The 228,700-nt window shown below is 62.0% G+C and carries 211 protein-coding genes, 4 tRNA genes and 1 pseudogene (2 of these 216 only partly in view); 139 read left to right on the top strand and 77 right to left on the bottom strand.

The window, feature by feature from the left end; translation table 11 throughout:
* Positions 1-86 carry the 5' portion of a LysR family transcriptional regulator gene (locus ABFY71_RS02430; protein ID WP_347944504.1) on the bottom strand. It extends 853 nt beyond the left edge of the window, so 86 of the gene's 939 nt are visible here — the first part of the coding sequence; the start codon lies at positions 84-86; its stop codon lies off the left edge, out of view.
* Between the two features lie 170 nt (positions 87-256).
* Here ABFY71_RS02430 and ABFY71_RS02425 point away from each other — a divergent pair, with 170 nt between their 5' ends.
* Both ABFY71_RS02425 and ABFY71_RS02420 read left to right on the top strand, forming a co-directional pair.
* Entirely contained in the window at positions 257-1,477 is a 1,221-nt protein-coding gene (locus ABFY71_RS02425; RefSeq protein WP_347944503.1) for a CaiB/BaiF CoA transferase family protein, read from the top strand.
* 75 nt (positions 1,478-1,552) lie between these two features.
* The gene (locus ABFY71_RS02420) at positions 1,553-3,154 is read left to right on the top strand and encodes a GMC family oxidoreductase (protein ID WP_347944502.1); all 1,602 of its coding nucleotides are present in this window, start codon (positions 1,553-1,555) and stop codon (positions 3,152-3,154) included.
* Here ABFY71_RS02420 and ABFY71_RS02415 read toward each other — a convergent pair.
* The 4 genes from ABFY71_RS02415 to ABFY71_RS02400 form a co-directional block, all read right to left on the bottom strand.
* Positions 3,151-3,999 (bottom strand): transposase zinc-binding domain-containing protein, encoded by an 849-nt coding sequence (locus tag ABFY71_RS02415; RefSeq protein ID WP_347944501.1) that lies wholly within the window; start codon positions 3,997-3,999, stop codon positions 3,151-3,153. The two genes, ABFY71_RS02420 and ABFY71_RS02415, sit on opposite strands and share 4 nt — an antisense overlap.
* A gap of 88 nt (positions 4,000-4,087) precedes the next feature.
* The gene (locus tag ABFY71_RS02410) at positions 4,088-4,921 is read right to left on the bottom strand and encodes an SH3 domain-containing protein (RefSeq protein ID WP_347944500.1); all 834 of its coding nucleotides are present in this window, start codon (positions 4,919-4,921) and stop codon (positions 4,088-4,090) included.
* Positions 4,922-4,923: 2 nt separating this feature from the next.
* On the bottom strand, positions 4,924-6,948 hold the full coding sequence (locus tag ABFY71_RS02405) for a vWA domain-containing protein (RefSeq protein WP_347944499.1): 2,025 nt from the start codon (positions 6,946-6,948) through the stop codon (positions 4,924-4,926).
* Between the two features lie 26 nt (positions 6,949-6,974).
* Entirely contained in the window at positions 6,975-7,958 is a 984-nt protein-coding gene (locus ABFY71_RS02400; RefSeq protein WP_347944498.1) for a hypothetical protein, read from the bottom strand.
* A 266-nt stretch (positions 7,959-8,224) separates the two neighbouring features.
* Here ABFY71_RS02400 and ABFY71_RS02395 point away from each other — a divergent pair, with 266 nt between their 5' ends.
* From ABFY71_RS02395 to ABFY71_RS02385, 3 genes are read left to right on the top strand one after another with little or no spacing between them, the layout of a single operon-like run.
* Entirely contained in the window at positions 8,225-8,653 is a 429-nt protein-coding gene (locus tag ABFY71_RS02395) for a putative pterin-binding protein (protein ID WP_347944497.1), read from the top strand.
* Entirely contained in the window at positions 8,650-10,461 is a 1,812-nt protein-coding gene (locus ABFY71_RS02390; protein ID WP_347944496.1) for a sensor histidine kinase, read from the top strand. Before ABFY71_RS02395 ends, ABFY71_RS02390 begins: the two co-directional genes overlap by 4 nt.
* The gene (locus tag ABFY71_RS02385; protein WP_347944495.1) at positions 10,458-11,108 is read left to right on the top strand and encodes a response regulator transcription factor; all 651 of its coding nucleotides are present in this window, start codon (positions 10,458-10,460) and stop codon (positions 11,106-11,108) included. Before ABFY71_RS02390 ends, ABFY71_RS02385 begins: the two co-directional genes overlap by 4 nt.
* Before the next feature lie 103 nt (positions 11,109-11,211).
* Here the strand turns inward: ABFY71_RS02385 and ABFY71_RS02380 are convergent, their stop codons facing one another.
* A complete protein-coding gene (locus ABFY71_RS02380) occupies positions 11,212-12,279 on the bottom strand; it encodes an FUSC family protein (RefSeq protein WP_347944493.1) in 1,068 nt (355 codons plus the stop codon).
* A 403-nt stretch (positions 12,280-12,682) separates the two neighbouring features.
* On the opposite strand from ABFY71_RS02380, the gene ABFY71_RS02375 reads away from it, so the two are divergent.
* The 6 genes and pseudogenes from ABFY71_RS02375 to ABFY71_RS02350 all read left to right on the top strand — a co-directional run.
* Positions 12,683-14,269: an NAD(P)/FAD-dependent oxidoreductase gene (locus tag ABFY71_RS02375; RefSeq protein WP_347944492.1), complete on the top strand. Its 1,587-nt coding sequence runs from the start codon at positions 12,683-12,685 to the stop codon at positions 14,267-14,269.
* Between the two features lie 27 nt (positions 14,270-14,296).
* Entirely contained in the window at positions 14,297-14,692 is a 396-nt protein-coding gene (locus ABFY71_RS02370) for a c-type cytochrome (RefSeq protein ID WP_347944491.1), read from the top strand.
* A 55-nt stretch (positions 14,693-14,747) separates the two neighbouring features.
* On the top strand, positions 14,748-15,233 hold the full coding sequence (locus ABFY71_RS02365; RefSeq protein ID WP_347944490.1) for a RidA family protein: 486 nt from the start codon (positions 14,748-14,750) through the stop codon (positions 15,231-15,233).
* A 170-nt stretch (positions 15,234-15,403) separates the two neighbouring features.
* Positions 15,404-15,634, top strand: coding sequence for a c-type cytochrome (locus tag ABFY71_RS02360; RefSeq protein WP_347944489.1), 231 nt, complete (start codon positions 15,404-15,406; stop codon positions 15,632-15,634).
* A 157-nt stretch (positions 15,635-15,791) separates the two neighbouring features.
* Positions 15,792-16,112, top strand: coding sequence for a helix-turn-helix domain-containing protein (locus tag ABFY71_RS02355; protein ID WP_347944488.1), 321 nt, complete (start codon positions 15,792-15,794; stop codon positions 16,110-16,112).
* A gap of 251 nt (positions 16,113-16,363) precedes the next feature.
* Positions 16,364-16,557 (top strand): annotated as a pseudogene (locus ABFY71_RS02350) (IS66 family transposase zinc-finger binding domain-containing protein); the annotation flags it as partial.
* Between the two features lie 23 nt (positions 16,558-16,580).
* Here the strand turns inward: ABFY71_RS02350 and ABFY71_RS02345 are convergent.
* The 6 genes from ABFY71_RS02345 to ABFY71_RS02320 all read right to left on the bottom strand — a co-directional run bounded on the left by ABFY71_RS02345 (position 16,581) and on the right by ABFY71_RS02320 (position 22,323).
* On the bottom strand, positions 16,581-17,360 hold the full coding sequence (locus ABFY71_RS02345; RefSeq protein WP_347944487.1) for a DUF1684 domain-containing protein: 780 nt from the start codon (positions 17,358-17,360) through the stop codon (positions 16,581-16,583).
* Between the two features lie 2 nt (positions 17,361-17,362).
* Positions 17,363-18,118 carry an ABC transporter ATP-binding protein gene (locus tag ABFY71_RS02340; RefSeq protein ID WP_347944486.1) on the bottom strand — a complete coding sequence of 252 codons (756 nt, stop codon included), beginning with the start codon at positions 18,116-18,118 and terminating at the stop codon, positions 17,363-17,365.
* Positions 18,115-18,921: an ATP-binding cassette domain-containing protein gene (locus ABFY71_RS02335; protein ID WP_347944485.1), complete on the bottom strand. Its 807-nt coding sequence runs from the start codon at positions 18,919-18,921 to the stop codon at positions 18,115-18,117. Before ABFY71_RS02335 ends, ABFY71_RS02340 begins: the two co-directional genes overlap by 4 nt.
* Positions 18,918-19,724, bottom strand: coding sequence for an ABC transporter permease (locus ABFY71_RS02330; RefSeq protein WP_431021496.1), 807 nt, complete (start codon positions 19,722-19,724; stop codon positions 18,918-18,920). The genes ABFY71_RS02335 and ABFY71_RS02330 overlap by 4 nt, the downstream gene beginning before the upstream one ends.
* Before the next feature lie 44 nt (positions 19,725-19,768).
* A complete protein-coding gene (locus ABFY71_RS02325; RefSeq protein ID WP_347944528.1) occupies positions 19,769-20,731 on the bottom strand; it encodes an ABC transporter permease in 963 nt (320 codons plus the stop codon).
* Between the two features lie 107 nt (positions 20,732-20,838).
* Positions 20,839-22,323, bottom strand: a complete 1,485-nt coding sequence (locus ABFY71_RS02320; RefSeq protein WP_347944484.1) for an ABC transporter substrate-binding protein — start codon at positions 22,321-22,323, stop codon at positions 20,839-20,841.
* Positions 22,324-23,249: 926 nt separating this feature from the next.
* On the opposite strand from ABFY71_RS02320, the gene ABFY71_RS02315 reads away from it, so the two are divergent.
* The 3 genes from ABFY71_RS02315 (at position 23,250) to ABFY71_RS02305 (ending at position 26,389) form a co-directional block, all read left to right on the top strand.
* Complete coding sequence (locus ABFY71_RS02315; RefSeq protein WP_347944483.1) at positions 23,250-24,203, top strand: helix-turn-helix transcriptional regulator; 954 nt, start codon at positions 23,250-23,252, stop codon at positions 24,201-24,203.
* A gap of 129 nt (positions 24,204-24,332) precedes the next feature.
* A complete protein-coding gene (locus ABFY71_RS02310; RefSeq protein ID WP_347944482.1) occupies positions 24,333-25,070 on the top strand; it encodes a hypothetical protein in 738 nt (245 codons plus the stop codon).
* Complete coding sequence (locus tag ABFY71_RS02305; RefSeq protein WP_347944481.1) at positions 25,070-26,389, top strand: autotransporter domain-containing protein; 1,320 nt, start codon at positions 25,070-25,072, stop codon at positions 26,387-26,389. Before ABFY71_RS02310 ends, ABFY71_RS02305 begins: the two co-directional genes overlap by 1 nt.
* Positions 26,390-26,598: 209 nt before the next feature.
* Here the strand turns inward: ABFY71_RS02305 and ABFY71_RS02300 are convergent.
* Positions 26,599-26,674 (bottom strand) — tRNA-Thr (locus tag ABFY71_RS02300).
* A 323-nt stretch (positions 26,675-26,997) separates the two neighbouring features.
* Between ABFY71_RS02300 and cysD the strand changes: the two genes are divergently transcribed.
* Positions 26,998-27,906, top strand: a complete 909-nt coding sequence (cysD, locus tag ABFY71_RS02295; RefSeq protein WP_347944480.1) for a sulfate adenylyltransferase subunit CysD — start codon at positions 26,998-27,000, stop codon at positions 27,904-27,906.
* Complete coding sequence (gene cysN, locus ABFY71_RS02290) at positions 27,906-29,798, top strand: sulfate adenylyltransferase subunit CysN (protein WP_347944479.1); 1,893 nt, start codon at positions 27,906-27,908, stop codon at positions 29,796-29,798. The genes cysD and cysN overlap by 1 nt, the downstream gene beginning before the upstream one ends.
* Here cysN and ABFY71_RS02285 read toward each other — a convergent pair.
* Positions 29,795-31,012, bottom strand: coding sequence for an ROK family transcriptional regulator (locus tag ABFY71_RS02285; RefSeq protein WP_347944478.1), 1,218 nt, complete (start codon positions 31,010-31,012; stop codon positions 29,795-29,797). The two genes, cysN and ABFY71_RS02285, sit on opposite strands and share 4 nt — an antisense overlap.
* 227 nt (positions 31,013-31,239) lie before the next feature.
* Here ABFY71_RS02285 and xylF point away from each other — a divergent pair, with 227 nt between their 5' ends.
* The 6 genes from xylF (at position 31,240) to ABFY71_RS02255 (ending at position 37,328) form a co-directional block, all read left to right on the top strand.
* Entirely contained in the window at positions 31,240-32,283 is a 1,044-nt protein-coding gene (gene xylF, locus ABFY71_RS02280; RefSeq protein ID WP_347944477.1) for a D-xylose ABC transporter substrate-binding protein, read from the top strand.
* A 139-nt stretch (positions 32,284-32,422) separates the two neighbouring features.
* Positions 32,423-33,724: a sugar ABC transporter permease gene (locus tag ABFY71_RS02275; protein WP_347944527.1), complete on the top strand. Its 1,302-nt coding sequence runs from the start codon at positions 32,423-32,425 to the stop codon at positions 33,722-33,724.
* An 11-nt stretch (positions 33,725-33,735) separates the two neighbouring features.
* Positions 33,736-34,518, top strand: a complete 783-nt coding sequence (locus tag ABFY71_RS02270) for an ATP-binding cassette domain-containing protein (protein ID WP_305578694.1) — start codon at positions 33,736-33,738, stop codon at positions 34,516-34,518.
* A 133-nt stretch (positions 34,519-34,651) separates the two neighbouring features.
* Entirely contained in the window at positions 34,652-35,779 is a 1,128-nt protein-coding gene (locus ABFY71_RS02265; RefSeq protein ID WP_347944476.1) for an S-(hydroxymethyl)glutathione dehydrogenase/class III alcohol dehydrogenase, read from the top strand.
* A 117-nt stretch (positions 35,780-35,896) separates the two neighbouring features.
* Complete coding sequence (locus ABFY71_RS02260) at positions 35,897-36,361, top strand: YaiI/YqxD family protein (RefSeq protein WP_305578698.1); 465 nt, start codon at positions 35,897-35,899, stop codon at positions 36,359-36,361.
* A gap of 247 nt (positions 36,362-36,608) precedes the next feature.
* Positions 36,609-37,328: a polysaccharide deacetylase family protein gene (locus ABFY71_RS02255; protein ID WP_347944475.1), complete on the top strand. Its 720-nt coding sequence runs from the start codon at positions 36,609-36,611 to the stop codon at positions 37,326-37,328.
* An 18-nt stretch (positions 37,329-37,346) separates the two neighbouring features.
* Here the strand turns inward: ABFY71_RS02255 and ABFY71_RS02250 are convergent, their stop codons facing one another.
* From ABFY71_RS02250 to ABFY71_RS02225, 6 genes are all read right to left on the bottom strand, one after another.
* The gene (locus tag ABFY71_RS02250; protein ID WP_305578702.1) at positions 37,347-38,045 is read right to left on the bottom strand and encodes a FadR/GntR family transcriptional regulator; all 699 of its coding nucleotides are present in this window, start codon (positions 38,043-38,045) and stop codon (positions 37,347-37,349) included.
* A gap of 1 nt (position 38,046) precedes the next feature.
* The gene (locus ABFY71_RS02245; RefSeq protein WP_347944474.1) at positions 38,047-39,081 is read right to left on the bottom strand and encodes a four-carbon acid sugar kinase family protein; all 1,035 of its coding nucleotides are present in this window, start codon (positions 39,079-39,081) and stop codon (positions 38,047-38,049) included.
* The gene (locus ABFY71_RS02240) at positions 39,078-40,691 is read right to left on the bottom strand and encodes an ABC transporter ATP-binding protein (RefSeq protein WP_347944473.1); all 1,614 of its coding nucleotides are present in this window, start codon (positions 40,689-40,691) and stop codon (positions 39,078-39,080) included. Before ABFY71_RS02240 ends, ABFY71_RS02245 begins: the two co-directional genes overlap by 4 nt.
* Positions 40,684-41,610 carry an ABC transporter permease gene (locus ABFY71_RS02235; protein ID WP_305578709.1) on the bottom strand — a complete coding sequence of 309 codons (927 nt, stop codon included), beginning with the start codon at positions 41,608-41,610 and terminating at the stop codon, positions 40,684-40,686. Before ABFY71_RS02235 ends, ABFY71_RS02240 begins: the two co-directional genes overlap by 8 nt.
* Before the next feature lie 12 nt (positions 41,611-41,622).
* Positions 41,623-42,537, bottom strand: coding sequence for an ABC transporter permease (locus ABFY71_RS02230; RefSeq protein ID WP_347944472.1), 915 nt, complete (start codon positions 42,535-42,537; stop codon positions 41,623-41,625).
* Positions 42,538-42,613: 76 nt separating this feature from the next.
* Positions 42,614-44,071, bottom strand: a complete 1,458-nt coding sequence (locus ABFY71_RS02225) for an ABC transporter substrate-binding protein (protein ID WP_347944526.1) — start codon at positions 44,069-44,071, stop codon at positions 42,614-42,616.
* Positions 44,072-44,426: 355 nt separating this feature from the next.
* On the opposite strand from ABFY71_RS02225, the gene ABFY71_RS02220 reads away from it, so the two are divergent.
* From ABFY71_RS02220 to ABFY71_RS02205, 4 genes are read left to right on the top strand one after another with little or no spacing between them, the layout of a single operon-like run.
* Positions 44,427-45,599 (top strand): sialidase family protein, encoded by a 1,173-nt coding sequence (locus tag ABFY71_RS02220; RefSeq protein ID WP_347944471.1) that lies wholly within the window; start codon positions 44,427-44,429, stop codon positions 45,597-45,599.
* Positions 45,596-46,546 carry a 4-hydroxythreonine-4-phosphate dehydrogenase PdxA gene (gene pdxA, locus ABFY71_RS02215; RefSeq protein WP_347944470.1) on the top strand — a complete coding sequence of 317 codons (951 nt, stop codon included), beginning with the start codon at positions 45,596-45,598 and terminating at the stop codon, positions 46,544-46,546. Before ABFY71_RS02220 ends, pdxA begins: the two co-directional genes overlap by 4 nt.
* Positions 46,543-47,472, top strand: coding sequence for a dihydrodipicolinate synthase family protein (locus ABFY71_RS02210; protein ID WP_347944468.1), 930 nt, complete (start codon positions 46,543-46,545; stop codon positions 47,470-47,472). The genes pdxA and ABFY71_RS02210 overlap by 4 nt, the downstream gene beginning before the upstream one ends.
* Positions 47,465-48,604: an iron-containing alcohol dehydrogenase gene (locus ABFY71_RS02205; RefSeq protein WP_347944467.1), complete on the top strand. Its 1,140-nt coding sequence runs from the start codon at positions 47,465-47,467 to the stop codon at positions 48,602-48,604. Before ABFY71_RS02210 ends, ABFY71_RS02205 begins: the two co-directional genes overlap by 8 nt.
* A 126-nt stretch (positions 48,605-48,730) precedes the next feature.
* Here the strand turns inward: ABFY71_RS02205 and ABFY71_RS02200 are convergent, their stop codons facing one another.
* The 3 genes from ABFY71_RS02200 to ABFY71_RS02190 all read right to left on the bottom strand — a co-directional run bounded on the left by ABFY71_RS02200 (position 48,731) and on the right by ABFY71_RS02190 (position 51,196).
* Complete coding sequence (locus ABFY71_RS02200) at positions 48,731-49,429, bottom strand: CBS domain-containing protein (protein ID WP_347944466.1); 699 nt, start codon at positions 49,427-49,429, stop codon at positions 48,731-48,733.
* Between the two features lie 153 nt (positions 49,430-49,582).
* On the bottom strand, positions 49,583-50,269 hold the full coding sequence (locus tag ABFY71_RS02195) for a retropepsin-like aspartic protease family protein (RefSeq protein ID WP_305578723.1): 687 nt from the start codon (positions 50,267-50,269) through the stop codon (positions 49,583-49,585).
* Positions 50,270-50,347: 78 nt separating this feature from the next.
* Positions 50,348-51,196: an adenosylcobinamide-GDP ribazoletransferase gene (locus tag ABFY71_RS02190; protein ID WP_347944465.1), complete on the bottom strand. Its 849-nt coding sequence runs from the start codon at positions 51,194-51,196 to the stop codon at positions 50,348-50,350.
* A 59-nt stretch (positions 51,197-51,255) separates the two neighbouring features.
* Here ABFY71_RS02190 and cobT point away from each other — a divergent pair, with 59 nt between their 5' ends.
* Positions 51,256-52,278, top strand: a complete 1,023-nt coding sequence (cobT, locus tag ABFY71_RS02185) for a nicotinate-nucleotide--dimethylbenzimidazole phosphoribosyltransferase (RefSeq protein ID WP_347944464.1) — start codon at positions 51,256-51,258, stop codon at positions 52,276-52,278.
* Positions 52,279-52,414: 136 nt separating this feature from the next.
* Here cobT and ABFY71_RS02180 read toward each other — a convergent pair whose 3' ends face one another.
* The gene (locus ABFY71_RS02180) at positions 52,415-53,941 is read right to left on the bottom strand and encodes an MFS domain-containing histidine kinase (RefSeq protein WP_305578727.1); all 1,527 of its coding nucleotides are present in this window, start codon (positions 53,939-53,941) and stop codon (positions 52,415-52,417) included.
* 150 nt (positions 53,942-54,091) lie between these two features.
* Between ABFY71_RS02180 and ABFY71_RS02175 the strand changes: the two genes are divergently transcribed.
* From ABFY71_RS02175 to ABFY71_RS02165, 3 genes are all read left to right on the top strand, one after another.
* Positions 54,092-54,586: a thermonuclease family protein gene (locus tag ABFY71_RS02175; protein ID WP_347944463.1), complete on the top strand. Its 495-nt coding sequence runs from the start codon at positions 54,092-54,094 to the stop codon at positions 54,584-54,586.
* Positions 54,587-54,728: 142 nt separating this feature from the next.
* Positions 54,729-55,208, top strand: coding sequence for an Lrp/AsnC family transcriptional regulator (locus tag ABFY71_RS02170; RefSeq protein WP_347944525.1), 480 nt, complete (start codon positions 54,729-54,731; stop codon positions 55,206-55,208).
* A complete protein-coding gene (locus ABFY71_RS02165; RefSeq protein WP_347944462.1) occupies positions 55,205-55,615 on the top strand; it encodes a VOC family protein in 411 nt (136 codons plus the stop codon). The genes ABFY71_RS02170 and ABFY71_RS02165 overlap by 4 nt, the downstream gene beginning before the upstream one ends.
* On the opposite strand, the gene ABFY71_RS02160 is transcribed toward ABFY71_RS02165, so the two are convergent.
* From ABFY71_RS02160 to ABFY71_RS02145, 4 genes are all read right to left on the bottom strand, one after another.
* Complete coding sequence (locus ABFY71_RS02160; RefSeq protein ID WP_305578733.1) at positions 55,612-56,043, bottom strand: hypothetical protein; 432 nt, start codon at positions 56,041-56,043, stop codon at positions 55,612-55,614. The two genes, ABFY71_RS02165 and ABFY71_RS02160, sit on opposite strands and share 4 nt — an antisense overlap.
* Positions 56,036-56,710: a dienelactone hydrolase family protein gene (locus tag ABFY71_RS02155; protein WP_347944459.1), complete on the bottom strand. Its 675-nt coding sequence runs from the start codon at positions 56,708-56,710 to the stop codon at positions 56,036-56,038. Before ABFY71_RS02155 ends, ABFY71_RS02160 begins: the two co-directional genes overlap by 8 nt.
* A 42-nt stretch (positions 56,711-56,752) precedes the next feature.
* Positions 56,753-57,766, bottom strand: a complete 1,014-nt coding sequence (gene moaA, locus ABFY71_RS02150) for a GTP 3',8-cyclase MoaA (protein WP_347944458.1) — start codon at positions 57,764-57,766, stop codon at positions 56,753-56,755.
* A gap of 116 nt (positions 57,767-57,882) precedes the next feature.
* Complete coding sequence (locus ABFY71_RS02145) at positions 57,883-58,476, bottom strand: L,D-transpeptidase (RefSeq protein ID WP_431021494.1); 594 nt, start codon at positions 58,474-58,476, stop codon at positions 57,883-57,885.
* A 254-nt stretch (positions 58,477-58,730) separates the two neighbouring features.
* Here ABFY71_RS02145 and rpiA point away from each other — a divergent pair, with 254 nt between their 5' ends.
* The 5 genes from rpiA to ABFY71_RS02120 all read left to right on the top strand — a co-directional run bounded on the left by rpiA (position 58,731) and on the right by ABFY71_RS02120 (position 65,301).
* Positions 58,731-59,429: a ribose-5-phosphate isomerase RpiA gene (rpiA, locus tag ABFY71_RS02140; protein WP_431021493.1), complete on the top strand. Its 699-nt coding sequence runs from the start codon at positions 58,731-58,733 to the stop codon at positions 59,427-59,429.
* A gap of 44 nt (positions 59,430-59,473) precedes the next feature.
* Positions 59,474-59,974 carry a DUF2059 domain-containing protein gene (locus tag ABFY71_RS02135; RefSeq protein ID WP_347944457.1) on the top strand — a complete coding sequence of 167 codons (501 nt, stop codon included), beginning with the start codon at positions 59,474-59,476 and terminating at the stop codon, positions 59,972-59,974.
* 121 nt (positions 59,975-60,095) lie between these two features.
* Entirely contained in the window at positions 60,096-61,475 is a 1,380-nt protein-coding gene (gene gor, locus ABFY71_RS02130; protein ID WP_347944455.1) for a glutathione-disulfide reductase, read from the top strand.
* A gap of 443 nt (positions 61,476-61,918) precedes the next feature.
* Positions 61,919-63,295: a class II 3-deoxy-7-phosphoheptulonate synthase gene (locus ABFY71_RS02125; protein ID WP_347944454.1), complete on the top strand. Its 1,377-nt coding sequence runs from the start codon at positions 61,919-61,921 to the stop codon at positions 63,293-63,295.
* A 101-nt stretch (positions 63,296-63,396) separates the two neighbouring features.
* Positions 63,397-65,301 carry a PAS domain-containing sensor histidine kinase gene (locus ABFY71_RS02120; protein ID WP_347944453.1) on the top strand — a complete coding sequence of 635 codons (1,905 nt, stop codon included), beginning with the start codon at positions 63,397-63,399 and terminating at the stop codon, positions 65,299-65,301.
* Here the strand turns inward: ABFY71_RS02120 and ABFY71_RS02115 are convergent.
* A complete protein-coding gene (locus ABFY71_RS02115) occupies positions 65,298-65,723 on the bottom strand; it encodes a response regulator (protein WP_347944452.1) in 426 nt (141 codons plus the stop codon). The two genes, ABFY71_RS02120 and ABFY71_RS02115, sit on opposite strands and share 4 nt — an antisense overlap.
* Positions 65,724-65,926: 203 nt before the next feature.
* On the opposite strand from ABFY71_RS02115, the gene ABFY71_RS02110 reads away from it, so the two are divergent.
* The 3 genes from ABFY71_RS02110 (at position 65,927) to gltX (ABFY71_RS02100) (ending at position 69,997) form a co-directional block, all read left to right on the top strand.
* Positions 65,927-66,886 (top strand): hypothetical protein, encoded by a 960-nt coding sequence (locus tag ABFY71_RS02110; protein WP_347944451.1) that lies wholly within the window; start codon positions 65,927-65,929, stop codon positions 66,884-66,886.
* A gap of 121 nt (positions 66,887-67,007) precedes the next feature.
* On the top strand, positions 67,008-68,672 hold the full coding sequence (locus ABFY71_RS02105) for an NAD+ synthase (protein ID WP_347944450.1): 1,665 nt from the start codon (positions 67,008-67,010) through the stop codon (positions 68,670-68,672).
* Positions 68,672-69,997, top strand: a complete 1,326-nt coding sequence (gene gltX / locus ABFY71_RS02100; protein WP_347944449.1) for a glutamate--tRNA ligase — start codon at positions 68,672-68,674, stop codon at positions 69,995-69,997. The genes ABFY71_RS02105 and gltX (ABFY71_RS02100) overlap by 1 nt, the downstream gene beginning before the upstream one ends.
* Here gltX (ABFY71_RS02100) and ABFY71_RS02095 read toward each other — a convergent pair.
* A complete protein-coding gene (locus ABFY71_RS02095; RefSeq protein WP_347944448.1) occupies positions 69,942-71,036 on the bottom strand; it encodes a DUF2865 domain-containing protein in 1,095 nt (364 codons plus the stop codon). The genes gltX (ABFY71_RS02100) and ABFY71_RS02095 overlap by 56 nt on opposite strands.
* A gap of 194 nt (positions 71,037-71,230) precedes the next feature.
* Here ABFY71_RS02095 and ABFY71_RS02090 point away from each other — a divergent pair, with 194 nt between their 5' ends.
* The 9 genes from ABFY71_RS02090 to ABFY71_RS02050 all read left to right on the top strand — a co-directional run bounded on the left by ABFY71_RS02090 (position 71,231) and on the right by ABFY71_RS02050 (position 81,123).
* Complete coding sequence (locus ABFY71_RS02090) at positions 71,231-72,229, top strand: fumarylacetoacetate hydrolase family protein (protein WP_347944447.1); 999 nt, start codon at positions 71,231-71,233, stop codon at positions 72,227-72,229.
* 106 nt (positions 72,230-72,335) lie between these two features.
* Positions 72,336-72,788, top strand: a complete 453-nt coding sequence (locus tag ABFY71_RS02085) for a c-type cytochrome (RefSeq protein WP_305582783.1) — start codon at positions 72,336-72,338, stop codon at positions 72,786-72,788.
* Between the two features lie 236 nt (positions 72,789-73,024).
* Positions 73,025-74,485 carry a cysteine--tRNA ligase gene (cysS, locus tag ABFY71_RS02080; RefSeq protein WP_347944446.1) on the top strand — a complete coding sequence of 487 codons (1,461 nt, stop codon included), beginning with the start codon at positions 73,025-73,027 and terminating at the stop codon, positions 74,483-74,485.
* Complete coding sequence (locus ABFY71_RS02075; protein ID WP_347944445.1) at positions 74,482-74,961, top strand: GFA family protein; 480 nt, start codon at positions 74,482-74,484, stop codon at positions 74,959-74,961. The genes cysS and ABFY71_RS02075 overlap by 4 nt, the downstream gene beginning before the upstream one ends.
* Positions 74,958-75,455: a GFA family protein gene (locus ABFY71_RS02070; RefSeq protein WP_347944444.1), complete on the top strand. Its 498-nt coding sequence runs from the start codon at positions 74,958-74,960 to the stop codon at positions 75,453-75,455. Before ABFY71_RS02075 ends, ABFY71_RS02070 begins: the two co-directional genes overlap by 4 nt.
* A gap of 5 nt (positions 75,456-75,460) precedes the next feature.
* Complete coding sequence (gene cimA, locus ABFY71_RS02065) at positions 75,461-77,053, top strand: citramalate synthase (protein WP_347944443.1); 1,593 nt, start codon at positions 75,461-75,463, stop codon at positions 77,051-77,053.
* A 3-nt stretch (positions 77,054-77,056) separates the two neighbouring features.
* Positions 77,057-78,817, top strand: coding sequence for a LysM peptidoglycan-binding domain-containing protein (locus tag ABFY71_RS02060; RefSeq protein WP_347944442.1), 1,761 nt, complete (start codon positions 77,057-77,059; stop codon positions 78,815-78,817).
* A gap of 90 nt (positions 78,818-78,907) precedes the next feature.
* The gene (locus ABFY71_RS02055; protein WP_305582770.1) at positions 78,908-79,228 is read left to right on the top strand and encodes an ArsR/SmtB family transcription factor; all 321 of its coding nucleotides are present in this window, start codon (positions 78,908-78,910) and stop codon (positions 79,226-79,228) included.
* Positions 79,228-81,123 (top strand): ABCB family ABC transporter ATP-binding protein/permease, encoded by a 1,896-nt coding sequence (locus ABFY71_RS02050; protein ID WP_347944441.1) that lies wholly within the window; start codon positions 79,228-79,230, stop codon positions 81,121-81,123. Before ABFY71_RS02055 ends, ABFY71_RS02050 begins: the two co-directional genes overlap by 1 nt.
* Positions 81,124-81,288: 165 nt before the next feature.
* On the opposite strand, the gene ABFY71_RS02045 is transcribed toward ABFY71_RS02050, so the two are convergent.
* From ABFY71_RS02045 to ABFY71_RS02005, 9 genes are all read right to left on the bottom strand, one after another.
* The gene (locus ABFY71_RS02045; RefSeq protein WP_347944440.1) at positions 81,289-84,636 is read right to left on the bottom strand and encodes an efflux RND transporter permease subunit; all 3,348 of its coding nucleotides are present in this window, start codon (positions 84,634-84,636) and stop codon (positions 81,289-81,291) included.
* A 3-nt stretch (positions 84,637-84,639) separates the two neighbouring features.
* Positions 84,640-85,890: an efflux RND transporter periplasmic adaptor subunit gene (locus tag ABFY71_RS02040; protein ID WP_347944439.1), complete on the bottom strand. Its 1,251-nt coding sequence runs from the start codon at positions 85,888-85,890 to the stop codon at positions 84,640-84,642.
* 15 nt (positions 85,891-85,905) lie between these two features.
* Complete coding sequence (locus ABFY71_RS02035) at positions 85,906-86,454, bottom strand: PadR family transcriptional regulator (protein ID WP_347944438.1); 549 nt, start codon at positions 86,452-86,454, stop codon at positions 85,906-85,908.
* Between the two features lie 128 nt (positions 86,455-86,582).
* Positions 86,583-87,413, bottom strand: coding sequence for a 3'(2'),5'-bisphosphate nucleotidase CysQ (cysQ, locus tag ABFY71_RS02030; protein WP_347944437.1), 831 nt, complete (start codon positions 87,411-87,413; stop codon positions 86,583-86,585).
* Position 87,414: 1 nt separating this feature from the next.
* Positions 87,415-88,287 carry a carboxylating nicotinate-nucleotide diphosphorylase gene (nadC, locus tag ABFY71_RS02025; RefSeq protein WP_347944436.1) on the bottom strand — a complete coding sequence of 291 codons (873 nt, stop codon included), beginning with the start codon at positions 88,285-88,287 and terminating at the stop codon, positions 87,415-87,417.
* Between the two features lie 67 nt (positions 88,288-88,354).
* Positions 88,355-89,626, bottom strand: a complete 1,272-nt coding sequence (locus ABFY71_RS02020) for an AGE family epimerase/isomerase (protein WP_347944435.1) — start codon at positions 89,624-89,626, stop codon at positions 88,355-88,357.
* Positions 89,627-89,829: 203 nt separating this feature from the next.
* On the bottom strand, positions 89,830-90,777 hold the full coding sequence (locus ABFY71_RS02015; protein ID WP_347944434.1) for a class 1 fructose-bisphosphatase: 948 nt from the start codon (positions 90,775-90,777) through the stop codon (positions 89,830-89,832).
* 153 nt (positions 90,778-90,930) lie between these two features.
* Positions 90,931-92,997 carry an ATP-dependent helicase gene (locus ABFY71_RS02010; RefSeq protein WP_347944433.1) on the bottom strand — a complete coding sequence of 689 codons (2,067 nt, stop codon included), beginning with the start codon at positions 92,995-92,997 and terminating at the stop codon, positions 90,931-90,933.
* A 110-nt stretch (positions 92,998-93,107) separates the two neighbouring features.
* Entirely contained in the window at positions 93,108-97,787 is a 4,680-nt protein-coding gene (locus ABFY71_RS02005; protein ID WP_347944432.1) for an NAD-glutamate dehydrogenase, read from the bottom strand.
* A 299-nt stretch (positions 97,788-98,086) separates the two neighbouring features.
* Here ABFY71_RS02005 and ABFY71_RS02000 point away from each other — a divergent pair, with 299 nt between their 5' ends.
* A complete protein-coding gene (locus ABFY71_RS02000; protein WP_347944431.1) occupies positions 98,087-98,245 on the top strand; it encodes a hypothetical protein in 159 nt (52 codons plus the stop codon).
* A gap of 55 nt (positions 98,246-98,300) precedes the next feature.
* Here the strand turns inward: ABFY71_RS02000 and ABFY71_RS01995 are convergent, their stop codons facing one another.
* A complete protein-coding gene (locus ABFY71_RS01995) occupies positions 98,301-98,585 on the bottom strand; it encodes a DUF6894 family protein (RefSeq protein ID WP_347944430.1) in 285 nt (94 codons plus the stop codon).
* Between the two features lie 94 nt (positions 98,586-98,679).
* A complete protein-coding gene (locus ABFY71_RS01990) occupies positions 98,680-99,231 on the bottom strand; it encodes a flavin reductase family protein (RefSeq protein ID WP_347944429.1) in 552 nt (183 codons plus the stop codon).
* Positions 99,232-99,450: 219 nt separating this feature from the next.
* Between ABFY71_RS01990 and ABFY71_RS01985 the strand changes: the two genes are divergently transcribed.
* The 3 genes from ABFY71_RS01985 (at position 99,451) to ABFY71_RS01975 (ending at position 101,888) form a co-directional block, all read left to right on the top strand.
* Complete coding sequence (locus ABFY71_RS01985) at positions 99,451-100,119, top strand: helix-turn-helix transcriptional regulator (protein ID WP_347944428.1); 669 nt, start codon at positions 99,451-99,453, stop codon at positions 100,117-100,119.
* The gene (locus tag ABFY71_RS01980; RefSeq protein WP_347944427.1) at positions 100,116-100,607 is read left to right on the top strand and encodes a group III truncated hemoglobin; all 492 of its coding nucleotides are present in this window, start codon (positions 100,116-100,118) and stop codon (positions 100,605-100,607) included. Before ABFY71_RS01985 ends, ABFY71_RS01980 begins: the two co-directional genes overlap by 4 nt.
* 243 nt (positions 100,608-100,850) lie before the next feature.
* Positions 100,851-101,888, top strand: a complete 1,038-nt coding sequence (locus tag ABFY71_RS01975; protein ID WP_347944426.1) for a sulfate/molybdate ABC transporter ATP-binding protein — start codon at positions 100,851-100,853, stop codon at positions 101,886-101,888.
* 20 nt (positions 101,889-101,908) lie between these two features.
* Here the strand turns inward: ABFY71_RS01975 and ABFY71_RS01970 are convergent, their stop codons facing one another.
* The gene (locus ABFY71_RS01970) at positions 101,909-102,376 is read right to left on the bottom strand and encodes an Lrp/AsnC family transcriptional regulator (RefSeq protein WP_347944425.1); all 468 of its coding nucleotides are present in this window, start codon (positions 102,374-102,376) and stop codon (positions 101,909-101,911) included.
* 178 nt (positions 102,377-102,554) lie between these two features.
* Between ABFY71_RS01970 and putA the strand changes: the two genes are divergently transcribed.
* From putA to ABFY71_RS01945, 5 genes are all read left to right on the top strand, one after another.
* Complete coding sequence (gene putA / locus ABFY71_RS01965) at positions 102,555-105,995, top strand: bifunctional proline dehydrogenase/L-glutamate gamma-semialdehyde dehydrogenase PutA (RefSeq protein ID WP_347944424.1); 3,441 nt, start codon at positions 102,555-102,557, stop codon at positions 105,993-105,995.
* Positions 105,996-106,481: 486 nt separating this feature from the next.
* A tRNA-Gln gene (locus ABFY71_RS01960) sits at positions 106,482-106,555 on the top strand.
* Positions 106,556-106,942: 387 nt separating this feature from the next.
* Positions 106,943-108,130, top strand: coding sequence for an MFS transporter (locus tag ABFY71_RS01955; protein ID WP_347944423.1), 1,188 nt, complete (start codon positions 106,943-106,945; stop codon positions 108,128-108,130).
* 161 nt (positions 108,131-108,291) lie between these two features.
* Positions 108,292-108,684: an MAPEG family protein gene (locus ABFY71_RS01950; protein ID WP_347944422.1), complete on the top strand. Its 393-nt coding sequence runs from the start codon at positions 108,292-108,294 to the stop codon at positions 108,682-108,684.
* Between the two features lie 76 nt (positions 108,685-108,760).
* Positions 108,761-108,836: transfer RNA gene (locus ABFY71_RS01945), tRNA-Trp, on the top strand.
* A 57-nt stretch (positions 108,837-108,893) separates the two neighbouring features.
* On the opposite strand, the gene ABFY71_RS01940 is transcribed toward ABFY71_RS01945, so the two are convergent.
* Complete coding sequence (locus ABFY71_RS01940; RefSeq protein WP_347944420.1) at positions 108,894-109,175, bottom strand: hypothetical protein; 282 nt, start codon at positions 109,173-109,175, stop codon at positions 108,894-108,896.
* 240 nt (positions 109,176-109,415) lie between these two features.
* Here ABFY71_RS01940 and secE point away from each other — a divergent pair, with 240 nt between their 5' ends.
* The 39 genes from secE to rplQ all read left to right on the top strand — a co-directional run bounded on the left by secE (position 109,416) and on the right by rplQ (position 140,262).
* The gene (gene secE, locus ABFY71_RS01935) at positions 109,416-109,610 is read left to right on the top strand and encodes a preprotein translocase subunit SecE (protein WP_305576106.1); all 195 of its coding nucleotides are present in this window, start codon (positions 109,416-109,418) and stop codon (positions 109,608-109,610) included.
* A 41-nt stretch (positions 109,611-109,651) separates the two neighbouring features.
* Entirely contained in the window at positions 109,652-110,182 is a 531-nt protein-coding gene (gene nusG, locus ABFY71_RS01930; protein ID WP_305576104.1) for a transcription termination/antitermination protein NusG, read from the top strand.
* A gap of 172 nt (positions 110,183-110,354) precedes the next feature.
* Positions 110,355-110,783 (top strand): 50S ribosomal protein L11, encoded by a 429-nt coding sequence (gene rplK / locus ABFY71_RS01925; protein ID WP_305576102.1) that lies wholly within the window; start codon positions 110,355-110,357, stop codon positions 110,781-110,783.
* 3 nt (positions 110,784-110,786) lie between these two features.
* Complete coding sequence (rplA, locus tag ABFY71_RS01920; RefSeq protein WP_305576100.1) at positions 110,787-111,473, top strand: 50S ribosomal protein L1; 687 nt, start codon at positions 110,787-110,789, stop codon at positions 111,471-111,473.
* A 310-nt stretch (positions 111,474-111,783) separates the two neighbouring features.
* Positions 111,784-112,305: a 50S ribosomal protein L10 gene (gene rplJ, locus ABFY71_RS01915; RefSeq protein ID WP_305576098.1), complete on the top strand. Its 522-nt coding sequence runs from the start codon at positions 111,784-111,786 to the stop codon at positions 112,303-112,305.
* A 67-nt stretch (positions 112,306-112,372) separates the two neighbouring features.
* Positions 112,373-112,744 (top strand): 50S ribosomal protein L7/L12, encoded by a 372-nt coding sequence (rplL, locus tag ABFY71_RS01910; protein ID WP_347944419.1) that lies wholly within the window; start codon positions 112,373-112,375, stop codon positions 112,742-112,744.
* A 350-nt stretch (positions 112,745-113,094) separates the two neighbouring features.
* The gene (rpoB, locus tag ABFY71_RS01905) at positions 113,095-117,237 is read left to right on the top strand and encodes a DNA-directed RNA polymerase subunit beta (RefSeq protein ID WP_347944418.1); all 4,143 of its coding nucleotides are present in this window, start codon (positions 113,095-113,097) and stop codon (positions 117,235-117,237) included.
* A gap of 79 nt (positions 117,238-117,316) precedes the next feature.
* Entirely contained in the window at positions 117,317-121,501 is a 4,185-nt protein-coding gene (gene rpoC, locus ABFY71_RS01900) for a DNA-directed RNA polymerase subunit beta' (protein ID WP_347944417.1), read from the top strand.
* Positions 121,502-121,930: 429 nt separating this feature from the next.
* Entirely contained in the window at positions 121,931-122,302 is a 372-nt protein-coding gene (rpsL, locus tag ABFY71_RS01895; protein ID WP_046136734.1) for a 30S ribosomal protein S12, read from the top strand.
* 14 nt (positions 122,303-122,316) lie between these two features.
* Entirely contained in the window at positions 122,317-122,787 is a 471-nt protein-coding gene (gene rpsG, locus ABFY71_RS01890) for a 30S ribosomal protein S7 (RefSeq protein WP_305579703.1), read from the top strand.
* Positions 122,788-122,799: 12 nt separating this feature from the next.
* A complete protein-coding gene (gene fusA, locus ABFY71_RS01885; RefSeq protein WP_347944416.1) occupies positions 122,800-124,890 on the top strand; it encodes an elongation factor G in 2,091 nt (696 codons plus the stop codon).
* A gap of 54 nt (positions 124,891-124,944) precedes the next feature.
* A complete protein-coding gene (gene tuf / locus ABFY71_RS01880; RefSeq protein WP_347944415.1) occupies positions 124,945-126,135 on the top strand; it encodes an elongation factor Tu in 1,191 nt (396 codons plus the stop codon).
* Positions 126,136-126,203: 68 nt separating this feature from the next.
* Positions 126,204-126,512, top strand: coding sequence for a 30S ribosomal protein S10 (gene rpsJ, locus ABFY71_RS01875; protein ID WP_046136738.1), 309 nt, complete (start codon positions 126,204-126,206; stop codon positions 126,510-126,512).
* 84 nt (positions 126,513-126,596) lie between these two features.
* Positions 126,597-127,298, top strand: a complete 702-nt coding sequence (gene rplC / locus ABFY71_RS01870; RefSeq protein WP_347944414.1) for a 50S ribosomal protein L3 — start codon at positions 126,597-126,599, stop codon at positions 127,296-127,298.
* On the top strand, positions 127,299-127,919 hold the full coding sequence (gene rplD, locus ABFY71_RS01865; RefSeq protein WP_305579699.1) for a 50S ribosomal protein L4: 621 nt from the start codon (positions 127,299-127,301) through the stop codon (positions 127,917-127,919).
* A complete protein-coding gene (locus ABFY71_RS01860) occupies positions 127,916-128,209 on the top strand; it encodes a 50S ribosomal protein L23 (RefSeq protein WP_305579698.1) in 294 nt (97 codons plus the stop codon). Before rplD ends, ABFY71_RS01860 begins: the two co-directional genes overlap by 4 nt.
* A 16-nt stretch (positions 128,210-128,225) precedes the next feature.
* Positions 128,226-129,065, top strand: coding sequence for a 50S ribosomal protein L2 (rplB, locus tag ABFY71_RS01855; protein ID WP_347944413.1), 840 nt, complete (start codon positions 128,226-128,228; stop codon positions 129,063-129,065).
* 3 nt (positions 129,066-129,068) lie between these two features.
* Positions 129,069-129,347, top strand: a complete 279-nt coding sequence (rpsS, locus tag ABFY71_RS01850; RefSeq protein WP_193335634.1) for a 30S ribosomal protein S19 — start codon at positions 129,069-129,071, stop codon at positions 129,345-129,347.
* A gap of 1 nt (position 129,348) precedes the next feature.
* Positions 129,349-129,729 carry a 50S ribosomal protein L22 gene (rplV, locus tag ABFY71_RS01845; protein WP_193335635.1) on the top strand — a complete coding sequence of 127 codons (381 nt, stop codon included), beginning with the start codon at positions 129,349-129,351 and terminating at the stop codon, positions 129,727-129,729.
* The gene (gene rpsC, locus ABFY71_RS01840; protein WP_305579696.1) at positions 129,729-130,463 is read left to right on the top strand and encodes a 30S ribosomal protein S3; all 735 of its coding nucleotides are present in this window, start codon (positions 129,729-129,731) and stop codon (positions 130,461-130,463) included. The genes rplV and rpsC overlap by 1 nt, the downstream gene beginning before the upstream one ends.
* Positions 130,464-130,478: 15 nt before the next feature.
* Positions 130,479-130,892, top strand: a complete 414-nt coding sequence (gene rplP, locus ABFY71_RS01835; protein ID WP_305579695.1) for a 50S ribosomal protein L16 — start codon at positions 130,479-130,481, stop codon at positions 130,890-130,892.
* Between the two features lie 12 nt (positions 130,893-130,904).
* The gene (gene rpmC, locus ABFY71_RS01830; RefSeq protein WP_305579694.1) at positions 130,905-131,099 is read left to right on the top strand and encodes a 50S ribosomal protein L29; all 195 of its coding nucleotides are present in this window, start codon (positions 130,905-130,907) and stop codon (positions 131,097-131,099) included.
* A 12-nt stretch (positions 131,100-131,111) separates the two neighbouring features.
* On the top strand, positions 131,112-131,363 hold the full coding sequence (gene rpsQ / locus ABFY71_RS01825; RefSeq protein WP_305579693.1) for a 30S ribosomal protein S17: 252 nt from the start codon (positions 131,112-131,114) through the stop codon (positions 131,361-131,363).
* A 63-nt stretch (positions 131,364-131,426) separates the two neighbouring features.
* Positions 131,427-131,795: a 50S ribosomal protein L14 gene (gene rplN / locus ABFY71_RS01820; RefSeq protein ID WP_035102635.1), complete on the top strand. Its 369-nt coding sequence runs from the start codon at positions 131,427-131,429 to the stop codon at positions 131,793-131,795.
* Positions 131,795-132,106, top strand: coding sequence for a 50S ribosomal protein L24 (rplX, locus tag ABFY71_RS01815; RefSeq protein WP_305579692.1), 312 nt, complete (start codon positions 131,795-131,797; stop codon positions 132,104-132,106). The genes rplN and rplX overlap by 1 nt, the downstream gene beginning before the upstream one ends.
* Positions 132,099-132,656, top strand: a complete 558-nt coding sequence (rplE, locus tag ABFY71_RS01810) for a 50S ribosomal protein L5 (RefSeq protein ID WP_305579691.1) — start codon at positions 132,099-132,101, stop codon at positions 132,654-132,656. The genes rplX and rplE overlap by 8 nt, the downstream gene beginning before the upstream one ends.
* 30 nt (positions 132,657-132,686) lie before the next feature.
* Positions 132,687-132,992, top strand: a complete 306-nt coding sequence (gene rpsN / locus ABFY71_RS01805) for a 30S ribosomal protein S14 (RefSeq protein WP_305579690.1) — start codon at positions 132,687-132,689, stop codon at positions 132,990-132,992.
* Positions 132,993-133,004: 12 nt separating this feature from the next.
* On the top strand, positions 133,005-133,403 hold the full coding sequence (gene rpsH / locus ABFY71_RS01800; RefSeq protein ID WP_193335642.1) for a 30S ribosomal protein S8: 399 nt from the start codon (positions 133,005-133,007) through the stop codon (positions 133,401-133,403).
* A 39-nt stretch (positions 133,404-133,442) separates the two neighbouring features.
* Positions 133,443-133,976 carry a 50S ribosomal protein L6 gene (gene rplF, locus ABFY71_RS01795; protein ID WP_305579689.1) on the top strand — a complete coding sequence of 178 codons (534 nt, stop codon included), beginning with the start codon at positions 133,443-133,445 and terminating at the stop codon, positions 133,974-133,976.
* Between the two features lie 12 nt (positions 133,977-133,988).
* A complete protein-coding gene (gene rplR / locus ABFY71_RS01790) occupies positions 133,989-134,351 on the top strand; it encodes a 50S ribosomal protein L18 (protein ID WP_305579688.1) in 363 nt (120 codons plus the stop codon).
* Between the two features lie 22 nt (positions 134,352-134,373).
* Positions 134,374-134,904, top strand: coding sequence for a 30S ribosomal protein S5 (rpsE, locus tag ABFY71_RS01785; RefSeq protein WP_193335645.1), 531 nt, complete (start codon positions 134,374-134,376; stop codon positions 134,902-134,904).
* A 12-nt stretch (positions 134,905-134,916) separates the two neighbouring features.
* Positions 134,917-135,105 (top strand): 50S ribosomal protein L30, encoded by a 189-nt coding sequence (rpmD, locus tag ABFY71_RS01780; protein WP_193335646.1) that lies wholly within the window; start codon positions 134,917-134,919, stop codon positions 135,103-135,105.
* A 17-nt stretch (positions 135,106-135,122) separates the two neighbouring features.
* Positions 135,123-135,623 carry a 50S ribosomal protein L15 gene (gene rplO / locus ABFY71_RS01775; RefSeq protein ID WP_305579687.1) on the top strand — a complete coding sequence of 167 codons (501 nt, stop codon included), beginning with the start codon at positions 135,123-135,125 and terminating at the stop codon, positions 135,621-135,623.
* Between the two features lie 132 nt (positions 135,624-135,755).
* Entirely contained in the window at positions 135,756-137,093 is a 1,338-nt protein-coding gene (gene secY, locus ABFY71_RS01770) for a preprotein translocase subunit SecY (RefSeq protein WP_347944412.1), read from the top strand.
* A complete protein-coding gene (locus ABFY71_RS01765; protein ID WP_347944411.1) occupies positions 137,090-137,659 on the top strand; it encodes an adenylate kinase in 570 nt (189 codons plus the stop codon). The genes secY and ABFY71_RS01765 overlap by 4 nt, the downstream gene beginning before the upstream one ends.
* 176 nt (positions 137,660-137,835) lie before the next feature.
* On the top strand, positions 137,836-138,204 hold the full coding sequence (gene rpsM, locus ABFY71_RS01760) for a 30S ribosomal protein S13 (RefSeq protein ID WP_305579684.1): 369 nt from the start codon (positions 137,836-137,838) through the stop codon (positions 138,202-138,204).
* 84 nt (positions 138,205-138,288) lie between these two features.
* Positions 138,289-138,681 (top strand): 30S ribosomal protein S11, encoded by a 393-nt coding sequence (gene rpsK / locus ABFY71_RS01755; protein WP_212657704.1) that lies wholly within the window; start codon positions 138,289-138,291, stop codon positions 138,679-138,681.
* Positions 138,682-138,796: 115 nt separating this feature from the next.
* Complete coding sequence (locus ABFY71_RS01750; RefSeq protein ID WP_305579704.1) at positions 138,797-139,804, top strand: DNA-directed RNA polymerase subunit alpha; 1,008 nt, start codon at positions 138,797-138,799, stop codon at positions 139,802-139,804.
* Between the two features lie 32 nt (positions 139,805-139,836).
* Positions 139,837-140,262, top strand: coding sequence for a 50S ribosomal protein L17 (gene rplQ, locus ABFY71_RS01745; RefSeq protein ID WP_305579683.1), 426 nt, complete (start codon positions 139,837-139,839; stop codon positions 140,260-140,262).
* Positions 140,263-140,321: 59 nt separating this feature from the next.
* On the opposite strand, the gene ABFY71_RS01740 is transcribed toward rplQ, so the two are convergent.
* Together ABFY71_RS01740 and ABFY71_RS01735 are read right to left on the bottom strand one after the other, a co-directional pair.
* Entirely contained in the window at positions 140,322-140,861 is a 540-nt protein-coding gene (locus tag ABFY71_RS01740; protein WP_347944410.1) for a P-loop NTPase family protein, read from the bottom strand.
* Positions 140,862-140,938: 77 nt separating this feature from the next.
* Positions 140,939-142,120: a type III PLP-dependent enzyme domain-containing protein gene (locus tag ABFY71_RS01735; RefSeq protein WP_347944409.1), complete on the bottom strand. Its 1,182-nt coding sequence runs from the start codon at positions 142,118-142,120 to the stop codon at positions 140,939-140,941.
* Between the two features lie 325 nt (positions 142,121-142,445).
* Here ABFY71_RS01735 and ABFY71_RS01730 point away from each other — a divergent pair, with 325 nt between their 5' ends.
* Entirely contained in the window at positions 142,446-143,801 is a 1,356-nt protein-coding gene (locus ABFY71_RS01730; RefSeq protein WP_431021495.1) for a Do family serine endopeptidase, read from the top strand.
* Positions 143,802-143,847: 46 nt separating this feature from the next.
* Here the strand turns inward: ABFY71_RS01730 and ABFY71_RS01725 are convergent, their stop codons facing one another.
* Complete coding sequence (locus tag ABFY71_RS01725) at positions 143,848-144,231, bottom strand: VOC family protein (protein ID WP_347944407.1); 384 nt, start codon at positions 144,229-144,231, stop codon at positions 143,848-143,850.
* 120 nt (positions 144,232-144,351) lie between these two features.
* On the opposite strand from ABFY71_RS01725, the gene ABFY71_RS01720 reads away from it, so the two are divergent.
* Positions 144,352-145,677, top strand: a complete 1,326-nt coding sequence (locus ABFY71_RS01720; RefSeq protein ID WP_347944406.1) for a replication-associated recombination protein A — start codon at positions 144,352-144,354, stop codon at positions 145,675-145,677.
* Between the two features lie 6 nt (positions 145,678-145,683).
* On the opposite strand, the gene ABFY71_RS01715 is transcribed toward ABFY71_RS01720, so the two are convergent.
* Positions 145,684-146,811, bottom strand: a complete 1,128-nt coding sequence (locus ABFY71_RS01715; RefSeq protein WP_347944405.1) for a patatin-like phospholipase family protein — start codon at positions 146,809-146,811, stop codon at positions 145,684-145,686.
* Positions 146,812-146,841: 30 nt separating this feature from the next.
* Between ABFY71_RS01715 and crcB the strand changes: the two genes are divergently transcribed.
* From crcB to ABFY71_RS01695, 4 genes are read left to right on the top strand one after another with little or no spacing between them, the layout of a single operon-like run.
* Positions 146,842-147,306, top strand: a complete 465-nt coding sequence (crcB, locus tag ABFY71_RS01710) for a fluoride efflux transporter CrcB (protein ID WP_347944404.1) — start codon at positions 146,842-146,844, stop codon at positions 147,304-147,306.
* Positions 147,303-148,289 (top strand): RluA family pseudouridine synthase, encoded by a 987-nt coding sequence (locus ABFY71_RS01705; RefSeq protein ID WP_305579804.1) that lies wholly within the window; start codon positions 147,303-147,305, stop codon positions 148,287-148,289. Before crcB ends, ABFY71_RS01705 begins: the two co-directional genes overlap by 4 nt.
* Positions 148,286-148,948, top strand: coding sequence for an HAD-IA family hydrolase (locus tag ABFY71_RS01700; protein WP_305579803.1), 663 nt, complete (start codon positions 148,286-148,288; stop codon positions 148,946-148,948). The genes ABFY71_RS01705 and ABFY71_RS01700 overlap by 4 nt, the downstream gene beginning before the upstream one ends.
* A 3-nt stretch (positions 148,949-148,951) precedes the next feature.
* On the top strand, positions 148,952-149,731 hold the full coding sequence (locus ABFY71_RS01695; RefSeq protein ID WP_347944403.1) for an ATP12 family chaperone protein: 780 nt from the start codon (positions 148,952-148,954) through the stop codon (positions 149,729-149,731).
* Here the strand turns inward: ABFY71_RS01695 and folK are convergent.
* The 5 genes from folK to rimO all read right to left on the bottom strand — a co-directional run bounded on the left by folK (position 149,728) and on the right by rimO (position 154,839).
* Positions 149,728-150,171, bottom strand: coding sequence for a 2-amino-4-hydroxy-6-hydroxymethyldihydropteridine diphosphokinase (gene folK / locus ABFY71_RS01690; RefSeq protein WP_347944402.1), 444 nt, complete (start codon positions 150,169-150,171; stop codon positions 149,728-149,730). The genes ABFY71_RS01695 and folK overlap by 4 nt on opposite strands.
* Positions 150,171-150,557 (bottom strand): dihydroneopterin aldolase, encoded by a 387-nt coding sequence (folB, locus tag ABFY71_RS01685; RefSeq protein ID WP_347944401.1) that lies wholly within the window; start codon positions 150,555-150,557, stop codon positions 150,171-150,173. Before folB ends, folK begins: the two co-directional genes overlap by 1 nt.
* A gap of 4 nt (positions 150,558-150,561) precedes the next feature.
* Positions 150,562-151,431, bottom strand: a complete 870-nt coding sequence (gene folP / locus ABFY71_RS01680; RefSeq protein WP_347944400.1) for a dihydropteroate synthase — start codon at positions 151,429-151,431, stop codon at positions 150,562-150,564.
* Positions 151,432-151,438: 7 nt separating this feature from the next.
* The gene (locus ABFY71_RS01675) at positions 151,439-153,208 is read right to left on the bottom strand and encodes an SLC13 family permease (protein ID WP_347944399.1); all 1,770 of its coding nucleotides are present in this window, start codon (positions 153,206-153,208) and stop codon (positions 151,439-151,441) included.
* A 299-nt stretch (positions 153,209-153,507) separates the two neighbouring features.
* Positions 153,508-154,839 (bottom strand): 30S ribosomal protein S12 methylthiotransferase RimO, encoded by a 1,332-nt coding sequence (rimO, locus tag ABFY71_RS01670; protein ID WP_347944398.1) that lies wholly within the window; start codon positions 154,837-154,839, stop codon positions 153,508-153,510.
* Positions 154,840-155,074: 235 nt separating this feature from the next.
* On the opposite strand from rimO, the gene ABFY71_RS01665 reads away from it, so the two are divergent.
* Positions 155,075-155,452, top strand: a complete 378-nt coding sequence (locus ABFY71_RS01665; RefSeq protein WP_305579796.1) for a DoxX family protein — start codon at positions 155,075-155,077, stop codon at positions 155,450-155,452.
* Positions 155,453-155,511: 59 nt separating this feature from the next.
* Here the strand turns inward: ABFY71_RS01665 and ABFY71_RS01660 are convergent, their stop codons facing one another.
* Both ABFY71_RS01660 and lipB read right to left on the bottom strand, forming a co-directional pair.
* Positions 155,512-156,129, bottom strand: coding sequence for a DUF4282 domain-containing protein (locus ABFY71_RS01660; RefSeq protein WP_347944397.1), 618 nt, complete (start codon positions 156,127-156,129; stop codon positions 155,512-155,514).
* A gap of 40 nt (positions 156,130-156,169) precedes the next feature.
* Complete coding sequence (gene lipB / locus ABFY71_RS01655; RefSeq protein WP_431021492.1) at positions 156,170-156,937, bottom strand: lipoyl(octanoyl) transferase LipB; 768 nt, start codon at positions 156,935-156,937, stop codon at positions 156,170-156,172.
* A gap of 76 nt (positions 156,938-157,013) precedes the next feature.
* On the opposite strand from lipB, the gene ABFY71_RS01650 reads away from it, so the two are divergent.
* The 6 genes from ABFY71_RS01650 to ABFY71_RS01625 all read left to right on the top strand — a co-directional run bounded on the left by ABFY71_RS01650 (position 157,014) and on the right by ABFY71_RS01625 (position 161,985).
* On the top strand, positions 157,014-157,247 hold the full coding sequence (locus ABFY71_RS01650; RefSeq protein WP_305579793.1) for a FliM/FliN family flagellar motor switch protein: 234 nt from the start codon (positions 157,014-157,016) through the stop codon (positions 157,245-157,247).
* A 106-nt stretch (positions 157,248-157,353) separates the two neighbouring features.
* Positions 157,354-157,439: transfer RNA gene (locus ABFY71_RS01645), tRNA-Leu, on the top strand.
* A gap of 279 nt (positions 157,440-157,718) precedes the next feature.
* Complete coding sequence (mgtE, locus tag ABFY71_RS01640; RefSeq protein WP_305579792.1) at positions 157,719-159,134, top strand: magnesium transporter; 1,416 nt, start codon at positions 157,719-157,721, stop codon at positions 159,132-159,134.
* 473 nt (positions 159,135-159,607) lie between these two features.
* Positions 159,608-160,033, top strand: coding sequence for a DUF1489 family protein (locus ABFY71_RS01635; RefSeq protein ID WP_305579791.1), 426 nt, complete (start codon positions 159,608-159,610; stop codon positions 160,031-160,033).
* Between the two features lie 87 nt (positions 160,034-160,120).
* The gene (locus ABFY71_RS01630) at positions 160,121-160,981 is read left to right on the top strand and encodes a division plane positioning ATPase MipZ (RefSeq protein ID WP_347944395.1); all 861 of its coding nucleotides are present in this window, start codon (positions 160,121-160,123) and stop codon (positions 160,979-160,981) included.
* A 95-nt stretch (positions 160,982-161,076) separates the two neighbouring features.
* The gene (locus ABFY71_RS01625; protein WP_347944394.1) at positions 161,077-161,985 is read left to right on the top strand and encodes a division plane positioning ATPase MipZ; all 909 of its coding nucleotides are present in this window, start codon (positions 161,077-161,079) and stop codon (positions 161,983-161,985) included.
* A gap of 35 nt (positions 161,986-162,020) precedes the next feature.
* Here the strand turns inward: ABFY71_RS01625 and ABFY71_RS01620 are convergent, their stop codons facing one another.
* Both ABFY71_RS01620 and ABFY71_RS01615 read right to left on the bottom strand, forming a co-directional pair.
* Entirely contained in the window at positions 162,021-162,290 is a 270-nt protein-coding gene (locus ABFY71_RS01620; protein ID WP_305579788.1) for a hypothetical protein, read from the bottom strand.
* An 80-nt stretch (positions 162,291-162,370) separates the two neighbouring features.
* Positions 162,371-163,963 (bottom strand): serine hydrolase, encoded by a 1,593-nt coding sequence (locus ABFY71_RS01615; protein ID WP_347944393.1) that lies wholly within the window; start codon positions 163,961-163,963, stop codon positions 162,371-162,373.
* Positions 163,964-164,444: 481 nt separating this feature from the next.
* Between ABFY71_RS01615 and clpS the strand changes: the two genes are divergently transcribed.
* The 3 genes from clpS to ABFY71_RS01600 all read left to right on the top strand — a co-directional run bounded on the left by clpS (position 164,445) and on the right by ABFY71_RS01600 (position 168,585).
* Entirely contained in the window at positions 164,445-164,777 is a 333-nt protein-coding gene (clpS, locus tag ABFY71_RS01610; RefSeq protein WP_347944522.1) for an ATP-dependent Clp protease adapter ClpS, read from the top strand.
* A gap of 9 nt (positions 164,778-164,786) precedes the next feature.
* Positions 164,787-167,126: an ATP-dependent Clp protease ATP-binding subunit ClpA gene (gene clpA, locus ABFY71_RS01605; protein WP_347944392.1), complete on the top strand. Its 2,340-nt coding sequence runs from the start codon at positions 164,787-164,789 to the stop codon at positions 167,124-167,126.
* A gap of 1,237 nt (positions 167,127-168,363) precedes the next feature.
* Positions 168,364-168,585 carry a DUF2798 domain-containing protein gene (locus ABFY71_RS01600; RefSeq protein ID WP_347944391.1) on the top strand — a complete coding sequence of 74 codons (222 nt, stop codon included), beginning with the start codon at positions 168,364-168,366 and terminating at the stop codon, positions 168,583-168,585.
* A gap of 73 nt (positions 168,586-168,658) precedes the next feature.
* Here the strand turns inward: ABFY71_RS01600 and ABFY71_RS01595 are convergent, their stop codons facing one another.
* On the bottom strand, positions 168,659-169,312 hold the full coding sequence (locus ABFY71_RS01595) for a YoaK family protein (protein WP_347944390.1): 654 nt from the start codon (positions 169,310-169,312) through the stop codon (positions 168,659-168,661).
* A 407-nt stretch (positions 169,313-169,719) separates the two neighbouring features.
* Here ABFY71_RS01595 and dnaE point away from each other — a divergent pair, with 407 nt between their 5' ends.
* Entirely contained in the window at positions 169,720-173,175 is a 3,456-nt protein-coding gene (gene dnaE / locus ABFY71_RS01590; RefSeq protein WP_347944389.1) for a DNA polymerase III subunit alpha, read from the top strand.
* 227 nt (positions 173,176-173,402) lie between these two features.
* Positions 173,403-173,912 (top strand): DUF6653 family protein, encoded by a 510-nt coding sequence (locus ABFY71_RS01585; RefSeq protein ID WP_347944388.1) that lies wholly within the window; start codon positions 173,403-173,405, stop codon positions 173,910-173,912.
* Positions 173,913-174,015: 103 nt separating this feature from the next.
* Here the strand turns inward: ABFY71_RS01585 and ABFY71_RS01580 are convergent, their stop codons facing one another.
* Positions 174,016-174,768, bottom strand: a complete 753-nt coding sequence (locus ABFY71_RS01580) for an SDR family NAD(P)-dependent oxidoreductase (protein ID WP_347944387.1) — start codon at positions 174,766-174,768, stop codon at positions 174,016-174,018.
* 138 nt (positions 174,769-174,906) lie between these two features.
* Between ABFY71_RS01580 and ABFY71_RS01575 the strand changes: the two genes are divergently transcribed.
* The 15 genes from ABFY71_RS01575 to ABFY71_RS01505 all read left to right on the top strand — a co-directional run bounded on the left by ABFY71_RS01575 (position 174,907) and on the right by ABFY71_RS01505 (position 190,725).
* On the top strand, positions 174,907-175,797 hold the full coding sequence (locus tag ABFY71_RS01575; RefSeq protein WP_347944386.1) for an AraC family transcriptional regulator: 891 nt from the start codon (positions 174,907-174,909) through the stop codon (positions 175,795-175,797).
* A gap of 275 nt (positions 175,798-176,072) precedes the next feature.
* On the top strand, positions 176,073-177,422 hold the full coding sequence (locus ABFY71_RS01570) for an MFS transporter (protein ID WP_347944385.1): 1,350 nt from the start codon (positions 176,073-176,075) through the stop codon (positions 177,420-177,422).
* Positions 177,423-177,927: 505 nt separating this feature from the next.
* Entirely contained in the window at positions 177,928-178,752 is an 825-nt protein-coding gene (gene rpsB, locus ABFY71_RS01565) for a 30S ribosomal protein S2 (protein WP_305577713.1), read from the top strand.
* A gap of 73 nt (positions 178,753-178,825) precedes the next feature.
* On the top strand, positions 178,826-179,755 hold the full coding sequence (gene tsf / locus ABFY71_RS01560; RefSeq protein ID WP_347944384.1) for a translation elongation factor Ts: 930 nt from the start codon (positions 178,826-178,828) through the stop codon (positions 179,753-179,755).
* Positions 179,756-179,957: 202 nt separating this feature from the next.
* The gene (gene pyrH / locus ABFY71_RS01555; protein WP_347944383.1) at positions 179,958-180,671 is read left to right on the top strand and encodes a UMP kinase; all 714 of its coding nucleotides are present in this window, start codon (positions 179,958-179,960) and stop codon (positions 180,669-180,671) included.
* 27 nt (positions 180,672-180,698) lie between these two features.
* Entirely contained in the window at positions 180,699-181,253 is a 555-nt protein-coding gene (frr, locus tag ABFY71_RS01550; protein ID WP_347944382.1) for a ribosome recycling factor, read from the top strand.
* A gap of 27 nt (positions 181,254-181,280) precedes the next feature.
* Positions 181,281-182,042, top strand: a complete 762-nt coding sequence (gene uppS, locus ABFY71_RS01545) for an undecaprenyl pyrophosphate synthase (RefSeq protein ID WP_347944381.1) — start codon at positions 181,281-181,283, stop codon at positions 182,040-182,042.
* A complete protein-coding gene (locus ABFY71_RS01540; protein ID WP_347944379.1) occupies positions 182,039-182,899 on the top strand; it encodes a phosphatidate cytidylyltransferase in 861 nt (286 codons plus the stop codon). The genes uppS and ABFY71_RS01540 overlap by 4 nt, the downstream gene beginning before the upstream one ends.
* A 34-nt stretch (positions 182,900-182,933) precedes the next feature.
* Positions 182,934-184,070 (top strand): RIP metalloprotease RseP, encoded by a 1,137-nt coding sequence (gene rseP, locus ABFY71_RS01535; protein ID WP_347944378.1) that lies wholly within the window; start codon positions 182,934-182,936, stop codon positions 184,068-184,070.
* A 184-nt stretch (positions 184,071-184,254) separates the two neighbouring features.
* Positions 184,255-186,390 carry an outer membrane protein assembly factor BamA gene (gene bamA / locus ABFY71_RS01530; RefSeq protein WP_347944377.1) on the top strand — a complete coding sequence of 712 codons (2,136 nt, stop codon included), beginning with the start codon at positions 184,255-184,257 and terminating at the stop codon, positions 186,388-186,390.
* Between the two features lie 71 nt (positions 186,391-186,461).
* On the top strand, positions 186,462-187,490 hold the full coding sequence (gene lpxD, locus ABFY71_RS01525) for a UDP-3-O-(3-hydroxymyristoyl)glucosamine N-acyltransferase (protein WP_305577727.1): 1,029 nt from the start codon (positions 186,462-186,464) through the stop codon (positions 187,488-187,490).
* A complete protein-coding gene (fabZ, locus tag ABFY71_RS01520) occupies positions 187,487-187,951 on the top strand; it encodes a 3-hydroxyacyl-ACP dehydratase FabZ (protein WP_347944376.1) in 465 nt (154 codons plus the stop codon). The genes lpxD and fabZ overlap by 4 nt, the downstream gene beginning before the upstream one ends.
* A complete protein-coding gene (gene lpxA / locus ABFY71_RS01515) occupies positions 187,948-188,757 on the top strand; it encodes an acyl-ACP--UDP-N-acetylglucosamine O-acyltransferase (protein ID WP_305577731.1) in 810 nt (269 codons plus the stop codon). The genes fabZ and lpxA overlap by 4 nt, the downstream gene beginning before the upstream one ends.
* Positions 188,757-189,602, top strand: coding sequence for a UDP-2,3-diacylglucosamine diphosphatase LpxI domain-containing protein (gene lpxI / locus ABFY71_RS01510; protein ID WP_347944375.1), 846 nt, complete (start codon positions 188,757-188,759; stop codon positions 189,600-189,602). The genes lpxA and lpxI overlap by 1 nt, the downstream gene beginning before the upstream one ends.
* Positions 189,595-190,725: a lipid-A-disaccharide synthase gene (locus ABFY71_RS01505; protein ID WP_347944374.1), complete on the top strand. Its 1,131-nt coding sequence runs from the start codon at positions 189,595-189,597 to the stop codon at positions 190,723-190,725. Before lpxI ends, ABFY71_RS01505 begins: the two co-directional genes overlap by 8 nt.
* On the opposite strand, the gene gltA is transcribed toward ABFY71_RS01505, so the two are convergent.
* Together gltA and gltX (ABFY71_RS01495) are read right to left on the bottom strand one after the other, a co-directional pair.
* Complete coding sequence (gltA, locus tag ABFY71_RS01500) at positions 190,722-192,011, bottom strand: citrate synthase (protein ID WP_347944373.1); 1,290 nt, start codon at positions 192,009-192,011, stop codon at positions 190,722-190,724. The genes ABFY71_RS01505 and gltA overlap by 4 nt on opposite strands.
* A gap of 156 nt (positions 192,012-192,167) precedes the next feature.
* Entirely contained in the window at positions 192,168-193,586 is a 1,419-nt protein-coding gene (gene gltX / locus ABFY71_RS01495; RefSeq protein WP_431021491.1) for a glutamate--tRNA ligase, read from the bottom strand.
* A gap of 116 nt (positions 193,587-193,702) precedes the next feature.
* Here gltX (ABFY71_RS01495) and ABFY71_RS01490 point away from each other — a divergent pair, with 116 nt between their 5' ends.
* A complete protein-coding gene (locus tag ABFY71_RS01490; protein ID WP_347944371.1) occupies positions 193,703-195,811 on the top strand; it encodes a ComEC/Rec2 family competence protein in 2,109 nt (702 codons plus the stop codon).
* On the opposite strand, the gene ABFY71_RS01485 is transcribed toward ABFY71_RS01490, so the two are convergent.
* From ABFY71_RS01485 to ABFY71_RS01470, 4 genes are read right to left on the bottom strand one after another with little or no spacing between them, the layout of a single operon-like run.
* The gene (locus ABFY71_RS01485) at positions 195,780-197,738 is read right to left on the bottom strand and encodes a beta-galactosidase (protein ID WP_347944370.1); all 1,959 of its coding nucleotides are present in this window, start codon (positions 197,736-197,738) and stop codon (positions 195,780-195,782) included. The genes ABFY71_RS01490 and ABFY71_RS01485 overlap by 32 nt on opposite strands.
* Before the next feature lie 10 nt (positions 197,739-197,748).
* A complete protein-coding gene (locus ABFY71_RS01480; RefSeq protein WP_347944369.1) occupies positions 197,749-198,627 on the bottom strand; it encodes an SMP-30/gluconolactonase/LRE family protein in 879 nt (292 codons plus the stop codon).
* A complete protein-coding gene (locus ABFY71_RS01475; RefSeq protein ID WP_347944368.1) occupies positions 198,624-199,235 on the bottom strand; it encodes a 2-dehydro-3-deoxy-6-phosphogalactonate aldolase in 612 nt (203 codons plus the stop codon). Before ABFY71_RS01475 ends, ABFY71_RS01480 begins: the two co-directional genes overlap by 4 nt.
* Before the next feature lie 13 nt (positions 199,236-199,248).
* A complete protein-coding gene (locus ABFY71_RS01470) occupies positions 199,249-200,169 on the bottom strand; it encodes a 2-dehydro-3-deoxygalactonokinase (protein ID WP_347944367.1) in 921 nt (306 codons plus the stop codon).
* Between the two features lie 295 nt (positions 200,170-200,464).
* Here ABFY71_RS01470 and ABFY71_RS01465 point away from each other — a divergent pair, with 295 nt between their 5' ends.
* Positions 200,465-202,273: an IlvD/Edd family dehydratase gene (locus tag ABFY71_RS01465; RefSeq protein ID WP_347944366.1), complete on the top strand. Its 1,809-nt coding sequence runs from the start codon at positions 200,465-200,467 to the stop codon at positions 202,271-202,273.
* 100 nt (positions 202,274-202,373) lie between these two features.
* Here ABFY71_RS01465 and aat read toward each other — a convergent pair whose 3' ends face one another.
* The 6 genes from aat to ABFY71_RS01435 form a co-directional block, all read right to left on the bottom strand.
* Positions 202,374-203,006, bottom strand: a complete 633-nt coding sequence (gene aat / locus ABFY71_RS01460) for a leucyl/phenylalanyl-tRNA--protein transferase (RefSeq protein ID WP_347944365.1) — start codon at positions 203,004-203,006, stop codon at positions 202,374-202,376.
* Between the two features lie 116 nt (positions 203,007-203,122).
* Entirely contained in the window at positions 203,123-203,662 is a 540-nt protein-coding gene (locus ABFY71_RS01455; protein WP_347944364.1) for a M15 family metallopeptidase, read from the bottom strand.
* 179 nt (positions 203,663-203,841) lie between these two features.
* On the bottom strand, positions 203,842-205,188 hold the full coding sequence (gene accC, locus ABFY71_RS01450) for an acetyl-CoA carboxylase biotin carboxylase subunit (protein ID WP_305580504.1): 1,347 nt from the start codon (positions 205,186-205,188) through the stop codon (positions 203,842-203,844).
* Between the two features lie 10 nt (positions 205,189-205,198).
* Entirely contained in the window at positions 205,199-205,690 is a 492-nt protein-coding gene (gene accB / locus ABFY71_RS01445; protein WP_305580506.1) for an acetyl-CoA carboxylase biotin carboxyl carrier protein, read from the bottom strand.
* Positions 205,691-205,724: 34 nt separating this feature from the next.
* Positions 205,725-206,162 (bottom strand): type II 3-dehydroquinate dehydratase, encoded by a 438-nt coding sequence (gene aroQ / locus ABFY71_RS01440; protein WP_347944363.1) that lies wholly within the window; start codon positions 206,160-206,162, stop codon positions 205,725-205,727.
* 91 nt (positions 206,163-206,253) lie between these two features.
* Positions 206,254-207,126 (bottom strand): DsbA family protein, encoded by an 873-nt coding sequence (locus ABFY71_RS01435; RefSeq protein WP_347944362.1) that lies wholly within the window; start codon positions 207,124-207,126, stop codon positions 206,254-206,256.
* Positions 207,127-207,280: 154 nt separating this feature from the next.
* Here ABFY71_RS01435 and ABFY71_RS01430 point away from each other — a divergent pair, with 154 nt between their 5' ends.
* Both ABFY71_RS01430 and ABFY71_RS01425 read left to right on the top strand, forming a co-directional pair.
* Positions 207,281-208,426: a pyridoxal phosphate-dependent aminotransferase gene (locus ABFY71_RS01430; RefSeq protein ID WP_347944361.1), complete on the top strand. Its 1,146-nt coding sequence runs from the start codon at positions 207,281-207,283 to the stop codon at positions 208,424-208,426.
* A 101-nt stretch (positions 208,427-208,527) separates the two neighbouring features.
* A complete protein-coding gene (locus tag ABFY71_RS01425; RefSeq protein ID WP_305580514.1) occupies positions 208,528-209,097 on the top strand; it encodes a hypothetical protein in 570 nt (189 codons plus the stop codon).
* A 56-nt stretch (positions 209,098-209,153) separates the two neighbouring features.
* Here ABFY71_RS01425 and ABFY71_RS01420 read toward each other — a convergent pair whose 3' ends face one another.
* The 3 genes from ABFY71_RS01420 to ABFY71_RS01410 all read right to left on the bottom strand — a co-directional run bounded on the left by ABFY71_RS01420 (position 209,154) and on the right by ABFY71_RS01410 (position 213,029).
* Positions 209,154-209,525: a VOC family protein gene (locus tag ABFY71_RS01420; protein WP_347944360.1), complete on the bottom strand. Its 372-nt coding sequence runs from the start codon at positions 209,523-209,525 to the stop codon at positions 209,154-209,156.
* Between the two features lie 63 nt (positions 209,526-209,588).
* Positions 209,589-210,281, bottom strand: coding sequence for a helix-turn-helix transcriptional regulator (locus tag ABFY71_RS01415; RefSeq protein WP_347944359.1), 693 nt, complete (start codon positions 210,279-210,281; stop codon positions 209,589-209,591).
* Positions 210,282-210,329: 48 nt separating this feature from the next.
* Complete coding sequence (locus ABFY71_RS01410) at positions 210,330-213,029, bottom strand: Rne/Rng family ribonuclease (protein WP_347944358.1); 2,700 nt, start codon at positions 213,027-213,029, stop codon at positions 210,330-210,332.
* Positions 213,030-213,706: 677 nt separating this feature from the next.
* Here ABFY71_RS01410 and ABFY71_RS01405 point away from each other — a divergent pair.
* From ABFY71_RS01405 to prfB, 4 genes are all read left to right on the top strand, one after another.
* Positions 213,707-214,894 carry an N-acetylmuramoyl-L-alanine amidase gene (locus ABFY71_RS01405; protein WP_347944357.1) on the top strand — a complete coding sequence of 396 codons (1,188 nt, stop codon included), beginning with the start codon at positions 213,707-213,709 and terminating at the stop codon, positions 214,892-214,894.
* A gap of 185 nt (positions 214,895-215,079) precedes the next feature.
* Positions 215,080-217,551, top strand: a complete 2,472-nt coding sequence (locus ABFY71_RS01400) for a penicillin-binding protein 1A (protein ID WP_347944356.1) — start codon at positions 215,080-215,082, stop codon at positions 217,549-217,551.
* The gene (locus ABFY71_RS01395; protein WP_347944355.1) at positions 217,552-218,046 is read left to right on the top strand and encodes a peptide deformylase; all 495 of its coding nucleotides are present in this window, start codon (positions 217,552-217,554) and stop codon (positions 218,044-218,046) included. It begins immediately after the preceding gene.
* Between the two features lie 57 nt (positions 218,047-218,103).
* Positions 218,104-219,226 (top strand): peptide chain release factor 2 gene (prfB, locus tag ABFY71_RS01390; protein ID WP_347944354.1). Its coding sequence is split into 2 segments (ribosomal slippage): positions 218,104-218,172 and positions 218,174-219,226, totalling 1,122 coding nucleotides; the frame shifts between segments, so codons are not numbered across the junction.
* A gap of 4 nt (positions 219,227-219,230) precedes the next feature.
* Here the strand turns inward: prfB and ABFY71_RS01385 are convergent.
* A complete protein-coding gene (locus ABFY71_RS01385; RefSeq protein WP_347944353.1) occupies positions 219,231-220,388 on the bottom strand; it encodes a M23 family metallopeptidase in 1,158 nt (385 codons plus the stop codon).
* A gap of 67 nt (positions 220,389-220,455) precedes the next feature.
* The gene (locus ABFY71_RS01380) at positions 220,456-220,944 is read right to left on the bottom strand and encodes a peroxiredoxin (RefSeq protein WP_347944352.1); all 489 of its coding nucleotides are present in this window, start codon (positions 220,942-220,944) and stop codon (positions 220,456-220,458) included.
* Positions 220,945-221,184: 240 nt separating this feature from the next.
* Between ABFY71_RS01380 and ABFY71_RS01375 the strand changes: the two genes are divergently transcribed.
* Positions 221,185-224,571 carry an AsmA-like C-terminal domain-containing protein gene (locus tag ABFY71_RS01375; protein WP_347944351.1) on the top strand — a complete coding sequence of 1,129 codons (3,387 nt, stop codon included), beginning with the start codon at positions 221,185-221,187 and terminating at the stop codon, positions 224,569-224,571.
* A 49-nt stretch (positions 224,572-224,620) separates the two neighbouring features.
* Here ABFY71_RS01375 and tyrS read toward each other — a convergent pair whose 3' ends face one another.
* Positions 224,621-225,865, bottom strand: coding sequence for a tyrosine--tRNA ligase (gene tyrS / locus ABFY71_RS01370; protein ID WP_347944350.1), 1,245 nt, complete (start codon positions 225,863-225,865; stop codon positions 224,621-224,623).
* Positions 225,866-225,995: 130 nt separating this feature from the next.
* Positions 225,996-226,658 (bottom strand): alpha/beta hydrolase, encoded by a 663-nt coding sequence (locus ABFY71_RS01365; protein ID WP_347944349.1) that lies wholly within the window; start codon positions 226,656-226,658, stop codon positions 225,996-225,998.
* A gap of 286 nt (positions 226,659-226,944) precedes the next feature.
* Here ABFY71_RS01365 and ABFY71_RS01360 point away from each other — a divergent pair, with 286 nt between their 5' ends.
* Positions 226,945-228,072: a cysteine desulfurase family protein gene (locus ABFY71_RS01360; protein ID WP_347944348.1), complete on the top strand. Its 1,128-nt coding sequence runs from the start codon at positions 226,945-226,947 to the stop codon at positions 228,070-228,072.
* Positions 228,073-228,138: 66 nt separating this feature from the next.
* Positions 228,139-228,700, top strand: the 5' portion of a protein-coding gene (gene sufB / locus ABFY71_RS01355; protein ID WP_347944347.1) for a Fe-S cluster assembly protein SufB. Its footprint extends 941 nt past the window's final position; only the first 562 of its 1,503 coding nucleotides appear in the window; its start codon is at positions 228,139-228,141; the stop codon falls past the right edge of the window.

Genomic DNA, 228,700 nt, shown 5'->3' with positions numbered 1-228,700 from the left:
GAATAGCCCATCCGCCGTGCAGCCTCAGACAGTGATCCAGCACGCACAACGGCATGGTAGATCTCCACGGCACGCAACCATTCCATGCCAAGGTCCTTGAGCGAGAGTTGAAGTTATCTTTACGTATTTCAGAAAGATGCTGCGCGGTCTATCTCGTTTTGCCGCCACGTCATGTGACGTAGAAGCGGACCCAAAGCTATATCAAAGCCGGGCGTGCAAGTTGCGCTACCGACGGTGTTTGAGGGGGTATGAGAGCATGGCAGGCGCATTGTCGCATCTACGAGTTCTGGACCTGTCGCGGGTCATGGCCGGTCCTTGGGCCGGTCAGATACTGGCCGATCTAGGGGCCGATGTGATAAAAGTGGAGCGTCCAGGCTCGGGAGATGACACCCGTAGCTGGGGACCGCCATTCCTCATGGATAGTGATGGCAATGAGACCGGCGAGTCCGGCTACTATCTGTGTGCCAACCGGGGCAAGAAGTCGGTTACCGCCAATCTGAGCACGCCCGAGGGTCAGGAATTCGTCCGTGAACTGGCCAAGTCAGCGGACATCGTCCTGGAAAACTTCAAGACCGGTACACTCAAGCGCTACAGCCTGGACTTTGAGAGCTTGCGCGCGATCAACCCTAAGCTGATCTATTGTTCCATCACCGGCTTTGGACAAACCGGGCCACGTCGCCAGCAGGTTGCATACGACTTCCTGATCCAGGCGATGGGCGGGATGATGAGCATCACGGGCGAAGAGGACGGTCGCCCCGGGGGGGGGCCACAGAAAATCGGCGTACCCATGGTCGATCTGACCACCGGCATGTTCGGCGTCATTGGCGTATTGGCTGCGTTGTCGCGTCGGGCCGTCAGCGGGGAAGGTGAATATGTCGACATCGCCATGCTTGATGTGCAGGCGTCGTTGCTGGCCAATCAGGCCATGAACTTCATGCTCACCGGGCAACCGCCCCGCCGGTATGGCAATGGTCATCCAAATATTATGCCGCAGCAGGTGTTCGCTTGTCGCGATGGCAAAATGGTACTGGCCGTAGGCAATGATGGCCAGTTCCAGCGCCTGGCTGTGGCCCTTGATGACACAGAGATGGCCAGCGACCCACGATACACCTTCAACAAGGGGCGCGTTGAGCATCGCGATGAGCTTCTGGCGCGGCTCGCCGAACATTTTGCTGGTCATGATCGCGCCGATCTGCTTGCCAAGCTCGACGCAGCCGATGTCCCGGCCGGGCCGATCAATTCCATTGGGGAAGCACTTGAAGAGCCTCAGATATTGGCCCGCGACCTCGTCGGCACCCTGCCTCATCCGCTTGCCGGGGAGGTGCCGCAAGTGTTCAGCCCGATTAGACTGACCAATGCCAGCTTCCGACCCGAGACCGCAGCGCCTCTGCTGGGTGAGCACACCGAAACCATGCTGAAGTCTCTCGGATACTCGACCGAGCGTATCGCGCAAATGCGCTCAGCAGGCCACATATGACAGGGCCAGTCTGAAGTGACCGACAATCAGCCTGGCCGACCGTTTCGGTTTGCCTGCAACAGAAGGGCATTGCCAATGGAAAGCTATGATTTCATCGTCATCGGGGCCGGCAGCGCGGGATGCGTGCTGGCCAACCGGTTGTCGGAAGATCCGCGCAACAAAGTGCTGCTGCTTGAAGCCGGCGGCTCTGACAACTACCACTGGATTCATATTCCCGTGGGCTATCTGTACTGCATCGGCAATCCACGTACCGATTGGCGTTTCACCACTGATCCTCTGCCCGGGCTGAATGGTCGCACGATTGCCTATCCCCGAGGCAAGGTGCTCGGTGGCTGTTCGTCGATCAATGGCATGATATATATGCGGGGCCAGGCACGCGATTATGATCACTGGCGCGACCTGGGCTGCACTGGCTGGGGCTGGGATGACGTTCTTCCTATCTTTCGCAAGCATGAAGACTTCTATCGCGGCAGCGATGACCTGCATGGCGCTGGTGGCGAGTGGCGGGTCGAGAAATCCCGCGTCCGCTGGGAGGTCCTGGATACCTTTCTCGATTCGGCCGTTCAGGCCGGCATTCCACGTACGGCGGACTTCAACACCGGCAACAATGAGGGGGGTGGTTACTTTGACGTCAACCAACGATCGGGCATTCGCTGGAACACGGCAAAGGCGTTCCTGCGGCCTGCGCGTCACCGAACCAATCTGCACGTCCTCACCAAGGCACACGTGCGGCGGCTGGTGATTTCCGAGGGCGTCGTGACCGGTGTCCAGTACACGCGTAAGGGCGCCGCCCATACCGCCAATGCCAGTAGGGAAACCATTTTGAGTGCCGGCGCAATCGGCTCCCCGCATATTCTCCAATTGTCCGGCCTGGGGCCCGGTGGCGTGCTGCAGGCGGCCGGCATCCCCAGCCTCAGGGATATGCCGGGGGTCGGCGAAAACCTGCAGGATCACTTGCAGTTGCGCATGGTCTACAAGGTAAATGGCGTCCGCACGCTCAATGAGCAGGCTTCGCGCCTGATGGGAAAGGCCGCCATCGGACTCGAGTATCTGTTCAAACGGACAGGGGCGATGTCCATGGCCCCCAGCCAGTTGGGTATCTTCACCCGATCACGCCCCGAGGAGCCGACGGCGGATCTTGAATTTCACGTTCAGCCCGTGTCGTTGGACAAATTTGGCGACCCGGTGGATAGTTTTCCGGCCATTACAGCCAGTGTGTGCAATTTGCGACCGGAGAGTCGGGGCTCGGTCCATGTTCGATCTGGCGATGCGGCTGTGCCGCCGGCGATCCAGCCGAACTACCTGGCGACCGAACGGGATCGTGACATCGCAGCGCAATCTATTCGTCTGACTCGCAATATTGCCGCCCAGCCCGCATTTGCCCGTTATAGCCCCGAGGAGTATCGCCCCGGTCCCGCCTATAACAGCACCGAGGATCTCGTTCGAGCAGCCGGCGAAATCGGCACCACCATCTTCCACCCTGTTGGTACCTGCCGCATGGGCAGCGATACCGAGAGCGTAGTGAACGAGCGGTTGCTGGTACGGGGCGTTGGGAGGTTGCGCATTGCCGACGCTTCCATCATGCCCACCATCACTTCGGGCAACACCAACTCCCCAACCATCATGATCGCCGAGAAGGCAGCAGCAATGATCCTTGAGGATGCTCGGGGGCGCTAAGTGTTTAGTATCGGAGTTTGGTGGATCGGAACTAGCCTGAATCTTTCTGGCTCCGACGTCCAGATTTTGCAGATGTACTCATAGGGTGTGAGGCCCTTCAGGGTCTTCAGCCGTCGCCCATAATTGTAGGCGTTGATGAAGTCTACGAGATGGGCCTCGAACTGGCCGTGGCTGTCATAATGGAAGCGTTTGACAGTGGCTTCCTTGATGGTCCGGTTCATGCGCTCGACCTGGCCGTTTGTCCACGGATGCTTGATCTTGGTCAGCCGGTGCTCGATGCCGTTCTCACGGCAACGCATGTTGAACATGTGGGTCATGTAGCGAGCAGTCGGTCCGTCGGCGTAACGGGGCGGGAAGGTGAACTGGATGCCGTTGTCGGTAAGAACGGTGTGGATCCGGTGCGGTACCGCTTCAATCTGGGCCACGAGGAAAGCAGAAGCCGACGCCCGGCCAGTCTTCCTGACGACCTGGACGACGGCGAATTTTCTCGTGCGATCAATGGCGACGTAGAGATAGAGCTTGCCCTTGGCGGTCTGCACCTCGGCAATGTCGATATGGAAGTAGAAGCCGATCGGCAGGAGATTGGTCTTCTGAGCTTCGAGCCAGGTGCGTGCCGCCGCGCCCTGGCACCGGGGACAATGCCGGTTGCGACAGGAGTTGTAGGCGATGCGCTGATGCCCGCAGTCAGAACAGGCTTCGACGTGACCGCCAAGTGCCGCGGTGCGGCAGGTCTCGATCGCTGACATGACCTTGAGCTGGTCCAAGCTCAGATGCCCGGCACGGGCGCTCCGATAGGCGGGGCCAGCAGCACGGACGATATCAGCGACCTCGATGGCGGCGCGCACCGGTTCAAGGGTCGGGTGGTACCTCCGTCGGAACGAAGATGCCTAGACGGTCGAGCGGACTGGTGACGGCGCGCATCCAGCACCATGCCTACGGATAAGACCAGCCATCATGCATGACCCGGAAAACACGTAGCGGGGCGCCTGCTTTGCTCGGGTCGGCGCGCAGGTAGAACACCGCCCGCTGCTGCTGGCCGAAATTGACGAAGTCGACATTGATGGTGATCATGCCGCGCAGCATGGGCTGGTCGGGGTCGGGCATCGGCTCGTCAACCGAACCATCGAAGTCCTGGGCGCCATAGAGTGGATGGGCGCCGACGTCGCCGGAAGTGAGCCAGGCGACAATATCGTCCGTGAAGTAGCTGTGCGCCACGCCCGGATCCAGTGGGGCGGCCATGCTGGTGCCCTCGGACAGGAATTGGCGTTCATAGATTTCGCGTACCAGGTCCTGTGCCTGAGCGACCGGATCAATATTCGGGTCCGCAGCGTAAGGTTCATCGGCGGGCTGCCCGCTGGCCACACTTTGCTCAGGGTAAGTCGCGTTATCGGGCATAAGATAGCGCTGGGCGACCCAACCGGCTTTGCTCATCGAATGGTTGCGCATCAGGCACCAGCGCGGCGGCAGCGCGTCAATCTGGGCCTGCGTCATCGCCATGTAGTGGGCGGCGTTGTAAAACGGCACACAGGTGATCTGCTGCAGTCTGCGCTCATTATGGGCGAAGGCCTCAATTATAGGATAATCAGTGCCCGGGCCCATGCGGGCATTGAGCCGATCGCTGGCAGCGACCCCCGTGACGCGCCAGGCGTCGGGCCCGTGACCGTCGATCTCGGCATGTGCCGCACTGACGGCAAGGGCGAGCGCAGCCGCAGCAATGATGGTCCGCAGCGCCTGAAGGGTGATCGCACACTCTCGATTGCCGGCCATGGCTATTCCACCTCCAAAATGGCGCGACCAAGTACCTGGCGACCACTGACGTCGAGGAAGCGCACCTCGTAACGGCCCGGCTCGTCCGGCATTTTCAGCTCTATCGTACTTTCCGTCCCCACCTTCTGGGCCGAGATCCAGCTGAAGTCAGCCTGGTCGGCGCGCGCCAGCGAGATGCGCTGGTCGGCGCTGTCGGTGCCACCCGCCCACGATATGGTGATGGTCTCGCCTGCACTGGCCTGCGCGGGCGCGCTGAGAGAGGCACCATCGTCGAGTGGTGCATTGGCGTCGACGACCTCGATGGCATGGCTGACCATGGTGCGCCGACCTTCCTGAAGGACATAGCGCACCTCGTAGAGACCCGGCTCGACCGGCGCCGTCAGCTTGTTCTCCTTCAGGTCCCGGACCCGGAAATAACCGCCTTCCGACCCCTCATCGGCACCAGCCGGCACCATGGTGACATAGTCCTGCGGGTGGATGGACGCCGACCAGCTCACGGTGAAGTCTGTCTCAGCCCGAACGATATCGGGGGCGTCGAGGGCAATTTCGGCCTCAATCACCTCCACCGGCGCGGACGCCAATGTGCGCCGGCCTTCCTGGAGTACATAGCGCACCTCGTAAAGACCCGGCTCGGCGGGCGCCACAAGCGTGTTCTCAGCGTCATCGCGGACGCGGAAGTAGTTACCCTCCGACCCCTCATCGGCCCCGGCAGGGACGATGGTGACATAGTCCTGCCGGTGGATCGAGGCCGACCAGGTCACCGAAAACTTGGCACCGGTTGTCACCTGCTGCGGCGCGGCAATGCCCAGTTCCGCCTCAAACACCTCCACCGGTGCAGATGCCATGGTGCGCCGACCTTCCTGGAGCACATAGCGCACCTCGTAAAGGCCCGGTTCGGCTGGTGCCACCAGCATGTTCTCAGCGTCGTCCCGGACGCGGAAATAATTACCCTCCGACCCCTCATCGGCCCCAGCGGGAACGATGGTGACATAATCCTGCCGGTGCATCGAGGCCGACCAGGTCACCGGAAAACTGGCACCAGTCGTCACCTGCCGGGGCGCGGTTATGCCGATTTCAGCGTCGACAACTTCCACGGGCACTGCGCCAAGCGTCCGCTTGCCATCCTGTTGCACATAGCGCACCTCGTAGAGGCCGGGCTCGGCCGGCGCGACCAGCGCGTTCTCGGCGTCATCCCGGACGCGGAAGTAGTTTCCCTCCGACCCCTCATCGGCCCCAGCAGGAACGATGGTGACATAGTCCTGCGGGTTTATGGAGGCCGACCAGGAGACGGGGAAACTGGAACCGGTCGTGACACTTGCTGGCGCTACAAGCTCGATCTCGGCTTCGGCAACCGGTTCCGGCTCTGGCTCGGGTTCAACCGGCGGTGGTGCCATCGGCTGCAGATCCATGACCGACTGCACCTGCGCCAGTGCATCCTTCAGTTCTGCGGCGTTCTGGGCCGGCACAAACACACCGCCGGTGTTTTCGGCAATGCAGGCGAGATCGGCATGGGCTTCATCCTTGAGATCGAAGCCGACAACATGGGTGGTGAACTTCACGCCCTGCTGCGCCAATTGCGCGGCCAGCGCGCAGGGGTCAGCCTGGCAGGTCTCCACGCCGTCCGAAATCAGCACCACGGTTGCGGGATTGTCGCGATAGGAGAGGAGCTCGGCCGCGTGCTGGACTGCGGTCGAGATGGGCGTCTTGCCCCTGGGTCGGATGGCGTTGACCGTATCGATGAAGCTTGCGCGGTCGAGCGGCCCCGGCTCAATCAGGGTTTCGATATCGCCGCAATCGCCTTCCGAGCGGTGACCATAGGCAACCAGCCCGAGATTGGTGCCATCTGACCAGCCATTGACCAGGTCCGCCATCACCTCGCGCGCGATCTCGATCTTGCTGACGCCATCAATCTGGCCCCACATCGAGCCGGAGGCGTCATAGACGATCACCACGTCTTCGGCCGCACTGGTCGGAGCGATGGACATGGCCATGGCGGCCGCAGCAGCCAGCACTTGCAGAGCTTTCATCATGATCTCCCGGTCAGAAAAGTGGTCTAGGCGGTGGGTATGCTGGTCGCATGGGGGGTAGGGGCTCCCCCCTGGCCGAGCGCCCGCGCTTTCAAATTGCGGAACTTGGCAGACATCTGTTCCAGCCTTGCCTCCCATTCGGGATCGGGCTGCTGGCCTTCAATGGTCTTGAAATAGACCTGCATCAGGCAGGCAAGAGCGAAGGGCTCGAGCAGCGCTGCCTTGAAGCTCCAGGCAAACAGCAGCGCGAAGACCAACCCGCCAGCGGCCCAAGCCCCCGGCATCAGGTAGACGAGCAGCGCGGCAGGGGCCAGCATGATCAGGAACACGAGGAAGCTCAGCAGATAGACGATGGCCGCCAGCCAGGCGGCGTTCTTGAGCATCACCTTGTAGTTCTGACCATAAAGGACCAGCGCTTCCTTGGCCGAACGCCACGGGTTGGTCGAACCGGTCCGGATGGCGTAGGCGAGGATGACCTCGTCAACAAAGCCGATAGCGACCCGCAGGAAAGCATGCAGGATGCCCGAAATCTGGCTCTTGCCAGGGATAGGGAGGATAGACAGGATACCGCGCACCAGCCCGGTGATGGCGCCAATCACGCCCTTGATCAACTGGTCGATGGCAAACAGCACGCTGGCCTGCGCAAAACGCTGCTGCACCACCTGGGTGGCATGAGTGATCTGGGATTTTCCCTCCGGCATTGGCTTGCCATCGATCAACTCGACCAGAACGGCGATATGACCGGCCTTGACGATATAGAGAATATACTCGCGGGCCCAGTACATGATGGCGCCAAAGATGCCAAAGCCCGCAAAGCCGCCCCACAGGGTCGAGCTTGCCTGGAAGTCGCCGTCACCGAAGCCGCCGATACCATAGCCGATGCCCGCGCCGGTTCCCGTCACCAGGATATAGCCAAGGGTGATGCCGAAATAGACCGCCATGCGCAAGACAATGAACGGCATGGTGCGCAGCATCATTCCCAGTGCGCTGCCAATGTTGAAATCCCACATGCGTTTTCTCCCGCGAGTCGTAGTTGGCGCAGTCTAGCGAGAGCATGTCCGAAGCGCCCCGTTCGTTTGAACGGGGACATTGCAGAAAAACGCTATAGGGTGTGGACTATACGTCCGTTTTCGAAGCAGCGGGTGGGCTGGATGCAAGAACAAGACGGAGGATGGTAGACTTGTTGAGAATATGGACGGAGCCAGGCATTCTTGTTGCATTCCTGGCGGTCAGCACACCGGCAATCGTCAGCGCTGGGGAGGTCGAAAGACTATCATTGCCTGACGACGCACTTGTTCTGGAAGTGCAGGGCGCCATTGCCAACACCAATGTCGATGGCGCTGCGGTGTTTGACATGGCGATGCTGAAGGCGCTGCCGCCGGTCGCGCTGGAAACCACGACGGCGGTAACTGACGGGGTACATCGGTTCGATGGCTTTCTGATGCGTGACCTGCTCGAACTGGTCGGCGCCAACGGATCGGTCGTCACGGCGGCTGCGCTGAACGACTACGTCATCGATGTGGATATCGAAGAGTTCTATCGGTTTGACGTCGTGGTGGCCTACGCCATGGATGACGAACCGCTACTGGCCAGCGACAAGGGGCCGCTCTGGATCGTCTATCCGCGCGACCAGCATGGCGAGCTGCAGGACATCCGCTACGATTATCGCTGGGTCTGGCAATTGAACCGGCTTGAGGTCAGATGAACAGATCGATGCGCACCCTGGTCGGTGTCATCTTGCCGGCCCTCACTATTGCTGTTTTCATTGTCCTGCTGGCGTTTTCCCTGCTGCGTCTTGCCGGCATTGAAAGGGACATGCGCATCGAAGCGTCCCAGAACATGCTGTGGGTAATTTCACGGGCACATGTCGCCAGCCTGCAATTGAGTAAAGCGGCCGCCAGACACACCGCAGACGAAACCGGCCGTTCCGCGTTGGCGCTGCGCTACAATGTGTTCCTCAGCCGCGTGGCCTTGCTCTACGATGGGCCGCAGCGCCGCCAGATGGAAGATCTGGGCTTTGCCGATGCGCTGGACAGTTTTCGCCGCGACATGCCGGAGTTGGACGTCCTTGTGACGGACCGCGACCGGGTTGACATTCAGCGCGTCGATGCCTTGCTCGAACCCTATAATGACATGCTGGGGCAGGCCGCCAACAAGGCCATGATTACCGAGTGGGACAGTCTGGGCGGCAGGCTCGACAGCTCGCGCGCGCAACTCTGGCAGATCATCGTTTCGTTGCTCGGCATAGCGCTGGCTGGCGCGGTGCTGTTGATCCACTTCATCATGGCAATACGCGATGCCAGGGAACGCACACGCCTGCTCAACAAGGAAAAGGCGTTCTCCCAATTACTGATCGGCTCCAGCGGCGAGGGCATTGTGGCCGTCGATCTCGACCGCCGCTGCACCGTCTGGAATGACGCTGCTGGACGCCTTTTTGACCGGTCTGCCAACACAATAATCGGCCGCACGCTCGGCGATGTCTCCGGCTTTTTCCAGATCGACCGGATCGCCCAGGCGATCGACGAGTCCCTTGAGGGCCGACCTGCCGCGCTGTTCGATCAGCCATTCTTTCCCTCCGGGCAGAGCGAACCGCGCTATGTGGACCTGCACTGTTTTTCCCTGCGCGATGGCGCGCGCATCATCGGCTCGATCCTGCTAGTGTCCGACGTCACCGAACGGCGGGCCACGCAACAGGAAATTACCGATCACCGCGACCATCTCGAGCAATTGGTGCACGCCCGGACGCAGGAACTCGACGCTGCGCTGACGCGCGAACGGGCCACGGCAGAGCTCTATCGCAATTTCGGCGCGATGATCTCACATCAGTTCCGCACCCCACTGGCCGTCGTCGATTCTGCCCTGCAACGCCTGATGCGACGCAGCGACAGGCTATCGCCAGCCGAAGTGCTGGAACGCGGTGGCAAGGCCCGTCAGGCCATCGCCCGCCTGATCAAGCTGGTGGAAAGTACGCTGGACGCCGCTCGTCTCGATGCCGGCCAGATCGAGATTGCCAGCCAGCCTTGTGATCTGGGCCTGCTGGCGCGTGAGGTCTGTGCCCGCCAGGCCGAACAAAGCTCGGAGCGGCGGATCACCGTCGCGCTGCCACAGGGACGCTCCGCCATCGCTCATTGCGACCCCGTTCATGCGGAAAACATCCTGATCAATCTGCTTTCCAACGCCGTCAAATACTCACCGGCAGGTTCGGCGATCACCGTCACTGTCAGGACGACCGAACACGACATTGAGTGCGCGGTGCGCAATCAAGGTGCACTTGCCTCACCCGCCGAGCGTGGGGCGCTGTTTGAGCGGTACTTCCGCGGCAGCAATGCTGAGGGCCGACCGGGCATCGGTATCGGGCTTTATATGGCCAAAACCCTGGCGCGGATGCAGAGTGGAGATGTGCAACTGGCCGATGACAGCGACGGCCAGATAACCTTCACTCTCATCCTGCCGCGGGCTGATGCGCTGTCGGCGGACTCGCACAGGCCCGCCCTGGCGTCGGAAACGATATGACTGACGCCACCACCTCCCAGCGAAGCCAGGCGGTCATTCTGTGTGTGGAAGATGAGGACGATCTGCGCCGTGACATTGCCGACGAGCTCGCCGAAGCGGGCTACCGGGTCATTGAAGCCAGCGATGGTGAAACCGCGCTGGCGCGCCTGGATGCGACCCGCCCCGATCTGATCCTGTGCGACATCTCCATGCCGGGCCAGAATGGCTACGCGGTGCTGCGGGCGGTGCAGGACATGGCCCCCGACTATGCCGATATCGCCTTCGTGTTCCTGTCGGCACTTGGCGATCCGCGCGAAATCGTCGAGGGAAAACGCCTGGGGGCCGACGATTACCTGGTCAAGCCGATCGACTACGATCTGCTGCTGGCGACGGTCCATGCCCGCCTGCGCCAGATCGCGCGCATGCGCACGTCGTTTCCCGCAGACGCGGCGGAAACTGACGACGCGACGCTGATTGACGCACATGGCCTGACACCAGCGGAGGCACGCATTGCCGTGGCTCTCACCGAAGGTCAACCATTAGCGCAAATCGCCGCCGATTTCGGCGTATCGCGCACCACCGTCGCCTTCCATATGCGTAATATATTCCAGAAGACCGGCACAAGTCGGCAGGCGGCACTGGTTTCGCTCCTGCTCAAAAGCCGCTGATCTCGCCGTCTGGCGCGTGATCGACATGACGCAGAAGACCGCCTGAAGGAGCAGGCTGACAGCAACCCCCAATCTGGGCCGCACGAGCACGACCCGCAGCCCGCTATGTGCGCGCGCTGGATGTTTCTCGTGCTAACTCAATGAGCTCGTCCAGATCGCGGCGGAGCTGCTCGAGGGCAAATCCGAGCCCGAAAAGACGCTCGAGCGCTGCGGTCGAAAGCGAATTCGTCACACCGGTTCGTCGCATTTCGTCTACCGCTACCTTATAGCCTCTCACGGCTGGGGCCAGGGTGTTGAAGTCCTCTGGTACCGGCTGTCCCACAAGAAGCTGGCTTGTGCACGTTAGTGTGGCGGCGGCGCATCTGGCGGCGTACTGCCAAGTCGTGGCAGCGCTGTCGCGCAGTGCATCGCTACCCACTTCGCGCGCTGCGCGGCGGAGTACATCGACATCGTGGCGTACCCGTCTCAGCGTCAAGAGCAAATTCTGTCCTGCAGGAGCTAAGACGCGCCACTGCAGTCGTTCCTGGGCAGTCTGGTCTACAAGCGCTGCGAGCCGAATGAGTTTTCTGCGGGTTTCGGACGACTTGGTGTTGAGAACTGCATGGTCCGCGAGATCACTGGATGCCAGCGCCTGCAACTGTTCGCCCATGAGGCGTGCGATCTGGCTGGCCGTCTCGCCGACCAATCGAGAAGCCCGGGCAGGCGCGATCAGGACAGACACCAGAAGGGCGATGCCGCACCCCAAAGTCACGCCAGCAATGCGATAGACGGCAAGGCCCGTTGCAGTCAGGTCCAAACCGGATCCGCCCAGCAGTACCACAGCGGCGGTGATCGGGGCGACCAGAAAACCCGCTGAACGAGTCGCCAGGATCGTGAGGGGTGCCAGCGCAATTCCCAAGGCTAGGGCGGTCGAGAGAGCGTCATCAGGCGCGATCGCCAAGGCGATGCCAGCCGCGTAAACGGCGCCGAACAGGGCGCCGATGAACTGATCAAACGCCCGCCTGAGCGAGCCCTCTACATTGCTCTGGGTCACCAGAATGGCGGTAATGGTCGCCGACAGCCCTTCCGGCAGGCCGAGCGCCCGGGCCAATGCAAAAGCGGCCACCCCGCCCAATGTCATACGCACGGAATGGACGAGCAACCATCGATACCGGGAGTGCAGGTTTGCCATCTCAGTCACTGTACTTCTTGTTGCTGCTCCAGCTACTGCCCTGCGGGTCGATGATCACCAAATTGATCCCCGCTGCAGTTGCGGGCCTTTCGCCTGGTTGTGCTTCGTCTCCGTTAGCACACACCGGTTTGCTCTCCCAACACGGCAACTTGACCTGAGCAATCTTGCAGCGCAATGGCCCCACTGCAAAGTGCACATCCACGCGCCAGATGGTTGGCGAACAAGACACCCGGCAACCTCGTACCGCCCGCTGCGCGCAAATGAACGGCGACATGACGGCCCACGGAGCGGGCTATCAAGAGTTTGGACTGGCAGTAGTCAGCACGGCTTTTAGCGACTAGCGTGAACTTTGGTGGCTGCGCCGCGGACGTGGACATCAGTTTTCCTTGTTGAGGAGAGGCATATGTCTGGTTTTCCAACGGAAATGAGCCGTCGCCAACTGCTGGCGATGATCGGTACGGCGGCCGGCAGCGTCGCAATGTACAACGCCATGACGAGCCTAGGCTTTGCCCAGGAGTCAACCTATTCCGGCCCTATCAAGCTGGAGGGTGATCCCAAGGGCGCAACTGTACTTGTTCTGGGCGCTGGCCTCGCGGGCATGACTGCAGCGCTCGAACTGCGTGACGCAGGTTACACGGTCCAGATTCTGGAATATCGGGAGAAGGCCGGTGGCCGCTGCTGGACATTGCGTGGTGGCGACAAATATGTCGAGCTCGGCGGGGCCGAGCAGGAAGTCCAGTTCGCCGACGGCAATTACATCAATCCCGGTCCGTGGCGCATCCCCCACCACCATTATGGTGTGCTCGACTACTGCAAGCGGCTGGGCGTCAAGCTCGAGCCGTTCATGCAGGTCAACCACAATGCCTATCTGCACAACACAGATGCCTTTGGTGGCAAGCCGCAGCGCTTCCGTGAAATCGCGACCGACTATCGGGGCCACGTCGCCGAACTGCTCGCCAAGGTCGTCAATCAGGAAGACCTGGACGAAATGGTGACGGAGGAGGATGCCCAGTTGCTGCTGGACTCTCTCAAGAACTTTGGCAGGCTTGACGAGAACTATGGCTATGTGAAGAGCGAAGCGGCATCAGAATATCGCGGCTGGGAGAGACCTCCCGGCGGTGGCGTTGATGGTGCGCCGATACCCTCAGAGACGATCGGCTTGAGCGATATCCTGCAGTCGGGCCTGTGGGCCAATTTGGTAACCGGCGATTCGATCGATCATCAGGGCACCATCTTCCAGCCGGTTGGCGGCATGGACATGATTGCACAGGGCTTCGAGAAGGTGGTTGGTGATCTGATCACCTATAATGCCAAGGTCACCAAGATCGACCAGAACGACACTGGGGTTACTGTCACCTATGTTGACAGCAGGGGCGCCGAGGGTGAACTGACGACCAGCGCAGACTACTGCATCTGCACTATTCCGTTCTCCATTCTGGGGCAGATTGAACACAACTTTTCGGGCCCCATGACGGGCGTCATCGACTCCATGTTCTATGAGGGTTCGATCAAGTTCGGCCTTGAATTCAAACGCCGCTTCTGGGAGCAGGATGAGCGGATCTATGGGGGTATTACCTATACCAACCTGCCGATCTCGCAGATATCCTACCCCTCGAACGACTATTTCAGCGACGGCCCCGGCGTGTTGCTGGGCGGCTATAGCTGGGGGGCCACTGCCTATCAGTTCAACGCCCTGGATCCAGAAGATCGTGTGGCCAAGGCCGTGGAATATGGCGCTCAGATCCACCCGCAATATACCGAGGAATTTTCCAACGGCGTGTCGGTGAGCTGGCATCGTGTGCCGTGGGTGCTGGGCTGTTATGGCATCTGGGCAGATAAGGAAACCCAGTACGCCACGGCCGCCGCCATGGACGGTCGCACGCTGATGGCGGGCGAACACATCTCCTATCTGCCGGCATGGCAGGAAGGTGCCATCCTGTCCGCCCTCGACGCTGTCACGCGCTTGCACAAGCACGTTGTGGGCGCCTGATCACCGCTACCAGAAAGGACTTTTGACATGGAATCGCTCAAAATTGTCGTAGCGGCCGTTCTCGCGCTGATGGTATCACCTGCTATCGCCCAATCGGACGCGGAGTTGATGTTCGCCAATCCGAGCAAGCTGACCCAGACGGATGGCGAGGATGTCTACAACGCCATCTGCGCTGGCTGTCATATGCGCGACGGGCAGGGCGCTGTGGGAGCCGGCATGTACCCAGCCCTCGCCAACAACACGAACCTCGAATTTCCGGGGTATCCAATCTATCTGATCATACACGGACAGAAGGCCATGCCGCCGCTTGGCGATGTGCTCAACGACGAACAGATCGCCGCGGTGGTCGACTATATCCGCACCAGTTTCGGCAACAACTACCCCGAAGAAACGCCTGTTCAGGACGTCACCGAATCCCGCTAACCGATCCTCGTGGCGGGCGTGCGCGCCCCGCCGTCAACTTTTGCAGGAGGGTAAGATGCCCAAGAATTTCGTGATCGCCATCGGATTCACCCTGATGGCAGCCAGTGCGGGCTTTGCGCAAGATGTGGTGCGCCACACCAATCCTGGCTCCAACTTTCCCATTGCACGGGCCGTGGAAGTTCCAGCCGGCAGAACCACCATCTATCTGAGCGGCGCAGTCCCCTCGGTTGTCGATCAGGCCGCCGATCCCTCGACCGTGGCCGCATTTGGCGACATGCAGGCCCAGACTGTTAGCGTGCTAAACTCGATCAACAAGACCTTGGACGATCTCGATCTTGCCATGGGTGACGTGGTCAAGATGCAGGCCTTCCTGGTTGCGCCCGAGGGCACGGTTGACTTTGAAGGTTTCATGCCGGGCTATACACAGTTCTTTGGTACGGACGCCCAGCCCAATCTGCCATCGCGTTCTGTGGTGACGGTCGCCGGCCTGGCCAATCCGGGCTGGCTGGTGGAAATCGAAGTCACAGCAGTGCGGCCTTGACAGGCAAGAGGGAGAGTGAACATGGAAGCCAAACCGCTGGCACTGCTGCTCATTGGCGCCGTCACGCTGCCAGCACAGGCTGACGGGGATGCCGCCAAGGGTGAAAAATATTCAAGAAGTGCTTTGCCTGCCACGCTGTCGGCTACGGCGCCCGCAACAAGGTCGCTCCCGTGCTCAACGACATCATCGACCGTCAGGCCGGCACTCTTGCCTGCTTCAATTACTCCAGTGCGATGGTCGAAGCGGGCGAGGGCGGCCTGGTTTGGGATGAAGGCAGCTTGAGTAAATACCTTGCCGCCCCCCAAGCCTTCGTGCCGGGCTCCAGAATGAATTTTGGCGGCCTCAAGAAGGAAGGTGATATCGAAGACGTCATCGCCGATCTAGCAACGTTTTCGGAATAGTGGTGGGCGGTGAGCGGCAGTTGGTCCAGCGTTCTTACGACGCAGAGCAGCGGGTTGGCATCTGATCGGCTCGGCATAAAATCAAGCGCTGGCTGCTGCGAGATGGGGTTGGGCAGAACGGCATGACAAGGCATCCATCGGTGTCAGGAAGATTAACATGAACAAGCTTCTACCCGGCCAGTGCCGTGCGGCGCGCGGTCTGCTCAACTGGTCACAATCGCGGTTGGCGACAACGTCCAATCTCAGTGAGGATGTTATTCGGGACTTCGAGATGGGACGAACCGTTGCGAGTAGCAACAGTCTCGTGGCCATCAGCACGGCGCTGGAGGCAGCCGGCATCGAGTTGATAGCCGATGGCCTGGTCTCGGGTGCTGCCGGCATAGGTGTGCGGCTGCGATTCCCCGCGCAGATCGTCAAACGCATAGACATTATGGAAAATGAGGGCGGGCCGGTCGGCGAGGATGACAGGGCGCCGTAGCCATCGCGGTGACCATGGACATTGCCATGGGCGGGACATCTCGGAATACTCACACTCCGCTAGCTCGGTCTTGCGTGAGCGATGTTCCGTCCCCACCTTCCGTCCTTTTGTTAGCCACGAGATTCCGCACCGGTTGATGTCAGTGCGGGAGTTTCTCCATGGACGCTCCATTGGAGCTTCTCACAAATGTCGGGAGGCGGAGCCGCAATTGGCTGTGACCCGATGAGGTGAAGGCGCGGACTGTCGGCGAGAAGCCCCAAAGCCTGGTCTGCGGCTGCAGCTATTGCCTGCACCGCATTGGCGAGGATATCTCCGAGCGGCTCGACGTGATCCTGGCCAAGTTCCGGTGATCGTGACCCGTCGCCCCAAATATGCCTGCCGCTCATGCACGGATGGTGTGGTGCAAGCCCCCGGCACCCGGACGGTTGACCCCGGCGGGATGCCACCGTTCTTCACGCCGATATATGCCTAAGGCCGTCTTTCGCCCGCCTCGATGCGGATGGGCAGAACATTTTGCGCCGGGGGCAGCGGACAGACCGCGAAGTCAGTATAGGCACACGGCGGGTTGATGGCCTTGTTGAAGTCGAGAACAATTGAACTGTCGGTGACCTCTTCGCCATAGACGAAGCGGCACGCGCCATAGGTGCTGTCACGCGCGGTAAGGTCGCGGATGACGAATTGAGGGCTCTCCGGCGTGCCATGCGTCGCGAGGAGTCCATAGGTCGTGCCATCGCGGGTAAACACCGCCTTGTGCGTTGCCTCGACCTCGGTCTGGATAGACCGCGAGGTGTCGATGGTCAGTTCGAGGGGCGTGTCGAGGGCCACCCATTTGGCAACAATGCGCCAGCTTGGATCGAGCTCGAAATAGGCAATGTCGGGGAAGATCGCGGCCGCCGTGGACGCGGTATCGCGAACCCGGAGCGCATTCTGGCCGTTGAGCGTGGTGACTTCGAGCAGCAGGTTACCAGCGGTGAAGCGCGGCGGCTTGTATTTGGACAGCTCGAGCACAACTGGCGTCGCGCCATCGGCCGGCTCATAGGTCACCCCGCCTCGTTCATCCTGGGTCAGCGTGCCGACTCTCTGGGGTCCGGTGGGCAGGACAATGTCGTTATCGGCCGCGCTGCCGACGCTGACCGTGCCTGCCGAGAGCCAGTCACGCGCAACGATATTGAGCCAGCCATCGGCCGCTTTGAGCGCAGCAAGGCGGCGGGTTTTCCAGTCGGCATAATCGGCTTGGTAATCGCTCATGGTCATGTTTCCTTCAAAGTCAGGCGCGGTACGCTGGCCAGCAGGCGCTGCGTATAGCTGTGTTGCGGAGCAGCCAGAACATTGGCCGTTTCGCCCTGCTCGACGATACGGCCGTGTTCGAGAATGACGATGCGCTGGCAAAGTGCGGCGACCACGCCGATATCATGCGATACGAACAACAAGCTCATGTCCTTGCTGAGTTCGGCCAGCAGTTCGACGATGCGAATACGGGTGGTCAAATCGAGTGCGCTCACCGCCTCGTCGGCGAGCAGCAATCGGGGTTTGGCCACGATGGCGCGGGCAATGGCGATGCGCTGGCGCTGACCGCCCGAAAACTGGTGGGGATAGCGCTTGGCTGTGTCCGGGTCGAGGCCGACCGCAGCCAGCGCACTGGCCACCGCCACGGCATGATCGCTGGCAATGCGCAGCGAACGCAGTGGCTCGGCAATGATCGAGAAGACTCGCTGGCGCGGATCCAGTGACGAGTAGGGGTCCTGAAAAACCACCTGCGCTTGGCGGCGAAACTGGCGCATGAAGGGGCCATTGCCGGGATCGAGCGGCGCACCATCGAAGCTGATGCTGCCCGCGTTCGGTCGCTCGAGGCCGAGCAGCAGCCGCAGCAGCGTGGTCTTGCCCGATCCTGATTCACCGACCAGCCCGATCGTGTCGCCGGCGGCGATGTCGAGCGACACCCCATCGAGAATGCGGCGGTCCGCGGTATAGCCAAAACTGACATCGTCGACGCGAATTAGGCTCATCGCTTGCCCCCCAAAGCGTCGTCAAAGCTGCGTGCTGCCTGGAGCAGACTGCGTGTATAGTCATGCCGGGGTTGGGCAAAAACGTTGGTCACTAGACCCGTTTCGACCGCCTCGCCGCGGCGCAGCACAACGACGCGCTCGACAGTGTTGGCGACAACCGGCAGGTCGTGGCTGATGAACAGCAGCGCCATGTCGCGTTTGCGAACCAACCCGTCCAGCAGGCCAAGAATTTCGGCTTGGGTGGTGACGTCAAGCGCGGTGGTGGGCTCATCGGCGATCAGCAGATCGGGCTTGCAGGCCAGCGCCATGGCGATGGCGACCCGCTGCCGCTGGCCGCCCGACAGTTCATGCGGATAGGCCAGGGCAATACGCTGGGGGTCGGGCAGGGCGACTTCGAGGAGCAGATCGACAACAATCGCGTCCAGTGCCCCGCCCATGATCGACGTGCCATCCCGCTTTGCGCGACGCGCGGCGGGCTCGGCGATCTGTTTCCCCACCCGCATCAATGGATCAAGTGCGGTCAAGGGCTCTTGAAACACCATGGCGACCGCTTTGCCGCGCAGGGTGTTGAGCTGGCGGTCCGAGCCACCGATGACCTCCTCGCCCGCCAGGAGGACTGAGCCGCTGGCGTCGAGCTGACGCGGCAGCAGGCCGGTCATGGCCAGCGCGGTCAGCGATTTGCCCGAACCGGACTCGCCGATCAGGCCAAGGCGCTCGCCGGGCGCCAGCGAAAAGGACAGATTGGAGACCAGCACTGTGTCGCCGGTCTGAACGCTGAGGGATTCTACGCGCAACAGGCTCATCGGTTACGCCTTGTCGGGTCGATCTGGTCACGTAGGCCATCGGCCAGCAGATTGACTCCGATGGCCAGCGACACCAGGGCCAGCCCCGGCGCAATGGCCCCGAGCGGCGCGCTATAGACTGTGCCCTGCGCCTCCTGCAACATGCGGCCCCAGGATGCATTGGGTGGCGGCGCGCCCAGGCCCAGATAGGAGAGGGAAGCTTCCGCAATCACCGCCAGCCCGAATTGCAGGGCGAAATTGACCGACAGTGTCGGCCAGATATTGGGCAGGATGTGAATTAGGACGATTTTGGCCCAGGACGACCCGGAGGTCCGCGCGGCGGTGATGTAATCCATTACCAGGACGCGCTTGACCAGAATCCGTGTCAGCCGGGCGACGATGGCAGAAAGGGCAATGCCCAACGCGACGATGGCGGACCACAAATTGGCGGTATCGCTTGCGGCAACCACCAGCATGGCAATGAGCAGGGTCGGGAAGGCAATGAGGATATCGAGCGTCGCGGCGAGCGCATCGTCTAGCCACTTGCTGGCAAAGGCGGAGAGCGTACCCAGGGTAACCCCGATCAGGGCGCCGATCGCCACCGCGCCGATGCCGACCTGCAGGGCGATCCGGCTGCCGATCATCAACTGGGTGAACAAGTCGCGCCCCAGCCGGTCGGTGCCGATCCAGTGCGACAGGCTGGCCCCGTCCAGCCGCCCACCGGTAAAGGCATTGGGGTCGTAAGGCAGCCAGCCCAGGGTCAACAGTCCCAGCACGATGTGGATACCGACAAGCACTATGCCGCCCCAGAGCGTCAGCGAAATGGTACCCTTGGGCTTTGTGGGGGTGGAGGGGAGAATGATGTCGGTCAAGCCTTTGCCCTCGCGCGGCCGCGCAAGCGCGGATCAACGAGGCGCTGGGTGATATCGGCGGCAAAGCCGATCAGCAGCACCAGCAGTGTGGAGACAAACAGAACGCCCTGAACATTGGGATAGTCGCGCTGCTGGATGGCCAGCAGCAGCATCGAGCCCAACCCCGGCAGGCTGAATACCCGCTCGATCACCACGGCGCCCAGAAAGGTGCTCGCCAGTTCGATGCCGAGAATGGAAATCACCGGCACGGCGCCGTTGCGCAGGCCGTGGCGCAACAGCGCTTCGGTGAAGCTGGCGCCCAAAGCGCGGGCGGTGCGCAGATAATCGCTGTCGAGCACGTCAAGCGTGGCCGCCCGCACATAACGCAGCAGTGAGGCGCCCATGACGAGACCAATGGTCAACGCCGGCAGGATCATGCCGGTGGCCGCCTCAGCAAAACTGCTCCAGCCGCGCAGCGGAAAGCCACCCGAGGGCAGCCAGCGCAGGTTGATGGCAAACAGCGATACCAGAAGAATGCCCAACCAGAACACCGGGATGGCGATACCCAGCTGGGAAATGACCGAAATGGCGGCGCCATACCAGCGTTCGGAGCGCACCGCAGACAGGACGCCGAGCGGCACGGCAAGCAGGATGGCCAGCACAAAGCCCAAAAGCGTCAGCGGCAAGGTGACCGACAGCCGGTTGCCGATTTCCTCGAGCACCGAGGCGCGACTAACAAAGGATGTGCCCAAGTCGAGCCGGGCGATATTGCCGAGAAAGGTGGCAAACTGCACAGGGAGCGGCTGGTCCGACCCCACCTGGGCGCGTGCCGCCTCGATCTGCTGTGGCGTCGCGCCGACGCCGAGCAGAGCATTGGCGGGATCCCCCGGAAGCAGGCGCAGCAGCACGAACAGCACCACCGCCGCGACGAACAGCGAGATGATCAGGATCAGGGTTCGACGAAGCGTATAGGCGAGAATGACAGGGAATCCTTGCGCGTTGGTCGGCGCAACAATAGGGGCGCGGCCACAGGAAAGCCACCGACAGCATGCCGGTGGCGGAGGTGCGGGTTGAGCGCCGATAGCGCCTATTGGCTCTTTTCTATGTCGAAGGCGAAGAACTGCGAGTTGAGGCCATTGACCGGATAGCCGCTGACATTGGCCGCCGAAACCACGATCTGCGGATAAAGATAGAGCCAGTTGCTGGCGGCATCCTCGGCAATGATCCGATTGGCCTGGGTCAGCTTGTCGACCTGCTCATCCTGTGACCCGGCTGCTTCGGCATCGGCCACCAGTTGAACGACCTCGGGATTGTTGTAGCCCCAATAGAAGTCTGGGTTGCCGTAAAACACGATATCGCGGTGGTTGACGTGCTCCTGCAGCGTCGCCTCGAAATTCTGTTCCTGGTAAATCTTGGTGTACCACTCGTTCGCGGTGATGATGTTGATGTTCACCGTCACCCCGATCTTGGCATATTCGGCCTGCAAGAACTGCGCGACGAGCGGATGTGGATCGTAGTCAGGCGTATCAAGGGTGAACGCAAAACCATCCGGATAGCCGGCCTCGGCCAGCAGCGCCTTGGCGCTGTCGACATCATAGGCATCGACATCGGTCAGGTCGACATACCAGGGGTCGGTGGGCGGAACGAAGGAGCCGATCAGCGTACCATAATCACCCCAGACTGAGTTCAGCAGGCGGGCCTTGTCGGTGGCGCGGGCCAGCGCCTTGCGCACCTGAACGTTGTCGAAGGGCGCGACGCGGTCGTTATAGGCCAGCAATTCCTTGGTCGTCGAAGCGCCTTCGGTGATAGTGTAGGCAGGATTGTCGGCGAACTGGGCCAGTGAATCGGGGCTCTGTACCGAGGTGATGACATCGATGGCATTGGTCAGCAGCGCGTTGTTGAGCGCGGTGGCATCGGTGAAATAGGTGTATAGCACCTCGCCATTGCTCGGCGCGTCACCCCAGTACCCGTCAAAGCGAGTCAGAGCCAGAGCTGAACCGCGGCGCCATTCTTCGAGCGTATAGGGCCCAGTGCCGTCTTCGGTTGCCGTGATGTCGCTGGCGGCGTCGTTGACGATCCACACGTAAGAGAGGTTATAGGGCAGCGAGATCGACCGTGCGGTCAGACTAATAACGACAGTCTGCTCGTCCGGTGTTTCGATCGAGGCAATGGTCGAGAGGCTCCGCTTGCGCGAGCTCTTGGACTCCTCCGCGGTGACACGCTCGATGGAATATTTTACGTCGGCGGCGGTCAGCGGATCGCCGGAGTGGAAGGTCAAGCCGTCCCGCAGCTTGAACGTATAGGTGAGACCGTCTTCGCTGGCTTCAAAGCTGTCGACGAGCTTTGGCTCGACAGCGCCTTCATCGGTGAGCTGGAACAGGGCTTCATAAACATTGCCGTTGAACGCCTCGTTGATGCCCTGGCCCGCCCCGGCGGTATTGTCGAGGTTCTGCGGTTCATAGAGCGAACCGATGCGGATGGTAGCGTCAGCGTCGAAATCCTGGGCTAGTGTTGCGCTGGACAGCGACACGCCTGCCAGAAGGACTGCGGTGAACAAGAGACGGTTGGTCATGGCTTCTCGGGCTTTCGGATAATTCAACCCTACCATATGCGTCTAGCGCCAAGAATCCACGGGAAGATTGGCGATTATATTGCTCCAGAAGCGCAATTTTGGACAATGCATTCTGCAGGGGTGGGGATGCTTAGCAAAACGCAGCCAACCCCTCAGAAAACGACGAAAAAGAAAGTGGATCGCGTCCGTAGATGGTAACTGGTGTGCCGTCCCGACCTTCCGACCTTCCGTCCTTCTGTCAGCCATGAGATTCCGCGCCGGTTGATGTCAGTGCGGGTTTCTCCATCGACGCTCCATTGAAGCTTCTCAAAAATGGCGGGAGCTGGCGTCGCAATCGGCGTTGGCCCGATGAGGTTAAGGTGCGGACTATTTCCGAGACGCTTCGTCGGGGGCGAGTATTGGTGAAGCTGCGCAGTGGCATGGTCTAAAGGCCAGGGGAAAGAACCCGGTGGGAGATGCGCGGCGCAGCACCGCACAATCGGCACCGATTGCCCCATTTCTTGAAATTCCGCACTTATTGCGATGGGTCGCCGCTGGCACTTAGGCGACGCAACTGCCACTCGACATTTCTTGCGGGTGTGCCCCAAGGTCAGGTTCGGGTCATAGGGCCTAGCCATTCGCTCACGGTTGGCATTGGTGCCGAGGGCCGTAGGGTTCTGCCAGCAGCACCTGCAGACGAGTCGGCTTCGGCCATCATCTGCGGCGACTTTGATCAAATCCTTGGTTTGGCAGCCGGTCACTTGAATGTTCATTCCCCTCAATTGTCCATCGAAGGGGACAGCTCTCTTGTGAGCGAAATATTTGCGCCCAGGCGGGGCTGATCAGGTGTGTCCTCTTTTCATAAATCTGGCCCTTTCCCAGAATCAGATTCACTTGTCGCGTCTCCGGCCGCGACTATTGTTGGCACTTTGACCTTGGAGCGCGCGATGAAGCGGCAATGGATGTTCTCGTCGAATTCTGAACGCGTCATCGGGGAGTTCGACACTTCCGGCCGGATCCGCATGGACGATGGGCCCTATCGCGGTTTCCTCGATCACCTGCCAGTACGCGCGGGGCTAAGCCTGTTCCTGGCCGAAGGTGGGGCGGACAGTGCCTATTCCCTGGCGGCGCTGGGAGAGCCCGCCTCTGACAACCTGATCCTGGGCTGCATGCTGAGCGGTACCGGTATACTGGAGGCGGTGGGCAATCCGAACCAGGTTTGGCGAGCCAGCGGCCAGCTCTATGCGCTGAGCCTGTCCAACCGGCCGGTACGCTATCACTTGGAGGCCGACCAGCCGTTCCGGTCGGTCGCGCTGATGCTGACGCCAGATGCCGTGGAGGCGCTGGCCGAGGACCATGATCTGCCCGAGCTGACGCGGTCATCGCGACGGACCGGGCCGATCTCGATGATGAGGCCGATGGGGCCGCTGGCGAGCAAGGTGGCGATGGACCTGCTGCAACCCCTCTATCGCGGGCCGATGGAACGGCTCTATCGCGAGGGCAAGGCAACTGAACTGCTGGCGCTGCAGATCGGCCTGCTGGGCCAGCCCCTTGACAAGGACCTGACCAGCGCCGAACTGCGCCGCGTGCGCGAGGCGCGGGAACTGCTGGTGACCGACCTGCGGAACCCGCCTGACCTGGCGGGGCTGGCGGCGGCGGTGGGACTGCGGGTTAAACGGCTGAATCAGGGGTTCCGGCAGATCTATGGCACGACGGTATTCGACCATCTGCTCGATGTGCGAATGACTACCGCGCGCGACATGCTCGACCAGGGTCTCGACATGCCGCTCAAGCAATTGGCCTGGGCGATGGGCTACCGCCAGGCCAGCAACTTCATCAGCGCCTTCCGGACCCGCTTCGGAATCTCGCCGGGCGCCTATGGCCGCCGGTCGCGCGACTGAAATTATGCTGGCGAGCAAGTGCATTGCCCAACGGGCATGCACCTTGTCTGCCTGAGGCTTCCCAGCAATTTTCCGGGCCATGGGCCGACTCCACCGGAGGCGGTTCCACGCTTACCCGGAGTTTGACTGATGACGCTATTGCCCCGCCTTTCCCTCGCCATATTGATGTCCACGGCTTTGACAGCGCCCGCCTGGGCCACCGGCTCACTGAGCGAGGTGGGGGAGATCGTTCCAAATTACTATTGGTATGATGCGACCGGCGTAAGCGGCAACGGTCAGTTCGTGACGGGTTTTGGCTTTGACGGAGCAGGCTTCCGCTCCTTCCTGATGACACCGGATGGACTGGTTGACATGGGAACGTCCGGATCGTCCGACGCCTTCGCGCGGGCCGTTTCGAACAACGGCGTTGTTGTCGGAGAAACCTTTGGGGCCGGCACCAGAGCCTTTCGGTGGACCAGCAGCACCGGATATGAGGATCTTGGGCAGCTGGGAATGCTCAGCGGCGTGAACACGGTCTATGGCAAGTCGATATCCAACGACGGCACCAGGATCGTGGGGACGAGCTACAGGCCGTCGCAGAGCCTCTTTGGAGGCTATGTATGGGTCGAGGGCGCAACTACGGGTGTCATCGGCAACGAGCAGATGTACGGGCTGGGAGCGCTCTCGCCTGGGGGACAAAGTTCCGCAGAGAGAATATCGGGCAATGGACAATGGGCTGCCGGACAGGCATCCGTTGCAATGGGCAGTGGGCGCGCGGTGCGATGGTCGCTGGCCGACTACGAGACGGCATGGACGACAATTCTTGATCTAGGGACCTTGGGGGGGTCTATTCGCACGCCTATGACGTCAGCGATGATGGCCGCGTAGTGGTCGGCGAATCCCACAACTCCCAAGTCGTCCGCGCTTTCCGCTGGGTCGAGGGGAGCACCGGCGGCGCCGTCAGCAATCCGCAAATGCATGACCTGGGAACTCTGGGCGGAGACGAATCCAGGGCCTACGCGCTGAGCAGCGACGGTTCCGTGGTCGTCGGCGAGGCGTTCGATGCCGACGGGATCAACGAGGCCTTCCGCTGGACCGAGGGGACGGGCATGATCCGGGTTTCCGACTGGCTCGCCGCCAATGGCGTCGACACGGGCGGCATGCGCCTAGTCACTGCCAGGGACATTTCGGACGATGGCAACGTTGTCGTCGGGCAGATGGGTCCTACCACCTACGCCGATCGTGCTTTCATTGCCCGGGTCGATGTCGAGCACGGCTCGGGCCTGATGGACGTTGCCGAATATACGCATACGCTGCTGGCCAATGCGCGCATGTCGCACATGGGCGTGGATCTGACCTGGCTGCCGATGAACGGAGCGCATCATCGCCCGATCATGGCGCAGGGTCGGTTGGCTGACGATGCGTGCTTGTGGAGTGTGAGCGATCTGGCCCAACGCAATAACGGCGGCATGGGGCTGACTGAGGCGGGCGCGTGTGGCGCGCTGGGCGATTACGTCGTGGCGGGTTTGGGTGTTGGTGCCAGCACGGCTTGGCAGGATCTGGTGCTGGGCGGCAGCGCGCGGCTGGGCGGCGCCTATGTGGTCGGTGAGGTGGACTGGCAGCCCGATGGCACGCCGCTGCTGCTGTCGCTGACCGGCATGCTGGGCGGTTGGGAGGCCAATGTGTCACGTGCCTATTCCAACGGGGCGGCCACTGACACTTCAACCGGTTCGACGGGCATTGGCGCCGGCATGGTGCGGGCGCGCATCGATTGGCAGGATGCGGCCTTGCTGGGGAATGTGAGCATCAATCCATGGGCTTCGGTGTCCGTCGGCCGGACGGATATTGGGGGCTATACGGAGCAGGGCGGGGCCTTCCCGGCACAGTTCAATGGCCAGCAGATCGTGCAGGGCGAGGTGCGGTTGGGTGTGACGGCGGTGGCTGAACTGACACCGGAAACCACGCTGAGCGGCACGGTGGAAGTGGCGCATCGCAGCGGAACGGCGCCTGCGGCCAGTGGACAGGTGGCGGGCCTGTTCGATTTCGGGCTGGGCGGGGGGAGCTTCGGGGCGACCTGGGCGCGCGCCGGCCTTGACCTAGACCATCAGCTGACCGCCAAGGTACGTTTTTCTGGGTCGCTTCATGCGGCGACGCAAGGGCAGGATGCGACCGTGTCCGGTTCGCTGGGGCTCAAGGCTGTGTTCTAGCATTCTCACATCGCCCGGACCAAGCAGAAGGCGTCGCCCAGCCGGGCGGCGCCTTTGTATTCTTGGGACGGAAGCGGCCGCCAGCGGATGAACTACGACAAAGGATTGATTCCGCCGGTCCATGTTTTCGGACGGTCGTCCCAATGTCGTCCCAGTCGCATGTCGTCCCAGTCGGGCGAGGGCAGTGCCATTGATTTCATTGAGGTTTTTGGTGCCGGCAACAGGATTCGAACCCGTGACCCCCTGATTACAAATCAGGTGCTCTACCAACTGAGCTATACCGGCAACGGGCTGGCCATTAGCATTGAAGCGCCCGGGCTGCAATGGGGCGTTGTCGGATTCCAGGCCGGGCGTCGTCGCTCCCACGCCTTGCCGGCCATGAACTTTTTTTCTGCCATGAGGTGCTGCGGCGCACTTTCCTACGCGGATATTCCGTGCGGGAGAAGGGGCGTCTTGTGTGAACCTTGTCCTGGAGATAATTGTTCCTAACGTGCTGTAGCCTAAGCATTTTCGGCGTTTTCTGTCTTGATCGCCGTGCCGGGCAAGCCTACCAACTGAGGCTTGTTGACGGGCCCGCTCGCGTGGCGTGACCGATGGAGTTTGCCGCGATGCAGAGCAGTTCCCTGACCCATTTGCAGGCGCTTGAGGCCGAAAGCATCGAGATCCTGCGCGAGGTGGCCGCCAGCTTTGAGCGGCCGGTGATGATGTACTCGATCGGCAAGGATTCCAGCGTGCTGCTGCACCTGGCGCGCAAGGCGTTCTTTCCCTCCAGGATTCCGTTTCCGCTGCTGCATGTGAACACCACCTGGAAGTTTGCCGAGATGATCGCGTTTCGCGATGCGATGGCGGAAAAGCACGGCTTTGATCTGATTAGTCACACCAATCCCGAGGGTCTGGCCAACAATATCAATCCGTTCGATCATGGCTCGTCGCGCTTTACCGACATCATGAAGACCCAGGCGCTGCGCCAGGCGCTCGATGCGGGGCGCTATGATGCGGCGATTGGCGGGGCGCGGCGCGACGAGGAGAAGTCGCGCGCCAAGGAGCGGATTTTCTCGCACCGCAATGCCAGCCACGCCTGGGACCCCAAGACCCAGCGGCCCGAGTTGTGGCGGGTGTTCAACACGCGGATCAATCCCGGCGAGAGCATGCGGGTGTTCCCGATCTCCAATTGGACCGAGCTGGATGTGTGGACCTATATCTATGCCGAAGGCATCGAGCTGCCATCGCTGTATTATGCCAGGCTGCGGCCGGTGGTGGAGCGGGCCGGCACGCTGATCATGGTTGATGACGAGCGCTTCCGGCTGGAGCCGGGCGAGACGCCGCGCGAGGAACTGGTGCGCTTTCGCACGCTGGGCGACTATCCGCTGACCGGGGCGATCCGCTCGTCGGCCGCCAGCCTGCCGGAAATCATCATGGAAATGCAGGCCAGCCGGACCTCCGAGCGCGAAGGGCGGCTGATCGACAGCGACAGCGTCGGCTCGATGGAGAAAAAGAAGCAGGAAGGGTATTTCTGATGAACCTGCCATTGCGTTCTGCCGATACCGACGTGGCGCTGTGGCTGCAGCAGCAGACCGACAAGTCGCTGCTGCGCTTTCTGACCTGCGGCAGTGTCGATGACGGCAAGTCCACGCTGATCGGGCGGCTGCTCTATGACAGCCAGATGGTGCTCGACGACCAGTTGGCGAGCCTGAAGCGGGAAAGCCACAATCGTCATGTGGGCGATGAAGGCATTGATTTTTCGCTGCTGGTGGATGGGCTGAGCGCCGAGCGCGAGCAGGGCATTACCATCGATGTGGCCTATCGGTTCTTTTCCACCGACAAGCGCAAGTTCATCGTCGCCGATACGCCGGGCCACGAGCAATATACCCGCAATATGGCGACCGGGGCCTCCAATGCCGATCTGGCGCTGGTGCTGATCGATGCGCGCAAGGGCGTGCTCACCCAGACCAGGCGGCACAGTTTCATCCTGTCGCTGATCGGGGTGAAGCATGTGGTGCTGGTGGTCAACAAGATCGACCTGGTCGATTACGACAGCGGCGTGTTCGACCGCATTGTTGCCGACTATCGTGCCTTTGCCGAGCCGCTGGGCTTCAAGTCGCTGGCCGCCATCCCGGTTTCGGCGCTGCGCGGCGACAATATGCTGGCGCCCAGCCCGCGCACGCCCTGGTATGGTGGAGCGGGGCTGGTGCCCTATCTGGAAGCCATTGACGTCAGCGAAGACCGCAGTGCCGAGCTGTTCCGCTTTCCGGTGCAGTGGGTCAACCGGCCCAATCTGGACTTTCGCGGCTTCTCGGGCACGCTGGCTTCTGGCGCCATTGCCGTGGGTGATGAGGTGCTGGTTGCCGCGTCACACCAGCCGGCGGTGATCAGCCGCATCGTCACCATGGATGGTGATCTCGATCATGCCGTGGCCGGGCAGGCGGTGACACTGGTGCTTGACCGCGAGGTCGATGTCTCGCGCGGCGATGTGCTGTCGCGACCGGGCGAGACGCCGGAATATTCCAACCAGTTCCAGGCCCGCATGGTCTGGATGAGCCAGGAGCCGGCCTTTGCCGGTCGCTCCTATTTGCTCAAGGTCGGTGCCCAGATCGTGCCGGCCACCATTACCGATCTCAAATTCCGGACCAATATCAATACGCTCGAACAGACCGCAGCCACCAAGATCGACCTCAATGAGGTGGCGACGGTCACCATCGCCACCGACAAGCCCATCGCCTTTGACAGCTACGCCACCAATGCGCTGACCGGCGGGTTCATTCTGGTGGACCGGCTGAGCAATGCCACCTTGGGCGCCGGCACCATCGACTTTGGCCTGCGCCGGGCGCAGAACCTGACCTACCAGTCGTTTGACGTGAATCGCGATGTGCGCGCGGCGATGAAGGGGCAGGCGCCGCAGATCATCTGGTTCACCGGCCTGTCGGGTTCGGGCAAATCCTCGATTGCCAACCTGCTGGAAAAACGGCTGACCGCCGAGGGCAGGCACGCCTATATCCTGGATGGCGACAATGTGCGGCACGGGCTGAACCGCGATCTGGGCTTTACCGAAGCGGCGCGGGTGGAAAATATCCGCCGCGTCGGCGAAGTTGCCCGGCTGATGGCCGATGCGGGGCTGATCGTGCTGGTCTCGTTCATCTCGCCGTTCCGCAATGAACGGCAATTGGCGCGCGAGATCGCCGGCGATATCAGTTTCGTCGAGGTCTATGTCGATACCCCGATCGAGGTTTGCGAAGCGCGCGACCCCAAGGGTCTCTACAAGCGGGCCCGGGCCGGCGAGATCAAGAACTTCACCGGCATCGACAGTCCGTTTGAAGTGCCGACTGCGGCTGAACTGGTGCTGCATGGCGCCGAACAGGAGCCCGCTGTGCTGGCCGACCAATTGCACGACTGGCTCGGCGCCCGAACCTAGACCAGCGCGGCAAAATCGATCTGGTCGATATCGTTGAGGGTTTTCATCATCAGCCCCTGGAAGATCGGCTCCTTTTCGTCGTGATGGGCGATGATCTCGGGCAGCCCGTTGATGCGGCAGACCAGGGCACTGCTCAAGGCGGCCGTGATTTCGGCCTGCATCAGCGGAAAGGCGCGGGCGCCGGGACCGACGATCAGGATGTGCGCGGGATCAAACACCGCCATCATGCGGCTCAGGCCAAAGCCGATGGCGCGCCCGGCCTGGTTGAAGGCGTGGGTCGCGCTGCGGTCGCCGGCCTGGGCGCGGACAATCAGACCATCATATTCATGGGCCGGAACGGCCGGGGCCGGGGTGGTCGTTTCGGGCACCGAATAGGCACTGCGCAAGACCCCATAGTCGGCGGCATAGGCTTCGATGCAGCCGCGCATGCCGCAGCGGCACAGTGCGCCATTGGGGATGTGGTTCATGTGCCCGAATTCGGTGGCGCCTTCGTCGCCGCGCCCCAGGATCTGGCCGCGAAAGGTCATCCCCATGGCGACGGTCGAGCCGACAAAGACGGTGGCGACGCTGGCATCATGCAGGGCAGGGTCCAGCCAGCGCGCGCCTTCCGCCAGCAGGCGGCCGCGCTTGTACAGCGTTACCGGCAGGCCCAGTTGCGCCGCCAGTTCCTCACCGAAGGACTGGCCGGCCAGATGGGCGATGGGCGACCAGCGCAACCCGTGGCCGGGGCGATCGAGAATCCCCTGCACTGAAATGGCGACCCGGCGAATGGGTGGAGCATCGTCGGCATTGCGGCTCTGCAAATGTGCCAATTGCTCGGCCAGGAAGTCGGTGGCAGAGATGGACGCGAAAGTGGTCGGGGTAATCGGGGTTTCAATGCGGTCGACCAGCACGCCGCCATAGTCGACCAGCGACATGCGGGCGCGGTTGACGTCAAGCTCCAGCAGGGCCGCCGTGCCAATGGCCCGGTTGAAACCAAGCTGCGTGGCGGGCCGCCCGCGGCTGCGGGCATCGGATTTTTCGCTGGCGACCAGCTCGACGATGACGCACTGGGCAATCAGGTCCTGGGTAATGGCGGTGATGCTGGCGTGGCTGAGCCCGGTGGCGGCGGCCAGGGCCGTGCGCGAGAGTGGACCTTGCACGCGCAAGGCGCCAAGCACCAGGCCCCGGTTCTGCCGCCGGACGCTGTCACTATCGCTGACTTTCCGCCCCAAGCAGCCTACTCCTCACCTCAAAACGCAACACATCATTCCCCGCCCAATAGCGCAAACAGTATTTATTTCGGGTTGCGAAATTGATGTTGACTCACTTGGTGCGCTCGTGCCAATTCTTTTTTCGAGCAGTGAAATTAATGCTCAGGGCGCCGGTGGAGGCAGCCCGCTGGGGTTAAACCACCGGCACGAATGTGGGCAGGAGGACTGGCCCACGAGGGAGGACGAAGATGAACAAGTTTCTAACGGTCTTGCTATGCACGACTGTCATTTCCGGCGCGGCCGGTGTTAGCTATGCGCAGGACGGCATCACCGTCGGCGTGTCGTGGAACAATTTCCAGGAAGAGCGCTGGAAGACCGACGAGGGCGCCATCAAGGCCGTGCTCGAGGCGGCTGGTGCAAACTATATCTCGGCTGATGCCCAGTCATCGGCGTCCAAGCAGCTGACCGACATTGAAAGCCTGATTTCTCAGGGTGCCGATGCCATCATCGTGTTGGCCCAGGACAGCGAAGCTGTTGGACCTGCCGTGGCTGCCGCTGTGGCCGAGGGCATTCCGGTGGTCGGCTATGACCGCCTGATCGAAAACCCCGACGCCTTCTATCTGACCTTTGACAACAAGGAAGTCGGTCGCCTGCAGGCTGCTGGCGTCGCTGCCGTGCAGCCCGAAGGCAATTACGTCTTCATCAAGGGCAACAGTGCCGATCCCAATGCGGACTTCCTGTTCGCGGGCCAGATGGAAGTGCTGCAGGCCGGTATCGACTCCGGCGCCATCGTCAATGTCGGCGAAGCCTATACCGATAACTGGAACCCTGAAGTTGCCCAGGCGAACATGGAGCAGTTCCTGACCGCCAATGACAACAAGGTCGATGCCGTCGTGGCGTCCAATGACGGCACCGCCGGTGGCGCTATTGCTGCGCTGGCAGCCCAGGGTCTGGCCGGTTCGGTTCCCGTGTCGGGTCAGGATGGCGATCACGCCGCGCTGAACCGCATTGCGCTGGGTACGCAGACTGTTTCGGTCTGGAAAGATGCCCGTGAGCTGGGCAAGAAGGCCGCTGAAGTGGCCCTCGAGCTGGCTGGCGGTACCGCACTGGATGCTGTGACCGGCGTGGTGCCGTTCGCTGGCGGCCCCAAGGGCGTGGAGATGAATGCGTTCTTCATCGCCCCCGTCGCCATCACCCAGGACAACCTCGACGTCGTCATTGACGCCGGCTGGGTGGGCAAGGATGTGGTGTGCCAGGGTGTTGCAGCCGGGTCGGTTGCGGCCTGCGACTAGCATCTGATCCACAGCATTTTGATAAAAGATGGTGCCGCGGCGTTCGCGCTGCGGCACTGTCGCCTAGGTCGGCGCTGCTTTGCCCAGGGTCGGGGCGCTTGGCCTTTCGGGGAGAATAAACTTGGCTGATCAACATGCCATTCAAAACACCGTTCATCCGAGTTCGTATGCGCGCAATCCGCTGCAGCGGTTTCTGATTGCGACCGAACTGGATACCCGCCTGCTGGGCATGGTCGGGGCGCTGGCCATTATCTGGATTGGCTTTCATATCCTTTCGGGCGGCCTGTTTCTGACACCACGCAATCTGTGGAACCTGTCGGTGCAGACGGCATCGGTGGCGGTGATGGTCACCGGCATGGTGCTGGTTATCGTCACCCGCAATATTGACCTGTCGGTTGGCTCCATTCTGGGCGTCGTGGCCATGGTCATGGGTGTCATGCAGACCGATATCCTGCCCAACCAGCTGGGGCTGGGTCTGGGACACCCGATGATCTGGGCGCTGTCGCTGGCGGCGGGCCTGCTGACCGGCGTGGCCATTGGCGCCCTGCAGGGCAGCATCATCGCCTATCTGCGGGTGCCGGCCTTTATCGTGACGCTGGGCGGCTATCTGGTGTGGCGTGGCGCCGCCTGGTGGGTGACCATGGGCCGCACCGTGGCGCCGATGGACCCGACCTTCCAGTTGATGGGCGGTGGTCCGACCGGTTCGGTCGGCGAGTTCTGGAGCTGGGTGGTGGGCGTCATCGCCTGTGCCGCCATTGTGGTGATGCTGTATTTCGGACGGCGGCAGCGCCTGCGGTTCAAATTCCCGCTGCGGCCGGTCTGGGCGGAGGCGTCGCTGGCCATTATCGGCTGCAGCCTGGCTATCGCTGCGGTCTGGGTTGCCAATTCCTATCCCTGGCCGATCCGCATTGCGGAAAACTATGCGGCAGCCAACGGCATTGCCGTGCCCGAGGGCGGGCTGTTCATCTCCCATGGCATCGCCATTCCCGTGCTGATTGCGCTGGCGGTTGGTGTGGTGATGACCTTCATTTCCACCCGGACGCGCTTTGGTCGCTATGTGTTTGCCATGGGCGGCAATCCCGAGGCGGCCGAACTGGCCGGCATCAATACGCGCTGGGTTACCGTCAAGATATTCATGCTGATGGGCGCGCTCTGCGCCATTGCAGCAGCAATCTCGTCGGCGCGCCTCAATGCTGCGACCAATGCCATGGGCACGCTGGACGAACTCTACGTCATCGCTGCGGCGGTGATCGGGGGCACCTCGCTGGCGGGCGGTGTGGGCACCATTGCCGGGGCACTGCTCGGTGCGCTGGTGATGCAGTCCCTGCAGTCCGGCATGGTGCTGATGGGGCTCGATAGCCCGTTGCAGTCGATCGTGGTCGGCGTCGTTCTTGTCCTGGCGGTGTGGCTCGACACGCTCTACCGCAATAACAAACACTAGGAGTCCCGGCGATGCTGGACACCCGAACGCCCCTGGTGGAAATGCAAGACATTTCCATCTCTTTTGGCGGCATCCGCGCCGTGGACCATGCGTCCATTGACCTGTTTCCAGGTGAAGTAGTGGGATTGCTGGGCCATAATGGTGCCGGCAAGTCGACGCTGATCAAGATCCTGTCGGGTGCCTACAGGCGCGATGCCGGTGCAATCCGGATCAATGGCGAGGATGCCACGATCAACAATCCGCGCGATGCCAAGGCCTATGGCATCGAGACGATCTATCAGCAGCTGGCCGTGGCCGATAATGTCGATGCCGCCGCCAATCTGTTCCTGGGGCGCGAGATCACCACGGCCATCGGCACGCTCGATGACGCGGCCATGGAATCCAAGGCGCGCGAAGTGATGGGCCGGCTCAATCCCAATTTCAAACGCTTCAAGGAGCCGGTAAAGGCCCTGTCAGGCGGTCAGCGCCAATCGGTGGCCATTGCACGGGCCATCCTGTTCAACGCCCGCATCCTGATCATGGATGAGCCCACGGCCGCACTCGGCCCGCAGGAAACCACCCAGGTTGGCGATCTGATCAAGCAGCTCAAGGCCGACGGGATCGGTATTTTCCTGATCAGCCACGATATTCACGACGTGTTCGATCTGGCCGACCGCGTGGTGGTGATGAAGAATGGCCAGGTGGTGGGCACGGCAAGAACCAGTGACGTCACCAAGGATGAAGTGCTCGGCATGATCATTCTGGGCAAGGTGCCTGCGGGCGCAACACCGGGGCCGGGGGCACTGCAAGGCTAAGGGCTGACAGGGCCGATGTCGCCGGGCTGGATTTCCCCGGCGGCGACAGCAGCAAAGTGACCGCTGGGGCGGTTGCCGTGGGCACCGCCAGCGTGTCAAACCTTGGTGCAAGAGTGCCAAGGAGAATCTCAGCATGAAAACCCGCGCCGCAGTGGCTTTTGAATCCGGCAAGCCGCTCGAAATCGTCGAGCTCGATCTCGAGGGCCCCAAGGCCGGCGAAGTGCTGATCGAGATCAAGGCGACCGGCATCTGCCATACCGATGATTTCACCCTGTCCGGAGCTGATCCCGAGGGGATTTTTCCCGCCGTGCTGGGTCATGAGGGTGCTGGCGTGGTGGTTGAGGTCGGGCCCGGCGTTACCAGCCTGAAAGTGGGCGACCATGTGATCCCGCTCTACACCCCGGAATGCCGCGAGTGCTATTCGTGCCGCTCGGGCAAGACCAATCTGTGTACCGCCATTCGCAGCACCCAGGGGCAGGGGCTGATGCCGGACGGCACCTCGCGCTTCTCGCTCAAGGGCAAGCCGATCTTTCACTATATGGGCTGCTCAACCTTCTCGAACTTCACCGTGCTGCCCGAGATTGCGGTGGCCAGGATCGATGCGGCAGCAGCCTTCGACAAGGTTTGCTATGTCGGCTGTGGCGTGACCACCGGCGTTGGAGCGGTGATCAACACCGCCAAGGTCGAGATCGGCGCGACCGCCGTGGTGTTTGGCCTGGGTGGCATTGGCCTCAATGTGATCCAGGGCCTGCGCCTGGCGGGCGCCGACATGATCATCGGTGTCGATCTGAACAATGACAAGAAGGCCTGGGGCGAGCGCTTCGGCATGACCCATTTCGTCAATCCCAAGGAAATCGAGGGCGATATCGTGCCCCATCTGGTCAACCTGACCAAAAGGCGCGGCGACCTGATCGGCGGCGCCGATTACACTTTCGACTGCACCGGTAACACCACGGTTATGCGTCAGGCGCTCGAAGCCAGCCATCGTGGCTGGGGCAAGTCGGTGGTGATCGGCGTGGCCGGGGCGGGGCAGGAAATTTCCACCCGTCCGTTCCAGTTGGTCACCGGTCGTACCTGGATGGGCACGGCTTTTGGCGGCGCCAAGGGACGCACCGATGTGCCCAAGATCGTCGACTGGTATCTCAGCGGCAAGATCGAGATCGATCCGATGATCACCCATACGCTGCGGCTCGAAGACATCAACAAGGGCTTTGAGATGATGCGGGCTGGCGAGAGCATCCGCTCGGTGGTGGTTTACTGAGCCAGGTGCCACCCTCCTGGTTCGACAGACGCACCATGCGGACCACTGTGAACCCCCACGAGACCTCATCCTGAGCCTGTCCAAGGATGAGGTCGTGTTGCCGTATTGAGAACGCCCATGCCTGATCCCACCATTTTCGTCGATGCCGATGCCTGTCCGGTCAAGGCCGAAGCCCTGAAGGTGGCCGAGCGGCTGGGCCTGGTCATCACCCTGGTCAGCAATGGCGGGATACGGCCGTCGCGCGACCCGATGGTCAAGATTGTCGTGGTGTCCGCTGGAGCCGATGCGGCCGATGACTGGATCGTCGAGCAGGCTGCGGCCAATGACATCGTGCTGACCGCCGATATCCCGCTGGCCAGCCGCGCCATCGACAAGGGCTGCCACGTATTGGGATTTACCGGCAAACCCTTCACGCCCGACTCCATCGGCATGGCGCTGGCGATGCGCGAGCTCAACCAGCATTTGCGCGAAACCGGGGAGAGCAAAGGCTATAATGCGGGCTTCACGCCGGCGGACAGGTCCGCGTTTCTGAGCGCACTGGATACGCTGGGGCGAAAGGCTAAATCCCAGGCGGGTAAGTAGTTCTTAAGTTTTCGCGAGGGGAATGTTAACCATAATCGGGAAGAACTGGGTGCAGTATCAATTGTGCTGAGTTCTGGTTGTGTCCCTCCCGCGTGTTGCCGTGTCGTTTCTGTTGTTGTGCGCGGTTCTGGCGGGATGTGCCAAGCCGCCTCGCGAGCACAGCCTGCTTTCTTACACTGACCGCCCTGTTTCAGCTGAAGTCACCGGGTCGGTCGCCCATGGCGTTCCACCATTCACCGATCAGCGCATGCCCGAGCCGATTGTGACGCCGGGATATCTGGCCGGGCGCACGCTGTCGGTCGGTTCGACCGGCGATATCGTGCTGCGGCCCGGTGAAGTGGTGCTGACCTTTGATGACGGTCCGCGCACCGGCAAGACCAGTGAAATTCTGGTCACGCTGGACAGCTTTGGCGTCAAGGCCACCTTCCTGATGCTCGGCGCGGCTGCCCAGGCCCATCCCGAACTGGCCCAGCAGGTCGCGCTGCGGGGGCACACTGTGGGGAGCCACACCTTCAATCATGTCGATCTGAGCGGTCTGGACCGTCAGGCGGCGCTCGACGAGATCGCCAGGGGCGAACGGGCGGTGTCACAGGCGCTGGCCGGTGCCGGACAGAAGCTCTCGCCCTTCTTCCGCTTTCCCTATCTGTCGCAGACCGGTTTCCTGCGCACCAACCTGCTGCAGGGCAGTACCATCGTGCTCGATGTCGATATCGACAGCAAAGACTACTACAAGGACAGCGCGGCCGTGGTGGCCGAGCGCACACTGGCCAGGCTCGATCAGCTCGGCAGTGGTATCGTGCTGTTCCACGATATTCACCAGCGCACCGTGGCCATGCTGCCAACTTTCCTGAGCGCGCTTGAACAGCGCGGTTATTCGGTGGTGCGGCTGGTACCGAGGGATAGTGGCGTATTCGGGCGCGACGTGATCATCGCCGAGGCGTCCGAACTGCGCAGCTGTTGCGACTGAATCGAATCCGCCAAACGCTCAGGCGCGCGGGACGAAAAGACGGTCGCGTGATCCCACCAGGTGCTCCCGCATCAGCGCGCGCGCGGCCACAGGATCCTGTGAGCTGATCGCTTCCAGTATCGCGCTGTGTTCCACGAAAACGTGCTGCAGGCCATCGCTCGTGCTGCGCAGTGACAGGCCGTGAAAGCGCATGCCCACGGCGATATGATCTTCCAGTGCTTCCATCGCCGTGGCGAAATAGGGATTGGCCGAGGCCTGGGCTATGGCCAGGTGAAACATGAAATCGGCGTCCGCACGGTGCGCCTGCCGGTTGGTGGCATCGCGCAGCAGGCCCAGCGCAGTCTTGATCTTCTGCAGAGCCTCGGGCGTACGACGCGTTGCAGCCATGGCGGCGGCCTCGGGCTCGATGGTGAGGCGGAAGTCGTAGCAATGCTGGAGGTCGGACAGGTTCTCCATCTGCCCGAAGCCCAGCGGCTCGCGCACACCCTGCTCACGCACGAAGCTGCCGGCGCCGCGGCGAGAGTAGATCAGGCCCTGGTCGCGCAGGCGTTGCAATGCATCACGCACGACCGGGCGCGACACCTGGAATTCGGCAGCCATGGCATGTTCAGTGGGCAGTCGCTCATCCACGCCATAGGCGCCGGACTTGATAGCCCGCTGGATGCGGTCGAACACCGCGTCAGAAAGGCTGCGTCGTACATTGAGTAATTCCGACATGCTATCCGCAACTCTCCCGATCCGAATGGCCGAGCTGGCCGAGCAACTGCATCAAGGTGTCAGGGTAACCGAACCCCCCCGACTTGGTGATTATCGTGAAGCCGGCCGCTTGGGCAATAGGCAGGCCGGGCAGGGCCTCGCCCAGAAGGTCCAGAACGGCGATGCCCAGCGTGCGCAGCACGACCTGCGCCGTGGCGCCACCCGAAATGACGAGCACCGCGCCCGAGGGCGGCTTCAGCCGAACCAGCGCCTCGCCCAGGCGCTGCGCGACCGTCGCGGGATCGGCGCCTTCGCCGCGCGTTGCCTGTAGCACCGTGATGCTGGCGGTGTTGGTAACCGCCGCCATCCTGCCATCGGGTGCCGCGATATAGGCAAGATCGGGCGCGGCGGCGCGAAGGCGCTGGATTTGTGCCTGGGTAATCGGGTCGGTCGAGCCGATGATGCAGAAAGCCGGGGCTGCGAGTGGATAGGCACGCTGCGCTGGCGCATCGGGCGCCATGCGCTGTGCCATCGCTTCCGCCAGGCCGCGGGCGCCAACCAGCAGATCATAGGCGCCGCCGGACAAGGCGAGGTCGATATCGGTCTGGGTGTCGGCGTCGGGAATGGTTGCCGCGCCGGCATGCCGCCCGAGTTTGTCGGCGACCGCGATCGGCTCGGCCACACCGAAGCCGCCCACCTTGCCCCCGCGCACCCAGCGCCCGAATGCGGGAATGGCTGGCATGACCAGGGCGCTGCGAAAGGCAATGGCGTCCAGTTCTGCGGCGATGTGACCCTTGAGCCGGGAATCCACCTTCTTCAGCACCGGCACGCCGGGGGGCAGGCGGGCCATACAGGCCGCCACCGCGTCCCGCGCGGCATCGGGGGCGATCTCGCGGCTGTCGGTGGACACGCCGACGACATCGGCCCCGCTGGCCAAGGCGGCGCCGATCCCATCAAGCCCCAGCGCCACCACTGTCGTGATGCCCCGCGCCGCGAAAGGGGCACTGGCGTCGAGCGCGCCCGTCAGGTCATCGGCGACCACGACGAGGCGCGTCATGGATGCGCGCCAGCCAGTCGGCGCTGCGCCTGGATATCGGGATCGGGATCGAGATTGGCGGCCAGCAGGCGCCGCGTATAGTCGTGCTGCGGCGCCTCGAAAATCTGTCTGGTCGGCCCGCGTTCGACGATTTCGCCGGCCTTCATCACGATGACCGTATCGGCGAAGTCGCGCACCACGCCCAGATCGTGGGCGATGAACAGGAAGGAGATGCCCAGGCGCGCGCGCACCTCCTCGAGCAGGGCAATCACCTGCGCCTGGATCGACACGTCGAGTGCCGAAACCGCTTCATCACAGATGATCAGCTCGGGCTCCAGCGCCAGGGCGCGGGCAATGGCGATGCGTTGCCGCTGACCGCCGGAAAACTGGTGCGGATAGCGTTGCGCGTGATCGGGCTCAAGCCCCACCTGGAGCAGCAGTTCGGCGACCCGTTCGCGGCGCTGGGCGTGGTCAGGCATGATCGGATGGATATCCCAGCCCTCCGAGATCAGCTGATACACCGACATGCGGGGGTTGAGCGACTGCGTCGGGTCCTGGAACACCATCTGGATCTGCCGCCGCACGCCGAGCAGCTCGCGTGCATTCATGCCGATCAGGTCCTGGCCCTTCCACAGCGCCTCGCCGCTGTCGGGGTTTTCGAGCCGCAGGATGGCGCGCGCCAGCGTCGATTTTCCCGAGCCACTTTCGCCGACGACCGCCAGGGTCTGGCCACGATGCAGCACCAGCGACACATCCTTGAGCGCGGTGAACTCGCCGTAGGTCTTGCAGAGTTTTTTGGTCTCCAGCAGCACCGGGGCGGCCGTTTCGAGCAGCTTGATCTCGCCCTTGCCGGGCGCCGCGCCGATCAGCTGGCGGGTATAGGGATGCTGGGCATTGTGATAGACCTCGCGCGGCGTCCCCTGTTCGACGATTTCGCCCTTGCTCATCACCACAACGCGGTCGGCAATCTCGGCGACCACGCCCAGGTCATGGGTGATCAGCACCATGGCCATGCCGGTTTCGAGCTGCAACTCCTTGAGCAGAGCCAGCACTTCGGCCTGGATGGTGACGTCCAGTGCCGTGGTCGGCTCGTCCGCGATCAGGATGTCGGGCTTGAGCATCAGGGCCATGGCGATCATCAGGCGCTGGCGCTGGCCACCGGAAAACTGGTGCGGATATTTGTGCAGCGCCTGCTCGGGATCGGCAATGCCGACGCGTCCGATCAGTTCGAGCGCCCGCTGCAGCGCCTTGTCGGCCGGGCGGCCGTGCGCGGTCATCATCTCCACGATCTGCCAGCCCACGGTATAGACCGGATTGAGGTGGCTGAGCGGATCCTGGAAGATCATGGCGATCTTCTTGCCGTTGAGGGCCCGGTGGGTCTCATAGCTGATCTTGAGCAGGTCCTGGCCCTCGAACAGGATTTCCCCACCCACGATCTGCGCGGGGGGCATGTCGAGAATGTTCATCACGGCCGAGGCCGACACCGACTTGCCCGAGCCGCTTTCGCCCAGGATAGCCAGCGTTTCGCCGCGGTTGACGCTCCAGGACACGTTCTTGACGGCGTGGACGGTGCCGCGCGCGGTATGAAAATCCACCGACAGGTTGCGCACGTCGAGCAGGGCTTCAGACATCGGTCGTGCTCCGGGCTTCCAGCCGCCAGCGCTGGGCGGGGTCGAGGGCAATGCGCATCCAGTTGGACAGCAGGTTGAGCGCCAGCGTGGTGATGACGATGCAGACGCCGGGCCAGAGCGCGAGCCACCAGGCCGTGGTCAGATAGGGCCGGCCCTGGCTGACCATCAGGCCCCAGGTGATGTCTGGCGGCTGGATACCGATGCCGAGGAAAGACAATGAGGATTCGGCCAGCATGACGAAGGCGAAATCGAGCGTGGCAATGGTGACCAGCGTCGGCGCCACCACCGGCAGCACATGCCGCACGATGATGCGCCCGTGCGAGGCCCCCATGACCACCGCGGCCTGCACGAACATGCGCTCGCGCACTTCGAGCACCTCGGCCCGGGTGGTGCGCAGATAGATCGGGATGCGGGTGATGGCCAGCACCAGGATCATGTTGGGGATTGAGGGACCCAGCACATAGAGCACCACCACAGCGAGCAGCAGCGAGGGAAAGGACATGATCACGTCGGCCAGGCGCATGATGGCCTGCGAGATGTTCTTGCCCATATAGCCGGCCACCAGGCCGAGCGTTGCGCCCACGATCAGGGCCGTGGCCACGGCGCCGGCGGCCACCATCATGGTGCTGCGGGCTGCCACGATCAGCCGGGCCAGCATCGGCCGTCCCAGTGAATCGCCGCCCAGGAAGAAGGCCCAGCCGCGCGTCATGTCGAAGGGCGGGCTGTTGCGGCCACGCAGGTTCTGGTTGGTCGCCAGATCGCCCAGCAAGGCAGGACCGACCAGCGCGCACAGCACGACCAGCACCAGCACCAGGGCCGAGATGAAGGCCAGCTTGTCCCGCCACAGCATGGCCAGGAAGATGGTGAAGCCGCGCTGTGTCGCGGGGTTATTGGGTTTGGTGAGCGACAAGTCCGACATGCGCAGCGCTCCCTAGTGGCGGATCCGCGGATCGAGCAGGCCATAGGCGATGTCGATCAGCATATTCATGATGAAGATGGCCACGGCAGTGACCATGATGGCGGCCAGCACGACGTTGAAGTCGCGCTGCAGGATGGAGTCGATCATCAGCTTGCCGATGCCGGGGAAACCGAAAATGGTTTCGACGATGACCGCCCCGTTCAGCATGGCGGCTGCCTGATCGCCGATCACGGTGATGACCGGCAGCATGGCATTGCGCAAGGTATGGACGAAGATGATCGGCAGGTTCTTGACGCCCTTGGCGCGGGCCGTCTTCACATAGGCCGCCGACAGCGCCGAGAGCATGGACCCCCGCACCACCTGGACGATGAGGCCGAAGGGCCGGATGAACAGCACGGCGATCGGCAGCACCCAGTGCAGCGGCGTGCCGACGCCGGAGGTTGGCAGCCAACCCAGATTGATCGAGAACACCACGATCGCCACAATGGCGACCCAGAAATCGGGTGCGGAGGCGCCGATCAGCGAGATGATCGACACCATTCGGTCGAAGAACCCGCCGATCTTGAACGCTGCAAGCGAACCCAGCACAATGGCGGCGACCACGACCAGGCTCAGCGTGATCAGGGCCAGCGGCAGGGTCCAGGCATAGGCTTCCATGACCACGTCGATGGCCGGCCGGGCCTTGCGCAGCGACTGCCCGAAGTCGAACTGCAGCAGATCCCAGACATAGCGGCCAAACTGCTCGAGCAGCGGCGCGTCCAGGCCGTGCAGGGCACGGAAATTGGCCTTCATTGCCTCGGTGGCATCAATGGGGAGAAACAGTACTGCCGGATCGCCGGTCAGGCGCGACAGAAAAAACACCAGGACCATCAGGCCCAGTAGCGAGAGCAGACTGGCGATGGCCCGCTGTCCGATCAGTTTGATCATTGCTCTTCACCCGGTTGGTAAGAAACTGGTGCCGGGGAAACGCCCCGGCACCGTCGATTGTGGATTGTGGCGGCGACTATTTGAAATTGATTTCAGACAGTTGCAGCTGCTGATTGGTCGCAATGGTTGGCGTGAAGTCAAGGCGGGCGCCAACCCGGCTATGGCCAACCATGTGGAACAGCAGGGCATCGGCTACGATGTCGTTCTGCACATAGGCAAACAGCTCGGACCAGAGCGCAGCGCGCTCGTCACCCGTGGCGGCAGTTGCCTGTTCGATCAGCGTGTCGACCTTTGGATCGTTGACGCCCGACTGGGTGCCATTGCTGTGGTACTTGAAGTAGGCCGAGAACACCGGGTCGCCACGCGAATTGTCATGCTGGGCAACCACGACCTGGGCCGGACGACCATCCGGGTAGGGCTTGGAGTAATACTGCTCGTGCTCTGCCACTTCCACCATGCGCAGGCTGGCATTGAAGCCGACTTCGTTGAGCATCTGCACCAGAGCTTCGCCCACTTCGGTCACGTGCGGGAAATTCTCGGTGCGGGCGATCACTTCAACCGGCGCCTTGATGTTGACGCCATCAGCCTCGGCGGCGGCGAGCAGTTCACGGGCGTGGTCCGGGTCGTAGGCTGGCGGCACCAGATCAGCATTCCAGCCCAGCGTGGTGGGCGGAACAATGGCGGTGGCAAGCTCGGTACCGTCGGCGAGCACGGTGCCGATGAAGGCTTCGCGTTCGATGGCAGCGTTCAGGGCCTGACGGACACGCAGGTCACCCATTGGCTCGACCGTCTGGTCGATGCGCATGTAAACGGTTTCCGAGTTCGGGTAGCTGAAGTCGGTGTCCCGGTTGTCGGCGACATCTTCGGTGATCTGCGGCGCAATATCGGCTTCCCCAGCGGCCACCATGCCGGCCCGGACGGCGGGCTCGGAACGGAAGAGATAGGTTGCCTTGGCGACGGCAGGCTGGTCACCCCAATAGTCGTTGCGACGCTCCAGCACGATCTGCTGACCGGCCGTCCATTCGGACATGACATAGGGACCGGTGCCGATGGGGTCGCGCACGAATTCCATTGGTGTTTCGGATGGCACGATGGTGACCAGGCTCATCAGCAGCGGCAGGATCGGCTGCGCCGGCTCGGCCTTGACGTCGATGGTGGTGTCGTCGACTACGGTGAAGGTCAATTCGGTATCGGCGAAATAGCGCGCGCTTTCGCAGGTCAGCTGATCGCTGAAGACGCGGTCGAACGAGTGCTTGACGTCATTGGCATCGAGGGCAGAGCCGTCCGAGAAGGTTACGCCCGGATGCAGCTTAAACTGCCAGGTGCCGTCGCCCTTGTCTTCCCAGCTGTCAGCCAGGCGGGGCATCAGGCCCTTGTTGCCGCGCACGTCGAGCTCGGTCAGCGTTTCGCTGATGTTCTGCATGATGACGCGCCCGATATTGGAGCGGGTCGCCATGCAGGGCTCGACCAGGTCGAGCTCTTCGCTCAGCACGACGGTGATATCGGTGTTGTCCTGGGCCAGGGCAGGCCCCATGGATGTCGACGCCAGGAGTGCGCCGATCAGAATGTGTTTGATGGTCAAGTTCTTCCTCCCTTTGCAGCGCTTTCGGTTGGCGTGAACGACGCTGCAGGGGCGTCCACACAGTCTCTGTCAGGCGGGCCCTTCAATAGGCCCTGCCTTGCTCCGCACTATCATGTTACAACATCAAGTTGTCAAACACAAATCATGAACTTCTGTGTTTCTGCAAAGAGGCTCAAGTTAAAACATTGATCTTGCAGGATATTTTACAAAACCACTGGGACGAAATGACCGGTATCTGAAAATAATAACTTGACAACATAGGTGCCTCTGTAAAGTTTGAGGCAAGCAATAAGAAAGAGGAAGAGCCATGTCCCCGCAAGAGATTGAAGCGCGCATGACCGGGCAGGTGACAGCCACAGGCGCGGGGCGTTTCGAGGCCTATCTCCCGTCGCCCATGGTGCAGAATCACGCCGCCTTCATCGAATTGCTGGATGACGGCACGCTGGCTTGTCTGTGGTTTGGCGGTACGCTTGAGGGCAAGTCCGACATTTCCATCTATGCCTCAACGCTGGCGCCCGGTGCCGCGTGCTGGAGCCCTTCGGTACAGCTCAGCAACGACCCTGATCGCTCCGAGCAAAATCCGGTGCTGACGCGCAACCAGCACGGCCAATGGCTGCTGTTCCATACCGCCCAGCCGGCGGGCAACCAGGACGAGTGCCTGCTACGTGCGCGCGAAATCAGCATGGCGGGCGGCACGCTGACCGGCGCGGCGCCCCGCGTCATCGACCTGCCGCTCGGCACCTTCGTGCGCGGACGGTTCGTGCGCCGCACCGATGGCGCCTGGATGATGCCGGTCTTCCGCTGCATTCCCCGCCCGGGTCAGCGCTGGAACGGCAGCCATGATACGGCTGGCGTCGCCGTCAGTCACGACGATGGCGCGACGTGGACGATGACCGAGGTTCCCGGCTCCACCGGCTCGGTGCATATGACCATCGTGCCGCTTGATGGCGAGCATATGGTGGCCTTCTATCGTCGCCGACAGTCCGATTTCGTGCATCGCTCGGAAAGCCATGATGGCGGGCTCACCTGGTCGGCAACCGAACCGACCGACGTGCCCAACAACAATTCCTCGATCAATGTCATTCGCCTCGCCGATGGCCGGCTGGCCATGGTGTGCAATCCGTCCTCGGCCGCAACCTCTGATGACCGGCGCGTCTCGCTCTATGACGAGATTGAGGCGGGGGACGATCGCCCTGACGCCAGTGGTGGCTGCGCCCCCATCTGGGGCGTGCCCCGGGCGCCGCTTTCGCTGTGCATTTCCACTGATGGTGGTCGCACCTTCCCGCTGCGCCGTGTCATCGACGACAGTTCCGGCAAGTGCCTGTCGAACAATTCCGTTGATGGGCGCAACAAGGAACTGTCCTATCCCTACCTGCTGGAAGGTCCAGACGGCGCGCTGCATGTGGCCTACACCTATTTCCGGCGGGCCATCAAATATGTCCGTCTCCCCCAGGGATGGATCGACGGAGAACCAAGTTGAGCGACACTATTGGCATCACCATGGGCGACCCAGCTGGCGTCGGCCCCGAGATTGCGGTCCGCGCCCTGGCGGAAATGAGCCCGGCCGATCAGGCCCGCACGCGCATTTACGGCAACCGGGCCACGCTGGATCGCGCGATCGCCGCCACGGGCGCCGTCATTGAACTTGACGGGCTGGTTGAAGACCTGCCCATTGAGGGTGGCCCGCTGCCCTGGGGCAAGCTCGATCCCCGCGCCGGCGACGCGGCGTTCCGCTTCATCGAGAAGGCGGTGCGCGACGCCGAGGCCGGCAGGATTGGCTGCATCGTCACGGCGCCGATCAACAAGGAAGCGCTCAACCTGGCCGGGCATCACTATGATGGTCACACCGGCATGCTGACGGCGCTGACCGGCCAGAAGTCGGCCTTCATGCTGCTGGCCTCCGAGCGCCTCAAGGTCATTCACGTCTCGACCCATGTCTCGCTCAAGACCGCCATTGACCGGGCCACGCCCGAGCGGATCCTGGCGACCATTCGCGCGGGTAACGAGCACCTCAAGCGTATTGGTTATGCCAGGCCGCGCATTGCCGTTGCCGGCATCAATCCCCATTGCGGGGAAAATGGCCTGTTCGGCACCGAGGACGATGTGCAGGTGGTGCCGGCCGTGGCCATGGCCCAGGCCGAAGGCATCGACGTGCAGGGACCGATCTCGGCCGACACGCTCTACTACCGCGCCTATAATGGCGCCTTTGATCTGGTCATCGCCCAGTATCACGATCAGGGCCATATCCCGATCAAGCTCGTCGCCTTCGATACCGCCGTCAACGTGTCGCTGGGCCTGCCCATTGATCGCACCTCGGTCGATCATGGCACCGCCTTCGACATTGCCGGCACCGGCAAGGCCAACCACACCAACATGAACGAAGCCATCGCCTATGCCCGGCGTCTGGTTGCAGGAAAGAAGCCATGAACCCCGCCACCAGTCTGCCTATTCACGGCGTCTTCTGCGCCAGCGCCACGCCGGTCCTCGAAGACGGCACGCCCGACCACGCCGCCTTCGCCACCCATTGCCAGGCGCTGCTCGATGAAGGGTGCGACGGCATTGCCATGCTGGGCACGACGGGGGAAGCCAATTCCTTCAGCATCGCCCAGCGGCAGGCGCTGCTCGACAAGGTGATCGCCGCCGGCATTTCCGCGCAGCGGCTGCTTCCCGGCACCTCGCAAACCAATGTTGCCGACACGGTGACCCTGATGCGCCACGCGGTCGAAGCGGGCGTCAAGGCAACGGTGGTGTTGCCGCCCTTCTACTACAAGGGCGTCAGCGACGAGGGGCTGTTCCGCTTCTATGCCGAGGCGATCGAAGGTGTCGGCCGCGACGATCTGCGCGTCGTTCTCTACCACATTCCGCCCATTGCCCAGGTCGGCCTCTCGGTCGAACTGGTCGGCCGATTGCTCGAAGCTTTCCCCGGCATTGTCGTCGGCATCAAGGACAGCTCGGGCAAGCTGGAAAGCATGCAGCAATTCGCCAGCACGTTCAGGGATTTCTCGGTGCTTGCGGGCGCTGATCCGTTCATGCTGCCCCTGCTGCGCTCGGGCGGGGCAGGGTGCATCACCTCCAGCTCGAACCTCATCGCCAACCATTTGCGCGTGGTCTTTGATGGCTGGTTCGAGCCCGAGCAACACGAAAAAGTCGAGGCGGCGCAGGCCCGGATCAATGCCTGGCGCGATCTTTCCAATGCCTATGTGCAACTGCCCACTATCAAGGCCATGCTGGCCAAACGCCGCAATCATCCGGGCTGGACCCGCCTGCGCCCGCCCCTGGTGGAGCTCACGCCAGCAGAACTGGACATCGTCTGGGCCAAAATGAGCGTGCTTGAGGGTCAGGAACATGTCTGAGGCGATCCTCTCCATGGCGCGCCCGATCACGCTGCTGCAGCCCGCGCGGCTGGAGATCGGCGCGGGTGCGGTCTCGCGATTGGCTGAATGGGCCGCGCCCTACCGGCGTATCTTCGTCGTCGCCATGGCGCCGACCGAGGGTTTTGTGCCGCGCATCGGGCTGTCCGGCGTGGTCGAGACCTTCATCGACATTCCGCCCGAGCCGGATCTGCCAGCGGTGGAAGCGGTGCTGGCTGCGGCCCGCGCCTTCCGGCCCGATCTGGTGATCGGGCTGGGCGGTGGCTCGGTCATGGACGTGGCCAAGCTGGTTGCGGTCCTGTGGGACAGCACCCAGTCGGTGCCCGAGGTGGTCGGAGCCGGCAAGATCGCCGGTCGCCGCACCGCGCTCGCACAGGTGCCCACCACATCGGGCACCGGGTCGGAAGCGGGCATTCGCGCGCTGGTCACCGATCCGGAAACCCTGGCCAAGATGGCGGTCGAAAGCCCGTACATGCTGGCCGACATTGCCGTGCTCGATCCAGAATTGACCTATTCAGTCCCGCCTGCCGTCACCGCCGCGACGGGTGTCGATGCGCTGGCCCACTGCGTGGAAGCTTTCACCAATATCAAGGCGCATCCGCTGATCGATGGCTATGCCAGCCTTGGCATCGCGCTGGTCGGGCGATACCTGGCGCGGGCGGTAGCCGAGGCGCAGGATACCGAGGCGCGCGCCGGGATGATGCTGGCCTCCTACTATGGTGGCGTCTGTCTGGGCCCGGTCAATACCGCCGGCGGTCATGCGCTGGCCTATCCGCTGGGCACCCGGCTCAAGCTGCCGCATGGGCTCGCAAACGCCATCATCTTTCCCCACATGCTGGCGTTCAATGCGCCAGCAGCCCGGGAAAAGACGGCACAAATCTGCGATCTCCTGCAGTTTTCCGCCCGCGACCAAGCCGGCGATATCCTCGCCGAGAGCCTTGTCTTCTGCCAGAAGCTGGGCATCGAGACCCGGCTATCCGCTCATGGCGCGGCAAGCGCCGACCTGCCGGACTGGGCAACGGAAGCGCACGCCATTCGTAGGCTGATGGACAACAATCCCAGGCCCATATTGGTCGAAGACGCCCTGAGCATCTATCAGGCCGCCATGGCCTGAGGGTTTTCGCTGCACGCTGCGCGCACGGCACTCCGGTCTGCCCGGATCGTCGTGGCGCCACCGTGGGAAGCGATTCTGACCCTCAGACGCTTCCCACCTCTTGGCTGATGCCCCTATCGCAGGTCCTCACATGCCATAGCTGGCCCAGGCTGGCAGGCGTCCCATCTGCATGTCGACCTTGTGCACGCCAGGCACATTTTCGATGGCGACGCGGATCGCATTGGCTTCCATGTCGCTTTCGACCAGGCCGTGCACGACGACGTTCCCCGATTCAACCTCGAAGTTGACCAGGTTGGATGCGCCCATGGGCACTTCCTTGAGCGCCGTGTCGATCCTGACGCGCAGGGCGCGGTCATCTGCGGAGGACACGGGCAGCCCGCTATGGTCGGCCCTGGACAGGGCGTGCAGCAGGTTCGACCGGCTGACAATGCCGACCACCTGACTACCCCGCAGCACGGGCACGCGCTTGATCCGGTGCTTCTCCAGCAGTTTGGCAATCTGGCCGACCGGCGCATCTTCCTGCACCGAGATAACCTTCCTGGTCATCACATCGGCAACCCTCTGACTGCGCAGCTTGACGAAATCCTGGGCGTTCTCGTCCACGCCAGCGAAAATCTCGAGCCACCATGACCGGCGCGTGTCGTCAGGTTCGCGGACGCGCCGCATCAGATCGCCCTCGCTGATCAGACCCGCCAATTTCCCCTTGGCGTCGATCACCGGCAGGGCGCTGACGTGATGGTCGAGCATCAGCTGTACGGCTTGCTCAACAGTGCCGTCGTTCGGGATCGAAATCACCGTTGCCGTCATGATGTCCTTGGCTAGCATTGTACTCTCCTCTGGTTGACTGGATCGGACCTTAGCACGCCAATCTGGCGTGGTTATCGGCGATTATTGCCGCCACAATTGGGCCTGCCTGACGTGTCCCAACCGCGCCGATGACCCGACCCCAGGCGCCACGCGCCAGAGGCAGGCTACGGCCTAGTCTTCCAGCTCCAGCGAATTCTGCGTCACGCTGTAGCGACTGAGGGTCTCCAGGAAGGTCATGCCGAGCAGGCTGGTTTCGAGGGCCTCGGCCTCGGTGACGAAGGCCACAATGCCCTGCCGGGTAATGCCGCCCACCTCCAGCCGGTCGAGCCGCACCCGCGCGGCGCGCCCGGTGCCATTGGCAGTGGCGACGGCGGTGCTGAAGCGCAGCGCGCGCGTGTCGATGCCGGCCGCTTCGGCGTCGGCCAGGGTCAGCACCACCGCGCTGGCGCCGGTATCAAAGATCATTGGCGTGGTGTGGCCATTGACGGTGGCTTCGATCTCGAAATGCCCGCCAATGCCGCGCCGGAATGTCGCGGTGCCCTGTTCGGCATCGACCATCGCCACCCCGGGCCGCAACTCACCCGCCAGCCTTCCGGCCAGCCCGATCATCTCGTCGCGATAGGCGTAGCTCAGCGCCGCCACGGCAAAAATGCCGACCCACAATACCACGCTGGTCAGCATCTCCCTGGCCGGCCGCCGCCGCGTGAACAGGCCACCGGCAAACACGATCAGCAGCACCAGCAGGGGGATCAGCTGGGCCGTCTGCATCTGGCTCAATCCCGCCAGATCGCCGGCATCGGCGCTGATCAACAGCGCCAGCCCGATCGAGATCAGCAGCGCAATTCCGATGAAAATCATGCTGGCGCACTTTCGCGTTCGGGCGGGGTCATCCTCTTGATAAAGGCAATTGGCACGGCATTTTCAAGGCCCCGCGGCTCAGGCGAAGGGGAGCAGGGCGGCCAGCACGGCAATCTCGACCAACGCCCCCAGCGCCCCGATCAGGTCGCCGGTCTGTCCACCCACCAGCCGTCGGCAAAGGGCACTCCAGCCGGCCATCACCGCCAGCGCCGCCGCGATGGCCAGGCCCAGTGCCAGCAGATTGGTCGCCGGCCCCCCCAGCACAAACAGCAGCAGCACGGCAAACACGGCCCCCACGGCAAAGCTGCGGCCGCTGACGGCCCCGGCCGTTGCGGCAAGGCCGCCCGGCCGCGCGGCTGGCAGCGCCACCACCAGCCAGAGTGCGCCCGAGCGCCCGGCAATGCTGGCGGCCAGCCAGATGGCGGCAGCGGCCAGCGGACTGCTGGCGGCCACCGCCCCCAGGCCGGTGACCCGCAGCATGATGAACAGGCACAAGGCTGCCACCCCATAGGTGCCGTGCCGGCTGTCCTTCATGATTTCCAGCCGCCGTGCCGGGCTCTGTCCGCCGAACAGCCCGTCGGCGGCGTCCGCCAGCGCGTCCTCGGCCATCGCCCCGCTGACCAGCACCAACGCCCCCACCGCCAGCGCTGCGGCAAAATAGCCCGGTAGCCCGACCAGCCCGCCGCCGAGCAGCAACAGGGCCGGCCCGGCGCCAATCGCCAGACTGGCCAGGGGCAGGGCCATGGCAATGCGGTTCAGTTCCGGCTTCTGGTGAGGGAAGCTGCCGGTCGGCAGCCGCGAAAAGAACCGGACCGCCATGATGAAATCGTCAGTCAGCCCGATCCCGCCGGGCCTGATACCGGGGCGGCTGGGGTCGATCGCTTCAGGGGCAATGGCGTCATTGGGCTGCTCGTCGGTCAATTGCATTTGGCCCCGTTATCGGCAACAAGATGGTCCCTTTCCTATCATAGCAATTCGGACTCGCCATGCCCCCGCTGAATCCTGCCTTCGCCGACGTTCTGGAGCTTTTGACCATTGTTCCTGATGGTGATGAGGCCGCGGTGGCCGCGGTCCGTGCGCATGATTCGCAACTGACCAAGCCGGCTGGCTCGCTCGGTGCGCTCGAGGATCTGGTGGCGTTTCTGGCGCGCTGGCAGGGGCGCGCCGAGCCGCGTCTCGACAATCCCATGGTCACGATCTTTGCTGCCAATCACGGCGTTACCGATCAGGGCGTCTCGACCTTTCCACGCGAAGTCACCGCCCAGATGGTGGCCAATTTCACCAATGGCGGCGCCGCCATTTCACAGATCTGCGCGCTGCATGAAATCAATCTGCGCGTGTTCGAACTGGCGCTCGAAGTGCCCACCGGGGATATCACCCTTGAGGCGGCACTCGACGACAAGGGCTGCGCCGCCGTTATCGCCTATGGCATGGAAGCCGTTGCCGGCAAACCTGACCTGATCTGCATCGGGGAAATGGGCATCGGCAATACCACGGTCGCCGCCGCCATCTATGCCGCCCTCTATGGTGGCACCGGGGCCGACTGGGTCGGTCGCGGCACCGGGGTCGATGATGCCGGCCTCAAGCGCAAGGCCGACGCGGTTGATCGTGCGCTCGCCCGCCACGCCGGCGAACTCGATCATCCACTGGCTATCCTGGCCCGCGTCGGCGGCCGCGAAATTGCCGCCATGCTGGGGGCGCTGCTGGCGGCGCGCCATCAGAAGGTGCCGGTCATTATCGATGGTTTCGTGGCGAGCTCGGCTGCGGCCATTGCCCATGCGGTCAATCCGGCGGCAATCGATCACTGCATCTTTGCCCATGTCTCGGCCGAATCCGGCCATGCCCGCGCCCTCGAGGCGATGGGCCAGAAGGGTCTGCTCGATCTGGGCATGCGTCTGGGTGAGGGCAGTGGCGCCGCCCTGGCAGCCGTGCTCGCCAAGACGGCGCTGCACCTGCACAACAATATGGCGACCTTTGAAAGTGCTGCGGTCAGCGGCAAGTCCGACTGACTTGACGCTGCCGGGGGCTGGGCACCACGTCCGGCTTCTGGCTGAACATGCAGTGCCGCAATGATCTGGGGCAGGCCATCAATGACCCGCAGGCGCGCCAACGGATCGGGCGCGTCCGGCCCCTCAAGACTGCCGCCTAGCTGGCTGCCGAGTAGATTTCCAGGCGGTTGCGCTTTTCCACCACCGGGGCCAGGGCGTCCATCACCCGGGCCCGGGGGAAGGTGGCGATCACTTCGGTGCCGAAGCGCAGTTTGCTGAATAGGTCAAACCGGCCCTGATGCAGTTCCATGATCTTCTGCACGATGGGCAGGCCCAGGCCGGCGCCTTGCTCGGCCGTCTTCTGGGCCAGCGAGCCCTGGCCGAACGATGAGAGGACGGTTTCGATCTCATCGGGGGGAATGCCGGGGCCGTTATCCTTGATCGAGACCAGTTGGCCGCCATCGGCACTGCGGGCCACGGTCAGCGTGACCTTGCCCTGCTGCGGCGTGAACTTGATGGCATTGCTCATCAGGTTGAGGATCACCTGGCGAATGGCGCGTTCGTCGCCCCACAGGCGCGGCAGATCGGTGCCGAAGTTGAACGCCAGTTCGACGCCCTTGGCCTTGGCGCGCAGTTCCATCATGCGGCAGCAATCGGCAGCGATGTCGACCAGCGACACCACTTCCTCGTTCAACTCATACTTGCCCGCCTCGATACGGCTGAGGTCCAGCAATTCGTTGATCAGGTTGAGCAGATGCTGACCGCTGCCGTGAATGTCGCCGGCATATTCCTTGTACTGGGGCACGTGATGGGGCCCCAGCAGTTCCGAATGCAGCACCTCGGAAAAACCGATAATGGCGTTCAGGGGCGTGCGCAGTTCGTGGCTCATCGTGGCCAGGAATTGCGACTTGGCGATATTGGCCTGTTCAGCATGACGGCGCGCTTCATCCGACATCTGCCGGGCTTCTTCCAGCTCGCTGATCAGCGTGTCTTTTTCGGCCTGATGGGTGATCGTGTGCAGTTCCGAGGCGTGCAATTGGCGCGCCAGATACACAAAGAACACCTCACCACACAACGCCACGGCGGCCAGCGTATAATTCAGCGTGCCACCCAGCATCAACAGATTGGCCGATACCGTGACAGTGACGGGCAGGGTGCTGACCAATGTGGCGGGGGGCAGGGTGCGGGTGGCGATGGCGTTGGCGGCAATGGCCACCAGCACCATGGCGAACATCACCGGCGCCAGTGTGCTGGCGCTGGCCACCAGGGTAAACAGCGCCAGCATCGACCAGGCAAGCCCCAGCAGGGTCTCTCCGGCGACAAAGGTGGCGGTCCATTCGGCGGCGTTGAACCTGGCGGGAGGGGTGCGCTTGAAGCGTTGGGCCATCAGCACCACGATAAGCATGCTGAACAGCACCACGCCGGCCCATAGCGCGGTGAACAGCATCGGCACCCAGAAGCTGGCCACAAAAGCCAGTATGCCCACCAATGCCGCCATGGGCAGCGCCGCACCCAGCCGGGAATCGGCATAGTCATGCATGAGCTCAAAATCGAAGGATGCGCGCGTACCGGTGCTTGAGGTCAGGCGCTGACGGGCGTCAAGAACAGTCCGCTGTGCCGCACGTTTGCCATCACGACCCATCTGCGAACGGACATCATCGGTGACAGCCGGATAGGACGTCATGGACACTCGGTACTCGTTACTAACCCGGAAAACCGGTACGCATTCACTACTCTTGGCTGGACTCTAGTCAGCGCGTAGTTAACGTCTGGTGAAATCCGGCGGCGACATATGTATCGAACCTTTCACTTTTCAGGGCGCCGGGGCGCGGTCTTGGCAATCCTTATTCTGGCCGGAGTCGCCTTGCTGGCTGATTGGCTCGATGCACCCCTGCCAGCCGTGGCTGGCGCCGGCCGCGTCAGCGATGGAGACAGCTTTCGGCTGGGCGACGAGCGGGTGCGCCTGCTGGGCCTCGACGCCCCCGAACTGAACCAGCATTGTGCCACGGTCGACGACCCCCGTTGGCCCTGTGGCCGGGCGGCGCGTGATCGCCTGGCCAGCCTGTTGGCCGGCGGCCCGGTGGATTGCCAGCCCGACGGGCATGACCGCTACCAGCGCCTGTTGGCGCGCTGTCAGGTCAATGGTCTCGACCTTGGCGCCACGCTGGTCGGCGAAGGATGGGCGATTGCCGCGGGGGACTATGGCGCCGAGCAAGCCGCGGCCCGGGCCGCGCGTCGGGGAATCTGGGCCGGTGGCTTCGACAAACCCGCCGATTGGCGCGATGATCACCCGCGTCCGAGCCCGTTTTTGAGTTGGTTTGGGCTTTAGGCTAACAAGACCTTGAAGCGGGCAATAAACTTGCGCCGCGCAAGATTATTGCCATGCTCGGGTGAACGTGGCAGGTATTCGGCGATTTTTTGAGTGGAATGGGCCATTCTTGGAAATCTGATTTCGCGGGGGTGACATGGCTTTGGACAAGATTGACAGGAAAATCCTTACTCTCTTGCAAAAGGACGCGACCATGCCCGTGGCCGAGATTGGTCGCAAGGTCGGCCTGTCAACCACGCCGTGTTGGCGCCGGATCCAGAAAATGGAAGAAGATGGCGTGATCCAGCGCCGCGTCGCCATCCTCGATCCGGTCAAGGTCAATGTCGGCGTCACCGTCTTTGTCTCGGTCAAGACCAATGAGCACAATGATATCTGGATGCGCAAATTCGCCGGCGTCATCGACGAGTTTCCCGAGGTTGTCGAATTCTACCGCATGAGCGGCGACGTCGACTATCTGATGCGTGTGGTGGTGCCCAGCATCGGCGCCTATGACGCCTTCTACAAACGACTGATCGGCAAGATCAACCTGACCGATGTCAGCTCCGCCTTTGCCATGGGGCAGATCAAATACACCACGGCGCTGCCGCTCGATTTCGCGCTGGTTGTTGACGACGACAAATGAGCACGCTGCTCGGCTTTGAGCATGTCGGCATGACCGCGCGTGACGCCGAGCGCACCATTGCCTTCTATTGTGATCTGCTCGGCCTGCGCCTTGCCCTGCGCAAGGCCCAGCCCGGGGGCGAACTGCTGTTTCTCGACGCCGGTGGCGGCATGCTCGAGATCATGGTTCCCGCCACGCCCGGTCTCAACCCCGCGCGCGACGTGCTGCCCGGGGACGCGGGCATGCGCCACCTCACCTTTGCCTTTTCCGATGTCGATGCCATGCTGGCCCGGCTGGAGGCAGCCGGGGTGGCGGTGGTGGAACGGCCACGCGACGCCCATAACCGGGAAATGATCAAGCGCGTCGCCTTTGTGCGCGATCCTGATGGCATCATCGTTGAACTGATCGAGCGCGCCGCAGACCGCTAGATGTCGTCGTCCAGCGCCGCGATGGCGCCCGTCAGACTGTCCAGCATGTCATGGCGCTCGCCGTCGGCCGTCACCAGGCGCAGGCGCTGCACGCTGTGGTCATTGTAGAGGCTCACCATGAAGTCCTCGACCGCCAGCCTGCCATAGTCGGCGAGGGGCACCGCGACGGTGTCGAAGACCAGCGCGGTGTCCCCGCTCTGGCCGCAGAGCGCCAGTATACGCCCCAGGGCTGGCGAGCGCGCCGCCATCGCGGCACGGTAGGCCAAAATGTCGTCGCCCCTGCCGCCGGAGGCAAACAGGCGATCGATATGGCCGTCGATCAGCATCGCGGCCAGCAGCGCCTTGCGCCGGGCCAGCGGCGCGGCGCGCACCGCCTGCATCGCGGCCTCCAGATAGGCCCGGTGGGCGGCAAGATCGAGGTCAGCCAAGGTGCTTGCGGAAGAAGTCCAGCGTCCGGGCCGAGGCCTTGGTGCAGGCTTCGTGATCAAAATTGCCAGGTCGGTCACTGTTGCAGAACCCGTGCCCGGCTGCATAAAGGTGGATCGGCACATCCGGATAGCGCGCCTTGAGGGCCTCGATCTGGTCGAGCGGAATGCCGGTGTCGCGATCGCCGAAGTGCATTTCGAGCGGGATGGTCGGCGCCATGTCGATATAGTTGGGCACGCCGCCGCCATAATAGCCGGACGCCGCGCTCAATCCCAGCCCGTGATGGGCCGCGCGCCAGCTCATCGCGCCGCCAAAGCAGTAGCCGGTAATGCCCACCTTGCCGCCCGCCGATGCCGCATCGACCGCGGCGGCCATATCGAGCAGGGCGGTGGACTGGTCGAACTTCTTCATCATCTCGCCAATCACCACGAACTGCTCGGGCTGGTAGTTCTCGCTCTCATAGCCAAACTCGACCCGGTCAAACATTGCGGGCGCGACGGCCAAAAAGCCATGTTCAGCAAAGCGATCCACGACACTGCGCACCCAGTTGTTGAGCCCCCAGACCTCCTGGATCACCACCACGCCGCCGCGTGGCTTGCCCTCGGGCGCCGCCCGGTAGGCATTCAGGGTGAACCCGTCGCTGGCCACCAGAGTCGTGCGTTCGCCCATGCTTGTCTCCCTCGTCTCAGAATTGGTCTGGCGCGGCGGCGCTTAGCCGCCGGTAACACTCATATGTCGGTTGACGGCGGGTGTGCTGTGCGTGCGGTCGAGCACGAAATCGTGCCCCTTGGGCTTGAGCAGCATGGCCTGGTCGAGCGCCGCATCGAGCGCCGCTGCGCCGCCGGTCCGCAGGGCATCGCGCAGATTGACCTGATCATCCTGCCCCAGGCACATGAACAGCTGTCCCGTCGCGGTCAGGCGCACCCGGTTGCAGCTCTCGCAGAAATTGTGGCTCATCGGCGTGATGAAACCCAGCACGCCGCCGGTTTCGGCCACGTGCACATAGCGCGCCGGCCCGCCGGTGCGCTTGTCGAGCTTTTCCAGCGTATAGCGCCGCGCCAGTTGATCGTGCAGTTCGCGCAGGGGCAGATAGCTGTCGACCCGGTCGATGCCCACGTCGCCCAGCGGCATGCCCTCGATCAGCGTCAGCCCCATGTTGCGCCCATGCGCCCAGGCCATCATCGGCTCGATTTCGTCGTCATTGACGCCGCGCATCGCCACCATGTTGATCTTGATGGCAAGCCCGGCGGCCTGCGCTGCCGCGATGCCGCCCAGCACGTCGGCCAGTCGGCCGCGTCGGGTAATGGCGGTGAAGCGCTCACTGTCCAGCGTGTCGAGCGACACATTGATCCGCTTGACCCCCGCAGCGGCCAGCCCTTCGGCATGCTTGGCCAACTGGCTGCCATTGGTGGTGATGGTCAGCTCATCCAGCCCGTGCCCGATGCGCGCGCCCAGTATGGCCACCAGATCCATGATGTCGCGCCGCACCAGCGGCTCGCCACCGGTCAGCCGGATGCGGGTGGCGCCCCGGTCGATGAACGCGCCGGCGATGGTCTCGATTTCTTCAAAGCCCAGCACTTCCCGTTTGGGCAGAAACGTCATGTCCTCGGCCATGCAATAGACGCAGCGGAAATCGCAGCGGTCGGTTACCGAGATGCGCAGATAGGAAATGTGCCGCCCATAGCGGTCAACAAGCGGGCGGGCAGGGGGCGCGGTGCTGGTCATGGGGTAAACCTAGTCCGCTATGCGGCTTTTTCAAAGCGCAGCCACAACAAAAAAGGCCGCCCATCGGGCGACCCTTCGAAATTCTTTGTCCGATTGTCGGAAATGGGCTGTCTGGCCTAGTGATTGACCACGATCTGCGCGCCAACGGCGACGCGATCATAAAGATCCTGCACGTCTTCATTGGTCAGCCGGATGCAGCCCGAGGACACCGCAAGCCCGATCGAGCGGGGTTCGGAGGTGCCATGCACGCGGTACAGCGTCGAGCCGATATAGAGGGCGCGCGCGCCCAGTGGATTGTCGGGGCCGCCGGGCATGTAGGCCGGCAGGTCCGGCACGCGCTTGCGCATCTGTGGTGGTGGTGTCCAGCCGGGCCATTCGGCCTTGCGGGTAATGCGATGGGTGCCTGACCAGGTGAAGCCGTCGCGGCCGACGCCGATGCCGTACTTCATGGCCTTACCATCTTCGAGCACCAGATAGAGCCGGCGCTCGTCGGTCTCGATCACGATGGTGCCCGGCTTGTAGCGGGATTCATAGCTGACCACTTCCTTGCGGATGGCGCTGCCGCCGCGGGCGCGCGTCTGCAGTGTGGAGGCTTCTACCCAGGTGCCGTTGTCTGGGTCATAAACGAGTGCCGCCATGCTTGGCACCACACTGGCGGCTGACAGGACGAGCGACAGCACGATCACCATCGCGGACTTGAACTTGATCATATAACGACTTGGCCCCTGCAAGTAAGTACGAACGCTCGATTCGTGCGTTGCACAACTGGCGTTGCTTACGCGGTTTGCTGTTCAGCGAATAGAGGTGTTGACCGCAATAGGGCCACACTTGCCTCAGCATGGCAAAATTGTGTTGCCAGCTGGTTACAGTTTCCATTCACCAATGCGTGATCGTAGACATTCCGGGTCATTGACACGTCAGCGGCACCCTGCAATGCCAGCATTTCGGCAGCAAAGAGGGCATCATGATCGAACAGTTGAAGCGACAGGCGGCCGCCATGGCCCTCACCCAGGTGCAGCCGGGCATGCGGCTCGGGCTGGGCACCGGTTCGACAGCGCGCCATTTTGTCGACCTGTTGGGCGAACAGGTCGCGGCCGGGTTTGACTGCATCTGTGTGCCGACCTCCGAGGCCACGGCGCGCCAGGCCGCTGGCCTGAATATTCCGCTGTCCGATCTGGACACGCTGGATCGGCTCGACATCACCATTGATGGCGCCGACGAAATCGATCCGCACCTCAACCTGATCAAGGGCGGCGGCGGCGCCCTGTTGCGCGAGAAGATCGTCGCGGCGGCCTCCGATCTGATGATCGTCATTGCCGATTCCTCCAAGCTGGTGGAAACGCTTGGACAATTCCCGCTGCCCATCGAAGTCAACCGCTTCGGCCTGGGCGCCACGCGCCGGTCGGTCGCTGCGGTTTGTGCAAGCCATGGCTGTGCCGGGGAACTGCGGCTGCGCCAGGCCGATGCTGGTGGCGACTATCTGACCGATGGCGGCCACCTGATCCTCGATGCTTTTTTTGGCCGCATTTTGCAACCAGAAGCGCTATCGGCCGACTTGCTCAATATTGCCGGTGTGGTGCAGCATGGGCTGTTCCTGAATATGTGCAAAAAGGCTTATGTGGCGGCGCCCGATGGCGTAAGAACGCTCTCAAGTAGCAATTGACATTGAATTCGATCAAGATGGGTGGTTCGATAATGACCGGTGTAATGATGCGCATCAAAGCGCTGATGGCAGTAAGTTTGAGCATGGCGATGCTGGCGTTCGCGTTTCCGGCAATAGCCCAGGAACTGCCGCCCGAACAGCTTGCCCTGGCGCGCAAATATATCGATCTGACCGACAGTGCCTCGGTCTATGAAATCACCATGGTGGAAATCGGCATCGGCACCATGCGCCAGATCGTGCAGCAGAATCCGGAAGTGGCCGAGCAGACCGACGCTGTCGTGGGCAAGGTTCTCGAAGAATTCCGCGGCCGCAAGGGCGAATTGCTCGACCAGTTTGCCCGCGTCTATGCCGCGCGCTTCACCATTGGCGAGCTGCAGGAGATCGTGGCCTTTTACGAAACCGACACCGGCAAGAAGCTGGCCAAGGCCAATACCGAGGTCAATGCTGACCTGCAGACGGTGTTGAAGATCTTCACCAACAATATCCGCCAGGAATTTTATGCCAAGGTCCGCGCCGATTTGCGTGAACAGGGCATCACCCTATAGTCTTTTGCTGCATGCCAGCAGGATTGACCCCGCCTTGTGCGGGGTCTTTTTTTGTGCGATCCGGCGTGTATAACCATTCATCGGTATTTGCCGATATAATCAGCGCCGCAGGAGCCACCCCATGAGCAATTCATACGATCTGGTCGTCATCGGCGCGGGGTCAGGTGGGGTGCGCGCGGCGCGCATGGCGGCCAGCTATGGCGCCAGGGTCGCCATCATCGAAGAGTTCCGGGTCGGCGGCACCTGCGTCATTCGGGGCTGTGTGCCCAAAAAGCTCTATGTCTATGCCAGTCGGTTCCACGAAATGTTTGATGTGGCCGCCAGCTTTGGCTGGCAGGTCGAGGCGCGCTTTGATTGGCCCACGCTGGTGGCCAACAAGGAAAAGGAAATCACCCGGCTGGAAAGCGCCTATGTGGCCAATCTCGAAAAGCCGGGCGTCGAGATCATCCGGGACCGCGGCGTGGTCGCTGGTCCCAATACTGTCCATCTGGTTGGCCAGGACCGCGACCTGAGCGCCAGATATATCCTGGTGGCGACGGGCGGCCGTCCCTTCCTGCCACCCATTCCGGGTGCTGAACTGGCCATCACCTCCAACGAGGTGTTCGATCTGCCCGCGCTCCCCCACTCAATCCTGATCGAGGGCGGCGGCTATATTGCGGTGGAATTTGCCACCGTGTTTGCCGGGCTGGGCGTGCATACCACCATCATCTATCGCGGCGATTGCCTGTTGCGCGGCTTCGACGACGATATGCGGCGCGGCCTTGAGGCCGGTCTGATCGATCGCGGCGTCAAGATCATCTACCAGACCACCATTGCCAGTCTCGCCCGCGACGGTGCCGATATTTCGGCCAGATTCAGTGACGGCGTCACCGCGCCCTATGGTGCGGTCATGTTCGCCACCGGGCGTTCCCCCAATGTCGACGGCCTCGGCCTCGAGCAGGCCGGGGTTGAGCTGGCGCCCAATGGCACGGTTGCCGTTGACGCCTTCTCGCAGACATCGGTGCCCTCGATCTATGCGGTGGGCGATGTGACCGGCCGCGCGGCGCTGACCCCGGTCGCCATCCGCGAGGGCTGGTACTTTGCCGAGACGGTGTTCAACAACAATCCCATGGCGGTCGACCATTCCCAAATCCCCACCGCCGTCTTCTCCGAGCCGGAAATCGGCGTTATCGGCCTGACCGAAGCCGAGGCCGCCACGCACGAGGACATCGACGTCTACCTGTCCCGCTTCCGGCCGATGATAAACTCGCTGTCCAGCCACACCGAGCGGATGATCCTCAAGCTGATCACCGAAAAGGATGGCGGCAAGGTGCTGGGCGTTCATATTCTGGGGCATGGCGCTGCCGAAATGATCCAGCTCATCGCCATTCCGATGGGCATGGGCGCGACCAAGGCCGATTTTGACCGCGCCATGGCGCTGCACCCCTCGGCCGCCGAGGAACTGGTGACCTTCAAGTCCCCCACCTACATCTATCGCCAGGGCCACAAGATCGGCGGTTAGGGCAGGGGCCGCACCCCCTCTCAACCTCCCCCTGCCAGGAGAGGTTAGTGGGGGGTCACGCACAACAAGCCTTATCCATCTAATCCCCGCCCCCTCCGCCCCGTGCCATCATGGCCCCGTTCCCGCCAAGTCACTGGCCCCGACGCAGGGCCAGGCGGGGAGACCGGGGGATGGGGGCGCCTGTCCAGTGGGGAGCATGGCAGCCGCGCCTGCAATACTGGTGTCGCCTGAACCATCCCCCGCGCAAAACCGGCTCGTGACGGGCGGCCCTTGGTCCGTTCCACTACTCATTTGGCCCAATGGCCGCCCGTTACCCGTGACACCGCGACGCCAGCTGGCCGGGCGGGGTTTCGGCACGCCCGGCCCGATTATCCTTGGCAGGGCTGTCAGGCCTTGGTATTCCGCCAGCCAACAGCCTGTAACCCGCGTGAACGAGACCCGATATGACCACCTGGACCCCCGATAGCTGGCGCTCAAAGCCGATTTCCCAGGTTCCGGCCTATCCCGATCAGGCGGCAGTCGTGGAAGCCGAACGCCAGCTCGCCACCTTTCCGCCGCTGGTGTTTGCCGGCGAGGCACGCGAACTGAAGGCCCGGCTGGCTGCGGTCGCGCGCGGCGAGGCCTTTTTGCTGCAGGGCGGCGATTGCGCCGAGAGCTTTGCCGAACACGGTGCCGACCACATTCGCGACTTCTTCCGCGTCTTCCTGCAAATGGCGGTGGTGCTGACGCACGGTGCCTCCAAGCCGGTGGTCAAGGTCGGTCGCGTGGCGGGCCAGTTCGCCAAGCCGCGCTCGTCGGACACCGAGATCATTGATGGCGTCGAGCTGCCCAGCTATCGCGGCGACATCATCAACGCCATCGACTTCAACGAAGGCGCGCGCATCCCTGATCCGCACCGCATGTTGCAGGCCTATCGCCAGTCGGCGGCCACGCTGAACCTGCTGCGCGCCTTTTCGATGGGCGGCTATGCCGAGCTGACACGCATCCATGAATGGACCGTGGGCTTCATGAAGGGCTCCAACTGGTATCCGCGCTACGAGGAAGTGGCGCGCAAGATTGACGACGCCATTACCTTCATGGGCGCGCTTGGTCTGACGCCGGACAACACCCCGGCGCTCAAGCAGACCAGCTTCTACACCAGCCACGAAGCCCTGCTGCTCGGCTATGAGGAAGCGCTGACCCGGCGCGACTCGATCTCCAATGACTGGTACGCCACCTCCGGGCACATGCTGTGGATCGGCGACCGCACAAGGCAGCCCGATGCGGCCCACGTCGAATATTTCGCCGGCATCAAGAACCCGATCGGCATCAAATGCGGCCCGTCACTGACCAGTGACGATCTGCTGCGCCTGCTCGACCGGCTCAACCCGACCGACGAGGCCGGGCGCATCACCCTGATCGGCCGCTTTGGCGCCGACAAGGTGCGCGAACACCTGCCACGGCTGATCGAAACCGTGCAGCGGGCCGGTCGCACCGTCGTCTGGTGCTCCGATCCGATGCACGGCAACACCATCAAGGCCTCCACCGGCTTCAAGACCCGGCCCTTTGACCGGGTGCTGACGGAAGTGAAATCCTTCTTCGAGGTGCACCGCGAAATGGGCACCTATGCGGGGGGCGTGCATATCGAGATGACCGGCGACGACGTCACCGAATGCGTCGGCGGCGTCTCGGCGGTCACCGAGGCCACGCTCTCGGACCGGTACAACACCTATTGCGATCCGCGCCTCAATGCCAGCCAGGCGCTCGAGCTGGCCTTCCTGGTGGCTGAAGAAATCCATACCGAAAAGCCCGTCCAGCAGGACGCTATTGCCGGAGAATAATCTGCCAGTAAACTGAACCAAGATGATGCCCCGGCGTTCTTGTGTGAATGCCGGGGGGTGTGCGTCCGGCGTTGCTGCGCCCTGATTGATGAAAGTCGCGTATGCCTAAATCGTTGTTTCCATTGGCATCTCCTCAGACGCGTGAACGGCTGGAATCCGACCCGACCCTGCGGCTGGTCAATGATTATGATTGGGCGGGTAACCCGCTTGGCCCCATCCCGGCCTGGCCCGAAAGCCTCAAGGGCGCGGTCCGGGTGATGATGACCGCCTTCGTGCCGATGGCCATGACGATCGGTCACGAGGGTATCCTGATCTACAACCACGCCTATGCCGGGTTTGCCGGCGAGCGCCACCCCGACATATTCGGCCTCCCGGCGGTCGAAGCCTGGCCGGAAGTGGCCGACTTCGTCGCCGACAAGATCGTGCGGGGCATGCGCGGCGAGACCGTTACCCTGCGTGATCAGGAAATGCTGCTCGATCGCCATGGCCAGATGGAGACCACCTGGCTCGATCTGCATTACAGCCCCGTGCTGGGTGAAGATGGACTGCCCCTGGCGGTCATTTGCGTGGTGCTCGAAACCACCGATCAGATGCTGGCCAAGCAGGCGCTGGCGCGCAGCGAAGAACGGCTTTCCCTCGCGCTGAGCGGTTCGGGCCTGGTCGGCACCTGGGATTGGGACGTGCCCAACGATACGATCACCGCTGATGATCGCTTTGCCGAGCTGTTCAATCTCGACCCCCAGCAGGCCGGTCTCGGCGTGCCGTTTTTGGAGTTCCTCGCTGCCGTTCATCCCGACGATGCCGAGCGTGTCGGTCTGGAAATAGCCGAAACCATCCGCGGGAAAAGCGCCTACCGCTCTGAATATCGCGTTGTGGCGCAGGACGGCGCGATCCATTGGGTCGCCGCATCCGGCAAGCCGCTGTTCAATCATGATGGCATCATTCAGCGGTTTCCCGGCGTCCTGGTCGACATCACCGATCAGCGGCGCACCACCGAAGCCCTGGCCGAAAGCGAGCTGCGCTTCCGCACGCTTGCCGATGCCATGCCGCAAATGGTCTGGTCGACCCTGCCGGACGGTCGGCACGACTACTACAACGCCCGCTGGTATGAGTTCACCGGCGTGCCGGAGGGCTCGACGGACGACGACGCCTGGAGCGACATGTTCCATCCCGATGACCAGGAGCGGGCCTGGGATATCTGGAAAAAGTCGCTGGTATCGGGCGAACCCTATGAGATCGAATACCGTCTCCGGCATCGCTCGGGGGCCTATCGCTGGACGCTCGGTCTGGCGCTGCCCATCCGCGACGCGTCCGGGACCATTGTGCGCTGGATCGGCACCTGCACCGATATTCATCACACCAAGCTGGCCGCCCAGGAGCGTGAACTGGTCACCCAGGAACTCAGCCACCGCATCAAGAACATCTTTGCCGTGCTCACCGGCATTGTCAGCCTGTCAGCCCGCAGCCGTCCCGAGATCAAGCCCTTCGCCGATGAGCTGCGTCAGCGGATCTACGCTCTGGGCGAGGCGCATGACTTTGTGCGGCCGCGCAGCGATGCCGAGTCCGCCGGGAATGCAACCTCGCTGCGTGCGCTGATCGAACGCCTGATGCAGCCCTATCGCAACGGCGATACCGAGCGCGTGCTGTTCGAGGGCGACGATACCACCATCGATGATGGGGCCACGACGCCGCTGGCATTGCTGTTCCACGAACTGGCGACCAACGCCGCCAAATATGGCGCGCTCTCGATTGATGCAGGGCGGGTGGTGCTGACGGGGGAGGCGCACCAGGATGGCCGCTATCGCCTGACCTGGAAGGAGACCGGTGGTCCCGCAGTGGTCCCGGGCGAAGCCAGCGGCTTTGGCTCCCGCCTTATCGAATTGAGTGTGGAGGGGCAGATGCGCGGGACGCTGGAGCGGGTCTGGGACAGTGATGGGCTGCGCGTCGAAGTGGATCTGCCCGTCGAGGCGTTGAATCGTTCAGCCAGGCTGACCTCGAGTCCCTAGCTCAGGGAAAGCGCGCCCGATGGTCCAAACAGGTGCAGGCGGCGCGGTGGCGCCACTTCGGCCGCCCGGCGGCGCGCCACGGCGTAAGACACGGCATCGCGCAACTCCTGGTCGGTCACGGGTTTGGGCAGCACCCCGATCGTGCCCGGCACGCCATCGCCCAGTTGTGCTGGATTGGCCGTCATGAACAGCACCGTGACGCCATGCGTCTGCGCCAGAATGCGGCCAATGGTGATGCCGGTAGCGCCATCGCGCAGATTGAGGTCGACCAAGGCCACCTCAGCCGCGCTCGCCAAAGCAAGCGCCGAGCGCTGCTCGGCCGCAATGCCGACAGGCGTAAAGCCCATCTCCTCAATCACATGTTCAATTTCCGTGGCCACGAAGATCTCGTCCTCGACCACCAATATCCTGCAAGTCATCACGCCAACTCGTCGTTTCAGATCGCCAACCGGCTAAGGGCAACACCCCAGCGCTTCAGAGGTTGCAGCCAGACCGGGCTTTTGCGGCAACGTGATCGACTATGTGCATTCAGCGCTACCAAATCCCAAACCGCACTTAGTGGAGCATTAACCCTAATGCTTCATAGCTTTGCTACTGGCTGACGGCTGTCGAACTGGAGAAAACCATGAAGCGCGCGCTCAAAGGCACCATTGCAATAGTGGCACTGTTGAGTGCGGTGCCCGTGCTGGCAGCCGACTATCCCTATATGCGTCCAGCCTATGCCGAGAGCTGGAAAAACCCGGACGATGACCTGCGCTTCGAATTCGGTACCCGCTACTGGCTGTCCTGGGGCGAGCAGGATGCCAGCTTCACCGCTGCCGGCTTGGGCGATGTGGGAGTCACCACCCGTGACCAGACCCACATTGTGGAACTGCACGGCAAGATCGAAGATCTCTCGACCCAGACCTACCTCACCGGCAAGGCCGGCATTGGCCTGTCCACCAGCGGCACCTATGCCATCACACCAGCCCGCTCAGGCGCCATCGGCCGCAATTCTGGCATCGGCTATGCTGCCACTGATTTCGGCTGGCTGCCCTTTGGCAAGCTCGATGAAGGCTTCGCCGCTGGCGGCTTTGTCGGCTACCAGTACTGGAAGGACGCGCCCGATATCGGCTCCGGCCAGGTCGGCGCCACCTTTGCTGGCAATACTCCCACCTCGTTCACCGCGGCCAAGGATGATCTCGATATTCACGCGCTGCGGCTGGGGGTGAAGGCCCAGGCCGATTTCGACAAGTTCGACATTCAGGGCGAAATCGCCGCCATTCCCTACGCCCATGTGTCCGGCACTCTGGGGGGTAGTTCCCCCGATGGCTTCAATTTGGGGGGCACCGAATTTCAGGAACGCGCCCCGACCACGCTGAGTGGCCGTGGCTATGGCGTGATGGTGGAGAGCCTGGTGGGCTTTCATCCCACCGAGAACCTGACCCTGCGGGTCGGTGGGCGCGCCTGGTATGTTGAAGGGGTGCTCGACGCCCAATTCTCCTCCCGTGCCGGTGGCGCCGATCAGGCAACCCTGAACCTGCCCAGCAATTTCGCGCGCATTTTCCGCTATGGCGCCCTGTTCGAGGCGACCGGTCGCTTCTAGCCTGCCAGCGCGCCGACGTTGTGCGCTTGCCCTGATAGGGGGGAGCGGCTAAGTCTGGCGCGCGTTCCGGCACTTGGCTGCCGCCACGCCCGCACCTTCTCAGACAACGGGCAGATTTATCGTGACAGACCGCCTCCGAATTGCGCTCGCCCAGCTCAATCCCAAGGTCGGCGACCTGCCGGGCAATCTCGCCCTGGCCCGCGCCGCGCTCGCCGATGCCGTGGCCGCCAAGGCCGACATCCTGATGTTCTCGGAACTGTTCCTGACCGGCTATTTCCCTGACGATCTGCTGTTCAAGCCGCAATTCATCAAGGACGCCATGCAGGCCGCGCGCGATCTGGTCGCCGATACCGCCGGCACCGAAGTGGTGTTGGTCCTGCCTACGGTCTGGTGGGACAAGACGGGCCTGCACAATGCCGCCATTGTCGCCGAAAATGGCGAGATCATCGCCACCCGGCTGAAGCGCGAACTGCCCAATACCGATGTCTTCTACGAGAAGCGCTATTTCACCGCCGGCCCGTTGGCCATGCCGGTGCTGATCAAGGGCGTGTCGGTCGGCATCCCGATCTGCGAGGATATCTGGCACGCCAGCGTCTGCGAGCATCTGGCCATGCGTGGCGCCGAAATCATGCTGTGCCCCAATGGCTCGCCCTACTGGACGAACAAGCAGCATATCCGCAAGGAGCTGGTCCGCGCCCGGGTGGCCGAAGACGATGTGCCCATGCTCTACCTCAACCAGGTGGGCGGCCAGGACGAGCTCGTCTTCGACGGCGCCTCATTCGCCATCGAACCAGGTGACAAGCTGGTGCTGCAGGGCAAGTCGTTTGCCACCGATTTCATCGTCTCGGACTGGGTCCGCGGTGACGATGGCTGGACCTGCGCCAATGGCGAGGTAACCGAACTGACAACCACCGATGAGGCACCCTGGCTCGCCTGCGTGCTCGGCTTGCGCGACTATGTGCACAAGAACGGCTTCAGTCAGGTCGTACTCGGCCTGTCCGGTGGTATCGACAGCGCCGTCGTTGCCGCCATGGCTGTGGACGCCCTTGGTCCCGAAAACGTCCACTGCATCATGCTGCCCTATCGTTACACCAGCGAGGCCAGCCTCGCCGATGCCAGGGCCTGCGCCGACAATCTCGGCGTGCGCTATGACATCGTGGCGATTGGCGATCCGGTCGATGACGCGCTGGCGCAGCTCGCACCGATTTTTGGCGATCGCCCCGCCGATCTGGCCGAAGAAAACATCCAGTCGCGCATGCGTGGCGTCGTGCTGATGGCGGTCTCCAACAAGCTGGGTTCCATGCTGCTGACCACCGGCAATAAATCGGAGATGGGCGTGGGCTACGCCACCATCTATGGCGACATGAATGGCGGCTATAATCCGCTCAAGGACATGTTCAAGATGGAAGTCTATCGCCTGGCGGGCTGGCGCAATGCCCACGTCCCCGGCGATTGCCTCGGACCGTCGGGGGAAGTCATTCCCCAGGCCATCATCGACAAGGCGCCCAGCGCTGAACTGCGCCCCGACCAGACCGATCAGGACAGCCTGCCGCCCTATCCGGTGCTCGACGCCATTCTCAAGGGCATCGTTGAAGACGAACTCTCCCTGGCCGAAATTGTCGCCCTCGGTTACGAGCCAGCGCTGATCCAGCGCATTGAGCGCCTCGTCAATATCGCTGAGTACAAGCGCCGCCAGTCCGCCCCCGGACCCAAGCTCACCGCCAAGGCCTTTGGCATGGGACGCAAATATCCCATCACCAATGGCTACAAGGATCGGAGCATCTGATGACCATCGTACGCTGGGCACCATCCCCCACCGGTCGCATCCATCTCGGCAATGCCCGCCCGGCGCTGCTCAACTGGTTTTTTGCCCGCCGCAATGGCGGCAAATACGTGCTGCGCATGGACGATACCGATCTGGCCCGCTCCACTCTGGAGTTTGCCGACGGCATCGAGGTTGATCTGGAATGGCTCGGCATCACCCCCGATCTGCTGGTGCGGCAGTCCGAACGCACGGAGCTCTATGACGCGGCGCGCGACCGGCTGATCGCCGATGGACGCCTCTATCCCTGCTACGAAACGGCCGACGAGCTTGATCGACGCCGGGCCCGGGCGCGCGCGTTGGGCAAGCCGCCAATCTATGACCGCGCCGGGCTCAAGCTAACCGACGCCGACCGCGCCGCCCTTGCAGCTGAAGGGCGCAAGCCACATTGGCGCTTCCGGCTCGATGGCCGCCCGGTGCAGTTCGCCGATCTCATCAAGGGGACGCAGACCGTCAACACCGCCTCGATGTCTGACCCGGTGCTGATCCGCGAGGATGGCAGCTATCTCTATACGCTCCCCTCGGTGGTCGATGACATTGATCTGGCCATCACCCATGTCATCCGCGGCGAAGACCACGTTTCCAATACCGGCACCCAGATCGAGATCATCGAGGCACTGGGCGGTACGGTGCCAATCTTTGCCCACCACAATTTGCTGACTGACGCGCAGGGGCAGGGCTTCTCCAAGCGCCTGGGCTCGCAGTCCATTGCCGATTTCCGCGAGGCTGGCTACGAGCCCCTGGCCATCGCCGTCATGGCTGCGATCACCGGCACCAGCCTGCCGATCGAGGCCTATGCTTCGCTCGACGAGATCGCCAATCGCCTTGATCTATCGATGATTTCGCATGGCCCGGCGCGCTTTGATCCGGTCGAACTCGACAATCTCAACGCCCGTCTCCTGCATACCATGAGTTATGAGCAGGCGCTGCCCCGGCTCACCAGCCTGGGTCTCGAGGGTGAGGCGATCTGGATGCTGTTGCGCGACAACCTCACCAAATTCGCTGATATTGTGGACCTTGCCAGCCTGGTCACCGGGCCGGTCGAGCCCATCGTTGCCGATGAGGATCGGGAATTTCTGGCGCTCGCCAAGGCCCTGTTGCCCGCCGAGCCCTGGACCATCGAGACCTGGTCGGAATGGACCGGCGCGCTCAAGGCCGCCACGGGGCGCAAGGGCAAAGCGCTGTTTCTGCCGCTGCGCCTGGCCCTGACCGGGCGTCATGACGGGCCTGAGCTTAAGTCCCTGCTTCCGCTGGTTGGGCGTACGGCGTGTCTGGCCCGACTACCCTGACCACTTTGTCGCCGAATTGCACCAGCCGTAGCTGGGTTTCCGTTGCGGACTGATTGATCGGGCGCGTCACCGGCGTCTCTCCGGGACCAGCCGGGCGCGGGCGGGGCAGGGCAATATCGAGCAGCGTCGCCGTCTGCAGCGGCGCCACGGCCATTACCGGGGTCACGCCACGCGGATCGCGCAGCGGCATGGGAAAGCTCTCGCCCGCCACCGCGATGATCGCCCTTGTGCTGCCATCGGCCCGCTCGGCCATGCTGATCGAGCCATCCGATTGGGGCGCGACCTTGCAGCTGGCGCTGGGGCTGGTATCGAGCGCATCGCGATAGGCGAACGCCGTCGGCAAGGCGGTATAGGGCTCGCCGAACTGATTGCGCATCTGCTCGGGTTCCTGCCCCGGATTGTCATAGAAATACAGCGCCACTGGCGTCGTCCGGCAGCTCTCCTGACACGCTGCCGCGTCATTGCCGACATAGTCGGGCAGGGTGGCGTAGCTGATGGGCCAGAAATAGCCATCGCTCAGGCGAACGCACACCGTGCGCACCGTCTGGTAGCCCTGATAGCCCCAATAGTCGCCACCATCGATCATCTGTCCGTCGGAAAAATCGCTTTCCGAGGTGGTGCCGAAAATGCGATCGAACAGGTTCTGACGGCCATTGGAGAAGGTGGCGCTGGAGCCGCGATCGGTGCCGCAGCCAAAACGGGCCATTTCCTGCAGGATCGCCTCGCGCTGGCCGGCCACGGCATTGGCAGTTTCCACCTGCTGGGAGATACCGGCCGCCACCTCGCGCAGGCGCAGCACCTCACGGCCAATTTGCCGGCACTCCTGGGTCAGCTGCTGGCCAGCCTTGGCGGCGTCGTTGCAGCCATCACGCACATAGCGACTCTCCATGCTCTGCACATCGCGCTGCGCTTGCCGGGCGGCCTGCGAATTGCCGCCCATTTGGCGAAAATCACCATTGCGGTCAAACTGCTGCAGGGCGCCTTCCAGCCGTGAACACTGCGCCGATTGCGCATAGGCGACATTGACGTTCAAAACCATGCATAGTGCGCTCAGCGTCAGAAGGACGAGGGCGCGTGCGCCATTGCTGCTAAAAAATATCATCGAATTCCATCGACGCCCAGTGCGTCACAACCGGGCCTTAAGACAACGCTAGGACCCATGGCAACACTATAGTGACAGCGTCGGCGTCGTGGTAGCGCTGCACGGACACACCAGCGAGAGAATGCGCCGCCATGAAGCTTGCAACGTTGAAAAACGGTCGTCCCGACGGCCAACTGGTCATTGTCTCGGCTGATTTGGCCCGCTTCGTCTCGGCTGGTCGCATCGCCTCCCATCTGCAGGCCGCACTCGACGATTGGGAAGCGCTTGCCCCCCAGCTGTCAGCCCTGGCGGCCCAATTGGATGCTGGCGCCATTGCTGGTCAGCCCTTTGACCCTGCCATGGCTCTGGCGCCCTTGCCGCGGGCCTATCAGTGGATTGATGGGTCAGGCTATCTCAGTCATCTCGAACGGGTGCGCAGCCTCAAAGGCAGCAAGGACGAGGAACTGCAGTCCAATCGACCACTGCTCTATCAGGGCGGCTCTGATTCGCTGTCGGCCCCCACCGATCCCATTGTGACAACCGATCCGGACCTGGCGATCGACTTTGAGGCCGAAGTGGCCGTTATCATCAGCGCGGTGCCCATGGCGGCGACCCGCGACCAGGCCGCCGCCGCCATTCGCCTCATTACCGTGTGCAATGATGTCTCGCTGCGCCGTCTGGTGCTGGATGATCTGCAGAACGGCTTCGGCTTTTTCCATTCCAAGCCGTCAACCGCCTTCGCTCCAATCGCGATCACGCCCGAGAGTCTGGCCGGCGCCTGGCGCGATAACCGACTGCATCTTCCGATGCGCGTCGAGGTCAACGACACCCTGTTCGGCCGGCCCAATGCGGGCATCGACATGCATTTCGATTTCGCCGACCTCATCGTTGAGGCCAGCCGCACCCGCAATCTGGCGGCGGGCACCATTATCGGCGGCGGCGCCGTTTCCAACCGCCACGACGAAAGCCTGCCCATCAAGCGCGACGGTATCGGTTTTGCCTGCATTGCGGAGGCGCGTACCGTCGAAAAGCTCAAATATGGCCGCGCCCGCACCCCGTTCCTCAAGCCCGGCGATACCGTGCGGATCGGCGCGGTGGCGGACGACCGCTCGGTCTTCGGCGATATCAGGCAGACGGTTACGCTCGCCTAAGCTCTTGTATGTGCTGGTAACATTTCCGTGTGTGCGTTGGGGCTGTCATCATCGCGTGCAAGACTTGGGACGTTCAAATTCGGCTTGGCGTATTGAGGGTCCACGAATGTCGCTACACAAGATTGCCACCTTGGCCTTTGCCGGCCTGCTGGCCATGGGGGCTGCAACCGCCTTTGCGCAGGATGCATTTGTCGCGCCCACCACGCCCGAGGCTGCTGCGGAAGTCCGCGAGCCGCTGATGAAGCTGAATGGCAGCACGTTGAAGACCGCCGGGGCCCTGACGGGTGCAGAAGCGGAAGCGGCCATGCAGATCATGCTCGACAATTTCACCCATATGCCCGCCGTCTTTCCCGAAGGCTCCAACATTGGCGACAGCAAGGCTCTGCCGGCGATCTGGGAGAACTGGGACGCCTTCAACGCCATCATCGATACCGGCAAGACCGCCGCCGCTGATGGTCTTGCAGCCGCCAAGGCCGGTGACACCACAGCCTATCTCGCCGCAGTCAAGACCCTGGGCGGCACCTGCGGCACCTGCCATCAGCAGTTCCGCGCCGACTAGTTTCTCATCGCCTCCAAAGCGATTTGGCGGCCCGCAGGGGCCGCCTTTTTTCTTTCTGCTTGATTTCCGCGCGCCCGGCAGCCAATCTCGCGCCATGAAGACGCAGATTATTCTGATTAACCGCTGCATTATTACCTGCTAACCACACATTGGCGGCGCGGTCTTCTTCATCCTGATTTCTGATACCTGAAGAGCCGTCTGCCAGCGCATTTTCGCATGGCCCAGGGACGGACCGCATGACCACGCCACAGCTGACGCTCTACAATACGCTGACCCGCGCCAAGGAACGCTTTGTTCCCATCGATCCGGCCAATGTGCGCGTCTATGTCTGCGGCCCCACGGTCTATGACTTCGCCCATATCGGCAATGCCCGCCCGGTCATCGTGTTTGATGTGTTGTTCCGGCTGCTGCGCCACCTCTACGGCGCCGATCACGTCACCTATGTGCGCAACATCACCGACGTCGACGACAAGATCAACGCCCGCGCCCTGCGCGATTTCCCCGACCTGCCACTCAACGAGGCGATCCGCAAGGTCACCGAAACCACCGTGGCCCAATTCCGTGCCGACGCCCGGGCGCTCGGCTGCCTTGAGCCGACCGTGGAGCCGCGTGCCACCGACAATATTGCCGAAATGCAGGCGCTGATTGCTACGCTGATTGCCAACAGGCACGCCTATGTGGCCAATGGCGAAGTGCTGTTTGACGTCAGATCCATGCCCGACTATGGCCAATTGTCGGGCCGCAATCTCGATGACAATCTGGCTGGCGCGCGCATTGCCGTCGAGGCGCACAAGAAGAACCCCGCCGATTTCGTGCTGTGGAAACAGTCCGCCGACAACGAACCGGGCTGGGACAGCCCCTGGGGTCGCGGCCGCCCCGGCTGGCATATTGAGTGCTCGGCCATGAGCGAGCGTTACCTCTGGGACGAAATAAAGGATCGGCTGTCGCCTGCCGCCCACCGGCACCCGCATGCCTTCGACATTCATGGCGGCGGACTCGACCTGATCTTCCCGCACCACGAAAACGAAATCGCCCAGTCCCGCTGCGCCCATGGCACAAGCGCCATGGCCAATGTCTGGATGCACAACGGGTTCCTGCAGGTCGAAGGCCAGAAAATGAGCAAGAGCCTGGGCAATTTCGTCACTATCAGCCAATTGCTGCAAACCGAAGATTTCGGCGGCCACAAATGGCCCGGCGATGTCCTGCGCCTGGCCATGCTGATGACCCACTATCGCGAGCCGATCGACTTTTCGGTCAAGCGCCTGGAAGAGGCCGAGACAAAGCTGCGAGACTGGCAGCGCGCCGCCCAAGGCGCGTCGCTTGCCGACGGCGACGGCCCTGATGCGTCCGTGGTCAAGGAACTGGCCGATGATCTCGGCTTTCACCGCGCCAGTGTGGCCCTTGAGGTGATTGCCAAAAAGGCCAATCGCGACGGCGGTGCAGCGGCCAAGCATTGCCTGGCGGCCACGCTGCGTTTCCTCGGCTTCGGTCTCGACAGTGTGCTGGCTTCCGAGCAGGGCGCCGACGAGCCGCCCCACCTTGCTGCCGCCATCGCCGCCCGTCTCGCCGCCCTCAACGCCAAGGACTTCGCCAAAGCCGACGCCATCCGGGCCGAGCTCGCCGAGCAAGGCATCACCCTGATGGACTCCAAGGATGAAACCGGCGCCCGCCAGACCAAGTGGGAGATCAAGCGGTGACCCCAAAAGTCGACGCCCATACGGGAGGCTGCCAGTGTGGTGCGGTCCGTTTCCGGGTGACCCGTCTGGGTCGGCCCTCGATCTGCCATTGCCGCATGTGCCAAAAGGCCTTTGGCGGATTTTTCGGCCCGCTGGTCACCGCGCACAATGCGACCTGGACCCGCGGCACACCCAAATGGTTCCAGTCCTCCAATGCCGCCCGTCGCGCCTTTTGCGGCGATTGCGGCACGCCGCTGGCCTATGAAACCCGCTTTGGTCTCGAACTGGCCATTGGCGCGTTCGACGAGCCCACAGCGGTTGCCCCGGCCATCCAGGTCAACCCGGCCGACAAGCTGCCCTTCTTTGATGGCCTGACCAGCTTGCCGGTACGCGACGAGGCCAATGACGAATGGCGCGACTTTCTTGCTGGCATCCACTCCAACCAGCACCCCGATCATGACACCCAGGATTGGCCGCCTAAGGAGCCGCCTCAATGACCGATACCGAGCACGAAACCCTTGAAATGAGCGGCGGCTGCCAGTGCGGCGCCGTGCGCTACCATGCCATTCTGGCGCTGGACACCGCCCATCTGTGTCATTGCCGCATGTGCCAGAAGGCGGTGGGCAATTATTTCGAAGCCCTGGTCGGCGCCGATAATGCGACCCTGGTCTGGACCCGCGGCGCGCCCACCGGCTTCATGAGTTCGCAATTCGTCGAACGTGGCTTTTGCCAGCGCTGCGGCACGCCGCTGTTTTACCGCGACGTCACAGCCGGCCATACCAGCCTGACCATCGGCTCGCTTGATCATCCTGCTGTGGTGAGGCCGTGCAGCCATGATGGGATTGAAGGGCGCATGCCCTGGTTCGCCGACATTGTCGCGCTGCCCGATCGGGGCCGTACCGAGGATGGCGACAGCGCAGACTGGGCCGCCGCGATCGAGGCCTCCAATCGCCAACATCCCGATCACGACACCAACGACTGGCCCGAGTGAGTTTTATGACCAAAGAGCGGCTCTATATCTTCGACACCACCCTGCGCGATGGCGCGCAGACCGCCGGCATCGAGTTCTCGCTGGAGGACAAGATTGCCATCTGCGGGCTGCTTGAAGAGCTGGGCGTCGATTATATCGAGGGCGGCTATCCCGGGGCCAATCCGGTTGATACCGAGTTTTTTGACACAAGACGCACTACGCGGGCCAGGTTCACCGCCTTCGGCATGACCAAGCGGGCAGGGCGCTCTGCCGCCAATGATCCCGGTCTTCAGGGCCTGATCAATTCGCAGGCGGACTCGGTGTGCTTTGTCGCCAAGGCCTGGGACCATCAGGTGACGGTCGCCCTCGAGATTTCACTTGAGGACAATCTGGCCAATCTGCGCGATAGCGTCGCCACGACCGTGGCCGCCAACAAGGAAGCGCTGGTCGATTGCGAGCATTTCTTTGACGGCTTCAAGGCCAATCCCGACTATGCCCTGCAATGCGTCAAGACCGCGCTTGATGCCGGGGCCCGCTGGGTCGTGCTCTGCGACACCAATGGCGGCACGATGCCCGCCGAGGTGGCGCTCATTGTTAGCAGCGTCCTGGCCATTGCGCCCGGTACGCACCTCGGCATCCACGCGCACGACGATACCGGCCAGGCCGTCGCCAATACCCTGGCGGCAGTCGACGCCGGGGTGCGCCAGATCCAGGGCACGCTCAACGGCATTGGCGAACGCTGCGGCAACGCCAATCTGATCACCCTGATCCCGACCCTGCTGCTCAAGCCTGTCTTCGCCGATCGCTTCGAGACCGCAATTCCGTCCGCCAGCCTGGCTCGCCTTACTCAAGTCTCGCGCGCCTTTGATGATCGGCTCAACCGGGCGCCGTTCCGGCAGGCCCCCTATGTTGGCGCCTCGGCCTTTGCCACCAAGGCTGGCATCCATGCCTCGGCGCTGCTCAAGGATTTTTCCAGCTATGAGCATGTGCCGCCCGAAAGCGTCGGCAATGAGCGCTCCATCATGGTCAGCCAGCAGGCGGGCAAATCCAACCTGCTGACCGCTCTGGCCCGGCACGGCATTGCGCTTGCCAAGGACGATCCGCGCCTCGAAAAGCTCTTGGCCACGGTCAAGGACCGCGAATCGCGTGGCTATTCCTATGACGGTGCCGACGCCTCATTTGCCATTCTGGCGCATGAGGTGCTCGGTACGCTGCCCAATTTTTTCGCGGTAGACACCTATCGCGCTTCGGTCGAGCGCCGCCACAATGCACAGGGCGAGGAGATAACCGTCACCGAAGCGGTGGTCAAAATTCGGGTCGAGGGCGAAGTATTGATGTCGGTGGCGGAAGGCAACGGCCCGGTCAATGCACTCGATCTGGCGCTGCGCAAAGATCTTGGCAAATATTCGTCGCGTATCGAAGATCTTGAACTGGTCGATTTCAAAGTGCGTATCCTCGACGGCGGCACGGGCGCGGTCACCCGTGTGCTGGTTGAAAGTCGCGATGGCACCGGTGAGCGCTGGTTTACCATTGGCGTCTCTGCCAACATCATTGATGCCTCGTTTGAAGCTCTGTATGAATCAATTACCTACAAGCTGCTTAAAACTGAAACGCCATAGGGCATGACAGGTCAGCGCGTAAAACCGGACGGCGTTGCCGTCACAACGGTCCGGGAGGACAAACTGGCCGATTCCGCTCCGAAACAACCCGCCCCGAAACAGCCTCTGGCGCTGGCCCTCTCGGCCGCTGCTGTTACCATTGTGGTGATCCTTGGCGTCCTGGCCGGTCCAGGCATCGTCAGTTGCTTTAATTCCCCTGATGGCATGGGCCAGTGCCTGCAGGGAAAAATGCGCGCGGCAGGTCTGCTGCCCGGCGCGGCCCCTGCATCGGTCGACGCAGCGGCGACGGCCGTTGAGCCCGTTGCGCCGCTGGTTGCAACTGAGCCTGCCGCAGATACCGCGCTGGTCGGACCAGAGCTTGATGTGGAGCCCGCCGACGCGGCCACTGCAGCCGCCGAAGCGCCGGAAAACCTGGTCGCTGCGAGTTTCGGCCTGTTGCGCGCCGAGCCCGACGGTTCGGTCGTGATTGCCGGCAGCGGTACGCCCGGCAGCGAAATAGAGATCTTTGCCAATGGCATGCTCCTGGGCCGCAGCGCCGTGGCAGCCAGTGGTGACTGGGTATTCGTTCCAGACATTCCCATCGCTCCCGGCGGTACCGAAATTACCCTGGGCGAGACCGGCAAGAAGGGGCTCGCTCCCGAATCCTTCGTCGTCGCCATCAATGCCGACAAGACCAGCGAGCCGCTCGTGGTAGCCAGCACCCCGGGAGCCGCCAGCCAGGTGTTGCAGGGCTTGCCCCAGGCGACAGCCGACGTTCCGGCCCAGATGGCTGCCAATACGAGCAGTCGTCCAGCAGCCGCCACTCCGCCCGCTGCAGCAGCACCAGCTGTCACCGGGCCTGCGGTGACGGCACCAGTTGAAGCCGCAGTCGCCGCAACCTCCAGCGAGGCAGCACCTGCCGCGCCAGTTGCTGCTGCATCATCGGCTGATCCGGCGGCGCCAGCCGCAGCCGATGACGCGGTTGCCGCCGCTGCCGATACGGCCGCCGCCGCGACCGCGCCTGCTGCCACCGAACCAACGGCGCCTGCAACGGGTGCCGATCAGCCTGCCACCGCCGAGACGAGCCAGCCTGTAGCCGCGCCGACCGAGCCTGCCGTCGCCGTGGCCGCTACTGATCCTTCCCCCGATGCCACGGCCCCTGCGGCGACCCCGGCGACAGCCATGGTTGCGACGCCGACAATCGACGCCGTCGAGGTCGAGGGGGAGAAGTCCTTCTTTGCCGGCAGTGGTCCAGATGGCGCCACCGTGCGGCTCTATGTCGACGATAGCTTCATTGCCGATACAATTGTCTCGGATGGCCGTTGGCTGATCGAGGCCGGCAAGGTGCTGACCAAGCCAAACCAGCGTGTTCGCGTTGACTTGCTGCAGGCCGGTAGCGCCGAGGTCGTGGAGCGCGCCGAAGTCGATTTCTCCCTCGATCTACCGGCGCCTGTCACAGAAACCGCGGTTGCCGCGGCCGATCCTGCGGCCACTCCCGCGCCACAGCCAACCGAAGCCGCCGTGCCGCCAACAGACACTGCTGCCGCTGAGCCGGCTGTGCCGACCATGGTTGGCGTGAGTGTCGGCGATGTCGATGATCAGCGCTTTGCTGCCGGCAAGGCGATTATTCGCCGTGGCGACAACCTCTGGACCATCGCGCGCCGGGTCTATGGCGAAGGCATCAAGTACACGGCCATCTATGAGGCCAATACCGGCCAGATCCGCGATCCCGACCGTATCTATCCCGGTCAGGTCTTCGATCTGCCCGATAGCGCAAACAACTGAGTACAACATGGCCCGCTTTCCGGCGGGCCATTGATTCTTGCGGCGGTTGGACCCATATATCGCAATATGACGATAAATCTGGTTGAACCGATGCACGACGACGATATTGCCACCATCATGCGGGCACTGGGTCATCCGGTGCGCCTCAACATTCTGCGCATCATCGCCGGACAGCAGCGTGGCCAATGTTGTTGTGCCGATGTGACCGACTCCCTGACCCTGGCGCAATCAACGGTCAGCCAGCACATCAAGGTGCTGCTAGATGCCGGTCTGATCGAGCGGAAGTCGCGCGGTACCCGCAATTGCTACATCGTGCAGCATGAGCGTCTGGCTGCCCTGGGTTCAGCCTATTCCGGCATGCTGGCTGGTTTGGGCGCTGCCACACCCGACTTGGAAGCGGAACTCGCCTAATGCCCACTGACAACGCTGACAAGAAGCCATCCGTTAGCGCGGACGAGGATTCCGTATTTTCGACCATCCGCAATCTTTGGACCTATATGTGGCCCGCCGACCGGGCCGATCTGCGTCTGCGGGTGGTGCTGGCCATTGCTGCCCTGCTGCTGAGCAAGGTCGCCACCACCCTCATTCCATTCGCCTATAAGGGCATCATCGATAGTCTCGATAGCGCCACCCCCAATAGTGCGGTGGTTTTCGGTATGGCGGTGCCCATCGTCCTGGTGATTGCCTATGTCGTGGGCAATATCGTTGACGCCGGATTCCAGCAATTGCGCGACGTGCTGTTTGCCAGCGTCGGCCAGAATGCCGTGCGCAAGCTGGCGCTGCGCACCTTCCATCATTTGCATCGCCTGTCGCTGCGCTTCCATCTGGCGCGCCGCACCGGTGGCCTCAGCCGGGTGATAGAGCGCGGTACCAAGGGCATCGAAACCATCGTCCGTTTCACGATGCTGAACATTCTGCCCACCGTGGTCGAATTCGCCATCACCGCTGTCATTTTCGTCTGGATGTTTGGCGTCAGCTATCTGGGCGTGCTGGTCGTGATGATCTGGGGTTATCTGTATTTCACCATCAAGGCGTCGAACTGGCGCATTGGCATCCGCCGGGCCATGAATGACTCCGACACCGACGCCAATGGCAAAGCTATCGACAGCCTGCTCAACTTTGAGACGGTGAAGTATTTCGCCAATGAGCAGATGGAGGCCGATCGCTATGATGCGTCCATGGCCGGCTACGAACGCTCTGCCATCCGCATCTGGACCTCGCTGGGCTTCCTCAATTTCGGCCAGGCGGTAATTTTCTACGGTGGCTTCCTGATCATCGCCATCATGGCGATCAATGGGGTGATGGCCGGGACCCTGACCCTGGGCGACTTCGTGCTGCTCAACACCTTCCTGATGCAGATCTATCGGCCGCTCAATTTCATCGGCTTCGTCTATCGCGAATTGCGCCAGGGTCTCACCGACATCGAAGAGATGTTCAAGCTGCTCGATCAGAGCCCGGAAATCGAGGACAAGCCCGACGCCAAGCCACTGGTCATAACCGGGCCGGTGATCCGCTTCGACAACGTCACCTTTCACTATGATCCCGATCGCGCCATTCTCAAGGGCGTCAGCTTCGAGGTTCCTGCGGGCAAGACCGTGGCCATCGTCGGCCCCACCGGCGCCGGCAAGTCCACAATCTCGCGGCTGCTTTATCGCTTCTATGACGTAACCGGGGGCGCCATCACCATCGATGGTCAGGACTTGCGCGACGTCACCCAGGAAAGCCTGCGCTCGGCGATCGGCATGGTGCCGCAGGATACCGTGCTGTTCAACGACAGCATCGGCTACAACATTGAATATGGCCGGCCGGGTGCGTCGATTGAGGAGGTGCGCGAAGCCGCTGGCATGGCTCAGGTCGGTCCGTTTATCGAGACCTTGCCCAAGGGCTATGACACCCCTGTGGGCGAGCGCGGTCTCAAGCTTTCCGGTGGCGAAAAGCAGCGTGTCGCCATCGCCCGTACTATTCTGAAGGCACCCTCCATCCTCATTCTGGATGAAGCGACCTCGGCGCTCGACACCAAGACCGAGCGGGATATCCAGTCAGCCCTCGATGTCGTCTCGCAGAACCGCACCACGCTCGTCATCGCCCACCGCCTGTCCACCGTGGTCAATGCCGACGAAATCCTGGTGCTGCGCGAAGGCGTGGTGGCCGAACGCGGCAACCACCTCGACCTCCTCGCCAAGGACGGCCTCTACGCCCAGATGTGGAACCGCCAGCGCGAAGCTACCGAGGCCGAAGAAAAGCTGCTGCAGACTGCCAACGATCCCGACGGTTTCGTCAAGCGCGGCACGCCCGCTGCAGAATAGGGCAGGGTGCTGCAGCGGGGATCATCCTCGCCAGCCGGCATTCCCGACACCCCACAGGCTGGGGGCGCCGACGTCATGGCAAGCCCCTGGCACCACGGTCGTTCACTACCGCAAACAACAAGGCCCGCATCGCTGCGGGCCTTTTGCTTCGTCTCTGCGCCGGTGCTACTCGGCGGCTTCAGGCCGACTGACGACGGTCACGCCATTCTGCTGCTCTTCCACCAGCCCGGCATCCGGGCTGACGATATAGCGCTTGGCGCCATCCGCCCCGGCGGGGATCTCCACGGCCATGCCGTCAAACCCCGCTGGCGTGGCCATCGCCGCTTGACCGCCGCGACCGGTTGCGAACCGTCCCAGCCGGCCAGACTGTTCGACCAGCCATCTGATCTGCTTCCACAGCACCGTGGGCGCCACCACCATTACCGGCACCATCACCAGCGTCAGCGCGGTGGAAACAAATAGCCCAGAGACCAGTGCTGCCGACAGATGGATGAACCACGAACCGGCAATGCCGCCTACCACGATCTCGCGGCGGATGAAGTCGAACTCGATATTCAACGCCATCGGGATCACGCCCAGGCCAGTCACCATGGCGGTCAGCAGCACCGGCCGCACACGCTGGCTGATGGTGATCATCATGGCTTTGACCGGCTCGACATGCTCGTCGCGCTGATAGTGGTTATAGGTGTCGATCAGCACGATGCCGTTCTTCACCACGATACCCGCCAGAGCCACGATGCCGAGGCCTGTCATGATCGCCGAAAAACTCATGCCGGTGACCAGCATGCCCAGCAGCACGCCGGCCAGTGACATGATCACCGTCGTGAGCGTCACCAGCACCTGATAGAAGCTGTTGTACTCCAGCAGCAGGATCAGGAAGATCAGGAACATCGCCGCACCGAAGGCCGAGATGATGAAGGCATTGGTGTCGTCGACCTGTTCGGCAGCACCGCCATAAATAATCTCGACGCTGGCTGGCCATTCCTGCTCGGCCTGCCAGGCCTTGATCTGCTTGATCTTGTCTTCCGAGGAGAAGCCCTCTTCCAGATTGGCGGCCACCGTCATGGCATAGACGCCATTGCGGCGGGTGATATTGGCCACCTTGGGCACCGCCGTGCGGGTGATGAAGTTGGACACCGGCACCAGACCCTGTGCCGTCACAATCCGTAGCGAGTCCAGCGCGTCGAAGGTGCGCTCGCTCTTGGGCAGACGGACCCTGATGTCGAGTTCGTCGTCGCCGCCATCGTCGGGACGATAGCTGCCCAGCTTCACACCCGAGGTGACCAGCTGCACATAGGGGCTCAGCTCTCGCACGCCGATGCCGTATTTGGCGGCGGCTTCGCGATCGATGGTCACCTGCCAGTCGATGCCGGGGGCAGGGCGGCCATCCTCAACGTCGATGGTATTGCCCAGATCGTTTTCGATATAGTCACGCAGCTTGGTCACGGCCGGGGCAATATCGGCATAAACCGTGCCCTCAACCCGCAGATTGATCGCCTTGCCAGCTGGCGGGCCATCCTCCTGCGCAGCAATCTGCACTTCCAGGCCCGAAATCCCGGCTACCCGCTCGCGGATGTCCTGGAATATCTCGGCAGCCTTGACACGCTCGGCATAGGGCATGAGCTGCAGGTTGAATGTGCCAACGGTGTCGGGCGGCGTGTTGCCTCCGAGCCCGCCGCTGCCATCACCTCCGGCAAAGCTCATGATGACATCCTTGATGCCCTGAACCTGCAGGATCTGGTCTTCGACCTCCACCAGCAGATCGCGGATTTCCGCTGGCGAATAATTGCCGCGGGTGATGACGTTGACAGTGCCGAATTCAGGCTCCGAGGCCGGGAAGGCCTCAGTGCCCGTCGGGTTCATGATGTATGCGGCAAACATCAGCCCCACGATGCCGAAGCCGACTGCCAGAGTGATGACCGGCTGATGCATCAGATGCTGCATGGTCCGAACATAGACGCCGGTCAGACCCCGAACCTTGTTGGGGTCAAACTTGTCGGCATACATCACCACGTCAGCGGCTTCTTTTTCCTTCTCGTCGACATGGGTCGAGGCGATGAAGGCACCGATAATGGGCATGAAGATCAGCGCCGAAACCAGCGAGGCAATCATCACCACGATCACGATGGTGGGCAGATAGCTCATGAACTTGCCGATAATGCCCGGCCAGAACAGCAGCGGCACGAAGGCGCCCAGGGTCGTGAAAGTGGCCGAAACCACCGGCACGAACATCTTGCGCGCGGCCATGATGAAAGCTTCCTTCTTGGGAACGCCCTCCTGCAATTTGCGCTCGGCATATTCCACGACCACGATCGGGTCGTCCACCAGCACACCCACCGCCAGCACCAGGCCAAACATGATCATCATATTGATGGTCATGCCGAGCATCTGCACGACGAGAAAAGCGATCATGAACGAAATCGGGATCGACATGCCGATCATGATGGCGGCGCGCCAGCCCAGTGTGGCAATGCAGGTGATCAGCACCAGCGCCACGGCGGTCAGCACAGCCGCTTCCAGCGAGCGGAACATGCCCTTGGTGGTGTCGGCCTGATCGATCAGGAAACTGGTCTCGATGGCCTGTGGCCAATCGGCAGTGAAATTCTCGGTGATCCGCCGCACTTCGTCGGACACACTGATGACGTTGGTGCCAAGCTTCTTGGAGACGCCCAGGGTAATGGCTGGCTGGCCATTCACATGGGCATATTGCGTGGCATCCTCGAAGGTCCGCGTGATCGTGGCGACGTCGCCAAAGGTCACCACGGTATCGTCGACCGTCTTGAGTGGCAGCGTATAGATGTCCCGGGCGTTCTTGATCAGGCCGGGCACTTCGACATTGAACGAGCCCTGGCCCGAATCCAGCGTACCGCCGGCCACCACCATGTTGTTCTTGGCGAGGGCATCAAACAGCTGCGCTGCCGTCAAATCGTAGGCTTCCAGCCGGTTCAGGTCGATGGTGACTTCCAGCACTTCATCGCGCGACCCCGAGAGGGTCACGTTCTGGACGTCGCCAATGCTTTTGAGTTCTTCCTGCAGATCCTTGGCCCGGTTGACCAGTTCACGCTCGGGCACCGTGCCATAAACCGCAACCGAGATGACCGGCATGTCGGTAAACGAGATTTCCGTAACAGTTGGTTCGGTAGCGTCATCGGGCAGTTCAGCTGAAAGCCCGTCCAGCTTCGCGCGGATATCAGAGAGCGCCCTGTCCTTGTCCGCATTTACGTTGAACTCAAGGAACACCGAGGCATGGCCGGTGGTCGAGGTGGAGGAATAGTTCTCCAGCCCGTCTATTTCCTTGATGCGGTCCTCGATCGGCTTGGCCAGCAACTGTTCTGCGTCACGCGGTGCCACGCCGGTCTGGCTGACCGAAACGTAGAAATAGGGAATGTCGATTGCCGGGAAGCTCTCTTTGGGCAGGCTGGTATAGGCCATGAAGCCCGCCCCGAGCAGCAGCACCATGATCGTCAAGACGACACGCGGCATCCGCAGGATACGTTCGATGAAATCCAGCATGGGTTAGCTCGCTGTTACATTGGTGGCGTCGACCGCTTGGCCGTCGATGACATACTCCTGGCCGACGGTAATGACATCGACCGCTACTGGTAGTCCCAGAACCCAGACGCCGTCGCGGGTGTCGCTGGCAATTTCGATCGGCATGAACTTGGCGGCGCCATCCACCACGGCGCGCACGCCCAACACGCCATCAGCGTCCAGCGTCAGCGTTGATTGCGGCAACAGGTGCGCCGGGGCAGAGCCCATATTCACTACTGCCGTGGCGGTGATGCCGTCACGGATGGTGCCATCGGCATTGGGCAGCTCGATCTCGACCGGGAAGGAACGGGTGGCAGCGTCGGCCGTCGTGGCGATGAAGCTCACCTTGCCCTCGGCCGTCTGGCCGGTGATGGTGGTGATGCTGGCGGAGAGGCCAAGCTTGGCCAGACCAATCCGGACTTCCGGCACCTGGCCGATGAACAACATCGGGTCAAGCTGGACGATGGTGGCGCAGGGCTGGCCTTGAGCCAGCATGGCGCCAGCGTCGGCCAGCGGCGCCTGTACCACGCCGTTCACCTTGGCGTTGATCAGCGTGCGATCAAGTTCGGCCTGGGCGTTGTCGAGATTGGCTTTGGCCGATGTCACGCTCGCCTGTGCGGCGGCCAGGGCCACTTCCACGCCGCGTGCACTATTGGCGGTTGCTACGCCCTTGCTTCGCAGTTCGGCATTGGTATCGAAATCGGCTTGGGCCTGAGCCAGTGCCGCGTTGGCCTGCGCCAAACCGGCGTCAGCTTGTGCGACGGCGGCAGCCCGGGTGCCCTGATCCAGCGTGCACAGCGGATCGCCGACTGCCACTTTCTGGCCCTTGGTCACATGCACAGTTTCAACAATGCCAGCAGTCTCTGCCACGGCGCTAACGGTGGCCTTGGCCTGAGTGCGGCCCCGCAAGGGGACCTCAATCGCGAAGGGCTGAGCCACATAGGTCGTGGTTCGCACCGATTGCAGCGCCGTATTGGCACCGTGCTCCGCCTCATTGCGCTGGGCAATGGTCAGGTGCGGGTCGACTTCGGTGCTGGCTTCATGTTGGGCCAGCACGCCCGCCTCGGCCAATTGGGTGGCGATGGGGCCGTGTTCTTCGCCCTCGATTATCGAGACAATTGGGCGCTCGCCATTGCCTGGCCCGCTGCCGCCCATAACCAGGGTTCCAGTTGCGAGCCAGGCACCTGTCAGGATCAGCAGTACCAGCGCAATGCCATAAGAGAATAATGCACGCATAGAGAAGTTGCCCCTTTACTCAGCCGCGTCTTTGTTGGAATCGGCTCGCGCTAAAGTGATGAGTTCGTGCATATGGGTGCGCAGATGCCTTTCAGCAACCTCCATAATAACACTTCCGTAGTTGATGACCCATGTGTCTGAAGCATTGCTGCAATGATCTGCTGCTGTGACCTTGAGACGTTTACGCTTGTCGCTCAGTATTTGCAGGAATTCATTGGCCCGTGTTTCCACCAGACTTCGCGGCAGAATATGGGCAAAACGGGCAAATAGCAGGAAGGGACTACGGAACATGTCCTCCCCCAGCGGTTGGGCCAGTTCATTCGCGAACGCGGCCCGGCCGGCTGCCGTGATTGAGTAGATTTTTTTTGTCGGCTTGCCGTCCTGTTGCTCACTGCGGCTGGTCACCAGCTTTTCATCTTCAAGCTTGGCCAGGGCCGGGTAGATCGATCCAAAGCTGGCTTCGATGAAGTACGAGCATTCGCCTTCCACGCAAAGCCGACGGATTTCATAGCCCGTGGCTTCACTCTCATAGAGAATGGACAAACACAATGTTCTGACGTTCATGCACGGTGCTCCGGGGCATATGCCGAGCCGATATATGCTGGTTCAATATATGCTTGGCGTGAATCGTGCAAGATGTACGGATCAGTTGATGCAACAGATCAGTTAAGACAATGCTGCAGCTTCACAGATCAGCCCAGGATTTTGGTCATTTCGGCCGCTGCCCGGCGCGCCAGATTCAGATTGGCCGCCGCAACAAAATAGGGGTTGAGGAAGGCCAACTCGCCCTTGCCATAGCGCAGGCGCTCGCCGTCCAGGGTCACAACCGCGCCGCCTGCCGCCTCCAGCACCGCCTGTCCGGCCGCCGTGTCCCACTCACAGGTCGGCGTGAATCGCGGATAGAGCTCGGCATCGCCCCGCGCTAGCAGGCAGAACTTCAGCGAGGATCCCACCGATACATCAGACTGGACCTCAAGCAATTCGCACAGTGTCGCCAAAGCGGCATGGCCATGCGAACGGCTCGCCACAATCCGCAGCTTGCGTGAAGACGTCACCCCGATCGGCTGCTTGTTGCTTACTGAGCCCGAACTGGTGTTGCAGCTAAAGGCGCCGCGCGCGTCACCCACGAAGGTCTCGCCCGTGACCGGCGCCAGCACCACCCCCAGCACCGGCACGCCATGCTCGACCAGCGCAATATTGACGGTGAACTCGCCATTGCGCTTGATGAATTCCTTGGTGCCGTCCAGCGGGTCGACCACAAAATACCGCTCGCCCAACACCGGGATGATCCCGGCCGCCACGCTTTCCTCGCCGAGCACCGGAATGCCGGTAGCTTTGAGATGCTCGAGAATGATCGCCTCTGCGGCCGCGTCTGCCTCGGTGACGGGCGAGCCATCAGCCTTATCGACCGCCACGATGGGGCGGGCATAGACGTCGAGGATCACCCGCGCCGCCGCGATGGCGGCATCAAGGACCAGCGTCGTCAGGTGCGTGTCGGTCGGCGCTGCTGCAATAACGGTCATCTTAGACGCCAATCGTCACATCGAGCCCCAGATCAAGCGGCTGGGCCGCCATGGTGATCTGGCTGGTGGAGATATAGTCCACGCCCGTTTCGCCAATCGCGCGCACCCGGTCCAGCTTGACCCCGCCCGAGGCTTCGAGTCTGGCCCGGCCGGCATTGATCGTTACCGCCTGGCGCAGTGTCGCATTGTCCATATTGTCCAGCAGCACCACGCGCGCTCCCGCTGCCAGCGCTTCTTCCAACTCGGCCAGATTCTGCACTTCGATCTCGATGGCCACCAGATGCCCTGCAAAGGCCGCGGCCGCCGTGTAGGCCGCCGTCACGCTACCCGCGACGGCGATATGATTGTCCTTGATCAGAATGGCGTCATCGAGCGCATAGCGGTGATTGGCCCCGCCACCGCAACGCACCGCGTATTTCTCGAAGGCCCGCAGCCCCGGCGTCGTCTTGCGGGTGTCGCAGATCTGCGCCCCCGTGCCAGCGACAGCATCTGCATAAATCCGCGTCAGCGTGGCAATGCCGCTCATATGGTTGAGGAAGTTCAGTGCCACCCGCTCGGCCGACATCACCAGCCGGGCAGGGCCGGTAACGCTGGCCACCAAACCACCCACGCCAATACGCTCGCCATCCGCGACATTGGGGGTAAACACCACGCCATCGCCCACCAGCCGGAACGCGGCTGCCGCAAGATCGAGTCCGGCAATCACCCCGGCTTCGCGCGCCGACAGGCTGGCGGTGGCCTGCGCGCCGGGCGACAGGGTCGCCTGGCTGGTCAGGTCGCCGGCCAGGCCGAGATCTTCTTCCAGCGCGGCTGCAACGGCGCGCTCCACCAGATGGCGAGGCAATTGGGCGGGCAGGCGGGCAGGACGCGACATTGCAAGGTCTCTCAGCTTCGGCGGTGATGTACGCGCCCCCACCGCCCGATGCAACTGCCAGCCGGCGCTACTGGTACTGTTTGACCGTGTGGTCGGTGGAGATGATCGCCGCCGTCAGGCTCCCGGTCGCTGGATAGAGCGGGATCAGGCAGGCCTGCAGCGCGTGGTAGATATCGGGCTTGCCGGTGAACAGTCGCGATTTGGGCTTGAGGTCTTCACTAAGCTCGCTCAGCCAGCCGCCGCGCTCATGGTCGATCACATGGTTCTCGGCATAATCCCACAGCTTGCGATACCAGATCTGGAAATAGTCCTCGCGGTCATAGGCGCTGAGGAACGCCGCGGCACCGATCGCCTCGCTGACCGGCCACCATAGTTTTTCCCGCAGAACCGGTTTGTTGTCCCAATCCAGCGTATAGAAAAACCCGCCATGCTGGGCGTCCCAGCCCAGCTCGATCGACTGGCGGAACAGATTGCGCGCGGCGTCGGGCATCCAGCTCAACCGCTTGTCGCCCAGAATCCACAGCTGCATCAGCAGCCGCGCCCATTCAAGCCAATGCCCCGGCGTGGTGCCGGACGGGCGGAACATTTCGGAACCGACATATTCCTTGTCGAGCACCCAGTTCTCGTCGAAATGCTCGGCCACCCGATATCCCAGGGGCACGGCGTGCCTGGCGATGATCAGTTCGGCGATCCGCTCGGCCTTGCTCAGATAGGCCTTCTCGCCCGTTGCCTCATAGGCGGCCATCAGCGCCTCGGTCAGGTGCATGTTGGAATTCTGCCCGCGATAGGTCGTGATCTGTGACCAGTCATTGCCAAATTCCTCGCGCACCGCGCCCACCGTGTCGTCCCAGAAACGGTGCTCGATCACTTCGGTGACGTCGGCCAGCACCTTGTCGGCCAGGGGATGGCCCACCAGCTTGGCACTCGACGCCGCCAGCAACACGAAGGCATGACCATAGGCCTGCTTGCTGCCATCGGTCACGCCATGGTCATCAACGCCCCAGACATAGCCGCCATGCCTTGTGTCGCGATGCTTGTTCCAGAGATAGTGCATGCCATGGTCGACCATTTCGTCCGAGCCCGGACGCCCGATCAGGCTGCCAATGGCAAAGCAGTGCACCATGCGCGTCGTGCCATGCACCTGCCGCACTGAATTGGCCGGATTGAGCGCCTTGCCGTCATCGTCCAGCTCGAAAAAACCACCCTTGGGGTTCAACGAGGGCGCCGCGAAGAAGTCGAACAGATTATTGGCCTGCCGCATCAGATATTGCCGATGAAACGGCCGGCTCGGCCATGGGCTGGAATTGGTCTTGGGCAGGGTCGTGCTGGCGTCGGTCATACTGGCTCCCGGCCGGCGGAACAACACCGGCACCTCATCATCGCCGAGCTATAGCGTCCCTGCAAAATCGTTGCAATTTGCGTTCCTGCCAATTTCCGCGAAAGCGCCGCAACCGCGATCAACTGACAGCGGGTCGAATGGGGGACAGTGCGGGGCGCTCCGGCTTGGATGTGGCAGCGAGTGGCAGGCACGAGCCCCCGCCGCTACCCCTTGGCGTACCAGGCCTCGACCCGTGCCACCTCCTCGGCCGAGCCCAGCACCACGGGCACGCGCTGGTGAATATCGGTGGGTACCACGTCGAGCACACTCTGTCGTCCGGTGGTCGATCGGCCGCCCGCTGCGGCGACCAGCAGCGCCATCGGATTGGCCTCATAGAGCAGCCGCAACCGGCCGCCCTTGCTGATCGTCTCGCTGTCGAGCGGATAGAGAAATATCCCACCGCGCACCAGAATGCGGTGGACATCGGCCACCATCGACCCGATCCAGCGCATATTGTGGCGCTTGCCGGCAGGGCCGGTTTCGCCCGCCACACTCTCGGCCACATAGCCCTTGGTTGCCGCATCCCAAAACCGCTCGCGGGCCGTGTTGATGGCGTATTCCGCCGAGGCTTGTGGCACGCTGAGCTGTTCTGTCGTCAGCACGAACTCGCCGTCATCATTGAGCGTGAACACCGCTGCCACTGGCCCGAAGGTGATCACCAGACTGGTCGCGGGCCCATAGGCGGCGTAACCGGCACCCAATTGGGCGCTCCCGGGCTGCAGCAATCCCTTGCGTGCGTCGAGGATCGAAAAAATCGTGCCGACAGTGACGTTTACGTCAAGATTTGAGGACCCGTCCAATGGGTCGGTCGCCACCAGATAGGCGCCCTGATTCTCGATATGAACCGGTTCATCCAGTTCCTCGGATACCAGAACCGAAATGGCCGGATTTTGCCGAATGTGCTGCAAAACGATGTCGTTCGAGATGATATCGAGCGGCTTCTGATCCTCGCCCTGCACATTGGTGTGTCCGGCCAGCCCGGTCTGCCCGGTGATCGCCGCCAGCCGCAGCACCGCTGCAATTTCTATGCTCGCCGCTGCCATGGTGGTCATCACCGAAGCCAGCTTGGCGTCAACGCTCTGGGCCGCAAGCCAGTCGGGGAGGGTGGTCATGATCTACTCTGTGTTCTGGGGAGGAAAGCTACACTCTCCCCATGCCGCCACGGGACACAATCCAACTTTGGCATAGGATGAGGTGTTCGCGCCCAACCGCAAAGCGAATTATTCCCTCGATAGGGGGGCGGACAGGGAAGCGATCCAACGACCCTATTTCCACATGCCCCGCATCTGTGCGCCGATATCCATCCGCACCGGTGCTGGCGCCAGCCCTTCAATATGCGCCGGCGTCACCGCTGGCCACAAAATGTCCTCGAACAGCCCCGTCATTGCCCGTGGAATGAACCGCGTCCGCTGCGCATACAGATGCCGGTCGCCATGCCTGGCCTGCTGCGTCACGAAAAACCGCTGCGGCACGATCAGGTGCAACTCATCCCGGGCCCGCGTCATCGCCACATAGAGCAATCGACGTTCCTCTTCGAGTTCATGCGTCGATCCGGTCCCGAGATCCGATGGAATGCAGCCATCCACCACATTGAGCACATGCACAGATTTCCATTCCTGTCCCTTGGCCGAATGGATGGTCGAGAGGATCAGATAGTCCTCGTCCAGCATCGGCACGCCTGACTGGTCGCTGGTGGCGTCCGGCGGGTCCAGCGTCAACTCGGTCAGAAACCGCTCCCGGCTGGGATAGCCGCCCGCAATCTGTTCGAGTTGCGCAATGTCCTGCACCCGCACCATGGCGTCGTCATAAGCCTGCTCCAGCAGTGGCTCATACCACAGCCGCGCATAGCCCAGTTCGCTCGGCCAGCCCGCATCGCCCCGCGCCAGCCGCCGCATGAGCTCAACCAGCCCGCCCCAGCTCTCGCCCGCCCGCAATGGCTGCGGATATTCACCCAGGGCCCAGACCGGGTCCGGTCCGGTCGCCATCGCGTCAAGCACCTTGCCCGCCGTGCCCGGCCCGACACCCGGCAGCAGTTGCAGCACGCGGAACCCGGCGACCCGGTCGCGCGGGTTTTCCGACCAGCGCAAAATCGACAGCAGGTCCTTGATATGAGCCGCGTCGAGGAATTTCAGTCCGCCAAATTTGACGAAGGGGATGTTCTGCCGCGTCAGCTCGATTTCCAGCGGCCCCGAATGACTCGAGGTGCGAAACAGCACGGCCTGGCTCTTGAGCGCCATGCCGCCCTCGCGCGCCTCAAGCACCCTGTGCACCACATAGCGCGCCTGGTCAGCCTCATCGCGCACGGTCACCAACAATGGCTTGGCGTCCGATTGCCGTTCGGTCCACAAATTCTTGGTGAAACGCTCGCTGGCCATCTCGATCACTGCATTGGCCGCGCCCAAAATAGGCTGCGTCGAGCGATAATTGCGGTCCAGCGTCACAATGGCGGCGGGCGGGCTGAAAGCCTCGGGGAAGTCGAGAATATTGCGCACCGTCGCCGCCCGGAACGAATAGATGGATTGGGCGTCGTCGCCCACCACCGTCAGTCCGTGCCCCTGCGGCTTCAGCGCCAGCAATACCGAAGACTGCAGCTTGTTGGTGTCCTGGTACTCATCGACGAGCACATGGTCGAACCGCGCGGCCACTTCGGCCGCCATGGCAGGCTCGGCCATCATCCCGGCCCAGTAGAGCAGCAAATCGTCGTAATCGAGCACGTTCTGGGCCTGCTTGGCCGCCACGTAGAAGCTGAACAGTTCGCGCAATTGCGCGCTCCACATGGCGCACCACGGGAAGGTGGCCTTGAGCACTGCGTCCAGGTCATCCTGGGCATTGACCACGCGGGAGTAGATGGCGAGGCAGGTGCCCTTGGTGGGAAAGCGGCTCTTGGTCTCGGAAAACCCCAGCTCATGCCGCACCAGGTTCATCAGATCGGCGGAGTCTTCGCGATCATGAATGGTGAAGGCGGTGTCGAGCCCGATCTGGGTAGCATGTTCGCGCAGCAGCCGGGCCCCAATGCCGTGAAACGTCCCGGCCCAGGCGAGTGCGTCGGTCATCGCCCCCGCACTGGTGCCCAACACCTGTGCCGCGATACGCTCCACCCGCCGGCTCATTTCGCTGGCCGCGCGCCGCGAAAATGTCATCAACAAAATCCGGCGCGGATCAGCACCGTGGACGATCAGATGTGCCACGCGATGCGCCAGCGTATTGGTCTTGCCCGATCCGGCGCCCGCAATGACCAGCAACGGCCCGGGCGTGGCGTCACCCGTACCATGTTCCACGGCGCGGCGTTGCTCTGGGTTCAGGGCGTCGAGATAGGTGGGGCTGGCAAGCACGAATCGGCATCCTCCGGACAAGGTCTCAGGGAACACGTTTCTTGTTTTGTTCGCAATGCGTCTGGGTGAAGCGGGACGACGACGCTCAGCGCCGCCGGATGCGCGTCAACCTATTCCTGCGCCAGATCGGCCAGCAGACCGGCGGCAACCGTCAGCCGCGATACGGTCAGCGAGCCCTGCGTCAGATCGGCCACGGCGGTGGCCGTCCGGTCGATCCCCGCCTTGCGCCGCACCTGCCAGTCGGCCAGCTTTGCCGCCACCGATGCGCCCTCGGTCTTGAGCACGTCGGCCGTCAGGTCGCGCTGCGCCCGCATCAGATTGGCCAAAGCGCGGTCGAGCGCCATGCGGTCAAACCGGTCGCTGAGCAGCAATGCGCGGCTCTGCGCAATTACCGGCCACAGATTGAACGTGGTGAACACGCCAAAGAATGCCGCGGCGCCGTCGGCCAGCGCCACTCCGGCACGCTCGCTGACCAGCACGATATCGCTGGCATAGCCAATCACCGGCAGTTCCGCGATGCGCTGCGCCGTGGCGTCCGGCACCTTGTTGCCGCGCAGGGTTTGCGCCATCTCGGCGACGTCCTGCGCCAGCGAGCCGGGCAGGATTGTTCCGGCGAGGTCCCGCAGCGCCGCCACACCCGCGGCATGGCGCTCCACCAACCCGCTCAGGCCCTGCGTCACGTCGGCATTGCGCAGGAACCACAGGCTCTCCTGCCGCAGCAGCGCCATCACCTCGGCATAAAGACCCAACTGCACCGCACCATCGACCACATTGTCTAGCGCGTCGATTTCCGCATTCAATGCGGTCAGCCCATAGGCATCGCGGGTCGCTGCATAGGCCAGTGCCGCTTCACCCGGACTGGCGCTGGTGGCCGCCGTCAGATCGGTGACAAAAGCCGGGCCGCCGCGATTGATCATCGCATTGGCCAGCACCGTGGCGATCACTTCACGCTTCAGCCGGTGATTGGTTACCGCATCGGGATAGGCATTGTGCAGAATGTCGGGGAAGTAGCGGTAGAGTTCGCCAGCCAGATACGCATCATCGATACCGTGTCCCTCTAGCAGATCGGCATAAAGCGTCAGCTTGGCATAAGCCAGGATCACCGCCAGTTCGGGCCGCACCAGGGCCGTGCCAGTGGCCATGCGGGCGTTCAGCACGGCATCGCTGGGCAGGAATTCCACCGCCCGATCCAGCAGGCCGCGCTGTTCCAGCCGCTCGATCAGTTCGCGATGGACGGGCAATTCGGCCAGTCCGGCACGCTCGGCCAGCGACAGGGCCAGCCCCTGCAGGTAGTTGTTGCGCAGGCACAGCTCGGCGACCTCGTCGGTCATGGTCACCAGCAAGGCGTTGCGCGCCTCCAGATCCAGTGCCCCTGCCGCCAGCAGCGGCGCCACAGCGATCTTGATATTGACTTCCAGATCACTCGAATTGACCCCGGCCGAATTGTCGATCGCGTCGGTGTTGATGCGCCCGCCCTTGAGCGCATATTCGACCCGGCCACGCTGGGTCATTCCCAGATTGGCGCCTTCACCGATCACCTTGGCACGCACCTCGCCTCCGGTAATGCGGATGCCATCATTGGCGCGGTCACCCACCTCAGCATTGCTTTCCTGGGTCGACCGCACATAGGTGCCAATGCCGCCAAACCACAACAGATCCACTTCGGCTCTGAGGATTGCCGAAATCACCTCACTGGGGGTCGCCTGGTCGGCGCTCATCCCAAGCGCTGCCTTGATTTCCGGCGATAGCGGCACCGACTTCAGGCTGCGCGAAAACACCCCGCCGCCGATGGAAATCAGTGCACCGTCATAGTCCTGCCAGCTGGAGCGGGGCAGGGCGAACAGCCGCTGGCGTTCCGCCAGGCTCCTGGCCGGGTCCGGATTGGGGTCGATGAAGATGTCGCGGTGATCAAATGCCGCCACCAGCCGGGTCTGCGGGCTGAGCAGCATGCCGTTGCCAAACACGTCGCCGCTCATGTCACCGACGCCAACAACGGTGAACGGCGTGCTCTGGATATCCCGATCCATCTCGCGGAAGTGTCGCTTCACCGCTTCCCAGCCGCCGCGCGCGGTAATCCCCATTCCCTTGTGGTCATAGCCGGCCGAGCCGCCCGAGGCGAAGGCGTCGCCCAGCCAGTAGCCCCGGCTGGTGGCAATAGCGTTAGCGGTATCGGAGAAACTGGCCGTGCCCTTGTCGGCGGCCACCACCAGATAGGGATCGTCACCATCGCGCCGCACCACAGCGTGTGGCGGCACCACCGCGCCATCAATCAGATTGTCGGTCACATCGAGCAGTGCCCCGATGAATATCTTGTAGCTGGCGAGCCCCTCGGCCTGGAATGCCTCGCGCGGCATGCCTGCCGTCAACCGTTTGGGCACAAACCCGCCCTTGGCACCCACTGGCACGATCACCGCATTCTTGACCTGCTGCGCCTTGACCAGTCCGAGCACTTCGGTGCGGAAATCCTCGGGACGGTCCGACCAGCGCAGCCCGCCACGGGCAATCGCGCCAAACCGCATGTGAACGCCTTCAACGCGCGGCGAATACACCGAAATTTCGCGATAGGGCCGTGGTGCCACCATGCCGTCCACCGCGCTGCTGTCGAATTTGATCGCCAGCGCCGGCATCCGATTGCCCTCCGCGTCGCGCTGGAAGGCATTGGTGCGCACCGCGCTATCCATCAGATTGCGAAAACGCCGGACGATGGTGTCTTCATCCAGCGACGCCATGGCCTCGAGTGCCGTGTCGATCCGGGCCCGTGCCGCGACCGCCCTGGCATCGCGATCGCTCACCTCGGGGTCGTGCAGCGCGTTGAACAACTCCACCAGCGCCTCGGCCGCGTCAGTCTGGTTCACCAGCACCTGGGCGATATAGCGCTGCGAGTAGGAAATGCCGATCTGCCGCAAATAGCGCGAGAGCGCCCGCAGCAGCGCGGCGTCGTTCCAGCCCAGGCCGGTGCGGCTCACCAGCGTGTTGAGCTGGTCGCTTTCCGCCAGCCCGTCCCACACGGCCAGCAAGCCGTCTTCAACGGCCGCGCCGTGCGCCGCAAGATCGAACACGCTGCCATCACTGGGGGTCAGCACCATGTCGTGGATATAGCGCTCCACCCCGTCACGCGGCGTAACCGTATAGGTCCGTTCGTCAATGACCCGGAAGCCGAAGGCCTCGATCATCGGCACGCGATCGCTCAGCGGAATGGCCTGTTCGCGATGGTAAAAGCGGAGCGCCAGCACGCCGTCGGAGCCATCATCGGCATGCAGCCGGATCGCTACCCGCGTGCTGTCGCCCAGACCTCTGAACACGACGATATCGGCATGGGCATCCCGCGCCGAATTGCGCGATTGATAGGCTGCTGAAAACGCTGTTCGATAGTCGCTGATGGCGGCGGGATCGTCGGCACTGGCCATCAGCGTGTCACCAAAATTGCTGGTCAGCAGGTCGACATTGGCCTCAAGTTCCGTCCGGCTTGGCTGCGGCGTTGTGCCCGATACCCGGCCGATGATTACGTGCACCCGCACCAGCTCTCCTTCGGGGAAATGCGGGTAGAACGCCGAAACGCGGCCATCATAGATCTGGGCCAGATACTGCGTGATCCGGGCGCGGGCCGCGCCGTCATAGCGGTCGCGCGGTACGTAGACGAGCACCGAGACAAAGTTGTCGAACCGGTCGATACGGGGCAGCACCCGAACGCGTGGCCGGTCATAGAGCGCGGCGATCGCGGTGGAAAACTCGAACAGCTGCTCCACCTCGATCTGGAACAGTTCGTCGCGCGGATAGCTGTCCAGCGCGCTCAGCAGGGCCCGACCGTCATGCCCGATCGGATCAACGCCGGATTTGCGCATCACCTCGGCAATCTTGCGCCTGATGATCGGCACATCTGTATGGGGTGTCGCCAGCGCCTGTGCCGTGAACAGGCCGACAATGCGCAACTCGCCCACAGCCTTGCCGTCGGCGGCGTAGGTCTTGATGCCCACATAATCCATGTGCTGACGCCGATGTACCCGCGACCGCACATTGGCCTTGGTCACCAGCAACGGCTCGCCCGAAGCAATGAAGGCGGCGTGCTGGGGTGTCGATTCAACGAATTCCGGCCCACTGCGCAGTACCTTTAGGCTCGGGTCGGTCAGAATACCCAGCCCGCTATTGGCCACCGGCGCCAGCACATCACCCTCGATGTGATAGTCGCGCATCCCCAGGAACGTGAAATTGTGTTCCACCAGCCAGTCAAGAAACCGCAGTGACTCATTGATCTGGCTGGCCTTCTGCCCTCCCAGTTCGGCAATGGCCTTGCGCAGGCGATCCAGCATGGGCTGCCAATCGTGCACCGCCAGGCCGACATCGCCCATGGTGGCCTCGATCTCGGCCAGCAGTGCCGGCAGGTCGCTGACCGGGTCGCTATGGATGTGCAGCACGCTGAGGGCCCCGCCATCAGCCTGACGCACCACCGGATGCGAAAACAGCCGTACCGTGCCGCCGCCAGCGCGCAGCGCCGCCAAGGCGCTGTCGACGATGAACGGCATGTCGGGTGAGACGATATCGAGCACCAGCGGGTCTCCGGCCTGCGCCGGTTCGGTCGCGCTCAGCCTGCTGCCTGTGCCGTCATAGGCCTTTAGCTGCGCATGCGATTGCCGCATGGTCGCCTCAAATCGCTCCGGGGTTTCCCGCGCCAGATCCTCACTGTCGGTGGCCAGCACGGCGGCCCGCAGGAATTGGGCAAACTCGGCATCCTCGCTTTCGAGTGCAACAGCACGCTTCAGCATGGCGGGACGATTTGCCTGTACCGTGGTCATCGACGACTCCTCAACTTGCAGTGCCAGTCTAGGCACCGCAGGTGTCGCTGTCTGCCACGCCTTTCGCTCTAGGCCACAATGCCGCGGTTGCAGCCGGGTGGGGAATTAGGGGTTTGGTAAGGTTCTGGAATGGAATTGCCTGAGGCCCTGGCTTTGTCCGGTTTTGGTGATGGTTTTCCAGAATGCGGGTCTGTTTGAGCAAGAATATGCTCTCTTGTCGCCGCGGTCGCGGTGCATCAGGCTTGCAATACTCCACCAATGTAGTAGTCTTTAATTCATGCGATCGCCATGGAGCAAACATGACCACTGTGTCCAAAATCTTCGCGTATGCCGCCTTGATCGCCTCGCTCGTACTGGTCTTTTCGGTGACGGGCCACGCCCAGGACTGCAGTCTGACCAATGTCAGCGAGAATTCGACCGGCAACGGCGGTATCTTCAATCAACTCTACGCCAGCTGACGGCTCGCTCCATCGGGCGCCGGCGGCGGGCGAGGGGGCATAGTTCGCCCGGGTTTCAGTGCACCGTAATGGTGGGCGTCACTGGCTCGCCATCATCATCCCCGCCCAGCTTTGGCCCGGCCCAGAACACCAGATAGAGCAATTCCTCACCGGCTGCGTCGGTGATTTCGATGGAGCGCGGCACGCCCGAATCGCCGCCGGTGCTGGCCGTGCGCTCGACAATCGCCTTGGCCAGGGCAGCGGCATTGTGTTCGGCCGCCTCAAGGTCCGCCAGTTCACTGCCGTCGGTGTCCATGATCCACTCGTCATCGGTGCGGTAGTGAAAGAAATATCTGGGCAAATCCATCTCCCTTTGGGGATCCAGTCATCCCAAACTGGCCCCGTCGGGGCCGCCTTGCAACAGCGTTCCCCTCAGCTTGGCATCACACCCGTTTTCAGTCGAGCCGGTTCAGCTTGTGGTAATGGTGCCGCTGCCACACCAGCGGCGAGCGGCTGGTGGTGGTCTCGGTCTCGATGATGGCGCCGGCAAACAGCACGTGCGTGCCCGTTTCAATAGCGCCGATCACCTCGCAGTCCAGTGCGGTCACCGCGCCCAGCAACATCGGGTGCCCCGATGGCCAGCGCGACCAGTCCCCGATCGTGAACCGCTGTTCGGGCGCCAGCCCGCCAGCAAAGGCATCGCCCACCGCCTGCTGATCGTCAGCCAGCAGGGCCAGCGAAAAGCCTTTGGTCTTGGCGATGATATCGGCCAGCCGGCTCATGATATCGATCGAGATCAGAATGGTCGGCGGGTTCAGCGACAGCGACAGCATCGACGTCACCGTCCGCCCGATCGCTTCCTCGCCCTGCTGCGCGGTCACTACGCAGACCGTGGATGCCAGCGCAGCCAGGGCAGCACGGAACTCCGCACCGCCCACCACGGGATGGCGGGACGGGCGCAGGGTCATGGTTTCGGGCAATTCAAAATCGGCCATAGTCACGATCATAATCCTTCTCCGGCCTGTTCGGAGAACAGATTACGGAGTGTAGTGGGCTTGCCGGCCATGGCTGCTGCAGTCGCCAGCGCATGGTCGCCTCGTCGAGGTTGTCAGGAAACTCTGGCTCACTCATCCGGTGATTTGTGTCACGTCACCATGCCGCACTTGCTTTTGGCCATGGCGCCGTCTAATTTCCAAGTCATGACTTTGAAAACGTTTGAGCCCGACATGTCAAGCAATGCCTTGGCGAATTTGGGCTGGTCGCCGCGCAATCCGGCAGAGCGTGTGCTCATGATGCTCAAAATGCACGGCGCCCTGTCGGCTGCCGCGATTGGGCACGCTCTGGGCACAACGGGTGAAGCGGCCCGCCAGCAATTGGTGCGTCTTGCCGATGAGGGCCTGGTCGCCGCGACCAGTCAGTCCGCTGGTGTTGGCCGTCCCACCCAGAGCTGGAGCTTGACCGCTGCGGCCCAGGCCCGCTTTCCCGATACCCACGCCGCACTGACCGTGCAATTGCTCGAGATTGTCCGCAATACTCTGGGGGAGGGCGCGCTGGATACCATCATCGCCAGCCGCGAGGCGCAAACCACTGCCGCCTATGAAGCTGCCATGGCGCCATGCACCAGCTTGCGTGACAAGGTCGCCACCTTGGCCAGTCTGCGTTCCCATGAAGGTTACATGGCCGAGTGGCGCGAACAGCCCGATGGCTCGCTGCTGCTGTTGGAGAATCACTGTCCTATCTGCGCCGCGGCAACCGCCTGCCAGGACTTCTGCCGCGCTGAACTGGACGTGTTCCGCTCGGTGCTGGGGACCGAGGCCATTGTCACCCGCGACGAGCATATCGTCTCGGGCGGGCGCCGTTGCAGCTATTCCATTCGTGAGGCCTTGTCAGAATGACCAGCAATCCCCGTCCGCCCATCGGCACCCAGCATCAGCGGGTGGGCTGGGAAACCCCCACCGAGCTTGATGAAACCATGATCCGCGCGGTGGTCGACCAGTTCTATGCCGATGTCCGCAAGGACCCGCTGATCGGCCCGGTGTTCAACCGCATCATCGCACCGGAAGCCTGGCCGCATCACCTGGAGTTGATCGCCGACTTCTGGAGCTCCATGCTGCTTGGCACTGGCCGCTATGCCGGCCGGCCCTTGCCAAAGCATATGGCCATCCCCGAGCTTGGCGACCCTCATTTCAGGCGCTGGCTGGCCCTGTTCCGCCGCACTGTTGAGCAACTCTGCCCGCCCGATGTCGCGGCCCTGTTCGTCGAGCGCTCCGAGCGCATCGGCAACAGTTTCCGTATGAACATCGCCATGCGTCGCGGCGAAGATATCGCCTCCATGGCCCCGTTGGAACGCGAAACCCCGCTCTGGTCTCCGCCCCAGGACTAGCCGCCCCGGGCTGTTCATCCGCAAGTTGCCGCGCCGCGTTTTGTGATGGCCGGCCATTGGGGAGAGTTCGCGGCCAGACCTCCGCAATACCGCCGCAGGTGGAAATGCTCTACAGTGAAGATAAAGCCACGGTGGCCTTTGCCGGCCTTGCCGGCGCTGGTCACGCTGGTGTTGAAGTCGGCGCTGGAATGGCGTTCTGGTGGAGAAATCGCCGCCGGCACTCACTGATGGGATTTGGTTTTCATGGAAGTTCGCGTTCAGAATGTGCGCAAGGAATTTGACCGCTTCCCGGCGCTGCATGATGTATCGCTCGACATTGTGTCGGGCGAGCTGATCGCGCTGCTGGGTCCCTCGGGCTCAGGCAAAACCACGCTGCTGCGCCTGATCGCCGGCCTTGAAACACCCACCACGGGCGCCATTTTCTTTGGCGATACCGATGCCTCCGAATGGAGCGTGCAGCGGCGCAATATTGGCTTTGTGTTTCAGCACTATGCCCTGTTCCGCCACATGACGATCCTGGAGAACATCTCCTTCGGCCTCTCGGTGCGTCCCCGCTCCACGCGGCCGCCAGCCAAAGAAATCCGCCGCCGTGCCATGGAGCTGCTCGATCTGGTGCAACTCTGCGGTCTGGAAAAGCGCTACCCCAACCAGCTTTCGGGCGGTCAGCGCCAGCGCGTTGCCTTGGCCCGGGCGCTGGCTATCGAGCCGAGCGTGCTGCTGCTCGACGAGCCGTTTGGCGCGCTCGACGCTCAGGTCCGCCGCGAATTGCGCAAGTGGCTGCGAGAACTGCACGACCGTACCGGGCACACCACCGTCTTTGTCACGCACGATCAGGAGGAGGCCATCGAGCTCTCGGATCGTCTCTGCGTGATGAGCCAGGGCAGGATTGAGCAGATCGGCAAGCCCGACAGGGTGTACGACCATCCCAGTTCGCCATTCGTCTTCGGATTTATCGGCAGTTCCAGCGAACTGCCGGTCACCGTCGAAAACCACGAGCTTTGGGTCGGCGGCCACGCCATCGGCATCCCTGCCGGTGACACCCCGCCGGGGCAGGCCCGCCTGTTCTTCCGCCCGCACGATGTCGATCTGATCGAAGCCGATGCTTCACTGACCGGCGTGGTCAGCGCCACCCGCCGTGTCGGCGGCACCCGCCGCGTCGAACTGGGCATTGGGGGCAGCGATCACAAGGTCGAAATCGACCTGCCTTTCGATCATCCCGCCGGTGAGAAAACCCGTCTGGCCTTCCGCCCCCGGCGCTGGACCCTGTTCCCGGCGGCCTGATGCAGCCGCCGCATGCCGGCCTATTCTTCGTCGCCCTTTACCGCCTCCATCGACACATGCGTGCTGGTGTGCGCCACATGCGGCAGGGCTGAAATCCGCTCGCCCAGCACTTCGCGATAGCCAGCGATATCCTTGGTGCGCACCTTGAGCAGGTAATCAAAGCTCGAGGCGATCATATGGGCCTGTTCCACCTCGGGAATGGCCCGCACTGCCTTGTTGAAGGCGCTTAGCGCGCTCTTGCGGGTATCGCTCAGCTTCACCTCGACAAAAGCCACATGCGGCAGGCCCAACCGCCGCGGATCGATCACCGCTCGGTAGCCCAGAATATAGCCGGCCTTCTCCAATCGGGTGATCCGGGCCTGACACGGCGTCTTGCTCAGATTCACGCGACGGCTCAATTCCGCCACGCTGATCCGGCCATCCTGCGCCAGCACATCAAGGATGCGACGGTCGATCTGGTCCAGAGTCTCGTAGGTGACGGTTTTCATGGTCGATTGTCCTGCAGTGCGCCGCTACTTTACATCACAGCGGGCATTAGGGCCAGCTGAACAGGCGAAACGCCTGTTCGTCTTGTGGCAATGTGGGTTCGGTAATCAGCAGGCATTTGTACCAATCACCCTGCCATCCCGCGATATGTCTGCCGCGCTTGATTGCGCAGAGAGCACCATGACCCAGACCAGCCCCATTGCTGCCATTGACACCGCCCGCCAATCCCTGCGTGAGCGCAATTTTGCTGACGAAACGGCGCTGGTTCACCAGTTGATCGTTGATACCGGGCTTGATGACGCCGCCCGCGCCGCCATTTCGGCCCGCGCTGAACAGCTGGTCACCACCGTGCGCCAGGGCAATCGCCTGGGCCTGATGGAATCCTTCCTGTCTGAATATGGCCTGGCCACCGATGAAGGGGTGGCGCTGATGTCGCTGGCCGAAGCGCTGTTGCGCGTGCCCGATGCCGACACTGTCGATGCCCTGATCCACGACAAGGTCGGTGGTTCTGACTGGACCAGCCATTTCGGCGCCTCGTCCAACCATCTGGTCAACTTCTCGTCCCTGGCGCTTAGCCTTACCGCCGAAGTCCTGGGCGATCCGGCGGTCGCGCCACGATCGGCCTTCCATCGCGCCGTGGCGCGCCTGGGCGAGCCGGTCATCCGCACCGCGGTGGGGCAGGCCATGCGCCTGCTCGGCAGCCAGTTCGTCTTTGGCCGCAGCATTGATGAAGCCGTCACCCGCGCCAAAAAGCAGGAAGCCAACGGCTACACCTATTCCTATGACATGCTGGGCGAGGCCGCCCGCACCAGCGCCGACGCCGCCCGCTATTTTGACGCTTATGCCAATGCCATTGCGCGCCTAGCACCGAATGCGAAATCGGCTTCGGTCCGCGACAATCCCGGCATTTCGGTCAAACTCTCGGCGCTGCACCCGCGCTACGAGTTCAACCAGCGCCACCGCGTCATGACCGAACTGGTTGATTTGACGCGCCAATTGGCCATCGCTGCCAAGAACGCCAATATCGGGTTCAATATCGATGCCGAGGAGGCCGACCGCCTCGATCTGTCGCTCGACATCATCGCGGAAGTTCTCGCCACGCCGGAACTGGCCGGCTGGGATGGGTTTGGCGTCGTCGTGCAGGCCTATGGCAAGCGCGTCCTGCCTCTGATCGACTGGCTCGACGCCACCGCCAACGCACTGGATCGCCGCATCATGGTGCGACTGGTCAAGGGCGCCTACTGGGATGCCGAAATCAAGCGTTCCCAGGTGCTCGGCCTGCCGGACTATCCGGTTTTCACCCGCAAGGCCTCAACCGATATCAGCTATATCGCTGCAGCCCGAAAGCTCTTTGCCGCCGGCAATATCTATCCGCAATTCGCCACCCACAATGCCCACACTGCCACCGCTGTGCTGCATCTGGCAGAGGAAGCGGGGCAGGGCACTGATGCCTTCGAGTTCCAGCGTCTGCACGGCATGGGTGAGCGCCTGCAGGATGTGCTGCGCACCAGCCTCGGCACCCGCACCCGCATCTATGCCCCGGTGGGCGCGCACAAGGATCTATTGGCCTATCTGGTCCGCCGCCTGCTTGAAAACGGCGCCAATGGCTCTTTCGTCTACCAGATCGCCGACGAGGACATTCCTGCCTCGGTTGTCGCCGAAGATCCGATCGCCAAAATCCTGGCCCTTGGCGATGCCATCCCCAACCCCGTCATCCCGGCGCCCCTGGCCATTTTTGGCGACCGGGTCAATTCCGCTGGCCTCGACGTGAGCGATCCCATCGCGTTTTCGGCCATGCAATCGGCCCGCGACGCTTTCGCCAACACCAGGTGGCACGCCACGCCGCTGACCGCGCCGAACGCACCAGACGGCTCCGCCTACCAGGGGAAGGCCGCCAAAGGATACGCCGGGCCGGTCACGGAAATGCGCAATCCCGCCCGACACAATGATATCGTCGGCAGCGTCACCGATGCCAGCACGGATGACGTCACCGCCGCCATTGCCGCTGCAGCAGCCTCCAACTGGGGGCAAACCCCGGTGGGCATGCGCACCGCTTCCCTGCGCGCAGCCGCTGACCTTTATGAAACCCACAGCGCCGAACTCTTCGCCCTTCTGGCTCGGGAGGCCGGCAAATCCTGGTCTGACGCCATTGCCGAAGTCCGCGAAGCCGTCGATTTCCTGCGCTATTATGCCGATCAGGCCGAACGGCTCCCGCTCGCTTCCGCGCTCGGTCCTATCGCGGCCATTTCGCCGTGGAATTTCCCGCTGGCCATTTTCACCGGCCAGATTGCCGGCGCACTGGTCGCTGGCAATCCGGTGCTGGCCAAGCCGGCGCCACAAACCCCGCTCATCGCCTTTCGCGCCATCCAGCTCCTGCACGAAGCCGGCATCCCGGCTGACGCCCTGCAATTGCTCCCCGGCGGCGGGGAGGTCGGCACTGCGCTCACCGCAAACCCGGCTATTGCCGGCGTGGTCTTCACCGGCTCGCTGCCCACCGCACGCCGCATTGATCACACCATGGCCACCCATCTGGCCCCCACTGCGCCGCTCGTGGCGGAAACCGGCGGCCTCAATGCGATGATCGTTGATTCCACCGCGCTGCCCGAGCAGGCGGTGCGTGACATCATCACCTCGGCCTTCCAATCGGCCGGTCAGCGTTGTTCGGCCCTGCGCATTCTCTATCTGCAGGAAGATGCTGCCGAACGCACCATCGAGATGCTCAAGGGCGCCATGGATGAACTGGCACTGGGCGACCCCTGGACCCTGGCCCATGATGTCGGCCCCGTCATCGACGAGGCTGCGCGCACCAAAATCCAGGCCCATATCGACAGTTACGCCAGGGCCGGGAAATTGATCCATCAGCTGAAGGCGCCCACAGGCGGCACCTATGTCGCCCCCACCGTGCTCGAGGTGAACAGCATTACCGATCTCACCGAGGAAATCTTTGGCCCGGTGCTGCACATCGCCCTTTTCAAGGCCGACCAGATTGACGCCGTCATCGCCGACATCAATGCCTCGGGCTATGGCCTGACCTTTGGCATGCACACCCGCATCTCCTCGCGCGTCGCCGCCGTCTCGCGCGCCATCCGCGCCGGCAATATCTATATCAACCGCAATCAGATCGGCGCCGCTGTCGGCTCGCAGCCTTTCGGCGGCGAAGGGCTTTCCGGCACCGGTCCCAAGGCCGGTGGGCCGCACTATGTGCCGCGCTTCACCACCGCGCCCGGTCCCACGGACAGCGCTCCCACGGTGCTGCCTGGCCCCACCGGGGAGAGCAATATCATGCACTCGGCGCCCCGCGGCCGCGTGCTCTGCCTCGGCCCCACCACGGCCCAGCAGCAGGCCCAGGCCGTTATCTGCGCCAGTCTGGGCAATACGGCCCTGCTGGCCGAACTCGACCTCGACGTGCTGCGCAGCAGCGACAGTTTCGACGCCGTCGCCTGCTTTGCCGACGAGGCCACCCTGCGCGCCGTCCGCATCGCCCTGAGCGAACGCGATGGCCCGATCATCCCGCTGCTGACTTCTGCCGACGATTCCAGCCGCCTGCTGGTTGAACGCCATGTCTGCATCGACACCACCGCCGCCGGTGGCAATGCCAGCCTGATGGCCCAGGCGGGCTAGCCGGGCAACGCGGCGGCCTGCACAGCTATTGCAACGACATGCCCCGCTCCGGCTATCACGCCAGTGCGGGGGGGGGGGGAGATTCGCGCTAGTGCTTCTTGCTTTGGAAGCCGCATCAGTTTCAGCCCCAGCCTTGCCAGCACCGCCGACAGGCTGCCCGAAGCGTCACCACTGCCGCCTGCTATGGTCCCAATATCCTGCACCGCACCGGCCACGGCCGGGGCATCGAGATCCGCGTGGCGTCCTGCATCACCGTCAGTCACGAGACGGTTTTTTTAAGGGGGCGTGGTGTTCTCCATCGGACCAGGTATCGGTCTGCAGGGCCGCCACGTCCGCATCGTTGCAGGTGTATTTGAACGCTTCACAATTGCTGTGCTTTGGCCGCCGCAATCGGCGCGCAGGCGCTTGCAATTGCATTCGGCATTGTCTATGCAGACCCCGCGTCGGAGATCATCCATCTCCCACGCCAGCCGGCTACCGGCCTGCTGGGGAATAGTTCAATGGTAGAACAGCGGACTCTGACTCCGTCGATCTTGGTTCGAATCCAGGTTCCCCAGCCAAACTCTTTTATCAAATAAATTAATGATCTAGCCGATTGTTGCGGCATGCAACCGTAACGCCTTCGGGTCGCATTCCCGGGTGCGGAAAACGCTGTGCGCCGACTGATCTGAATCGGCCGGCACCATCGCCAATTTATTGGTGGTGAGCATGGGTAAAGCCGAACGGGCATTGGGGCGATATTGCTTGGTGCGGTAGTCGCCGCGCTTGCAGCCAGGCGACCATCCGGCAGTTAGCCCGGTATTGCGCGCGAAGCTGCCTATGTCGTCGCGGATCCCAGTTGCGGGCGCAAGAGTTCAAGACTAATGCCTGCAAGACGGCAGGCCCGAATGGGTGGCCGCAGGGTAAGCTGACGCGTCGTGACCATCCCAAACCGAGAAAACGCAACCATGCAAGCCATGCACCGACAAGTCTTCCTGCTGGCCACGGCGCAGGCGCTGTTTCAGATCGTGTCGGTGCTGGTGATGACCATTGGCGCGTTGGCCGGCAGTATCCTGGCGCCATCCCCGGAATGGGCGACGGCGCCGATCGCCACCATGTTCCTTGGCACTGCGGTGGCAACCGTGCCGGCATCGATGTGGATGGCGCGGGTCGGGCGCCGGGTCGGGTTCATTGCGGGCGCCAGCCTGGGCACTTTGGGCGGTTTGCTGGCGGCTGCGGGCATGCTCACCTCCTCATTGTTGCTGCTTTGTCTCGGCACGTTTCTGGCTGGCGCCTATCAGGGCTTCGCCCAGTTCTATCGGTTTGCCGCCGCTGAAGTTGCCGACGCCGCCTTCAAGCCGCGCGCCATATCGCTGGTGCTGGCTGGCGGGGTCGTCGCCGCGCTGGTGGGGCCGCTGCTGGCCCGGCTGGGTGGCGACCTGCTGCAACCGGCCTACACGGCTTCGTTCCTGTTCCTGGCCCTCACCTCCCTGCTGGCAGTGGTTGTGCTGTTTGGCGTCAATGTTCCCAAAGCGCTCGATACCGCCGATGAACGGGCCTCGGCTCGAGCGCTCATCGACATCGTGCGGCAGCCAATCTATCTGGTGGCGCTGTTTGGCGCGACAATCGGCTATGGCGTCATGATCCTGGCGATGACGGCGACCCCGCTGGCCATGGTGCACCACAATCATGGTCTGGGCGCCACGGCCACAGTCATCCAGTTGCATGTGCTCGGCATGTTCCTGCCGTCGTTCTTTACCGGTTCGCTGATTGCCCGCTTCGGCGTGTTGCAGATCATGCTCGCCGGCGTTGTTCTGCTCACCTGTCACGTCTTGATCACCCTGTCCGGCACGGGGTTCTATTCATTCAGCGCCGCCCTGGTGCTGTTGGGGGTAGGCTGGAATTTTCTCTATATCGGTGGCACCAATCTGCTGACCCGCGCCTATAGCACCGCCGAAAAGGGCAAGGCGCAGGCCACCAATGACTTTACCATCTTCGTGGTTGGCCTGTTCGCTTCACTCAGCGCTGGCGTGCTGCAAAACACCATTGGCTGGCAAAATCTGAACCTGGCGCTGCTGCCCTGGCTGGCCATGGCGGGGCTGGCGATCCTTTGGCTTGGTCGCCGCGGTGAGCCGGGGTACTGGTCGGTCGCCTGAAGGGGCCAGCATTCAGCGCTGGTTCAATCGGGCGGACGCCATGGCGGCCTGGCCCGTCGCGCTGGTGAACACGACGCTGTACGCCATTCGCACGGGGTGATCTGTTCAAGGCCGCGCGACGTAACTACTCTCATACACTCCCAACGTGACAAGGTTGATCAATGCTGGCGCTCATCTTTCTCGTGCTGCTGCTCTTGCTGGTGCAGGTTTTCCTGCCGGGCCATTATTTGACCCAGCAGGTCGGGCCGCAGGCGCAGATGGGGCCGCGCGATAACCTTCCCGAGCCAAGTCTGCAACTGGCAAGGGCGCGGCGGGCCTTGGGCAATCTGCAGGAAACGCTGCCGATATTTCTGGTGTTCGCCGTGCTGGCGATTGTGCTGGGCGAGCAGGGCTGGGTCAGCCTGGCCGGGGCAATGCTTTACCTGCTGGGGCGGGCAGGGCACCTGGTGTGCTATATGGCCGCTTTGTCGCCCTGGCGGTCGATCAGCTTCACGGTGGCGCTGGGCGGTCTGGTACTCATGGCACTGCCCTTGCTGCCCCATATCTGGGCTTAGGGCCGGGAAGTGGGCATTGAGGTTGGGAAGGGTCTTGCGAAGCGCCCGCTTTACATTTAGACACAGCCTCGTCTGAAGGGGTTTAGCTCAGTTGGTAGAGCATCGGTCTCCAAAACCGAGGGTCGTGGGTTCGAGTCCCCCAGCCCCTGCCAGGCACTCAAACCAATATATCCAACACATCCAGCAATTCCGGCCTGCCGCCGCGAATTCTATTCAGCGGCGGTTGGGATCCTGTCGGAATGACGGGCCTTTAGCCGGTTGAGCTGATGGGCCGCATGAGCCAGCAACGCGGTGCGTACCTGGTCGGCCGTTGCGTTTGGCACATCGGCTTTCACCTTGAGATCAAGGGCATAGCGGCTGATATTGCCCATGAAGTGTTCTTCAATGCGGACCCGCACGACACCCGTTACCCGCCCTTCGATGGTCGGGTGGGGGCCGTAAAGAGCGATTTCACAGGCTTTGACTTCGAACGACGCGGCACCTGCAGTCATGGCACGCCTCCATTCGTCACACGTTCCAGACCCATTTAAGTCCCGTAGCCATGCCGAATCAAGGACGAATCACGCCGCCCTGCAGGCGTCGTTCATCAGCAGGGTTTTCCGGTCGGGCAAATTGTGCGGGTGGGCTGTTGCATTTGGCCCGGAGTTTCTCTAGAAACCCACATTCCAGCCGTGCGGGATTCCTGCGCGGCCTTTGGTTTTGCACCAAAACACCAAAGAGTAGATTCGTTGATGGCCGTGAAGAACCCAATCAAGTTCCTGCAGCAGACGCGGCAGGAAGTTTCCAAAGTCATCTGGCCGGGGCGAAACGAAGTCCTGATCTCCACGATTATGGTGATCGTGTTGGTGCTGGCCGCCAGCCTGTTTTTTCTCGCAGCCGATCAGCTCATTTCTTGGCTTGTCGGGCTGATGCTTTCGATCCGCTAGTCGGGTCTCGGACACACAACATCTAGGAGCGGCGACGCTTTATGGCCATGCGCTGGTATATCGTTCAAGCTTACTCGAACTTCGAGCGCAAGGTGGCGGAAGACATCCGCCAGAAGGTTGCGCAAAAGAAGCTTGACCATCTGTTTGAAGACGTGATCGTGCCGACCGAAAAGGTCGTGGAGATCCGTCGCGGCCGCAAGGTCGATGCTGAACGCAAGTTCTTCCCGGGCTATGTGCTGGTGAAGATGGATATGACCGACGAGGCGTTCCATCTGATCAAGAATACGCCCAAGGTTACCGGCTTTCTCGGTTCGGACAACAAGCCGATGCCGATTTCGGAGAAGGAGGCCCAGGCCATTCTGCAGCAGGTGCAGGAAGGCGTTGAGCATCCCAAGCCATCGATATCGTTCGAAGTGGGCGAGAATGTCCGCGTTTCGGACGGTCCGTTTGCCAGCTTCAATGGCGTGGTGGAAGAAGTCGACGAAGAGCGCGCCCGCCTCAAGGTGGAAGTGTCGATCTTTGGTCGTCCCACCCCGGTGGAGCTCGAATACAGTCAGGTCGAAAAGGTCTGACACTCAAGAATTCCGGTGTGAGCCGGAATATGCCCGGCTCCGGCCGGGTGCAGAAACTGTGGTAGAGGATGGTGCACTGCCAGCACCAGTTCCACCTCAGACCACGGTGTCTAGCCGGCTTTAACTAGTTGGCGCCTACCCGGCCGATTGTGGCCACGAATAGGAGACGGAATTGGCAAAGAAAATCGTTGGCTACGTAAAGCTCCAGGTGCCTGCGGGTTCCGCAACACCATCCCCGCCAATCGGCCCAGCACTGGGTCAGCGCGGTCTGAACATCATGGAATTCTGCAAGGCGTTCAATGCCGCCACGCAGGAAGTGGAAAAGGGTGCGCCCATTCCAGTCGTGATCACTGCCTATGCCGACAAGAGCTTCACCTTTGTGATGAAGCAGCCGCCGGTAACCTACTTCATCAAGAAGGCCGTCAACCTCAAGGCCGGCAGCAAGCTGCCCGGCAAGGAATCGGTTGGCACCATCACCCAGGCTCAGCTGCGTGATATTGCCGAAAAGAAGATGAAGGATCTCAACGCTGACAATATCGACGCTGCTGCATCGATGATTGCCGGCTCTGCCCGTTCCATGGGCATTCAGGTCGAGGGCTGATAAATGGCTGGTAAGAAACTCACCGCAGCCCGCGAGGGCATCGATCGCAACAAGCTGTACAAGCTCGATGAAGCCATCAAGATGGTCAAGTCGCGCGCCGCAGCCAAGTTTGACGAAACCATCGAAATCGCCATCAATCTGGGCGTTGATCCCCGCCACGCTGACCAGATGGTCCGCGGCGTGGTCAACCTGCCCAATGGCACTGGCAAGACCGTGCGCGTTGCCGTGTTCGCCAAGGACGCCAAGGCTGACGAAGCCCGCAAGGCTGGTGCTGACATCGTTGGTGCCGAAGACCTGATGGAAGCCATTTTGGGCGGCAAGATCGATTTCGATCGGTGCATTGCAACGCCTGATATGATGCCGCTGGTCGGTCGTCTGGGCAAGATCCTGGGCCCACGCAATCTGATGCCAAACCCCAAGGTCGGCACGGTTACTCCTGACGTTGCCGGGGCCGTCAAGGCTGCCAAGGGCGGCGCCGTGGAATACCGCGTTGAAAAGGCCGGCATCCTGCATGCTGGCGTTGGCAAGGTGTCGTTCTCGGAAGAAGCCCTGCTGCAGAACATCAAGGCCTTCACCGATGCGGTGATGAAGTCCAAGCCAGCGGGTGCCAAGGGCACCTATGTCAAGCGCGTTGCCGTGTCCTCGACCATGGGCCCGGGCGTGCATGTCGAGCCCGCCTCGGCGATGTAATTCCAATTCCGGGCGGTTTCGATCGCCCGGTTTTTGTCGCTCTTCGGGGCGGCAACAAGTCCTGTCCGAGACTGCCGGTGCCAGCCGATTTGGGTTGGCTTAATGTCGCAAGATGCCAGCATAGATGGGGTGAAGACCGAAATTTTGTCCGCAAGGGCAGGGTGGCGGTTTGAACCAGGCCAGTTGCCCTTTCAGGCAGCACGGTTGACAGGCGTGTAACCGTTGCTCCTCTCCTCCTTTATGGAGACCGGAGGGCAGCAATTGGCAATGGCCCGACTGACTTTCGTCGGGCTAAATGTGGAGACTAGCAGTGGAAAGAGCGGAAAAGCGTGAGCTTGTCGCATCGCTTCAGTCAGCCCTAACGGGCGCTGGGTCGATCGTACTTGCGCAGAATACCGGTCTGACCGTAGCCAATCTGGAGGTTCTTCGTCGTGAGGTGAAGAGCGCCGGTGGTTTCGTCAAGATCGCTAAAAACCGTCTTGCCAAGCTTGCTCTTAAAGAAACCGACAATGCGGACATGTCGAGCCTACTCGTAGGCCCGATCGTCATCGCTTATGCGGCCGACCCCATGACTGCGCCCAAGATTGCGGCAAAGTTTGCTGAAAAGAACGCGAAATACGTCGTTCTTGGTGGCGCCATGGGCAAGACCGCTCTTGATGCCGAAAACATCAAGGCGCTGTCGACCATGCCGTCGCTGGATGAACTGCGCGCCACGCTTGCCGGGATGCTCAAGCAGCCCGCTACGCGTATCGCATCGGTCATCGTGGCACCGGCTGGCGGCATTGCCCGCGTTTTGGCCGCGCATGCGGAAAAGAGCAACGAAGCAGCGTAACCCCATCGGTCCTCGCAAGGGACCACTTTGGTTTGAACTGAACACGTAAAAAAGAGAGATTTATCAAATGGCTGATCTCGCCAAGATCGTAGACGACCTGTCTGCCCTGACCGTTCTGGAAGCTTCGGAACTGTCGAAGATGCTGGAAGAGAAGTGGGGCGTTTCCGCCGCCGCTCCTGTTGCTGTTGCTGCCGCTGGCGGCGCTGCTGCTCCAGCTGCTGAAGAAAAGACCGAATTTGACGTGATCCTCGCCTCGTTTGGCGACAACAAGATCAACGTCATCAAGGAAGTCCGTGCCATCACTGGTCTGGGCCTGGGCGAAGCCAAGGCGCTTGTTGAAGCTGCGCCCAAGGCCGTCAAGGAAGGCGTCAACAAGGCTGAAGCTGAAGACATTCAGAAGAAGCTGGAAGCCGCTGGCGCCAAGGTCGAACTCAAGTAGTTCTGCCACTGCCCTTGAAACTTGCGAGATGGCGCGTTATGTGCCATCTCGCTACTTCGTCTCTACGAGATGATTCGCCGGACCGGTTGGATAGGTCCCTGGCGCCAATTTGCGGAATATATGAAGAATTTGATGTCTGAGGTGCGCTGACGTCCGTTAGACCTCCTGGCTGTTCGCCCGGAGGTATTTGGCGTTTTCGTACCGATGCCGTTCCTTGGGTTGGAATTGCACGATGAGACATCATTCAGCCTGAGAAAATTTGAAGGGCACATATCCTGATACCCGCCGGCTGATTGTCGGGTCTTTGGATATCTGCCTCCGAGACAATCGCACAGGAAACAGGAGCTTTCATGGCTACCACGTTCAACGGCCGCCGCAAGGTACGCAAGTCCTTCGGGTCCATTCGCGAAGTCACGGAGATGCCCAATCTGATCGAGGTCCAGAAGGCCTCCTATGATCAGTTTCTTCTCGTCGACGAGCCAAAAGCTGGCCGTCCCGATGAGGGGCTTCAGTCCGTGTTCCGTTCGGTCTTTCCGATCACTGACTTCTCCAACACCGCGTCTCTCGAATTCGTGAAGTACGAATTCGAGCAGCCGAAATATGACATCGATGAGTGCCGTGCGCGCGACATCACGTTCGCTGCCCCGCTCAAGGTGACACTTCGCCTGATCGTGTTTGAAGTCGATGAAGAGACCGGCGCCCGCTCGGTCAAGGATATCAAGGAGCAGGACGTCTATATGGGCGACATGCCCTTCATGACGTCGAACGGCACCTTTATCGTCAATGGCACCGAACGCGTCATCGTTTCGCAGATGCATCGTTCGCCAGGCGTGTTCTTTGACCACGACAAGGGCAAGACCCATTCGTCGGGCAAGCTGCTGTTTGCTGGCCGCATCATTCCCTACCGTGGTAGCTGGCTCGATATCGAGTTTGATGCCAAGGACGTGGTGTTCGCGCGTATCGATCGTCGCCGCAAGATCCCCGTGACCAGCCTGCTCAAGGCGCTCGGCATGGACACCGAAGAGATCCTGTCGACATATTACAATACGCTTACCTTCACCAAGACGGCATCGGGCTGGCAGAAGCCCTACGACGCCGAGAAGATGAAGAATGCCAAGCCGAGCCAGGACCTTATCGACGCCAAGACCGGCGACGTGGTGCATGAAGCGGGCAAGAAGCTCTCGGTCCGTCAGGCCAAGAAGCTGGCCGATGACGGCCTGACCCATTTGCTGGCCGTCGATGAAGATCTCTATGGCATGTATGTCGCTGAAGACCTGATCAACATGAAGACCGGCGAGGTCTATATGGAGGCAGGCGACGAGCTCGACGAGAAGAACCTCGAGATGCTGGTTGAACTCGGCTTTGACGAACTGCCGCTCCTCGACATCGATCACGTCAGCATTGGCGGCTATATCCGCAATACGCTGGCCGTGGACAAGAACGAGACGCGCGAAGATGCACTGTTCGACATCTACCGCGTGATGCGTCCCGGTGAGCCGCCAACCGTTGATACTGCTGAAGCCATGTTCCAGTCGCTGTTCTTTGACAGCGAGCGCTATGACCTGTCCGCTGTGGGCCGCGTCAAGATGAACATGCGCCTCGAGCTCGATGCGCCCGACACCATGCGCACGCTGCGCAAGGAAGACATTGTTGAGGTCGTCCGCACGCTGGTCGACCTGCGCGATGGTCGCGGTGAAATCGACGACATCGACAATCTCGGCAACCGTCGGGTGCGTTCGGTGGGCGAGCTGATGGAAAATTCCTATCGTCTCGGCCTGCTGCGCATGGAACGCGCCATCAAGGAGCGCATGAGCTCGGTCGAAATCGACACGGTCATGCCGCAGGATCTGATCAACGCCAAGCCGGCTGCTGCCGCAGTGCGTGAGTTCTTTGGCTCGAGCCAGCTCAGCCAGTTCATGGACCAGACCAATCCGCTGTCAGAAATCACCCACAAGCGCCGTCTGTCGGCGCTTGGGCCGGGTGGTCTGACCCGTGAACGCGCCGGTTTTGAAGTGCGCGACGTGCATCCGACCCATTACGGCCGGATCTGCCCGATTGAGACCCCCGAAGGTCCCAACATTGGTCTGATCAACTCGCTGTCGACCTTTGCCCGCGTCAACAAGTACGGTTTCATCGAGACGCCGTATCGCAAGATCGTCGATGGCAAGCTGACCGATGAAGTGGTCTATCTCTCCGCCATGGAAGAGGCCAAGCACTACGTCGCTCAGGCCAACGTGACCTTCAACGACAAGCTTGAGCTTGAGCACGATCTGGTGGTGGCACGCCACGCCGGTGACAACGGCCTGACGCCCAAGGAAAACGTCGATCTGATGGACGTTTCCCCCAAGCAGATGGTGTCGGTTGCCGCCTCGCTGATCCCGTTCCTCGAGAACGACGACGCCAACCGGGCGCTGATGGGCTCGAACATGCAGCGTCAGGCTGTGCCGCTGCTGCGGGCGCATGCCCCGTTTGTCGGTACCGGCATGGAAGCGATTGTGGCCCGCGATTCCGGCGCCGCCATCGTTGCCAAGCGCAAGGGTATCGTCGACCAGGTGGACGCCACGCGTATCGTTATTCGGGCAACCGAAGAAACCGATGCGTCAAAGTCGGGCGTCGACATCTACAATCTGATGAAGTTCCAGCGCTCGAACCAGTCAACCTGCATCAATCAGCGTCCGCTGGTGGTGGTTGGTGATCACATCAATGCTGGCGACATCATTGCTGATGGTCAGTCCACTGAATTGGGCGATCTGGCGCTGGGCCGCAACGTGCTCGTCGCGTTCATGCCCTGGAACGGCTACAACTTCGAAGACTCCATCCTGCTGTCTGAAAAGATTGCGATGAATGACGTCTTCACCTCGATCCATATCGAGGAATATGAAGTGATGGCCCGCGATACCAAGCTTGGTCCCGAGGAAATCACCCGCGACATTCCGAACGTGTCGGAAGAAGCGCTGAAGAGCCTGGACGAAGCCGGCATCGTGCATATCGGTGCCGAAGTGGCCCCTGGCGATATCCTCGTCGGCAAGATCACCCCCAAGGGTGAATCGCCGATGACGCCGGAAGAAAAGCTGCTGCGGGCGATCTTTGGCGAAAAGGCCTCTGACGTGCGAGACACCTCCCTGCGCGTGCCGCCGGGTGATGCTGGTACTGTTGTTGAAGTGCGCGTGTTCAATCGCCACGGCATCGACAAGGACGAGCGCGCCATGGCTATCGAGCGCGAGGAAATCGAACGTCTCGCCAAGGACCGTGACGACGAACAGTCGATCCTGGACCGCAACGTCTACGCGCGTCTCAAGGAGATGCTGTTTGGCAAGGCCGCGACAGCGGGCCCCAAGGGCTATGTTGTGGGCACCAAGCTCAACGACCAGATGTTTGAGGCACAGCCGCGTTCGAAGTGGTGGCAGTTTGCGGTTGATGACGACAAGGTCATGACCGAGATGGAAGCCCTTCATGCGCAGTATGAAGAGAGCCGCCGACTGCTTGAGCAGCGCTTCATCGACAAGGTGGACAAGCTGCAGCGCGGTGACGAATTGCCACCGGGCGTGATGAAGATGGTCAAGGTCTTCATCGCTACCAAGCGCAAGATCCAGCCAGGCGACAAGATGGCCGGCCGTCACGGCAACAAGGGCGTGGTGTCGCGCATCGTGCCGATCGAAGACATGCCCTATCTCGAAGATGGTACGTCGGTCGACATCGTGCTGAACCCGCTGGGCGTGCCCTCGCGCATGAACGTCGGTCAGATCCTCGAAACGCATCTGGGCTGGGCTTGTGCCGGCATGGGTCGCAAGATCGATGAGATGGTTCGCGCCTATCATCGCAATGGCGATCTCAAGCCACTGCGCCTGGAGATCCAGGACCTGTTTGCCGGTGATGAATCCATCACCGATCTTGACGACGACGGCATGGTTCGTCTCGGCGAGCACCTCTCCAATGGTGTCTCGATCGCGACCCCGGTGTTCGACGGCGCCAAGGAAGCCGACATCGTGGTGATGCTGGAGCGGGCAGGGCTGAAGGCCTCGGGTCAGTCGACAGTGTATGACGGCCGTAGCGGCGAGCAGTTCGATCGTCAGGTGACGGTTGGGTATATCTATATGCTCAAGCTCGACCACCTTGTGGACAACAAGATCCACGCGCGCTCGATCGGCCCGTACTCGCTGGTCACCCAGCAGCCACTGGGCGGCAAGGCGCAGTTCGGCGGTCAGCGCTTCGGCGAGATGGAAGTGTGGGCTCTGGAAGCCTACGGCGCGGCATATACGCTGCAGGAAATGCTTACCATCAAGTCGGACGACGTTGCCGGTCGTACCAAGGTCTACGAAGCCATCGTGCGTGGCGACGATACGTTCGAAGCGGGCATCCCCGAGAGCTTCAACGTTCTGGTCAAGGAAATCCGTTCGCTCGGTCTCAATGTCGAACTCGACATGCGCGAGATCGAAGGCGGCGCCGAACAGGCCGAAGCGGAGCTCGCACCTCCTCAGGAAGCGGCGGAGTAATCCGGCACTTCCTACCCCCATTCATTTTCCGTTCCTGCCGCGGCAACATCGCGGCATGAACGGATAGAGGAGAGAATTGATGAACCATCATTCCCACGTCATGGACCCGTTCAACCCGGCGGTTCCCGTGCAGACCTTCGATCAGATGAAGATCTCGATTGCTTCGCCAGAGAAGATCCTTTCCTGGTCCTATGGCGAGATCAAGAAGCCCGAAACGATCAACTATCGCACGTTCAAGCCTGAACGCGATGGCCTGTTCTGCGCGCGCATCTTTGGCCCCGTGAAGGACTATGAGTGCCTGTGCGGCAAGTACAAGCGCATGAAGTTCAAGGGCGTCATCTGCGAAAAGTGCGGTGTTGAAGTCACCCTGAGCCGCGTTCGTCGCGAGCGCATGGGGCATATTGAACTCGCTGCGCCGGTCGCGCACATCTGGTTCCTGAAGTCGTTGCCGTCGCGCATCGCGCTGTTGCTCGACATGACGCTCAAGGACATTGAGCGCATCCTGTATTTCGAGAACTACGTTATTCTCGATCCCGGCCTGACGCCCTTCACCCAGCACGAACTGCTCAATGAAGAGCAGTTCCTGGATGCACAGGACGAATACGGTGCCGACAGCTTCACCGCCAAGATCGGCGCCGAAGCCATTCGCGATATCCTGCTGGCGCTCGATCTGGAAAAGATCGCGGCAAACCTGCGTGTGGAGATTGCCGAGTCCACCACCGAGCTGAAGCCAAAGAAGCTGGCCAAGCGCCTCAAGATCGTCGAGCAGTTCATCGTGTCGGGCAACAAGCCCGAATGGATGATCATGACCATCATTCCGGTCATTCCGCCCGAGCTGCGCCCGCTGGTGCCGTTGGATGGCGGCCGCTTTGCCACGTCCGATCTGAACGATCTGTACCGTCGCGTGATCAACCGGAACAACCGGTTGAAGCGGCTCATTGAATTGCGCGCTCCTGACATCATCATCCGCAACGAAAAGCGCATGCTGCAGGAAGCCGTTGACGCCCTGTTCGATAACGGCCGTCGTGGCCGTACCATCACCGGTGCCAACAAGCGTCCGCTGAAGTCGCTGTCCGACATGCTCAAGGGCAAGCAGGGCCGCTTCCGTCAGAACCTGCTCGGCAAGCGCGTCGACTATTCGGGTCGTTCGGTCATCACCGTGGGTCCGAACCTGATGCTGCACCAGTGCGGTCTGCCCAAGAAGATGGCGCTCGAGCTGTTCAAGCCGTTCATCTATTCGCGTCTGGAGGCCAAGGGCTTTAGCTCGACGGTGAAGCAGGCCAAGAAGCTGGTCGAGAAGGAAAAGCCGGAAGTCTGGGATATCCTGGACGAGGTGATCCGCGAGCATCCGGTGCTGCTGAACCGCGCGCCGACACTGCACCGTCTTGGCATTCAGGCGTTTGAGCCGATCCTGATCGAAGGCAAGGCCATTCGTCTGCATCCGCTCGTCTGCTCGGCCTTCAACGCCGACTTTGACGGCGATCAGATGGCCGTGCACGTTCCGCTGTCGCTCGAAGCGCAGCTGGAAGCGCGCGTGCTGATGATGTCGACCAACAACATCCTGCATCCTGCCAACGGCCAGCCGATCATCGTGCCGAGCCAGGACATCGTGCTGGGTCTGTACTACCTCTCGTTGATGAACGAGAACGAGCCAGGCGAAGGCATGGCATTCGGTTCGATTGCCGAACTCGAGCATGCCATCGACACCAAGGTGGTCACGCTGCACAGCAAGATCAAAGGCCGTGTCAGCTCGTTTGATGCGGACGGCAATGAAACGTCCGAGATCGTGGAAACGACCCCCGGCCGTATGCTGATCGGGCAGATCCTGCCCAAGAGCGCCAAGGTGCCGTTCTCGACGGCCAACCAGCTGATGACCAAGAAGATGATCTCCAAGATGATCGACACGGTGTACCGTGGCTGTGGTCAGAAAGAGACCGTGATCTTCTGTGACCGCGTCATGCAGCTGGGCTTCAAGAACGCCTGTGATGCCGGCATTTCGTTCGGCAAGGACGACATGGTTATCCCGGCTTCCAAGTACACCATCGTGGAAGCGGCGCGTAAGCAGGTCGAAGAGTTCGAGCAGCAGTACAATGACGGCCTGATCACTCAGGGCGAAAAGTACAACAAGGTCGTCGACGCCTGGGCCAAGTGTGGCGACAAGGTTGCCGAAGAGATGATGGACGCGATCCGCACCGTGCAGATCGATGAGGAGACCGGTCGTCAGAAGCCGATCAACTCAGTCTATATGATGAGCCATTCTGGCGCCCGTGGTTCACCGGCCCAGATGAAGCAGCTTGCCGGCATGCGCGGCCTGATGGCCCGTCCTGACGGCTCGATCATCGAGACCCCGATCACGGCCAACTTCAAGGAAGGCCTCAACGTTCTCGAGTACTTCAACTCCACCCACGGTGCCCGCAAGGGTCTGGCGGATACGGCGTTGAAGACGGCGAACTCGGGTTACCTGACCCGTCGTCTGGTTGACGTGGCGCAGGACGCGATCATCGTGTCGACCGATTGCGGCACCGAGCGTGGCCTGACCATGGAACCCATCGTGGATTCCGGCCAGGTTGTCGCTTCCATCGGCCAGCGTGTGCTGGGCCGTACGGCTGCCGACGATATCTTCCATCCGTTGACTGGCGATCTGATCGCTCCAAAGGGTCATCTGCTGGACGAAAAGGATGTCGACGTCATCGAAGAGGCCCGGATCCAGTCGATCCGTATCCGTTCGCCACTGACCTGCGACATGCGCCAGGGCACCTGCGCGGCCTGCTATGGTCGTGACCTTGCACGCGGTACGCCGGTGAACATGGGTGAAGCTGTGGGCGTTATCGCCGCGCAGTCGATCGGTGAGCCCGGTACTCAGCTGACCATGCGTACGTTCCATATTGGTGGCACGGCACAGGTGGTTGACTCCTCGTTCCTGGAGTCCGGCGCTGAAGGCACCATTGCCATCCGCAATCCGAATGTCGTCAAGGTCGAAGGCAACAAGCTGGTCGTCATGGCCCGTAACGTTTCGCTGGCTGTGCTTGACGCAGACGGCAAGGAACGCTCCACCCATAAGGTGGCCTATGGTGCCAAGCTGCTGGTCAAGGAAGGTGATGCGGTTCGCCGTGGTCAGCGCCTGGCCGAATGGGACCCCTACACCCGTCCGATCCTGGCCGAAGTCGAGGGCGAAGTGGTGTTTGAAGACCTGCTTGATGGCACCTCGGTTGCGGAAAACACTGACGAAGCAACCGGCTTCACCAAGCGTGTGGTGATCGACTGGCGCACCAATCCACGGGGTGACGGTCTCAAGCCGGCCCTGGCCATTGCGCGTGATGGGGCGGTGCTCAAGGTGGAGCGGGGCGGTGACGCCCGCTACCTGCTCTCGGTTGACGCGGTTATTGCCGCCGAGCCCGGCGAGAAGGTGTCGCCAGGCGACGTGCTGGCGCGAATTCCACTGGAAAGCGCCAAGACCAAGGACATCACGGGCGGTCTGCCGCGCGTGGCCGAATTGTTCGAGGCTCGTCGTCCCAAGGATCACGCCATCATCGCCGAGATCGATGGTACCATCCGCTTCGGCCGCGACTACAAGAACAAGCGTCGCATCGTCATCGAGCCTCATGAAGAGGGTGCTGATCCGGTCGAGTATCTGATCCCCAAGGGCAAGCCGTTCCATCTGCAGGAAGGCGACGCCATTGAAAAGGGTGAGTACATCCTCGACGGCAACCCGGCGCCGCACGACATTTTGGCCATCAAGGGCGTGGAAGAGCTTGCTCGTTACCTCGTCAATGAGATCCAGGAGGTCTATCGTCTGCAGGGCGTGATGATCAACGACAAGCACATCGAGGTGATCGTTCGCCAGATGCTGCAGAAGGTCGAGATCGTGAACCCAGGTGACTCCGGTCTGCTCAAGGATGAGCAGCTCGACAAGCTGGACTTTGACGAGCTCAACGACGCGCTGGTCGCTGATGGCAAGAAGCCGGCAACGGCCAATCCGGTGCTGCTGGGCATTACCAAGGCGTCGCTGCAGACCCGCTCGTTCGTGTCGGCCGCTTCGTTCCAGGAAACCACCCGCGTGCTCACCGAGGCTGCAGTGTCCGGCAAGGCCGATCTGCTCGAAGGTCTCAAGGAGAACGTGATCGTTGGTCGCCTGATCCCGGCTGGTACAGGCGCCGGCATCTCCGCGGCCAAGCTGATCGCGACCAAGCGCGACGATCTGATCCTGGACGAACGTCGCCGTCAGGCCAGCACGCCCAAGATTGCTGCGCCTGCCGCCGAATAGGCGACAGACACATCACAATATGAGGGAAGGGGGCCGGGAGGCTCCCTTTTCTTTTGGATGTGGGGCAGGGCCGGTGCGAGGATATCGCGGCACTATCGGGCTGCCATTGCCACCTCGTGCATAGGTGCCACCTCGATATTTCACGAAAGAATCCTTGACGCGCAGGAGAGTCGGTTCTAAACAGCGCCTACCTAAGCGGTCGGTCGTGAATGTCACACCGGGTTCCTGCCATCTTGTGCGGGCATCCAGGACACTCAAACACACTGTCGGGTAACTAGACGAAGCAAATCCTTGTGCGCATGACTGCCCGCTTTCGTGGGTGGTCCGCTGCAATTAAGGCGCCGCCGTTCCCTTGAGGGGGTCGGATGAGCGCCGTTTTGGTTTGGTTGGTCTAGACCGCAATGAATTTTGGACGATGGAAAGAGCGAAATGCCCACCATTAATCAGCTGATCCGCAAGCCACGCGCCAGCAAGCCAAAGCGGAACAAGGTTCCGGCGATGGAAGCAAATCCGCAGAAGCGCGGCGTTTGTTCTCGTGTGTATACGACGACCCCGAAGAAGCCGAACTCGGCACTGCGCAAGGTCGCCAAGGTTCGTTTGACGAACTCACGCGAAGTGATTTCGTACATCCCGGGCGAAGGCCACAACCTTCAGGAGCACTCCGTGGTCCTGATCCGTGGCGGTCGCGTTCGCGACCTTCCCGGCGTTCGTTATCACGTGCTCCGCGGTGTCCTTGACACGCAGAGCGTCAAGGATCGCAAGCAGCGCCGTTCGAAGTACGGCGCGAAGCGTCCGAAGTAAGGAGATATTGAGCTATGTCCCGTCGCCACCGCGCAGAGAAGCGTGACGTTATTCCGGACGCTAAGTTCGGCGATCTCGTCCTTACCAAATTTATGAACTCGCTCATGAAGGACGGCAAGAAGTCGTCCGCCGAAAGCATCGTTTACGGTGCCTTCGACATTGTCGAGGCCAAGGTCAAGCAGGATCCCATCGAGGTGTTCCACACGGCCCTGGAAAACATCCGCCCGTCGGTTGAAGTGCGTTCGCGCCGCGTTGGCGGTGCTACGTACCAGGTTCCGGTTGAAGTTCGTGCTGACCGTCAGCAGGCTTTGGCCATCCGCTGGCTGATCGACTCCGCCCGCAAGCGCGGTGAGAACACCATGCGTGAGCGCCTTTCCGGTGAACTCATGGATGCCCTCAATGGTCGTGGTCAGGCCGTCAAAAAGCGTGAAGATACGCACCGTATGGCTGACGCCAACCGTGCCTTCTCGCACTACCGCTGGTAGTAGGAGCACCTCATGGCACGCGAAACCGCTATCCAACTTTATCGTAATTTCGGCATCATGGCTCACATCGATGCCGGCAAGACGACCACGACCGAGCGCATCCTCTATTACACGGGCAAGAACCATAAGATGGGCGAGACCCATGATGGCGCTTCGACCATGGACTGGATGGAGCAGGAGCAGGAACGCGGTATCACCATCACATCGGCAGCCACGACTACGTCGTGGAAGTCGCGCGATGGCGTGCAGCACCGCTTCAACATCATCGACACCCCCGGCCACGTGGACTTCACTATCGAAGTCGAACGCTCGCTGCGCGTGCTCGATGGCGCCGTGGCGCTGCTCGACGCCAACGCCGGCGTTGAGCCGCAGACCGAAACCGTCTGGCGCCAGGCCGACAAATACCATGTTCCGCGTCTGATCTTCGTCAACAAGATGGACAAGGTCGGCGCCGATTTCTATCGCTGCGTCGAGATGATCGGCACGCGCCTCGGCGCCAAGGCGGTTCCCGTTCAACTGCCGATCGGCGCTGAGACCGAATTCAAGGGCGTCGTCGATCTGATCGAGATGAATGCCCTGGTCTGGCACAATGAAGAACTGGGCGCTGCCTGGGACGTGGTTGAGATCCCGGACGATCTCAAGGAAAAGGCCGTCAAGTATCGCGAAGCCATGATCGAGGCCGCCGTCGAGCTCGACGATGAGGCGATGGAAGCCTATCTCAACGGCGAAGCGCCCAACAACGACACCATTCGTCGCCTGCTGCGCCGTGGCGTGATCGATGCGAAGTTCTTCCTAGTCTATGCCGGCTCCGCCTTCAAGAACAAGGGCGTGCAGCCCCTGCTGGATGGCGTGATCGACTTCCTGCCGTCGCCGCTCGATGTGCCTGCCATCCAGGGCATCGATGCCAAGACCGAAGCACCGATCGAGCGTCACGCTGACGATAGCGAGCCGCTGTCGATGCTGGCGTTCAAGATCGCCAACGACCCGCACATGGGTTCGCTGACCTTCTGCCGCATCTACTCGGGTCATGTCGAGCAGGGCACGATGCTGGAAAACACGGTTAAGGAAAAGCGCGAACGCGTTGGCCGCATGTTCCAGATGCACGCCAACAGCCGCGAACAGATCACTGAAGCCTTCGCTGGCGACATCGTGGCCATCGTGGGTCTCAAGGACACCACGACGGGTGACACCCTGTGCGCACAGAATGCTCAGGTGATCCTGGAACGCATGATCTTCCCAGAGCCGGTGATCGACATTTCGGTGGAGCCCAAGTCCAAGGCTGACCAGGAAAAGATGGGCCTCGCGCTCAATCGTCTGGCTGCTGAAGATCCAAGCTTCCGCGTCAAGACCGACGAAGAATCCGGCCAGACCATCATTTCGGGCATGGGCGAGCTTCATCTCGACATTCTCGTTGACCGTATGCGTCGCGAGTTCAAGGTCGAAGCCAATATCGGTCAGCCGCAGGTGGCCTACCGCGAGACGATCACGCGTGCTGCCGATGTGGACTATACCCACAAGAAGCAGTCGGGTGGTTCGGGTCAGTTCGCTCGCGTCAAGCTCTCGATTGAGCCCGGCGAACTGGGTAAGGGCCTCGAGTTCGTGAACGCGGTCGTCGGTGGTTCCGTGCCCAAGGAATATATTCCAGGCGTGGAAAAGGGCGTGAAGTCGGTTATGGCTTCCGGTCCGCTGATCGGGTTCCCGATTGTCGATATCAAGGTGACGCTGACTGAAGGCGCCTACCATGACGTTGACTCCTCGGTTCTGGCCTTTGAAATTGCTGGTCGTGCTGGCTTCAATGAAGCCATCCGCAAGGCATCGCCAAAGATCCTTGAACCGATCATGAAGGTTGAAGTTGTCACGCCAGACGACTACATGGGCGACGTTATCGGTGATCTCAATTCACGACGTGGTCAGATCCAGGGCACAGAGAGCCGTGGTGTCCTCCAGGTTGTGGATGCCTTTGTCCCGCTCGCGAACATGTTTGGTTATGTGAACACGCTGCGCTCGATGAGCCAGGGTCGTGCACAGTACTCGATGACGTTCGATCACTACGAGCAGGTTCCGCAGGCAGTCGCCGACGAAGTCCAGGCCAAATACGCCTAACCAATAACTCAACTCAAAGGTTGGCCTATTGGCTAACGAATACGGAGAATATCGATGGGCAAGGAAAAGTTTTCCCGCAATAAGCCTCACTGCAACATCGGCACTATCGGTCACGTTGACCATGGCAAGACCTCGCTGACTGCAGCGATCACCAAGGTTCTGGCCGAGTCCGGCGGCGCCAACTTCAAGGACTACGCGTCGATTGACAGCGCACCTGAAGAGAAGGCACGCGGCATCACCATCAACACCTCGCACGTCGAGTACGAGACGGCTAACCGTCACTATGCTCACGTCGATTGCCCAGGCCACGCTGACTATGTGAAGAACATGATCACCGGTGCTGCCCAGATGGACGGCGCGATCCTGGTCGTGTCTGCTGCCGACGGCCCGATGCCCCAGACCCGCGAGCACATCCTGCTGGCACGTCAGGTTGGCGTTCCCGCTCTGGTGGTGTTCCTGAACAAGTGCGACATGGTCGACGATCCGGAACTGCTCGAACTCGTTGAGCTGGAAGTTCGCGAATTGCTGTCGTCTTACGAATTCCCGGGCGACGATATTCCGGTGATCAAGGGTTCGGCTCTTGCCGCTCTCGAAGATTCCGACAAGAAGCTCGGCCATGACGCCGTTCTCGAGCTGATGGCTGCCGTGGATGCTTACATCCCACAGCCAGAGCGTCCCGTTGACCTGCCGTTCCTGCTGCCGATCGAAGACGTGTTCTCGATCTCGGGTCGTGGTACGGTGGTGACCGGTCGCGTTGAGCGCGGCATCATCAAGGTCGGTGAAGAAGTCGAAATCGTCGGCATCAAGCCAACCCAGAAGACCACCGTTACCGGTGTCGAAATGTTCCGCAAGCTGCTCGACTCGGGCCAGGCTGGCGACAACGTTGGTGCACTGATCCGCGGTATCGATCGTACTCAGGTTGAGCGCGGTCAGGTTCTCTGCAAGCCCGGTTCCGTGACCCCGCACACCGACTTCGTTGCTGAGGCCTATATCCTCACCAAGGAAGAAGGCGGTCGTCATACCCCGTTCTTCGGCAACTATCGTCCCCAGTTCTACTTCCGGACCACGGACGTGACAGGCATCGTGACCCTGCCAGAAGGCACGGAAATGGTTATGCCAGGTGACAACATCAACATGAACGTTCAGCTGATCGTTCCGATCGCCATGGAAGAAAAGCTCCGCTTTGCTATCCGTGAAGGTGGCCGCACCGTCGGCGCCGGCGTGGTCGCAAAGATCCTGAAGTAAGCCTTATTGAGACATTCGCGGCGCGCGATTAGTGCGCGCCGCGATCCATTTTCGTCAGGATTTACAAGATGAACGGTCAGAATATTCGCATTCGCCTCAAGGCGTTTGACCATCGCGTTCTCGACGCCTCCACGCGCGAGATCGTTTCGACGGCCAAGCGTACAGGCGCGCAGGTTCGCGGTCCCATTCCGCTGCCGACGCGAATCGAGAAATTTACCGTGAACCGCTCGCCCCATATCGATAAGAAGGCGCGTGAGCAGTTCGAGATTCGTACCCACAAGCGTCTTCTGGACATTGTGGACCCGACGCCTCAGACGGTTGATGCACTGATGAAGCTTGATCTCGCCGCCGGCGTTGACGTCGAAATCAAGCTCTAAGTCGAAGAGTTTTCCGCGCGTATCAGATAAAGGGTCCTCTGAAACCATGACCCGGTACTGCGCCAAGAGAGAAGGTAATAACCGATGCGTTCTGGATTGATCGCACAGAAGCTGGGCATGACCCGCATTTTTGCTGAGGACGGCTCGCACGTCCCGGTGACTGTGCTGAGTCTGCAGAACTGCCAGGTGGTGGGCCAGCGGACGGCTGACAAGGACGGGTATGTGGCTTTGCAGCTGGGCGCAGGCCTGGCCAAGGCAAAGAACACGAGCAAGGCTGAGCGCGGCATTTTTGCCGTTGCGAAGGTCGAGCCCAAGCGCCACGTCGCGGAATTCCGCGTTGACGAAGCCAACCTCATTGAGGTCGGCGCTACGTTGCAGGCAGACCATTTCGTCGAAGGCCAGCTGGTTGACGTGACCGGCACTTCGATTGGTAAGGGCTTTGCCGGCGGCATGAAGCGCTGGAACTTCGGCGGCCTGCGGGCTTCGCATGGTGTGTCCGTTTCGCACCGTTCGATCGGTTCTACCGGTGGTCGTCAGGACCCAGGTAAGACCTTCAAGGGCAAGAAGATGCCGGGCCACATGGGCGATCGTCGCATCACCACGCAGAACGTCAAGGTCGTCAAGACCGACAACGAGCGCGGGCTGATCATGATCCAGGGTTCGGTTCCAGGCTCCAAGGGTGCTTGGATCATGATCAAGGACGCGGTGAAGAAGCCGGCTCCACAGGGCGCTGCTTTCCCGGGCTCGTTCAAAGCCGCCGCTGACGTTGCGGGGGAAGGTAACTAAATGGAACTCAAGGTCACAACCCTCGACGGCAAGGCCGCTGGCAATATCCAGCTCGCCGACGACGTCTTCGGTCTGGAAGTCCGCCAGGACATTCTGCACCGCATGGTTCGCTACCAGCAGCTCAAGGCGATGGCCGGCACGCACGATGTGAAAAATCGTTCGGAAGGCGTTCTCACGGGCAAGAAATTCGGCAAGCAGAAGGGTGGCGGCGGTGCCCGTCACGGCGATCGCAAGGCTCCCCAGTTCCGTGGTGGTGGTCGTGCATTCGGTCCGACCCCGCGCAGCCACGCCATCGACCTTCCCAAGAAGGTCCGGGCGCTGGCGCTGAAGCACGCGCTGTCGTCCAAGATCAAGTCCGGCTCGCTGGTCGTTGTTGACAGCGTGTCGAGCAAAGACGGCAAGACCGCTGGACTGCTTGCCACCTTCGGCAAGCTGGCCTGGACGAACGCGCTGATCATTGACGGGGCAGTTGTCGACCAGAACTTTGTTCTGGCCGCTCGCAACATCCCGCATATCGACGTCTTGCCAGTGCAGGGGATCAACGTTGTGTCGATCCTCAAGCGCGACAAGCTCGTCCTGACCAAGGCAGCGCTGGAAGCGCTGGAAGCGAGGTTCGCATGAACAAGCTGAGCGCTTATGACATCGTCCGGAACCCTGTCGTGACTGAAAAGTCGACGATGGCCTCCGAACATAACCAGGTCGTTTTCGACGTGGCGATTGATGCCAGCAAGACCGATATCAAGACTGCCGTCGAGCAGTTGTTTTCGGTCAAGGTCAAGGCAGTGAACACCCTGGTCCGCAAGGGCAAGGTGAAGCGCTTCCGCGGCAAGGTTGGCACGCGCAACGACGTCAAGAAGGCGATCGTGACCCTCGTCGACGGCCAGTCGATCGACATTTCGACCGGCCTGTAAGGGAAGAGACAGAAAAATGGCTCTTAAAAGCTACAATCCTACGTCCCCCGGCCGCCGTCAGCTCGTGACGACCGACCGTTCAGATCTTTGGAAGGGCAAGCCCGTCAAGGTTTTGACCGAAGGTCTTTCCAAGTCCGGTGGTCGTAACAATCGCGGACGCATTACTGCCTTCCATCGGGGTGGCGGTCACAAGCGCACCTATCGTTTGATCGATTTCAAGCGTGTCAAGTTTGACATGGTCGGGACGATTGAGCGCCTGGAATACGATCCCAACCGTACCGCTTGGATCGCTCTGGTGAAGTACGAGGACGGCGAACTCGCCTATATCGTTGCACCACAGCGCGTCGGCGCCGGTGACAAGGTGATCTCGTCGACCGGCACGGTTGACGTGAAGCCAGGCAATGCCATGCCGCTCGAGAACATGCCGGTCGGTACGATCGTGCACAATATCGAGCTCAAGCCCCGCAAGGGAGCCCAGGTTGCCCGTTCTGCTGGTGCTTATGCCCAGTATGTCGGTCGCGATCAGGGTTGGGCGATCCTTCGTCTGAAGTCTGGTGAACAGCGCCGCGTGCATGGCTCCTGCCTTGCTACCGTTGGCTCGGTTTCGAACCAGGATCACTCGAACACCTCGCTCGGCAAGGCCGGTCGCTCGCGTTGGCTCGGCCGCAAGCCAGTCAACCGTGGTGTGACCATGAACCCTGTCGACCATCCACATGGTGGTGGTGAAGGCCGTACTTCGGGTGGCCGTCATCCGGTTACGCCTTGGGGCAAGCCGACCAAGGGCAAGCGCACCCGCAGCAATAAGGCAACGGACCAGTTCATCGTTCGTAGCCGTCACGTTAGGAAGGGCAGGTAAGCCATGACCCGTTCAATCTGGAAGGGGCCGTTTGTCGACGGCTACATGCTCAAGAAGGCCGAAAAGGCCCTCGCGTCTGGTCGCAACGATGTGATCAAGATCTGGAGCCGCCGTTCGACCATCCTGCCACAATTCGTTGGCGTCACGTTTGGCGTTCACAATGGCCAGAAGCACGTTCCGGTCAACGTCACTGAAGACATGATCGGCCACAAGTTCGGCGAGTTTGCACCGACCCGTACCTATTACGGTCACGCTGCCGACAAGAAGGCCAAGAGGAAGTAAGATGGGCAAGCCAAAAACTGAGCGCGCTCTCAAGGACAACGAGGCTAAGGCTGTTCTGCGCATGTTGCGCATCAGCCCTCAGAAGCTGAACCTCGTCGCGCAGTTGATCCGTGGCAAGAAAGTCGAGAAGGCCCTGGCCGATCTCGAATTCAGCCACAAGCGCATCTCCGGTCAGGTCAAGAAGGTGCTGGAAAGCGCCATCGCGAACGCCGAGAACAACCATGGTCTCGACACCGACGCTCTCGTCGTTGCTGAAGCTTTTGTTGGTAATTCGCTGGTAATGAAGCGCTTCACCGCTCGCGGTCGTGGCCGTTCTTCGCAGATCCAGAAGCCATTCGCGCATCTGACGATCGTCGTCCGGCAAGTTGAGGAGGCCGCATAATGGGTCAGAAGATCAATCCAATCGGCTTTCGCCTTGGTATCAATCGCACCTGGGATAGCCGCTGGTACGCCAACAAGGGCGAGTACGGCTCGCTCTTGCAGGAAGACCTGAAGATCCGTGCGATGCTGCTGGAAGACCTCAAGGCTGCAGCAGTCTCCAAGATCGTCATCGAGCGTCCACACCGCAAGTGCCGCGTGTCGATCCACACTGCCCGTCCGGGCATCGTGATCGGCAAGAAGGGCGCAGACATCGACAAGATCCGCGCCAAGGTGAAGAAGTTCACCGACAGCGAAGTGCACATCAACATCGTTGAAGTGCGCAAGCCGGAAACCGATGCGACGCTGGTTGCCCAGGGCATTGCCCAGCAGCTGGAACGCCGTGTTGCTTTCCGTCGCGCCATGAAGCGTGCGGTGCAGACGTCGATCCGTATGGGGGCCGGTGGTATCCGCGTCAATGTGGGTGGCCGCCTGGGTGGCGCCGACATCGCTCGTACCGAATGGTACCGCGAAGGTCGCGTGCCGCTGCACACGCTGCGCGCCGACATCGATTACGGTACTGCTGAAGCAAAGACGACTTACGGTATCATCGGTATCAAGGTCTGGATCTTCAAGGGCGAAGTCCTTGAGCATGATCCGACTGCGCATGAGCGTCGCGCTACCGAAGGTAACACCGAAGGTGGTCAGCGTAGTGAACGTGGTCCGCGCCCTGAGCGTGGCGACCGCGAACGCGCATAAGAAGGTTAGTTCATTATGCTGCAACCTAAGAAGACCAAGTTCCGCAAGGCCCACAAGGGTCGTATCCATGGCGTAGCCAAGGGCGGTACCACGCTGGCATTTGGCCAGTATGCCTTGAAGGCCACCGAGCCTGAGCGCGTTACCGCTCGCCAGATCGAAGCGGCTCGCCGCGCGATCACCCGCGAGATGAAGCGCCAGGGCCGTGTGTGGATCCGGATTTTCCCGGATGTGCCGGTGTCCAAGAAGCCGACCGAAGTGCGTATGGGTAAGGGCAAGGGTTCTGTTGAATTCTGGGCCGCCCGCGTCAAGCCCGGTCGTATTGTATTCGAGATCGACGGCGTCCCCGAGGACGTTGCCAAGGAAGCGCTGCGCCTCGGTGCAATGAAGCTCCCGATCATGACGCGGGTTGTTACCCGCATTGCCGACTAAGGACGAAGAGCCATGAAAGCCAGTGATGTGCGGAGCAAGACCGCAGACGAACTGAAGGATCAGCTCGTCGGCCTGAAGAAAGAACAGTTCAATCTGCGTTTCCAGCGTGCTACCCAGCAGCTGGAAAAGCCGACCGAGGTCAAGAAGGTTCGCCGTAATATCGCGCGGATCAAGACGATCTTGGCCGAAAAGAACGCAGCGAAGTAAGGAGCCGCGACCATGCCAAAGCGCGTATTGCAGGGGACTGTAGTCTCCGACGCCAATGATAAGACGGTCGTGGTGCGCGTCGAGCGCCGTTTCACGCACCCGGTTATGAAGAAGACCGTGCGTCGGTCGAAGAAGTATCAGGCTCACGATGAGGCCAATCTGGCCAAAATCGGCCAGATTGTTCAGATCGAGGAATGTGCGCCGATTTCCAAGAACAAGCGCTGGACGCTTGTTACGGACACCGCGTCGGCTCCCTCCGCGTAAGTTTAGATTTCAAGGTCGACGAGCCGGGGACGGCGGGTCGATTTAACAAGAAGGCATCCAGTCATGATTCAGATGCAATCAAATCTCGACGTCGCGGATAATTCCGGCGCTCGTCGCGTCATGTGCATCAAGGTGCTGGGCGGCTCGCATCGCAAATACGCCTCGGTCGGCGACATTATTGTCGTTTCGGTCAAAGACGCTATTCCGCGCGGCCGCGTAAAAAAGGGTCAGGTCATGAAGGCCGTGGTGGTTCGCACCGCGTTCGACATTCGCCGCCCTGATGGCACGGTGATCCGTTTCGACAAGAACGCCGCGGTTCTGATCAATAATCAGAAAGAGCCGATCGGCACCCGTATCTTCGGACCAGTTCCGCGCGAGCTTCGCGCCAAGAACCACATGAAGATCATTTCGCTCGCACCCGAGGTGCTGTAATGGCTGCCAAGATCAAGAAGGGCGATAAGGTCGTCGTCCTGACTGGCAAGGACAAAGGCAAATCTGGCCAGGTCCTGTCGGTTATCCCGACCGAAACGAAGGCGCTGGTGCAGGGTATCAACCTTGTTCGTCGCCACACCAAGCAGACCGCGTCGACCGATGCCGGCATCTTCACCAAGGAAGCGCCAATTCATCTGTCGAACCTCGCGATCGCCGACAAGGATGGCAAGCCCAGCCGCGTCGGTTTTCAGATCAAGGACGGCGTGAAGACACGCGTCGCAAAGTCGACCGGAGATTCGATCGATGGCTGAGACCGCTTACAAGCCGCGTCTTCGGACCGAATACGACACCACCATCAAGGCTGCACTGCTTGAGCAGTTTGGCTACAAGAACGCGATGCAGCTGCCCCGCCTGGACAAGATTGTCCTGAACATCGGCGTCGGCGAAGCTGTCAACGACACCAAGAAGGTGAAGTCGGCTGCTGCCGAGATGGAAAAGATCGCCGGCCAGAAGCCAGTGATCACCTATGCTCGCAAGTCGATCGCCGGCTTCAAGGTGCGTGAAGACATGCCGATTGGCGTGAAGGTCACCCTGCGCAAGACTCGCATGTATGAGTTTCTTGACCGCCTGGTGAACATCGCACTGCCGCGTGTTCGCGATTTCCGCGGGCTCAACCCCAATTCGTTTGATGGCCATGGCAACTACGCCCTGGGCATCAAGGAGCACATCATTTTCCCCGAAATCAACTACGATCAGATCGATCAGGTTTGGGGTATGGACATCGTGATCGCCACGACGGCCAAGACTGATGATGAAGCGCGTGCGCTGCTCAAGGCATTCAACTTCCCCTTCCGTACGTAAGCGGATAGGGAAGGGAAAAAGGACCAGGACATGGCAAAGACCAGCTCCACAGTTAAGAACGACAAGCGTCGCGCTCTCGTTAAGCAGTATGCCGCCAAGCGCGCTGCTCTGAAGCTAGCGACCAAGGATCAGTCGATCCCACCCGATGAGCGTTTCGCAGCGCAGCTCAAGCTTGCTGAACTGCCACGCAACTCGGCGAAGGTTCGTGTACGCAACCGTTGCGAAGTCTCGGGTCGTCCCCGTGGCTTCTATCGCAAGCTGAAGTTGAGCCGTATTGCTCTGCGTCAGCTGGGCAACCTGGGCATGATCCCGGGCCTCGTGAAGTCGAGCTGGTAAGGAGAACCGAAGATGAGCTTTTCCGATCCAATCGGCGACATGCTGACCCGCATCCGCAACGCCCAGATGCGTCGCAAGAATTCCGTTTCGACACCGGCCTCGACCCTTCGCGGTCGCGTGCTGGATGTGCTCCAGTCCGAGGGTTTCATCCGCGGCTATTCGGAGACCAAGTTCGAGAACGGTGCAGCCGAATACGAAATCGAGCTGAAATACTCGGATAACGAATCCGTTATCCGCACGATTGAACGCGTTTCGCGTCCTGGCCGTCGGGTGTATGCCTCGGTCAAGAATATTCCTCAGGTTGCCAATGGCCTGGGTGTTTCGATCCTCTCCACCCCCAAGGGTGTGATGGCCGATCACGAAGCCAAGGCAGCCAATGTTGGTGGCGAGGTACTCTGCCGCGTCTTCTAGGAGACGTGGTAAGACGATTACTCAAAGGTAGAAGTTAGAATGTCACGTACTGGCAAACAACCGGTTGCACCGGTAAGCGGCGTTACGGTTACGATCGATGGTCGTAATGTAAGCGTCAAGGGCCCGAAGGGCGAGATGAGCATTGTGCTCATGGATGTCGTGAATGCCGAGAATGGCGCCGATGGCGTCGTTGTTACGCCGGCCAACGACACGCGCTTTGCGCGCGCCGCCTGGGGCACCACCCGTGCACTGATCCAGAACATGGTCACCGGTGTTTCTGCGGGCTTCGAAAAGAAGCTGGCGATCCAGGGCGTTGGTTATCGCGCTTCCATGCAGGGCAAGGATGTCAAGCTGTTGCTTGGTTTCAGCCATGAAGTGGTCTACGAGACCCCCAAGGGAATCACGATCGCTGTCCCCGCGCCGACGGAAATCGTCATCAGTGGAATTGACAAGCAGGCCGTGGGTCAGGTTGCGGCCGAGATCCGCGCATGGCGCAAGCCAGAGCCCTACAAGGGCAAGGGCGTTCGCTATGCTGGCGAGTACGTCTTCCGCAAAGAAGGCAAGAAGAAGTAAGGAGCGCCTGCAATGGCTATCAGTGCAAAAGGTGCGGAACGCCGCAAGGCTCGTGTCCGCAAGGCGCTCAAGGCTCGTGCCTTCGGTCGTCCCCGTCTCAGCGTTTTCCGCTCGGACAAGAATATCTACGCTCAGATCATCGACGACACGACAGGCCGTACACTGGCCGCCGCGTCGACGCTCGACAAGGACGTCAAGTCCACTGTCAAGAACGGTGCTACTGCCGCCGCCGCTGCAACGATCGGCAAGCTGATCGCCGAGCGCGGTACCAAGGCTGGCATTGGTGAAGTGATCTTTGATCGTGGTGCATACATCTATCATGGCCGTGTGAAGGCCCTTGCAGACGCTGCCCGTGAGGGCGGCCTGCAGTTCTAGAACACGGCGAGGAAAGAGAATTATGAGAGACGTTCAAGAACGCGACAGCGAATTCGTCGATCGCCTGGTCCACATCAACCGTGTGGCTAAAGTGGTCAAGGGCGGCCGTCGTTTCGGTTTCGCAGCGCTCGTGGTGGTCGGTGACCAGAAGGGCCGCGTTGGCTTTGGTCACGGCAAGGCCCGCGAAGTGCCAGAAGCCATCCGCAAGGCAACCGAAGCCGCCAAGCGCACCATGATCCGCGTGCCGCTGCGCGATGCGCGTACGCTGCACCACGACGTGCAGGGTCGCCACGGCGCCGGCAAGGTCATTCTGCGTGCGGCCGAGCCAGGTACCGGCATCATTGCCGGTGGTCCGATGCGCGCTGTGTTCGAAACGCTTGGCATCAACGATATCGTTGCCAAGTCGCAGGGCACTGCCAATCCGTACAACATGGTGCGGGCTACCTTTGATGCGCTCAAGCGCGTCGACAGCCCACGCTCGGTTGCTTCCCGCCGTGGCCTCAAGGTTTCGGAACTGCAGGCTCGCCGCGGCGAGACCGCGGTCGAAGCTTGATAGGAGAGTATCATGGCTGAGAAGAAAACCCTTATCGTCAAGCAGATCGGTTCCCCGATCCGTCGTGACAAAGTGCAGCGTGCGACCCTGATCGGTCTCGGGCTCAACAAGATGAACAAGCAGCGCGAGCTGCTCGACACGCCTGAAGTGCGCGGCATGATCAACAAGCTGCCGCACCTCGTACGCGTCGTCGGCGAGTAAGAGAGAAGGTCTGACTGATGACCCGTTTGAACGAACTTCGCGACAATGCAGGGGCCAACAAGGTCCGGATGCGCATTGGTCGCGGCATCGGCTCCGGCAAGGGCAAGACCGGCGGTCGTGGCGGCAAGGGCCAGACGGCGCGCTCCGGCGTGGCGATCAATGGCTTTGAAGGCGGTCAGATGCCGCTTCACATGCGTATGCCAAAGCGTGGCTTCAACGCTTTCAATCCCAAGGATTGGAATGAAGTGCGCATTGACCGCGTGCAGGCCTATATCGATTCCGGCAAGCTTGATGCCAAGGCCGTGATCGACGCTGATGCGTTGATCGCTGCGCGGGTGATCCGTCGCGCCAAGGACGGCGTCCGTCTCATCGGTTCGGCTGGCCTGACTGCCAAGAAGGTTACCTTCAAGGTGAATTACGCGACCAAGGGCGCGCTGGCTGCTGTTGAAGCTGCTGGTGGCAAGGTCGACGTGATCGAGGCTAAGGCGCCTTGGAAGAAGACGCCATACGCCGGCTAATTTTCGGCATGGCGCACCCGGCCGGGTGGTCGGGTGCGCCTTTTTTTGGTTTGTTGCGCTCCGGACGGGCCAGTGGTCGCAGTCCTGAAGCGTTCCGAGCGCACCTGGCCTTGAAGCCATAGGGAGCGATACATGGCGTCCGCAGCCGAACAGCTGGCACGTAATCTCAGTTTTTCGACCTTTTCCAAGGCGAAAGCCCTGCAGCAGCGCATCTGGTTCACACTGGGCGCGCTGCTTGTCTATCGACTGGGCACATTTATTCCGGTTCCGGGCATCGATCCCGACGCATTTGCCGCGTCCTTTGCGCAGTCGTCGCAGGGCATCCTGGGCATGTTCAACATGTTCGCTGGCGGTGCCGTCGAGCGGATGGCGATCTTTGCGCTGAACCTGATCCCCTATATTACCGCATCGATCGTGGTGCAGGTGATGACAACGGCCTCGCCGCGCCTGGAAGCTCTCAAGAAAGAGGGTGAATCTGGTCGTCGCAAGATGAACCAGTACACGCGCTATCTGACCGTGCTGTTCTGTGCGGTGCAGGCCTATGGCGTTGCCGTCGGCCTCGAGGCCAGCCAGGGCGTTGTGCTCAATCCGGGTTGGTTCTTCCGCATCTCGACAGTGATCACCCTGGTGGGTGGCACGATGTTCCTGATGTGGGTGGGTGAACAGATCACCTCGCGTGGCGTCGGCAATGGTATTTCGCTGATCATCTTTGCCGGCATCGTCGCCAATCTGCCCTCGACAGTGGTGCAGACCCTGGAGCTGAGCCGGACCGGTGCATTGCCGCCGCTGGCCGCCTTTGGCGTTCTGGTGCTGGCCCTGGTTGTGATTGCTGCCATCGTGTTCTTTGAACGCGCCCAGCGTCGCCTGTTGATCCAGTATCCCAAGCGCCAGGTCGGCAACAAGATGTTCCAGGGGGACACCTCGCATCTGCCGCTCAAGCTGAACACGGCGGGTGTTATCCCGGTGATCTTTGGCTCCTCGCTGCTGCTGTTGCCGGCAACCATCGCGTCGTTCGCGGCGCAGGGTGATGCCCCGCAATGGTTGCAGGTGGTCACGGCGCTGTTGGGCCGTGGACAGCCGCTCTATCTGGCGCTGTTCGCCTTCTTCATCATCTTCTTTGCCTTTTTCTATACCGCCATTGTGTTTAATCCGACGGAGACGGCGGACAATCTCAAGCGCTCCGGCGGCTTCATTCCGGGCATGCGCCCGGGTGAGCGGACGGCCCAGCACATCGACTATGTGTTGACCCGCATTACGGTGGTGGGGGCGCTCTACCTGACGGTGGTGGCCCTGATCCCGGAAGTGCTGTTCAGTCAGCTCGCGGTCAGCCAGTTCATCGGCGGTACATCGCTGCTGATCATGGTGACGGTGACCCTTGATACAGTCAGCCAGGTCCAGAGCCATCTGGTTGCCCAGCAATATGAGGGGCTGGTCAAAAAGTCCCGTCTTGGAGGAGGCAAGCGTCGATGAGACTGATACTGCTCGGACCACCCGGAGCGGGGAAGGGGACTCAGGCCAAGATCCTGGTCGAGGCCTACAATATCCCCCAGCTGTCCACTGGTGACATCCTGCGCTCGGCGATTGCGGCCAAGACCCCGCTGGGGCTCGAGGCCAAGGTAATAATGGATCGTGGTGATCTGGTCAGTGATGCCGTTGTCAACGGCATCGTCTCGGAGCGTCTGGACGCAGCCGATTGCAAAGCCGGTTTCATTCTTGATGGCTTCCCGCGCACCATTGCGCAGGCCGAAGCGCTGGACACCATGCTGATCTACAAGGGCATCAAGCTTGATGCCGTGGTCGAGATCAAAGCCGATGCAGACGAGTTGGTACGCCGTGTTATACAGCGCGCCACGGAGTCGGGCGGTGCCCGGGCCGACGACACCGAGGAAGTGCTGCGCAAGCGCCTCGACGTCTACCAGGAGCAGACGGCACCGCTGGTGGCCTACTATACCGGGAAGGGCCTGCTGCAGGCCGTTGACGGTATGGCACCGGTTGATCAGGTGACGGCAGCCATCAAGGCTGCGATAGCTCACTAAAGTTTGGGCTTGACTTGGCGGTTGACTCCGCGGAATCGAGCCCTTAAAGAACCGCTTCAGTCTCATGGATTATTGGGCTGGATTCGGTTCTCCAGAATGTTGGGGGTCGAATTCCGGTCCCTTGTTGTTTAATGGCGCCAGCCGTGACGGTTCGCGCTGAATGAAGGAGAGCAGACGTGGCTCGTATTGCTGGCGTCAATATCCCGACGAACAAGCGCGTTGTCATCGCGTTGCAGTATATCCATGGGATCGGCGATAAGTTCGCCCTGGATATTTGCACCAAGGTTGGCATTCCCGTTGAGCGTCGTGTGAACGAACTTACCGACGCGGAAGTCATCCAGATCCGCGAAGCAATCGACCGCGACTATGTCGTGGAAGGTGATCTTCGCCGTAACGTTGCCATGAACATCAAGCGTTTGATGGACCTGGGCAACTATCGTGGCCTGCGTCATCGTCGTGGTCTGCCCGTTCGCGGTCAGCGCACCCACACCAATGCCCGCACCCGCAAGGGTCCGGCCAAGGCGATCGCCGGCAAGAAGAAGTAAGAACCCGGTTTCCCGGGTTCTTCGATGTAGCTGCCGGGGCAAGCTAAGGCTAACGGCAGCGCTGATATCGAATAGAGGAACTAGATGGCTAAGTCTGAGACAACGCGCGTCAAGCGCAAGGAACGCAAGAATATCACTTCGGGCGTTGCCCATGTGAACGCTTCCTTCAACAACACCATGATCACCATTGCCGACATGCAGGGTAACACGATTTCGTGGTCCTCTTCAGGCGTGATGGGTTTCAAGGGGAGCCGCAAGTCGACCCCTTATGCAGCCCAGGTTGCTGCTGAAGATGCGGCCAAGAAGGCCCAGGAACACGGCATGAAGACCCTTGAGGTCGAAGTGCGCGGTCCCGGTTCGGGCCGTGAATCGGCGCTTCGTGCGCTGCAGGCTGCAGGCTTCAATGTCACTTCGATCCGTGACGTTACGTCGATCCCGCACAATGGCTGCCGCCCGCGCAAGCGGCGCCGCGTCTAATTTAGACCGTTTAGAGAGCTCCCGGCCGCAAATTGCCGGGAGTCTTATTGCGTTTGCGGCGGAGCGGCTCGGGCTGGAGCCGCGATTTTGAAAGGACATAACCGTGACGATCCAGATGAACTGGCAAGAACTGATCAAGCCGACCAAGCTGGAGATTGTTTCGGGCAGCGACAACGCGCGCGTGGCCTCGGTAGTTGCCGAGCCGCTTGAGCGCGGTTACGGGCTTACCCTTGGTAATGCCCTGCGTCGTGTGCTGCTGTCGTCGCTTCAGGGCGCGGCAGTCACAGCAATCCAGATTGACGGCATCCTGCATGAATTCTCCTCGCTTCCAGGCGTGCGTGAAGACATTACCGACCTTGTGCTGAACGTGAAGGAAATCGCGTTCAACATGGGTGGTGAAGGGCCCAAGCGCCTTGCACTGTCCAGGCAGGGTCCGGGAGCCGTTACGGCTGGTGACATCAAGGTCACCGGTGACATCGAAGTGCTTAACCCTGAGTTGGTGATCTGCCATCTCGATGATGGCGCCGAGATAAATATCGAGTTCACCGTCGACACCGGCAAGGGTTACGTTGCCGCTGACAAGAACCGTCCCGAAGATGCACCGATCGGCTTTATTCCGGTCGACTCGCTGTTTTCGCCGGTTCGTCGCGTGAGCTACAAGGTCGATGCTACCCGTGCCGGTGAAAGCCTGGACAAGGACAAGCTGACCCTGCAGATCGAAACCAATGGCGCCGTGTCGCCGGAAGATGCCCTGGCTTATGCCGCGCGCATTCTCCAGGACCAGCTGTCGGTGTTCGTGAACTTTGAAGAGCCCAGCAAGGAAAAGGCTCAGGATTCGGTTCCTGAACTCGCCTTCAACCCGGCGCTGCTCAAGAAGGTTGACGAGCTTGAGCTGTCGGTTCGTTCGGCCAATTGCCTCAAGAACGACAACATTGTTTACATCGGCGATCTGATCCAGAAGACAGAAGCCGAGATGCTGCGGACGCCAAACTTCGGCCGCAAGTCGCTCAATGAAATCAAGGAAGTCCTGGCACAGATGGGGCTTCATCTCGGAATGGATGTTGCCAACTGGCCACCCGAGAATATCGATGACCTCGCCAAGCGCTATGAAGATCACTATTGATCCCGCGCTGCCAAGCACTTTAGGAGACCACCATGCGCCACGGTAATTCAGGTCGCAAACTCAACCGGACTGCCAGCCACCGCAAGGCAATGTTCGCCAACATGTCGGCCGCGCTGATCAAGCACGAGCAGATTGTCACCACGCTTCCCAAGGCCAAGGAACTGCGCCCGATCGTCGAGAAGTTGATCACCCTGGGCAAGCGCGGCGATCTGCACGCTCGCCGTCAGGCGATCGCTCAGATGCGCGATGAGGGCCAGGTTGCCAAGCTCTTCGCCGTGCTTGGCCCGCGCTACAAGGAACGCCAGGGCGGCTATATCCGCATCATGAAGGCTGGTTTCCGTTTTGGCGACAACGCCCCACTGGCCGTGATCGAGTTTGTCGATCGCGACGTCAATGCCAAGGGCCTCGATAGCGGTCCCGTACAGGCCCGCGAGGACGACGAGTACGAAGCAGCGTAAGCTTCAATCTCTCGCAGAATTTGCAGGACGGTCGCGGCTCACGCCGCGGCCGTCTTGTTTTAGCGACGCAAGTCCCACGTCCGATAGAGCGTCTTGAGCTCCACCATCGAGCGGCAGGAGACGCTTGGCAGCTGGGCCTGTGCCACCATCGCCCGATAGCGTGCCCCGTTATGCCGGGAGCCGAATGCCACCCAGTGAATCATCGACCATTTGATGCTGTCCCGCTGCCCCTCCAGGGCACCGGGTCGACGGCGTTCGAACAGCGTCCGGCGGAAATAGCGCATGAGGCGGAGCCAATGATTCTCGTCGAGCACGATGGCGCCGGTGGCGCGGGCCAGGCGTTCGGAGGTCAGCGCGCTGTAGTTGCCATCCATCACCCAGGCTGGACCGTCGATGGCCGCTCGCTGCAGCTCATGGAACTCGTCCTTGGGCCGCGGTACCCAGTCGGTGTTGGGGGTGTGGTGTAGCTGGTCCAGATGCACTGTCGGTATGGCGAGCTTGCCTGCCAACGCCTCGGCGAGCGTTGATTTGCCTGAATTGGACGGACCGAAGATGACGATACGATTGCCCAGCGCGGTGAGCGGCGGAATGTCCATCATTGTCACGCGCCTCCTGTAGTGGACAAAAAAGCCACCCCGCGTGCGGGGTGGCTGATTTCGAAGCGCTGTTGCGCAGCTTATTCCGGCTGCTGGTCCTTGCCGGTATAGATCTCATCGACCCAGAACTGATCGCGGCGATCAAAGCCGTTGAACGGGGTGAGCGAGGCCTGGGTGTAGGCCCCCATCAGGCCGAACTCGATCCAGTCGTCCTCGTCGATGTCGGCGGGCAGGGTGAAGACCTGGGGCAGCACGTCATAGCTGTCGCAGGTCGGGCCCCAGATGGTGAAATCGGAGAATACCTGGTCATTGTCATGCACGCGGGCGCCGCGCCAGACGCGGACCGGCGGGGTGAAGTGCATGAATTTGACTTCCATCAGGCTGCCATAGGCGCCGTCATTGACATAGACCGACTGGCCGCCGCGCTGGTGCTTGACGCGCAGCAGCAGGGAGGTGGACGAGGTCACCAGCGCGCGGCCGGGCTCGATGATCAACTCGGGCTTGCGCTTTTCGCCGAAGTGATCGTTGACTGCGGTGCTGATGGTCTCGAAGTAGTAGTCCATCGGCGGGGCTTCGCTGGTCGGGTAGGGCGCCGGATAGCCGCCGCCGATATTGAGGCGCTTCAGTTCAATGCCCGACTCCTCGACAATGCGGGCGGCCGCAGCAATGTGGCGCTCATAGGCATAGGCGTCTTCGCACTGGCTGCCGACATGGAAGCACAGGCTGGGCGTATAGCCCATCTGCTCGACCATGGTGACGATCTCGGCGGCGCCCTGTTCCATGACGCCGAACTTGATGCCAAAATCGTAGGATTTCAGCGCCTTGCCGGCCTTGAACCGGGTGGTCACTTCCACATCGCGCGATGGCGAAACCACAGCGGCGAGCTGATCAAGCTGCTGGGGATGGTCGATGGTGAAGGAGCGGATGCCGAACTCTTCATAGGCGCGGGCGATCTCGCGCTTGTTCTTGATCGGGTTGTTGTAATGCATCACCGCGCCGGGGGCGTGCTCGCGCACCAGTTCCATCTCGGTGTTGGAGGCGACGTCGAACGCCTTGAGACCTTCACGATGCAGTTGGGCGATGATGTGCGGCGATGGGTTGCACTTGACCGCGTAGGTCAGTAGTCCATCAAAGCCCTTCTTGAAGACCTTGGTGGCCTTGTGCAGCTCACGTTCGGAGAACAGGAAAGCCGGAAAATCGGGCGCTTCGGCCGCGATCAGCGCGGAAGTGTTCGGGTAAACGTGGTTCGGCTCGGTGGTCATGGACGACTGGCCTTTCGGGGCTGGGGGGATGCTGGAAAACGAGCGCTGCATATAGGGCCGCGTGCCCCCTCACGCAATCAGTTATTTGGCCGGAAAATGCGTCACTGGCGTGACGTCATTTTCATGCCTGATTCCGGGCGTTTGCCTCTCTGGGGCGCCCGTGAACGCGGGAGTTTGCATACTATGGCTGGAGGTTGGCTTGATGTCGATGCGTAGACTGATACTGGCTGGCGGGGCACTGGCAGTGCTCGCGGTCGGGGGCACGCTGGCTTTTTCGCCCTGGAATGGGCCCAGCATTGCCCAGGGCCGGCTGGCCCAGCTCGAAATGGCGCCGCAGGTTCCGACGACCCGAGCAGTTCCGGGCAGCGATGGCGCGATCAGGCTGAGCTTTGCGCCGGTGGTCAAGGCAGTCACGCCGTCGGTGGTCAACGTCTATGCCACGCGCATCGAGCAGCAGGCGGTGTCGCCCTTTGCCAGTGATCCGTTCTTCTCGCGCTTTTTTGGCGAGGGCCAGTTTCAAAGCCGGCCGCGCGAGTCCAGGTCGCTCGGCTCGGGGGTCATTGTCGAGGCCGGTGGGGTGATCCTGACCAATCGCCACGTCATCGAAGGGGCGACCGATGTGCGCATTGCGCTCTCGGATGGCCGCGAATTTGCCGTCGATGTGGTGATCGAGGATGCGCAGACCGATCTGGCCGTGCTGCGCGTGCGCGAGCCGGGCGATGCGGTGTTTGCGGCCATCACCTTTGCCAATTCCGACAGTCTGGAAGTCGGCGATCTGGTGCTGGCCATCGGCAATCCGTTTGGCGTCGGCCAGACGGTGACCAGTGGCATTGTCTCGGCCCTGGCCCGAACCGGCGTCGAGCGCTCGGACTATGAGTTCTTCATCCAGACCGATGCCGCGATCAACCCGGGCAATTCGGGCGGTGCCCTGGTCGACATGGACGGCCATCTGGTGGGCATCAATACCGCGATATATTCGCAGAGCGGCGGCTCGGTGGGGATCGGATTTGCCATTCCCGCCAATATGGCCAGGCTGGTGGCCGAAGCCGGGGTCAATGGCGGGCAGATCGTGCGTCCCTGGTTCGGCGCCAAGCTGCAGGCAGTCAATGCCGATATTGCCGCCAGCCTGGGCATGGCGGCGCCGCATGGGGCGCTGATCACCGAGGTGGCGCCCGGTGGTCCGGCCGCGCGTGCCGGCTTTGCCTCGGGCGATGTGATCCTGTCGGTCGACGGCATGGCCGTGGATGACCCGAGTGCCTTCAACTTCCGGCTGGCCACCCGGCCGATCGGGCAAACCACCAAATTGGCGCGCCTGCGCGGCGGGACGACCAGCACGGTGGATTTTACCATTCAGGCAGCGCCCATCCCCGATGAGGCCATGATTGCCCAGATCAGTGGCCAATCGCGCTTTGCCGGCGCCAGCGTGCGCCAGCTTGATCCGGCCCTGGCCGAGCTCAAAGGGCTGCCCTACGACGCCAAGGGAGTGATGGTCACCGCCATTGCCGAGGGATCGCCTGCCGAGGCCATGGGGCTGCGGGTCGACGATATCATCCTCGCGCTCAATGACATGCCCATGGAAACCGCACGGGCCTTTGCCGAGATTGCCTCGCAGCGGGTGCGGACCTGGCAGATCATCCTGCAGCGCGACGGGCGCGTCACCCGCAGTATCGTCAGCGGTTAGCGACCGACTGCGGCCCGACGCCAATGGCGCCGGGCCCGGTCAGCGATCAGGCCGGCGCGTGGCAGACGGCCTCGATATTGTTGCCGTCCAAGTCTCGCACGAAAGCGCCGTAATAGCTGGCATGGAAGTGCGGGCGCAGGCCGGGGGCGCCATTATCGGTGCCGCCAGCGGCCAGGGCCGCAGCATGGAAGGCATCGACCTCGGCGCGGCTCCGCGCCGCAAAGGCAAAATGGGCGGGTGGCTGCTGGGCGCCAGCTTCGGTCAGCCAGAAGGCCGGATTGTCGCGACCAAAGCCGCCAACCTTGACCCCGCCGGTGTGCTCGAGAGGCACTTGCGTCATGAATGTTGCCCCCAGAGGGGCCAGAGCCTGTTCATAGAAGGCTTTCGCCTGGTCAAAATCGCTTACGCTGATACCGGAATGGTCTATCATGGTTGTCCCCGTGCAATAGATGGCACCTCTGCGATAGCGCTTGCTACTGTCAGGGCGCGTCAGCAATAGCGCCACGCGCGTCGCGCTGTTCGTGCGACAGGAATGAAATGATGATCCGGCATGTCTGACCTTTTTGCAGCAGATCCTGACAGCGTCGTGGAAAACGACACCGCCCGCCCGCTGGCCGACCAGTTGCGGCCGCGCACGCTTGATCAGGTGATCGGCCAGTCCCATCTGCTGGGGCCGCAAGGCACGCTGCGGCGGATGATTGCCTCGGGCCGGCTCGGGTCGCTCATCCTGTGGGGACCTCCGGGCACCGGCAAGACCACCGTGGCGCGGCTGCTGGCCGATCAGATCGGCTATCGTTTCGAGCAGATTTCAGCCGTATTCTCCGGCGTAGCCGATCTCAAGAAGGTATTCGAGAAGGCGCGCTTTGAGCGGCTCAGCGGCCACAAGACCCTGTTGTTCGTCGACGAAATCCACCGTTTCAACCGGGCCCAGCAGGATGGCTTCTTGCCGGTGATGGAAGACGGCACGGTGGTGCTGGTCGGGGCGACCACGGAAAATCCGTCCTTTGAACTGAACGCGGCTTTGCTGTCGCGCAGCCAGGTGTTGCGCTTTGAATCGCTGTCGGTCGAGGATCTCGAAAATCTGGTGGGCCGCGCCGAGGCGCTGACGGGGGCGACGCTGCCGCTGGAGCCCGAGGCGCGTCAGACCCTGCTCACACTGGCGGACGGGGACGGGCGGGCCTTGCTGGGGCTTGTGGAGGAGGTTCTGGCCTCTACCCGGCAGGGCGAGATGCTTGACGCGGCCGGCTTGCTCACTGTGGTGCAGCGCCGGGCGCCGATTTACGACAAGGCCGCCGATGGCCACTACAATCTGATTTCGGCGCTGCACAAGACCATTCGCGGTTCGGACCCCGATGCGGCGCTGTACTATTTTGCGCGCATGCTCGATGCGGGCGAGGATCCGTTGTTTCTGGCGCGGCGCCTGATCCGCATGGCGGTCGAGGATATCGGCCTGGCCGACCCCCAAGCCTTGCCACAGGCGGTTGCCGCGCGCGATGCGTTCCAGATGCTGGGCTCGCCCGAGGGCGAACTGGCGCTGGCGCAGACCGTGGTCTATCTGGCGCTGGCGCCCAAATCGAACGCTGTCTATACCGCGTTCAAGGCGGCCAGCAGCGTGGCCAAGTCCACCGGCTCACCCATGCCCCCCATGGTCATTCTCAATGCCCCCACCAAGCTGATGAAGGGCTCGGGCTATGGCGAAGGCTATGTCTATGACCACGACACGCCAGAGGGCTTTTCCGGGCAACAATATTTCCCCGAGACCATTGGCCGGCAGACATTCTATCAACCGGTCGAGCGTGGTGCCGAGCGCGACTACCGCAAGCGGCTCGACTATTTCGAGCGGCTGCGGGCCGCCAAGGCCGAAAAGGACACCTAGCGTCTGCTAGCGCGACTGCCACTGCCCGGCGCGGCCGGCCTGGTGGCCATATTGATAGAGCGCGCTCAGCCATTGCGGGTTGCCGAAGACGCTGCTGCTTTCCGGAAAATCTGCCGGTATCGCGGTCAGGCGGAATGCCAGCCCTGCTTTGCGCGCCGCATTGTCCAGTTGTTCGAGATTGCTGCGGCCCAGATATTTGAGCAGGGTCGGCACGGCGCGCTCCAGCAGTGAGAGGCTGGAAATCTTCACCGTGGCAGGGCTGGCCGCCACCACGCCATTGAAGATCACATAGAGCTTCTGCACGCCGCGGCGGTTTCTGACGAAGGCCTCGTAGCCGCCGGGCATCAGCAAGACCTGTTCGGTGACCCCGCCATCGACATGCAGTTCCTCAAAGGCCATGCCCTGGGCGGAGACGTCGAGCAATACCGGGGGAAAGATGCCTGGAACAGCGGTCGAGGCCAGAATGATCTGGTGCACGAGTTCGAGCTTGTGTGGCAAATTGCTGATGGCGATGGCGCCGATGTCCCAGATCATGGGGCGCTGGGCGTTCAGATTGGTGGTGCCGACATAGAGGCGGCGCCCCTTTTTGTGGGCCGCGCCGATAGCATCGAGCGCCGGCTGGTCCACGAGGGTGCGAATGGCGCTCAGCACCGGCGCATTGCTCATCACCGAGGGCGCGCCGAACAGGGCGCCAATGAAGTTGGCGCCGGCAGAACTGTCCTTCTGGGTCAGATTGGAAAACACCAGGCGCAGGCGCTCATCATAGTGCGGGCCGAGAAAGACCATCGGGGCCATCATGGCGCCGACACTGATGCCGGTGACCACTTCGAATTCGGGGCGATTGCCTTTTTCGGACCAGCCGACGAGAAAGCCGGCGCCATAGGCCCCATTGATGCCGCCGCCTGAGAGTGTCAGATAGTCGACAGCGCCGTCGGGGCCGGGGGCGATCCGGGCGTGTATTTTGGCAAATTCGTAGTCGTCACCCCAATAGCGCAGGCGTTGGTCGGCAAGAATGGTGGCTTCGGCGACCAGTTGGGGCGGAATTTGCTGCTGTGACTGCAAGGTCGCACAGGCAGAAATGGCCAGTAGTGCTGCACTGGCGAGGATGGATCGCATGGCGGTGTTGAAAGTCATGGGCACGGGCCTCCCAGTTCAGTTTAGCCATTGAGCCAACTGAAATCGGTATGCAGCTGCACCAGCCTTGCATATGGAAGTGTTCAATTGGTTATTCGTGGAGCAGGGCAGAACATGCAGGCAATCTTGTTGGTCGGGGCCGGGGGCGCGGTCGGTGCCATGGCCCGGTATGGCTTTTCAAGTCTGGTGGGACGATTGTTGCCGATGTCATTTCCATTGGCAACGCTGCTGATCAATATCATGGGATCAGTGCTGATGGGCGTGTTCATCGGGCTGCTCGCCCGCTTCCTGCCGCCGCAGCAGGCTGAGCTGCGGCTGTTTGTGGCGGTCGGGGTGCTGGGCGGATTCACGACCTTTTCCTCGTTTTCCCTCGATACCATCGTGTTGATTGAGCGCGGTGCGCTGCTGCAGGCGGGCTCATATGTGCTGTTGTCGGTTGTGGTTTGCCTCATAGGGCTTTATCTCGGGCTTTTGGTGACCCGAGGCGTGGCATGAGTGGCGTTCAACAGCGGCAGGTAGAGAGCGACGAAGACGGCATGCGTCTGGATCGCTGGTTTGCCCAGCATTTCCCCCAGCTCGGTTTTGGACGGCTGCAAAAGCTGATCCGCAATGGCGAGGTCAAGGTCGACAGGGCCAAGGTGACCACCAGCACGCGCCTGTCGCCGGGCCAGACCGTGCGGATTCCGCCGATTGATGATCCCGGCGTGGTCAAGCCGGTCACGGTCAATGACAACGATGCGCAGTTCATCCGCGACATGATCATGTACGAGGACGACGACATCTACGTGCTCAACAAGCCGCATGGCCTGGCGGTGCAGGGCGGTACGGGCATGAAACGGCATCTTGATGGCATGCTCAAGAGCCTGCCCAACAAGAAGGGAGAGCCCCCGCGGCTGGTGCATCGTCTCGATCGTGATACCTCGGGCTGCCTGATCGTGGCCAAGACCAAATCGGCAGCCAGCCATTTTGGCGAAGTGTTCCGGTCGCGTTCGGCCCGCAAGATCTACTGGGCCCTTGTGGCGGGCAATCCACATCCGCCGCAGGGCGAGATTTCCTGCTTTCTGGCGCGGCAGTCGACCGATGATGGCGAGCAGATGGCGGTGGTCAAGAACGGCACGCCCGGCGCACAGCACTCGCTGAGCTATTATTCGACCACCGACACGGCCAGCCGCCGTTTTGCCTGGGTTACCCTGAAGCCGGTCACGGGCCGCACCCATCAGCTGCGCGTGCACATGGCGCAGCTGGGCACCCCGATCATCGGCGATCCGCGCTATTTCAACATCGAGAACTGGCAGGGCGCGCCGGGGCTGAGCTATGGCCTGCACCTGCATGCCCGCCGTATCGCCATTCCGCTACGCAATGGCGAGCGCCTGGATATCTCGGCGCCCCTGCCGCCGCATATGCGGCACAGTTTTGAAACGCTGGGCTTTGATCCGGATCGCTATGACGTCAGCGGCGATCCCGAGGACGGGGTATGATCCTTGTCGTGTTCGATATGGACGGGACGCTGATTGATACTCAGGCCCTGATCACTGAACATATGGCGACAACCTTTCACAGCCTCGGTCTGGCGGCGCCGTCCGCCGAGCTATCGCGCCGGGTGATTGGCCTGTCGCTGCCGATGGCCATGGCCCGGCTTGCCGAAACCGACGACCGCGCGCTGATCGATGAACTGGTGGGGGCCTACCGGGCCCACTACCGCGCTGCATTGGTCACCGATGCGTCGCGCGAAGGCCTGTTTCCTGGTGCAATGGAAGCCCTGCAGCGGCTCAACGCCCGCGATGAGGTGCTGCTGGGCATCGCCACGGGCAAGGGGCTCAGCGGTGTCCATCGCATCCTGGCTTTGCACGGTGTGACAAATTACTTCACCACCTTGCAGACCCCCGATCACAACCCATCTAAGCCCCATCCCGGCATGCTGGAGACGGCCATGCGGGAAACGGGCGTTTCGCCGGCCCGGACGGTGATGATTGGCGATACGACTTTCGATATCGAGATGGGCGTGGCCGCTGGCTGCAAGACGATCGGCGTCACCTGGGGCTATCACGAGCCGGCCGAGCTGATTGCCGTGGGGGCAGGCAGCATGATCGATCGATATGACCAACTGGACGGCGCGATCCGTCAACTCGTGGAGTAAGCCATGCGCGACCAGCTCGAAGACATTCAGAAGCATCTCGACGATGGTTATGGCCGGGCGCAGCACCTCAACCGGGTCGAATTGCCCAAGCGGTTCTACAAGGAGGTGGCGGCCGGACCGGTCGAGGGTGGCTTCACCGTGACCCTTGATGGTCGTCAGGCGCGCACTCCCGCGCTGAAAGTCCCGGTTCTGGTCCCGGCAGCGGCGATTGCCACGGCAATGGCTGCTGAATGGGCCGCCCAGGGCAAGGTCATCGATCCGGGCACCATGCCCACGGTGCGGCTGATCAATTCGGCTCTTGAGAGTGGCGAGACCAGTATTCCGGCGTTCCGCGACGAGATCGTCAAGTTTGCCGGCGGCGATCTGCTGCTGTACCGCGCTGACAGCCCGCAGCCACTGGTGGCCGAGCAGGAGCGGCACTGGGACAAGGCGCTGGTCGAGATTGCCCGCCATTTCGGTGTCAGCTTCCAGCCCACCTTTGCCATCCAGCACCAGCCGCAGCCCCAGACGACGCTGGAGCGGCTGGCGGCAGCGCTGGAAGGAGAGCACTTGCTCACCCTGACCGCCATGGTCTCGATGACCGGGCTGACCGGCTCGGGCCTGCTGACGCTGGGTTATTGGCACCGCCTGCTCGATGTCGAGCAGATCTGGGCAGCGGCCCATGTCGACGAAGACTACCAGATTGGCCAGTGGGGCCAGGATGATGAGGCCGCTGCCCGCCGCGCGCTGCGCCGCGTCGAGTTTGATACGGCGGTGGCGGTGCTGGAGGCCATGCGGGGCTAAGGCGACCCACTGCCGAGGGCGATGATCCAGGCGGTCAGCTCGGGCGCGATTTCGGCCAATGGCACGGTGACGAATTCGCGCTCATGGGCGTGGGGATGCGGCAGGGTGAGGCGCGCGGTTTGCAGCTGCTGCCGCTCATAGGCAATGATGTCGATATCGATCAGGCGCGGTCCCCAGACCTCCTCGCGGACGCGCCCCATCGCCAATTCGATTGCCAGCAGAACATCAAGCAGATCAATGGGTTCAAGGCTTGTTTCAACCGCGATTGCCATGTTGGCGAAGTCGGGTTGATCGGTCTTGCCCCAGGGCGCGGTGGTCAGCACCGATGACTGGGCGCTGACCGAGATGTGAGGGTGCGCAGCGATGCGGCGCACGGCCTCGGCCAGTTGCCCGCGCGGGTCGCCGATATTGGCGCCAAGGCTCAGCCAGGCCCTGGCCATTATGGGGTTTTTCGCTGGCGGTGCAGCTCGATGGCGGCCTCGCCACGCACCATGGCAATGGGCGCTTCGGGCTTGCGCAGGCGGATGATGACCCAGCTAACCGCTTCAAACTCATTGAAAATGCCGTCGACAATGTTCTGCGCGACGGCTTCGAGCAGCTTCATGCGCCGGGTTTCGAAGGTTGATTTCACCACGTCATAGATATCGGAATAGGAAATGCCGGCGCTGAGCCGGTCGCTGCTGGCTGCCGCGGCCAGATCGGTACCCAGTTCCAGGTCGATAAAGAATCGCTGCCCCAGCAGCGCTTCCTCGGCAAAGACGCCGTGATAACCGTAAAAGCCGAGATCTTTCAGAATGATACGGTCGCCGGTGAATGGTTCGGCCATGCGGTTACCCCAGATCTTTTGGCGGACCATACAGCGTTGCCTGGGCGACGCGAAGAGCATCGCGATTGGCTTTGACGTCGTGCACGCGGAAAATGTGTCCGCCATTGGTATAGCCCAGAACCGTGCTGGCGATGGTGCCGGCGAGGCGTTCGCTGGCCGGCAGGTCAAGCAGTTTGCCGATCATCGACTTGCGCGAGGTGCCCACCAGGATCGGAAAATCGCCTTGCTGCGGGGCGGTTCCCGAACAGGCCTGGCGCAGCGCCCGCAGGAGGGCGTAGTTCTCGGCGACGGACTTGGCAAAGCCGAAGCCGGGATCGAGCACGAGCTGGCTGCTGCGGATCCCCGCCTGCTCGGCGCGGGCAATGGTAGCGTCGAAATAGCGGTGCATGGCCTCGAGCAGGGGCGTGCTCGCGTCGCGCGCCTTGTCCCAGTGCATGGCAATCACCGGCACGCCATAGAGGGCGGCGATATCGGCCATTTCGGGCGCGCCCTGCAGGCCGTGCACGTCGTTGATGATCGTGGCGCCGGCCTGAATGGCCTGATCGGCGACCAGCGGCTTGTAGGTGTCGATGGAGATGGGCGCGGTGATGCCCTCGGCGATCAGCGCATCGATGACGGGCAGTACGCGGTCGAGTTCTTCCTGCACATGGACCAGCGCGGCACCGGGCCGGGTGCTTTCGCCGCCGATATCGATGATGTCGGCGCCCTCGGTCAGCATCTGGCGGGCATGGGCCAGGGCGTGCTCGACCAGATTGTGCTGCCCGCCATCGGAAAAGCTGTCCGGGGTAACATTGAGAATGCCCATTACCAGCGGCGTCGGGCCCAGGACCAGGGGCGGGCGGTTCGGCAGGGAAAGGCTGTGGGTGGAGTGCATTACCGCCTCAGAATGGCCAGACGAGCATCAGCATGGGCACGGCGACCAGCACCACGATGATCGAGAGCGGTGCGCCGAGGCGCCAATAGTCGCCGAATTTATAGCCGCCCGGACCCATGACCAGCGTGTTGCACTGGTGGCCAATCGGGGTGAGGAAGTCGCAACCGGCGCCGATCGCCACCGCCAGCAGGAAGGCTTCGGGACGATAGCCCAGGCCGGTGGCAAAGCTGGCGGCAATCGGCGCCATCACCAGCACGGTAGCGGCGTTGTTGAGGAAGGGCGTGACGGCCATGGCCGCAATCATGATCAGTGCCAGCGCACCCCAGCCGGGCAGAATGCTCGCCGTCATCGTCAGCCAGCTGGCGATCATCTCGGTGCCGCCCGTCGTGCGCAGGGAATCGGCCACCGGGATCAGGCAGGCCAGCATGATCAGGATCGGCGCGTCGAGCTGGGCATAGACCTCGCGCAGTGGAATGGTGCGGCTGAGCACCATGGCGACTGCAGCGGCAAAGAAGGCCGGGGCCACCGGCACAATGCCCATCGCCGTGGCCCCCATGGCGACGGCCAGAATGACCAGCGGCAGCAGGCCGTTGCGGATGCTGCCCAGACGCAGGCCCCGTTCCACCAGCGGCAGGCAGTCCCATTCGCGCAGCAATTCGGGCAGCCGCTTGATGTGACCCTGGATCAGGATCACGTCGCCATTCTGGAAGCGGATCTGGCCGAGGCGCTCGGTGAAGCGTTCGTCGCGGCGGCTGACGGCCAGCAGGTTCAGTCCGGTGCGGTCGAACAGGGTCAGTTCCTGCGCCGTTGCCCCGATCAGGCCCGAGCTTTCCCCGATAACCGCCTCGATAACGCCGAAATCGGCCGCGTCCTTGGTGGCGGCGCCGCGGCGCTCGGAGAATACCATGCCGGACTGGTTGACCATCTTGTCGAGCGCTTCGGGCTCGCCGGCAATCAGCAGGATATCGCCGGCCCGCAGCTTGGCATCGGGCAGGGGCGTGCGCGGACGGCCGCCGGCGCCGACAATGCGCGTCACCATGCCCCGGCCATCAGCCAGCGCCTGGATTTCGCCGACAGTGCGGCCAATGGCCGACGAGTCCTCGGTGACGCGGGCCTCGGTGGTGTAGTTCTTGATCTCGACCGCGCTATCCATGCCCTGCGTTTCGCGCTGGCGGATCGGCAGCAGCTTGTAGAACAGGGTGAGGAAGATGACGCCGACCACAGTCAGTGCCAGACCGACCGGGGTATAGTCGAACATCGAAAAGGCTTCGCCGGTCAGTTCCATGCGGACGCGCGAGACGATGATATTGGGCGAGGTGCCGATTTGCGTCATCAGCCCGCCCAGCAGCGAGGCAAAGGCCATCGGCATCAGGAACAGCGATGGCGAAACGCCGGACCGTCGCGCCATCTGGAAGGCAATGGGCATCATGATGGCCAGCGCGCCGATATTCTTGACGAAGGCGCTGAGCACGGCAACCACGGTCACCAGCAGCAGCAATTGCGCGCGCGGGCCCGAAATATTGGGGGCAAAGCGGCGCACCGCCACTTCCATGATGCCCGAGCGCGACACGGCGGCGCTGATTACCAGGGCGCTGCCGACAATGATGACGATATCGTCCGAGAAGCCGGAAAACGCCGTGGCGGGTGCAACAATCCCGGTGGCGAGGCCAGCCAGCAGCGCGCCCACTGCCACCACATCATAGCGCCAGCGGCCCCAGATGAACGCCACCATCATGCCGATGATCAGCAGGAAGGCCAAGGCTTGCGGAATTGTCATCTCGTTCCTGTCATTGCGTCGAGTTGATAACACAGCGCACGTGCGGCGCAGCGGCAAGCGGCAAAATCTGCGTTATTCCGTGTAATGCCATGGAACCAAATCAGCAAATGCGCAACGGGTTGTTGCGCCATTTTCCTGGTCCCGAGAGCGCTTTACTGGACGATCAGAATTGCAGGCTGCGTGCAAAGAATGCGCAGTACTGGCTCGGGGCGGTACCCTTTCAAACAACAGAGGCGCAACCACCGGGCTGCGCCTCTTGTCTTGAGTCCGCCAATGCCGGCAAGGCATTGAAACTGAATCTAGTTCAGGGTGCTGGCCGGGGTGGCGAACAGATCATATTCGTCACTGCCGGTGACCAGTACATCGAGCATGTCGCCCGGCTTGATGCCGCTGGCATTGGCGATGATGACCTGGCCGTCGATCTCGGGCGCGTCCCATTTGGAGCGGGCAATCGCCTTGTTGGTCTCGGGCTGCACATCGTCGACCAGCACCTGGATGGTGCGGCCGACCTTTTTGGCGAGCTGGCCGGTGGAGACGTTCTGCGCCACTTCCATCAGCCGTTCAAAACGGTCCTGCATGACATCGTCGGGCACGATGCCTTCCAGCTCATTGGCCGGGGCGCCGGTGACGGGCTCGTATTTGAAACAGCCGGCGCGGTCGATCTCGGCTTCCTCGATGAAGTCGAGCATCATCTCGAAATCTTCCTCGGTCTCGCCGGGGAAGCCGACGATGAAGTTCGAGCGCACGGTGAGGTCGGGCACCTGCTCGCGCCATTTCAGGATGCGGTTGAGCGTCTTGTCCTGATGGGCGGGGCGGCGCATTGCCTTGAGGATCTTGGGCGAGGCGTGCTGGAACGGAATGTCGAGATAGGGCAGCACCAGGCCTTCGGCCATCAGCTCCATCACCTGGTCGACATGGGGGTAGGGATAGACATAGTGCAGCCGCACCCAGGCGCCGAGCTGGCCCAGTTCCTTGGCCAGGTCGTAGAACTTGGCCTTGACCGGCCGGCCGCGATAATTGCTCTCGGCATATTTGATGTCGACGCCATAGGCGCTGGTATCCTGGGAGATCACCAGCAATTCCTTGACGCCATTGCGGATCAGGCCCTCGGCTTCGCCCAGAATGCCGGCCGCCGGGCGGCTGGCCAGATCACCGCGGATCTGCGGGATGATGCAGAACGAGCAGCGATTGTTGCAACCCTCTGAAATCTTGAGATAGGCGTAGTGGCGCGGGGTCAGCTTGAGACCCTGCTCGGGCACCAGATCGACGAAGCGGTTCGGCACTGGCGGCAGGTGCTCATGCACGGCCGTGACCACGGCTTCGTACTGATGCGGGCCGGACACCGCGAGTACCGAGGGATGGGTCTGGCGGATCAGTTCTTCTTCGACGCCCAGGCAGCCGGTGACGATGACGCGACCGTTTTCGGCCAGGGCTTCGCCGATGGCTTCCAGCGATTCCTGCTTGGCGCTGTCGAGAAAGCCGCAGGTATTGACCAGGACGATGTCGGCCCCGGCATAGTCGCGGCTGAACGAATAGCCCTGCGCGCGCAGCGTGGACATGATGCGTTCGCTGTCGACGAGGGCCTTGGGGCAGCCGAGGCTGACGAGGCCGATTTTAGGCGCTTGGCTCATGTGAGCTTGATATTCCAATGGGGAAGGGTTGCGCGCGTCATACAGAGAATTTGATGGTTACGCAATGTGACCGCCCATCGGCCAGTGCGGGGCTGGTCTGCGCTGACGGGGTGCGGCCCGATTGGCGCCGATCCGCGAACGCTGCGTCAGTGATTATCCGGTTTTTGCCGAAGCCCGGCGCCGCTATAAGTCTCCGGCTGTGCCTGCGCGGCCCAGTCCAACACAAGGAAACTCAATGTTCGATCGTCTCTCCGCCTACGCGCCGCAGGCCCTCGCCGTGCTGCGCATCGTTGCCGGCCTGCTGTTCCTGCTGCACGGCACCCAGAAGCTGCTGGGCTTTCCCGCCACCGAGATGTCGCCGCCGCTGATGAGCCTGTTCGGCGCCGCCGGCCTGATCGAGCTTGTCACCGGCGTGCTGATCATCATCGGCTTCTTCACCCGGCCTGCGGCGTTCATTGCCTCGGGCACCATGGCCGTGGCCTATTGGATGGTGCATGCGCCCAACAGCCTGTTCCCCACCAATAATGGCGGCGACGCGCCGATCCTGTTCTGCTTTGTATTCCTCTATCTGGTGTTTGCCGGCCCCGGCGCCTGGAGCGTCAACAAGCGCTAAGCCTGCCAGATTGAATCAACAGGGCCGCCCAGAGCATTGTCTGGGCGGCCTTTTTTCGTTCAGGTCGTTTTTTTGCTGGGCGGGGTCCGCTTGGCGGTACGCCGTGGCTTGTGGGTCTCGCCGGGCTTGGTCGCCGGGGCGCGTGGTGTGCTTGCCGCTGGGGCAGCCGCTGTGGCCGCTGCCGGGTTGGGCGCCGGTGTGGTTGCGGCAGCCGCCGGGGCGGACGCGGCCGCAGCCGGACGGGCGGGCGCGACATAGGGCGCCGGCTCGGTGGCCGGGGTGATGTATTCGTCGGCCTCGGCGTAGTCGGGGTCTTCGCCTTCCTCGGCCAGGTCGCGAATGGCGTCGCGGACCTCGTCGATCAGCGAGGAGGAGTAGCGCGAGCGGTTGACGGTTTCCCCGCTCTGCTCATGCGCCTTGAACCACACCAGCAGCGCCTCGCAGACAATACGCAGCGCAACCAGCGCCAGCAGGCCGAACACCAGGATTTCCAGCACGCCCCACAGCCCCATGCCGAAGCCGAAGCTGAAGCTCAGGAATAGATGGCTGACCGCCCAGAGCAGAATGCCGCCCAGGCCCAGCGCATAGACGATGGGCACCAGCTTGGGCGCGAGGATAGCGTCGAGCCGGAACAGGGTCTGGCGGGTGAACAGGCGCTTGAGATCATCCAGCGTCATGTCGGGCTCCTTGACAGGGTTTGATGGTTCGATTCGATTGTTACGCAAGTTGTCGGGGCGCGTCACCCCCGAGCAGGCCGTGTTCGTCGGCGGCGATCGTCGGGCCGAAGCGGGCCTCGAAGGTGGTCCTTAGCACCGAATCGACCTCGGGCATCGACACCAGATGCCCCAGATCCTCAAAACTGGTGACCCCGGCATCGGCAATGCCGCAGGGCACGATGCCGTCATAATGGCCCAGATCCGGCGCGATATTGAGCGAAATGCCGTGGAAGCTGACCCATTTGGACACCCGCACGCCAATGGCGGCGATCTTGTCCTGGGCCAGCACGCCCTTGTCGGGGCGCTTGACCCAGACGCCGATGCGCGGCGCCGGCTGGCTTTCCGCCGCAATATTGTGGGCAGCCAGGGTATCGATCACCCAGTCTTCCAGATTTTGCACCAGGCAGCGGATGTCGCGGCCGCGCTGGGTCAGGTCGAGCATCAGATAGACCACGCGCTGGCCCGGGCCATGATAGGTATATTGCCCGCCGCGCCCGGCATCGAATACCGGAAAGCGGTCCGACAGCAGGTCGGCCGGCTGCGCCGAGGTGCCGGCCGTGTAGAGTGGGGGGTGCTCGAGCAGCCAGACGGCCTCTTCGGCGGTGCCGGCGGCAATGGCGGCGGCGCGGGCCCGCATGGCGTGCAGCGCCGCGGGATAGGGCACCGGCGCGGCCGAAATCACCCATTGCACCGGCCGGGCGTCGAGCCGTGCCAATTTGTTACGGGTTTGGCCGGCTTCGTCACGATTTGTTAACGGTTCCATAACCATGGGTGCCAGAGGATGCTTTCAGATAAAGTTTGAGCGGCACGCAGCGCATGGTGCCAGGACGGGTTCGTATATATCTATGGGTACACTAGACAATATTGAAGTGGACATCACGGTTGAACTGGGGGCCACCAATTTGCCGATCCACCATTTGCTGCGCATGGGGCGCGGCGCGGTGATCGAGCTGGACGCCGGCGAGCACGACCCGCTGTTCATCTATGCCAATGGCACGCTGATCGCCCATGGTGAAGTCAATGTCGATGACGGGCATTTGCGGGTGCAGATCACCGGCAAGACCTCGCGCCGCCGCTAGGCTCTCCACAACCAATCGCGATTGCTGATTTAAGCGCTTGAGGTTGACCAGAACCTTTGCTACATCCGCATTCGCTTGGCCCGGTGGGTCCGGCGCTACCAAATGTGCGGTCGTGGCGGAATGGTAGACGCGCAGCGTTGAGGTCGCTGTGGGGTAACACCTGTGGAAGTTCGAGTCTTCTCGACCGCACCAATCATCTCTCGGGATGAAAAAAATGGGCTGCCCTCCGGGGCGGCCCTTTTTTGTTTTTGGAGGGGTGGGGCAGCGGTCGGGGCCGAGCCGCAAATCCAATGGCGCCGTTGCACAGGATTGCCTTGCTGACCTGATGGCGCTTCCAACCTGGACCCGGCGGAAAGGTTCCGCCAAAATTTCGCCCTGCCGTGGCAAAAATTCCCGCTGCGCCGCTGGCGGAGCGGGGAGTGATTGGTTACAGCTGGGCAGCCCCGCAAAGCCGCATCGAAGGGCCGCCCATTGAGTACAGATTCCGACAGCCGCCACGATTCCGACAACGGCATCGATCCCGATGTGTTCCGCGACGACGATGACCGCATCAGTCCGCTCTGGCTGGAGCGGCTGCGGGCGTTTCTGAGCGCCGGGCGGGCCGATGATCTGGCCATGGTGATGGCGCCGCTGCATGCGGCCGATATCGGCGACGTGCTGGAATCGCTTGATGCCGATGAGCGGCTGATGCTGGTGCGGCTGCTGGGTGAGCGGTTCGACTATTCGGCGCTGACCGAGGTCGATGAATCGGTCCGCACCCAGATGATGGAAGCGCTGCCCAACGCCGAAATCGCGCGCGGCGTGGCGGGGCTGGACAGCGACGACGCGGTGTTCATTCTCGAGGACATGGAGCAGGTCGACCTCGACGAGGTCCTAGCCAAGCTGCCCACCTTCGAGCGGCTGAGCCTGAAGCGGAGCCTCGACTTCCCCGAGGATTCCGCCGGGCGGCGGATGCTCACCGATTTCATCGCCATTCCCCCGTTCTGGACGGTGGGGCAGACCATCGACTATCTGCGGCGCGAGCATGATCTGCCCGACGAATTCTACCAGATCTACGTGGTCGATGCGGCCTATTCCGTGCTCGGCACCATAGCGCTGGACAAGTTCCTGCGCGCCCCGCGCAGCACGCCGATCGCGGCGCTGATGAACACCAATCTGATGCTGGTGGACGCCAATGAGGATCAGGAAGAAGTGGCGCGCGATTTCGAGCGCTACGATCTGATCGAAGTCGGCGTGGTCGATGAAAGCAAGCGGCTGGTCGGGGTGCTGACCATCGACGACATTGTCGACGTGATCCACGAAGAGGCCGACGAGGACATCAAGCTGCTGGCCGGTGTGGGTGACGAGGATATTTCCGATTCCACCCTCTATACCGTGCGCAGCCGCGTGCCCTGGCTGGTCGTCAATCTGATCGCCGCGGTGGCGGTATCGATGGTGATCGGGCTGTTCAATGCCACCATCGAGCAGATGGTGGCGCTGGCGGTGCTGATGCCGATCGTGGCCTCAATGGGCGGCAATGCCGGGACGCAGACCATGACGGTGACGGTGCGGGCGCTGTCGATGCGCGAGCTGGACGGGCGCCGCCTGCGCCGGCTGATCTCGCGTGAAATGGTGGTCGGGCTGACCAATGGGGTGATCTTTGCCGTGCTGATCGGGCTGGTGACCTGGCTGCGCTTCAACAATATCGAGCTCGGCGCGGTGATCGCGGCCGCCATGGTGATCAATATGGCGGTGGCCGGCACGGCGGGCATTCTCATTCCGCTGACGCTGGACAAGTTCAAGGCGGATCCGGCCATTGCCTCGGCGGTGTTCGTCACCACGATCACCGATATCGTCGGATTTCTCGCCTTTCTGGGCATTGCCGGGCTCTGGTTCGGGCTGTTCTAGGCGTTTTCCCCGGAAATCGGCTGCCAGTCATGCCGGTGTCATGATTGCGGCCTAACAAGGGCCGCGACGCAGGGTTTGCCGCAATTTTTCCGCTGACAGCTGGCTCACCGCACATGACCGCCGCGCCGGAAACCGCTGCATTGCAGCGATTTTTGCCGTTGGCCCTGGGGGAGTGTGGCAACTTGGCCGCTTGCCAAGCATTTCTGACAGGGTTAACGCTTTGATACCGGTGGTGCGACGGAGCAATCTGTCGGCTTCCCGGTGTGAAATGGCTGACAAGGAGCAATAGATGCGTAGTCAACCCAGATCCACAATGTGGCGTGCGGCAAGCTGGACGATGGTATGCCTGCTCTCGATGGGATTGGTTTTCTCCGTGGTAGCTGGCGTCTAGACGCTGGAGTTTTTCACTCTTGGATATTCTGGAAGGGCGCCCGAGCCAGTTGGGCGCCCTTCTGCTTTTTGCGGAGACCTTGATGATCCACATGATCAAGCTGTGCGTGGGGGTGGCGAGCTTTGAGGAGCTGGAAAGCTACCGCAATGAGCGCGCGCACTGGTGGGATGCCGATTATGGCGAGGACGTGCACGTGCACCGCACCCGCATGATGCCCAAGCGGGCCGGCGAGATGGAAGGGCAGGCCTCGCTATACTGGGTGATTGCCGGGCAGGTGGTATGCCGGCAGCCGATCCTGCGGCTGGCCCCGTTCACCAATCAGGAGGGCAAGAATTACTGCGACATCATCCTGGCCCCCGAGCTGATTCGGACCATTCCCTATCCCAAGCGCCCGTTTCAGGGCTGGCGCTATCTGAGTCCGGCCGATGCGCCGCCCGATCTGGGTGCCAATGAAAACGCCGGATCCATGGCGCTGGCCGCCGATCTGGCCAGGCTGGGGCTGATCTAGCGAATGGATCAGCCGGCGTTAACAGCCTGTTAACCATGGCGACATCTGTTAGCAGTGTGCGAGTGGCGCACTGATTTGGGGGCATGGATGGCGCGAACTGGTGCGCATGTCATTGTTGTGGGCAATGAAAAGGGCGGCTCGGGTAAATCCACCACGGCGTTCCATCTGGCCATCTATCTGCTGCATGCCGGCCATCGCGTGGCCAGCATCGATGTCGATAGTCGCCAGCAGACCTTCACCCACTATGTCCGCAATCGCCGCGCCTATGTGCAGGAGCGGGGCATCAAACTGCCCAGCCCGCAGCATTTTCACCTGCCATCGGCCTGGGGCGACTCGGTGCGCGAGAACGACAGGGCCGAGTTCGACGTGTTCCGCCGGGCGGTGGGCGAGGTCGAGCAGCGCGCCGATTTCCTGATCATCGACACGCCGGGCTTTGATACCAATCTAACCCGGCTGGCCCATTCGCTGGCCGATACGCTGGTCACCCCGGTCAATGACAGCCTGATCGACCTCAATGTGCTGGCGCGGCTGGATGCCACCACCGGCCAGCCGGTGGAAACCAGCCACTATGCCCGGCTGGTGCAGCGGGCGCGCTCGGAGCGGCTGGCGGTCAGCGGGGAAAGCGTTGACTGGGTGCTGGTGCGCAATCGCATTTCCATGCTGGCCTCGCGCAATGCGCGCCAGGTTCACACCACGCTGGAAGCCATTGCCACCCGGTTTGGCTGTCGCGTCGCCGATGGCATTGCCGAGCGGGTGATCTTCCGCTCGCTGTTTTCCAGCGGCCTGACGGTGTTTGATCCGCTCGACGACGAAGCCGGGGCAGATGCGGCCAGTGTGTCGCATGTGGCGGCGCGCCAGGAATACCGCAATCTGGTGGCGGCGCTCAACCTGCCGATCAGCCGGCCCGAGCTGCAGCCCGAGGCGGCAGCCCTTCGCCTGTCGGCCTGAGCCCGCATTAAGCGTCTGACGACTATTTGCTGTGGCGGCGCTTGCCAGCGCGCCACGAACGCCGGACAATTGCGCCTGAAAGCTGAGGGCGCAGAATGGCTAGCCATGGCGTGCACGTTATCGTTGTCGGCAATGAGAAGGGCGGGTCGGGCAAGTCCACGACGGCGTTTCATCTGGCGATCTACCTGCTCTATCTGGGCCACAAGGTAGCCACCATCGATGTCGACAGCCGGCAGCAGACGCTGACCCATTATGTGCGCAATCGCCGGGCCTGGGCCAGGGACCGCGATCTGCAACTGCCCCACAGCACCCATTTCCATCTGCCGGTGGCGCGCAGCAACTCGCTGAAGGCCAATCACAAGGTGGAGTTCGACCTGTTCCGGCAGGCGGTGGGGGAGGTCGAGCATGATGCCGATTTCCTGATCATTGACACGCCGGGCTTTGATACCAATCTGACGCGGCTGGCCCACTCGCTGGCCGATACGCTGGTCACCCCGGTCAATGACAGCCTGATCGACCTCAATGTGCTGGCTCAGATCGATCCGCTCACCGGCGAGCCGCGCGAAATGAGCCATTATGCCCGGCTGGTGCAGCGGGCGCGCGCGGAACGGCTGTCGATCGATGGCCGGAACATTGACTGGGTGCTGGTGCGCAACCGCATCTCGATGCTGTCGTCACGCAACATGCGGCAGGTGCAGACCATGCTGGAGCGGATTGCGTTGCGGCTGGGCTGCCGGGTGGCTGATGGCATCGCCGAGCGGGTGATTTTCCGCTCGCTGTTTCCCAATGGCATGACGGTGTTTGATCCGCTCGATGATGAGATGCTGGGCGGCTTGCCCTCGACCTCGCATCTGGGCGCGCGGCACGAATACCGCGCCCTAGTCGACGCGCTGCATCTGCCGATGAGCGAGCGGGCCGAGGCCCGCAAGGTGCTCGCGGCCAGCGCTTCGCCACAGCAGGAGGCCGAACAGCGCTTCATTCACATGTTGAACAGCGAGTTCTGAGCCCACTGCGACTTTGTGTTGTGAACGGGCGGGCTTCAGCCTTCGCCCAGATTGAGCCGGATGGCGCGGGCGCCACCTGGGGCAAAGACGTCGATGTCGACGCTGACCGGTTCCTGCACCATGCGGCGCGTCCGGGCCGAGACGGCCAGTACCACGCCCAGCAGGTCGGCAACACCGCGCTTGCGCGGCAGCATGCGCCCGCTGATGCCGGCCAGCACGCGGTTGCGCGCCGCCATGTCTTCGCTCAGCAGGCTTGAGCGGCCAACGAAATTGGCCAGCTCGGTCAGTGCAGTACGTTCGCTCATTGGGCTACTCCAAACACAGGCACCAATTTGCTTCCCCTTGTGGCCGGTGGCTCATCGTCCCCGGCTCGTCTTGTTCCAGTTCAGCTCTGCATCGCCAGGCAGGCCAGGTTCTGCTGCTTGAGCTGGTTGCACATGGCGGTGGCGTCGTCGCGGCCGCCAAAGCCGATAAAGCGGGCGCGATAGAACACGCTGCCATTCTTTTCAAAGCGCTCCACATAGGAGCGGAAGTCACCCAGATTGCCGGCCTTGCCGGCGGCGTCGGCCAGCATGGCGCGGGCGCTGTCTTCCGATGGGCCGGCGCCGATCTGCACCACCCAGCCACCCGGAGGGGGTTCGGCGGCAGCAGTCTGCACGCTGCCCGAGGTCAGCAGGTCGATGGGCTGGTTGGCCTGCTCGATCGGCGCGGGCGGCTGTATGCCAAGGGGCGCCGACGGCGTCGTCTGGCCAAGGGCGGCAGGCGGGGCGCCCAGCTTGTAGGTATCGCTGAGCCAGGCGCCGATAACGTCCTGGCTGGGATAGGCCGGCTGCGGCGCCTGGGAGGGTTCAGCGAGCGTATTGACGGCCTGCAGCGCGGGCTGCTGCTTCAGGTCGGCCGGTATGGGGGCGGGCATGGGCGCGCTGGCCAGCACCACTTCTGGCGCGCCCTGGGTGAGCTGGCGCTGCGGCTGGGCGCCATTGGCGGCCACCAGCTGCGCCAGGCGGAAGCCGGGCAGGGGCATGGGCATGACAAACACCGGGGCTGCCGATGGCGATTGGGCTACCGCGACCTGGGTGGTGCCCTGGCTGCCCGGCATCGGGATCATGGCCGTGCGCAGATAGTCGCCGCGGCGGCCCTTGGGCAGGTAGGTTGACACCAGCTGGCGCACCTTCTCGTCGCGCGCGGCGGATGAATTGAAGCCGAAGGCCACCACGACGATGTGGCGGTTGTCCTTGCGCGCGGCGGTCAGCAGATTGGAGCCGGCGGCATTGATGTAGCCGGTCTTGATGCCATCGACGGCGCCCAGATAGCCGAGCACGCGGTTATGGTTGCCATAGGTGCGCTTGCCGTAGCTGAAGCTCTTGGTCTGGAAGATTGCGTAATAGCTGGGGAAGTGCTGATAGACGGCGATGCCCAGGATGGCCTGGTCACGCACGGTGGTGATCTGGCCGCCATCGGGCAGGCCCGAGGCATTGCGATAGGTGGTGTTGCGCATGCCCAGGGCACGGGCGGTCGCCGTCATGCGCTTGGCAAAATTGGCTTCGGAGCCGGAAATATGCTCGGCGATGACGCGGGCCATGTCATTGGCCGACAGCGTCACCAGTGATTTGAGGGCATCTTCCACGGTAATGGTCGCGCCGGCGCGCAGGCCCAGCTTGGTGGGAACGGCGCTGGCAGCGTGGGCCGAGACCGTCATCTTGGTGGAGAGTTTGAGGTTGCCCGCGCTCAGTTCCTGAAACAGGACATACATCGTCATCACCTTGGCGACGGAAGCGGGGTAGCGCTTGCTGTCGGCCGCGGATTCATAGAGGACGTTGCCGGATTTGGCATCGACGACGATGCCGGCATATTTGCGGAGGTTTTCGATGGCCTGAGCCGGCGCAACGGCGTGCGCGCTGATGGCCAATGCAACAAGGATCGCGGCAAAGGCGCGCAAAAACGCAACGCGCCATGGGGATTTCGCCTGGAAAGCCACCCGATACTCCAACTCTTACTCTCGGGCACAACGGTGCCCGTACGCAACTACTACAACGTCAAATTCGAGCCGGTCTGAGGAGCCCCACGCGCCCAGATCGTCCGATAAGCCCCGAGTTCTACGCCCGGGCCGTTACTATTCGGTAAAATGCCATGGAAATTTGATGGATCTGGAAGTCGCTCACGCCTTGGTGATCCGGGCCCTTGTGCGCGGGAAGGCGAGCGGCGGGTCAATGCGTCACCGCCGCGAGCAATCCAGACCGGTATTGTCGTCGTATAAGCCTTGCGCGGCGAGCATATTGTCCGCATCACAAATTCGGGAAGCATGGGGCCTTAACACCGGCGTTCTTTTGCCTACATAATGGCTCCCACCATGCTGCTTCGTTTTCTTCACGACAGATGATTTGCCAATGACCTTCAATGACTGCCTCGCACTGACCGTTGAGGCGCCGGCCCCTGCGGATCTGGTGCCCCTGACCGGTATGGCCGGGCCCAAGAACGAAGATCCTGGTAAGGGTGACACCGAAACCGGGACCATCACCAAGACCCGGCCCAAGACCAAGCGCCCGAGCCTGTATCGGGTGCTGCTGCTCAATGACGACTACACGCCGATGGAGTTCGTCATTCTCGTGCTGCAGGACGTCTTCAACAAATCGCGTGAAGACGCCATGCAGATCATGCTGCACGTTCACCAAAAGGGGGTCGGTGAGTGCGGCATCTATCCATACGAAGTGGCCGAGACCAAGGTCACACGCGTGATGGATACGGCGCGCAAAAACCAGCATCCGCTGCAATGCGTGATGGAAAAGCAATAGGAACATCATATGCCCTCATTCTCCCGCGGACTTGAAAAGGCCCTGCATCAGGCAATGAACCTGGCGCGTGAGCGTAACCATGAGTTCGCAACGCTCGAGCACCTGCTGCTGGCCCTCACCGACGACCGTGAAACGATCGCCGTGCTGACCGGCTGCGACGTCGATGTCGACGCGCTCAAGAGCGACCTCGAAGATTTCATCAATGAAGAGCTGGACAGCCTGATCGTGCCCAGCGGCCAGGACGCGCGGCCCACCGCCGCGTTCCAGCGCGTGATTCAGCGCGCCGTCATTCACGTCCAGTCTTCCGGGCGCGAAGAGGTGACCGGCGCCAATGTGCTGGTGGCGATTTTCGCCGAGCGCGAAAGCCACGCCGCCTATTTCCTCGAACAGCAGGACATGAGCCGGCTCGACGCGGTCAACTTCATCAGCCACGGCATTACCAAGTCGGGGCCGAGCGAAGACCGCAAGGTGCATGGCGTTGACGATGGCGAGGCCCATGCCGAAGGCGGTGCCGAGGCCAAGAAGACCTCGGCGCTGGCCGATTTTGCCGTCAACCTCAACGAGAAGGCCCGGGCCGGCAAGATCGACCCGCTGATTGGGCGCGATGCCGAGCTGCGCCGCACCATTCAGGTGCTGTGCCGCCGGTCCAAGAACAACCCGCTCTATGTCGGCGACGCCGGCGTGGGCAAGACCGCCATTGCCGAGGGCCTGGCCCGCAAGATCGTCGAAGGCGATGTGCCCGAAGTGCTGCGCAATGCGGTGATCTACTCGCTCGACATGGGCTCGCTTTTGGCGGGCACCCGCTATCGCGGCGACTTCGAGGAACGCCTCAAGGCGGTGATGAAGGAGCTCGAAAAGCTGCCCGACTCGGTGCTGTTCATCGACGAGATCCACACCATGATCGGCGCTGGCGCCACCTCGGGCGGTGCGCTCGATGCGTCCAACCTGCTCAAGCCAGCTTTGGCGAGCGGGGCGATCCGCTGCATCGGCTCGACCACCTACAAGGAATATCGCCAGTTCTTTGAAAAGGACCGGGCCCTGGTCCGGCGCTTCCAGAAGATCGACGTCAACGAGCCGTCAATTCCGGACGCCATCGAGATCGTGAAGGGTTTGCGGCCGTATTTCGAAGAGTTCCACAAGATCAAGTACACCGATGACGCCCTCAAGGCGGCGGTGGAACTGAGCGCGCGCTATATCAATGACCGCAAGCTGCCCGACAAGGCGATCGACGTGCTCGACGAGACCGGCGCCAGCCAGATGCTGCTGACGCCCGACAAGCGCAAGAAGGTGATCGAGGTCGAAGACATCGAGGCCACCATCGCCACCATTGCGCGCATTCCACCCAAATCGGTGTCCAAGTCGGATTCCGAAATGCTGGCGAGCCTCGAGCAGAACCTCAAGACTGTGGTGTTCGGCCAGGATGCGGCCATCACTGCCCTGTCCTCGGCGATCAAGCTGGCCCGCGCCGGCCTGCGCGAGCCGGAAAAGCCGATCGGTTCCTATCTGTTCACCGGCCCCACCGGTGTCGGCAAGACCGAAGCGGCCAAGCAGTTGGCCGATACGCTGGGCGTGGAACTGCTGCGCTTCGACATGTCGGAGTACATGGAGCGCCACACCGTCAGCCGGCTGATTGGTGCCCCGCCGGGCTATGTCGGGTTCGACCAGGGGGGTCTGCTGACCGACGGCGTCGATCAGAACCCGCATTGCGTGGTGCTGCTCGACGAAATCGAGAAGGCCCATCCCGATCTCTACAACATCCTGTTGCAGGTGATGGACCACGGCAAGCTGACCGATCACACCGGCAAGTCGGTGGATTTCCGCAATGTCATCCTGATCATGACGTCCAATGTGGGCGCCATGGAGCTGGCCAAGAGCCCGATCGGCTTTGGGCGCAAGCGCGAGCAGGGCGACGATGAAGAGGCGATCAACCGCCTGTTCAGCCCCGAATTCCGCAACCGGCTCGATGCGATCATCTCCTTTGCCCCGCTGCCGCGCGAAGTGGTGCGCCGGGTGGTCGAGAAGTTCGTGCTGCAGCTTGAAGGCCAGCTGGCCGAGCGCAATGTCACCATTGTGCTGCAGCCCGAGGCCGCCGACTGGCTGGCCGAACGCGGCTATGATGAACGCATGGGGGCGCGGCCACTGGGCCGGGTCATTCAGGAATACATCAAGAAGCCGCTGGCCGAGGAGGTGCTGTTTGGCGAACTGGTCAAGGGTGGCACCGTCACCGTGGCGGTGGTCGGCGAAGGCAAGGACGCCAAGCTCGAGCTGATCGCGGCACCACCGCGCGCCGCCAAGCCCAAAGCCCTGCCCAAGCCGAAAAAGCCCAAGGCGACCGTCGACAAGAGCTAATGCCGCTTGGCATGGCAAGAAAAGAGGCCCGGAGCGATCCGGGCCTTTTTTTCGTAGGGGCGGCTTTGGGGTGGACGGCTTCGGGGTGGGAATGGGACTGTCGGGTTTCGGTAAACCGGCGGCCAAAGCGGACAAATGCACTGTGTGTTGGGTGCAGCTCAATGCTGCAGTGGTTAGAGATGATCTAATATTCAAATTGATCCATACATTCTGAACCCGGTGTTGCATTGGGAGCCGTCTTCGGACAACCAAATCACCAATGTGGGTGTTCGCATGAACCCTGTCGTCTCCGCTATTGAGTATTGATGGCTCCACTTTTCACCAACCGTTGTCAGAGGGTTGTATCTTATCGCTCGGCTATCGATCTCCACGATCTCGCGCAGACTCTCCAGCGACACGACCGGGCATATCTCGTCTGAGACATCGGCTTCCCTGAAGCCACCTTGATCCCTCGGCGTGAACCAAAGCCGGTCTCTTTCACGTAGAAATGTGAGAAGTTGCGCGTCTAGATCATTTACAGCTTTCCTCGGCATGCACGACGCGACAAAAAACGTAACACACGCGATTGCGGATAAAAGCAGTGCATATCGAGCTAGGCTCATGTGAGGCTCCGTGAGCGGCAGGCCACGAGTTTACTCTGCCTGCAGACAAGGCGGCAACAGGAACGGCAACTTCTGGTGTTTCATCGTTTGACCGATAATGACCGATATCGGGTCGAGGCTGTGTGAAAACTCGGCCGTGAAAGTTGCAGCTAGAAAACCATTCCCCAGGCAGTCCGAGTACGCGGGTTTCAAACGCCAATTTGCGCATTTGCGGCACCCTACAGGCCGTTTGACCAGGTGAAACGCGAGCCCGACGACAATCGGTAGAATTCCATTCTATCGACTTCTCGCCAAGCCGAATTTTCACACAGCCTCGGGTCGGGAGCTGTCACCAGACGTGTTTGCCGCTCTGTCTATTACCTCACCGTGCCGCCGACAAATGACGGCGGCCGCTTGCTCCCAAAACGCGCGCCTTCGTAAGCGTTTTCTGCGCAGGCCAGCCATTCGCCACCCGGGCTTGCGCGGTGGCGGGGCTTTGGCTAGGTCACGCAAGCCGAAAGAAGTCGCCGGTTGGTATCCCGGTCCCTGCCATGCAGGCTTCGTCGCAGTTTCTGCGGTCCCACTGGCACCAACCCTTGTTCAGGGCTGGTGCTGACGTGGGATAGTCTCCGTCAGCCGGCCCCGATGGAGACTTCATGCCCAAGAAAACCCAGCTCGTCCTGTCCCTGTTCATCACCTTTTTCATGGCTCTGGTCATGTCGGGGATCATGGGCTTTCTGAATGCCGGGCCCGCCTCTCTTGCCCATTGGCCGGTGACCTTCATCACTGCCTGGCCCATCGCCTTTGTCGTCAGCCAGCTGGTCAATCCGCTGGCCTTCAAGCTGGCCTTCCTGGTGGCGCCGCCGCGTCGCGGGTAACGCTGCGGTTACGGATCAATGCGGGTCGGCCCGACAGGCCGGCCCGCATGCCGGTGGCAGAACCGCGGCGAGGTCAGTCCAGGACCTTGCCCGGCCGGCGCAGGATGAAGGCGATGAGAAAGCCGAGATAGACCAGACCGGGCAGCAGCAGGGCGTTGAGGCCGGCATAGGCATAGCCGAGGCCGCCGAGCAGGCCGCCCAGCAGCAGCGAGAACCAGACCAGCAGATGCTGGGCCCAGCGCCAGGGCGGCGCCAGGCCGCGCAGCGCGAGGGCCAAATCCTGGCCGGCGGTGAACAAGGTGCCGGTAACGAAGGTGGTGCCCAGCCGCACCGAGCCGGTCGAGGGCACGATGGCGTTCTGCGCCCCGGCGCCGGCAGCAAGGAACAGCATGAACTGGCGCGGTGGACTGCCCAGGGCCGCGCCGGCCAGGGTGGCCAGAAAGCTCAGCACCACCAGCGCCGTCACCAGGCTCGAGCCCCAGCGCGGCCCGGCCAGCAAGGCGAGCAGCGAGCCGAGCAGGCTGCCGGCAAAGAACAGGCCGACCAGCGAGCCGGTCAGCAGCGCCACCGACCAGCTGCCCTGGGCCAGGGCATCGCCGAGCTGGGTGGTATTGCCGCTGACAAAGGAGGTGAAGTGGCCGCCCAGCTCGATGAAGCTGACCACGTCGGAAAACCCGGCGGAGGCGGTGAGCAGCAGGCCCAGGCTGAGTTGCGGGGTTGGCGTCATGGTGCTGAGTCTCGCGCAGGGTTCGGTCACGGAAACTGGCCCGTTGCGCGGCCGGCGGCAAGGGCCTTGCGTTGGCCGCCAGCGCAAATGCTAACAGTCTGCTAACCAATTGCCAGCAATCCCCGCTGTTCCCGTTCTACACACTCGACAGGAACAAACATCGAACATATAAGAACATAATAGCAACACGGGAGATGCAGATGCTCACTTTCATCAAGGACTTTGCCGCATTCGTTACGCTGGGCGCCTTCACCATTGGTTCGCTCACCTGGATGGATATGCTGGCCCGACTCGTGTGACGCTGCAGCGTCTGCAGCGTGCGGCGCTGAAACCCGGCGCGCGCTGCGCTGTGGATTGCGCCATCGGCACGGTATGATCATCGTCCCGCGCCAGTCATAAAGGTAGTCATGACAGGCCCCGGTTTTATTCACCTTCACGTCCACTCTGCCTATTCCCTGCTTGAGGGGGCGCTGCAGCTCGACACCATTCTCAAGCTGGCCGGCGAAGACGCGCAGCCCGCGCTGGGCATTGCCGATACCGGCAATCTGTTTGGCGCGCTGGAGTTTTCCGAAAAGGCCAGCAAGAAGGGCATTCAGCCGCTGGTCGGGGTGGAGCTGGCCATCGATTTCGCCGCCGGCGAAGAGCGCGTCAGCGAGCGCGGCCATGTCGCCTGGGCGGGCAAGTCCAGCGTGGTGCTGCTGGCGCAGACCGAAACCGGGTTCGGCAATCTGTCGCGGCTGGTGTCGCAATCGTTCATCGAGGGCGATGGCGGCACGGCGCGGGCGCAGCTCGACTGGCTCAGCCGCGATCGGCTCGACGGGCTGATCTGCCTGAGCGGTGGCCCCGAGGGGGCCATCGACATGGCCTTTGCCCAGGGGCAGGACGCCAATGCCATCAAGCGGCTGGACCGCCTGGCGGAGCTGTTTGGCGAGCGCTTCTATATCGAATTGCAGCGCCATGGCCGGGTGCAGGAGGCGGCGGTGGAGCCGCGGCTGATCGACTATGCCTATCGCAAGGGCATTCCGCTGGTGGCCACCAATGAGCCATTCTTCAAATCGGTCAAGGAATATGAGGCGCATGACGCGTTGCTGGCCATTGCCGGCGGCACCGTGCTGGCCCAGACCGAGCGGCGCAAGCTGAACGACCAGTATTACTTCAAGACCCGCGCCGAAATGGCCGCGCTGTTCTCGGACCTGCCCGAAGCGCTGGACTCGACCGTGGAGATCGCGCGGCGCGTCTCGTATCGGCCGCTGACGCGCAAGCCGATCCTGCCCAAATTCGCCGCCGCGCCCGATCTGAGCGAGGACGATGCGGTGGCCGCCGAGGCCGACGCGCTGCGCGCCATGGCCGAAGAGGGCCTGCGCAATCGCCTCGCGGCCACGGGCCCGGCGCCGGGCAAGACGGCAGCGGAATACTGGGAGCGGCTGGAGTTCGAGCTGGGCATCATCGCCTCCATGAAGTTCCCCGGCTATTTCCTGATCGTGGCTGACTTTATCCGCTGGTCAAAGGCGCAGGGCATTCCGGTGGGGCCGGGGCGTGGCTCGGGTGCCGGCTCGCTGGTGGCCTATGCCACCACCATCACCGATCTGGACCCGCTGGCCTACAATCTGCTGTTCGAGCGCTTCCTCAATCCCGAGCGCGTCTCGATGCCCGACTTTGACATCGACTTCTGTCAGGACCGGCGCGAAGAGGTCATTCGCTACGTGCAGCGCAAATATGGCACCGAGCAGGTGAGCCAGATCATCACCTTCGGAACGCTGCAGGCCCGCGCCGTGCTGCGCGACGTCGGTCGCGTGCTGCAGATGCCCTATGGCCAGGTTGACCGCATCTGCAAGATGGTGCCGGCCAATCCGGCCGATCCGTGGTCGATCGAGCGCACCATGAAGGAAGTCCCCGAGTTCAAGGCCATGGCCGACGAGGACGAAACGGTGGCCGACCTGGTGGCGATAGGCAAGGTGCTGGAAGGCCTGTTCCGCCACGCCTCCACCCATGCCGCGGGCATCATCATCGGCGACCGGCCGCTGCATGATCTGGCGCCGCTCTATCGCGATCCGCGCTCGGACATGCCGGTGTGCCAGTACAATATGAAGTGGAGCGAGGCCGCCGGGCTGGTCAAGTTCGACTTTTTGGGCCTGAAAACCCTGACCACGGTGCAATACGCGGTCAATATGGTCAATCTGGATGGCGGCAGCTTCCGCATTGAAGACATCCCGATCAACGACAAGCCGACCTACGACCTCTATGCCCGCGGCGACACCTTTGGCGTGTTCCAGGTCGAGGGCGCCGGCATGCGTCGGGCGCTGCTCGACATGAAACCCGACCGCTTCGAGGACATCATCGCCATCGTGGCGCTGTATCGCCCCGGTCCGATGGACAATATTCCGATGTTCTGCGACCGCAAGCACGGGCGCGAGGATGTGGAATATCCGCACGAGGACCTCTCCAAGGTGCTCGACGAGACCTATGGCATCATCGTCTACCAGGAGCAGGTGATGCAGATCGCCCAGCTGCTCTCGGGCTATTCGCTGGGCGAAGCCGATATGCTGCGCCGCGCCATGGGCAAGAAGATCAAGTCCGAGATGGATGCGCAGCGCGAGCGCTTCCGCGAGGGCGCCATCCGGCACGGGCTCAAGCAGGGCCAGGCCGATACGATCTTTGACCTGCTGGCCAAATTCGCCAATTACGGCTTCAACAAGAGCCATGCGGCGACCTATGCGCTCGTCTCCTACCAGACGGCCTATCTCAAGGCGCATTACCCGCACGAATTCCTCGCCGCGTCGATGACGCTGGACATGGGCAATACCGACAAGCTGGCCGAGTTCCGCAGCGAGGCCAAGCGCAACAAGATCGAGCTGGTGCCGCCCTGCGTCAACCGCTCGCAGGTGGTGTTTTCGGTCAAGGACAAGGCCATTCTCTATGGCCTGTGCGCGGTCAAGGGCGTGGGTCGGCAGGTGGCCGAACACATCGTCGAGGTGCGCGGCGATACCCCGTTTGCCGATCTGGGCGATTTTGCCCGCCGCGTCGATCCGCGCGTGCTCTCCAAGCGCACGCTGGAAACCCTGGCCAATGCCGGCGCCTTTGACGCCATCGTGCCGCGGCGCGAGGTGGCCTTTGCCGCCATCGAGGCGGTGATGGGCATGGCCCATTCGCTGACCGCCGAGCGCAATGAGGGCCAGTGGAACATGTTCGACGCCGGTGAGCCCGAAACCGTGCGCCTGCCCGAGGGCGTGCCGGACTGGAGCACCACCGAGCGGGCCGACCGCGAGCTGAGTGCCTTCGGCTTTCACCTTTCGGCCCATCCGCTCGATGCCTATGCCGATATGTTCGACAAGCTGCGCGTGCAGCGCTGGGCCGATTTCGAGCGCGCCGTCAAGGATGGCGCTTCGGCCGGGCGGCTGGCCGGCACGATCAGCGGGCGGCAGGATCGCCGCACCCGCAAGGGCACGCCAATGATGATCCTGACGCTGTCCGACCAGTCCGGCAGCTTTGAGGTGATCGCCTTTTCCGAGCAGATCAGCCAGTTCGGCGCCCTGTTGCAGCCGGGCAAGTCGGTGATCCTGCAGGTGGGCGCCGATGAACGCGCCGAAGGCGTCAGCCTGCGCCTGCTGTCGGCCGAGCTGATCGAGGGCATGGCCGAAAAGATCGACCGGCGCCTGACGGTGTTCGCCGCCAGCGCCGCGCCGCTCGGCTCCATCGCTGCGCAGCTCAAGCGGGGCGGGGAGGGGAGCGTCAATTTCGTGGTCATCCGCGAGGGCGGCGCCCGCGAATACGAGATCGAACTGCCCGGCACCTATCTGCTCACCACCGCCGTCGCCGGCGGCATCAAGGCGCTGGACGGCGTGACGGATGTGCGGTTTCACTGAGGGGATCGACCCAGTCCAGGCTGAGGCCGCGCATTGGGCCTCTGGGCCGCCGAGGGTCGGCGCTTGGATCGACGGACCATACCACAACGCGCTGACAGCTTCCGACCCCGTTTGGGTCGTTCAGGTCATGAGGTGAGGACGCCTGAAGCGGACCTTGCAGGTGGTTCTTGTCCCCCGATCCTGTCTGTTGCAGGTTTCGGGATTTTCGCGAAGCAGGGAGCGTCAGCATGAGTGGCAATGACAGTATCGCGGAACGCATCATGTCGATGGATGACGCCACATGGCAACGTCATGCCAATCCCCTGAGCGTTTATACGCGCTATCTGGGCCTGCCGCTGCTCGCCATGGGGATATGGAGTCGCATCTGGCTCGGATGGTGGTCGCTGCTGCCAATTGCCGCCGCCATGCTTTGGATCTGGGCTAATCCCAGGATTTTCCCAAAGCCCAACTCAACAGACAATTGGGCGTCAAAGGCGGTGCTCGGTGAACGGGTATGGTTGAATCGCAAGCTGATTCCCATTCCTGCCGGGCATCGACGGGCGGCATTGCTGCTTTCGATCCTCAACGGTTCAACTTCGCTTCTGGCGATTTACGGACTGGCCATGCTGGACGCTTGGCCGACCCTTGCCGGAATCGGCGGCGTTATCCTCGCCAAGACTTGGTTTCTGGACAGGATGGTTTGGCTGTTCGAGGATATGAAAGTCGACAACCCGGCCTATCAGCGCTGGTGCTACTAGTGCGTTTGTCACGCCATTCCGAATTGTCGCGAATGGATCGACCGCATTGGCCGAGGTGGCCCGGTCATCGCCTGGGTCGCGACGACCGTGCCTGTCGGTATGGCTAGATGTTCTGGCCGCCCGAAACTTCGATCCGCTGCGCGGTGACCCAGCGGTTGGAGGGCTGCAGCAGGCTGGCGACGGCTGGCCCGATATCGTCCGGCAGGCCCACGCGGCCCAGGGCGATCATGGCGGCAAAGGCTTCCTTGTAGGCCGGCGTATCGCGCACGACCCCACCCAGGAAATCCGTCTCGATCGCGCCGGGCGCAATGGTATTGGCGGTAATGCCGCGGCTGCCCAGTTCCTTGGCCATATAGAGCGTCATGATTTCGACGGCGCCCTTGGCAGCGGAGTAAGCTGAAAAACCTGGGCTGGAGACGCGGGTCAGCCCACTCGAGAAATTGACGATCCGACCGCCATCGACCAGCAGGGGCAACAGCGCCTGAGTGAGAAAGAACACGCCCTTTACATGCACGTCGAACAGGGCGTCGAACTGGGCCTCGGTGGTTTCGGCAAGCATTGCCATCTCACCATGCCCGGCATTGTTGACGAGGTGATCGAAGCCGTCACGTTCCCAGGAAGCAAGGATCGCGCGCACCTTTTCGACAAAGGCGGGGAAGCTGGCGACGACGCCGGTGTCGAGCTGCAGGGCCACGGCTTTGCGGCCAAGAGCCGCGATCTCGGCGACCACGCGCTCGGCATTTTCCTGGCCGTTGCGATAGGTCAGGATGACGTCGCCGCCCATGCGGGCAATATTGAGGGCCGTGTTGCGACCCAGGCCGCGGCTGGCGCCGGTGACGATGGATATGGTTGTCATGGAGATGTCCTTCCGTTGCGATTGATGGAAGGCGTTATTGCCCGGCTGAAGAAGCCCCGGTTGCCCGAAACTCGACTTGTCTTGCCTAATCCTCCAATGCCGGTTGTGGTCGTCAGCGCCTGGCACTAGAGTTTTGCTATGGAAAACACCCTGCTCGCCGCCGTCCATCGCTTTGCTTCGATCCACACCGACGCGGTGGGCATAGCCAGGACGCCCATACCCGGCCTGACGATCGTTCGGGAACTGGTTCCGACGGCCCTGCAGTTCGCCATCAATTCGCCCATGGTCGCGTTGGTATTGCAGGGCAACAAACGGGTTATGCAGGGTAGCGACACCTACGACTTCGGTGCGGGGGACTCGCTGCTCATCACCGCCGATGTGCCGACCGTCAGCCAGGTCACCCGGGCCAATGCCGCCGAACCCTACTATTCCCTGATCGTCGACCTGAATCCGTCTGTCATCGCGACCCTGGTCGACGAGATCGGCTCGTCGCCATTCGTGGCTGGTCAGCCGGTTCGCGTCGATCCCACTGATGCAGAGGTGGCTGATGTGGCCCTGCGCCTGATGCGGCTGATCAATCGCCCGGCCTCACTGTCGGTCCTGCAGAACCAGCTTGTTCGCGAGCTCCACTTCTGGCTGCTCTCCGGACGCCATGGCGGTGCCATCCGGGCGCTTGGTGTCAGCGACAGCCATGTCCAGCGCATCCGCCGTGCCGTAGCGATCATTCGCGAACGCCATGCCGACGTGCTGCCGGTCGAGCAGCTGGCAAAGGCTGCAGGCATGGGCACCTCGTCCTTCCATGACCATTTCCGGGCCGTGACGTCGCTGACGCCGCTGCAGTTTCAAAAGCAGTTCCGGCTGATCGAAGCGCGCCGAATGCTGATGGCCGAGGGCGCTGCCATCAGCAATGCGGCCTATGCCGTTGGCTATGAGAGCATCCCGCAATTTACCCGCGAATATGGCCGGCTGTTCGGACAATCACCGGCCCGGGACCTCCGGTCGGCCCGGTCGCAGGCGCGCTCTGCTTAGATGGTGTCGTTCGGGTAGGATGCGCGACTGCCAGGAGCCCGTCCTCCGCCTTTTTCCGTTCGCACCGTCAGACCGGCTGCTCCCTGCGTTGTTGCAGCTCATCCCGGAATCGCCGGCATACGCGGCCTCCCTTCGCGCAAGCGTGTCGAAAACCCCCTTTGCTGCTCGTCGCCATGGTGCCGGCTGCTGACACATCTCGTCAGTCTGCCGGCGCACAGCTACACTCAGCAATTGCCCGCCCGCATAGCGCGCGGCCGCAGGAACGAGGCCGAAAGATGAAGCCGTTTCACCAAATCCTGGCCAATAACCTCGTGGCCAATATCACCAATTTCACCGTCTGGTTCGCCATCACGTTCTGGACCTTCATTGAAACCCAGTCGGTGTTCGCGACCGGCATGATCGCCGGCGTCTATCTGGTATTCACCGCGGGTTTCGGCTTCTGGTTCGGCTCGATCGTCGATCACAATGCCAAGAAAACGGCGATGCTGGGCTCGAGCCTGGTCTCGGCGCTGTTCTACGGGGCAAGCCTCGTGATCCTGCTGCTGGAGCCGGAAGGCGCCTTTACCGACCCTTATGGCCCCTATCTCTGGGGCTTCGTGCTGCTGGTGATGCTGGGGGTGATTGCCGGCAATATCCGCTCCATCGCCCTGACCACATTGGTGACGATCCTTATTCCGGAAGGCGAACGCGACAAGGCCAATGGCCTGGTCGGCATGGTCTCGGGCATCGGCTTTCTCACCACCTCGGTTATTTCCGGCTTTCTGGTCGCCTATACCGGCATGTTCGGCGTGATCAGCCTGGCCCTGGTCAGCACAGTTTTGGTCCTGCTGCATCTTGGCCTGGTGCGCGTCGATGAGGGACGCGTGGCGCCGAGCGCCGATCAGCCGGCCGAACCCAGGCGCGTCGATATCGCCGGCACGATCGGCGTGATTGCCGCCGTGCCGGGGCTGTTTGCCCTGATCTTTTTTGCCTGCTTCAACAATTTCCTGGGTGGCATCTTCATGGCGCTGCTCGACGCCTATGGCTTGTCGCTGGTGAGCGTCGAGGTCTGGGGCCTGCTGTTCGGCGTGCTGTCCACCGCCTTTATCCTGAGCGGCATCATCATCTCCCGCACCGGACTGGGCAAGAACCCGCTGCGCACGCTGCTGCTGGTGAACCTGATCACCTGGTCCGCCTGCTGCGTCTTTACGCTCCAATCCTCGATCTGGCTGCTGGCCGCAGGCTGTTTCGTCTGGATGCTGCTGGGGCCCTATGCCGAGGCGGCCGAACACACCACCCTGCAGAAGGTGGTGCCGCTGGAACGGCAGGGGCGCGTGTTCGGCTTTGCCCAGTCGGTGGAGCAATCCGCCTCGCCCCTGACCGCGTTCCTGATCGGACCGCTCACCCAGTTCGTGGTGATCCCGTTCATGACCGACGGGGCAGGGGCGCAATCGATCGGCTTCTGGTTCGGTACCGGTCCCGACCGGGGCATGGCGCTGGTCTTCACCCTGGCCGGCATGGTCGGTGTGCTGGTGACGGTGATCGCCTTCAATTCGCGCCCCTATCGCGACCTGTCGCGCGCCTATGCCGCGGGCAAGGACGATGACGATGCGGACGGGAGCGCGGCGGTGACCAATCCTGCCTGATCGGTAAGCGTGCGGTTACCTGTTCGGCGCCGGCAGAACGTCACCCCGCAATGGCGAATGTGCCCATCTTATCCCCGCAGCCAAAACCGCGCGCATACTGCCGCCATCACCCCACACGGCGGCCTGCAGGTGAACAGTGGTGGGGTGAGCTGGGTGGGAGGCACCTCTTCCACAGGTTCCAAGTCCGGCCGTGAGGGGGCGAGCGACCCCCATGCCGCCGGACAGTTCCAAAAACCAGCGCTCCGAGACGGCTCTCGTCTCATTTTATTTTACTCAAGGGGCGAAAGCCGTCTCGGAGTCCGTCTTGTCCGATACCCGCGTCGCAGGCGGCGCTTGCGCTTGCCTTTATGGCGGTCTTCGCCTATAGCGCGCATGCGTTTGACTGCGTGTCAGCGCGATTTCACACACGAGGCAGGTGTTTCGGGAAACCGAAATGCCATCCGGTGGCGGGATACCGTCGCAAGGCTTCGTGGAGGCATCAACCGGTAAACAAGGAGCAGCCATCATGGCACTGCCCGATTTTTCTATGCGTCAATTGCTCGAAGCTGGCGTTCACTTTGGTCACCAGAAGCACCGCTGGAACCCCAAGATGGAACGCCACATTTTCGGCGTTCGCAACGACATCCACATTCTCGATCTGAGCCAGACCGTGCCGGCACTGAGCCGTGCGCTGCAGCTGGTCAGCGACACGGTTGCTGATGGCGGCCGTCTGCTGTTCGTTGGCACCAAGCGTCAGGCTGCCCCCCTGGTGGCCGAGGCTGCCAAGCAGTCCGCCCAGTATTTTGTGAACTCGCGCTGGCTCGGCGGCACGCTGACCAACTGGCAGACGATTTCCAAGTCCATCGCTCGCCTGCGCGAGCTGGAAGGCATGAGCGAAGACCAGCTCGCTCTGCGCACCAAGAAGGAACGTCTGATGATGAGCCGCGAAGGTGAGCGCCTGGAGCGTGATCTGGGCGGCATCAAGGACATGGGCAACCTGCCATCGCTGCTGTTCGTGATCGACACGAACAAGGAAGCCAATGCGATCAAGGAAGCCCGTCGTCTGGGGATTCCGGTTATTGCCATCGTCGATACCAATTGCGATCCCGACACGGTCGACTACGCCATCCCCGGCAATGACGATGCCTCGCGCGCGCTGGAGCTGTACACCTCGCTGATCGCCAAGGCGGCCATCGATGGTATTGCCCGTTCGTCGTCGGATTTCGGTGCGGATGCCGGCGCCACCGAGCGTACACCGGCTGAAGAGCTGCCGGTTGAAGCCGCTCCGGAAGCGCCTGCTGCCGCAGAGCCTGCCGCTGCAGCACCGGCCGCAGAGCCAACCGTCAACTAAGTTCGCTATTGGCGAACATTGTACTGATTTGAACCATGCGGCCCCGGTGATGGGGCCGCCAAGAGGTGACACCATGGAAATCACTGCAGGAATGGTCAAGCAGCTCCGCGACTCGACTGGCGTCGGGATGATGGACTGCAAGAAGGCCCTGGCTGAAACCAATGGCGACATGGAAGCGGCAATCGACTGGTTGCGCACCCGTGGCCTGGCCAAGGCCGCCAAGAAGGCCGACCGCGTTGCCGCTGAAGGTCTGGTTGGCATTGCTACCGCCGGCACCAGCGCTGCCGCTGTCGAAGTGAACTCGGAAACCGATTTCGTTGCCCGCAACGAGCAGTTCCAGGACATTGTCGGCACCATTGCCAAGCTGGCGCTGGACGCCAATGGCGATGTCGCCAAGCTGGCCGACATGCCGTTCCCGGGCTCGGCCCATTCGGTTTCGGCCGAACTGAACGACGCCATCGCCAAGATCGGCGAAAACATGAATCTGCGCCGCACCGCGATCGTTTCGGTCACGGATGGCGTGGTGGAAAGCTATGTCCACAACGCCGTCAAGGCCGGCCTGGGCAAGATCGGCATTCTGGTGGCGCTGGAATCGAGCGGCGACAAGGCTGCGCTGTCGGCTCTCGGCAAGCAGCTGGCGATGCACATCGCAGCGGCCCAGCCGCAGGCGATTTCGACCGACGAACTGGATCAGGATGTGGTGGCGCGCGAGCGTGCCATCATTCTCGAGCAGGTCAAGGAAAGCGGCAAGTCCGCCGAGATCGCCGAAAAGATGGTCGAAGGCCGGATGCGCAAGTACTTCGAAGAAGTCACGCTGCTCAGCCAGGTGTTTGTGATCGACGGTGAGACCAAGGTCGCCGACGCCATCAAGAACGCCGAAAAGGATGTTGGTGCGCCGATCAAGCTGACCCGCTTTGTGCGCTTTGCCCTGGGCGAGGGCATCGAGAAGGCCGAGAGCGACTTCGCCGCTGAAGTCGCTGCCACTGCCGGCGTGAAGAGCTAGTCACGCCCCACAAGATTGCGGGTGGGCCCAAGGGCCTGCCCGCCGTTCTCCCGCTCGGCCATGTTTTGGCCCGGGATTGAGCACAAAACTCTGTCTGAATTCGTTTCAACTGGCGTAGCGCTTTCTTTTGAAGGCGCTTTTGCCTTAGTGTCTGCAGGGCTGCCGGATTCGGTGCCCCGCCGTTTTTTCCGCAAGGGGTTCGATGATGGTGCCTGCCTACAAACGCATTTTGCTCAAGGTATCGGGTGAGGTGCTGGCCGGAGACCAATCATTCGGTATTGAACCTGAATTTCTGCAGTCCGTCGCCAAGCAGGTCGCTGATGCCGCCAAAAGCGGCACGCAGATCGCTATCGTGATCGGGGCTGGCAATATCTTCCGCGGCATGGCCGTGGCCGCCAATGGCACCGACCGGGTGACCGCCGATCTGATGGGCATGCTGGGCACGGTGATCAATTCGCTGGCCCTGAGCAATGCCATCACCCGGCAGGGCATGAAGTCCAAGGTGTTCTCGGCGCTCAACATGCCATCGGTGGCCGACAGCTTTACCGCCCGCGCTGCCAAGGCGGCGCTTGATGAGGGCTTTGTGGTGGTGTGCGCCGGCGGCACCGGCAATCCGTTCTTCACCACCGATACAGCCGCAGCGCTCAAGGCCATCGAGCTCGATTGCGATGTTCTGCTCAAGGGGACCAAGGTGGATGGCGTCTATTCAGCCGATCCCAAGACCGATCCCAACGCCACCCGCTATGAAACGGTGAGCTATGATGAAGTCATTGGCCGCAATCTCAAGGTCATGGATACTGCAGCATTCGCGCTTGCCCGCGACAATGGCTTGCCGATAATCGTATATGCACTTGACGACGAAGCTGGCCTGGCTGGCGTGCTGGCGGGGACTGCCCGTTCGACGCGCGTTGGCTAGCAGATCTGGACTGGAAGGACGAAAAAAATGGCATATGACCTGGACGACCTTAAAACCCGCATGCAGAAGTCGATTGCGTCCCTGCGGGACGAATTGATGGGCTTGCGCACCGGCCGTGCCAGCGCCAGCCTGCTGGAGCCGGTGACCGTGGAGGCCTACGGGTCGCGCATGCCGCTCAACCAGGTTGCCACCGTCACCGTCCCCGAGGCGCGCATGCTCAGCGTGCAGGTGTGGGATCGCAGCATGGCCAATGCGGTTGAAAAGGCCATTCGCGATAGCGGTCTGGGGCTCAATCCGATGGGTGAGGGGCAGATCATTCGCGTGCCGCTGCCCGAGCTTAATGAAGAGCGTCGTCGCGAGCTGACCAAGGTCGCCCACAATTATGCCGAAGCGGCGCGCGTCGCGGTGCGGCACATCCGTCGCGATGGCATGGACGCGCTCAAGAAGGCCGAAAAAGACGGTGATCTTGGGCAGGATGACGTGCGCGCCCAGTCCGATCTGGTGCAAAAAGCCACTGATGCCGCCGTTGCCGAGATCGATCAGGTTGTTGCGACCAAAGAAGCTGAAATCATGCAGGTTTGAGACAGCCCGCTGCGCTGGAGGGCGTAGATGTCTATTGATCCGGCCATCGCAGCAGATCCTGTGCAGCACGCGCCTGTGCGCGTGCCAGAGCATCTCGGCGTCATCATGGATGGCAATGGACGCTGGGCAATTGCGCGTGGCAAGCGGCGGACCGAGGGCCATATCGAGGGCGTCAAGGCGCTGCGCAATCTGGTCGAACTGTGCATCAATTACGGCGTGAAGCACCTGACGGTGTTCAGTTTCTCATCCGAGAACTGGACGCGGCCGCGCGAAGAGGTTGCTTTCATTTTCAATCTTCTGCGCCGCTTTGTTGCATCCGATCTGCAGCGGCTGATCCGCAACAATGTGAAGGTACGGATCATCGGTACGCGCGAGGGCCTGGAGCCTTCTCTGGTGCGGGTAATCGACGATGTCGAGGCCAAGACGGCAGGCAATACCGGGCTGGTGCTGGTGGTGGCCTTCAATTACGGCGCCAAGGCCGAGATTGCCGAGGCGACGCGCCGGATTGCGCGCGAGGTTGCCGCTGGACGCCTGTCGGCCGACGATATTTGCGAGGCCACTATCGACGCAGCGCTATATACGGCGGGACTGCCGGATCCCGATCTGATCATTCGCACCAGTGGCGAGCAGCGCATTTCCAATTTCCTGCTGTGGCAGGCGGCTTATGCCGAGTTCGTTTTTGTCGATGAGCACTGGCCTGATTTTGATGAATCCAGCTTTGTGCGGGTGCTTGAGACATTTTCGCGGCGCGATCGGCGCTTCGGCGGCATAGGAACGGCGCAAAAGTGAGCGAACCCAATAGATCTTTGACGGTTGTTCCCGGTCCGCGCCGCCATCTTTGGCACGATCTGGGACCCCGGTTGATTTCGGCGCTGGTGATGATCGCGCTGACGGCGACCGCACTGTTTGTCGGCGGCTATTTCTTCGCCGCCGTGGTTGGCGCGGTGTTTGCCGGCGCTTACCGCGAGTGGGAAACCATGGTCTCGCGCGCGCCACTGACCCCGATCGGCATGGTGCTGATCGGCTTGCTGGCGCTGTCGGGACTGATCTTTCCGCTATGGGGCGTATTGGGCAGTGTCGCCGTGATTGGGCTGGCTTGCGTGGTTGCCATTGCGGCGCGCGGCGAGGGTGTCTGGTGGCGGGTGCTGGGCCTGGTGCTGTTTGGTGCCATCATCCTTGCGGCGCTGGTGATGCGCGGCGATAGCATGGCCGGGGTCTGGGCCGGGCTGTATCTGGGTACGGTGGTGTGGATGACCGATTCTGCCGCCTTCTTCACCGGCCGGCAGATGGGCGGCGAGAAACTGGCCCCCGATATTTCGCCGGGCAAGACCTGGTCGGGCGCGCTGGGCGGACTGGCGCTGGGGACCGGGGCAGGGCTGGGGGTCTGGGTCCTGGCGACGGATTCGCCCTGGTGGATCGGTCTGGTGCTGTCGGCGGTCATCAGCGTGCTGGGGCAGGCGGGTGATTTGAGCGAGAGTGCCGTCAAACGGCATTTCCGCATCAAGGACAGTGGCGATATCATTCCGGGCCATGGCGGGTTGATGGATCGGCTGGACAGCCTCACATTTGGCGTGTTGCTGGTGCTCTTGATCGGCACCCTGCATTCCGGCTTCGGTTCAGTCGCCGAGGGACTGCTCTACTGGTAGGCTGGCCTCACGCGCCGGCTGCACAAGGAAGACAATGTTCGAATTCATCTATTGGCTGCTCTCCTATGTCGTGCCGTTTCTGGCGGTGCTGACCGTGATCGTGTTCGTGCACGAAATGGGCCACTATCTGGTCGCCCGCTGGAACGGCATTGCCATCCAGACCTTTTCGATCGGCTTTGGCCGGGAACTGATTGGCTGGAATGACAAGCAGGGCACACGCTGGCGGATTTCGGCAATCCCGCTGGGCGGCTATGTGCGCTTTGTCGGCGATATGGATCCAGCCAGCACGCCGGACCGCAAGGCCATGGAAAAGGCCGATCCGGAGCTGGCGCCACGGCTGTTTGCCAACAAGAATGTGTGGCAGCGCATTGCGGTGGTGCTGGCCGGGCCGGTTGCCAATGTCATCCTGACCTTTCTGATCCTGTACGCGCTGCTGCTGGGTTATGGGCGCTACACCATACCGCCGGTGGTAGGGACGGTCATTGCGGATTCGCCGGCGCAGGTGGCAGGGTTGGAGCCGGGCGATATTATCGTCTCGGTGGATGGCTATGCAGTGCGCGGCTTCGAGGATTTCCAGCGTCTGGTTGCCACCAGTCCGGAACGGGCGGTGAGCATCGAGCTGGAGCGCGCCGACAGGGTGGAGACGCTGGTGCTGGTGCCCGAGGCGGTGGAGGTGCAGGACCGGTTCGGCAATACCCAGAAAATTGGGCGAATCGGGGTGAGCCGGGACGTTGAACAAACGGACGTGACGCTGTACCGGCCGGGACCGATCGAGGCGATCGGCATGACCACCGAAGAAATTCGCTTCATCGTGCAGCGGACAGCCGCCTTTCTGGGCGACTTCTTTGTCGGTCGCGGTGACGTGGAACAGCTGGGTGGTCCGGTCAAGGTGGCCAAGGTTTCCGGGGAGGTTGCGACCCTGGGAATCATCGCACTCATAAATCTGACGGCTTTGCTCTCGCTAAATATCGGTATCTTCAATCTTTTGCCGGTTCCTATGCTCGACGGCGGCCATCTCATGTATTATTTGGTTGAAGCAGTGAGGGGGCGTCCGCTCAGCATCAAAATTCAGGAAATTGGCTTCCGCATCGGATTTGCCCTTGTCCTGAGCTTGATGGTGTTTACGCTCTTTAATGATACAGTTTTTGCTTACTTGGGAATCTTGCGTTAACGCTGTGTTAACCTTGGTTCGTAAGGTGTTGCAGGAATACAAGAGCACCAAGCATTTGCTAACCGCGACGAGGCTTACGCCTTGTCCTTGGTTAAAAAGGCGGTAAAACGGTGCAATGGAATTAAGCTGGGGGGCGCGCTATGCATGGCGATTTCTCGGGCATGGTCGAAGAAGGCAGTATAATATGATCCACACCAAGTTGATGCGCGGCGCTTTCCTGGCGCTAGCGATGCTGGGCGTAGCTTCGATCGCAGGTCCCGGTATTCCACTGGTGGGTGTGGCGACCGTGCAGGCGCAGGAGCAATTGGTAGGCTCGGTGCTGTTTGAGGGCAATCGGCGCTTCAGCGACGCGCAGCTCCTGGACATGGTCAATGTCTCTTCCTCTGGCATTTTCAGCCAGCAGCGGCTGGCTTCCGATATCGAGAGCATTCGTCAGGCCTATGACCGTGAGGGTTATCTGTCCGTGGGGGTGACGTCGCGCGTCGAGTCCATCGCTGATGGTCGCGTTCGTGTGGTGTTTGTCGTCAATGAAGGCAATCGCGCGGGTATCGCGGCGATCAACTTCACCGGCAACAACGCAATCTCGTCCGGCAATATCAAGGGCGCGCTGCTGACCAAGGAAACCGGCATTCTGAGCTGGTTGTTCAAGGATGACGGCTATGACGAGCAGAAGCTGGCTGTCGATCGCGAGCGTGTCCGGCTGTATTACGCCAATCGTGGGTACCCTGACGCACAGGTGACCTCGGTGGGCGAGTATGACGCGGCGCGCAATGCCTATTTCATCAACTTCACGATCAATGAAGGTCAGAAGTACGAGTTTGCCGATGTTGGTATCGAGACCAGCATTGCCGGCCTGAACACCGATGCTCTTCGTGGCGCGGTGAAGACGGGCGAGGGGCGTCGCTATTCGGTTAGCGATCTGCAGTCGACCATCGAAGACATGTCCTATGAGGCGACCACGCAGGGCTATTCCTTCGCTGACGTCCGGGCACGTCTGGATCGTGATGTGGCCAATGGCACCTTCAAGGTGACCTATCTGGTCGATGAAGGTCCGCGCGTCTATGTCGAACGGGTCAACATTACCGGCAATACCAAGACCCGCGACTTCGTCATCCGTCGCGAACTGGAGTTCGCTGAAGGCGACCCCTTCAATCGTGCACTCGTGGTTCGCGGTCGCAGCAATATTGACGATCTGGGCTTTTTCTCAGCCGTCAATGTGACCACAGCTGCCGGCTCGGCGCCGGACAAGGTAGTGATCAATGTTGCGGTGGTTGAGAAGTCGACCGGTGAATATGGCGCCACTGCCGGCTACTCGACCGTGGACGGCATTCTGGGTGAAATCTCGCTGACCGAGCGCAACTTCCTGGGTCGTGGGCAGTATGTGCGGGCCGCCATTGGCGCTTCGCAGGCTGGCCGGACGTTCGACTTCTCCTTCACCGAGCCGCGCTTCATGGGTCTCAAGGTGTCGGCTGGTCTGGATGCCTATCATCGCATCACCGAAGAAACGACAAGCTCGTTCTATGGTTCGCAGGCGACCGGTGGCCAGTTGCGCCTCGGCATCCCGCTGACCTCTGATCTGTCGTCAACCGTGTTCGCCGGTGGCGAGTACAAGGTGATTGCCGACAATAAGGACAATCCGGCCCATCAGTCGTCATTGGTGGTCGATGGTCAGGAGTTCACCAAGGCGTTTATTGGTTACTCCCTCACCTGGAACGGCGTGGATGACCTCAAGAAGCCAACCACCGGGCTGTATGCAACCTTTACGCAGCAGTACATTGGCTGGGATCACAATCTGCTCAAGTCAGAAGCCCGGGCGCGCTATTTCGTGCCGGTGATCGAAGACAGTGGGATTGTTGCCAGCTTGAAGGGCCAGGCCGGCGTGATCAACGATATGAGCGGCAATGGCGTCCATGCTGTTGAGGCGTTCAATCCTGGTACCCAGCTGATCCGTGGTTTCGAAGGCCGTGGCCTTGGGCCGCGTCTGCAGAGCGGCGAATATCTCGGTGCGACCATGTATGCCGGTGTCTCGGCGGAGCTGAACTTCCCGCTCCCGGCCGTGCCGGAGAGCTACGGGCTGAGCGGCGCCATCTGGGCCGATGCGGCCTGGGTTGACGGTCTGCCGCGGATTGGCACTGGCACAGCGACGTTGTCCAATGTCGATCCTGGCAGCCAGGACGTGCCATGGCGCACCTCGATCGGCGCGTCGCTGATCTGGGACAGCCCGTTCGGTCCGCTGCGTGGTGATTTTGCTCACGTGCTGAACAAGTCGACTTCGGACCGGACCCAGGTGTTCCAGCTATCGTTGCAGACACTGCTCTAGCCTATTGCCGTACAACAGTTCATTGAGCCGCGGGGCGGTAGCGCCGCGGCTCAATGCTTTTAAGTGACATCATGGTCGATATTCGTTTTCATCGCTTCGTCGGCCCCGCAACGGTCGGCACTGTTTTGGCCGCGCTTGGGCGCGACGACCTGCTAACGGGTTTTGCTGATCCCGACTTCACCATTGATGGTGTTTCCGACCTTGTGCTGGCCGGTCCCAGCGATCTGGCCCTGGCGGCTCATGCCAGTTACACAGAGGAACTGCGGATTACCGGGGCCGGCATGGTCATCGTGCTGCCGGCGCTGCGTGATGCGGTGCCGGAGGGATGTCTGGCGCTGGTCAGCGACAAGCCGCATCATCTGTTCGCCGATATGCTCGACTATTTCTACCCCGACAGCACGCGAAGCGTGATTGCCGGCGGACGAGACGATCTCGGCGAGCCGATTTTCGAAGCAGACGTGGTCCTCGGTTCCAATGTGGTGATCGGGCAGGGTGTTGAGATCGGCCGTGGCACGATCATCGGGGCCAATACGGTCATCGGGGCCGGTGTCACCATTGGTCGCAACACGACCATTGCAGCGGGCTGCACGATCGACTGTGCCCATATCGGCAATGACGTGGTGATCCATTCGGGCGTCCGGGTCGGTACCGAGGGCTTTGGCTGGCTGGATTTTGGCCTGACCAACCGGAAGCTGCCGCAACTGGGTCGCGTGCTGATCCAGAACAAGGTCGAGATCGGGGCCAATTCGACCGTTGATCGGGGTGCACTGGGCGACACGATGATTGGCGAAGGCACCAAGATCGACAACCTCGTGCAAATCGGCCACAACTGCCGCATAGGCCGCAATTGTCTGATTGCGGCCATGAGCGGGCTGTCAGGCTCGACCATTGTTGGCGACGGCGTGTTGATGGGCGGTGGTGTCGGGACGTCCGGGCATTTGAGCATCGGCGCCGGCTCGGTCGTGCATGGACGCGCGGCCGTGACCAAGGACTGGCCAGAGGGCTCGAAAATTGCCGGGGCGCCTGCTCAGGATATCAGGGATTTTTGGCGAGAACTCGCCACCATGCGTAAACTTTCCAAAGGGGAAAAGCGGGGATGACCGAGAGCACCGAGCTCACTGCGATGAGCATTGCCGAGATCCTCACCAGCCTGCCGCATCGTTATCCGTTCCTGATGATCGACAAGATCATCAAGATCAATGGCGACGAGACAGCTGTGGGCGTCAAGAATGTCACGTTCAATGAGCCAATTTTTCAAGGTCACTTCCCAGGCGACCCGATTTTTCCTGGCGTGTTGATCATTGAAGGCATGGCGCAGACCGCCGGTGCGATCGTGATCAAGCACGATTCCAATACCGGCAAGAAAAACATCGTGCTGATGCTGGGCGTCGACAAGGCCAGGTTCCGCAAGCCGGCTGGTCCTGGCGATGTCATCGAGTTCCATATTGCCAAGATCCAGCGCCGCCGCAATGTCGGCCGTTACAAGGCCGAGGCCATTGTTGGCGGGACGGTTATTGCAGAAGCTGAGATTACCGCAATGATCGTCGAGGCGAGTTCGTGAGCTCTGCGTCCGTTCATCCAACAGCCATCGTTGGTCGTGGGGCGCAGCTGGGCGATGGCGTCAAGGTTGGCCCGTTCTGCATTGTCGGTGACAATGTCGTGCTGCACGACAATGTGGAGCTGGTTTCGCATGTGTCGATTGAGGGCAATACCGAGGTTGGCGCGGGAACGCGGATTTTTCCGTTCGCCTCGGTCGGCCACGTACCGCAGGACCTGAAATATCACGGTGAAGCCTCGCGGCTCGAGATTGGTCAGAACTGCACCATTCGCGAGTCGGTGACCATCAATCCCGGGACCGAGGGCGGCGGCATGTTGACCCGGATCGGCAATGATTGCCTGATCATGGCCAGTGCACATGTGGCCCATGATGCGATCATCGGCAATAACGTGATCATGGCCAATTATGTCGGCATCGCCGGCCATTGCCAGATTGGCGACAATGTCATTTTTGGCGGCACCTGCGTGGTCCACCAGTTCACCCGTGTTGGGGCGCATGCCTTTGTGGGCGCGCATTCGATGGTGGACGGTGACATCATTCCCTACGGCATGGCCGTGGGCAACCGCGCCGCGCTGACGGGGCTGAACCTGGTGGGACTGAAGCGCCGCAAGTTTGATCGTGAGGCGATCCATCGCCTACGCGCGGCCTATCGGCAGATCTTTTCCAACGAGGGCACGCTGCGTGAGCGGGTCGAGGATGCCGCAGGTCTGTTCAAGGATGATGCACTGGTGCAGGAGGTTGTCGCCTTCATCATGGCGGCATCCGATCGGCCCATCCTGATGCCGCGCAACGGCCAGTCCGCTGAGTGATGGCCAGGGTGGCGGGTCGGCTCTCGATCTTTGCCGGGTCGGGCGAGCTTGTCCCCCACGCCATTGAGGCGGCCCAACGGGCTGGTTACAAAGTCCAGGTTCTGACGCTGGAGCCCCGTGCGGCGATTGCCGGGGTGAAAATGATTGCCGCCGATCTGGAAAATCCGCTGGGGATCATCTGGTCACTCAAGATCTTTCGAACCAGCCATATCGTCCTGGCCGGAGGCATTCATCTGCCTGACAAGGCGCGTGAGGGGCTGATCCGCTTTGCCAATGGCAATGCCCCGGCTGGTGAGGGCATGGCTGAGACTGCCGTGGGTGACGCGGCTCTGGCGGCTCTGGCCAAGGTGCTCAAGAAGATGACCGGGGCCGATCTGGTTGGCGTGCATGAATTGTCGCCCGAGCTGCTGGCGCCTGATGGTGCCATTGCCGGACCTGCATTTGCCGACCGGGCAGCAGCATTGTTTGCGCTCAAGACGGCCCGAGCCATCGGGGCGCTGGACATCGGACAGGCGGCGATCGTCTCGGGTCGGCGGGTTATCGCGGTTGAAGATATTGGCGGCACGGACGCGCTGATTGAGCGGGTCGGGGCTTTGCGGTCGCGTGGGTTGACCGGCAATGGTGCTGCGCCGTTGATCCTCGCCAAGGCGCGGCAGCCCCAGCAATCGGCCTTTATCGATCTGCCCGCCATTGGGCCACAAACCATTATTGGCTGTGCAGCAGCCGGCATAGCGGTCATAGCCGTTGAGGCAGGGCATAGCCTGGTGCTGCAACGGGATGCGCTGTCGGTTGCAGCGGAGCAGCACGGCGTGGCGGTGCTGGGCCTGGGCATCGACAATGACTAGCGCGCTCAAGCTGTTCATTGTCGCCGGTGAACCCTCGGGTGACCGGATAGCGGCCGATCTGGTGGCGCGGCTCCGGCAGCGTGTGCCCCTGGTACTTGCCGGCGTGGGGGGCGATGAGCTCAAGGCGATGGGGCTGGTCTCGCTCTATCCGATGAGCGATCTGTCGGTGATGGGCATCAGCGATGTGCTGCGACGGCTCCCCTTGCTGTTGTGGCGGGTCGAACAGACGGCGCGGCATATTGTGGCCGGTCAACCCGACGTCGTGGTGCTGGTCGATGCCCAGGATTTCTCCAAGCTGGTCGCCAAACGCCTGAAGGCGCTGGGCCATAAGGGCACACGCATTCTCTATGCCGCGCCAACCGTCTGGGCCCGGGCGCCCGAGCGGGCTGCCAAGCTCAAACCCCTGTTTGATGAAGTGCTGGCCGTGCTGCCGTTCGAGCCAGCGGTGATGCACAGACTGGGTGGACCACCGACCAGCTATGTGGGCCATCCTGCGCTGGCCGAGGGGCTCACCCATGTCGAGGGACCCGATGCAGGGCCGTTGATCCTGCTGCCCGGCAGCCGCGAGGGCGAACTCAGGCGGCACTTGCCGCTGTTCCGTGCGGTAATTGACACTCTGGCGGGCCACCCGGCCCTTGAGCGGGTCGTTATCCCGACCTTGCCCGCTCTGGCGGCACGGATTGGCCAGGCGGTTGCCGATTGGCCGCTGCCGGTCGAAGTGGTCGCAGACCGGGCTGAGCGTCGTGCACTCTATGGGCGGGCCATTGCGGCAGTGTCAGTGGCCGGGACAGCAACGCTGGAACTGGCCATGGCGCGCGTGCCGATGGTGGTGAGCTATGTGATGGACAGCCATCAGGCGCGGGCCTTTGAACGGCTGGGCCGGCCAATGGTCTCGTTGCCCAACATCATTCTGGACCGTGACGCGGTGACCGAACTGGTGCAATCGCGACCTGATCCCGCGGCGATTGTGGCCAGCCTGAGCGCTTTGCTCGATAACAAAAAAGCCCGCCAGGACCAGATTGCGGCCTTTGGCGAGCTTGAGGACTTGATGGAATGCGGCGAAGCCGACTTTCCGCGTCAGGACCCGGCAGACCGGGTCCTGAGCTATTGGTCGGGCGCCTAGCGCTTGTCGACGGGAATGTAGTCGCGGGCTGGCGCGCCGTTATAGAGCTGGCGTGGGCGACCGATCTTCTTCTGCGGATCGCCGATCATTTCCTTCCACTGGGAAATCCAGCCGACAGTCCGCGCCACCGAGAACAGCACGGTGAACATCGAGGTCGGGAAGCCGATGGCCTCGAGGATGATGCCGGAGTAGAAATCCACGTTCGGATAGAGCTTGCGCTCGATGAAGTAGGGGTCTTCAAGGGCAATCTTCTCGAGCGCCTGAGCCACTTGCAGCGTCGGGTTGTCGCGCACCCCGAGCAGGTCAAGGACCTCTTTGGCGGTCTTCTGCATCACGGTCGCGCGCGGGTCGAAGTTCTTGTACACGCGATGGCCAAAGCCCATCAGCTTGAACGGATCGCTCTTGTCCTTGGCACGGGCGATGAACTCGGGAATGCGGTCAACAGTGCCGATTTCCTTGAGCATGTTGAGCGCAGCTTCATTGGCGCCGCCATGGGCAGGGCCCCACAGGCAGGCCACGCCAGCCGCGATACAGGCGAACGGATTGGCATCAGACGAGCCGGCCAGACGCACGGTCGAGGTCGAGGCGTTCTGCTCGTGATCGGCATGCAGGGTGAAGATCAGATCCATCGCCTTGGCGATGGTCGGGCTGACCTTGTATTCCTCGGCCGGAACCGAGAAGCACATATGCAGGAAGTTCGACGCATAATCGAGATCGTTGCGCGGGTACACAAAGGGCTGACCCACCGAGTACTTGTAGGCCATGGCCGCAATTGTCGGCATCTTGGCGATCATGCGGATCGAGGCAATCTCGCGCTGCCGCGAATCGGAGATGTCGGTGGAGTCGTGGTAGAATGCGGCCATGGCCCCGACCACGCCGGTCATGATGGCCATAGGGTGCGCATCGCGACGGAAACCACGATAGAAATAGTGCATCTGCTCATGCACCATGGTGTGGCGTGACACGACTTTGTCGAACTCGGCCAGCTGGGTCTTGTTGGGCAGTTCGCCATAGAGCAGCAGATAGCAGACCTCCACATAGGAGCTCTTTTCGGACAGCTGATCAATCGGGTAGCCGCGATAGAGCAGCTCGCCCTTGTCACCATCGATATAGGTGATGGCACTGTCGCAGGCCGCCGTCGAGGTGAACCCTGGGTCGTAGGTGAACATGCCGGTCTTGGCGTAGAGGGTACGGATGTCGATGACATCGGGACCAACCGAGCCAGACATGACGGGAAATTCGTGGGTTTGATCCCCGATGACGAGTTTGGCGACTTTATCGGTCATTCAGCTCTCCTCGAAGGCCCCGTAACCCAGAATGAAAAGGGATTTCGGCAGGGTCGGGGCCGTGCATTTGGCAGTCACATATTTCCCCGGACAGGTATCAGCTTTTGCTGGCCCGAGGCAACTAATGGGTAAGCAAGGCTTACCCAGCAATTAGCACTAGACAGCGCTGATTTGATCTTCCAGGCGGGCCATGGCTTCGTCGCGACCGATCAGCACCATAACTTCAAAAATGCCGGGCGAGACAGTGCGTCCGGTCATCGCAGCCCGCAGGGGTTGTGCCAGCTTGCCCAGCTTGAGACCCTTGGCTTCGGCCAAAGCGCGCATGGCGGCATCAATGGCCGGCACGGACCAGTCATTGAGACCACGCAGGATCTCGGCCATGTCGCCCAGCACCGCGCGTGAATCGGGGGTCAGCAGTGCCGACGCGGGCGCATCGATGGACAGCGGTCGTGACGCATAGATGAACTGGGCCAGATCGATCAGCTCCAGCACCGTCTTGGCGCGCGGCTGCAGTTCGGGCAGGGCACTGAGCACTGTTGCCCGGTTGGCCGTCAGGCCGGCCACATCGGTGTCGCGGCCGACTTCGCGGGCCGTGGCCAACATGACGTCGTAGAGATAGCCGGGCTCGGCCGCACGGATATAGTGACCGTTGATATTCTCGAGCTTGACGAAGTCGAAGCGCGCAGCGCCCTTGTTGAGGGCGTCCAGGCTGAACCACTCGATCATCTGATCGGTCGAGAAGAATTCGTCATCGCCATGGCTCCAGCCGAGGCGAGCCAGGTAATTACGCAGGGCTTCGGGCAGATAACCCATCTGGCGATAGGCCTCGACCCCCAGGGCACCGTGGCGCTTGCTGAGCTTGGCGCCATCGGGGCCATGGATCAGCGGGATGTGCGCCATTTCGGGCACAGGCCAGTCCATGGCGTTGTAGATGATGATCTGGCGGGCGGCATTGGTCAGGTGATCATCGCCGCGGATGATGTGGGTGACGCCCATATCGTGATCGTCCACCACCACAGCGTGCATATAGGTCGGCGTGCCGTCCGAGCGCATGATGATGAAATCATCAAGGTTCTCGGCCTTGAATACCACCTGTCCCTGGACATGATCGTTGACGACGATGTCGCCGCTCAGCGGCGCCTTGATGCGGATTACCGGATCAACGCCTGCGGGAGCTTCGCTCTGGTCGCGGTCGCGCCAATAGCCGTTATAGCGCGGGGGCTTGCCGGCAGCCCGGGCTTCTTCGCGCATCTGCTCGAGTTCGGCTGGCGAGCTGTAGCAATAATAGGCGTGACCCTTGGCGACCAGTTCGCGCGCCACTTCGGCATGGCGTGCGGCGCGGCCAAACTGGCTGATCGGCTCGCCATCCCAGTCCAGACCCAGCCATTTCAGGCCGTCGATGAGCGCGGTCACGGCTGCTTCGGTCGAGCGTTCGCGATCGGTATCTTCAATGCGCAGCAGCATCTTGCCGCCCTGGTTCTTGGCAAAGGCCCAGCTGAACAGCGCGGTGCGGGCACCACCGATGTGCAGATAACCAGTGGGCGACGGGGCGAAACGGGTGACGACCTGGGACATGAGACCGGAGTGCTTGGAGAGATTGAGAGCCGTGTGTAGCATAGAGAGGCACGAGCGCAAGGGCGGGGGCAGGGCCGGTGCAGCAGGGTGAAATTCTTCATCGCGAATCCGGCAGCATGGACGGCCCCGTTCAGCCTGCGCGCTTGCCGGCATTTGTTGCTGGCACATGGCAATATGGCGAGAAGCCAAGCGTTTGGCGGTCCATGGCGGCGGCGCTGTCCGCTGAACTGGCGGCGCGACGGCTGTTTGTGCTGCTGCCGTTCGCCATGATTGCCGGCCTGATCGGCTATGCCATTGTCCCGGTGGAACCGCAGGCCTGGGCGCTGGCGGCGGGCGGGGTGGCCATATTGGTGTTCGCTGTCGGGCTGCGGCAGTCCCGGTGGCTGGCGCTGGCCGGCATGCTCGCGTGTTTCTGGCTTGGCGCCAGCCTTTTGCCGCTGCATGGCCTGTGGTTTGGCACCGCCATGCTGGAGCATCCCGCCTATGGGACATTTGAGGCGCGCGTCGACGAGATTGTCTCGGCGACCGAAAGTGACCGTCGGGTGATTGTTTCTGCCCTGACCCCCATCGCCGATACCCGGCCCGTGCCTATTGAGCGGGCCCGGTTGGTGGTGCCGCCGCAACCGCCGCTGGCCCCCGGCGACCGGATCCGGGCCAAGATGCGGCTGACGCCGGTGCCCGGGCCGGTGCTGCCGGGCAGCTATGACGGCCAGTTTCATGCCTACTTTGCCGGCGTTGGCGCCTATGGCGCGGTGACCAGTGAGTTTGCGCAGATCAGCTCAGGCTCGCAGCTGGATGTGAGCCGCTGGGTCGAGCAGTTGCGCATGGGCATTGGCGCTCGCATCGATGAGGAACTGGATGGGGCCGCGGCGGCGATTGGCCGCGCCATGGTGGTCGGAGACCAGAGCGGGATTACCGATGAGACCCGCGAGGTGATGGCGCAATCGGGCCTGGCGCATATCTATTCGATCTCGGGCCTGCATTTGTCGATTGTGGCCGGCGGGATATTCTGGCTGGTGCGCTGGCTGCTGGCGGCCATTCCTGCGCTGGCCATTCGTTGGCCTGTCAAAAAGCTGGCGGCGGTCGTCGGGCTGGTTGCGGCAGCGGGCTATATGCTGCTGGCCGGCGGCACGGCCAATGTGCCGGCGCTGCGTTCGGCAATGATGCTGGGGCTGATTTTCGGGGCCATTCTGGCTGGGCGGCGCGCCCTGACCATGCGCAATGTCGCAATTGCGGCGCTGGCTATTATCGTGATCGATCCGGCCAGCGTGTTTCGCGCCAGTTTCCAGCTGTCATTTGCCGCCGTGGTGGCGCTGATCGGCATTTATGAGATGCCACGCGCGAGTCCGCGAGGCGATCGCACGGTGCTGGGTCGCATCGGGGCGACGCTATGGGCGACGGCGGCAACCAGTTTCATTGCCGGGACGGCGACGCTGCTGTTCTCGGCCTACCATTTTCAGCAGACCGCCCCGTTGGGCGTCGTCGGCAATGTGCTGGTGCTGCCAGTGGTGAGCTTGATCATCATGCCATTTGGTGTGCTGGCCGTGCTGAGCATGCCCCTTGGCATTGAGCGGCCCTTTCTGGCCGTGATGGGCTGGGGCATTGACCGGATGGTGGATGGCGCCACGCTGGTTGCCGGCTGGAGCAGTTCGCTGATTGGTAACCCGCTGCTGACGGGTTGGGCGTTGATCCTGGGACTGGCAGCGCTGGCGTGGTTTGCCTTCTTCAGAACGCGCTGGCGCCTGTTGGGACCGGCGCTGGCTGTGCCGCTGGTATTGCTGTTCGGGCTTGACCTGCGGCCCGATGTGCTGATTGCCGATACGACGCAGGCGGTGGCCGTGCGCGATGCAGCGGGCATGGGGCTGGTCTCGGGCCGTGCGGGCAGCTTTGCCGTTGAAGTATGGAGCGAGCACTATCAGGAGGTGATCGCCGAGCAGTTTTCCGGCCTGCGCTGTGATGGTCTGGGCTGCATTGCGCGCACGCCACAGTTTTCCATCGCCGTGGTCAAGAACGCCGCCGCCTTTGCCGAGGATTGTGGCGCCCATGACCTGCTGATCGCGCGACCGCGGGCACCGAACAATTGTGGCGGGGGGCTGGTCATTGACGGTGATGATCTGCTGGCCGGTGGGGTGCACTGGTTGCGCTGGGACGCGGTGGCGGCGCGGTTTGAGGTCCGCACCGCCATCCCCAATCTCAACCGGCCGTGGCGAGCCGCGCGATGGTAACACCGGCGGCGGGCACTTCGGCGGTGCCGAGCACATAGCCGGTTTCGTCTTTGGCCAGGGTGAGCGTCGCCGGCCCGGCATTGTAGTTGACGTAGATGCGAACGCCGTCACGGGTGCGGCAACGGACCCCGGCAGGCAGCGCCAGGGTTGGCACATCCGCTTCGGCAATCAGATAGTCGACCACGCGGTGCACCAGCGCCTTGGTGCCGGTGCCGCCCAGATAGTAGAGCTTGCCCTGATTGACCAGCACCGGCCAGCCATCGACATCCTCGATGACAATATTGGCCCTGGTCTCGATGCGTTCGCGCCAATGATGCACGGCGCCGCTGCCCCTGACCTCGATTTCGACAGATGGGTCGAGGCTGTCGATACGGATCACCTGCAGGTCGAGCAGATTGCGCGGCAGGTCGGGCGCCAGCTTGGGGGGAATGGCAAAGTTCTCGGTCTTGGAGCCGGTGCGCGGGCCAATCAGCACATGGCCATCAAACGCGGCAATGGCGGTGCGCAAGGCATCACTCCAGGCGAACAGCGCCGGAATGGCGACGATGGCATAGCCGGCAAAGCTGGTGGTGCCGGGCGGCAGGATGTCGATGTCGAGGCCATGGCGCCGGAAGGCGGCATAGAGCGCCCGGACATGGGCAGCGTGGCTGAAACCCTTGGCCTGCGGCTGCACCTCCCAGGCCCATTCGCTCTGATAATCAAAGACGATGGCGACACGGCCCTTGTTGGCCGTGCCGGAAAGGCCAACGGCCTTGAGTTCCTGGGCGACCTGGCTGGCCTCGTGATAGGCCGGCGCGGGTTCGCTGTCGGGCCGCAGCAGGCCGGCATGCATCTGCTCCTGGGCGAAGGGCGCCTGGCGCCAGCGGAAGTAGGAGACCACTTCGGCGCCATGGGCAAAGGCTTCCCAGGCCCAGAGCCGGGCCATGCCGGGCAGGGGATCGGGATTGAACTGTGCCCAGTTCACCGGGCCTGGCTGCTGCTCCATGACCCACCAGCGGCCGTGCCCGACAGTGCGGTAGAGATCGTGGTGGAAAGCGGCATTGTCCGGGTCGCCCTGGCGCATATATTGGCGCTTGACCTCGTCGGGCTCATTGCTGACGGCGAGATGGCCGAGCGGATAACTGTCCCAGCTGGCGATATCGAGCGTTTCCGCCAGATCGTAATGATCGAACTCGGTATAGCGGCTCATGAAATTGTGGATGACGGGCAGGTCCGGGCGCCTGGCCTTGAGAATGTCGTACTGCACCTTGTTGAAGGCGGCGACCTGATCAGACGCGTAGCGGCGGAAATCCAGATCGTGGGCCGGCGCCGGCTCGCAGACCAGCAGATTGGGCAGTTCGATCTGGTCGAAGCGGTTGTATTCCATCGACCAGAACACATTGCCCCAAGCCTGGTTCAGCGCCGCCACCGTGCCGTATCTGTCGGCCAGCCAGCGCTGGAAGCCGGCTTTGGCGGCGGGTGTGTAGGAATAGGTGGTGCCGTGGCAGCCATATTCATTATCGGTCTGCCAGCCGGTCAGCGCGGGATGATCGCCCACCGCATCGGCCAGCAATTGGGTGATGCGGGCAGCCTCATCACGATAGCCAAGATGGGAAAAATCGTAGTGGCGGCGGGAGCCGAAGCCCTTCTGGCGGCCATGCGCATCAACCGCCAGCATGTCGGGGTGCTTGTCGACCATCCAGCGGGGCGGTGTCGCCGTGGGGGTGCCGAACACCACCTTAAGGCCGTGCCGCCCCATTACATCCATGGAGCGGATGATCCAGTCAAAGCGCAGCTCGCCCGGCGTCGGCTCGAGCCTGGACCAGGCGAATTCGCCAATCCGGACGAAGCCAATGCCCACCTCGGCTATGCGCGCAGCATCCTGTTCCCAAACCTCCTCGGGCCAGTGTTCGGGATAGTAGCAGACGCCCAGGGTCGGGTTGATCATCGTAAAAGTCTCAAAGTTGGATCGGGGTTTCGGCCTGGCCGGCTATGTCGACATCTATGGCGAAGAGGCCGCCGGCGACCTTTTCCACGGCAAGCTGCTCGGCCGTGAGGTTCTTGGCGGCGGTGGTGATGAACAGCGTTTTGAGGTCAGCGCCGCCAAAGGCAGGGCAGGTGACCTGGCTGACCGGGACCTCCACGATGCGGTCTATCGAGCCGTCCGGCGCGTGGCGCACGACACAGGAGCCGCCCCATTTGGCGTTCCACAGATAGCCCTGGCTGTCGACCACGGCGCCATCTGGATAGCCACGGCCCTCCGAGACATCGGCAAACAGCGTCCATGCGCCAATCGGCAGGCCGGTGGCAGGATCGGTGGCGCACTGCATGATTTTCCGGGTAGGGGTGTCGGTCCAGTAGGCGATGGTGCCGTGGGGTGAAAAGCAGGTCGCGTTGGGGATGGAGATGCCCGATTTGAGTGTGGTCAGGGTGCCGGCACGATAGTGGTAGACCGAGCCGATCGGGGCTTCCTGCTCGCTTCGGGTCATGGTGCCAATCCAGAAGGCGCCTGATGGATGGACGCGGCTGTCATTGGTGCGAGTCTGCGGGTTGTCGGCCTCAATCTCGTTGATGCGGTTCATGCCGCCCGTCGTCAGATCGAACTGCTTGAGGCCGGTATCGGTCGCCAGAGCAAGGGTGTGGTCATCAACGATTGCTGCGGCGGCGACGGTTTCGTTGAACAGCCAGCTATCGACGATCTCGCCAGCGGCGGTCACAGCGAACAGTGTCTGCTCGTTGATGTCGAAGAAGAACAATTGCTGGCGACCGACATGCCAGATCGGTCCTTCGCCAAGCGCGCACTGGCTGTCGATGAGCAGTCGGGCAGTCTGGCTCATTCGGGGTACCCCGCATCATAGGCGGTCACGGCAGTGGCGGCGCGTTCGCCGACCTGAGCTGCGTCCGTGCCGGGCTTGTAGAGGTAGGTGCCCAGGCCAAAGCCTGCGCAACCGGCGTCGAAGTATTCACTGAAATTATCGGGGTTGGCGCCACCCACGGCATAAAGCGGGATGTCGGGCGGCAGCACAGCCGTCATGGCCTTGATGCCCTTGGGTCCAAGCGCTTCAGCGGGGAAGAATTTGAGGCCGGTGGCGCCAGCCTTGATGGCGCGGAACGCTTCGCTGGGCGTGAAGACGCCGGGGAAGGAGAGCATTTGCAGGCTGATGGTCTCCTTGATGACCTGCTTGTTGGTGTCAGGGGACACCACAAAGGTGCCGCCGGCCTCGGACACGGCCCAGACCTGCTTGCGGCTCAGCACGGTGCCGGCGCCAATCGTTGCCGCGTCGCCCAGGGCGTTGGAAGCAATGGCAATGCTGATCAAGGCGTCCGGCGAATTGAGGGGAACCTCAATCATGGTGATGCCGGCTTCGATCAGGGCCTCGCAGACGCCGATGATCTCGCTGGGGGTGATGCCGCGCAGGATGGCGATCAGGTGACGATGTTCCATAAAAAATAGGCTCCTAAGCGGCGTAGCTGCGCGCGGCCTTGAGGCCGGCCAGAACAATATTGGTGGTATCCTGCGGCATGCCGGTGGCGCCGATCATGCCCAGCACCTGGGCATAGAGTGCGCACAGCACGCTTGAGCCAATCAATGGCACGGCCTGCTGGCCAATCAAATGGCGGTTGCTGCCGATTTCCGTGCCAATCAGCAAACCCGACAAGTAGCCGGCGCACCAATCGGGTTGGCGGCCCGAAAGCAGGGCGCTGGCGCGCACCTGAAACAGCGTGCCCAGCAATTGCTCGGGGTGGTCCAGTCCGGCCCGGGCACCGGTGACAAAACCATCGGCGCGACCGGGGCCATCGAGATCGCCCGTCAAAGAGTGGCGCAGCACCGAATGGGTGCGCAGCACTTCATAGATTTCGCCAGTCATGGCGGTCGAGAAGCGTTCGACGCGGGTACCGGATAGTTGGGCCCATTTGGAGTGGGTGCCGGGCAGGCAGACTACGCCTGAAAAGCCCGGCTGCAGCGCGGCCAGCCCGAGCAGCTGAGTCTCTTCGCCCCGCATGACATTGTCAGCGCCAGCCTTCTGGCAGACGCCGGGCAGGATGGCGGGTGCAAACCGGCTGCCCGGCATGGCCGGATGCACCGCGCCGGCCAGCAAGCCACGCAAGTCGGCGGGCGCCTCAAGATAGGGCGCCTCGAGCCAGCCCTGACGGGCGCCAGCCATGCCGCAAATCAGCACATCAATGGGACCGTTGCGCGTGCTGGTCACGCCATCCAGCAATTCGCTCAGTGCGCCTGGGAAATCTTCCCGTGCCAGCTTGCCCATGCCGTTGTCGGAATGGCGCTGCAGGGCAACGCTGCCGTCGGTCGCGATACCCCATGCCCGCAAATTGGAGGTGCCCCAATCGACGGCGACCCAGTCTACGATATCACTCACCAAGTGTTCTCCCGCCGCTCAATTTCGGCGTGACCCTAATGGCTGAACCGTTTTTCAGCCAGACCGAATATCGTTGCTCCGTCCGAGGCCAAAGCTGCCCGAAACGGCACGGCACTGTCTGCTCGCTGGGTAAGCCGGGATGGGCGTTCCGACAGATCAGGGCAGATAATTCTCCGAAAAGCGCAAAAGTATGATTTTTCTGTCGAAGGCCATTCACAGCGTCGCCAACCATGTTAGAACGGCCTCAATCCCGGCGTTTCATACGCACGGCAGGGAGCAGTAAGGAAAGTTCAAAATGACGGCAGCTGACGGCGGATCCACGCCCAATAAATTGCGCTCGCGCGCCTGGTTCGATAACCCGGAGAACCCGGACATGACCGCGCTCTATCTTGAGCGCTACATGAATTTCGGCGTTTCGCGCGAGGAGTTGCAGTCGGGCAAGCCGATCATCGGCATTGCCCAGACCGGCTCGGACCTCAGCCCCTGCAATCGTCACCACATCGTGCTGGCCGAACGTCTGCGCGAAGGCATCCGCGAAGCGGGCGGCATTGCCATTGAATTCCCGGTGCATCCGATCCAGGAAACCGGCAAGCGGCCCACGGCAGGCCTCGACCGCAATTTGGCCTATCTCGGGCTGGTAGAAGTGCTCTATGGCTACCCGCTGGACGGCGTGGTGCTAACCATTGGCTGCGACAAGACCACACCCGCCATGCTGATGGGTGCAGCAACCGTCAATATCCCGGCGATTGCCTTCTCGGTTGGCCCGATGCTGAATGGCTGGCACAAGGGCGAGCGGACCGGCTCGGGCACCATTGTTTGGAAGGCGCGCCAGATGATGGCGGCCGGCGAAATCGACTATGCCCAGTTCATTGAACTGGTAGCGTCCTCGGCGCCGTCGACCGGCTTCTGCAATACCATGGGCACAGCCTCGACGATGAATTCGCTGGCGGAAGCGCTGGGCATGCAATTGCCGGGTTCGGCCGCCATCCCGGCGCCGTATCGCGACCGCCAGGAAATGGCCTATCGCACCGGCAAGCGCATCGTGGACATGGTGCATGAGGACCTCAAACCGTCCGACATCATGACCAAGGACGCCTTCATCAACGCCATTGTGGTCAATTCGGCGATTGGCGGCTCGACCAATGCGCCGATCCATATTCAGGCCATTGCCAAGCACATGGGCGTGGACATGGAACTGCAGGATTTCCAGACCCATGGTCACAAAGTGCCACTGCTGGTCAACATGCAGCCTGCGGGAGAGTATCTGGGCGAGGACTTCTACCATGCGGGCGGCGTGCCGGCGGTGGTCAACGAGTTGATGAACCACGGGCTGATCCGCGAGAACGCGCCAACAGTCAACGGCAAGTCGATGGGCGAGAACTGCCGTGACACGGTGATTCAGGACGACAAGGTGATCCGGCCCTTTGATAATCCGCTCAAGACCGAAGCGGGATTCCTGGTGTTGCGCGGCAATCTGTTCGACAACGCCATTATGAAGACCAGCGTGATCTCCACCGAGTTCCGCGATCGCTACCTCAACAATCCGGCCCATCCGGGGATGTTCGAGGGCAAGGCTGTGGTGTTTGACGGGCCGGAAGACTATCACCATCGCATCGACGATCCGGCGCTGGCGATCGACGAGAACACCCTGCTGTTCATGCGCGGTGCCGGTCCGATCGGCTATCCGGGCGCGGCGGAAGTGGTCAATATGCGGCCGCCCGATTATCTGATCAAGAAGGGCATCACGGCGCTGGCCTGCATCGGCGATGGCCGGCAGTCAGGCACCTCGGGGTCGCCCTCGATCCTCAATGCTTCGCCAGAAGCAGCGGCGGGCGGCAATCTGGCCATTCTGCGAACCGGCGATCAGGTGCGGATCGATCTTAACAAGGGGCAGGCCAATATCCTGATCTCTGATGAAGAGATTGCCACGCGCCGGGCGGATCTGGAGGCGGCTGGTGGCTACAAATACCCCAAGCACCAGACACCATGGCAGGAAATCCAGCGCGGTATCGTTGGCCAGTTGGGCGACGGCGCCATCCTCAAGCCCGCCGAAAAGTACCAGCGCATCGCCCAGACCGAGGGTATTCCACGCGACAACCACTAGGTTGTAGCGGTTCAAAAAACGAAGGCCCCGCCCAATCTGGCGGGGTCTTTTGGTTTCGATGAAGGTAACCAGTTGGTTGCGGGTTGCGGGTTGCGCGCAGCTAGACGCGGTCGATGGCGTCCCAATCACCCGGCACCAACAATGCCGCGGCCAGGCGTTCCTCATAGTCTTCGCGCGGGATTTCAATGCCGCCCAGCGATTCGAGATGGTCGGTGAGGAACTGCGTGTCGAGCAGGACGAAGCCACCTGCGTTGAGCCGTGCCACCAGATGAGCCATCGCCATCTTGCTGGCATTGGTGCGGCGGTGGAACATGGATTCCCCGAAGAAGGCGCCGCCAATGGCCAGGCCGTAGAGACCACCAACCAGATCATCGCCATCCCAGACTTCCACGGTGTGGGCAATGCCGCGCTGGAACAACTGGCCATAGACGGCGCGAATGGTGTGGTTGATCCAGGTGGTGTCGCGGTCGGCGCCAACCGTGGCGCAGGCCTCGATGACGGCGGCGAAATCGGTGTCAACCTTGACCACAAAGCCGGATTTTCGGATCGCCTTGCGCAGGCTGGTCGAGAGGCGAAAGCCATCGAGCGGGATGATGCCGCGCAATTCTGGGCTGACCCAGAACAGGTCTTCATCCTCGGCATCCTCGGACATCGGAAAAATGCCGGCCCGGTAGGCGCGTATGATGAGTTCGGGGGTGATGTCTAGGTCGAAGGGATCTTGGCGGCGTGACATGGTGCAACTCCGGAACCACCCGATTTTAGCATTTGACGCCAATCTGGGCCATGCGCGTTTGCGCGCAGGGGACGCAGGGGCGCCTAACGGGTTCCGTCGTCACGCCAGGGCGACCATTATCCGAAGCGATTGTGCATCTCGGCATCGATTTCCGCCAAGGTCATACCCGCACTGATGGGCGAACCGGCGGATCGCATCTGCACGTGCGGCCAGTCCTTGAAACTGTGCCAGAAGCCGCCGGCATCCAGCCCCATGTCTTTGGCAAAGCTCGCATAGATCCGGTAGCCGTTGATGCCGTCGGCTTTCGTGCTGGCGGACCACTCGGCCGAGCCATTCAGGCTCCAGAAGCAGTCGAGAGCTTCGCCCCATTGGTGCCAGCTCAGGCCGGGCAGCGCATTGGTGACATGGGGACCGTGCTGGGGGCCGACGCCATCGAGGACGCTGGCCAGGAAGTTGGCCTTTGCGCTGGCCAATTTCTTGATGGCTGCGGTAATTTCCTGGATGGCGCGCGACTGCCGCCAGAGCTTCGCCTGGGCCTCAAGCGTGCGCAGCCCGTAATAGGGTCGCATGTCCACACCGACTGCAACCAGATTGCCGAGCAGGTCCTCCATCTTGGATCGGAATGCCGGATCAAGGCCGTCCAACGCAATTGCCATATTGTCCCCCCCTACAGGGCCGACCGCATGATGGGCCATGCTGGCGCGGCGCGCAAGATGGACGGTAATGAAACGCCTGCTGGCGGTGTAGTTAGGGATACAACCTATTTCCGGGGAAGCCGCCTGGAGCGATGGGGGGCGGTTGGGCAAAGAAAAGGGGCGCAGTGCGCCCCTTTGCATCAGACCTTGTTATCGTCCAGATATTTTTCCAGCCAGTGAATGTCATAATTGCCCGACAGAATGTCGGGCTCCTTGATCAGGCGCTGGAACAGCGGCAGCGTCGTCTTGATGCCGTCGATGACGAACTCATCAATAGCGCGGCGCAGGCGCTGCAGGCATTCGTCGCGCGTACGGCCATAGACGATCAGCTTGCCGATCAGCGAGTCGTAATAGGGCGGGATCTTGTAGCCCTGATAGACCGCCGAATCGACACGCACGCCAACACCACCGGCAGGGTGGTAGAAGGTGATCGTTCCCGGTGACGGCGCAAAGGTCTGCGGGTCTTCGGCATTGATGCGCACTTCGATGGCATGGCCGACAAACTTCACCTCGTCCTGTGTCATCGACAGCTTCTCGCCTGAGGCGACACGGATCTGTTCATAGACAATGTCGATGCCGGTGATGCGCTCGGTGACGGGATGCTCCACCTGCAGGCGGGTGTTCATCTCGATGAAGTAGAACTTGCCGTTCTCGTAGAGAAATTCGACGGTGCCGGCGCCGGCGTATTTCAGCTTGCGCATGGCAACGGCGCAGATTTCGCCGATTTCGTCGCGTTCCTTGGGGCTGATGGTGGGGCCCCCAGCCTCTTCCCAGACCTTCTGGTTGCGGCGCTGCAGCGAGCAGTCGCGGACGCCCAGATGCACGGCATTGCCCTGGCCGTCACCGAGGATCTGCACCTCGATGTGGCGCGGCTTGCCGAGATATTTTTCCATATAGACCGAGCCATTGCCAAAGGCGGCAGCCGCCTCGGCGCGGGCCGTCGACCAGGCCGTCAGCACGTCCTTTTCCGAATTTGCCAGCTTCATGCCGCGACCACCACCACCAGCGGTTGCCTTGATCAGCACGGGATAGCCAATTTCCTTGGCCATGCGCTTGGCGTCAGCTTCGGTCTCAACGGCGTCGGGTGAACCCGGAACCACCGGAATGCCAAGCTCCACGGCTGTCTTCTTGGCCGTTATCTTGTCGCCCATGATGTCGATATGGTGCGAGGAGGGACCGATGAAGGTCACCTTGTGCTCGGTCAGAATCTTGGCGAAGCGCGCATTCTCGGACAGGAAGCCATAGCCGGGATGCACGGCGTCAGCGCCGGTGATCTCGATGGCGGCCATGATCGAGGGAATGTTGAGATAGCTGTCTTTGGCCGACGGTGGCCCGATGCAGACGCTTTCGTCAGCAAGGCGCACATGCATGGCGTTGGCATCTGCGGTGGAATGTACGGCTACGGTCTGGATGCCGAGTTCCTTGCAGGCACGCAGGATGCGCAGAGCGATTTCGCCGCGATTGGCGATCAGGACCTTCTGGAACATGGGGCTCCCCTTACTCGATGACGACGAGTGGCTCGCCGTATTCGACCGGCTGGGCATCCTCGAACAGGATACGCGTAACGGTGCCCGAGCGATGTGCGGGGATCTGGTTCATCGTTTTCATGGCTTCGATGATCAGCAGGGTCTGGCCTTCACTCACCTTGGAGCCCACGGCAACAAAGGCGGCCTTGCCGGGTTCGGGCGAACTGTAGGCGGTGCCGACCATGGGGGAGGTCAGGGTGCCCGGGTTGGAAGCCAGGTCTTCCGCACTGGCAGGAGCAGCTGCAGCAACCGAGCCGGCTGGCGCAATCGAGGTCGGCGCTGCCGATGGGGCAGGCGCATAGTGCTGCGGCGCAGCGTAGGTCACGCCTTCATTGGGATAAGAGCGGGTGACCCGGACCCGGAAATCCTCCTGCTCGATCTCTATCTCCACGAGATCTTCCTTGTTCAGCAGCTCGGCGATGGCTTGGATCAGGTCCTGATCCACTTGCGATGACTTGGTCATTCTTGTCGGTCTCCCGCGCATTGCGCGTTGATCGTTATTTGAGTTTTTCGGCGAGCGCTATCAGCGCCATTCTATACCCGGTGACCCCGAAGCCGCAAATGACGCCATAGGCGATCGCCGACACATAGGAATGGTGTCGGTATGCTTCGCGCTGGTGAATATTGGTCAGATGCACCTCGGCGACGGGCAAGCCCACCGCCTTGAGCGCATCGGGGATGGCCACCGAGGTGTGGGAATAGGCTGCCGGGTTGATGAGAATCGCGTCGGCGGTGGTGCGAGCCTCCTGAATCCAGGTGACCAGCTCGCCTTCGTGATTGGATTGGCGGAAGTCAATGCTCAGGCCCAGCTCACTGCCGGCCTGCTGGCAAAGTGTTTCGACATCGGCGAGCGTGTCAGCGCCATAGATGCCCGGCTCGCGCGTGCCGAGCAGGTTGAGGTTCGGGCCATTGAGGACGAGAACGCGCTTTACCATGATGTCAGCCTTGTGCACCGGGTGTTCGTATCCAAGCAAGCGCGGTTACACGAAATGCACTGAAAAGCAAAGCACCGGTGAATGAAGATGGTCAGCTATCGCACAGGCTCTGGCCGCAGGCGCGCATATTGGCGATGCGCTCACGCAGTTCTTCAATGCCAATGGCGCCGGGGATCACCTCATTGCCGATGATGTAGGTCGGCGTGCCGGTGATGTTGAGCGCCTTGGCAATTTCATAGGAGGTCTGGATGGTCTTGGAGACGCTGTCTTTGCCCATGTCGAGTTCCAGGCTGACCGGGCTGAGGCCAAGATCGGCCGCGGCCGCCAGAGCGACCTGCTTGTCGACCTTGCCGCGACTGGTGAACAGGGCCTCGTGGAAGCTCCAGTAGTCGGCGTCAGCCTCGCCAACCAGAACAGCGACGCGGGCGGCGTCGATGGATTCGTTGGAGAGGATGGGGAATTCTTTCAGGATGACGCGCAGACCGGGGTCTTCGGCCAGCAGAGTGGCCAGATCGGGCAAGGCCGAGCGGCAATAGCCGCAATTGTAGTCGAAGAATTCCACAAGGGTCACATCGCCATCAGGATTGCCGACCACGATCTGGCCGGGATCGTTGAAAATGGCCTCCTGCATGGAGGCAATCGCAACGGTGGCCTGCTCACGCTCTTCAGCGCGGAGCGTGGAGTCGAGTGCCACCGACATACGCTGAAGAATCTTGGGGTCATTCATCAGGAACGATTCGATCTGCGCGTTGATCGCCTCGGGCGTAATGGCCGCAACATCCTGCGCCGGGGCGGCTGCCACGGCTGCGCTGCGCTTGGTGTCATAGGCACTGATCGCGTCATCGATCATTGCTTGCACGGCCACATTGTCGGTGTGCGGCGCCGGCGGCACCAAGGTGGCATATCCGAGGCCGCCAGCAAGGATGCCTGCGAGAGCGACAAGAGCGATAGTGACGCGTGACATGGGGGCTGGAACTCCGGTCCTGAACAATGCCTGCCTTCTAGCAGAGCTGGAACACAATTAGCAGGGAAGAGTGAACACGAGCTTGGCACTGCCATCAATTGTTGTTGAGAGGCGGGGCGGTTCCCGATAGGCCGGGATATGCCAAGGAGTGACCATGACCGATATTGCTGCCGATGGATTGATGCCGTTCCATGCCATGGAAATCCTCAAGCGGGCCAAGGCCATGGAGGCGAGCGGGCGCAACGTCTGCCATCTCGAATTGGGCGAACCGGCGTCACCACCTGCGCCGCGGGTGCTTGAGGCGGTCCGCGAGGCGTTGCCGCTGGCGCAGGGCTATACCAATGCCAAGGGGCTGGATGAGTTGCGGGCTGGTCTGGTGGGCTATTACCAGGACCAGCATGGGGTGGCTGTGGATGCAGAGGCAATTATTTGTACCACCGGGTCATCCGCTGGTTTCATTCTGGCCTTCCATACCGCATTTCGGCCAGGCGCGCGTATCGCCATTACCCGGCCGGGCTATCCGGCCTATGTCAACACGCTGCTCGGATTGGGGTTCGAGATCGCGGAAATCCCGCTCTCGGTGGGCAATGGCTGGCGCCTGACGGGCGCTGATATTGCCGCCGCCCATGCCAGGGAGCCATTTGCCGGATTGCTGTTTGCCAGCCCGGCCAATCCGACCGGCGCTGCACTGGACCGGGCGGGGTTAACCGACATTGTCGCCACCTGCGAACGGTTGGGCATCGTGTTGATTTCCGATGAGATCTACCACGGGCTGGATTATCGCGCGCCATCGATCAGCGCGCTGGAACTGACGGACAACGCGATCATCATCAACAGCTTTTCGAAATACTATTGCATGACCGGTTGGCGCATAGGCTGGATGGTGCTGCCTGCCAAAATGTTGCGGCGGGCCGAGATTTTGCAGCAGAACCTGTTCATATCGGCGCCGACCCTAAGCCAGATTGCGGCCAGTGTGGCGCTGGGAGAACGCGATTATGCGGAAGCGCGAAAAGCCGAATATGCAACCAATCGGTTACTGCTTGACGCCGGGCTGCGCGAGCTGGGGTTTGATGTTGGTGCGGCTGCGGACGGGGCGTTTTATGCCTATGTCGGGATTTCGAGATTTTCCAATGACTCGATGGCGTTCTGCATGCGGATGCTGGAGCAGGCTGGCGTCGCCATGACCCCAGGCATTGATTTCGATCGGGTCGACGGGCAAGGCTATGTGCGGCTGTCCTATGCCGGCAAGAGTGAAACGGTTCAATTGGCTCTTGAGCGCATGGGCGGCTTGTTGCGTTAGCAGAAGATGAATACCGGTCCGCAGGACGGCGCGCCGGACTAAACAATAATTCACCTGTGATGTGCTAGGCTGGGCGCGCGGTTAGACGAGGAGGTCGAGCCATGGCCACCCAGGTGGCTGATCCAGATGTGCTGGCGCATAGCGTGGCCATCGTGGCTGCCAATAACGAGCGCGATGGCGAGGCGCTGATGCGGCTTGCCGAGCGGCTGCGGTTCGGCGAAGTCATCGCCTACTCGCCGTTGTTGAAGCCTGCCCCATTCGCGCACCGCCTGGTGTTCTTCCTGGTTCATTTCGATTTCCCGCCTACTGACAAGACGCAACTGCTCAATCACCTGCGCCATTCCGGTTCGGTCAGCCTGTGCTACGCCCCCGTGGTCGCCTTCCTGCGTGACGCTTCGGTCGATGAGGTCCGGGCGAGCATTGAAATGGGCTTTGACGACGTCATCAACGTGCCTGCTGAGGGGGCAAGCATCGCCACGCGGCTGGCCGCCCAGATCGGGCGGGAGCACGTGTATATCGAGACGCGGAATTATCTGGGCCCCGATCGATTTCGCATGGACGATCCGGCGCGCGGCCGGGCGGCCGAACCCCATGCGCAGCTGGCCATTTTGCGGACGGTGGAGAACGGCGTAAATATCGTTCGCCGCGAGGAAATCGGCAAGCGCGGTTGAGGGCGGGGTCGACAAACAACTACTGGCGGCGTTTACGCCGCCAGTAGCACCGGCAGTCAGCGCGGTTTTGGCGGGGGGCTGAAAACACGCAGGCGGTGGCCGTCGGGGTCAACAGCCACAAAGGTGAAACCAAAATCCATGGAAGTAGGCGGCTGCAAAATCGTGGCTTTGCCCTGCCAATGCGCGTGGGTGGCACGCACATCGGTTTCACTGGCCTCGCTGAAGGTGATTTCCACCCCACCGGCGGGCAGTGGTGCCGGGTTGATCTCACTGGCGATCCACAGCCCCAGCTTGATGCCATTGGGTAGTACATAGAGTACAAAGCCAGGGGAATTCTCCACCGGCTCAACCCCCAGCAGGGCGGTATAGAACGCCGCGCTGGCTGCGGGGTCAGCGACGGCAAGGATAATGTAGTTGAGGGTGCGCATGGTCATCTCCGTGTTGATGAACCGTAATTAGCGCGTCGGGCTGTCAGTTTTCGGCAGTGGTGATCATGTCGGAGGCGCAATGCCATTATCGGCGCGCCACTGCTTGAGCAGGACCGCGCGCCGCTGCGGGTAGCGCTCGGCGATGGGATGGAGTGCCGTGATGCGATCAATGCGGAAGTGGCGATAGGCCTGACGCATTTCGCACCAGGCGGCGACGATCCGCGCCGCATCGAAAAAGCCGATCATGAACGGCCAGATAGTGCGTTCTGACTCGGTGCCATCGGGTCCGCGATAGGCAATGGCGAGCTTGTGTTCGTGACGAATGGCGAGGCGAATCTGGCTTGCGTCAACGCTGGACGGCGTTGTCACTCCACGGGCCACCAGCAGATTAGTGGCCTCGATACGGTGCCTCAACTCGGCCGGCAGCACGGCGGCAATCTTGGCCAGCGCCTGATTGGCCGATTGGCTGAGGCGGCTATCGTCGGCCTTGGCCGCGACCCAGCGCGAGCCCAGCACGATCGCCTCGATTTCGTCTGCGGAGAACATCAGGGGCGGCAGGGTAAAGCCGGGGCGCAGCACATAACCCAGGCCCGGCTCGCCTGCCACGTCAGCGCCTTGTGCCTGAAGCGTGGCGATGTCGCGATAAAGCGTGCGAATCGAAATGCCCAGCGCACTGGCGAGATCATTGCCGCTCACCGGGGTTGAACGATTGCGGAGCAGTTGCAGCAGGTCGAGCAGGCGAGCGGTCCGTGACATTGGCGCTCCAAAGCAATGAAGGCGGCCCGAGGGCCGCCTTCTGAATATCTAGCCGAGGCCGAGGCGGCGCTGCCACCAGCCGGCTTTCTTCTTGGGCTCGGCCTCTTCGGATTTCTCCGCTTCGGCCTTGGGTGCGCTGGAGGAGACCACGATGCCTTCGGCGGGGAGTTCCTTTTTCACGCGGCGCGTTTTCGGCGCATCGTCCGCGGCCGCCGGTGATGCTTCGCTTGCAGCAGCAGGCTTGGGCGCGGATGCTGTCTGAGCAACGCTGGCGACCGGTGCTGCGGCTTCCGCGGCCGCCTCGGGAGCTTTGGGCTTGCGGGCCCGTGGCTTGCGCTTGGGCTTCTCGTCGGCAGCGTCTTCTGGTGCTGCCTCGGTGGCGGCCTCGACCGGTGCGGCCTCAGCTTTTGCGGCCGGCGCCGTCTCAGGGCCGGCGGGTTCGGTACCAGCTGCCGGCTTGCGGCGGCGGGTTCGCTTGGGCTTTTCTGCCGGCGCCTCGGTAGCATCCTCGGCGATTGGGGCCGGAGCGGCAACCTCGTCCTGGACCAGCAAGGTGTCGGCAATGGCGTCGACCGTGTCGGGTGTCAGCTCGGTGTCGGCAGTAGCGGGGAGTTGTTCGCCACCCTCTTCGCCATCGCGACGGTTGCGACGGCCACCGCGGCGGCCGCGGCGGCGGCGCTTGCGCGTCTCGCCATCGGCGCCTTCATTGTTGGCATGAACGCCGCTCTCGTCGCTGTCTTCACCATCGCCTTCGGCATCAGTGTCGACAGCGGCAGCCGCGTCTTCATCAGCAACCGGTGCGGCTCGCTGCTGAGGCGGACGCTGGCCGTTTTCGTCACCCCGATCGGCACCGCCACGACGACGACGACGGCGACGACGGGTGCGGCCTTCGCCGTCGCTGGCGTCGGCGTTGGAAGCTAGCTTCTCTCCGGCTTCCTCGTCCTCGAGTTCGACCTCGTCAACGATATCATCGTCGCCATCGTCTTCAATGATGGCGCTGTCGACCCGGACATGGTCGGCATTGCGCTGTTCGGCATAGGCGGTGACGCGGACGTCGCCCTTTTCGATGGCGAACTGGTGGCCAGTCATCTTGCCGTCGGCGGTGATGGTGATCGACAGCTGATTGCGGATTTCCAGCGTGGTCAGGGTTTCGCGCTTGAAGTTGAGAATGTAGAGGGCAACCTCGATGGGCACCCGCACATTGATCGACTGGCCGGCGCGGCGCAGTACGTGATCCTCGATGCTGCGCATGATCATCAGCGCGAGCGACTCGACTGAACGCACCAGCCCCGTGCCGTCGCACATCGGGCATTTGTGGGTTGAGCTTTCGACCACGCCAAAGCGGATGCGCTGGCGGCTCATTTCCATCAGCCCGAAATGGCTGATGCGGCCAACCTGGATGCGGGCGCGATCGTCCTTCAGGCAATCCTTGAGCTTGCGCTCGACGGCCCGGTTGGAGCGGTTTTCCGTCATGTCGATGAAATCGATGACGATCAGGCCGGCCAGATCGCGCAGGCGCAGTTGGCGGGCCACCTCATCGGCGGCTTCCAGATTGGTCTGGAGCGCGGTGTCCTCGATATTGTGCTCCTTGGTGGAGCGGCCCGAGTTCACGTCAATCGAAACCAGCGCTTCAGTCGGGTTGATGACGATGTAGCCGCCCGAGGGCAGGGTCACCGTGGGCGAGAACATGGAGTCGAGCTGGGCTTCAATGCCGTACTTGGAAAATAGCGGCTGATCATCCTTGTAGAGCTGCACGTTTTTGGCGTGGCTCGGCATGATCATGCGCATGAAGTCCTTGGCTTCGTTGTAGGCGGCTTCGCCGGCAACAAAAACCTCGTCGATCTCCTTGTTGTAGAGATCGCGAATGGTCCGCTTGATCAGTGAGCCTTCCTCATAGACCAGGCATGGTGCCTGGCTCTTGAGCGTGAGCTCGCGCACGCTTTCCCACAGCCGCATCAGATATTCGAAGTCGCGCTTGACTTCAGCCTTGGTGCGCGAGGCGCCAGCGGTGCGCAGGATGACGCCCATGCCCTGGGGCACTTCAAGATCGGAGGTGATCTCCTTGAGACGCTTGCGGTCGGCAGCATTGGTGATTTTGCGCGAAATGCCGCCGCCACGGGCGGTATTGGGCATCAGTACGGAATAGCGGCCGGCCAGCGACAGATAGGTGGTCAGAGCCGCGCCCTTATTGCCGCGCTCTTCCTTGACCACCTGCACCAGCATGACCTGGCGGCGCTTGATGACTTCCTGGATCTTGTAGTGCTTGCGCGACTGGCTCTGGCGGCGACGCTCAGGCACTTCCTCGAGTGCGTCCGCGCCACCGATCGATTCGACGGGCTCGGAATTGGCTGGCGCCTGCTCGATGTTGCTGTGGTCTTCAGTGTCCTGTGGATCAGCGTCCGCGTCAGGTTCGTTCACGCCCTCGGGCAGCGAAATATCGTCGTTGTCCTCGGCGTGCTCTTCTTCCTCGTCGCGCAACAGCGCTTCGCGGTCGGCAATCGGGATCTGGTAATAGTCGGGGTGAATTTCGCTGAAAGCCAGAAAGCCGTGGCGGTTGCCGCCATATTCGACAAACGCGGCCTGCAGGGACGGCTCAACGCGCGTCACCTTGGCGAGATAGATATTACCCCGCAACTGGCGGCGGGTCGCCGATTCAAAGTCGAATTCCTCGAGCCGGTTACCTGCAGTAACGACGATCCGTGTTTCTTCCGGGTGGATGGCATCCACCAGCATTCTTTTGGTAGCCATAATGAACTCCGCGCGCTCGCGCGCCGACAAGAGGGTGCCGGAGAACCGGGATCCTTCTGGTAGCGCAGTGCGAGGCGAATGGTTTGGGGGGTGGTGCGCGCAGAAGCTCTGCCTGGTGCGCGCCAGTATGAATGGTCATGGCCGAAAGTTGCAGCGTGGCAAAGCGGCAATCGTCTTGTTCGATCGCGTCGCGTGTTGTCCGCCTGCGGGCCATCTGACCTCTTCCTATTGGGTTGCCTGCATCCGAGGATGGCCGACAACCGTCCGGCCCTGATGGGGCCGAAATTCGTATAAAAGCGCAAGAAATGCCGCATCCAAACCAGGATCAGGAGGGGTCTCTTCGCCTCTTGTCCCGATCACTTCCCGTTCCGTCATTGTTAGCTTGAAGCCACAAAAACGAGTGTACCGAGAAGCTTGCGCTTCATCCTTAGCGTGTAGGGATGTCGCGGCCAAATGGCAACAGGAAACTCCACAGGCCAGCATTGCCGGCAAATTTGGGCGCATTGTCGTCGCCATGTTGGCCAGATCGGCAAATCATCGCATAAGTGCGGCAGCTGCCGTCGAATCGCCTGAAATGGGTGAAATGGGCGACGCTGACGAGTGAGGGGTCCGATCTGCGCGTGTTCAAACCTGTTCGCACATTGTTGTTACCGCTGCTGATCTGTCTGGCGTCGCTGATGACCGGGGCGACTGGGCAAGACGCTGCAGCGCCCGAAGTGGCGCCCATCGGCCTGCCCAATGTGATGGATGCGCGGGTGACGCAAACCCGGGACCGGGCGCGGCTGGTAATCGATCTCGCCGACAAGACAGAATTCGCCCTGGTGTCGCTGAGCGAACCGGACCGGCTGGCAATTGATGTGCGCGCCGCCACCTCCACCGTGCCAGAACCCAATGTCGAGGTCACCGATGAAGGGGTGATTGCCCAGTACCAGTTGGAACAGGCTGGCCCTGACCGGGTGCGGACCACGCTGATGCTGTCCGCGCCGGCACAGGTGCAACAGGCCTATGTGCTGGCGGCGTTCGAGGATCAGCCGGCGCGTCTGGTGGTCGATATCATTCCGGCCACTGCCGAAGAATTTGCGGCCAATGTGGCCAAGGATTTTGAAGCGTCGGGGGCAGCGGTACCGGTGGCGGACGCCTCGACTCCGGCGGGCGGCTCCGAACTGCCGATTGCGACACGGCCCCTCGTGGTGATCGATCCGGGCCATGGCGGTATCGATAGCGGCGCCGAAGCCCCCGGTGGCATCAAGGAAAAGGACATTGTGCTGGCCTTCGCCCTCAAGCTGCAGCAATTGCTGATCGCTTCGGGACGGTTCGACGTGGCATTGACGCGCGAAGACGACAGCTATTTGCGGCTGGAAGAGCGCGTGGCATTGGCCCGGGCCAACAAGGCCGACATTTTCCTTTCCATCCATGCTGACAGCTTCCAGCAGCCCGAAATTCGTGGCGCCAGCGTCTATACGCGCGATGAGAATGCCACCGATGTGCTGGACAAGGTGCTGGCGGATTCCGAGAACAAGAGCGACGTGATTGCCGGCTTTGCGATGCCGCGAATGGCGCCCGAGGTGGTCGATATCCTGCTTGATCTGATGCGCCGTGAAATGCGGCATCAGTCCTACACGCTGGCGCGTTCCATCGTGCATCAGCTCGAACCGAGTGTGGCGCTGCGGCGGTTTCCGGTGCGTCAGGCCGATTTCTTTGTGTTGCAGGCCCCCGATGTGCCGTCCGTTCTGGTGGAGCTGGGCTTTTTGTCCAATGCGGACGATATGGCCAATCTGCTGCAGGGCGACTGGCAGGGGCGGACCGCCGATGCTTTGGCGCGCGGGATATCAACCTATTTTGATGGCCTGGGAGCTGACGAGTGATGTGACAAATCGGTCACCGCCGCCGGCAAGCGGTGCCGTGGCGGAAAGCTAGCGGGCTTTTGATCCACTTTGCGACGCGTCTCTGCTATGATTCTGCCAACGAAACCGGTGCCCCGCGGGCGGCACTGCATTGACCATCAAGCGTCCCTGGCTTTACGAGGCAGCGCTGCGGAGAGATTGAATAGATGCTGCGCTTGATCGGCTGGCTGTTCGGCTTTGGTATGTTTATGGCCCTGCTGGCTGTGGGCGCCGGTGCCTATTATCTCACGTCGGTGTCCTCCCAGTTGCCCGACTACACGGTGCTCAAGGACTACCAACCGCCTGTTACCACGCGCGTGCATGCCGCTGACGGGACGCTGCTGGCCGAGTTTGCCCGCGAACGGCGGCTGTTTCAGCCGATCGAGACGGTGCCGCCCTTGCTGATCGAGGCATTCCTGTCAGCAGAAGACAAGGATTTCTATGGTCATGGCGGTATCGCCATTGATGGGGTGTTCCGTGCGGCGCGCGACAATCTGATGGCGCGGCTGGATGGCAATAATGCCATTCAGGGCGGCGGCTCCTCGATTACCCAGCAGGTGGCCAAGAACTTCCTGCTCACAGCCGACCAGACCTGGGACCGCAAGCTCCAGGAAGCGCTGCTGGCGATCCGTATTGAATCCACGTTTTCCAAGGACCGTATCCTTGAGCTCTATCTCAATGAGATCTTTCTCGGGCTGAACTCGTACGGTGTCGCGGCGGCGGCGCTGAACTATTTCGACAAGGCGCTATATCAGCTGACGCTGAGTGAAGCGGCCTATGTCGCGGCGCTGCCCAAGGGGCCCAACAACTACCATCCTTTCCGCCGGCCGCAGGCGGCCATTGAGCGGCGCAACTGGGTTATCGATCGCATGATCGAGAATGGCTATGTCACAGCGGAGCAGGGCGCTTCGGCCAAGGCAGAGCCACTCAACGTTATTCCACGCTCGGGTGGCAGCCAGCTCTATTCCGCCGAATATTTCACCGAGGAAGTGCGGCGTGAACTGGCCACGCTCTATGGCGAAGATCAGTTGTATGGCGGCGGGCTGTCGGTGCGCACGACCCTGGAGCCCAAACTGCAGGAATATGCCCGGCGGGCGTTGATGGACGGGTTGATTGCCTATGATCACGGCAAGGGTTTTCGCGAGCCGGTAGCCAGTATCGCGCTGGGCCCCGATTGGGGCGTTGATGTCAGCAAGATCATACCGCTGAACGACGTGCCCGAGTGGCAGTTGGCGGTCGTGCTGGAACTGGGCAACAATTCGGCCCGTATCGGCTTGCGGCCGGACGGGGCGACCGGCGGCGGACTATCTGATGAGCGCCTCGAAGGCACGCTGGATGGGCCGGATATCAAGTGGGTTTCCAAACCCGTGCAGGATTTTCTTAAAGTGGGCGATGTGGTGTACGTGTCGCCCGTTGCCGACAAGACTGGGTTTTATACGCTGGAACAGGTGCCCGAAATCGAGGGCGCGCTGGTGGCTATGGACCCGCGTACTGGCCGCGTGCTGGCCATGGTCGGCGGCTTCTCTTATGCGCAGAGTGAATTCAACCGGGCGACACAAGCGCTGCGCCAGCCCGGCTCGTCATTCAAGCCCATCGTCTATGCAGCGGCGCTGGACAATGGCTATACGCCCGCTTCGGTGGTGCTGGATGCGCCGGTTGAAATCCGCAATTACGATGGTTCGATCTGGCGGCCGGAAAACTACGCGCAGGAGTTTTATGGTCCGCAGACCCTGCGGCGCGGCATTGAGCGTAGCCGGAACGTCATGACCGTTCGGCTGGCCCGCGATATCGGCATGCCGCTGGTTGCCGAATATGCGCGGCTGTTCGGTGTCTATGACACCATGCAGCCGGTGTTGGCGATGGCCCTGGGGGCCGGCGAAACCACGGATATGCGGATGACTGCGGCCTATGCCACCATTGCCAATGGCGGCCGCAAGATCGTGCCAACCCTGATCGACCGGGTGCAGGACCGCTACGGCGCCACGGTGTACAAGCATGACCAGCGACTGTGTCAGGAGTGTCAGGCAGAAGACTGGCATGGGCAGGGTGAGCCGGTGATCGTGGACAATCGCGAGCAGGTGCTCGATCCGATGACGGCGTATCAGATCACCTCAATGCTCGAAGGCGTGGTGCAGCGCGGGACCGGCACGGCGGCCAAGGCGTTGAACCGTCCCGTGGCCGGCAAGACCGGCACCACCAATGATTACAAGGACGCCTGGTTTGTCGGCTTTACGCCCGAATTGGCGGTGGGCGTTTATGTTGGTTATGACCAGCCGCGCTCAATGGGGCGTTCGGTGACGGGTGGAACCTTTGCGGTGCCGATTTTTACCGAGTTCATGGCCAAGGCGCTGGCGGGCAAGCCCGCAACGCAGTTCAACGTGCCCCCAGGGATGAGCACGGCCTGGATCAACCCGAATTCGGGGGTAAAGGCATTTGACGGCGAGGGCGGCATCGCAGAAGCCTTCAAACCCGGCACGGGCCCCAATCTGATGACGTCGGTGATCGGGCTCGACGTCAACACGTTGGACGCCATTCAGCGCCAGCAGCAGATGCAGCAGCAATATAGCGGCGGGATCACCCAGCCCGGCGGCAACGGCCAGTATCTGGATCCCAATCTCGGGCGCGGCGGCTTGTTCTAGGTGACCGATTTCGTGGTCTTTCCCAATCCGGTGTTGCAGCAGGCGGCGCAACCGCGTCCGGTGGATGCTGCGATGCTGGCGGTCGGCGAGACGTTGCGGGCGGCGGCAGCCGGGGTTGAGGCCTTTGGGCTGGCGGCAGCCCATATCGGCCGGGTTGAGCCGCTGGTGGTGATCAGCCTGTCCGGGCCGGGTGAGGCGCGTGATTATCGCCTGCTGTTCAACCCGACGGTGCAGACCAAGTCCGAAGAATCGGCGTTTGGCCCTGAGGGATCGATGTCGATGCCGGGTATTGAGGTGCCGATCGAGCGAGCAATAAGGGTCGAGATTGGCTTCGACACGGCGGCGGGCGCGCGGGAGTTACTGCGGCTGGAGGGCTTTGCCGCGCGCGTGGCTCAACATGAGATCGATCAGGTGAACGGCGTGTTTTTTCTCAATCGGCTGTCTCGCCTGAAACGCGATACGGCAATCCGAAAATTCTCCAAGAGCCAACGCTAGGTTGCTCGGAGGCGGCGCGTCAGCTAAACGGAGCGCCGCGAATAAAGGAATTGCACCATGCGTACGGAAATTGAAAAGACCGTCGCCGAAATCGAGCAGGTTTTGACCTTGCTGAGGAGGCATCTTTGACTGGGATACTGCAGAACTCCGCCTCGACGCGCTGACCGCGCAGACTGAATCCCCCGAATTCTGGAATGATCCGGAAAAGGCCCGTACCACCATGCGCGAGCGCGATGAGCTCGACGTGGCGGTCAAATCCGTGCGCGAACTGGAAGCGGGCATCCGCGACAATGTTGAATTGATCGCCCTAGGTGAGGCCGAGGCCGATAGCGCCGTGGTCAAGGAAGCCGAAGACGCACTGCTTGAGCTCAAGCAGTTGGCGCGGCGTCGCCAGATCGAAACGCTGCTGTCGGGCGAAGTCGACGCCAATGACTGCTATGTCGAAATCCACTCGGGCGCCGGAGGCACCGAAAGCCAGGACTGGGCCAACATGCTGTTGCGCATGTATACCCGTTGGGCGGAACGGCGGAAGATGAAGGTCGAAATCATCGAAATGCACGATGGTGAAGAGGCCGGCATCAAGTCGGCAACGATCGTCATCAAGGGCCACAATGCCTATGGCTGGATGAAGACCGAGAGCGGTGTGCACCGGTTGGTGCGCATCAGCCCCTATGATTCGGCGGCGCGGCGGCACACCAGCTTTTCGAGCGTCTGGGTCTATCCGGTGGTCGATGATACCATTGATATCGACATTCGCGAAGCCGATCTGAAGGTGGACACCTATCGCGCCTCAGGTGCGGGTGGACAGCACGTCAATACCACCGACTCGGCGATCCGCATCACCCATATCCCGTCCGGGATCATCGTGGCCTGTCAGCAGGAGCGTAGCCAGCACAAGAACCGGGCTACCGCGATGGCGATGCTGAAGTCGCGCCTATACGAGGCCGAGCTGCAGAAGCGCGAAGAAGAAGCGAATGCGCAATCGGCCAGCAAGACGGACATCGGCTGGGGCCACCAGATCCGCAGCTATGTGCTGCAGCCCTATCAGATGGTCAAGGATCTGCGCACCAGCGTCGAAAGTGGCCAGCCCTCGCTGGTCCTCGATGGCGATCTGGATGCGTTCATGGAAGCGGCCCTGGCGCAGCGTGTCGGCGTTGCGACCGATGTGGAGAGCCAATAGCGGGCTAGATCAGCGCCTGCAGGCGCCGTCCGGCATCAAGGAAGGCCTTGGGATTGATCGCATTGTCGCCCTTGCGCACTTCAAAATGCAGATGGGGGCCAGTAGAGCGCCCTGTCGATCCGACCTTGGCGATGGGGGTGCCGGTGTTGACGCGCTGACCCTGCTCGCTGAGGAAACCGGAGAGGTGGGCATAGCGGGTGACGAGGCCGTCATCATGGGTGACTTCGACCATTTTGCCATAGCCTGAGCTGGTGCCGACGAAGGTGACAATGCCTCTGCCGGCGCTGAAGACACTGGTGCCCGACGCAGCGGCAAAATCGAGCCCCGAGTGGAAGGCGCGGCCGCCAGTAAAGGGATCGGTTCGATTGCCAAACCCGGAACTGCGGCGGAAATCGCCCGCAATGGGCATGTGCACCGGTGCGCCTTCAATGCTGTCGCGCGCCGCCTTGTAGCGCAGCAGGGCTTCCATGACCGCATTGGCATCGTCAACCATGAGCGAGCTGTCGCTATCGCCAATCGGGGCCAGCAACGGTCCACCCATACCGCTTTCGGCGGTCGGCAGATCCACCACAATGCCCAGACCGCTCAGTTCGGCAACGATGCTGTCGGTGCGGGCGACGGCAGTCTCGGCGATCGAGGTCATAGCAAACTGGGTTTCGTCCATCATTTGGGAGACGGCGGCGGCAGTCGCATCAATATCGGGATTGCCGCTGGCCGTGGGGGCAACAGCATAAGCCAGCGCGGCGCTGGATTCGGTCGACTGCGACAGTGCTGCGGCCTTGATGCCGAGTTCACCGGCCTTGTCCACCAGTACGCGGACCAGTTGATGCTGCTCCAGCAACACGTCCTGTTGCTGGGCCAGTTCCTGCAGCTGCAAATTGATGTCACCGGTCTGTGCATAACTGCGCGAGTGCAGGCGATCGACTTCGACGCGCAACTGGGTGATGCGGTCTTCATAGGCCTGCACGACCTGCTCGGTCTGCTGATTGAGCAGGCGGGCAATGTCGGGGGAGAGTAGAAAGGCGGTGCCCAGCAGGCCGTTGCCACCCAGCAACAGCGTGAACATGACATAGAACAGGGCCGGATGGATGCCGTGCCGTGCTGGCCTGGTTGCTGGGTTGCGACTCCTGTCGGTCCGCCCGAAACTGGCTAGTTTGTGCACGCTGCCGCTTCCCCTGTCGCGCCTTAAATATGGTGAGCGGAGTATGACGTCGGGTGGTTAATAAAGCTTATGTCAGCGGCACTTGGCGCAAATGGGCCTGTAGTGCCTGCAGCACGGATTGGGCGTGACCGCGAATGCGCGTGGCCCGGACGATGGCGACGATGGTGCCGTCGGCGGCGATGATGAAGCTGGTACGGACCAGTCCCATGAACTCACGGCCGTAGAGTTTTTTGGGCTGCCACAGCCCGAAGGCGGTAATGGCGCGGTGCTCGGGATCGGCCGCGAGCGGCACCGCGAGATCGTATTTTGCACGGAATTTCAGGTGCTTGGCGATGCCGTCGGGCGAGATGCCAACCAGGCGGGCACCAAGCGCAGCAAATTGGGCGGCACGTTCGGAGAATTCCCGGTTCTCGTCAGTGCAGCCAGCGGTTCCGTCGGCCGGGTAGAAATACAGCACCACGGGATGACCCCGTTGGGCGGCCAGGTGGAAGAGGGTGCCATCGTCGAGGGGCAGGGTGAAGTCGGGCGCGATGTCGCCCGGTTGCAGCTCGGTCATGGATAGGTTCCTTCCAGGCGCTGGGCGCAAAAATATGGTGTCGGTGCCGTATTCCAGCCGGTATCATGACGCAAGAGAGCGCAGTTGCGCTGATTCCTTTGGGCGCCAGAAGATTTCGGCCGAGCCTCGTTCTGGAAGCAAGTGAGCGCGTCAACCTTACCACCCGACACTCCCGCCCCCACTGCTGCTGGACGCAAGCGGCATCCGGCCCGACATGGGGCCAAGATCGCAGTTTGGATATTGGGCATTCCAGCCCTGCTGGTTCTACTGCTCTATGTGGTCCTGCTGAAGACGCCAATACGCCTGCCCCTGGGTAGTGAGGCGGCCCAGGCGGTCGCCAACTCGATATTGCCGCCAACCAGCGAACTGACCCTGGGGCCCATGGCCCTGACACTGGAGAATGGCGTGTGGCCGGTTATCCAGTTTTCGCCCGTGCTACTGACCGACAGCAAGACAGGCGCCAAGATAGAAATGGAATCGCTTGAGGTCGGGTTTTCGCCGGTGCGGGCAGTGTTTGGGCAGCCGGGCACGACCATCACCATCGTAAAGCCGCACCTCCAGGTCGTGCAGGATCTGTTCGGGCCCCGCCTGAGCAGTTTTGAGCTGGTGGAAGACCCTTCGGGCGGAGCACCAACGGTGCGGGTGCAGGAGGGCGATGATGCCTTCCCGGCGGTCGATATCGGCGCGAGCGGCATTGATCTGGGCCAGACAGCCGACCCGATGATCATGCGCTCGGACAATGACTGGCTGATCGCCAATCTGGAAAGCAGTGAGCAAGCCATTGCGGACCTGGTGGAGCAGGCAGCACAGGGGCGGTTCTCGCGGCTGCGGGTGCGCGACGGGATCGTGGGGATGAGCGATTCCGTTTACGGGCTGTTTCGCCGGTTTGAGGATATCAATCTCGAGATCAGTCCCTCCGCCGACCTGCGCGACACCCACGCAACATTTACTGCGACGCTGGGTGGGCGGACCATGTCGGGTGGTCTGTCGCGCACCCTGGGTGAGGCCGGCAATGTTCATCTGGGAGCTGACATCGCCAATATCGACTTTGCCGCTTTCCTGCCGTTCATCGATGATGCCAGCGCCCCGGTGGCGCTGCGCGGAGGAGGGGCCCTGTCGATCGATGTGAATTTTGCTGCGGTACGGGGCAAGCTGGTCGATGGGGCGTTCAAGGTTGATCTGACCGGGCTCGATCTGCGGCTCAAGGATGCCTATTTTCCGATTGCCAGCTCGATTGTGGATATCAATTGGACCCCTGGCACCGGTCAGTTTTCGCTCAAGGAGACGGCCCTGCAAATCGGCAAGAGTTCGGCGCGGGTGGCGGGCGTTTTCGCCATGGGACTGGATCCCGATTATGGGCCAACCATGGGCATGGTGCTCGATGCCAGCAATGTTGTGATCCATCCCAGTGATATGGCGGCGCCTGAAGTGCCATTCGACAGCGTCGCGTTCTCCGGCTGGTCGGCGCCGCTTTATGGCGCGCTGGGAATTGATCGGCTGATTGCGCGCAAGGGCAGTGCGACGGTGGAAACAGCAGGTCGTATCGACATGCTGCAAGCCGGGCTTGGCATTGACCTGACCCTGGCGGGAACGGGCGTCAGTGCCGATGATATGAAACGGCTCTGGCCGTATCTGATGGCGTCGGAAAGCCGCGACTGGTTCGTTGCCAATGTGACTGAGGGCACGGTCAGGCAGGCACGTATGGCGTTCAAATTTCCGGTCGGGTCGATCGGCGTCGATGGCGAGGACAAACCAATCCCCGAGGACGCCATCCAGATCGATCTGGTGGGCACAGGGGTGGCCGTCAAACCGACCGCAACCATGGCGCCCATCGCCATTGGTGGGGACACCCGGCTGCAAATTGACGATTCTGACGTGACCATTTCGGCAGGTGGCGGACGCCTGGCGACGGCGGCTGGCCCCATCGTGGTCGCAAATCCCGCGGTGGTGATCGACAATTCCAATCTGAGCGATCGGATTGTTGAGATTTCCGGCGATATCAGCGGGCCCATTCCTGCCCTGCTCGATCTGGTCAAGACTCAGCAACCGAGCCTGTTGGCCAATGCCGAACTGCCCATTGATGTCACGGCGTTGACCGGGGTGGTCGATGCCGGTTTGGTCGCAACTATTCATCTGCCCGATGAAGCATCGGAACGGGCGATGCAGTTTGACTATGTGCTGAACGGTACAGTGGCCGATTTTGCCAGCAGCAAGCCGATCGAGAACCACCGTATTGCGAGCGGACAGCTGGCCTTCACTGCCTCCCAGGATAGTTATCAGCTGGGGGGTACCGCCGAGATAGACGGCGTTGCGGCGCGCGTCGAGGTCAGCGGCAACCCCACCAGCAAACCGGATTTCAGGCTGGCATCGACCATGAGCGTGGCCGAACTGGCCAAGCTGGGGTTTGACGCGTCGAGCTTTCTGTCGGGCAGTGTGCGGTTTGTGGCCCGGCCCGAGGCGGATGGAACGCTGCAAATGGCGGTGGACCTGCAGGATGCGGCGCTCGACATCACGGATTTGGGGATCAGCAAGGCGGCGGGAACAAGCGGCGCGGTCAGTGTAACCATTCGTCCGGAGGGCGAGTTGACGCATTTGAGCGGGGTTGATCTGTCGTTTGGCTCGGTACGGGCGCAAGGCGATATCGAATATCACGCCACCAACGGGGTGGTTTCGGCCAGGTTCAGCCAGCTGGCGCTCAGTGACGGCGACAGCGCGCAACTGGATTTGCAGCCCATTGATGGCGGTTATTCCGTGCGAATCCGGGGGACGCAGCTCGATCTCAAGCCAATGTTGCAGCGCGCGTTCGGCCTCAATGGGGGCACTGGCGGGGTGCAGTCGAGCGACGCGAGCCGGACCATTGCGCTTGATGTCAAACTGGATCGGGCGCTGGGTTTTTACGCGACATCGGCATTCAACCTGGATCTGTCGATGCGCTTGCGCGGGGATGACGTCCGGCAGGCCAGCCTGACCGGGCAGTTCAATGACGAGAACCGGTTATCGGTCACAACCAATCCGGCGCCAAACGGGCGTACCATGTCGGTGGCGTTCAACGATGCGGGCACGGTGCTGCGGTTTCTGGGGGTTTACTCGCAACTTGCGGGCGGAGCAGGCAATCTGGTGCTGACCACCGATCGAGATCAGGATGTCGAAACCGGCCAGTTGGTGATGCGGGATTTTGCCATTGTCGATGAGGCCAATGTTGCCCAGGTGCTGGGTAATCACTCGGATTCGCGGGACGTGATTTCCGAGCAGAACCGTCTGGATTTCAAGGTCGCCGAAGTGGATTTCCTGCGGCGTTCGGACCGGGTCGAGGTGACCAATGCTCTGGTGGCCGGCGATAGTGTGGGCGGCACGCTGCGGGGGTTCATCTACACCAAGCAGCGTCAGTATGATCTGACCGGGACATATGTACCGTTGTTCGGGCTCAACAGCGTGTTTCAGAAGATCCCGCTGCTGGGACCGCTGCTGGGCGGGCGTGATGGCGAGGGGCTGGTGGGTGTGACCTTTGCAGTGCAGGGCCCGCTGGACAAGCCGCAGTTCAAGATCAACCCGCTCTCGGCCCTAGTGCCGGGGGTCTTCCGCGAACTATTCGAGTTCCGCGCCAAGGAATTGCCGCAGGCGCAATAAAAAGGCGCCGATCGATTGGCGCCTTTTGTTGCTTTCTTGTGCCGACCTGTCAGACCGGCTTGAGCAGCGCGTGTCGCTTTTTACCGACCGAGAGCTTGATGACACCCTCGTCGAGCAATGCATTATCGCCAATGGTCAGCTTGTCGTCGTCAATCACTGCATCGTTGACGCGCACCGCGCCTGACTGGATGTGGCGACGGGCCTCGCCGTTGGACGCGGCCAGGCCAGCCGTCACCAGTGCCGCCAGAATGCCGATGCCACCGGCGAGTTCGGCATGCGTGACGGTGGCAGTGGGCAGCGACAGATCGATAGCGCCGGTCTCGAATGTGGCGCGCGCGGTTTCGGCCGCTTCTTCTGCGGCAGTCCGGCCGCGGATCATGGCGGTCACTTCAGTGGCCAGGCGTTTCTTGGCCTCATTGATATCGCCGGCCACAATGCGGGCGATCTCGTCGAGTGGCAGCGTGGTGTAGAGCTTGAGGAAGCGCTCGACATCGGCGTCCTCGGTATTGCGCCAGTATTGCCAGAAGTCGTAGGCCGAGAGCAGGTCGGCATTGAGCCAGATGGCGCCGTTGAGCGACTTGCCCATCTTGGCGCCCGATGCCGTGGTCAATAGCGGGCTGGTCAGGGCGTAGAGTTGTGGCGTGCCCAGGCGATGGCCGAGATCAATGCCGTTGACGATATTGCCCCACTGGTCCGAGCCGCCCATCTGTAGGCGCACGCCATACCGCTTGTTGAGCTCCACGAAATCGTAGGCCTGCAGGATCATGTAGTTGAATTCGAGAAAGCTCAGCGATTGCTCGCGATCAAGGCGCTGCTTGACGGAGTCGAAGCTGAGCATGCGATTGATCGAGAAGTGCTGCCCTACATCGCGCAGGAATTCGAGGTAGTTGAGCGGCATCAGCCATTCGGCATTGTTGAGCATCAAGGCGTCTTTTGGGCCGTCGCCAAATGTCAGGTAGTTGGAGAATACCTGTTTGATGCCATCAATGTTGGACTGGATGGTCTCGGTGGTCATCAGCTTGCGCGCCTCATCCTTGAAGGATGGGTCGCCCACCATGCCGGTGCCGCCGCCCATCAGGGCCACGGCGCGGTGCCCGGTCTTTTCCAGCCAATGCAGCATCATGATCTGGATCAAGCTGCCAACGTGGAGCGACGAGGCGGTGGGGTCAAAGCCGATATAGGCGGTGACCGTCTCTGTGCAGAACAGCTTGTCCAGCCCGGCATCGTCGGAAGTCTGGTGGATGAAGCCGCGCTCGGACAGGGTGCGGAGAAAATCTGATTTGAACTGGGTCATGACTCAACCATTGAAGCCTTGTGAGACCTCATGGTGAGCCTGTCGAACCACGAGGTCGGTAAACGCGAAACCTCGTCCTTCGACAGACTCAGGATGAGATTTCGTTCACTGATCGAGCTTGCGCTTGAGTTCAGCGCCCGCCGCCGTCGGCGATCTCCTGACGGCGACGGTCGAGATACTCGGCGCAGGCCGCGGTCAGTTCGTCGATCTTGCCCTCGAAGAAGTGGTTGGCGCCCTCGACGATCTGCTGCTCGATGGTAATGCCCTTCTGCGTCTTGAGCTTGTCGACCAGCTTCTGCACCGAAGCGGGCGGCGCCACGCGGTCCTTGTCGCCATGGATGATCAGACCGGAAGAGGGGCAGGGCGCCAGGAAGGAGAAGTCATAAAGGTTCTCTGGAGGCGCCACCGAGATGAAACCTTCTACCTCGGGGCGGCGCATCAGCAATTGCATGCCGATCCAGGCACCAAACGAGAAACCGGCAATCCAGCAGCCGCGCGATTCACGGTTGATGGTCTGCAACCAGTCGAGGGCGGAAGCGGCGTCCGAGAGTTCCCCGACCCCATGATCGAACATGCCCTGGCTACGGCCAACGCCGCGTGAATTGAAGCGCAGCACGGCAAACCCGCGTTCAACGAACATGTAGAACAGGTTGTAGATGATCTGGTTGTTCATCGTGCCACCAAACTGGGGGTGGGGATGGAGCAGGATGGCGATGGGAGCATTGGGCTCCTTGCCGGGCTGATAGCGGCCTTCCAGACGACCCTCAGGTCCGTTGAAAATCACTTCTGGCATGGTCTTACTTCTTCCGGCCGTTGTGGCTCTGTTCGTGTGCGTCTGCGGTATTGTGATGGAGGCTGGCGCTTGACTAAGCCCGTGCGGCTCCCTAAAACATGGGTCGAAATATCCAGTTTAGAATCGTTCGAAACTCGTGTTTTAGGCCAAGTGCGGCCTGCAAGAATGCCCCTTGTAATGAAGTTGGGTGACAGATTTCAAGAAGTGTTTGAAGGCAAGGGCGTTATGCCGCCTCTGCACAGGCATGGATGGTATGACCGGCGCGCATGCGCCAAATGGGAATCCGATGACCAGAACGGCGATCTATCTTGATCACAATGCCGCGTCCCCGCTTCTGCCAGAAGCGCGGTCGGCGCTGGTGGCTGCGCTTGATCTCGTGGGCAATCCATCCTCGGTCCATGGACATGGCCGCGCCCTGCGCCATTTGATTGACAGTGCCCGGGTGCACATTGCCCGCCTGGCAGGCGCCGAGCGTAAGCAGGTGGTGTTCACCGGCTCGGCAACCGAGGCGATCACTCAAGCCATTGTAGGCGGTGCCAAGAGCTTTGCGGCCGATGCCGTTGTCATCAGCGCCGGCGAGCATGCCGCTGTCGGCAAGGCGGCCGAAGCGAGTGGGTTGCCGGTTATTACTGTCGGCCTGCTGGCCGATGGCAGCATTGATCTGGATCAATTGGCGCAGGTGATCGGTGAGGCGCAGGGCAATCTGCTGGTAGCGCTGCACTGGGTGAACAATGAGACCGGTGTGGTCCAGCCCATGGCGCGGATCAATGCGCTGGTCGGGCCAACCCGGCACACCTTGTTCGTCGATGCCGTGCAGGCGCTGGGCAAAATTCCCCTCGATTTTGCGGCCTCGGCGCCAGATATGGTGGCGGTGAGTGGCCACAAGATTGGAGCGCCCGCTGGCGTTGGCGCGCTGCTGGTCAAGGCTCATGCCGATGTGGTCCGGCTTATTCCCGGTGGCGGGCAGGAGCAGGGGCGGCGCGGCGGCACGGAAGCAGCGGCCTTGATCGCGGCCTTTGGAGCGGCAGCGGCAGCATTTACCGAGCGCTATGAAGCGGCCGGTGTGGCAGCGCTGACAGCGCGGCTGGAAGCGGCATTGCCGGCCGAGGCAGTGGTGTTTGGCGGCGAGCGACTGGGCAATGTGACCAATTTTGCCGTGCCGGGCGTCAAGAACAGTACCGCGATGATGGGGTTGGACCTGTTGGGTCTGTCGGTGTCGTCGGGGTCGGCCTGCTCATCAGGCAAGGTCGGGCCAAGCCATGTGCTGGCGGCGATGGGCGTGCCGGGCGCTCTGGCTGACTGCGCGCTGCGCGTCAGCCTGGGCTGGAATTCTACCGCAGCGGACGTTGATGCGTTCACTGCCGGTTACCAATCGATCCTGGAGCGCCAGCGCGCGCAGGGTCAGGCGGCCTAGGCCGTATCAGTTTTAGACGGTTCGCGGCGACCTTGAATCGCCGAGGAGCAAATAGGAGAAGCCGACATGGCGGATTACGACCATATCCCCACGCTCAAGGAAAACATTGACCGCGCCACCGTGGATTCGGTGCTGTCGCTGGACGTGGACAAGTACAAATACGGCTTCGAAAGCGCTATCGAATCCGACATGGCGCCCAAGGGGCTGAGCGAAGACACGGTCCGCTTCATTTCCGCCAAGAAGCAGGAGCCCGAGTGGATGCTGGAATGGCGTCTGGATGCCTATCGGCGTTTCCTGACCCTGACCGAGCCAAACTGGGCGAAGGTGCACTATCCGCAGATCGATCTGCAGGACATGTATTACTACGCCGCGCCGAAATCGACGCCGGCGCCGACGAGTCTGGATGAAGTCGATCCGGCACTGCTCGAAATGTATGAGAAGCTCGGTATCCCGCTGAAGGAACGCGAAATTCTGGCTGGCGTCGAGCGCCCCAATGTTGCCGTCGATGCGGTGATGGATTCGGTATCAGTGGTGACAACGTTCCGCGAGGAACTGGCCAAGGTCGGCATCATATTCTGCTCGATGTCGGAAGCCATTCGCGAATATCCCGAGCTGGTACAGAAGTATC

Origin of the sequence: Devosia alba (assembly GCF_039938915.1) — a bacterium.
In the GTDB taxonomy this organism is placed as follows: Bacteria; Pseudomonadota; Alphaproteobacteria; order Rhizobiales; family Devosiaceae; genus Devosia; species Devosia alba.
Note: the sequence above shows the minus strand (reverse complement) of the source record. Positions and strands in the feature narration are given on the sequence as shown.

What these genes read in the sequence shown, in the direction of transcription:
- rpsH (WP_193335642.1), top strand. Translation starts at nt 133,005, where the DNA reads ATGAGCTTTTCCGATCCAATCGGCGACATGCTGACCCGCATCCGCAAC.
- ABFY71_RS01365 (WP_347944349.1), bottom strand. Translation starts at nt 226,658, where the DNA reads ATGCCAGAAGTGATTTTCAACGGACCTGAGGGTCGTCTGGAAGGCCGC.
- frr (WP_347944382.1), top strand. Translation starts at nt 180,699, where the DNA reads ATGGCATATGACCTGGACGACCTTAAAACCCGCATGCAGAAGTCGATT.
- cobT (WP_347944464.1), top strand. Translation starts at nt 51,256, where the DNA reads ATGCCCCCGCTGAATCCTGCCTTCGCCGACGTTCTGGAGCTTTTGACC.
- aat (WP_347944365.1), bottom strand. Translation starts at nt 203,006, where the DNA reads ATGTCACGCCGCCAAGATCCCTTCGACCTAGACATCACCCCCGAACTC.
- fabZ (WP_347944376.1), top strand. Translation starts at nt 187,487, where the DNA reads ATGACCGAGAGCACCGAGCTCACTGCGATGAGCATTGCCGAGATCCTC.
- cimA (WP_347944443.1), top strand. Translation starts at nt 75,461, where the DNA reads ATGACCAAAGAGCGGCTCTATATCTTCGACACCACCCTGCGCGATGGC.
- ABFY71_RS01490 (WP_347944371.1), top strand. Translation starts at nt 193,703, where the DNA reads ATGGACGGCCCCGTTCAGCCTGCGCGCTTGCCGGCATTTGTTGCTGGC.
- gltX (WP_431021491.1), bottom strand. Translation starts at nt 193,586, where the DNA reads ATGTCCCAGGTCGTCACCCGTTTCGCCCCGTCGCCCACTGGTTATCTG.
- ABFY71_RS01740 (WP_347944410.1), bottom strand. Translation starts at nt 140,861, where the DNA reads ATGATGGACATTCCGCCGCTCACCGCGCTGGGCAATCGTATCGTCATC.
- rimO (WP_347944398.1), bottom strand. Translation starts at nt 154,839, where the DNA reads ATGAGCCAAGCGCCTAAAATCGGCCTCGTCAGCCTCGGCTGCCCCAAG.
- ABFY71_RS02320 (WP_347944484.1), bottom strand. Translation starts at nt 22,323, where the DNA reads ATGACCAACCGTCTCTTGTTCACCGCAGTCCTTCTGGCAGGCGTGTCG.
- ABFY71_RS02155 (WP_347944459.1), bottom strand. Translation starts at nt 56,710, where the DNA reads ATGGGCGAACGCACGACTCTGGTGGCCAGCGACGGGTTCACCCTGAAT.
- ABFY71_RS02195 (WP_305578723.1), bottom strand. Translation starts at nt 50,269, where the DNA reads ATGATTTTCATCGGAATTGCGCTGCTGATCTCGATCGGGCTGGCGCTG.
- ABFY71_RS01625 (WP_347944394.1), top strand. Translation starts at nt 161,077, where the DNA reads ATGGCTAGCCATGGCGTGCACGTTATCGTTGTCGGCAATGAGAAGGGC.
- ABFY71_RS02390 (WP_347944496.1), top strand. Translation starts at nt 8,650, where the DNA reads ATGAACAGATCGATGCGCACCCTGGTCGGTGTCATCTTGCCGGCCCTC.
- ABFY71_RS01410 (WP_347944358.1), bottom strand. Translation starts at nt 213,029, where the DNA reads ATGGCTACCAAAAGAATGCTGGTGGATGCCATCCACCCGGAAGAAACA.
- ABFY71_RS02090 (WP_347944447.1), top strand. Translation starts at nt 71,231, where the DNA reads ATGAAGCTTGCAACGTTGAAAAACGGTCGTCCCGACGGCCAACTGGTC.
- ABFY71_RS01735 (WP_347944409.1), bottom strand. Translation starts at nt 142,120, where the DNA reads ATGACCACCGAGCCGAACCACGTTTACCCGAACACTTCCGCGCTGATC.
- folB (WP_347944401.1), bottom strand. Translation starts at nt 150,557, where the DNA reads ATGGCCGAACCATTCACCGGCGACCGTATCATTCTGAAAGATCTCGGC.
- ABFY71_RS02050 (WP_347944441.1), top strand. Translation starts at nt 79,228, where the DNA reads ATGCCCACTGACAACGCTGACAAGAAGCCATCCGTTAGCGCGGACGAG.
- ABFY71_RS01465 (WP_347944366.1), top strand. Translation starts at nt 200,465, where the DNA reads ATGACGGCAGCTGACGGCGGATCCACGCCCAATAAATTGCGCTCGCGC.
- ABFY71_RS02110 (WP_347944451.1), top strand. Translation starts at nt 65,927, where the DNA reads ATGAAGCGCGCGCTCAAAGGCACCATTGCAATAGTGGCACTGTTGAGT.
- ABFY71_RS02120 (WP_347944453.1), top strand. Translation starts at nt 63,397, where the DNA reads ATGCCTAAATCGTTGTTTCCATTGGCATCTCCTCAGACGCGTGAACGG.
- rplR (WP_305579688.1), top strand. Translation starts at nt 133,989, where the DNA reads ATGGCTATCAGTGCAAAAGGTGCGGAACGCCGCAAGGCTCGTGTCCGC.
- ABFY71_RS02370 (WP_347944491.1), top strand. Translation starts at nt 14,297, where the DNA reads ATGGAATCGCTCAAAATTGTCGTAGCGGCCGTTCTCGCGCTGATGGTA.
- ABFY71_RS01650 (WP_305579793.1), top strand. Translation starts at nt 157,014, where the DNA reads ATGGGTACACTAGACAATATTGAAGTGGACATCACGGTTGAACTGGGG.
- ABFY71_RS01580 (WP_347944387.1), bottom strand. Translation starts at nt 174,768, where the DNA reads ATGACAACCATATCCATCGTCACCGGCGCCAGCCGCGGCCTGGGTCGC.
- ABFY71_RS02425 (WP_347944503.1), top strand. Translation starts at nt 257, where the DNA reads ATGGCAGGCGCATTGTCGCATCTACGAGTTCTGGACCTGTCGCGGGTC.
- ABFY71_RS02005 (WP_347944432.1), bottom strand. Translation starts at nt 97,787, where the DNA reads ATGACCACGGTACAGGCAAATCGTCCCGCCATGCTGAAGCGTGCTGTT.
- aroQ (WP_347944363.1), bottom strand. Translation starts at nt 206,162, where the DNA reads ATGGTAAAGCGCGTTCTCGTCCTCAATGGCCCGAACCTCAACCTGCTC.
- ABFY71_RS02145 (WP_431021494.1), bottom strand. Translation starts at nt 58,476, where the DNA reads ATGATCAAGTTCAAGTCCGCGATGGTGATCGTGCTGTCGCTCGTCCTG.
- ABFY71_RS01980 (WP_347944427.1), top strand. Translation starts at nt 100,116, where the DNA reads ATGACCAGCAATCCCCGTCCGCCCATCGGCACCCAGCATCAGCGGGTG.
- fusA (WP_347944416.1), top strand. Translation starts at nt 122,800, where the DNA reads ATGGCACGCGAAACCGCTATCCAACTTTATCGTAATTTCGGCATCATG.
- ABFY71_RS02055 (WP_305582770.1), top strand. Translation starts at nt 78,908, where the DNA reads ATGCACGACGACGATATTGCCACCATCATGCGGGCACTGGGTCATCCG.
- ABFY71_RS02260 (WP_305578698.1), top strand. Translation starts at nt 35,897, where the DNA reads ATGCCTGATCCCACCATTTTCGTCGATGCCGATGCCTGTCCGGTCAAG.
- tsf (WP_347944384.1), top strand. Translation starts at nt 178,826, where the DNA reads ATGGAAATCACTGCAGGAATGGTCAAGCAGCTCCGCGACTCGACTGGC.
- ABFY71_RS01595 (WP_347944390.1), bottom strand. Translation starts at nt 169,312, where the DNA reads ATGACGCCAACCCCGCAACTCAGCCTGGGCCTGCTGCTCACCGCCTCC.
- accB (WP_305580506.1), bottom strand. Translation starts at nt 205,690, where the DNA reads ATGACCAAGTCATCGCAAGTGGATCAGGACCTGATCCAAGCCATCGCC.
- ABFY71_RS02125 (WP_347944454.1), top strand. Translation starts at nt 61,919, where the DNA reads ATGACCACCTGGACCCCCGATAGCTGGCGCTCAAAGCCGATTTCCCAG.
- gltX (WP_347944449.1), top strand. Translation starts at nt 68,672, where the DNA reads ATGACCATCGTACGCTGGGCACCATCCCCCACCGGTCGCATCCATCTC.
- rpsS (WP_193335634.1), top strand. Translation starts at nt 129,069, where the DNA reads ATGACCCGTTCAATCTGGAAGGGGCCGTTTGTCGACGGCTACATGCTC.
- rplF (WP_305579689.1), top strand. Translation starts at nt 133,443, where the DNA reads ATGTCACGTACTGGCAAACAACCGGTTGCACCGGTAAGCGGCGTTACG.
- ABFY71_RS02180 (WP_305578727.1), bottom strand. Translation starts at nt 53,941, where the DNA reads ATGACGTCCTATCCGGCTGTCACCGATGATGTCCGTTCGCAGATGGGT.
- nadC (WP_347944436.1), bottom strand. Translation starts at nt 88,287, where the DNA reads ATGTCGCGTCCTGCCCGCCTGCCCGCCCAATTGCCTCGCCATCTGGTG.
- ABFY71_RS02405 (WP_347944499.1), bottom strand. Translation starts at nt 6,948, where the DNA reads ATGAAAGCTCTGCAAGTGCTGGCTGCTGCGGCCGCCATGGCCATGTCC.
- ABFY71_RS02210 (WP_347944468.1), top strand. Translation starts at nt 46,543, where the DNA reads ATGAACCCCGCCACCAGTCTGCCTATTCACGGCGTCTTCTGCGCCAGC.
- ABFY71_RS02085 (WP_305582783.1), top strand. Translation starts at nt 72,336, where the DNA reads ATGTCGCTACACAAGATTGCCACCTTGGCCTTTGCCGGCCTGCTGGCC.
- lipB (WP_431021492.1), bottom strand. Translation starts at nt 156,937, where the DNA reads ATGGTTATGGAACCGTTAACAAATCGTGACGAAGCCGGCCAAACCCGT.
- rplN (WP_035102635.1), top strand. Translation starts at nt 131,427, where the DNA reads ATGATTCAGATGCAATCAAATCTCGACGTCGCGGATAATTCCGGCGCT.
- ABFY71_RS01380 (WP_347944352.1), bottom strand. Translation starts at nt 220,944, where the DNA reads ATGACCGAGCTGCAACCGGGCGACATCGCGCCCGACTTCACCCTGCCC.
- ABFY71_RS02225 (WP_347944526.1), bottom strand. Translation starts at nt 44,071, where the DNA reads ATGGGGCCTGCCCTGGCCCAGGACAACACCGATATCACCGTCGTGCTG.
- rplV (WP_193335635.1), top strand. Translation starts at nt 129,349, where the DNA reads ATGGGCAAGCCAAAAACTGAGCGCGCTCTCAAGGACAACGAGGCTAAG.
- rplP (WP_305579695.1), top strand. Translation starts at nt 130,479, where the DNA reads ATGCTGCAACCTAAGAAGACCAAGTTCCGCAAGGCCCACAAGGGTCGT.
- ABFY71_RS02040 (WP_347944439.1), bottom strand. Translation starts at nt 85,890, where the DNA reads ATGCGTGCATTATTCTCTTATGGCATTGCGCTGGTACTGCTGATCCTG.
- folK (WP_347944402.1), bottom strand. Translation starts at nt 150,171, where the DNA reads ATGGCCAGGGCCTGGCTGAGCCTTGGCGCCAATATCGGCGACCCGCGC.
- ABFY71_RS01970 (WP_347944425.1), bottom strand. Translation starts at nt 102,376, where the DNA reads ATGAAAACCGTCACCTACGAGACTCTGGACCAGATCGACCGTCGCATC.
- rplQ (WP_305579683.1), top strand. Translation starts at nt 139,837, where the DNA reads ATGCGCCACGGTAATTCAGGTCGCAAACTCAACCGGACTGCCAGCCAC.
- gltA (WP_347944373.1), bottom strand. Translation starts at nt 192,011, where the DNA reads ATGACCGATAAAGTCGCCAAACTCGTCATCGGGGATCAAACCCACGAA.
- ABFY71_RS01415 (WP_347944359.1), bottom strand. Translation starts at nt 210,281, where the DNA reads ATGTCACGGACCGCTCGCCTGCTCGACCTGCTGCAACTGCTCCGCAAT.
- lpxD (WP_305577727.1), top strand. Translation starts at nt 186,462, where the DNA reads ATGGTCGATATTCGTTTTCATCGCTTCGTCGGCCCCGCAACGGTCGGC.
- ABFY71_RS01660 (WP_347944397.1), bottom strand. Translation starts at nt 156,129, where the DNA reads ATGACGCTGGATGATCTCAAGCGCCTGTTCACCCGCCAGACCCTGTTC.
- ABFY71_RS02345 (WP_347944487.1), bottom strand. Translation starts at nt 17,360, where the DNA reads ATGAGCGATTACCAAGCCGATTATGCCGACTGGAAAACCCGCCGCCTT.
- tyrS (WP_347944350.1), bottom strand. Translation starts at nt 225,865, where the DNA reads ATGACCCAGTTCAAATCAGATTTTCTCCGCACCCTGTCCGAGCGCGGC.
- ABFY71_RS01720 (WP_347944406.1), top strand. Translation starts at nt 144,352, where the DNA reads ATGTCTGACCTTTTTGCAGCAGATCCTGACAGCGTCGTGGAAAACGAC.
- rplA (WP_305576100.1), top strand. Translation starts at nt 110,787, where the DNA reads ATGGCTGGTAAGAAACTCACCGCAGCCCGCGAGGGCATCGATCGCAAC.
- ABFY71_RS01480 (WP_347944369.1), bottom strand. Translation starts at nt 198,627, where the DNA reads ATGAGCCAGACTGCCCGACTGCTCATCGACAGCCAGTGCGCGCTTGGC.
- ABFY71_RS01860 (WP_305579698.1), top strand. Translation starts at nt 127,916, where the DNA reads ATGAACAAGCTGAGCGCTTATGACATCGTCCGGAACCCTGTCGTGACT.
- clpS (WP_347944522.1), top strand. Translation starts at nt 164,445, where the DNA reads ATGGCCGGGCCCAAGAACGAAGATCCTGGTAAGGGTGACACCGAAACC.
- ABFY71_RS02410 (WP_347944500.1), bottom strand. Translation starts at nt 4,921, where the DNA reads ATGGCCGGCAATCGAGAGTGTGCGATCACCCTTCAGGCGCTGCGGACC.
- ABFY71_RS01630 (WP_347944395.1), top strand. Translation starts at nt 160,121, where the DNA reads ATGGCGCGAACTGGTGCGCATGTCATTGTTGTGGGCAATGAAAAGGGC.
- ABFY71_RS01600 (WP_347944391.1), top strand. Translation starts at nt 168,364, where the DNA reads ATGCCCAAGAAAACCCAGCTCGTCCTGTCCCTGTTCATCACCTTTTTC.
- ABFY71_RS01635 (WP_305579791.1), top strand. Translation starts at nt 159,608, where the DNA reads ATGATCCACATGATCAAGCTGTGCGTGGGGGTGGCGAGCTTTGAGGAG.
- rpsC (WP_305579696.1), top strand. Translation starts at nt 129,729, where the DNA reads ATGGGTCAGAAGATCAATCCAATCGGCTTTCGCCTTGGTATCAATCGC.
- rplC (WP_347944414.1), top strand. Translation starts at nt 126,597, where the DNA reads ATGCGTTCTGGATTGATCGCACAGAAGCTGGGCATGACCCGCATTTTT.
- ABFY71_RS02420 (WP_347944502.1), top strand. Translation starts at nt 1,553, where the DNA reads ATGGAAAGCTATGATTTCATCGTCATCGGGGCCGGCAGCGCGGGATGC.
- ABFY71_RS01705 (WP_305579804.1), top strand. Translation starts at nt 147,303, where the DNA reads ATGAGTGGCGTTCAACAGCGGCAGGTAGAGAGCGACGAAGACGGCATG.
- ABFY71_RS01620 (WP_305579788.1), bottom strand. Translation starts at nt 162,290, where the DNA reads ATGAGCGAACGTACTGCACTGACCGAGCTGGCCAATTTCGTTGGCCGC.
- ABFY71_RS01475 (WP_347944368.1), bottom strand. Translation starts at nt 199,235, where the DNA reads ATGGAACATCGTCACCTGATCGCCATCCTGCGCGGCATCACCCCCAGC.
- rseP (WP_347944378.1), top strand. Translation starts at nt 182,934, where the DNA reads ATGTTCGAATTCATCTATTGGCTGCTCTCCTATGTCGTGCCGTTTCTG.
- ABFY71_RS01405 (WP_347944357.1), top strand. Translation starts at nt 213,707, where the DNA reads ATGACCGGGGCGACTGGGCAAGACGCTGCAGCGCCCGAAGTGGCGCCC.
- ABFY71_RS01975 (WP_347944426.1), top strand. Translation starts at nt 100,851, where the DNA reads ATGGAAGTTCGCGTTCAGAATGTGCGCAAGGAATTTGACCGCTTCCCG.
- ABFY71_RS01725 (WP_347944407.1), bottom strand. Translation starts at nt 144,231, where the DNA reads ATGATAGACCATTCCGGTATCAGCGTAAGCGATTTTGACCAGGCGAAA.
- pyrH (WP_347944383.1), top strand. Translation starts at nt 179,958, where the DNA reads ATGATGGTGCCTGCCTACAAACGCATTTTGCTCAAGGTATCGGGTGAG.
- rpsG (WP_305579703.1), top strand. Translation starts at nt 122,317, where the DNA reads ATGTCCCGTCGCCACCGCGCAGAGAAGCGTGACGTTATTCCGGACGCT.
- cysS (WP_347944446.1), top strand. Translation starts at nt 73,025, where the DNA reads ATGACCACGCCACAGCTGACGCTCTACAATACGCTGACCCGCGCCAAG.
- rpoB (WP_347944418.1), top strand. Translation starts at nt 113,095, where the DNA reads ATGGCTACCACGTTCAACGGCCGCCGCAAGGTACGCAAGTCCTTCGGG.
- ABFY71_RS02035 (WP_347944438.1), bottom strand. Translation starts at nt 86,454, where the DNA reads ATGAACGTCAGAACATTGTGTTTGTCCATTCTCTATGAGAGTGAAGCC.
- dnaE (WP_347944389.1), top strand. Translation starts at nt 169,720, where the DNA reads ATGACAGGCCCCGGTTTTATTCACCTTCACGTCCACTCTGCCTATTCC.
- ABFY71_RS02220 (WP_347944471.1), top strand. Translation starts at nt 44,427, where the DNA reads ATGTCCCCGCAAGAGATTGAAGCGCGCATGACCGGGCAGGTGACAGCC.
- clpA (WP_347944392.1), top strand. Translation starts at nt 164,787, where the DNA reads ATGCCCTCATTCTCCCGCGGACTTGAAAAGGCCCTGCATCAGGCAATG.
- ABFY71_RS02000 (WP_347944431.1), top strand. Translation starts at nt 98,087, where the DNA reads ATGACCACTGTGTCCAAAATCTTCGCGTATGCCGCCTTGATCGCCTCG.
- folP (WP_347944400.1), bottom strand. Translation starts at nt 151,431, where the DNA reads ATGCACTCCACCCACAGCCTTTCCCTGCCGAACCGCCCGCCCCTGGTC.
- rpiA (WP_431021493.1), top strand. Translation starts at nt 58,731, where the DNA reads ATGATCGAACAGTTGAAGCGACAGGCGGCCGCCATGGCCCTCACCCAG.
- ABFY71_RS02270 (WP_305578694.1), top strand. Translation starts at nt 33,736, where the DNA reads ATGCTGGACACCCGAACGCCCCTGGTGGAAATGCAAGACATTTCCATC.
- ABFY71_RS01665 (WP_305579796.1), top strand. Translation starts at nt 155,075, where the DNA reads ATGTTCGATCGTCTCTCCGCCTACGCGCCGCAGGCCCTCGCCGTGCTG.
- ABFY71_RS02070 (WP_347944444.1), top strand. Translation starts at nt 74,958, where the DNA reads ATGACCGATACCGAGCACGAAACCCTTGAAATGAGCGGCGGCTGCCAG.
- ABFY71_RS01715 (WP_347944405.1), bottom strand. Translation starts at nt 146,811, where the DNA reads ATGACTTTCAACACCGCCATGCGATCCATCCTCGCCAGTGCAGCACTA.
- cysN (WP_347944479.1), top strand. Translation starts at nt 27,906, where the DNA reads ATGAACCTGCCATTGCGTTCTGCCGATACCGACGTGGCGCTGTGGCTG.
- rpsQ (WP_305579693.1), top strand. Translation starts at nt 131,112, where the DNA reads ATGCCAAAGCGCGTATTGCAGGGGACTGTAGTCTCCGACGCCAATGAT.
- ABFY71_RS02375 (WP_347944492.1), top strand. Translation starts at nt 12,683, where the DNA reads ATGTCTGGTTTTCCAACGGAAATGAGCCGTCGCCAACTGCTGGCGATG.
- ABFY71_RS02265 (WP_347944476.1), top strand. Translation starts at nt 34,652, where the DNA reads ATGAAAACCCGCGCCGCAGTGGCTTTTGAATCCGGCAAGCCGCTCGAA.
- ABFY71_RS02135 (WP_347944457.1), top strand. Translation starts at nt 59,474, where the DNA reads ATGATGCGCATCAAAGCGCTGATGGCAGTAAGTTTGAGCATGGCGATG.
- ABFY71_RS01950 (WP_347944422.1), top strand. Translation starts at nt 108,292, where the DNA reads ATGCTGGCGCTCATCTTTCTCGTGCTGCTGCTCTTGCTGGTGCAGGTT.
- moaA (WP_347944458.1), bottom strand. Translation starts at nt 57,766, where the DNA reads ATGACCAGCACCGCGCCCCCTGCCCGCCCGCTTGTTGACCGCTATGGG.
- ABFY71_RS02045 (WP_347944440.1), bottom strand. Translation starts at nt 84,636, where the DNA reads ATGCTGGATTTCATCGAACGTATCCTGCGGATGCCGCGTGTCGTCTTG.
- ABFY71_RS02255 (WP_347944475.1), top strand. Translation starts at nt 36,609, where the DNA reads ATGCCCGAGCCGATTGTGACGCCGGGATATCTGGCCGGGCGCACGCTG.
- rpsL (WP_046136734.1), top strand. Translation starts at nt 121,931, where the DNA reads ATGCCCACCATTAATCAGCTGATCCGCAAGCCACGCGCCAGCAAGCCA.
- ABFY71_RS01765 (WP_347944411.1), top strand. Translation starts at nt 137,090, where the DNA reads ATGAGACTGATACTGCTCGGACCACCCGGAGCGGGGAAGGGGACTCAG.
- ABFY71_RS02355 (WP_347944488.1), top strand. Translation starts at nt 15,792, where the DNA reads ATGAACAAGCTTCTACCCGGCCAGTGCCGTGCGGCGCGCGGTCTGCTC.
- ABFY71_RS01955 (WP_347944423.1), top strand. Translation starts at nt 106,943, where the DNA reads ATGCAAGCCATGCACCGACAAGTCTTCCTGCTGGCCACGGCGCAGGCG.
- ABFY71_RS01420 (WP_347944360.1), bottom strand. Translation starts at nt 209,525, where the DNA reads ATGCGCACCCTCAACTACATTATCCTTGCCGTCGCTGACCCCGCAGCC.
- bamA (WP_347944377.1), top strand. Translation starts at nt 184,255, where the DNA reads ATGATCCACACCAAGTTGATGCGCGGCGCTTTCCTGGCGCTAGCGATG.
- ABFY71_RS01485 (WP_347944370.1), bottom strand. Translation starts at nt 197,738, where the DNA reads ATGATCAACCCGACCCTGGGCGTCTGCTACTATCCCGAACACTGGCCC.
- ABFY71_RS02200 (WP_347944466.1), bottom strand. Translation starts at nt 49,429, where the DNA reads ATGCTAGCCAAGGACATCATGACGGCAACGGTGATTTCGATCCCGAAC.
- ABFY71_RS02190 (WP_347944465.1), bottom strand. Translation starts at nt 51,196, where the DNA reads ATGCAATTGACCGACGAGCAGCCCAATGACGCCATTGCCCCTGAAGCG.
- ABFY71_RS01695 (WP_347944403.1), top strand. Translation starts at nt 148,952, where the DNA reads ATGCGCGACCAGCTCGAAGACATTCAGAAGCATCTCGACGATGGTTAT.
- ABFY71_RS01455 (WP_347944364.1), bottom strand. Translation starts at nt 203,662, where the DNA reads ATGGCAATTGCGTTGGACGGCCTTGATCCGGCATTCCGATCCAAGATG.
- ABFY71_RS01940 (WP_347944420.1), bottom strand. Translation starts at nt 109,175, where the DNA reads ATGACTGCAGGTGCCGCGTCGTTCGAAGTCAAAGCCTGTGAAATCGCT.
- ABFY71_RS02250 (WP_305578702.1), bottom strand. Translation starts at nt 38,045, where the DNA reads ATGTCGGAATTACTCAATGTACGACGCAGCCTTTCTGACGCGGTGTTC.
- ABFY71_RS02340 (WP_347944486.1), bottom strand. Translation starts at nt 18,118, where the DNA reads ATGAGCCTAATTCGCGTCGACGATGTCAGTTTTGGCTATACCGCGGAC.
- ABFY71_RS01570 (WP_347944385.1), top strand. Translation starts at nt 176,073, where the DNA reads ATGAAGCCGTTTCACCAAATCCTGGCCAATAACCTCGTGGCCAATATC.
- rpsK (WP_212657704.1), top strand. Translation starts at nt 138,289, where the DNA reads ATGGCTAAGTCTGAGACAACGCGCGTCAAGCGCAAGGAACGCAAGAAT.
- ABFY71_RS01985 (WP_347944428.1), top strand. Translation starts at nt 99,451, where the DNA reads ATGTCAAGCAATGCCTTGGCGAATTTGGGCTGGTCGCCGCGCAATCCG.
- putA (WP_347944424.1), top strand. Translation starts at nt 102,555, where the DNA reads ATGACCCAGACCAGCCCCATTGCTGCCATTGACACCGCCCGCCAATCC.
- ABFY71_RS01425 (WP_305580514.1), top strand. Translation starts at nt 208,528, where the DNA reads ATGGCCACCCAGGTGGCTGATCCAGATGTGCTGGCGCATAGCGTGGCC.
- ABFY71_RS02165 (WP_347944462.1), top strand. Translation starts at nt 55,205, where the DNA reads ATGAGCACGCTGCTCGGCTTTGAGCATGTCGGCATGACCGCGCGTGAC.
- ABFY71_RS02315 (WP_347944483.1), top strand. Translation starts at nt 23,250, where the DNA reads ATGAAGCGGCAATGGATGTTCTCGTCGAATTCTGAACGCGTCATCGGG.
- ABFY71_RS01730 (WP_431021495.1), top strand. Translation starts at nt 142,446, where the DNA reads ATGGCGCCGCAGGTTCCGACGACCCGAGCAGTTCCGGGCAGCGATGGC.
- rpsJ (WP_046136738.1), top strand. Translation starts at nt 126,204, where the DNA reads ATGAACGGTCAGAATATTCGCATTCGCCTCAAGGCGTTTGACCATCGC.
- ABFY71_RS01750 (WP_305579704.1), top strand. Translation starts at nt 138,797, where the DNA reads ATGAACTGGCAAGAACTGATCAAGCCGACCAAGCTGGAGATTGTTTCG.
- cysQ (WP_347944437.1), bottom strand. Translation starts at nt 87,413, where the DNA reads ATGACCGTTATTGCAGCAGCGCCGACCGACACGCACCTGACGACGCTG.
- cysD (WP_347944480.1), top strand. Translation starts at nt 26,998, where the DNA reads ATGCAGAGCAGTTCCCTGACCCATTTGCAGGCGCTTGAGGCCGAAAGC.
- rplE (WP_305579691.1), top strand. Translation starts at nt 132,099, where the DNA reads ATGGCTGAGACCGCTTACAAGCCGCGTCTTCGGACCGAATACGACACC.
- ABFY71_RS02205 (WP_347944467.1), top strand. Translation starts at nt 47,465, where the DNA reads ATGTCTGAGGCGATCCTCTCCATGGCGCGCCCGATCACGCTGCTGCAG.
- ABFY71_RS02245 (WP_347944474.1), bottom strand. Translation starts at nt 39,081, where the DNA reads ATGACGCGCCTCGTCGTGGTCGCCGATGACCTGACGGGCGCGCTCGAC.
- ABFY71_RS01675 (WP_347944399.1), bottom strand. Translation starts at nt 153,208, where the DNA reads ATGACAATTCCGCAAGCCTTGGCCTTCCTGCTGATCATCGGCATGATG.
- rpmC (WP_305579694.1), top strand. Translation starts at nt 130,905, where the DNA reads ATGAAAGCCAGTGATGTGCGGAGCAAGACCGCAGACGAACTGAAGGAT.
- rpoC (WP_347944417.1), top strand. Translation starts at nt 117,317, where the DNA reads ATGAACCATCATTCCCACGTCATGGACCCGTTCAACCCGGCGGTTCCC.
- ABFY71_RS02400 (WP_347944498.1), bottom strand. Translation starts at nt 7,958, where the DNA reads ATGTGGGATTTCAACATTGGCAGCGCACTGGGAATGATGCTGCGCACC.
- accC (WP_305580504.1), bottom strand. Translation starts at nt 205,188, where the DNA reads ATGTTCCAGAAGGTCCTGATCGCCAATCGCGGCGAAATCGCTCTGCGC.
- ABFY71_RS02365 (WP_347944490.1), top strand. Translation starts at nt 14,748, where the DNA reads ATGCCCAAGAATTTCGTGATCGCCATCGGATTCACCCTGATGGCAGCC.
- rplB (WP_347944413.1), top strand. Translation starts at nt 128,226, where the DNA reads ATGGCTCTTAAAAGCTACAATCCTACGTCCCCCGGCCGCCGTCAGCTC.
- ABFY71_RS02095 (WP_347944448.1), bottom strand. Translation starts at nt 71,036, where the DNA reads ATGGTTTTGAACGTCAATGTCGCCTATGCGCAATCGGCGCAGTGTTCA.
- ABFY71_RS01575 (WP_347944386.1), top strand. Translation starts at nt 174,907, where the DNA reads ATGGAAAACACCCTGCTCGCCGCCGTCCATCGCTTTGCTTCGATCCAC.
- gor (WP_347944455.1), top strand. Translation starts at nt 60,096, where the DNA reads ATGAGCAATTCATACGATCTGGTCGTCATCGGCGCGGGGTCAGGTGGG.
- ABFY71_RS02020 (WP_347944435.1), bottom strand. Translation starts at nt 89,626, where the DNA reads ATGACCGACGCCAGCACGACCCTGCCCAAGACCAATTCCAGCCCATGG.
- ABFY71_RS01990 (WP_347944429.1), bottom strand. Translation starts at nt 99,231, where the DNA reads ATGATCGTGACTATGGCCGATTTTGAATTGCCCGAAACCATGACCCTG.
- ABFY71_RS02310 (WP_347944482.1), top strand. Translation starts at nt 24,333, where the DNA reads ATGACGCTATTGCCCCGCCTTTCCCTCGCCATATTGATGTCCACGGCT.
- ABFY71_RS02060 (WP_347944442.1), top strand. Translation starts at nt 77,057, where the DNA reads ATGACAGGTCAGCGCGTAAAACCGGACGGCGTTGCCGTCACAACGGTC.
- uppS (WP_347944381.1), top strand. Translation starts at nt 181,281, where the DNA reads ATGTCTATTGATCCGGCCATCGCAGCAGATCCTGTGCAGCACGCGCCT.
- ABFY71_RS02015 (WP_347944434.1), bottom strand. Translation starts at nt 90,777, where the DNA reads ATGACCACCCTCCCCGACTGGCTTGCGGCCCAGAGCGTTGACGCCAAG.
- ABFY71_RS02230 (WP_347944472.1), bottom strand. Translation starts at nt 42,537, where the DNA reads ATGATCAAACTGATCGGACAGCGGGCCATCGCCAGTCTGCTCTCGCTA.
- lpxI (WP_347944375.1), top strand. Translation starts at nt 188,757, where the DNA reads ATGGCCAGGGTGGCGGGTCGGCTCTCGATCTTTGCCGGGTCGGGCGAG.
- rpsN (WP_305579690.1), top strand. Translation starts at nt 132,687, where the DNA reads ATGGCAAAGACCAGCTCCACAGTTAAGAACGACAAGCGTCGCGCTCTC.
- ABFY71_RS01360 (WP_347944348.1), top strand. Translation starts at nt 226,945, where the DNA reads ATGACCAGAACGGCGATCTATCTTGATCACAATGCCGCGTCCCCGCTT.
- ABFY71_RS02240 (WP_347944473.1), bottom strand. Translation starts at nt 40,691, where the DNA reads ATGTCTGAAGCCCTGCTCGACGTGCGCAACCTGTCGGTGGATTTTCAT.
- secY (WP_347944412.1), top strand. Translation starts at nt 135,756, where the DNA reads ATGGCGTCCGCAGCCGAACAGCTGGCACGTAATCTCAGTTTTTCGACC.
- rpsB (WP_305577713.1), top strand. Translation starts at nt 177,928, where the DNA reads ATGGCACTGCCCGATTTTTCTATGCGTCAATTGCTCGAAGCTGGCGTT.
- rpmD (WP_193335646.1), top strand. Translation starts at nt 134,917, where the DNA reads ATGGCTGAGAAGAAAACCCTTATCGTCAAGCAGATCGGTTCCCCGATC.
- tuf (WP_347944415.1), top strand. Translation starts at nt 124,945, where the DNA reads ATGGGCAAGGAAAAGTTTTCCCGCAATAAGCCTCACTGCAACATCGGC.
- rplX (WP_305579692.1), top strand. Translation starts at nt 131,795, where the DNA reads ATGGCTGCCAAGATCAAGAAGGGCGATAAGGTCGTCGTCCTGACTGGC.
- ABFY71_RS02335 (WP_347944485.1), bottom strand. Translation starts at nt 18,921, where the DNA reads ATGAGCCTGTTGCGCGTAGAATCCCTCAGCGTTCAGACCGGCGACACA.
- ABFY71_RS02380 (WP_347944493.1), bottom strand. Translation starts at nt 12,279, where the DNA reads ATGGCAAACCTGCACTCCCGGTATCGATGGTTGCTCGTCCATTCCGTG.
- ABFY71_RS01700 (WP_305579803.1), top strand. Translation starts at nt 148,286, where the DNA reads ATGATCCTTGTCGTGTTCGATATGGACGGGACGCTGATTGATACTCAG.
- rplD (WP_305579699.1), top strand. Translation starts at nt 127,299, where the DNA reads ATGGAACTCAAGGTCACAACCCTCGACGGCAAGGCCGCTGGCAATATC.
- ABFY71_RS02385 (WP_347944495.1), top strand. Translation starts at nt 10,458, where the DNA reads ATGACTGACGCCACCACCTCCCAGCGAAGCCAGGCGGTCATTCTGTGT.
- ABFY71_RS01435 (WP_347944362.1), bottom strand. Translation starts at nt 207,126, where the DNA reads ATGTCACGCGTCACTATCGCTCTTGTCGCTCTCGCAGGCATCCTTGCT.
- ABFY71_RS01400 (WP_347944356.1), top strand. Translation starts at nt 215,080, where the DNA reads ATGCTGCGCTTGATCGGCTGGCTGTTCGGCTTTGGTATGTTTATGGCC.
- secE (WP_305576106.1), top strand. Translation starts at nt 109,416, where the DNA reads ATGGCCGTGAAGAACCCAATCAAGTTCCTGCAGCAGACGCGGCAGGAA.
- rplO (WP_305579687.1), top strand. Translation starts at nt 135,123, where the DNA reads ATGACCCGTTTGAACGAACTTCGCGACAATGCAGGGGCCAACAAGGTC.
- ABFY71_RS02235 (WP_305578709.1), bottom strand. Translation starts at nt 41,610, where the DNA reads ATGTCGGACTTGTCGCTCACCAAACCCAATAACCCCGCGACACAGCGC.
- rpsE (WP_193335645.1), top strand. Translation starts at nt 134,374, where the DNA reads ATGAGAGACGTTCAAGAACGCGACAGCGAATTCGTCGATCGCCTGGTC.
- ABFY71_RS01430 (WP_347944361.1), top strand. Translation starts at nt 207,281, where the DNA reads ATGACCGATATTGCTGCCGATGGATTGATGCCGTTCCATGCCATGGAA.
- xylF (WP_347944477.1), top strand. Translation starts at nt 31,240, where the DNA reads ATGAACAAGTTTCTAACGGTCTTGCTATGCACGACTGTCATTTCCGGC.
- rplL (WP_347944419.1), top strand. Translation starts at nt 112,373, where the DNA reads ATGGCTGATCTCGCCAAGATCGTAGACGACCTGTCTGCCCTGACCGTT.
- ABFY71_RS01585 (WP_347944388.1), top strand. Translation starts at nt 173,403, where the DNA reads ATGAGTGGCAATGACAGTATCGCGGAACGCATCATGTCGATGGATGAC.
- ABFY71_RS01505 (WP_347944374.1), top strand. Translation starts at nt 189,595, where the DNA reads ATGACTAGCGCGCTCAAGCTGTTCATTGTCGCCGGTGAACCCTCGGGT.
- nusG (WP_305576104.1), top strand. Translation starts at nt 109,652, where the DNA reads ATGGCCATGCGCTGGTATATCGTTCAAGCTTACTCGAACTTCGAGCGC.